The sequence below is a fragment of the Pseudomonas sp. TH39(2020) genome (genome assembly GCF_016650715.1).
GTDB lineage: Bacteria > Pseudomonadota > Gammaproteobacteria > Pseudomonadales > Pseudomonadaceae > Aquipseudomonas > Aquipseudomonas mandelii_C.
The window spans coordinates 171601-402286 of sequence record NZ_JAEKFF010000008.1; the positions used below are offsets into that span (position 1 = coordinate 171601).

General features: G+C 59.1%; 215 protein-coding genes and 3 pseudogenes (2 of these 218 running past the window's edge). 128 read left to right on the top strand and 90 right to left on the bottom strand.

The annotated features are described in order from the left end of the window. A protein-coding gene (gene cynS / locus JFU47_RS29070; protein WP_201187600.1) for a cyanase crosses the window boundary here: on the top strand, nt 1-450 show its 3' portion. The gene continues 18 nt to the left of window position 1, outside the view; the window shows 450 of its 468 coding nt (coding positions 19-468); its start codon lies beyond the left edge, outside the window; the stop codon is at nt 448-450. Between the two features lie 174 nt (nt 451-624). Then, on the top strand, nt 625-1287 hold the full coding sequence (locus JFU47_RS29075; RefSeq protein ID WP_201187601.1) for a carbonic anhydrase: 663 nt from the start codon (nt 625-627) through the stop codon (nt 1285-1287). A gap of 80 nt (nt 1288-1367) precedes the next feature. On the opposite strand, the gene JFU47_RS29080 is transcribed toward JFU47_RS29075, so the two are convergent. Beyond that, a complete protein-coding gene (locus JFU47_RS29080) occupies nt 1368-1718 on the bottom strand; it encodes a BON domain-containing protein (protein WP_201187602.1) in 351 nt (116 codons plus the stop codon). 167 nt (nt 1719-1885) lie between these two features. Next, on the bottom strand, nt 1886-3388 hold the full coding sequence (locus tag JFU47_RS29085) for an aldehyde dehydrogenase family protein (RefSeq protein WP_201187603.1): 1503 nt from the start codon (nt 3386-3388) through the stop codon (nt 1886-1888). Between the two features lie 166 nt (nt 3389-3554). On the opposite strand from JFU47_RS29085, the gene JFU47_RS29090 reads away from it, so the two are divergent. Next, nucleotides 3555-4346 carry an N-acetylmuramidase domain-containing protein gene (locus tag JFU47_RS29090; RefSeq protein ID WP_201187604.1) on the top strand — a complete coding sequence of 264 codons (792 nt, stop codon included), beginning with the start codon at nt 3555-3557 and terminating at the stop codon, nt 4344-4346. Between the two features lie 8 nt (nt 4347-4354). Here JFU47_RS29090 and glsB read toward each other — a convergent pair whose 3' ends face one another. Further along, a complete protein-coding gene (gene glsB / locus JFU47_RS29095) occupies nt 4355-5263 on the bottom strand; it encodes a glutaminase B (RefSeq protein WP_201187605.1) in 909 nt (302 codons plus the stop codon). Between the two features lie 278 nt (nt 5264-5541). Between glsB and JFU47_RS29100 the strand changes: the two genes are divergently transcribed. From JFU47_RS29100 to JFU47_RS29115, 4 genes are read left to right on the top strand one after another with little or no spacing between them, the layout of a single operon-like run. Next, the gene (locus JFU47_RS29100) at nt 5542-5730 is read left to right on the top strand and encodes a hypothetical protein (RefSeq protein ID WP_201187606.1); all 189 of its coding nucleotides are present in this window, start codon (nt 5542-5544) and stop codon (nt 5728-5730) included. A gap of 57 nt (nt 5731-5787) precedes the next feature. Next, nucleotides 5788-6303, top strand: coding sequence for an HvfX family Cu-binding RiPP maturation protein (locus JFU47_RS29105; protein ID WP_201187607.1), 516 nt, complete (start codon nt 5788-5790; stop codon nt 6301-6303). A gap of 50 nt (nt 6304-6353) precedes the next feature. Further along, nucleotides 6354-6977: a glutathione S-transferase family protein gene (locus JFU47_RS29110; RefSeq protein ID WP_201187608.1), complete on the top strand. Its 624-nt coding sequence runs from the start codon at nt 6354-6356 to the stop codon at nt 6975-6977. 36 nt (nt 6978-7013) lie between these two features. After that, nucleotides 7014-7712: a dienelactone hydrolase family protein gene (locus JFU47_RS29115; RefSeq protein WP_140679317.1), complete on the top strand. Its 699-nt coding sequence runs from the start codon at nt 7014-7016 to the stop codon at nt 7710-7712. A gap of 52 nt (nt 7713-7764) precedes the next feature. On the opposite strand, the gene JFU47_RS29120 is transcribed toward JFU47_RS29115, so the two are convergent. Both JFU47_RS29120 and JFU47_RS29125 read right to left on the bottom strand, forming a co-directional pair. Then, nucleotides 7765-8739 carry a nitrilase-related carbon-nitrogen hydrolase gene (locus JFU47_RS29120; RefSeq protein WP_201187609.1) on the bottom strand — a complete coding sequence of 325 codons (975 nt, stop codon included), beginning with the start codon at nt 8737-8739 and terminating at the stop codon, nt 7765-7767. 103 nt (nt 8740-8842) lie between these two features. After that, nucleotides 8843-9775, bottom strand: coding sequence for a GlxA family transcriptional regulator (locus JFU47_RS29125; RefSeq protein WP_201187610.1), 933 nt, complete (start codon nt 9773-9775; stop codon nt 8843-8845). A gap of 126 nt (nt 9776-9901) precedes the next feature. Between JFU47_RS29125 and JFU47_RS29130 the strand changes: the two genes are divergently transcribed. Further along, nucleotides 9902-13390 (top strand): hypothetical protein, encoded by a 3489-nt coding sequence (locus JFU47_RS29130; RefSeq protein WP_201187611.1) that lies wholly within the window; start codon nt 9902-9904, stop codon nt 13388-13390. Here the strand turns inward: JFU47_RS29130 and JFU47_RS29135 are convergent. Continuing rightward, nucleotides 13387-13587, bottom strand: a complete 201-nt coding sequence (locus JFU47_RS29135; RefSeq protein WP_033054429.1) for a YbdD/YjiX family protein — start codon at nt 13585-13587, stop codon at nt 13387-13389. The genes JFU47_RS29130 and JFU47_RS29135 overlap by 4 nt on opposite strands. Before the next feature lie 174 nt (nt 13588-13761). Here JFU47_RS29135 and JFU47_RS29140 point away from each other — a divergent pair, with 174 nt between their 5' ends. Continuing rightward, the gene (locus JFU47_RS29140; RefSeq protein WP_201187612.1) at nt 13762-14247 is read left to right on the top strand and encodes an adenosine-specific kinase; all 486 of its coding nucleotides are present in this window, start codon (nt 13762-13764) and stop codon (nt 14245-14247) included. A gap of 43 nt (nt 14248-14290) precedes the next feature. Here JFU47_RS29140 and JFU47_RS29145 read toward each other — a convergent pair whose 3' ends face one another. Continuing rightward, entirely contained in the window at nt 14291-15646 is a 1356-nt protein-coding gene (locus JFU47_RS29145) for a dicarboxylate/amino acid:cation symporter (RefSeq protein ID WP_201187613.1), read from the bottom strand. 86 nt (nt 15647-15732) lie between these two features. Continuing rightward, a complete protein-coding gene (locus JFU47_RS29150; protein WP_140679327.1) occupies nt 15733-16788 on the bottom strand; it encodes a tartrate dehydrogenase in 1056 nt (351 codons plus the stop codon). A gap of 138 nt (nt 16789-16926) precedes the next feature. On the opposite strand from JFU47_RS29150, the gene JFU47_RS29155 reads away from it, so the two are divergent. Next, nucleotides 16927-17850 (top strand): LysR family transcriptional regulator, encoded by a 924-nt coding sequence (locus tag JFU47_RS29155; RefSeq protein ID WP_201187614.1) that lies wholly within the window; start codon nt 16927-16929, stop codon nt 17848-17850. A 139-nt stretch (nt 17851-17989) separates the two neighbouring features. Then, on the top strand, nt 17990-18418 hold the full coding sequence (locus JFU47_RS29160) for a hypothetical protein (protein ID WP_201187615.1): 429 nt from the start codon (nt 17990-17992) through the stop codon (nt 18416-18418). A gap of 440 nt (nt 18419-18858) precedes the next feature. On the opposite strand, the gene JFU47_RS29165 is transcribed toward JFU47_RS29160, so the two are convergent. Beyond that, nucleotides 18859-19134 (bottom strand): hypothetical protein, encoded by a 276-nt coding sequence (locus tag JFU47_RS29165; RefSeq protein ID WP_201187618.1) that lies wholly within the window; start codon nt 19132-19134, stop codon nt 18859-18861. A gap of 700 nt (nt 19135-19834) precedes the next feature. On the opposite strand from JFU47_RS29165, the gene gfa reads away from it, so the two are divergent. The 3 genes from gfa (at nt 19835) to JFU47_RS29180 (ending at nt 24595) form a co-directional block, all read left to right on the top strand. Continuing rightward, nucleotides 19835-20413 (top strand): S-(hydroxymethyl)glutathione synthase, encoded by a 579-nt coding sequence (gene gfa, locus JFU47_RS29170; protein ID WP_201187620.1) that lies wholly within the window; start codon nt 19835-19837, stop codon nt 20411-20413. 318 nt (nt 20414-20731) lie between these two features. Then, nucleotides 20732-22156, top strand: coding sequence for a GGDEF domain-containing protein (locus JFU47_RS29175; RefSeq protein WP_201187622.1), 1425 nt, complete (start codon nt 20732-20734; stop codon nt 22154-22156). Nucleotides 22157-22735: 579 nt separating this feature from the next. Then, entirely contained in the window at nt 22736-24595 is a 1860-nt protein-coding gene (locus JFU47_RS29180) for an ABC transporter ATP-binding protein (RefSeq protein ID WP_201187623.1), read from the top strand. Nucleotides 24596-24712: 117 nt separating this feature from the next. On the opposite strand, the gene JFU47_RS29185 is transcribed toward JFU47_RS29180, so the two are convergent. Then, the gene (locus tag JFU47_RS29185; RefSeq protein ID WP_201187625.1) at nt 24713-25333 is read right to left on the bottom strand and encodes a cell wall hydrolase; all 621 of its coding nucleotides are present in this window, start codon (nt 25331-25333) and stop codon (nt 24713-24715) included. Nucleotides 25334-25508: 175 nt separating this feature from the next. On the opposite strand from JFU47_RS29185, the gene JFU47_RS29190 reads away from it, so the two are divergent. Further along, entirely contained in the window at nt 25509-26360 is an 852-nt protein-coding gene (locus JFU47_RS29190) for a CAP domain-containing protein (RefSeq protein ID WP_201187627.1), read from the top strand. An 84-nt stretch (nt 26361-26444) separates the two neighbouring features. On the opposite strand, the pseudogene JFU47_RS29195 reads toward JFU47_RS29190, so the two are convergent. After that, nucleotides 26445-26627: pseudogene (locus JFU47_RS29195) on the bottom strand (hypothetical protein); the annotation flags it as partial. Nucleotides 26628-26958: 331 nt separating this feature from the next. On the opposite strand from JFU47_RS29195, the gene moaA reads away from it, so the two are divergent. Beyond that, nucleotides 26959-27957 carry a GTP 3',8-cyclase MoaA gene (moaA, locus tag JFU47_RS29200; protein WP_201187629.1) on the top strand — a complete coding sequence of 333 codons (999 nt, stop codon included), beginning with the start codon at nt 26959-26961 and terminating at the stop codon, nt 27955-27957. A 369-nt stretch (nt 27958-28326) separates the two neighbouring features. Beyond that, complete coding sequence (gene chrA, locus JFU47_RS29205) at nt 28327-29685, top strand: chromate efflux transporter (protein ID WP_201187632.1); 1359 nt, start codon at nt 28327-28329, stop codon at nt 29683-29685. A 79-nt stretch (nt 29686-29764) separates the two neighbouring features. On the opposite strand, the gene JFU47_RS29210 is transcribed toward chrA, so the two are convergent. Together JFU47_RS29210 and JFU47_RS29215 are read right to left on the bottom strand one after the other, a co-directional pair. Then, nucleotides 29765-30553 carry a DeoR/GlpR family DNA-binding transcription regulator gene (locus JFU47_RS29210; RefSeq protein ID WP_201187634.1) on the bottom strand — a complete coding sequence of 263 codons (789 nt, stop codon included), beginning with the start codon at nt 30551-30553 and terminating at the stop codon, nt 29765-29767. Between the two features lie 456 nt (nt 30554-31009). Further along, nucleotides 31010-31678, bottom strand: coding sequence for an ATPase (locus JFU47_RS29215; protein ID WP_201187635.1), 669 nt, complete (start codon nt 31676-31678; stop codon nt 31010-31012). 400 nt (nt 31679-32078) lie between these two features. On the opposite strand from JFU47_RS29215, the gene JFU47_RS29220 reads away from it, so the two are divergent. After that, nucleotides 32079-33755, top strand: coding sequence for an MFS transporter (locus JFU47_RS29220; protein WP_201187637.1), 1677 nt, complete (start codon nt 32079-32081; stop codon nt 33753-33755). 96 nt (nt 33756-33851) lie between these two features. Here JFU47_RS29220 and JFU47_RS29225 read toward each other — a convergent pair whose 3' ends face one another. Continuing rightward, nucleotides 33852-34274 (bottom strand): HD domain-containing protein, encoded by a 423-nt coding sequence (locus JFU47_RS29225; RefSeq protein WP_201187639.1) that lies wholly within the window; start codon nt 34272-34274, stop codon nt 33852-33854. Nucleotides 34275-34328: 54 nt separating this feature from the next. After that, nucleotides 34329-34700 (bottom strand): PH domain-containing protein, encoded by a 372-nt coding sequence (locus JFU47_RS29230; protein ID WP_123367934.1) that lies wholly within the window; start codon nt 34698-34700, stop codon nt 34329-34331. A 199-nt stretch (nt 34701-34899) separates the two neighbouring features. On the opposite strand from JFU47_RS29230, the gene JFU47_RS29235 reads away from it, so the two are divergent. Continuing rightward, nucleotides 34900-35325, top strand: a complete 426-nt coding sequence (locus tag JFU47_RS29235; protein WP_201187640.1) for a hypothetical protein — start codon at nt 34900-34902, stop codon at nt 35323-35325. 17 nt (nt 35326-35342) lie between these two features. On the opposite strand, the gene JFU47_RS29240 is transcribed toward JFU47_RS29235, so the two are convergent. The 4 genes from JFU47_RS29240 to JFU47_RS29255 form a co-directional block, all read right to left on the bottom strand. Continuing rightward, nucleotides 35343-35822, bottom strand: coding sequence for a VOC family protein (locus tag JFU47_RS29240; RefSeq protein ID WP_140679391.1), 480 nt, complete (start codon nt 35820-35822; stop codon nt 35343-35345). 162 nt (nt 35823-35984) lie between these two features. Further along, nucleotides 35985-37754 carry a SulP family inorganic anion transporter gene (locus JFU47_RS29245; protein ID WP_201187642.1) on the bottom strand — a complete coding sequence of 590 codons (1770 nt, stop codon included), beginning with the start codon at nt 37752-37754 and terminating at the stop codon, nt 35985-35987. A gap of 49 nt (nt 37755-37803) precedes the next feature. Continuing rightward, nucleotides 37804-38625, bottom strand: a complete 822-nt coding sequence (gene ppk2, locus JFU47_RS29250; protein ID WP_201187643.1) for a polyphosphate kinase 2 — start codon at nt 38623-38625, stop codon at nt 37804-37806. A gap of 58 nt (nt 38626-38683) precedes the next feature. Beyond that, nucleotides 38684-39346, bottom strand: a complete 663-nt coding sequence (locus tag JFU47_RS29255) for a hypothetical protein (RefSeq protein ID WP_201187645.1) — start codon at nt 39344-39346, stop codon at nt 38684-38686. 392 nt (nt 39347-39738) lie between these two features. Here JFU47_RS29255 and JFU47_RS29260 point away from each other — a divergent pair, with 392 nt between their 5' ends. The 8 genes from JFU47_RS29260 (at nt 39739) to JFU47_RS29295 (ending at nt 47286) form a co-directional block, all read left to right on the top strand. Next, nucleotides 39739-41049, top strand: a complete 1311-nt coding sequence (locus tag JFU47_RS29260; RefSeq protein ID WP_140679405.1) for a flavin-containing monooxygenase — start codon at nt 39739-39741, stop codon at nt 41047-41049. A gap of 24 nt (nt 41050-41073) precedes the next feature. Beyond that, entirely contained in the window at nt 41074-41490 is a 417-nt protein-coding gene (locus tag JFU47_RS29265) for a RidA family protein (RefSeq protein WP_008027166.1), read from the top strand. A 165-nt stretch (nt 41491-41655) separates the two neighbouring features. Further along, the gene (locus JFU47_RS29270; protein WP_201187646.1) at nt 41656-42333 is read left to right on the top strand and encodes a DUF1028 domain-containing protein; all 678 of its coding nucleotides are present in this window, start codon (nt 41656-41658) and stop codon (nt 42331-42333) included. Then, nucleotides 42330-43478: an acetylornithine deacetylase gene (gene argE, locus JFU47_RS29275; RefSeq protein ID WP_201187648.1), complete on the top strand. Its 1149-nt coding sequence runs from the start codon at nt 42330-42332 to the stop codon at nt 43476-43478. Before JFU47_RS29270 ends, argE begins: the two co-directional genes overlap by 4 nt. A 348-nt stretch (nt 43479-43826) precedes the next feature. Further along, nucleotides 43827-45242 carry a purine-cytosine permease family protein gene (locus JFU47_RS29280; RefSeq protein WP_201187649.1) on the top strand — a complete coding sequence of 472 codons (1416 nt, stop codon included), beginning with the start codon at nt 43827-43829 and terminating at the stop codon, nt 45240-45242. Between the two features lie 192 nt (nt 45243-45434). Next, nucleotides 45435-45653 (top strand): PLD nuclease N-terminal domain-containing protein, encoded by a 219-nt coding sequence (locus JFU47_RS29285; protein ID WP_201187651.1) that lies wholly within the window; start codon nt 45435-45437, stop codon nt 45651-45653. 680 nt (nt 45654-46333) lie between these two features. Beyond that, complete coding sequence (locus tag JFU47_RS29290) at nt 46334-46627, top strand: fructose-bisphosphate aldolase (protein ID WP_201187652.1); 294 nt, start codon at nt 46334-46336, stop codon at nt 46625-46627. A 266-nt stretch (nt 46628-46893) separates the two neighbouring features. Further along, nucleotides 46894-47286 carry an Imm41 family immunity protein gene (locus tag JFU47_RS29295; protein WP_201187654.1) on the top strand — a complete coding sequence of 131 codons (393 nt, stop codon included), beginning with the start codon at nt 46894-46896 and terminating at the stop codon, nt 47284-47286. A 372-nt stretch (nt 47287-47658) separates the two neighbouring features. Here the strand turns inward: JFU47_RS29295 and JFU47_RS29300 are convergent, their stop codons facing one another. From JFU47_RS29300 to JFU47_RS29335, 8 genes are all read right to left on the bottom strand, one after another. Then, complete coding sequence (locus JFU47_RS29300; protein WP_201187655.1) at nt 47659-49668, bottom strand: putative bifunctional diguanylate cyclase/phosphodiesterase; 2010 nt, start codon at nt 49666-49668, stop codon at nt 47659-47661. 280 nt (nt 49669-49948) lie between these two features. Further along, a complete protein-coding gene (locus JFU47_RS29305) occupies nt 49949-50167 on the bottom strand; it encodes a hypothetical protein (RefSeq protein ID WP_201187657.1) in 219 nt (72 codons plus the stop codon). A 106-nt stretch (nt 50168-50273) separates the two neighbouring features. Beyond that, a complete protein-coding gene (locus JFU47_RS29310; protein WP_201187658.1) occupies nt 50274-51038 on the bottom strand; it encodes an ABC transporter ATP-binding protein in 765 nt (254 codons plus the stop codon). A 16-nt stretch (nt 51039-51054) separates the two neighbouring features. Then, nucleotides 51055-51765 (bottom strand): ABC transporter permease, encoded by a 711-nt coding sequence (locus tag JFU47_RS29315; RefSeq protein WP_201187660.1) that lies wholly within the window; start codon nt 51763-51765, stop codon nt 51055-51057. Next, nucleotides 51762-52490 carry an ABC transporter permease gene (locus JFU47_RS29320; protein WP_201187662.1) on the bottom strand — a complete coding sequence of 243 codons (729 nt, stop codon included), beginning with the start codon at nt 52488-52490 and terminating at the stop codon, nt 51762-51764. The genes JFU47_RS29315 and JFU47_RS29320 overlap by 4 nt, the downstream gene beginning before the upstream one ends. 55 nt (nt 52491-52545) lie before the next feature. Beyond that, nucleotides 52546-53328, bottom strand: coding sequence for a transporter substrate-binding domain-containing protein (locus JFU47_RS29325; protein ID WP_150656162.1), 783 nt, complete (start codon nt 53326-53328; stop codon nt 52546-52548). Between the two features lie 136 nt (nt 53329-53464). Then, the gene (locus tag JFU47_RS29330; protein ID WP_201187663.1) at nt 53465-54595 is read right to left on the bottom strand and encodes a succinylglutamate desuccinylase/aspartoacylase family protein; all 1131 of its coding nucleotides are present in this window, start codon (nt 54593-54595) and stop codon (nt 53465-53467) included. Nucleotides 54596-54686: 91 nt separating this feature from the next. After that, nucleotides 54687-55733, bottom strand: a complete 1047-nt coding sequence (locus tag JFU47_RS29335; protein WP_201187664.1) for an ornithine cyclodeaminase — start codon at nt 55731-55733, stop codon at nt 54687-54689. 203 nt (nt 55734-55936) lie between these two features. On the opposite strand from JFU47_RS29335, the gene JFU47_RS29340 reads away from it, so the two are divergent. After that, entirely contained in the window at nt 55937-57565 is a 1629-nt protein-coding gene (locus JFU47_RS29340; RefSeq protein WP_201187665.1) for an aminotransferase-like domain-containing protein, read from the top strand. A gap of 326 nt (nt 57566-57891) precedes the next feature. Here JFU47_RS29340 and JFU47_RS29345 read toward each other — a convergent pair whose 3' ends face one another. Continuing rightward, nucleotides 57892-58815 carry a LysR substrate-binding domain-containing protein gene (locus tag JFU47_RS29345; protein WP_201187666.1) on the bottom strand — a complete coding sequence of 308 codons (924 nt, stop codon included), beginning with the start codon at nt 58813-58815 and terminating at the stop codon, nt 57892-57894. A 165-nt stretch (nt 58816-58980) separates the two neighbouring features. On the opposite strand from JFU47_RS29345, the gene JFU47_RS29350 reads away from it, so the two are divergent. Both JFU47_RS29350 and JFU47_RS29355 read left to right on the top strand, forming a co-directional pair. After that, nucleotides 58981-59754 (top strand): SDR family NAD(P)-dependent oxidoreductase, encoded by a 774-nt coding sequence (locus JFU47_RS29350; RefSeq protein WP_201187667.1) that lies wholly within the window; start codon nt 58981-58983, stop codon nt 59752-59754. Nucleotides 59755-59769: 15 nt separating this feature from the next. Continuing rightward, nucleotides 59770-60138: a carboxymuconolactone decarboxylase family protein gene (locus JFU47_RS29355; protein ID WP_201188521.1), complete on the top strand. Its 369-nt coding sequence runs from the start codon at nt 59770-59772 to the stop codon at nt 60136-60138. A gap of 185 nt (nt 60139-60323) precedes the next feature. Here the strand turns inward: JFU47_RS29355 and JFU47_RS29360 are convergent, their stop codons facing one another. Beyond that, the gene (locus JFU47_RS29360) at nt 60324-60602 is read right to left on the bottom strand and encodes a hypothetical protein (protein WP_201187668.1); all 279 of its coding nucleotides are present in this window, start codon (nt 60600-60602) and stop codon (nt 60324-60326) included. A 22-nt stretch (nt 60603-60624) separates the two neighbouring features. Further along, nucleotides 60625-61719, bottom strand: a complete 1095-nt coding sequence (locus JFU47_RS29365; RefSeq protein ID WP_201187669.1) for a formylglycine-generating enzyme family protein — start codon at nt 61717-61719, stop codon at nt 60625-60627. A 202-nt stretch (nt 61720-61921) separates the two neighbouring features. Here JFU47_RS29365 and JFU47_RS29370 point away from each other — a divergent pair, with 202 nt between their 5' ends. Both JFU47_RS29370 and JFU47_RS29375 read left to right on the top strand, forming a co-directional pair. Further along, the gene (locus tag JFU47_RS29370) at nt 61922-64408 is read left to right on the top strand and encodes an arylsulfatase (protein ID WP_201187670.1); all 2487 of its coding nucleotides are present in this window, start codon (nt 61922-61924) and stop codon (nt 64406-64408) included. A gap of 110 nt (nt 64409-64518) precedes the next feature. Then, nucleotides 64519-66141: a DUF1254 domain-containing protein gene (locus JFU47_RS29375; protein ID WP_201187671.1), complete on the top strand. Its 1623-nt coding sequence runs from the start codon at nt 64519-64521 to the stop codon at nt 66139-66141. 189 nt (nt 66142-66330) lie between these two features. On the opposite strand, the gene JFU47_RS29380 is transcribed toward JFU47_RS29375, so the two are convergent. From JFU47_RS29380 to JFU47_RS29405, 6 genes are all read right to left on the bottom strand, one after another. Continuing rightward, complete coding sequence (locus JFU47_RS29380) at nt 66331-66819, bottom strand: hypothetical protein (protein ID WP_140679957.1); 489 nt, start codon at nt 66817-66819, stop codon at nt 66331-66333. 144 nt (nt 66820-66963) lie between these two features. Continuing rightward, on the bottom strand, nt 66964-68319 hold the full coding sequence (locus JFU47_RS29385) for a HEAT repeat domain-containing protein (protein ID WP_140679956.1): 1356 nt from the start codon (nt 68317-68319) through the stop codon (nt 66964-66966). Between the two features lie 295 nt (nt 68320-68614). Then, nucleotides 68615-69163 (bottom strand): cupin domain-containing protein, encoded by a 549-nt coding sequence (locus JFU47_RS29390; RefSeq protein WP_007895886.1) that lies wholly within the window; start codon nt 69161-69163, stop codon nt 68615-68617. A gap of 443 nt (nt 69164-69606) precedes the next feature. Next, complete coding sequence (locus JFU47_RS29395) at nt 69607-70893, bottom strand: NAD(P)/FAD-dependent oxidoreductase (protein ID WP_140681444.1); 1287 nt, start codon at nt 70891-70893, stop codon at nt 69607-69609. A gap of 52 nt (nt 70894-70945) precedes the next feature. Beyond that, nucleotides 70946-72436 carry an aldehyde dehydrogenase gene (locus tag JFU47_RS29400; RefSeq protein WP_201187672.1) on the bottom strand — a complete coding sequence of 497 codons (1491 nt, stop codon included), beginning with the start codon at nt 72434-72436 and terminating at the stop codon, nt 70946-70948. Between the two features lie 252 nt (nt 72437-72688). Continuing rightward, on the bottom strand, nt 72689-74065 hold the full coding sequence (locus tag JFU47_RS29405; protein WP_111448612.1) for a glutamine synthetase family protein: 1377 nt from the start codon (nt 74063-74065) through the stop codon (nt 72689-72691). A gap of 280 nt (nt 74066-74345) precedes the next feature. Between JFU47_RS29405 and JFU47_RS29410 the strand changes: the two genes are divergently transcribed. From JFU47_RS29410 to JFU47_RS29430, 5 genes are all read left to right on the top strand, one after another. Beyond that, nucleotides 74346-75107, top strand: coding sequence for a gamma-glutamyl-gamma-aminobutyrate hydrolase family protein (locus JFU47_RS29410; RefSeq protein ID WP_201187673.1), 762 nt, complete (start codon nt 74346-74348; stop codon nt 75105-75107). 374 nt (nt 75108-75481) lie between these two features. After that, nucleotides 75482-76624, top strand: a complete 1143-nt coding sequence (gene potA / locus JFU47_RS29415; RefSeq protein ID WP_123367913.1) for a polyamine ABC transporter ATP-binding protein — start codon at nt 75482-75484, stop codon at nt 76622-76624. A gap of 29 nt (nt 76625-76653) precedes the next feature. After that, on the top strand, nt 76654-77535 hold the full coding sequence (locus JFU47_RS29420; RefSeq protein WP_161990859.1) for an ABC transporter permease subunit: 882 nt from the start codon (nt 76654-76656) through the stop codon (nt 77533-77535). After that, nucleotides 77532-78416: an ABC transporter permease subunit gene (locus JFU47_RS29425; protein WP_201187674.1), complete on the top strand. Its 885-nt coding sequence runs from the start codon at nt 77532-77534 to the stop codon at nt 78414-78416. The genes JFU47_RS29420 and JFU47_RS29425 overlap by 4 nt, the downstream gene beginning before the upstream one ends. 112 nt (nt 78417-78528) lie before the next feature. After that, the gene (locus JFU47_RS29430) at nt 78529-79626 is read left to right on the top strand and encodes a polyamine ABC transporter substrate-binding protein (RefSeq protein ID WP_201187675.1); all 1098 of its coding nucleotides are present in this window, start codon (nt 78529-78531) and stop codon (nt 79624-79626) included. A gap of 242 nt (nt 79627-79868) precedes the next feature. Here JFU47_RS29430 and thpR read toward each other — a convergent pair whose 3' ends face one another. Beyond that, entirely contained in the window at nt 79869-80408 is a 540-nt protein-coding gene (thpR, locus tag JFU47_RS29435) for an RNA 2',3'-cyclic phosphodiesterase (protein ID WP_123367910.1), read from the bottom strand. Nucleotides 80409-80468: 60 nt separating this feature from the next. On the opposite strand from thpR, the gene JFU47_RS29440 reads away from it, so the two are divergent. Beyond that, nucleotides 80469-80663: a hypothetical protein gene (locus tag JFU47_RS29440; RefSeq protein ID WP_008151815.1), complete on the top strand. Its 195-nt coding sequence runs from the start codon at nt 80469-80471 to the stop codon at nt 80661-80663. A gap of 14 nt (nt 80664-80677) precedes the next feature. Here the strand turns inward: JFU47_RS29440 and JFU47_RS29445 are convergent, their stop codons facing one another. Together JFU47_RS29445 and JFU47_RS29450 are read right to left on the bottom strand one after the other, a co-directional pair. After that, the gene (locus JFU47_RS29445) at nt 80678-81031 is read right to left on the bottom strand and encodes a DUF1428 domain-containing protein (protein WP_140681436.1); all 354 of its coding nucleotides are present in this window, start codon (nt 81029-81031) and stop codon (nt 80678-80680) included. Between the two features lie 16 nt (nt 81032-81047). Continuing rightward, complete coding sequence (locus JFU47_RS29450) at nt 81048-82115, bottom strand: hypothetical protein (protein ID WP_201187676.1); 1068 nt, start codon at nt 82113-82115, stop codon at nt 81048-81050. 351 nt (nt 82116-82466) lie between these two features. On the opposite strand from JFU47_RS29450, the gene JFU47_RS29455 reads away from it, so the two are divergent. Continuing rightward, entirely contained in the window at nt 82467-82727 is a 261-nt protein-coding gene (locus tag JFU47_RS29455; RefSeq protein ID WP_140681432.1) for a hypothetical protein, read from the top strand. Here the strand turns inward: JFU47_RS29455 and JFU47_RS29460 are convergent. From JFU47_RS29460 to JFU47_RS29485, 6 genes are all read right to left on the bottom strand, one after another. Beyond that, the gene (locus tag JFU47_RS29460) at nt 82699-83646 is read right to left on the bottom strand and encodes an NAD-dependent epimerase/dehydratase family protein (RefSeq protein WP_123367906.1); all 948 of its coding nucleotides are present in this window, start codon (nt 83644-83646) and stop codon (nt 82699-82701) included. The genes JFU47_RS29455 and JFU47_RS29460 overlap by 29 nt on opposite strands. A 3-nt stretch (nt 83647-83649) precedes the next feature. Then, the gene (locus JFU47_RS29465; protein ID WP_201187678.1) at nt 83650-84765 is read right to left on the bottom strand and encodes an HlyD family secretion protein; all 1116 of its coding nucleotides are present in this window, start codon (nt 84763-84765) and stop codon (nt 83650-83652) included. A 6-nt stretch (nt 84766-84771) separates the two neighbouring features. After that, the gene (locus JFU47_RS29470; protein WP_201187680.1) at nt 84772-85620 is read right to left on the bottom strand and encodes a hypothetical protein; all 849 of its coding nucleotides are present in this window, start codon (nt 85618-85620) and stop codon (nt 84772-84774) included. Nucleotide 85621: 1 nt separating this feature from the next. Continuing rightward, the gene (locus tag JFU47_RS29475) at nt 85622-86950 is read right to left on the bottom strand and encodes a glycosyltransferase family 2 protein (protein ID WP_201187682.1); all 1329 of its coding nucleotides are present in this window, start codon (nt 86948-86950) and stop codon (nt 85622-85624) included. A 5-nt stretch (nt 86951-86955) separates the two neighbouring features. Further along, entirely contained in the window at nt 86956-88344 is a 1389-nt protein-coding gene (locus JFU47_RS29480) for a TackOD1 domain-containing metal-binding protein (RefSeq protein ID WP_201187684.1), read from the bottom strand. A 482-nt stretch (nt 88345-88826) separates the two neighbouring features. After that, nucleotides 88827-89717 carry a LysR family transcriptional regulator gene (locus tag JFU47_RS29485; RefSeq protein ID WP_201187687.1) on the bottom strand — a complete coding sequence of 297 codons (891 nt, stop codon included), beginning with the start codon at nt 89715-89717 and terminating at the stop codon, nt 88827-88829. A gap of 134 nt (nt 89718-89851) precedes the next feature. Between JFU47_RS29485 and JFU47_RS29490 the strand changes: the two genes are divergently transcribed. Further along, nucleotides 89852-91282: an MFS transporter gene (locus JFU47_RS29490; protein ID WP_201187689.1), complete on the top strand. Its 1431-nt coding sequence runs from the start codon at nt 89852-89854 to the stop codon at nt 91280-91282. A 13-nt stretch (nt 91283-91295) separates the two neighbouring features. Here the strand turns inward: JFU47_RS29490 and JFU47_RS29495 are convergent, their stop codons facing one another. The 3 genes from JFU47_RS29495 to JFU47_RS29505 form a co-directional block, all read right to left on the bottom strand. Further along, complete coding sequence (locus JFU47_RS29495) at nt 91296-91736, bottom strand: cupin domain-containing protein (RefSeq protein ID WP_140681416.1); 441 nt, start codon at nt 91734-91736, stop codon at nt 91296-91298. Between the two features lie 580 nt (nt 91737-92316). Then, nucleotides 92317-93252, bottom strand: coding sequence for a Ppx/GppA family phosphatase (locus tag JFU47_RS29500; RefSeq protein WP_201187691.1), 936 nt, complete (start codon nt 93250-93252; stop codon nt 92317-92319). A 192-nt stretch (nt 93253-93444) separates the two neighbouring features. Continuing rightward, nucleotides 93445-94263, bottom strand: a complete 819-nt coding sequence (locus tag JFU47_RS29505) for a CHAD domain-containing protein (RefSeq protein WP_201187693.1) — start codon at nt 94261-94263, stop codon at nt 93445-93447. Nucleotides 94264-94355: 92 nt separating this feature from the next. Here JFU47_RS29505 and JFU47_RS33335 point away from each other — a divergent pair, with 92 nt between their 5' ends. Beyond that, complete coding sequence (locus JFU47_RS33335; protein ID WP_274610031.1) at nt 94356-94478, top strand: hypothetical protein; 123 nt, start codon at nt 94356-94358, stop codon at nt 94476-94478. A gap of 57 nt (nt 94479-94535) precedes the next feature. On the opposite strand, the gene JFU47_RS29510 is transcribed toward JFU47_RS33335, so the two are convergent. The 3 genes from JFU47_RS29510 to JFU47_RS29520 all read right to left on the bottom strand — a co-directional run bounded on the left by JFU47_RS29510 (nt 94536) and on the right by JFU47_RS29520 (nt 97280). Next, nucleotides 94536-95939 carry an MFS transporter gene (locus JFU47_RS29510; RefSeq protein ID WP_201187695.1) on the bottom strand — a complete coding sequence of 468 codons (1404 nt, stop codon included), beginning with the start codon at nt 95937-95939 and terminating at the stop codon, nt 94536-94538. Between the two features lie 624 nt (nt 95940-96563). Beyond that, nucleotides 96564-97001 (bottom strand): DUF1801 domain-containing protein, encoded by a 438-nt coding sequence (locus tag JFU47_RS29515; RefSeq protein WP_201188522.1) that lies wholly within the window; start codon nt 96999-97001, stop codon nt 96564-96566. Nucleotides 97002-97043: 42 nt separating this feature from the next. Further along, nucleotides 97044-97280, bottom strand: a complete 237-nt coding sequence (locus tag JFU47_RS29520; RefSeq protein WP_201187697.1) for a hypothetical protein — start codon at nt 97278-97280, stop codon at nt 97044-97046. Between the two features lie 172 nt (nt 97281-97452). On the opposite strand from JFU47_RS29520, the gene JFU47_RS29525 reads away from it, so the two are divergent. Continuing rightward, the gene (locus tag JFU47_RS29525; RefSeq protein ID WP_201187699.1) at nt 97453-99216 is read left to right on the top strand and encodes an L-lactate permease; all 1764 of its coding nucleotides are present in this window, start codon (nt 97453-97455) and stop codon (nt 99214-99216) included. 662 nt (nt 99217-99878) lie between these two features. Here JFU47_RS29525 and glcC read toward each other — a convergent pair. Continuing rightward, on the bottom strand, nt 99879-100646 hold the full coding sequence (gene glcC / locus JFU47_RS29530) for a transcriptional regulator GlcC (RefSeq protein WP_123368913.1): 768 nt from the start codon (nt 100644-100646) through the stop codon (nt 99879-99881). A gap of 234 nt (nt 100647-100880) precedes the next feature. Here glcC and glcD point away from each other — a divergent pair, with 234 nt between their 5' ends. The 6 genes from glcD (at nt 100881) to yghX (ending at nt 108559) form a co-directional block, all read left to right on the top strand. Next, nucleotides 100881-102380 (top strand): glycolate oxidase subunit GlcD, encoded by a 1500-nt coding sequence (glcD, locus tag JFU47_RS29535; RefSeq protein ID WP_201187701.1) that lies wholly within the window; start codon nt 100881-100883, stop codon nt 102378-102380. Continuing rightward, on the top strand, nt 102380-103444 hold the full coding sequence (gene glcE / locus JFU47_RS29540; RefSeq protein ID WP_201187703.1) for a glycolate oxidase subunit GlcE: 1065 nt from the start codon (nt 102380-102382) through the stop codon (nt 103442-103444). The genes glcD and glcE overlap by 1 nt, the downstream gene beginning before the upstream one ends. 3 nt (nt 103445-103447) lie before the next feature. Continuing rightward, nucleotides 103448-104665, top strand: a complete 1218-nt coding sequence (gene glcF / locus JFU47_RS29545; RefSeq protein WP_201187705.1) for a glycolate oxidase subunit GlcF — start codon at nt 103448-103450, stop codon at nt 104663-104665. Between the two features lie 22 nt (nt 104666-104687). Continuing rightward, the gene (locus JFU47_RS29550) at nt 104688-105089 is read left to right on the top strand and encodes a heme-binding protein (protein WP_008157093.1); all 402 of its coding nucleotides are present in this window, start codon (nt 104688-104690) and stop codon (nt 105087-105089) included. A gap of 55 nt (nt 105090-105144) precedes the next feature. Continuing rightward, nucleotides 105145-107325 (top strand): malate synthase G, encoded by a 2181-nt coding sequence (locus JFU47_RS29555; protein WP_201187707.1) that lies wholly within the window; start codon nt 105145-105147, stop codon nt 107323-107325. A gap of 346 nt (nt 107326-107671) precedes the next feature. Continuing rightward, nucleotides 107672-108559 (top strand): YghX family hydrolase, encoded by an 888-nt coding sequence (gene yghX / locus JFU47_RS29560; protein WP_201187709.1) that lies wholly within the window; start codon nt 107672-107674, stop codon nt 108557-108559. On the opposite strand, the gene mug is transcribed toward yghX, so the two are convergent. Beyond that, complete coding sequence (gene mug, locus JFU47_RS29565; protein WP_201187710.1) at nt 108556-109077, bottom strand: G/U mismatch-specific DNA glycosylase; 522 nt, start codon at nt 109075-109077, stop codon at nt 108556-108558. The two genes, yghX and mug, sit on opposite strands and share 4 nt — an antisense overlap. Before the next feature lie 8 nt (nt 109078-109085). Then, on the bottom strand, nt 109086-109712 hold the full coding sequence (locus tag JFU47_RS29570) for a TetR/AcrR family transcriptional regulator (protein WP_201187711.1): 627 nt from the start codon (nt 109710-109712) through the stop codon (nt 109086-109088). Nucleotides 109713-109936: 224 nt separating this feature from the next. On the opposite strand from JFU47_RS29570, the gene JFU47_RS29575 reads away from it, so the two are divergent. From JFU47_RS29575 to JFU47_RS29595, 5 genes are all read left to right on the top strand, one after another. Next, nucleotides 109937-111073 (top strand): HlyD family secretion protein, encoded by a 1137-nt coding sequence (locus JFU47_RS29575; protein ID WP_201188523.1) that lies wholly within the window; start codon nt 109937-109939, stop codon nt 111071-111073. Next, a complete protein-coding gene (locus tag JFU47_RS29580; RefSeq protein ID WP_201187712.1) occupies nt 111073-112557 on the top strand; it encodes a DHA2 family efflux MFS transporter permease subunit in 1485 nt (494 codons plus the stop codon). Before JFU47_RS29575 ends, JFU47_RS29580 begins: the two co-directional genes overlap by 1 nt. A 19-nt stretch (nt 112558-112576) precedes the next feature. Continuing rightward, on the top strand, nt 112577-114067 hold the full coding sequence (locus tag JFU47_RS29585; protein WP_201187713.1) for an efflux transporter outer membrane subunit: 1491 nt from the start codon (nt 112577-112579) through the stop codon (nt 114065-114067). A 23-nt stretch (nt 114068-114090) separates the two neighbouring features. Further along, complete coding sequence (locus JFU47_RS29590) at nt 114091-115041, top strand: aldo/keto reductase (RefSeq protein ID WP_201187714.1); 951 nt, start codon at nt 114091-114093, stop codon at nt 115039-115041. Between the two features lie 271 nt (nt 115042-115312). Further along, nucleotides 115313-116251, top strand: a complete 939-nt coding sequence (locus JFU47_RS29595; protein WP_201187716.1) for a LysR family transcriptional regulator — start codon at nt 115313-115315, stop codon at nt 116249-116251. A gap of 62 nt (nt 116252-116313) precedes the next feature. Here the strand turns inward: JFU47_RS29595 and JFU47_RS29600 are convergent, their stop codons facing one another. Continuing rightward, complete coding sequence (locus JFU47_RS29600; protein ID WP_140681369.1) at nt 116314-116586, bottom strand: DUF2790 domain-containing protein; 273 nt, start codon at nt 116584-116586, stop codon at nt 116314-116316. A 238-nt stretch (nt 116587-116824) separates the two neighbouring features. On the opposite strand from JFU47_RS29600, the gene JFU47_RS29605 reads away from it, so the two are divergent. Further along, nucleotides 116825-117277, top strand: coding sequence for a hypothetical protein (locus JFU47_RS29605; RefSeq protein WP_201187718.1), 453 nt, complete (start codon nt 116825-116827; stop codon nt 117275-117277). A 38-nt stretch (nt 117278-117315) separates the two neighbouring features. Here the strand turns inward: JFU47_RS29605 and JFU47_RS29610 are convergent, their stop codons facing one another. From JFU47_RS29610 to JFU47_RS29625, 4 genes are all read right to left on the bottom strand, one after another. Then, nucleotides 117316-117852 carry a dihydrofolate reductase family protein gene (locus JFU47_RS29610; protein ID WP_201187720.1) on the bottom strand — a complete coding sequence of 179 codons (537 nt, stop codon included), beginning with the start codon at nt 117850-117852 and terminating at the stop codon, nt 117316-117318. Nucleotides 117853-117988: 136 nt separating this feature from the next. Then, a complete protein-coding gene (locus tag JFU47_RS29615; RefSeq protein ID WP_201187723.1) occupies nt 117989-118966 on the bottom strand; it encodes a saccharopine dehydrogenase family protein in 978 nt (325 codons plus the stop codon). After that, nucleotides 118963-119364, bottom strand: coding sequence for a VOC family protein (locus tag JFU47_RS29620; protein ID WP_201187725.1), 402 nt, complete (start codon nt 119362-119364; stop codon nt 118963-118965). The genes JFU47_RS29615 and JFU47_RS29620 overlap by 4 nt, the downstream gene beginning before the upstream one ends. Nucleotides 119365-119393: 29 nt before the next feature. Continuing rightward, a complete protein-coding gene (locus JFU47_RS29625; RefSeq protein ID WP_201187727.1) occupies nt 119394-120137 on the bottom strand; it encodes an SDR family NAD(P)-dependent oxidoreductase in 744 nt (247 codons plus the stop codon). Nucleotides 120138-120275: 138 nt separating this feature from the next. On the opposite strand from JFU47_RS29625, the gene JFU47_RS29630 reads away from it, so the two are divergent. Further along, nucleotides 120276-121169 carry an AraC family transcriptional regulator gene (locus tag JFU47_RS29630; RefSeq protein ID WP_201187728.1) on the top strand — a complete coding sequence of 298 codons (894 nt, stop codon included), beginning with the start codon at nt 120276-120278 and terminating at the stop codon, nt 121167-121169. A gap of 86 nt (nt 121170-121255) precedes the next feature. Here JFU47_RS29630 and JFU47_RS29635 read toward each other — a convergent pair whose 3' ends face one another. Next, nucleotides 121256-121573: a carboxymuconolactone decarboxylase family protein gene (locus JFU47_RS29635; protein ID WP_123368894.1), complete on the bottom strand. Its 318-nt coding sequence runs from the start codon at nt 121571-121573 to the stop codon at nt 121256-121258. A gap of 212 nt (nt 121574-121785) precedes the next feature. Here JFU47_RS29635 and JFU47_RS29640 point away from each other — a divergent pair, with 212 nt between their 5' ends. The 11 genes from JFU47_RS29640 to kdpE all read left to right on the top strand — a co-directional run bounded on the left by JFU47_RS29640 (nt 121786) and on the right by kdpE (nt 136722). Next, complete coding sequence (locus JFU47_RS29640) at nt 121786-123159, top strand: glutamine synthetase family protein (RefSeq protein ID WP_123368893.1); 1374 nt, start codon at nt 121786-121788, stop codon at nt 123157-123159. 10 nt (nt 123160-123169) lie between these two features. Further along, entirely contained in the window at nt 123170-124561 is a 1392-nt protein-coding gene (locus JFU47_RS29645) for an aldehyde dehydrogenase family protein (RefSeq protein WP_201187730.1), read from the top strand. Nucleotides 124562-124564: 3 nt separating this feature from the next. Next, on the top strand, nt 124565-125725 hold the full coding sequence (locus JFU47_RS29650) for an iron-containing alcohol dehydrogenase (RefSeq protein WP_140681355.1): 1161 nt from the start codon (nt 124565-124567) through the stop codon (nt 125723-125725). Between the two features lie 154 nt (nt 125726-125879). Further along, nucleotides 125880-127445 carry an amino acid permease gene (locus JFU47_RS29655; protein ID WP_201187732.1) on the top strand — a complete coding sequence of 522 codons (1566 nt, stop codon included), beginning with the start codon at nt 125880-125882 and terminating at the stop codon, nt 127443-127445. Nucleotides 127446-127498: 53 nt separating this feature from the next. Continuing rightward, the gene (locus JFU47_RS29660; protein WP_140894644.1) at nt 127499-128431 is read left to right on the top strand and encodes a transporter; all 933 of its coding nucleotides are present in this window, start codon (nt 127499-127501) and stop codon (nt 128429-128431) included. 349 nt (nt 128432-128780) lie between these two features. Then, nucleotides 128781-128873: a K(+)-transporting ATPase subunit F gene (gene kdpF, locus JFU47_RS29665; RefSeq protein WP_201187734.1), complete on the top strand. Its 93-nt coding sequence runs from the start codon at nt 128781-128783 to the stop codon at nt 128871-128873. After that, nucleotides 128870-130642 (top strand): potassium-transporting ATPase subunit KdpA, encoded by a 1773-nt coding sequence (gene kdpA / locus JFU47_RS29670; RefSeq protein ID WP_201187736.1) that lies wholly within the window; start codon nt 128870-128872, stop codon nt 130640-130642. Before kdpF ends, kdpA begins: the two co-directional genes overlap by 4 nt. A gap of 10 nt (nt 130643-130652) precedes the next feature. Further along, nucleotides 130653-132731 (top strand): potassium-transporting ATPase subunit KdpB, encoded by a 2079-nt coding sequence (gene kdpB, locus JFU47_RS29675; RefSeq protein WP_201187738.1) that lies wholly within the window; start codon nt 130653-130655, stop codon nt 132729-132731. Between the two features lie 12 nt (nt 132732-132743). Then, complete coding sequence (gene kdpC, locus JFU47_RS29680; protein ID WP_201187740.1) at nt 132744-133316, top strand: potassium-transporting ATPase subunit KdpC; 573 nt, start codon at nt 132744-132746, stop codon at nt 133314-133316. A gap of 26 nt (nt 133317-133342) precedes the next feature. Then, nucleotides 133343-136036, top strand: coding sequence for a two-component system sensor histidine kinase KdpD (kdpD, locus tag JFU47_RS29685; protein ID WP_201187742.1), 2694 nt, complete (start codon nt 133343-133345; stop codon nt 136034-136036). Further along, nucleotides 136033-136722 carry a two-component system response regulator KdpE gene (gene kdpE / locus JFU47_RS29690; protein WP_201187744.1) on the top strand — a complete coding sequence of 230 codons (690 nt, stop codon included), beginning with the start codon at nt 136033-136035 and terminating at the stop codon, nt 136720-136722. The genes kdpD and kdpE overlap by 4 nt, the downstream gene beginning before the upstream one ends. A 31-nt stretch (nt 136723-136753) precedes the next feature. On the opposite strand, the gene JFU47_RS29695 is transcribed toward kdpE, so the two are convergent. Both JFU47_RS29695 and JFU47_RS29700 read right to left on the bottom strand, forming a co-directional pair. After that, nucleotides 136754-138655: a potassium transporter Kup gene (locus tag JFU47_RS29695; RefSeq protein WP_201187746.1), complete on the bottom strand. Its 1902-nt coding sequence runs from the start codon at nt 138653-138655 to the stop codon at nt 136754-136756. Nucleotides 138656-138968: 313 nt separating this feature from the next. After that, nucleotides 138969-139130 carry a DUF2986 domain-containing protein gene (locus JFU47_RS29700; protein ID WP_140681349.1) on the bottom strand — a complete coding sequence of 54 codons (162 nt, stop codon included), beginning with the start codon at nt 139128-139130 and terminating at the stop codon, nt 138969-138971. A 311-nt stretch (nt 139131-139441) separates the two neighbouring features. Here JFU47_RS29700 and JFU47_RS29705 point away from each other — a divergent pair, with 311 nt between their 5' ends. The 16 genes from JFU47_RS29705 to JFU47_RS29780 all read left to right on the top strand — a co-directional run bounded on the left by JFU47_RS29705 (nt 139442) and on the right by JFU47_RS29780 (nt 156369). Then, the gene (locus JFU47_RS29705; RefSeq protein ID WP_242485188.1) at nt 139442-140779 is read left to right on the top strand and encodes a M15 family metallopeptidase; all 1338 of its coding nucleotides are present in this window, start codon (nt 139442-139444) and stop codon (nt 140777-140779) included. A 99-nt stretch (nt 140780-140878) separates the two neighbouring features. Beyond that, the gene (locus JFU47_RS29710; protein ID WP_176471612.1) at nt 140879-141550 is read left to right on the top strand and encodes a GntR family transcriptional regulator; all 672 of its coding nucleotides are present in this window, start codon (nt 140879-140881) and stop codon (nt 141548-141550) included. Between the two features lie 114 nt (nt 141551-141664). Beyond that, nucleotides 141665-142597 carry a 4-hydroxyproline epimerase gene (locus JFU47_RS29715; protein WP_201187748.1) on the top strand — a complete coding sequence of 311 codons (933 nt, stop codon included), beginning with the start codon at nt 141665-141667 and terminating at the stop codon, nt 142595-142597. Continuing rightward, nucleotides 142594-143709: an NAD(P)/FAD-dependent oxidoreductase gene (locus tag JFU47_RS29720; RefSeq protein WP_342215402.1), complete on the top strand. Its 1116-nt coding sequence runs from the start codon at nt 142594-142596 to the stop codon at nt 143707-143709. The genes JFU47_RS29715 and JFU47_RS29720 overlap by 4 nt, the downstream gene beginning before the upstream one ends. After that, complete coding sequence (locus tag JFU47_RS29725) at nt 143702-143938, top strand: (2Fe-2S)-binding protein (RefSeq protein ID WP_008157207.1); 237 nt, start codon at nt 143702-143704, stop codon at nt 143936-143938. Before JFU47_RS29720 ends, JFU47_RS29725 begins: the two co-directional genes overlap by 8 nt. Further along, nucleotides 143935-145191: an NAD(P)/FAD-dependent oxidoreductase gene (locus tag JFU47_RS29730; protein WP_201187750.1), complete on the top strand. Its 1257-nt coding sequence runs from the start codon at nt 143935-143937 to the stop codon at nt 145189-145191. The genes JFU47_RS29725 and JFU47_RS29730 overlap by 4 nt, the downstream gene beginning before the upstream one ends. Before the next feature lie 73 nt (nt 145192-145264). Next, the gene (locus tag JFU47_RS29735; RefSeq protein WP_123368883.1) at nt 145265-146014 is read left to right on the top strand and encodes an AraC family transcriptional regulator; all 750 of its coding nucleotides are present in this window, start codon (nt 145265-145267) and stop codon (nt 146012-146014) included. A gap of 250 nt (nt 146015-146264) precedes the next feature. After that, nucleotides 146265-147083 carry an ABC transporter substrate-binding protein gene (locus JFU47_RS29740; RefSeq protein WP_008157204.1) on the top strand — a complete coding sequence of 273 codons (819 nt, stop codon included), beginning with the start codon at nt 146265-146267 and terminating at the stop codon, nt 147081-147083. A gap of 10 nt (nt 147084-147093) precedes the next feature. Further along, entirely contained in the window at nt 147094-148872 is a 1779-nt protein-coding gene (gene lhpI / locus JFU47_RS29745; protein ID WP_201187751.1) for a cis-3-hydroxy-L-proline dehydratase, read from the top strand. Beyond that, entirely contained in the window at nt 148865-149530 is a 666-nt protein-coding gene (locus JFU47_RS29750) for an amino acid ABC transporter permease (protein WP_140681339.1), read from the top strand. Before lhpI ends, JFU47_RS29750 begins: the two co-directional genes overlap by 8 nt. Nucleotides 149531-149540: 10 nt before the next feature. Beyond that, complete coding sequence (locus JFU47_RS29755; RefSeq protein WP_008157201.1) at nt 149541-150191, top strand: amino acid ABC transporter permease; 651 nt, start codon at nt 149541-149543, stop codon at nt 150189-150191. Then, nucleotides 150184-150906 carry an amino acid ABC transporter ATP-binding protein gene (locus JFU47_RS29760; protein WP_201187752.1) on the top strand — a complete coding sequence of 241 codons (723 nt, stop codon included), beginning with the start codon at nt 150184-150186 and terminating at the stop codon, nt 150904-150906. The genes JFU47_RS29755 and JFU47_RS29760 overlap by 8 nt, the downstream gene beginning before the upstream one ends. A gap of 125 nt (nt 150907-151031) precedes the next feature. Next, on the top strand, nt 151032-152060 hold the full coding sequence (locus JFU47_RS29765) for a trans-3-hydroxy-L-proline dehydratase (protein WP_201187753.1): 1029 nt from the start codon (nt 151032-151034) through the stop codon (nt 152058-152060). A gap of 137 nt (nt 152061-152197) precedes the next feature. Then, on the top strand, nt 152198-153115 hold the full coding sequence (locus JFU47_RS29770) for a dihydrodipicolinate synthase family protein (RefSeq protein ID WP_008157198.1): 918 nt from the start codon (nt 152198-152200) through the stop codon (nt 153113-153115). Between the two features lie 71 nt (nt 153116-153186). Next, complete coding sequence (abaF, locus tag JFU47_RS29775) at nt 153187-154584, top strand: fosfomycin efflux MFS transporter AbaF (protein ID WP_201187754.1); 1398 nt, start codon at nt 153187-153189, stop codon at nt 154582-154584. A gap of 204 nt (nt 154585-154788) precedes the next feature. After that, nucleotides 154789-156369 (top strand): aldehyde dehydrogenase (NADP(+)), encoded by a 1581-nt coding sequence (locus tag JFU47_RS29780; protein ID WP_201187755.1) that lies wholly within the window; start codon nt 154789-154791, stop codon nt 156367-156369. Between the two features lie 141 nt (nt 156370-156510). On the opposite strand, the gene JFU47_RS29785 is transcribed toward JFU47_RS29780, so the two are convergent. Then, nucleotides 156511-157518 carry an Ldh family oxidoreductase gene (locus tag JFU47_RS29785; protein WP_201188526.1) on the bottom strand — a complete coding sequence of 336 codons (1008 nt, stop codon included), beginning with the start codon at nt 157516-157518 and terminating at the stop codon, nt 156511-156513. 236 nt (nt 157519-157754) lie between these two features. Here JFU47_RS29785 and JFU47_RS29790 point away from each other — a divergent pair, with 236 nt between their 5' ends. The 4 genes from JFU47_RS29790 to JFU47_RS29805 all read left to right on the top strand — a co-directional run bounded on the left by JFU47_RS29790 (nt 157755) and on the right by JFU47_RS29805 (nt 159870). Then, nucleotides 157755-158195: an Ohr family peroxiredoxin gene (locus JFU47_RS29790; protein ID WP_201187756.1), complete on the top strand. Its 441-nt coding sequence runs from the start codon at nt 157755-157757 to the stop codon at nt 158193-158195. 76 nt (nt 158196-158271) lie between these two features. Continuing rightward, nucleotides 158272-158724 carry an Ohr family peroxiredoxin gene (locus JFU47_RS29795; protein WP_056745302.1) on the top strand — a complete coding sequence of 151 codons (453 nt, stop codon included), beginning with the start codon at nt 158272-158274 and terminating at the stop codon, nt 158722-158724. A gap of 109 nt (nt 158725-158833) precedes the next feature. Beyond that, a complete protein-coding gene (locus tag JFU47_RS29800; protein ID WP_201187757.1) occupies nt 158834-159274 on the top strand; it encodes an Ohr family peroxiredoxin in 441 nt (146 codons plus the stop codon). 134 nt (nt 159275-159408) lie between these two features. Then, nucleotides 159409-159870, top strand: a complete 462-nt coding sequence (locus tag JFU47_RS29805; RefSeq protein WP_140681325.1) for a MarR family winged helix-turn-helix transcriptional regulator — start codon at nt 159409-159411, stop codon at nt 159868-159870. A gap of 36 nt (nt 159871-159906) precedes the next feature. On the opposite strand, the gene ptrR is transcribed toward JFU47_RS29805, so the two are convergent. After that, a complete protein-coding gene (gene ptrR / locus JFU47_RS29810; protein WP_046046804.1) occupies nt 159907-160791 on the bottom strand; it encodes a putrescine utilization regulator PtrR in 885 nt (294 codons plus the stop codon). Between the two features lie 100 nt (nt 160792-160891). On the opposite strand from ptrR, the gene JFU47_RS29815 reads away from it, so the two are divergent. Next, on the top strand, nt 160892-162283 hold the full coding sequence (locus tag JFU47_RS29815; RefSeq protein WP_201187759.1) for an aldehyde dehydrogenase family protein: 1392 nt from the start codon (nt 160892-160894) through the stop codon (nt 162281-162283). A gap of 45 nt (nt 162284-162328) precedes the next feature. Here the strand turns inward: JFU47_RS29815 and JFU47_RS29820 are convergent, their stop codons facing one another. Next, nucleotides 162329-162700 carry a nuclear transport factor 2 family protein gene (locus tag JFU47_RS29820; RefSeq protein ID WP_201187761.1) on the bottom strand — a complete coding sequence of 124 codons (372 nt, stop codon included), beginning with the start codon at nt 162698-162700 and terminating at the stop codon, nt 162329-162331. Between the two features lie 148 nt (nt 162701-162848). On the opposite strand from JFU47_RS29820, the gene JFU47_RS29825 reads away from it, so the two are divergent. Next, the gene (locus JFU47_RS29825) at nt 162849-163529 is read left to right on the top strand and encodes a glutathione S-transferase family protein (RefSeq protein ID WP_201187763.1); all 681 of its coding nucleotides are present in this window, start codon (nt 162849-162851) and stop codon (nt 163527-163529) included. Nucleotides 163530-163547: 18 nt separating this feature from the next. On the opposite strand, the gene JFU47_RS29830 is transcribed toward JFU47_RS29825, so the two are convergent. After that, a complete protein-coding gene (locus JFU47_RS29830; RefSeq protein WP_201187765.1) occupies nt 163548-164492 on the bottom strand; it encodes an aldo/keto reductase in 945 nt (314 codons plus the stop codon). Between the two features lie 493 nt (nt 164493-164985). On the opposite strand from JFU47_RS29830, the gene JFU47_RS29835 reads away from it, so the two are divergent. Beyond that, nucleotides 164986-165774 (top strand): alpha/beta hydrolase, encoded by a 789-nt coding sequence (locus JFU47_RS29835; protein ID WP_201187767.1) that lies wholly within the window; start codon nt 164986-164988, stop codon nt 165772-165774. A 15-nt stretch (nt 165775-165789) separates the two neighbouring features. Here JFU47_RS29835 and JFU47_RS29840 read toward each other — a convergent pair whose 3' ends face one another. Both JFU47_RS29840 and JFU47_RS29845 read right to left on the bottom strand, forming a co-directional pair. Continuing rightward, a complete protein-coding gene (locus tag JFU47_RS29840; protein WP_134097527.1) occupies nt 165790-166110 on the bottom strand; it encodes a DMT family transporter in 321 nt (106 codons plus the stop codon). 81 nt (nt 166111-166191) lie between these two features. Further along, nucleotides 166192-166647, bottom strand: a complete 456-nt coding sequence (locus JFU47_RS29845; RefSeq protein ID WP_201187769.1) for a carboxymuconolactone decarboxylase family protein — start codon at nt 166645-166647, stop codon at nt 166192-166194. A 194-nt stretch (nt 166648-166841) separates the two neighbouring features. Here JFU47_RS29845 and JFU47_RS29850 point away from each other — a divergent pair, with 194 nt between their 5' ends. The 3 genes from JFU47_RS29850 (at nt 166842) to JFU47_RS29860 (ending at nt 169621) form a co-directional block, all read left to right on the top strand. Beyond that, complete coding sequence (locus JFU47_RS29850; RefSeq protein WP_201187771.1) at nt 166842-167471, top strand: FMN-dependent NADH-azoreductase; 630 nt, start codon at nt 166842-166844, stop codon at nt 167469-167471. 27 nt (nt 167472-167498) lie between these two features. Beyond that, entirely contained in the window at nt 167499-168917 is a 1419-nt protein-coding gene (gene pdxR, locus JFU47_RS29855) for a MocR-like pyridoxine biosynthesis transcription factor PdxR (protein ID WP_201187773.1), read from the top strand. Between the two features lie 104 nt (nt 168918-169021). Further along, nucleotides 169022-169621 (top strand): LOG family protein, encoded by a 600-nt coding sequence (locus tag JFU47_RS29860; protein ID WP_201187775.1) that lies wholly within the window; start codon nt 169022-169024, stop codon nt 169619-169621. Nucleotides 169622-169623: 2 nt separating this feature from the next. Here JFU47_RS29860 and JFU47_RS29865 read toward each other — a convergent pair whose 3' ends face one another. From JFU47_RS29865 to JFU47_RS29875, 3 genes are all read right to left on the bottom strand, one after another. After that, nucleotides 169624-170895 (bottom strand): epoxide hydrolase family protein, encoded by a 1272-nt coding sequence (locus JFU47_RS29865; protein WP_201187777.1) that lies wholly within the window; start codon nt 170893-170895, stop codon nt 169624-169626. Nucleotides 170896-171071: 176 nt separating this feature from the next. After that, the gene (locus JFU47_RS29870; protein ID WP_123368867.1) at nt 171072-171488 is read right to left on the bottom strand and encodes an organic hydroperoxide resistance protein; all 417 of its coding nucleotides are present in this window, start codon (nt 171486-171488) and stop codon (nt 171072-171074) included. Between the two features lie 154 nt (nt 171489-171642). Continuing rightward, entirely contained in the window at nt 171643-172974 is a 1332-nt protein-coding gene (locus tag JFU47_RS29875; RefSeq protein ID WP_201187779.1) for an aminotransferase-like domain-containing protein, read from the bottom strand. Between the two features lie 83 nt (nt 172975-173057). Between JFU47_RS29875 and JFU47_RS29880 the strand changes: the two genes are divergently transcribed. Beyond that, nucleotides 173058-173948 (top strand): DMT family transporter, encoded by an 891-nt coding sequence (locus JFU47_RS29880; protein WP_123368865.1) that lies wholly within the window; start codon nt 173058-173060, stop codon nt 173946-173948. Here JFU47_RS29880 and JFU47_RS29885 read toward each other — a convergent pair. Then, nucleotides 173896-174303: a hypothetical protein gene (locus tag JFU47_RS29885; RefSeq protein ID WP_201187781.1), complete on the bottom strand. Its 408-nt coding sequence runs from the start codon at nt 174301-174303 to the stop codon at nt 173896-173898. The genes JFU47_RS29880 and JFU47_RS29885 overlap by 53 nt on opposite strands. A gap of 172 nt (nt 174304-174475) precedes the next feature. Between JFU47_RS29885 and JFU47_RS29890 the strand changes: the two genes are divergently transcribed. After that, complete coding sequence (locus JFU47_RS29890) at nt 174476-175336, top strand: CAP domain-containing protein (RefSeq protein ID WP_201187783.1); 861 nt, start codon at nt 174476-174478, stop codon at nt 175334-175336. Nucleotides 175337-175352: 16 nt separating this feature from the next. On the opposite strand, the gene JFU47_RS29895 is transcribed toward JFU47_RS29890, so the two are convergent. The 3 genes from JFU47_RS29895 to JFU47_RS29905 all read right to left on the bottom strand — a co-directional run bounded on the left by JFU47_RS29895 (nt 175353) and on the right by JFU47_RS29905 (nt 178388). Further along, entirely contained in the window at nt 175353-175982 is a 630-nt protein-coding gene (locus JFU47_RS29895) for a Vgb family protein (RefSeq protein WP_201187785.1), read from the bottom strand. A gap of 36 nt (nt 175983-176018) precedes the next feature. Beyond that, on the bottom strand, nt 176019-177239 hold the full coding sequence (locus JFU47_RS29900) for a helix-turn-helix domain-containing protein (RefSeq protein WP_201187787.1): 1221 nt from the start codon (nt 177237-177239) through the stop codon (nt 176019-176021). Between the two features lie 231 nt (nt 177240-177470). Further along, nucleotides 177471-178388 carry a LysR substrate-binding domain-containing protein gene (locus JFU47_RS29905; RefSeq protein ID WP_201187788.1) on the bottom strand — a complete coding sequence of 306 codons (918 nt, stop codon included), beginning with the start codon at nt 178386-178388 and terminating at the stop codon, nt 177471-177473. A 199-nt stretch (nt 178389-178587) separates the two neighbouring features. Between JFU47_RS29905 and JFU47_RS29910 the strand changes: the two genes are divergently transcribed. The 28 genes from JFU47_RS29910 to dapF all read left to right on the top strand — a co-directional run bounded on the left by JFU47_RS29910 (nt 178588) and on the right by dapF (nt 209276). Beyond that, complete coding sequence (locus JFU47_RS29910; protein ID WP_240050545.1) at nt 178588-179880, top strand: MFS transporter; 1293 nt, start codon at nt 178588-178590, stop codon at nt 179878-179880. A gap of 30 nt (nt 179881-179910) precedes the next feature. After that, nucleotides 179911-181137, top strand: a complete 1227-nt coding sequence (locus tag JFU47_RS29915; RefSeq protein WP_201187790.1) for a CaiB/BaiF CoA transferase family protein — start codon at nt 179911-179913, stop codon at nt 181135-181137. Next, complete coding sequence (gene scpB, locus JFU47_RS29920; protein WP_201187792.1) at nt 181134-181928, top strand: methylmalonyl-CoA decarboxylase; 795 nt, start codon at nt 181134-181136, stop codon at nt 181926-181928. The genes JFU47_RS29915 and scpB overlap by 4 nt, the downstream gene beginning before the upstream one ends. Before the next feature lie 462 nt (nt 181929-182390). After that, complete coding sequence (locus tag JFU47_RS29925) at nt 182391-183227, top strand: ABC transporter ATP-binding protein (RefSeq protein WP_242485197.1); 837 nt, start codon at nt 182391-182393, stop codon at nt 183225-183227. Nucleotides 183228-183266: 39 nt separating this feature from the next. Beyond that, nucleotides 183267-184268: an ABC transporter substrate-binding protein gene (locus JFU47_RS29930; protein ID WP_201187795.1), complete on the top strand. Its 1002-nt coding sequence runs from the start codon at nt 183267-183269 to the stop codon at nt 184266-184268. A gap of 28 nt (nt 184269-184296) precedes the next feature. Further along, nucleotides 184297-185073, top strand: coding sequence for an ABC transporter permease (locus JFU47_RS29935; RefSeq protein ID WP_201187797.1), 777 nt, complete (start codon nt 184297-184299; stop codon nt 185071-185073). Continuing rightward, the gene (locus JFU47_RS29940) at nt 185070-185837 is read left to right on the top strand and encodes an SDR family oxidoreductase (RefSeq protein ID WP_201187799.1); all 768 of its coding nucleotides are present in this window, start codon (nt 185070-185072) and stop codon (nt 185835-185837) included. The genes JFU47_RS29935 and JFU47_RS29940 overlap by 4 nt, the downstream gene beginning before the upstream one ends. Nucleotides 185838-185850: 13 nt before the next feature. Continuing rightward, the gene (locus tag JFU47_RS29945) at nt 185851-186390 is read left to right on the top strand and encodes a cupin domain-containing protein (RefSeq protein ID WP_201187801.1); all 540 of its coding nucleotides are present in this window, start codon (nt 185851-185853) and stop codon (nt 186388-186390) included. A 4-nt stretch (nt 186391-186394) separates the two neighbouring features. Then, the gene (locus JFU47_RS29950) at nt 186395-187279 is read left to right on the top strand and encodes an alpha/beta fold hydrolase (protein WP_201187803.1); all 885 of its coding nucleotides are present in this window, start codon (nt 186395-186397) and stop codon (nt 187277-187279) included. Next, nucleotides 187276-188109, top strand: a complete 834-nt coding sequence (locus tag JFU47_RS29955; RefSeq protein WP_123368852.1) for an IclR family transcriptional regulator — start codon at nt 187276-187278, stop codon at nt 188107-188109. The genes JFU47_RS29950 and JFU47_RS29955 overlap by 4 nt, the downstream gene beginning before the upstream one ends. A gap of 1 nt (nt 188110) precedes the next feature. Further along, nucleotides 188111-188908, top strand: a complete 798-nt coding sequence (locus JFU47_RS29960) for an SDR family oxidoreductase (protein WP_201187805.1) — start codon at nt 188111-188113, stop codon at nt 188906-188908. Continuing rightward, nucleotides 188901-190583, top strand: coding sequence for a thiamine pyrophosphate-binding protein (locus tag JFU47_RS29965; protein WP_201187807.1), 1683 nt, complete (start codon nt 188901-188903; stop codon nt 190581-190583). Before JFU47_RS29960 ends, JFU47_RS29965 begins: the two co-directional genes overlap by 8 nt. Nucleotides 190584-190593: 10 nt before the next feature. Then, a complete protein-coding gene (locus JFU47_RS29970; protein ID WP_123368849.1) occupies nt 190594-191397 on the top strand; it encodes an aspartate dehydrogenase in 804 nt (267 codons plus the stop codon). Between the two features lie 10 nt (nt 191398-191407). Next, the gene (locus JFU47_RS29975; protein WP_201187809.1) at nt 191408-192904 is read left to right on the top strand and encodes an aldehyde dehydrogenase; all 1497 of its coding nucleotides are present in this window, start codon (nt 191408-191410) and stop codon (nt 192902-192904) included. Continuing rightward, nucleotides 192901-193866: a VOC family protein gene (locus JFU47_RS29980; RefSeq protein WP_201187811.1), complete on the top strand. Its 966-nt coding sequence runs from the start codon at nt 192901-192903 to the stop codon at nt 193864-193866. The genes JFU47_RS29975 and JFU47_RS29980 overlap by 4 nt, the downstream gene beginning before the upstream one ends. 13 nt (nt 193867-193879) lie before the next feature. Continuing rightward, the gene (locus tag JFU47_RS29985; protein WP_201187813.1) at nt 193880-195022 is read left to right on the top strand and encodes an FAD-dependent monooxygenase; all 1143 of its coding nucleotides are present in this window, start codon (nt 193880-193882) and stop codon (nt 195020-195022) included. A 14-nt stretch (nt 195023-195036) separates the two neighbouring features. After that, a complete protein-coding gene (locus tag JFU47_RS29990) occupies nt 195037-195354 on the top strand; it encodes a hypothetical protein (RefSeq protein WP_123368846.1) in 318 nt (105 codons plus the stop codon). Between the two features lies 1 nt (nt 195355). Further along, nucleotides 195356-195583, top strand: coding sequence for a recombinase-like helix-turn-helix domain-containing protein (locus tag JFU47_RS29995; RefSeq protein ID WP_201187815.1), 228 nt, complete (start codon nt 195356-195358; stop codon nt 195581-195583). Nucleotides 195584-195604: 21 nt separating this feature from the next. Next, nucleotides 195605-196639 (top strand): aromatic ring-hydroxylating oxygenase subunit alpha, encoded by a 1035-nt coding sequence (locus tag JFU47_RS30000; RefSeq protein WP_056745372.1) that lies wholly within the window; start codon nt 195605-195607, stop codon nt 196637-196639. Beyond that, nucleotides 196636-197073 (top strand): Rid family hydrolase, encoded by a 438-nt coding sequence (locus tag JFU47_RS30005; RefSeq protein WP_201187817.1) that lies wholly within the window; start codon nt 196636-196638, stop codon nt 197071-197073. Before JFU47_RS30000 ends, JFU47_RS30005 begins: the two co-directional genes overlap by 4 nt. Nucleotides 197074-197076: 3 nt before the next feature. After that, the gene (locus JFU47_RS30010) at nt 197077-198036 is read left to right on the top strand and encodes a PDR/VanB family oxidoreductase (RefSeq protein WP_140681282.1); all 960 of its coding nucleotides are present in this window, start codon (nt 197077-197079) and stop codon (nt 198034-198036) included. Nucleotides 198037-198889: 853 nt separating this feature from the next. Continuing rightward, nucleotides 198890-200119, top strand: a complete 1230-nt coding sequence (locus JFU47_RS30015; RefSeq protein WP_201187819.1) for a hypothetical protein — start codon at nt 198890-198892, stop codon at nt 200117-200119. Nucleotides 200120-200399: 280 nt separating this feature from the next. Next, nucleotides 200400-201698, top strand: coding sequence for a sialidase family protein (locus JFU47_RS30020; protein WP_123368840.1), 1299 nt, complete (start codon nt 200400-200402; stop codon nt 201696-201698). Next, nucleotides 201695-202309 carry a hypothetical protein gene (locus tag JFU47_RS30025; RefSeq protein ID WP_140894615.1) on the top strand — a complete coding sequence of 205 codons (615 nt, stop codon included), beginning with the start codon at nt 201695-201697 and terminating at the stop codon, nt 202307-202309. The genes JFU47_RS30020 and JFU47_RS30025 overlap by 4 nt, the downstream gene beginning before the upstream one ends. A 32-nt stretch (nt 202310-202341) precedes the next feature. Beyond that, nucleotides 202342-204378, top strand: coding sequence for an LTA synthase family protein (locus JFU47_RS30030; RefSeq protein ID WP_201187821.1), 2037 nt, complete (start codon nt 202342-202344; stop codon nt 204376-204378). Nucleotides 204379-204758: 380 nt separating this feature from the next. Continuing rightward, on the top strand, nt 204759-207014 hold the full coding sequence (gene katG, locus JFU47_RS30035) for a catalase/peroxidase HPI (protein ID WP_201187823.1): 2256 nt from the start codon (nt 204759-204761) through the stop codon (nt 207012-207014). Between the two features lie 151 nt (nt 207015-207165). Then, complete coding sequence (locus JFU47_RS30040; protein ID WP_201187825.1) at nt 207166-208185, top strand: AbrB family transcriptional regulator; 1020 nt, start codon at nt 207166-207168, stop codon at nt 208183-208185. Between the two features lie 272 nt (nt 208186-208457). Then, nucleotides 208458-209276 (top strand): diaminopimelate epimerase, encoded by an 819-nt coding sequence (gene dapF / locus JFU47_RS30045; protein WP_201188527.1) that lies wholly within the window; start codon nt 208458-208460, stop codon nt 209274-209276. Between the two features lie 359 nt (nt 209277-209635). On the opposite strand, the gene JFU47_RS30050 is transcribed toward dapF, so the two are convergent. Beyond that, a protein-coding gene (locus tag JFU47_RS30050; RefSeq protein WP_201181195.1) for an IS3 family transposase occupies nt 209636-210798 on the bottom strand; the annotation gives its coding sequence in 2 pieces (ribosomal slippage) (nt 209636-210543 and nt 210543-210798; 1164 coding nt in all). On the opposite strand from JFU47_RS30050, the gene JFU47_RS30055 reads away from it, so the two are divergent. Then, a complete protein-coding gene (locus tag JFU47_RS30055) occupies nt 210787-211254 on the top strand; it encodes a hypothetical protein (RefSeq protein WP_201187827.1) in 468 nt (155 codons plus the stop codon). The two genes, JFU47_RS30050 and JFU47_RS30055, sit on opposite strands and share 12 nt — an antisense overlap. Nucleotides 211255-211515: 261 nt before the next feature. Beyond that, entirely contained in the window at nt 211516-211791 is a 276-nt protein-coding gene (locus JFU47_RS30060) for a hypothetical protein (RefSeq protein ID WP_201187829.1), read from the top strand. A gap of 119 nt (nt 211792-211910) precedes the next feature. On the opposite strand, the gene mqo is transcribed toward JFU47_RS30060, so the two are convergent. Next, nucleotides 211911-213557, bottom strand: a complete 1647-nt coding sequence (gene mqo / locus JFU47_RS30065; RefSeq protein ID WP_201187831.1) for a malate dehydrogenase (quinone) — start codon at nt 213555-213557, stop codon at nt 211911-211913. Nucleotides 213558-213945: 388 nt separating this feature from the next. Here mqo and ilvD point away from each other — a divergent pair, with 388 nt between their 5' ends. After that, a complete protein-coding gene (gene ilvD / locus JFU47_RS30070) occupies nt 213946-215628 on the top strand; it encodes a dihydroxy-acid dehydratase (protein ID WP_140681270.1) in 1683 nt (560 codons plus the stop codon). A gap of 200 nt (nt 215629-215828) precedes the next feature. On the opposite strand, the gene JFU47_RS33680 is transcribed toward ilvD, so the two are convergent. From JFU47_RS33680 to JFU47_RS30090, 5 genes and pseudogenes are all read right to left on the bottom strand, one after another. Then, the gene (locus JFU47_RS33680; RefSeq protein WP_425589949.1) at nt 215829-216692 is read right to left on the bottom strand and encodes a methyl-accepting chemotaxis protein; all 864 of its coding nucleotides are present in this window, start codon (nt 216690-216692) and stop codon (nt 215829-215831) included. Continuing rightward, nucleotides 216687-217442 (bottom strand): annotated as a pseudogene (locus tag JFU47_RS33685) (MCP four helix bundle domain-containing protein); the annotation flags it as partial. The gene JFU47_RS33680 and the pseudogene JFU47_RS33685, both read right to left, overlap by 6 nt. Before the next feature lie 165 nt (nt 217443-217607). Next, on the bottom strand, nt 217608-218555 hold the full coding sequence (locus JFU47_RS30080) for a phosphatidate cytidylyltransferase (protein ID WP_140681267.1): 948 nt from the start codon (nt 218553-218555) through the stop codon (nt 217608-217610). Then, entirely contained in the window at nt 218552-219151 is a 600-nt protein-coding gene (locus JFU47_RS30085; RefSeq protein ID WP_201187835.1) for a lysophospholipid acyltransferase family protein, read from the bottom strand. Before JFU47_RS30085 ends, JFU47_RS30080 begins: the two co-directional genes overlap by 4 nt. Then, a complete protein-coding gene (locus JFU47_RS30090; protein WP_201187837.1) occupies nt 219138-219770 on the bottom strand; it encodes a CDP-alcohol phosphatidyltransferase family protein in 633 nt (210 codons plus the stop codon). The genes JFU47_RS30085 and JFU47_RS30090 overlap by 14 nt, the downstream gene beginning before the upstream one ends. A gap of 281 nt (nt 219771-220051) precedes the next feature. Here JFU47_RS30090 and JFU47_RS30095 point away from each other — a divergent pair, with 281 nt between their 5' ends. The 3 genes from JFU47_RS30095 to JFU47_RS30105 all read left to right on the top strand — a co-directional run bounded on the left by JFU47_RS30095 (nt 220052) and on the right by JFU47_RS30105 (nt 221977). Next, nucleotides 220052-220483 carry a nuclear transport factor 2 family protein gene (locus tag JFU47_RS30095; RefSeq protein ID WP_140681264.1) on the top strand — a complete coding sequence of 144 codons (432 nt, stop codon included), beginning with the start codon at nt 220052-220054 and terminating at the stop codon, nt 220481-220483. Nucleotides 220484-220644: 161 nt separating this feature from the next. After that, the gene (locus JFU47_RS30100; RefSeq protein WP_201187839.1) at nt 220645-221274 is read left to right on the top strand and encodes a hypothetical protein; all 630 of its coding nucleotides are present in this window, start codon (nt 220645-220647) and stop codon (nt 221272-221274) included. A 19-nt stretch (nt 221275-221293) separates the two neighbouring features. Further along, nucleotides 221294-221977 carry a helix-turn-helix transcriptional regulator gene (locus JFU47_RS30105; RefSeq protein WP_201187840.1) on the top strand — a complete coding sequence of 228 codons (684 nt, stop codon included), beginning with the start codon at nt 221294-221296 and terminating at the stop codon, nt 221975-221977. Nucleotides 221978-222072: 95 nt separating this feature from the next. Here the strand turns inward: JFU47_RS30105 and JFU47_RS33690 are convergent. The 8 genes and pseudogenes from JFU47_RS33690 to thrC form a co-directional block, all read right to left on the bottom strand. Then, a pseudogene (locus JFU47_RS33690) lies at nt 222073-222177 on the bottom strand (GGDEF domain-containing protein); the annotation flags it as partial. Nucleotides 222178-222271: 94 nt separating this feature from the next. Further along, nucleotides 222272-222487, bottom strand: coding sequence for a hypothetical protein (locus JFU47_RS30110; RefSeq protein WP_201187842.1), 216 nt, complete (start codon nt 222485-222487; stop codon nt 222272-222274). Between the two features lie 166 nt (nt 222488-222653). Then, the gene (locus JFU47_RS30115; RefSeq protein WP_201187844.1) at nt 222654-223427 is read right to left on the bottom strand and encodes a ParA family protein; all 774 of its coding nucleotides are present in this window, start codon (nt 223425-223427) and stop codon (nt 222654-222656) included. A gap of 988 nt (nt 223428-224415) precedes the next feature. Further along, nucleotides 224416-225978 (bottom strand): sensor domain-containing diguanylate cyclase, encoded by a 1563-nt coding sequence (locus JFU47_RS30120; protein WP_201187845.1) that lies wholly within the window; start codon nt 225976-225978, stop codon nt 224416-224418. A 579-nt stretch (nt 225979-226557) separates the two neighbouring features. Beyond that, nucleotides 226558-227976 (bottom strand): aldehyde dehydrogenase family protein, encoded by a 1419-nt coding sequence (locus JFU47_RS30125; protein WP_201187847.1) that lies wholly within the window; start codon nt 227974-227976, stop codon nt 226558-226560. 13 nt (nt 227977-227989) lie between these two features. Continuing rightward, nucleotides 227990-229030: a homoserine dehydrogenase gene (locus tag JFU47_RS30130; protein ID WP_201187849.1), complete on the bottom strand. Its 1041-nt coding sequence runs from the start codon at nt 229028-229030 to the stop codon at nt 227990-227992. Between the two features lie 156 nt (nt 229031-229186). Next, a complete protein-coding gene (locus JFU47_RS30135) occupies nt 229187-229624 on the bottom strand; it encodes an Lrp/AsnC family transcriptional regulator (protein WP_008154112.1) in 438 nt (145 codons plus the stop codon). Then, nucleotides 229621-230686, bottom strand: the 3' portion of a protein-coding gene (gene thrC / locus JFU47_RS30140) for a threonine synthase (protein ID WP_201187851.1). The gene runs 323 nt beyond the window's last position; the window shows 1066 of its 1389 coding nt (coding positions 324-1389); its start codon lies beyond the right edge, outside the window — the gene reads right to left on this strand; the stop codon is at nt 229621-229623. The genes JFU47_RS30135 and thrC overlap by 4 nt, the downstream gene beginning before the upstream one ends.

Genomic DNA, 230686 nt, shown 5'->3' on the forward strand with positions numbered 1-230686 from the left:
TACAACGACCCAAGCCTGGCCCTGACCACGTCGATCCTCGATGCGAAAGCGCGCAAAAACCTGTCCTGGCAGGACCTGACCGACGGCACCGGCCTTGGTCTGGCCTACGTCACTGCCGCCCTGCTCGGTCAGCACCCGCTGCCGGAAAGCGCCGCCAAAGTGATTGGCGAAAAACTGGACCTGGACGCCGACTCCGTGGCCCGCCTGCAGGTCATCCCGCTGCGCGGCAGCCTCTCGGGTGTCCCGACCGACCCGACCATCTACCGCTTCTACGAAATGATCCAGATTTACGGCACCACCTTGAAAGCCCTGGTTCATGAGCAATTCGGCGACGGCATCATCAGTGCGATCAACTTCAAGCTCGACATGAAGAAAGTCGAAGACCCGGAAGGCGGCTCCCGCGCAGTGATCACCCTCGACGGCAAGTTCCTGCCACTGCGTCCTTTCTAAATAAATACCGGCCGCACCACGACGCTATATCCGTAGCAGCTGTCGAGCCTGCGAGGCTGCGTTCGGCTGCGAAGCAGTCGCCTGGGTCTGCGAGGACTTCGTCCTCGAACGCAGCCTCGCAGGCTCGGCAGCTGCTACAAAATAATCATTTGATTCACGTATGAGGACATCGCCATGAAAGCGCTCATCGAAGGTTTTTTAAAGTTCCAGAACGAAGCCTTTCCGCAACGGACCGACCTGTTCAAGCACCTGGCCACTACCCAGCATCCGGGCACGCTGTTCATCACCTGTTCCGACAGCCGTGTCGTGCCGGAACTGCTGACCCAACAAGAACCCGGCGAACTGTTTGTGATCCGCAATGCCGGTAACATCGTGCCCTCCTACAGCCCTCACCCCGGCGGTGTGTCGGCCACGGTCGAATATGCGGTCGCAGTGCTCGGCGTCACCGATATTGTGATCTGCGGGCATTCGGACTGCGGCGCGATGACCGCCGTCGCCAAGTGCAAATGCATGGACCACCTGCCCGCCGTCAGTGGCTGGTTGCAACACGCCGAGTCAGCGAAAGTCATCAACGAATCCCGCCCTCACGCCAATGAAGCGGCGAAGGTGAGTTCAATGGTTCGGGAGAATGTCATCGCGCAACTGGCCAATATCCAGACGCATCCAAGCGTGCGCCTGGCTCAGGAGAAAGGCCTGTTGAATTTGCATGGTTGGGTCTACGACATCGAGACCGGTTCGGTCGATGCTCTGGATGCCAACAGCCACCGTTTCGTGGCGCTCGCCGAGCATCCGGACACCTGCGCCCTTCAAGCCCGATCCATAGAAGCAGCAGCCTGAAGCGTGTATCCATTGGCAGCGAGACGATCGACGCAGCGCTCCCGGCTCACGGGCGCGCTGCACTGACACGATCGACCGGGTTATTTATCGTCCATCTTTGTTGACGATTGTGGTCGAGTCTCTGGGGCCTCTTCGGCGTTGGGGGGTTGTGGAATACTGCCGGGCGTGAACACGTGAGTCAGCAAGTCTCTGGCATCGACGTCGACAACGCCCTGAACCGAACGGGTCAGAGCAACAGCCTGCTCACACTGTTTATGGGTGTTGACGCGACCGCTCAATGCCACCGTGCCCCCGTGGGTTTTGACATGGATTTGCAGGCCAAGGCTGGGTTCGGCCATTGCCAGGGCTGACTTCACCCTGGTGGTAATCCACGTGTCGTGAACGCCCCTTTCCAGATCATGAGAGTAATGTTGAAAGGAATGAAGTTTCATGGTGTAACCCTCTCTCCGTCATCAGATGCACGGCCCGTCCATTGGCTGTGCAGCCTTGACTCTCAGGCGAGCGTTATGGACATCTGATTCGTTTTGGAGTGCTCGCCACGTCCATACGGACGCACATTAAGTATAGTGCGGCCGTTGACCGGGGTCGTGGTGCCGGATCAGCGTTTGACCGACAGATCCGTCTGGGTCATGCGACTGCGGATCGTGAACACCCCATCTCCCGAGAGAATCGCGCTGCGAGCAAACAGGCGACCGCTCTCCCAGTTTGAAAGACCCAGTTCCGGCTTGTTCAGCGCGTACTGTCCGTCGACCCAGCGGGTAATCCCGTTACCGACAAAGGGTGCGTTGACCGCGTTGTAGAAGCGTTCCTGAGCCGTGGCATCTTCACTGATCAACGACACGGTGAACTGCGGGCTATAGCGATTGAACAACGCGATGGCGCTGTCCAGGTCATCGACAATCTTCAGGCTGACTTCCGGGGTTTCTTCCCATTCCCACTCGCGGCCCAACTGGTCCTCGGACAGCGGTTCGGCCAACGCTTCAGTCTGATAGCCTTCGGCGCGGTACACCTCAACGCTGGCGGTCTGCCAATCGGTCGGCAAGTACGACTCGCTGCCTTCGACGATGTGCAATTTGCAGCCCTGCCCCCGTGCGGTGCCGGCCTGTTGCAATGCGTCGAGGAACAGCGGCAGCAGTTCCGCGACACGGTCACGGTGAATCAGGCAGACGTTCATCGTGTTGCAGACTTTGCGATCCAGCGAGTTGCGCACTACGGCGGCAAAGCGTGTGGCATCGGCGTCCTTGTCGGCGATCAGCCAGGCACCACCGGTGCCGTGCAGGCTGACGGCGGTGCCGGCCTGTTGGGCGATGCTGCCCAATTGACTGACGGCGCGACCCGAACCACGGGCCACCGCCAGCGACAGGCGCCGATCGGCGAACATCGCCCAACCGGCGGCGTGATTGACGCTTTCCACCAGCGACACCGCGCCCGCCGGCAACCCGGCGTCGCTCAGTGCCGGATTCAGCGCGTGGGTGACGATGGCTTGCGCCGTGCCCAACGCATCGCTGCCAATGCGCAACACCGCCGTGTTACCGGTGCGCAACACACCGGCGGCGTCGGCGAAAACGTTCGGTCGGCCTTCGAAGACGAACGCGACGATGCCCAGCGGCGAGACCACTTGCTCGACTTTCCAGCCGTCGTGCTCGATGCAACTGACCACCTTGCCGCGCGTGGCCGACGCATCGCGCCAGGCCCTGAGGCCGGCGATCATGTCGCGGCGCATGCGTTCATCCGCCAGAAGCCGCGTGGTGGAGCGTCCGCGGGCCTTGGCCCGCTCGATGTCGGCCAGGTTGGCGGCTTCGATCAAGGTCCAGCAGGCCGGGTTTTCCAGGCGTTGGGCGAAGCGATCAAAGAACTCGCTGATGGCTTGATCGGAGACCGCGGACATTGCGCTGAAGGCCGCTTCGGCACGCTCGATTGCAATGGCCGCCGCTTGCTGGTCAGCCACAGGAATCAGCAACAATTCGCCGCTGACCTGCTCCACCAGCAAATGGTCCCCGGGCTGAAAGCGCGCGGCCAATTCGGGGCTGACCACAGTGACGCGGTTACCAGCGAATGGGATCGGCGTGCCAGCGACTAGACGTTCGAGCGCAAGAGACATGAAGCGGTTTCACCATGCAGTGGGCGGCCGGAAAATGTATAGGAAAATACCTGGAGCGTCATTAACCGCACGCCTGACCGGTGATCGAAAACCCGGCGGCCCTTCACCCGGCCCTCCTACGCTAAAAGAGGTACATCAGCGTTTCCTGTTTTCCGAGGAGGCCGTCATGAGCGATGAATTCACAAGCCATGGAGCGGCCCTTGACGATGAAGGTCTGGCGCAGGCGCTGGACCTTGCCAAAGTCAGTGCAGCGCAACTCTGGGCTGTTTTGGCAGTAGAAACCTCCGGCAACGGGTTCTATCCCGATCGCCGTCCGAAAATCCTTTACGAGCGCCACGTATTCAGTCGGCTGACCCACCAGACGTTTGACGCGCAACACCCGGATATCAGCAGCAAAACCCCCGGCAACTATGGTGCAACAGGGCCGCATCAGTATGACCGTCTGAACCTGGCCGTCGGCCTGAACAGGAACGCAGCCTTGCAAAGTACCTCCTGGGGGCTGGGGCAGATCATGGGGTTCAATTTTGCGCAGACCCGTTCGGCGGATGTCGAGACGATGATCAAGCGAATGGTCGAGTCCGAAAACCAACAACTGCTATGTACGGTTGGCACGCTGATCGAAGGCGGGTCAGTCGCGGCATTACGGGCCAAGGACTGGGCCAACTTTGCACGCCGCTACAACGGCCCAAACTACGCGATCAACAACTACGACGTGCGGCTCAGCGCGGCGTATCAGAAGTTCTCGTATGGCGGGACACCGGACCTGAGAGTTCGTATGGCGCAAACCTATTTGACGTACCTGGGCTGGCATCCCGGCCCCGTCGACGGCATCGTCGGCAAACAGACCCGGGATGCGATGAATCTCTTTCAGGCACAAGAGCACCTGAATATCACCACAGTGCTGGACGATGAAACGCTGGCGTGTATGCGCTGCCGGGTCGAAGCGTTGCCGCTCTGACCCAGCTCCTAGAACACCGACCAGCCAATCCGCTGACTCAGCAATTCCAGCGCGGCCATGCCCGCGAGGGAGTTGCCGGCGGCGTTCAATTCCGGGGACCAGACGCACACCGTGAATTGCCCCGGCACCACCGCGACAATCCCCCCGCCGACGCCGCTCTTGCCGGGCAAACCGACGCGATAGGCAAAGTTGCCGGCTTCATCGTAGAGGCCGCTGGTGGCCATGATCGAGTTGACTTGCTGGGTCTGGCGGGCGGTGAGGATCTGTTGACCGCTGTGCTTGCAGAAACCATCGTTGGCCAGAAAACAGAACGCCCGCGCCAGATCCACGCAGCTCATGCGCAGCGCGCAATGACTGAAGTAACTGCGCAGCACCGCTTCGACGTCGTTATGGAAGTTACCGAAAGACTGCATCAAATAAGCCATCGCAGCGTTGCGCGCGCGATGCTGGTATTCGGACTCGGCGACCTTGCCGTCCACCATGACTTGCGGGTTACCGGACAGCCGACGGACAAAGTCGCGCATCGACAGTGCCGGCGCGGCAAAGCGTGACTGGTTGATGTCGCAGATCACCAGCGCACCCGCATTGATGAAGGGATTGCGCGGGCGCCCGCGCTCGAACTCCAGTTGCACCAGCGAATTGAACGGCTGGCCGGAAGGCTCGTGACCCAGGCGCTTCCAAATGGCTTCGCCGGAGTGCTCGATGGCCTGCACCAGGCTGAACACCTTGGAAATGCTCTGCACCGAGAACAGCGTATGGGCATCGCCGGCGCAATACAGTTCGCCGTCATTGCCATACACCGCGATGCCCAACTGATCGGCCGGCACCGTACCGAGTGCGGGAATGTAGTCAGCCACCTTGCCCTGGCCGATCAGGGGACGAACTGCGTCAAGGATCTCGTTCAACAGCGCTTGCATGCCGGGTTCCGAAGTCTCGCCCCATGGGATTGCGGGGACACAGACGCTAGACGCTACTGGTCGGGGCCGGATCACACAATCTCAAAAACACCGCGTTCCCACATTTTGATTTGCATTGGCTGTGTATCGGAGTGTGTACAGCTGCCCTCCCGACACACCCTGCTCCTAAAACCCCACGCCAAAGACACATCGCAGATACACCTGCTTGATGAACTGTGCCTGTCGATTGGCCACGCCGATCAAAGCACTCAACTCACTCAATGCTACGGAGTATCACCATGTTCAAGCTCTCGACTTCTTCCTTGACCCTCGGCCTGATCATCGCTGGCGGCCTGGCCCTGTCCAACGTGGCTTCAGCCTCTGAGTCCGAAGCGTTCAGCATGAAACAACTGGCTCACGGCTACAGCCAGGTCCAGGCCGACACCGCGGGAAAACCGGCGGAAGGCAAGTGCGGCGCCAGCGAGTAACCCTTTGCGTGGGGCACCGCGTTGCCCCACTTCCCTGTCTGAACGGAGATCAAGCCCATGACCACCTCACTCTCATCGGCCGTGAAAGGCCTGCACCTGAACCTCGACCGTGCCGGCAGCTGGATCGCGCCGCTGACTCTGCGGGTGTTCCTCGCCTGGGAGTTCTTCGAATCAGGCCTGGAAAAATTCAATGGCGAGAACTGGTTCGCCGATATTCAGGACAGCTTCCCGTTTCCCTTCAACCACGTGCCGACCACGCTGAACTGGGAACTGTCGATGTGGGCTGAACTGATCTGCGCCCTGGCCATACTGGTCGGCCTGGGAACGCGGATCTCGGCCATCATTTTGATCGTCGTCACCGCCGTCGCGACCGCCGCCGTTCACTGGCCGGCCGATTGGTCTACATTGAGTGAGCTTGCCCAGGGTTACGCCATCAGCAACAAGGGTCACGGCAACTTCAAACTGCCGCTGATCTACCTCGCGGCCTTTATGCCGCTGTTGCTCTCCGGTGCCGGCAAGCTCAGCCTCGATGCGCTGCTGGCTCGAGTCTTCTGGCGTCGCGATAACCGCTAAAGCGCCAGGGACTCGATAACGTCCCTCGGTTCAATAGTGGAGCAATCGTCATGAGTCTCACCCTCTATGGTTTTGACGGCAGTACTTATGTGCGCACCGTGAAGATGCTGCTCGTGGAAAAAGACGCCGAATTCGACCAGGTGCAGGTCAACGTGATCAAAGGCGAGCCGCACCTGCCAGAGCATTTGGTGCGTCACCCTTTCGGCAAGGTGCCGGTCATCGACCACGACGGGTTCCGGGTGATCGAAACCGGTGCGATCGTGGCCTATCTGGACGAAGTCCTGCCAGGCCCATCCATCACCCCTGACAATGCCCACGACCGTGCGCGCACCCACATGGCTCAGGGCATTTATGATTCCTATGGCTACGGCAACCTTGTGCAAGTGTTCGGCTACCATCTTTTTCCTGACTTCATTGGCGGGCAGAATGAAGATTCGCGCCGCAAAGGGATCGAGAACTCGAAACGGGTGCTGCGCGAACTGATGAAAATAAAAGGCACCGATCCCTATATCGCTGGTCTAGAACCCAGCATCGGTGACTTTTACTTGGCACCAGGCTGTGCTTACATCGCGATGACCCCGGATGCACCGCAGGTATTTTCGGTGGACGGTTTCGACGGATGGTGGAAACGTATGCAGTCTCTGCCAAGCTTCAAGGCCACGCAGCCGAAATAAGCTTCACCCCACTCACTTGCGAAGACAGGAGCCACCATGAGCGTGACCACCCAATGGATCGAGATCGACAGCGCCGACGGTAAATTCGGCGCTTACCTGGCGATTCCGCACACCCGCAAAGGCCCGGGGATCGTGCTGATCCAGGAAATCTTCGGCGTGAATGAACACATCCGCTCGGTCGCCGAACAATACGCTGCCGACGGTTACCTGGTGATTGCACCGGATCTGTTCTGGCGCAGCGGCCACCGCATCGAACTGGGTTACGACGAGGCCGGCTGGAAACGCGCGGTCGAGTTGATGAACGCCACCGATGTTGGCAAGGCACAGACCGACATCGAACTGGCCATCGACGCCTTGAAAGCCCAGCCGGGTCTGGATGGCGGGATCGCCTCGATTGGTTACTGCTTCGGTGGTTTGCTCTCGTACCACACCGCCGCCAATGGGCTGGTGGACGTGGCCATCGCCTATTACGGCGGCGGAATCCAGAATCAGCTGGACCGGGCCGATGAAATCGAAGTGCCGCTGTTGATGCACTTCGGTGAACAGGACAGCCACATCCCACTGGAAGCCGTGGAGAAAATCGCCGAGCGTTTCGATACCAACGATTACGTCGAAATTGTCGTGTATCCGGAGGCCGAACATGGCTTCAACTGCTCGCATCGCGACAGCTACAACCAGCGCGCAGCGGCTGAGGCCCATGGCAATACGTTGATCTTTTTGGGTCAGGAACTGTAAGGCCAGACGAGCAAAAGGGGACTTCCAAAGTCCCCTTTTTTGTGTCTGCCGTTTAACGACTGATTTCTTCCACGGTATCGGTCACCGCCAGCTTCGGATGTGCACTGCGTTCATGCACATGGCTCGTCGGTGTACGGTCGATCAGCAGGCTCAGCAGTTCCGGGCGGCTGTAGTGACCGCGCGAATCCATCATGCGTTTGCGCTTGTCGATCAGGCCCATGTCGAGATCGACGATCACCTCACCTTCGCCTTCGGTCAGCGAGCCCAGCACCACGCCGTCCGGGCTGATGATCGCGGTGAAGCAGCCACCGGAAATCGGGCCGATGGGGCAACCGGTATCGGCCATGATTTGCGCCTGTTGTTCAGGGTTCAGCCAAGCCGTGGAGTTGACCACGAAGCAGGCCGATTCCAGCGCGTGTTGGCGGATGCTGACTTCCATTTGCGAGGTAAACAGCGGGCCGGCAAACGACCCCGGGTACATCGAGGCGTGGATCTGCTCGCCGTCGGCCATCAAGGCGTAGCGGGCCAGCGGGTTGTAATGTTCCCAGCACGCCAATTGGCCGATGCGCCCTACCGCGCTGTCGGTGGCGCGCAGGCCGGAGCCGTCGCCCATGCCCCAGATCATGCGTTCGTGATAAGTCGGGGAAATCTTGCGGCGATGCTGAATCAGGGTGCCGTCGGCATCGAACAACAACTGCGCGTTGTACAGCGTACCGCCATCACGTTCGTTAACGCCGATTGAAACCACCATGCTGGCCTGTCTGGCGGCGGCGCCGATGGCCTCGGTAGCAGCCGAAGGGACAGTGACGGCCTGATCCAGCAGTTTCAGGTGTTCAGCCGCCATTTCGAAAGGCGACTGAACGAACGAGAAGTAAGGGTAGTACGGCACGATGGTTTCCGGGAACACGGCGAACTGCACGCCTTGCTCACCGAGTTCGAGAATCTTCTGCACTACTTTATCGACGGTGCCTTCACGGCTGTAAAGAACGGGACTGATTTGAACGGCGGCGGCTTTTACGAGGGTCATGGCGGTGATCTCAGTGAGAAATGGGCTTCAACGAGATCAAAATTACGCCAATAATATTTAGACTTAAATGTCGAATACACCACCTTTTAGGACATCACGAACGTTAGCCTCGATTGGCGCGTTGAATGACCTGTGGTGGCTGGCCAAATGCACGGATAAACGCCCGACGCATCCGCTCCCGATCGCCAAAACCGGTATCGGTCGCCACCACGTCGATGGGGTGCCGACCGGTTTCCATCATCAAACGCGCCGCTTCCACCCGCAGGTTTTCGATGGCCTTGGCCGGTGATTGGCCGGTTTCGGCATGGAACACGCGACTGAATTGCCGAGGGCTGAGGTTGGCGGCGCTGGCCAGTTCCTCGACCGACAGCGCGGACTTCAGGTTCTGTTTGGCATAGGCCAACGCGGCCTGGATACGATCGGTCTTGGGCTCCAGTTCGAGCATCACCGAAAACTGCGACTGCCCTCCCGCGCGCCGGTGGTACACCACCAATTGCCGGGCGACCCGCCGCGCCACTTCCGCGCCCAGGTCGCTTTCAACCAGGGCCAGTGCCAGATCGACACAAGCGCTCATGCCCGCGGCCGTCCAGATGTTGCCGTCGTTGATGAAGATCCGGTCTTCCTCGACCTTCACCTTCGGGTACGCCTTCTGCAGCGCCGGTGCATGGCACCAGTGCGTGGTCGCGCGCCGGCCATCAAGCAAACCGGCCTCGGCCAGCGCAATGGCGCCGGTGCAGATCGAGCCCAGACGCCGGGTGGTCCGGCTGGCGTTGCGCAAAAACGCCACCATGCCCGCTGCTACCGGACGGATCAGGTTGTCGCCCATCACCAACAGCGTGTCGAACGAGCGCTGGTCGAACGCTGTGGTTTCCACGCCAAACCCGGCGGAGGTCTGCACGGTACCGCCGCGCTCGGACAGCAAGGCAATGTTGTACGCCGGTTCGTCGGTGGCCATGTTGGCCAACTCGAACGTGGCGCACATGGCCAGGCCCAACACCTGAAACCCGGGGTAAACGATGAGTCCGATGGTGTGCATGGTGGCTGCTTCTTTTGACCTTAAAGGTGGCATGACTGATTTTACCGCCACTGACTTTGCACTGAACTCCTTTATTGGGTCTATACATAACTGTAATCAGTTGGCCGAGAACAAGAGGCACAGGCCATGGACAACAAGGGTTCTGGCACTAACCTGGCTTTCTGGCTGCCAGGCAGTGCGGTCATCCTGAGTCTGGTGGTATCGATGTTCGCCCTCAACCGCGAACCGTTCCTTGAACCGCGGCCGATCGGTGCACAGTTCCAGGCGCAACTGCCCATCGAAGCCCGGTTATGGCAAGACCCTTTCGACGCGGTGGAGCGTTATCGCAAGAAGCTCACCGACAGCAAGAACCCGGATGCCGAGCATGTTTGCAGCCCTGATCTTTCTCCCCTGGCCGGTGAAAAGCCGGCGCCCGACATCATGGTGGCGCTGGTCGAAGGCGGCCCTTACGCCGATGAAGTCGAGCGGCGCCGGCGCATTCGTTATGCCCTGCTCGCAGGGTTCAAGAATTCCCACCGGGTGCCGGATCAGGAGCAATACATCCATTGCTTGAGACTCGCCGCCAACCTGTCGCTGGATGCTCCGCAGCAAGCCGCTTTCGTCGACGCGCCCTATGAAGTGTTCGTCTCCAACCCCTTCGATCCACCGACGGCACTTGAGGGCGCGCCACCGCCGCCTGACCGAACGATTGTGTTCTGGGTCAAACAGGACGCGCTCGACTCAACGCCGCTGCAATCGCTCGAAACGCTACGCGAGACCCTGAAAAATAAAATGGCTTTGGCGTGCGCTCCAAAACCGTGTTCCGAGCCACCCGACACGGTTGTCCTGAAGGTCATCGGCCCTTCCACCTCAACCGTCCTGCGTGACATGTTCCAGGACCAGGACATCGGCAAGGCCACACCGAATGTGGAAATCTACTCACCGCTGGCCACGGCCGATAACGAGACACTGGATCGCGGGTACCCGAAGCTTTCACCACCGCTTGCGAATAGACAACCCATGAAGTTGCTGCGCACCGTCAGTGACGACGGCACCATGACGCAACTGATGCTGGAAGAGCTGAAGTTGCGCCGCGTGGACCCGGCCACGGGCGTGCGTTGCAGCGAAGACAAGCTGCGACGGATCGGCTCACCGTGCACCCGAGATCTTCGCCGCAGCGGTCACCGTATCGCTTTAATTTCCGAGTGGGACAGTTTCTACAGCCGCGCACTGATCGAAAGCTTCAAGACACAGGTGGCCAGAGATGCCCGCCTGGGCAGCGACGAAAAAAACCATAGGGATGTGGTCGATCAGTGGATTTTGCGCTTCAGCTATCTACGCGGCCTGGACGGACGCCTCCCGGAAGAGTCCGCGAGCAACGACAAGAGCGCCAGTACCGATCCCGGTAAAAACAAAGACACCACCCAATTTGATCTCAGTCCATTGGAGAAATCCGACGGCAACTCCCAGCTCGACTACCTGCGGCGCCTCGCCGACCATATCGCCAGCGAGGACGCTGCCTATCGACGCAACGGCGAAAGCGGCATCGGCGCGATTGGCGTACTGGGCGTCGATGCCTACGACAAGCTCCTGGTGCTGCAAGCGCTGAAGAGTCGGATGCCGTACAAACTGTACTTTTCCACCGACCTCGATGCGCGCATGTTGCAACGGGGCCAGGCGCAAACCACGCGCAACCTGATACTCGCCGCCCCTTACGGGCTAACGCTGACACGCGCCCTGCAACAGGATGTGCCGCCGTTTCGCGACAGCTTGCAAAGCGCGGTGTTCATCTCGGTACTGGCGGCGCTGGCGCCGCAATCCTTCGACGCCAAGCGCGCGAAGTTCGACTATTCAAAATCGGAGCTACTCTCGCCGGGCATCTATGAAGTGGGGATCAGCGGCTTCATTCCTCTGGCGAGCCGGCTGACCGCGTCACGCCCGGCAAGCTGCGAGGCACCGACCCAATCGCAGTCCGATCGAGGCGTACGTCCGCACGATCTGATGGCTTTGCGCTGCCTCCAGGACCCCTCGCCACCGCCCTACCCTGAACCCTCCAAATCCATTCGCGACCGCTTCAAGCAAGCCCAATCATTTTACTGGGCCGGGCCACTGACGATCACCCTGCTGATACTCGGCGGGTTCATCGTCTGGTGGCGCATCGAGGGCCCGAAAGATGAGCATGACGCACGGCTGGCCTGGGTGCGCGGCGTGCCGATGACGCTGTTTATGGTGGCGGCGGCCTGCGCATTCATCGCCACGCGGTTCTGGCATGCGGAGTTTCTCTGGTTCACGTTCGTGCTGATATTGCTGGGGATCATTTCCTCGAACCTGACCCGGCGCTCCGCGAGGCAACTGGCGATGGCCAAGGACTCGACAGCCAGCATGAGCACGGGCTTATACGACTCCCGGGCGTGGTACATCGTGGTCCCTCTGGTCATGTTCATCCTCGCGCTGATGTTGGCGTACCAGATGCGCAGCACATTGACGGACAACGGACTGGGTGAGCCGATGTTCCTGTTTGAAGGCATCAGTGCCTGGCCCACCGTGGCACTGCGGCTGCTGGCCGTGCTGATCTCCCTCTCGGCACTGGCATGGGGCTGGCGCAACCTGCGCATCAACCGGACCGAGATCGAAGCCACGTATCATTTACGCCTGCACATGCGCAAATATGAGATGACGTTGTGGGGACAGGTTCGAGGCTTGATTCGCCGGGGCAAAGGCTGGACATTGCGCCGTTGGTGCAACGAACTGGGGCACTGCCTGCTGAAGATTTTCTTCCCGTTGCTGACCGCCAGCGACGAATGGTCAAAGTCCTGCGCACCGGCACAGGCCGCTTGCACGGACGGGCGCAAGATGATCGTCATTGCTCGCTTCTGGGGTGAGCACTGCGTCTGCGGCTCCTTCGGCGCCCGAATGTTGCGGGCCCTGCTTGCCACGTGGGTTTACGTCGTGGTCACCAGCGTGTTGTTTGTCATCTGGCCCATGGAGGGCATGCCCGTTCGCGGCGCATCGATGTGGTGGATGATGAGTTGGCTGATCCCCAGCCTGACGTTCCAGGTGCTGGTGTTCTGGGTCATGGATGCCAACCTGCTGCTGACGCGATTCATCCGCCATCTCAGCGAACATCATGCGATCTGGCCAGGCACCTTGCAGATGGAGCACAAGAAGACCTTTGGCATGCTCCGGCACCCGTGCATCGACGAGTGGATGGATTTGCAGCTGATCGCCAAGCGCACCTCGGCCGTTAATCGTCTGATCTATGCGCCGACGGTGGTCATGTTGATCCTGTTCGCATCGCGCAGCAGCCTGTTCGATAACTGGCCGACACCGCCCAGCCTGGTCATTTCCTACCTGCTGACGGCGCTGGTACTGCTGGTCTCAGCGCTATCGCTGCGCCGTGCCGCGGAAAAATCCCGCACGCTTGCACTGCAACGACTTGACGCCTACCTGCTGCAAACACCTGAAACGACGCCCTGCTACGGCAAGTTCAAGATAATCCGCGAGCGGGTCGCGACGCTCAGCACCGGCGCGTTCTCACGCTACGCGGAAGACCCGCTGATCCGGGCGCTGCTGCTGTCGCTGACCGGTATCGGCGGCTCGGCCATTGTCGATGCGTTGAACTATGCGAAGTTCTAGCAGCAACGGGTATTACATTTCCCACGGCCGAAACGGGCCTCCTGACGCTCCCGGAAAAACGCCGAATAGCTCATGACCGGCTCGCCGGGATGATTGAGCGCCATTTGCGCCACGTAATTGTCGTAGTCGGGCACGCCAACCATTAAACGCGCGCTCTGGCTGAGGAACTTCGCGACATGCTGCAGTTTGCGGTACATGGCAATTCTCGCTATGAGTGTGGGGCTGGCCCATGAAACCGCACTGATGTATCTGCACTGTGTCAGCACCGGGGTGCTTTGTATGTCCAAGTATCAAACGCGGCGATGCGCAACGCCCGGCCCGTTCTCACGCTAGGCTGAAGAGTAACGACATCGTGAAAGGAGGCGTTCGAGATGCAACTCATCACGTTGAAAATCGATAAACCGGAAGCGACCAACTTCATTTTCGGTCAGACCCACTTCATCAAGTCCGTCGAGGACATCCACGAAGCGTTGGTCAATACCGTGCCAGGTATCCGCTTTGGCGTGGCCTTTTGCGAAGCCTCCGGCAAATGCCTGGTGCGCTGGTCCGGCACCGATACCGCCATGATCGAACTGGCCCGGAGCAATGCCCAAGCCATCGGCGCAGGCCATAGCTTCATCATTTTCCTCGACGATGGCTTCTATCCCGTAAACGTGTTGAACGCCGTCAAAATGGTTCCAGAGGTGTGCCGTATTTTTTGTGCAACGGCCAACCCGACTGAGGTGATTCTCGCCGAGACCGACCAAGGGCGAGCGATCCTGGGCGTGGTGGATGGCTACTGTGCCCGTGGCATTGAAGGCGAGGAAGACATCCTGTGGCGCAAGAACCTGTTGCGGCAGATCGGCTACAAACTTTGAGCAAGGCAGGCGCTGAACATCACACTGTTCAGCGCCTCACACGTTACGCCTGAGAGGCTTTTTGGAGAGCTGGCAGCACGGAACCTGTTCCCAGCACTGAGTGAGCAGAAATAACCTCTGCCTGAGCCGTCGCGGGTTTGTCCCCTTCGACCTCACCATTCAACGCCTTGTGCATTTTCACGGTGTCCAGCGCTCCGACCCATTTGGCAATGGCCATTGTCCCGACGCCATTGCCGATGGTGTTGGTGATCGCACGCGCTTCCGACATGAACCGGTCGACGCCCAACAGCAGCACCATGCCCGCCACCGGAATGGTGCCAAGGGACGATAGCGTCGCAGCCAGAATGATGAATCCCGAGCCGGTGACCCCGGCAGATCCCTTGGAGGTAAACATCAGCACGGCCAGAACGATCAACTGATCCGTCAGGGTCAGCGGTGTGTTGGTGGCCTGCGCGATGAAGATGGCGGCGATGGTGTAATAGATCGCCTGACCGTCCGGGTTGAAGGTCAGGCCCGAGGGAATGATCAGACCAGCGACGGGTTTTGAAACGCCGGCCTTTTCCATCTTGGAAATCATTTGCGGCAGCACCGATTCCGAAGAGCTGGTGCCCAGGACGGTGAACAGTTCTTCCTTGATGAATTTCAGAAACTTCCACAGGCTGAATCCGCTGTAACGGCAGATCGGGCCCAGTACAAAAATCACGAACACAGCACAGGTCAGGTAGACACAGGCCATCAGCTTGCCGAGTGAGAACAGCGAGCCAAAGCCGTATTTGCCAATGGTGAAGGCAATCGCCCCGAAGGCGCCGATGGGTGCCAGACGCATGACCATGTTGACGATGCGAAACATGCCCTGCATCAGGCTGTCCAGCGTGTCGACGAACGCCTTGGCACGAGGTCCGACATGCGCCAGGGCAACGCCCAGCAAAATGGAAAACAGCAATATTTGCAGCACGTTGCCCTTGGCGAAGGCGTCCACGATGGTGTCGGGGATGATGTTCATCACAAAGTCCATGAACGACGCATGCTTCACGGCGCTGGTGTAGGTGGCCAAGCTGGACGTATCCAGCGTGGCGACATCGATGTTCATGCCGACGCCGGGTTTGAACACGTCCACAACCACCAGGCCGACGACCAGCGCCAGGGTAGACACCACTTCGAAATAGATCAGCGCACGAAAGCCGACGCGCCCCAGCTCTTTCATGTTCTCCATGCGTGCGATGCCCGTGACCACCGTCAGGAAGATCACCGGGGCGAGGAGCATTTTGATCAGTTTGATGAACGCGTCGCCCAAGGGTTTGAGCGCTGTTCCGGTTTCGGGCACGAGTACCCCGACGATGGCGCCGAGGATCACGGCGATGAGCACTTGTACGTAAAGTTTGCCGAATATTCTTTTCATGACAGGGCCCTGATTTTTTATTGTTGTCAGGAAAGCCAAGGGGTCTGATCGGTGATCAGCCCCTTGGCGTTGTGCCGCCGCTTGAATCAGCGTTTGATCAACTCGATGACAGCATCCGTGATCTGGCGGGTGGTGGCCGTACCGCCCAGATCCGGGGTATGCAGACCGCTCTCGGTCACCGCCTCGATGGCCGACATCAGGTGCTTCGCCGCAGACGCTTCGCCCAGGTGTTCGAGCATCATCGCCGCCGTCCAGAACGTTGCGATCGGGTTGGCGACGCCCTTGCCGGTGATGTCGAAGGCCGAGCCATGGATCGGTTCGAACATCGAGGGGAATTTGCGCGAGGGGTTCAGGTTGGCGGTCGGCGCGATGCCCAGGCTGCCGGACAACGCGGCGGCCAGATCGGACAGGATGTCGGCGTGCAGGTTGGTGGCGACGATCACGTCCAGCGTCGACGGTTTGAGCACCATGCGCGTGGTCACGGCGTCGACCAATTCCTTGTCGATTTTGACGTCCGGAAAATCCTTGGCAACTTCGTAGAAGATCTCGTCCCACAGCACCATGCCATGTCGCTGGGCGTTGGATTTGGTGACCATGGTCAAGTGTTTGCGAGGACGGCTTTGCGCCAGTTCGAAGGCGAAACGGTGAATGCGCTCCACCCCGGCCCGGGTGAACACCGACACTTCGGTGGCGACTTCTTCGGGCAGCCCCCGGTGGACACGACCGCCGTTGCCGGAGTACTCGCCCTCGGAGTTTTCACGCACCACGACCCAGTCGATTTGATCACCATTGAGTAGCGGGCTTTTAACCCCTGGCAACACGCGAGCCGGACGCACGTTGGCATACTGGTCAAAGCCCTGGCAGATCGGCAGACGCAGGCCCCACAGCGAAATGTGATCCGGTACGTTGAGCGCACCGACAGCACCGAAGAAAATGGCGTCGAAGGTTTTCAGCTCTTCCAGGCCACCTTCCGGGATGTAGTAGCCGTTTTTAAGGTAGTTATCCGAGTTCCAGTCGAAGTGTTTGAAATCCAGTTCGAAGCCGGACTTCTTCGACAAGGCTTGCAGCACCTCGACGCCCGCAGCGATCACTTCTACTCCGATACCATCACCTGGAACTGCAGCAATTTTGTAGGCGCTCATCAATTAACTCCACTCTCGTCACGTTCTTGTTGTGCCTGTCGAACGGGGGTGTTCAATCAGGGTGTGAGCGGAGTATATGTAGTGAACAAATGAGCGTGAGTTACTCCAAATCACTACATAGATGAATTTGAGTTACCAATGAGCCAGACCCTGGATTTGTCATTTTTCTACCTGCTGGCCAACAAAGGCAGCCTCGCGGCGACGGCTCGCGAGTTGGGCGTCACCCCGCCGGCCGTGAGCAAACGCCTGACCGCGCTGGAAGCACGGCTCGGCATCCGTCTGGTCAACCGCACCACGCGCTCGATGAGCCTGACCTCGGAAGGTGAACTGTATTTTTCCCATGCCGCGCGCATCCTCACGCAGATCGATGAGGTCGAGCAGCTGATCAGCAGCAGTCGGGCGACGCCTAAAGGCCTGATCCGCGTCAACGCTTCGCTGGGATTTGGTCGGCGCTACATCGGCCCGGCCCTGGGCGCGTTCTTCGCGCAGTACCCGGAGGTGGAAATACAACTGGAAATCAGCGACCACCCGCTCGACCTGACGACTCACGGGTTTGACCTGGGTATTCGTTTCGGCACGCTGCCGGACGCCGCTTTCCATGCCCGAAAGATCGCGTCCAATCGCCGTCTGTTATGCGCCTCGCCGCTGTACCTGGAACAACATGGCGTGCCCCAACGCCTGGCGGATTTACAGCAACACAACTGCATCTTCCTGCGGCAAAACGAAACGCCTTACGGCGTATGGAGTTTCACCAATGGCGGGCGCACGCAAAACATCAAAGTGCGCGGAGCGTTAGGCTGCAACGACGGTGAAGTGGCCCTGAACTGGGCGCTGGAAGGTTACGGCATTCTGCTGCGGGCCGAATGGGACATCGCCCGTTACGTGCGCAGTGGCCGCTTGCGCCTGGTGCTGGAAGATCAGACCCCCACCCGCGCCGATGTCTACGCCGTGTATCCGCAACAGTTGCACCTGTCGGCGCGAGTACGCAGCCTGATCGATTTCCTGGTCGAGCGCTTCAAGCACATCGATCACCTGGAAGAACCGGAATCTACGCGCGACTGAACAGGGTTGGCGGGTGTCAACTCAAGCCGAAAGCAGCCACTCCTGGTAGTACCGGGCGATGGTGTTTTTGGCGAATGACTTTATGAAGCAAAGCAGTGTGACGCTCTGATACATTGCCCTTTTTCAGGAGGGAAAAATCATGCGAAGGATTATCGCAACGGGGGCGCTCTTTCTGGCCTTGGGCGGGTGCGCAACGTCACCTATGCGGGTTTCTGAAGCGCGGCCAGTGCCAGCCAGTCAGATGTACGCGATCAACAGCCAGGGTACACAAGGCCCGGGACGCCTGACCATTTTCCGTGATGACGGGTTTGTCGGTTCGGGATGTGACATCGTGTTCTACATTGATGGTCAGCGCGCAGCCAAGATAGGTCCCGGTCAGAAGGCATCTTTCGTTTTGCCTGCCGGTGAGGTGAACCTCGGCACCGGGCTCGCCGAGACTGGATTATGTACGGGTGTCGCGATCAAAACTGTCCCGGCCAACATCAAGCCAGGGAAAGAAGTGATTTATCGAATCAACTGGGATACGCAAGATTTCTACTTGGGCCCCTACGTTGAAAATGGACGTTGAGCCCAGACAGTTCCGGCCTGTTTCGCACGCCACACCACCTTTAGTGAGTGATCGCAAACACCAAAGCGCACCCTGAATGCTGAACGGGTGGCTCGCAACGACTCATCCCAAAACCGCGCAATCCCTCTGTCATTACGGTGGATGAAGTCACAGTTTTGCCGGAGAAATAAAGCGTGCTAACAGACCCGCAGGCTCGTTTATCACTCAAAGAACTAATCGAAAAATACCTCAAGGGAAGAGATCCCGATTACGAACGCCTGCTGAACGATTTAGCCAATCTGTTGCATCGACCGGTTGAATCCACAGCCAGAAGCGGACGTTCGTGCCAAGGCCGCTTCCGGCCAAAACCGAACTGTCACGAACGGCCGCAATCGACCGAAGTTGTGTGAAAACGCACTGAACAAGTCAAAAGCTGAGTCTGCTAGACCACAACACTTGTTTTATTTCAGTTCCGTTCTTATTTCGGTTCCGGGCACGAAAAATTTGCTGGGATCATCGACCTTCTTCAGGTCAACCAAGGCTCGGCAAATGCAATGTGAGAATTGTTTCTGCAACACTTCGGGGTCTTTCCATGCCGTTTGCGATAGCTGCGATTGTTGTCCCTCGGACGATTTATAGCAGACACAATTATCAAGCCGGGTGATGCCGTTATCATTTGTGCTCTGACAAGCAGTGGTAAGCAAAGAGATCGCGATGAGCATTACGAAGCGTTTCATTGGCTCCCCTCCGAGGCTGTTGTGAAGCGCTAAATCTAAATAGACCGCAGGGGGGTGATAGCGCCTCCGCGGGGCTGGTGGATAGCACTCCCTGTTCTCGCGCTTGCCTTCTGATCAGACAGGATGTTGTAACGGCATGGTGACCGCTGAAGGCGGTTATACGCCATGGACGGAAAGCCCAATCTGCTCAATAAGCCCGACATTAGAAGAAAGCTTAGCTCTCATTTTCCAACGCTCCATTCACTGGCTGCTTTGAGTCGTTTGCAACCCTTCGCGACCGGCAACAATCGGCCAAGAGCAGACCATGAACACGCTGCTAATGACTCCGTAATGTGTGCGCAAACCGTGTCGCTTTGCCTTCTCATGTCCGGCCCTGCAAACGATCCGCAGCGTGACCATTGATGCGTCAAGTGGGGTACCGCGCCTGGCTCGCGCCAGCGTCGAATTCGGCACACTCGTCCGTGCGCTGGCCCGAGCCGCGCTCGAGGCGTCATCGCAGACTATTCTTGATCTGAGTAACCGACCGGTCGCACCGAAGGAGGTCACTCGTTTATGCACTGTGTCCTTTTCGAAATCCGCCGCGGTTCGATCTGATGCATGAAGGCAAATCGAGCCGCGCCGTCATCGAGTTCCGATGAACTACCGGTCTGGGGCACGGCCCAGGCACTTTTGTCTGCCACCCTGAAACGGAGACGCCAGCATGAGCACCTTGCAACTTCACCCTGCACTGGACAATGGTATCCAACCCGCCGCCGCGAATTTCGCAGGCGGCACCCTGCAATGCCTGTGTGCGACCGACAAGGTCGAGGTCAAAATCGACGCACAAACGCTGCATAACCACGCGTGCGGCTGCAGCAAATGCTGGAAACCACAAAACGCGACATTCGCCGTCATCGCCGTGGTGCCTCGAGATAAGGTCAGCGTCATTGCCCACGGCGAAAAACTGGCGATTGTCGACGAAACCGCCACCATCCAGCGCCACGCCTGCAAGCAGTGTCACGTCCATCTCTTTGGGCGCATCGAGAACAAGGACCATGCGTTTTATGGCCTGGACTTCGTCCACACCGAGCTTTCGCCACAGAGCGGATGGGCTGCGCCGGGATTCGCGGCGTTCGTATCCTCCATCATCGAAACCGGCACACCGCCAGCGCAAATGAAGGCTATCCGCGAGCGCCTGCGCTCGATCGGCCTGGAACCCTATGACTGCCTGTCCCCGGACTTGATGGACGCACTGGCGACTCATGTCGCCAAACAGAAAGGCCTGCTCCCCGCCGCCTGATTGATCGGTCGCCGCGGTTTCTTTTCCGGACCGCGGCACTGCCTCTACATCAGGCATATAACGGCCAGTTTCTACCTCTCACGACTGACCGAAAATCGCCGATGAGAACACTGAGACATTCCTTATTGATTAATTTCGTCGCGTGAACATTTTTACCCGCTGGTGCAGCAGAAATCGGGAAGGAGTCTAATATTGAATTGCCATAGATCGGTCCATCTCCTACCCGCGTAATGAGGCTAGGGACCCTTGGCATGCAGGCGGCTTTGGAGCCAACACCGGACCGGTGCTGGCTAAATAGATTCAAAATTGGAGGGAACCATGAGCAATCTCATCGCCACCGGCGAGCCACCTGAAGCCGTTCGCCTGATGGTCAAGGTTTACGCCTACTTGCTGCTCGCAGGGTTTGCGTTTGTTCCGGCCTATCTGATTGGCTACTTATACGTCTTTCAAGACCCCACCCTTATATTCGAGAACCACCTGTTCCATATATTTGCGATCACAGCAGCCACCTTGGCGGGCTTGTTTGTGACTTACGTCACGTGGCGCTGCTATCAGTCATCGGGAGATCCGCTGCTGCGATGGATGACGCTTGGTTTTCTCGGTTTTGTACTGATCTACGCGTTGCATGGTGCGTTCACCGGGCAAGCACACCACAATATCTGGCTATTCCTGCTTTATGGACCGGCCTCTCGACTGGTCATGTCGATTCTGTTGTTAATCGGAATGCTGTCGTACCACCGCCCACCTGATGCCGCGGACCAACGAATGAAGGCCCGCCCTTGGTTGACCTGGATAGGACTGTTCCTGCTGGTTGACGTGGCAGTGGCGTACGTCGCGAATTCACCGATCGCCGGCAATCTCGCGGTGCGCCTCTCGATGGAAGGTGCTGCCCTCATTCTTTCCACATTGACCGTGGTAATACTCCTGCTGCGCCGTATCCGTTCGCCACTAATGATGATTTTTGTCGTCTCGGTCACCGCGTTCGCGTTGTCATCGCTTGCCTTCATCCTTGCACGGCCGTGGAACCACATGTGGTGGCTCGCTCATGCGATCTTCGCCGGTGGGTTCTTCATGTTGAGCTATGGGGTCGTGCAAGCGTTCCTCACTACGCGGTCGTTCTCGAAGATTTACAGCCAAGAGGAGTTGATGGTGCGTCTTGCCGAAGCGATGGCGTATGCCGAGAGCGCCCTGCAGGAACTCCAGCGCACCAATCAAGAACTCGGGCACCTTGCGGCCACCGATCCACTGACTGGCGCTGATAATCGGCGTCGGTTCATGGAGCGGCTCGAAGTCGAAATGGGCCGGACCAAGCGCGGCGGTGAGCCGTTCTCCGTGTTGGCACTCGACCTGGATAATTTCAAGTCCATCAACGATCGCTTCGGGCATCAGGTTGGCGATGACATCCTGAAGGATTTCGTGGAGAAATGCCTCGATTCGATCCGGCCGTATGACGGCGTAGCCCGAGTGGGCGGGGAAGAATTCATGATTCTGCTACCGCAGACTTCACTTGAAGGCGCGCACGTAATCGCTGAGCGTTTGCGAAGCACCGTCGCAAATAATTCTTTTCATGGCCTGCAGCGGTTAACCGTGGTCACAGTGAGCATCGGCGTATCGCAATCCGGTCGCGACGGCGACACCATCGAGGCCATTCTGCGTGCAGCCGATCAACGCCTGTATCACGCTAAACACGAAGGCCGTAACCGTGTGGTCACGACCATCGAAGCCAGCCTCCAATCGCTGTGAAAGCGTCGGCACCGATACCCGGCTTTGCACCACTGCATTGGGCGTTATTCGATCTCCACATTCGGAGCGCTCCTTTCACAATGTACGGGCTGCGCCTGGCTTCGACCGACTATGCGATCTGCTGAGCATCAGCCCGGCACATTGTGAGCAAGTCAGGCGCAATGGTGGTTATTTTGCTGTCCGGCACCAGGGCACGCATATCGGCCCACAGCTTTCCAAAAACGCTCAAGCGATGACAATGGAAGATTTGAAGCAGATCGTGGATTCAGAGTGCTCCCATTTATTAGTCGTGAGAGCAGCAAGTGGAGGAAGCATTTTGGGGGCGCTAACCCTAATTCATTTCCGTTGACTAATGGATAGTCCCTCAACGCAGGCGATCACTCATGTGCGCAGGACCGTCCTGGATGGCTGCCGTCCTGGCCCCGCCGACTTGGACTTAAACGACGTCTGAGTTCCCCCACTCGGCAACCCAATTTCCAGGGCGACATACCAATAGCGCCATACCCGCCAATCCACAGAACCCTCAAGGCAACCTTTAAATGGCAGAATCTCCTTAACTTGATCGTTTCGGAGACCACCATGCTTCGCGCATTTGAACAAAGACTCGACCCCTTCCCGCCCGACGAGGAGCCACCGCCACCCGAAGGCCTGGCTCGGTTCCTTTGGGCGTGCACACGGGGCGCCCGCGGCTATATTCTCGCGTTTGCGCTGCTCAGTGCCTGTGTGTCGATCTACGAAGCCTGGCTGTTTTCTTTCCTCGGTCAGGTCGTGGATCTGCTTTCTACCTGGAAAGCCGGCGGTGATGCGGCTGCGCAGGAAAGTCGCGTGTTATGGGGCATGGGCATCGTCATGCTGACCAGCATCGGGCTGGTGGCGTTGCGGACCATGGTGCAGCACCAGATATTGGCGATCAATCTGCCGTTGCGGCTGCGTTGGGACTTCCACCGCCTGATGCTGCGGCAAAGCCTTTCGTTCTTTTCCGATGAGTTCTCCGGCCGGGTCACCACCAAGGTGATGCAGACTGCGCTGGCCGTGCGCGACGTGCTGTTCACCCTTATCGAGATCGCACCCGGAATCGGGGTGTATTTCATCGCGATCATCGCACTGGCCGGCGGCTTCGCACTGAAACTGATGCTGCCTTTCGTTGCCTGGATCGTGTTGTTCGGGCTGGCCATGCTCTACTTCGTGCCCCGCTTGGGGAAAGTCGGACAGGAACAGGCCCATGCGCGCTCCTCGATGACCGGACGTATTTCAGACGCCTACACCAACATCACGACAGTGAAGCTGTTCTCCCATTCCAATCGTGAAGCGCACTTCGCGCGCGCGGCCATGGAGGATTTCAAGCAGACCGGCTTTCGCCAGATGCGCCTGGTCAGCCAATTCGAGATCGTTAACCAGGCATTGGTGGTGGCGTTGATCATGGCAGCAGGCGGTTATGCACTTTGGCTGTGGCACCTGGGCGAAGTCGGCACAGGTGCCGTGGCGGCAATTACCGCCATGGCGTTGCGTATCAACGGCATGTCGCACTGGATCATGTGGCAGATGACCTCGCTGTTCGAGAGTATCGGCACCGTGCAGGACGGCATGACAACCCTGACCCGCGGCCCCAAGGTGCAGGATGCGCCGGACGCGGGCGTGCTGGTGACCTCCGGCGGGGCGGTAACCTTCGACAATGTGAGCTTCAACTACAATGGCGAACGCCAGGTGCTCGATGGCTTGAGCCTGAACATTCGCCCGGGCGAAAAAATCGGCCTGGTAGGCCGCTCCGGCGCGGGCAAATCCACGCTCATCAACTTGCTGCTGCGCTTCTATGATGTCGACAGCGGGCAGATTCGCATTGACGGGCAAGACATTGCGCACGTGACACAAGACAGTCTGCGCAGCGCCATCGGCATGGTCACCCAGGATACTTCCCTGCTGCACCGTTCCATTCGCGACAACATCGCCTACGGCCGACCCGATGCAAGCGATGCTCAAATCCGCAGTGCCGCGGCCAATGCCCAGGCCGATGAGTTCATCAGCCAACTGAGCGACCGGCAAGGTCACTCCGGCTACGACACCTTGGTGGGCGAGCGCGGCATCAAGCTTTCGGGCGGCCAGCGCCAGCGCGTCGCGATTGCCCGAGTGATGCTCAAGAACGCCCCGATCCTGCTACTTGACGAGGCTACCAGCGCGCTGGATTCGGAAGTCGAAGTGGCCATTCAGGAAAGCCTCGATGAAATGATGAAGGGCAAAACCGTCATCGCCATCGCCCATCGGCTGTCCACGATTGCGGCGATGGATCGACTTATTGTCATGGATGATGGACGCATCATCGAACAGGGCACCCACACCGAATTGCTCGCCAGGAACGGCCTCTATGCGCGGCTGTGGCACCATCAGAGTGGCGGGTTCCTGGGTGAGGACCAGGGGGTGACCGAGGTTATGGATCAGGTATGAGCGTGAACGCCCCGGGATGATCTGCAAGCGGCTGCTTTGAGTCCGGTTGCAGCCAGGCCGTCCTGGTCTGGAACGAACAGTGACCAATAGCCGTAGACCTCGCTCATGCGAACATCCCTACTTCGCCGAGCCACCACGCGGCTTATAAAAAAGAAACATCGAGGTCTCGGTGGTCTTGATGTATTTCCTGGCCCAAGCGGGTTTCACCTTCCTGTCGTGGAAATACATCGCGCCGTGGGTTCGGTCGTTCAGTTGCTTGTTGAGCGCTTTACGCGCGATTTCCTTGGCAATCGCGTATTGGGTTTCTTCCTGGACCTGATCCGAGCGTCCATCACACCACCACGAAAACTGACAATTTTTGCTTTCAGAACCCTGCTTGACCACGGCGCATACCGTGTCCGGAAAGCCCTCATGGCCCAAGCGGTTCATGACGACGCTGGCGACGGCTTCCATGTCGGCGGACGATTTGCCTTTGGATTCCCAATAGATGGAGCGGGCCAGACAGGTGATTGCATCGTCCATGGGCGACTGACCGGCCGGATCGACCGCCTGAACCTCGGAGGTGGTGATGGTTTCGGACTTGGGCACCGGTACATCAGTGCCCTTCTCCGCGGCTTTCTGCTCAAGGACCACGGCCTTGTCCTCAGCCACATCCTTTTTTTGCTCCTGCTCAGACGCGATGGCGTGGCCGGCGAGAAGGGTTATTGCCAAGCAGGTGGCTATCCAGATAACGCGCATGATCGACCCTTCGGACTGAACCGGAAGCACGCCGCACTGGCGACTTTGCTTGATTGTAGTTGCCAAAATTCATTCCAACAGACGGACAAAAAAACTGTCTTGGGGCGTGAAAAGTCATTGCGCTCGCGGGGGTGAAATCGCGCATCATGGGCGCAGTCAGCTCAAGGGGATTTCCATGCGCTTCAAATCATCTGCTATGCGTCTTGCCACGTTGTCACTGGGGATGTTGTTCGCCGTGAATGCGTTGGCAGCCGACGAGAAACAACTGATTGATTCGATCAACCTCTACCGCAGCCAGGTGCAGCGCTGCGCAGGTCAGGTATCGCAGGAACTGCCACCGCTGGCCGGCGACCCACGGCTGGCGTTGAACGCCAACAGCGTCGGCAATCTGCAGCAGGCAATGGCCAGCGCGGGTTATCCGATGAAGAATGTACAGGCGATCAGCCTGTCCGGGCCGCGTGATGCGCCATCGGCGATGAAAGCGATTCAGGAGAGTTTTTGCCAGATCGTGCTGGACCCGCAATTCGTCGATATCGGCGTCAGCCGCCAGGACCGTGAGTGGCGTATCGTGCTGGCGCGTCCACTGTTAAGCGCTCGCCTGGGCGACTGGCAGGCGGAAGGCCAGAAGCTGTTGGCCGAACTCAACATCGCACGCAGTCAGCCGCGCCAGTGCGGCACGCAATCCTTTGCGGCCACCACGCCACTGGCCTGGAACGCCACGCTGGCGGCGGCGGCCGAGGAGCACTCGCGGTCGATGGCCAACAACAATTACTTCGATCACAAGGACCGCGATGGCCGCATGCCGGGTGACCGGGCTGAATTGGCAGGTTATGGCGGCGGGCAGATCGGCGAGACCATCGCTGCCGGCCAAGACTCCGTGCGCAAGGTGGTCGATGGCTGGGTGTCCAGCGCCGGTCACTGCGCGAACCTGATGAACCCGCAGTACCGGGAGCTGGGCGCGGCGTATGCGGTCGATCCGAAGAGTGATTCGGGGATTTACTGGACGGCGATGTTCGGGGCGCAGTAAGTTCGGGACGAACGATAGAAAAAACCCGGAGCCCTGTCATGGGGCTCCGAGTTTCTTTTTGTAGGGGGCGTCAGTGGGTGCTTATTCCGGCGACTCGCCCCACGCGCAGCCAGGGCAGTCAAAGCCACCGTTCTGGTTGGTCTTGAGCATGGCGCGAATGTTTTTCAGGGCATTTTCACTGCCTAACCAGCTCTTGGTAACGCTGATCAGCGCGCCCCAACCGGCGGCTGTGCCTTTGTAGGGTTTGTAACGGTCGACTTGAGACATGGTAATTCTCCGTGACAATGCACACAGGCGTTGACCTGATTAAGGTCTTTGTTCGATTGACGGAGAAAGAATATGAACGGGGATTAAATATTGTCTAATCGCTATTTACGACTGCATTATCGAGGACATCTATCATTGTATTTTTTCGTTAATAATCAGTTGGTTGTACATACATAAAACAACATTAACCGCCTAAATAAATCCTTCATCGACTCCGTCGATCAGCCGGTCATTAATAGTGATTGGACGCCCACTCTAGTTGCTCTTAGCCTGCGCTCAACAACTCCGTTAATAGCGGAATACTCATGTCACGGATCCAAGCGAGGATGTCATGTCAGAGCGAGTCTTGATCGATGGATTCTCCAGGCGTGTGGACTATCTGCGGATGTCTGTCACCGACCGTTGCGATTTCCGTTGCGTGTATTGCATGGCTGAAGACATGCAGTTTCTGCCACGCCAACGGGTACTGACCCTGGAAGAAATCTACCAACTGGCCGAAAGCTTCGTGACGTTGGGCACCCGCAAGATCCGCCTCACGGGAGGCGAACCGCTGATCCGTCCGGGGGTGGTGCAGTTGTGCGAAAAGATCGCCGCCCTGCCCGGCCTGCGTGAACTGTGCATGACCACCAATGGTTCGCAGTTGGGCAAGCTTGCAGCGCCCTTGTTCGAGGCCGGGGTCAAACGGCTCAACATCAGCCTCGACAGCCTGGACCCGCAACGCTTTCGTGAACTGACGCGCACCGGCGATCTGGCGCAGGTCATCAACGGCATCGACGCGGCCCACGCCGCGGGATTCCGCCACACCAAACTCAACTGCGTGGTGATGAAGGGCCGTAACGACCATGAGATCAACGACCTCGTGAGTTTTGCCATCGACCGAGATCTCGACATTTCTTTCATCGAAGAAATGCCCCTGGGCACCATCCATGAGCACAGCCGCGCGGAGTCGTTTTACGCAAGCCACCAGGTACGTGAACGGATCGCCGAGCGCTACACGTTGATCGAGTCCGCCGAGTCGACCCAAGGCCCGTCGCGCTACTGGCGTCTGGCCGAGGCACCGCAGATTCGTCTGGGGTTCATTTCCCCTCACAGCCATAACTTCTGTGGCACCTGCAATCGGGTCCGGTTGACGGTGGAAGGTCGTCTGCTGCTGTGTCTGGGTAATGAACACTCCGTCGACCTCAAGGCCGTATTACGCAGCCACCCCGGCCATCCCGAGCGCCTGGAAAAGGCCATCATCGAGGCCATGAAACTCAAACCCTATCGGCACAATTTCGAAGTGAACGACGATGTTCAGGTGGTTCGCTTCATGAACATGACAGGCGGCTGAACACAATGATCGTCAGACCCAAACCCAATCTGATCGGCGTCCTGACTTCCCAGAAATGCCCTCCGCCCCCAATCCAAAGTAGACGCAGAACCTGTGGGAGCGAGCTTGCTCGCGAAGAGGCCGGCACATCCAACATTGATGTCGACTGACAGACCGCTATCGCGAGCAAGCTCGCTCCCACAGGGTTTTCGGTTTTAGAACAACTCGCTGAAGGGTCCAATCGCGCTCTGAGGTATTCCCGCCGGTGACCGGAGGCTGAACCATGACGGTTCGGCCGCTTCAAAAAAAGGCTCTGCGCCCGACTATCCAAACCAGTCCTTCATGGCTACTGTCTCTGGCTCTAGACGAATTTGAACTAGGAGTACCCGCTTGAGCCACACGCCCTCCTCGGTTACGGAACAGGAATTGCCAAAACCCGAAGCCATTACCCTGCGAGAGGCCTTCCGTTTCTGGCTCAAACTCGGCTTCATCAGTTTCGGCGGGCCGGCCGGACAGATCTCGATCATGCACCAGGAGTTGGTCGAACGCCGACGCTGGATTTCGGAGCGGCGGTTTTTACATGCCCTCAACTATTGCATGTTGCTGCCCGGGCCTGAGGCTCAGCAATTGGCGACCTACATTGGCTGGTTAATGCATCGGACGTGGGGCGGCGTGATCGCCGGAGCGCTGTTTGTGCTGCCGTCGCTGTTCATCCTGATTACGCTGTCCTGGGTGTATATCGCCTTCGGAGAAGTGCCGGTGGTGGCTGGGCTGTTTTATGGCATCAAGCCGGCAGTGACCGCGATTGTGGTGCAGGCCGCTCATCGAATCGGCTCGCGCGCGCTGAAAAACAACTGGCTGTGGGGGATCGCCGCCGCTTCCTTCACTGCAATATTCGTCTTCAACCTGCCCTTTCCATTGATTGTGCTGAGCGCGGCCGTCATCGGTTATGTCGGAGGACGCCTGGCCCCCGAGGAATTCAGGACCGGTGGCCACAGCGCTGCCAAAAAATCGTTCGGCCCCGCGCTGATCGATGACGACACTCCCACCCCCGAACATGCCCGTTTCAGCGGCTTGAAACTGCTTCGCCTGGCCCTTGTCGGTGCCGTTTTATGGGCGTTGCCGATGGGGATTCTCAGCGCATTTTTCGGCTGGGAAGGCACATTAACCCAGATGGCCTGGTTCTTTACCAAAGCGGCGCTACTGACGTTTGGCGGGGCGTACGCCGTGCTGCCGTATGTCTATCAGGGGGCGGTCGGCCATTATGGATGGTTGACGCCGACACAGATGATCGACGGCCTGGCGCTCGGCGAAACCACGCCGGGGCCGCTGATCATGGTGGTGGCCTTCGTCGGATTTATCGGCGCCTACGTTCAACAGGTATTCGGCCCGGATCAGGTATTCCTGGCCGGCGCCCTCGCCGCCACGCTGGTGACCTGGTTCACCTTTCTGCCTTCCTTCCTGTTCATCCTCGCGGGCGGCCCACTGGTGGAGTCCACTCACAACGAACTCAAATTCACCGCACCGCTGACCGCGATTACGGCGGCGGTGGTCGGGGTGATCCTCAATCTGGCGTGCTTCTTTGGCTACCACGTTCTGTGGCCCAACGGTTTCAGCGGGCACTTCGACTGGCCTTCGGCACTGATCGCGATTGCCGCGGCCATTGCGTTGTTCCGGTTCAAACGAGGGGTTATCGAGGTCCTGACGGGCTGTGGGCTCGCTGGCCTGGCCGTGCATTTTCTGCGCTAGAGAAGGGTTGAGCATCAAGCCCGGGCAAAGGATATGAACTGCCGGGCGGGAAGAAGTGGCGTGATCCGGCAGCGATTGTTCACGCCTGCGCTTGCACCACTTCAATCCCGAGCTTTTGATAATCCTCGACATTGCCCGACGCCACATGGCGCTCGGTGATCAGGGTATGTATGCGCTGGCACGGCGCGACAACAAACGGCTCCACCGCTCCCAGTTTGTCGGCGGTGGTGACGGCAACGACATGGGAGGCGCTGGCGAGCATCGCCTGTTTGACCGGCACCTCATCGAAGTGCAGGGAGCTGATGCCGACTTCCGGGTGAATCGCGCAGACACCGGTGAACAGCAGATCAGCCTTGATGCCCTCGATCAACCGCAGGGTTTCGTGTCCGCTGGACGACAGGGTCGCGGGATTGAGTTGCCCGCCCGCCAGAATCACCGTGATGCCTTTGTATTCGGCCAGGGTGATCGCGATCATCGGGGACGCGGTGACGGCTGTGATGGCAATGTCCGAAGGTAGCGATCGGGCGATCTGCAGCGTCGTACTCCCGGAATCGAAAATGACAATCTGGCCGTTGTGTACCTGGCGCGCGGCGAGTTGCGCCAGGTGGGTTTTCACCTCATCGGTTTCGCTGACGCGGGTGAAATAATCCTTGCCGGTGTCCTTGGGCCGCGGCAGTGCCCCGCCATGCACCCGCTGCACCAGCCCGGCAGTGGCCAACTCCGCAAGATCACGGCGAATGGTGTCTTCGGACACCGCGAAATGCTGGCTCAGCTCGCCCGCCATGACCTTGCCGTCACGTTCAAGAATGAGCAGGATTTTTTGCCGGCGCAGTTGAGGGAGCTCGGCGGCTGAATGGGAGTCGTGCATGTTTTTGCCTGTTTTTGCGCGCAATTGCGTGTTTGTGCGAGATTAGCCAAAGCGCGGAATAAACACAAACCGCCAGCTATCAATTGTTTCGATGATTCAAATCATAAAGCCGAATTTTTTATTTGTTTGTGACCTGTTCAAGATGGCGCCATCAAAAATGTTTTGGATGAAAACTTCATGAATCTGAATTTTGCTTTTGCTTGCATGATCGTGGTCTCGTTTGCCATTGCGTTGGGGCACGCCTGATCAGCGGGAACCAAGGGCCATTCCCTCCCTCCTCCATCCAGAGTCAACTCATGCTGCGTTCCCTTGTATCGAACGGCGCTCTCGTCACGCCTGAAAGGTCGGATAGGAAAGCCGGCGCTGAAGATTATGGCGCGCAGCGCAGAACCTACCGGGACGCCCTCAATGACATCCGGTAACCTGACGGGTCGGCGATCTGCCGGGTAAATGAGGTCAGTTGACGGCGACCTGCCCCGCACTTCCAGCCGTCACCAGCGCCTTCAGCGACGCATCAAATTGCTTCAACGCGTTCAATTGCAGCTCGGTTTGTTGGTCGATTTGCGCGGCAATCTCCGGGGCCGCTTTGCCATGGACCCAGACCGAAGGCATCTGCTGTTCACGTGAGCCTTCGGCCTTGCCGATGTACTGCAGGTTTGAGTCGTAGAACTTGGCAAGGAAGCGCGCGTCAACCTGGTTGTTGTGCTTCGACACCAGACGGCTATAGGTGTCCAGCATCACCACTACGTCAGGATGGGCTTGCACCAGCGCATCGAGGTTGTCGTAGACGGTCACCGACGCAAATTCTTTTTGCAGCGACCCCATGAGCCAGTTGATCGCGAGCTTCGGATCGGAGCTGTTGACGAAGGCGTTGCTGATGCGCGAATCCAGTGCAGGGTTCTTCGCGCCGTTCAACGCTACAGAATGGTACTGCTCAAGGTAGTCGATCGTGTTGAGGGTGTTTTCGCTGTAAAGCACGCCCACCGATTGGGCATGACGCAGGCCAGTGGCGCTATCGGTCATCGGTAGAAAGTGGCAGGACGGGTCGGACGCATATGCCGGCACGGTGGCGGCAACGCTGCCGGTCAATACGGCGACAAGCGCCAGTAAGCTAGACATTCTCATCGCGCAGTTCCTTCAGAGGCGATTGTGGTAGGTCGCTATCCTCCTCCGTTGCCGAAAAAACAGAACGTGCATTCCTTGATGGTGATTATTGATCAAACGAATGGTTCCTCCATGCTTTTGCGACTGAGGGAATCAGCCGTTCACGACGACCGTCCGGATGCTCGATTTGTTCACCGGTCAGTCGCAGGCGACGGTCGCTGAGGGAGTCATAGCGTGATGGCGAGTGGATATCTGCGCGAAGCCGATTATGCTTCAAGAAACCTTGCAGCGATGCGAGGCCATCAGCCTGTGTGCATGCTTCGCGCAATTCGTCATCCGATGACTTCAGCCCCAGGGCCTGGGTGCGGCAAAAAAGGTAGTGAGGTACTCCGGCCTACAACAAGAACGACGGAGAAGACTCATGGCCACAATCGACAGTACAACCACGGGCAGCGCGCCCCACCACGGGATCACCAAAGAGGAGCGCAAGGTCATTTTTGCCTCGTCCCTGGGCACCGTGTTCGAGTGGTACGACTTCTACCTTTATGGGTCTCTCGCTGCGATCATTGCCAAGCACTTCTTCGCCGGCGTCAATGAGACAACGTCCTTCATCTTCGCGCTGCTCGCGTTCGCCGCGGGCTTCGCGGTACGCCCCTTCGGCGCCATTGTGTTCGGCCGCCTGGGCGACATGATCGGGCGCAAACACACCTTTCTCATCACCATCGTGATCATGGGTATCTCCACGGCCGTCGTGGGCTTTTTGCCCGGCTACGCGACCATCGGCGTGGCGGCGCCGATCATCCTGATCAGCCTGCGCCTGCTGCAAGGCCTGGCCCTGGGCGGTGAGTACGGCGGCGCTGCGACCTACGTGGCGGAACATGCGCCGAAAGGCAAGCGCGGCTACTTCACTTCGTGGATTCAAACCACTGCAACCCTTGGGCTGTTCCTCTCGCTGCTGGTGATCCTCGCCTGCCGAACCATTCTCGGCACCGAAGCTTTCGAGGCCTGGGGCTGGCGGATTCCCTTCCTGCTGTCGATCCTGCTGCTGATCGTCTCGGTGTACATCCGCTTGCAACTCAGCGAGTCGCCGGTGTTCTTGAAGATGAAAGCCGAAGGCAAGTCCTCCAAGGCGCCGCTGACCGAATCCTTCGCCCGCTGGGACAACCTCAAAATCGTGATCATGGCCCTGCTCGGCGGCACTGCCGGCCAGGCCGTCGTCTGGTACACCGGGCAGTTCTATGCGCTGTTCTTCCTGCTGCAGACGCTGAAGATCGACCCGCAGACCGCCAACTTGCTGATTGCCGGCTCCCTGCTGATCGGTACGCCGTTCTTCGTCATATTTGGCAGCCTGTCCGACCGCATCGGCCGCAAGGGGATCATCATGGCCGGCTGCATCCTGGCGGCAGTGACCTACTTCCCGATCTTCCATGCGTTGACCCAATACGGTAACCCCGACGTCTTCATCGCGCAGGAGAAAAACCCGGTCACGGTGGTCGCAGATCCCGGCCACTGCTCGTTCCAGTTCGACCCGGTGGGCAAGGCCAAATTCACCAGCTCCTGCGACCTCGCCAAGACCGTGCTGGCGAAGAAGGCCATTCCCTACAAGAACGTGAAGGCCGAACCGGGCACCGTCGCGCAGGTCCGCATCGGCGACAAGGTGATCCAGAGCTTCGAGGGCACCGGCATGCCAGGCGCCGACTTCAAGGCCAAGAACGACGCCTTCGCCGCCACCCTCGGCACCGCGCTCAAGGACGCCGGCTACCCCGAGAAAGCCGACCCGGCCAAGACCAACTACCCGATGGTGCTGCTGCTCCTGACCATCCTGGTGATCTACGTGACCATGGTCTACGGCCCGATCGCCGCCTGGCTGGTGGAACTGTTCCCGGCACGCATCCGCTATACCTCGATGTCGCTGCCCTACCACATCGGCAACGGATGGTTCGGCGGCTTTCTGCCCACGGTGGCGTTCGCCATGGTCGCGGCCACCGGTGATATCTATTACGGGCTGTGGTACCCCATTGTCATCGCCGTGATGACGGCCATTCTTGGCACGTTCTTCCTGCCGGAAACCAAGGATCGGGAAATTCATCACACCTAAGGCTGGCACCCGCCCTCTCCCGCCAGGGAGAGGGCCATCCAGAGACGATCAAACGGTCTACGCTGCGGGGCGCAATTGATCTATTTGTTCGGCTCGTCAGGAACGCAACACGCCAATCGCCCGCCGATATTTTTCAACGCGCTCCAGGTCTTCCCACGACGGCTGGGCGATCCGCGACAAGTCGCTGTTCTCTTCCAGATCCGCCAGTTTCACCACTCGGCCTATCGGGTTCTGCGCCGCGCGTTCAACGAAGGCTTCATAGGACTCACCCGGCACTTTAGTGACCGACTCGATGGCGGTCAGAACGGCTTCGCTGAAGCCTTCCTTGCGCAGGGCATCAAGGCTGATGCCGCAGTCCTCGACCACGTCATGCAGCACCGCGACGATGCGTTCTTCCAGCGTCGTGACCCGCAACATGACTTTCAACGGATGCAGGATGTAAGGGCTACCGCCCTTGTCGACCTGGCCCTCGTGCGCGGTGGCGGCGATGGAAATGGCGCGTTCCAGTGTTTGAGTCATCTCGCAGCTCCCAGGCTTGAATGCCTTAACGGTCGTTGGGTTAGAGCAACACCCTCAGCCCAACAGATGCTGTGAGATGAGTTTGGAAATCTCGACCATCGACGTCCTCCCAGTGAATTCAAACTTCACTTTGCCCAGCGCCGAGAAGTAGATCTCCAGCTCAGAATCCAGGTCGAAGGTGCCCGAGGTTTCCACGGAGTACGCGACGATGTTTTTGTAAGGCAACGAAGTGAAGTCTTTTTTGCTGCCGGTGATGCCTTGGACGTTGACCGCAATAATTCGTTTGTTGGTAAACACCACACCGTCGCGCATGGATTTATAGGCATCAATGACCTGCTCGCCGTCCAGCAGCAGCGCGGTGACTCGCTCCGCGTACTCGTTGTTTTGCTTGAGTTTGAAAAAGCCTTTGTTGTTGAAATCGATCATCCGCCATCCCCTTCCTTAAAGAGTGTTCCCTGGATTGCCAGCGCGTGGCGCGGCGAGCATACCATCGGGCCTGCGCTTTTTGCGCCCCCTCCCACAGCGGATCTGAAAAACCAATGGAACCCCGCGCCTCATCGCGTTTTCGAAACCCTATCAGCGCCGATCTTTGATCAAACAAGGCGCCATTGGAGAGGAAATCCCGATGAACAGTAGACTGCTGTTTCTGCTTGCCAGCCTGAGCCCCACCCTGGTCATGGCTGAAGGCTGTGACGTGCTGACCCGCTCCCAAAGCCCTTCCGTGCCGGTGGTCGAAACGCATAGCTGCTATGAGTACGAAGGCATGCCGGTGAACGCCATCGATTGGTCATGCAGCAACGAGAGCAAGGAAATGCTGACCAGCACCAAGAAAAAAGTCGAACAGTGCGCCGATCATTCTCAGGCCACTTGCATCGCGACGTTGACGCAAGAATCGCTGGCCAATCCTCACTCCACCAGCAAGGACAAGAACAGCACATCGCTGAATATTCCGAACAATGCTCAGGTCACTACGTATTACTACGGCGCTGAGCATTTGGGTCAGGCGAAAATTGATTGCGAGTCGGGCGGTGGTCACTGGAAAGCGCAGTAGCCCCCAAGCAGCGTCAGCTAACCCTTAACTGCCGCTTCAATCCCAGCGATGTCGATCTTTCCCATTTCCATCATGGCGTCGAACGCGCGCTTGGCCGCTGCTTGATCAGGATTGGTTATCGCGGCGGTCAGAACGCGTGGTGTGATCTGCCATGACAATCCCCACTTGTCCTGGCACCAGCCGCATACATTTTCCTGGCCGCCATTTCCGACAATCGCGTTCCACAAGCGATCCGTTTCGGCTTGGTCGTCGGTTGCAACCTGGAACGAAAAAGCCTGGTTGTGCTTGATTGACGAGCCCCCGTTCAGTCCGAGGCAAGGGATGCCCATCACCGTGAACTCGACCGTCAGGACATCGCCCTGCTTGCCTGCCGGATAGTCGCCAGGCGCGCGAAGGACAGCGCCCACAGCGCTATCGGGAAACGTCTCGGCGTAGAACGTCGCAGCGTCCAACGCGGTGCCGTCGTACCACAGACAAATCGTGTTTTTGCTGATCATCTTGGTTCTCCAGAATCGGAATGGGTCCGTGCATTCTGGTATGGATTCTCTCTTCGTACACCTTGAAGGTAGAACGCCCCAAGCAACTCGGCGTCCAACCGGGCGATCCAGTCAATCTGGACAACGCTGAGAAAGACCGTCGCTGAGTGACTTCAATATCACTCAGCGCGCCCTATCCACCGGATGGATCACGAGGTAGCTGTCGACGGCATCGTCGATGGTTGGAAAGAACGCCGTTTCGCCAAACCGTGCGAAAAGCCCGAATCGCTTCAGCTTGTCCTTGACCGGGTCCTTCATCTCGGCCACGCACAACTTGATGCCCGCCGCGTGCAAGGTGTCGTCCAGTTCAGCCAACACGTCGGCAGAGGTCACGTCCACACTGGTGACCGGTTCGGCCGCAACGACCAACCAGCGCACGGGCGTAGGCGATGTCGCCACTGCGCCGAGCACTCGCTCATTGAACAGTTCGGCGTTGGCGAAAAACAACGGCGCATCCCAGCGAAACAGCACCAGGCCGGGTATAAGGTGCGCGTCGGGATAGCGCTGGATGTCGTGGTAACCCTTGATGCCATCGACTCGCCCCAGTACCGCGGAATACGGCCGCCAGCCATCCCACAGAAATTCGATGACGGCGATCACGATAGCCAGCCCGATGCCCTCGATCGCACCGAACACGGCCACACCGACGGTGCAGACGATCGACAACCAGAACTCCCAGCGCTGGATGCGATAAATGCGTCGCAGGTCGGCCACTTCAAACAGGCCGATGGCCGACGCGATGACCACCGCTGCCAATGCGCTGTTGGGCAAATTCTGCAACAGGTTCGGCGCCACCACCAGCAGCAGGGCAACAGCCAACGCGCCGACAACGCCGGTCAACTGGGTTTTGGCGCCTGCGGCTTCAGCCACGGGGGTACGTGAAGAACTGCTGCTGATGGGAAAACCCTGGAAAAACCCAGCCGCCAGATTGGCAAAACCCAGCCCTGCCATCTCCTGGTTCGGATCGACATAGGTACGGGTCCGCGCGGCATAGACACGCGAGAGCACGCTGGTGTCGGCGAACGACACCAGGGCGACGGCGCAACCGCCGATGAGCACGGGGACAATATCGGCGCGGAAGAGCCAAGGGATGGCGAACGCCGGTAAACCTTGCGGAAGAGAGCCCAGGACCGACACCCCGGCGCGCGAGCCAAGGTCCAGCATACCGACGGCGACAGTCGCGCCGACCACCGCGATCAAGATGCTCGGCACGCGCTTGTAGTTCTTGAGCAGCAGGATCACGACCAAAGTGGCGGCGCCGATCATGAACGCGATCCAGTTGGTCTTTCCTTGCATCACCGCGGTGGCGATGGCCCATATGTTTCTCAGCGGGCCGTCGGACTGAATCGAAAAACCGAAAACCTTGGGTAATTGGCTGATCAATACGGTCAGCGCAATGCCGTTCATGTACCCGTAGCGGATCGGTTTGGACAACAACTCCGTAATGAAGCCCAAACGCATGATGCCCGCCAGGATGCACACGACTCCTGAAACGATCGCCATCATGCCAGCCAAGGCGACGGCGCGATGTGGGTCGCCGCCCGACAGGGGCAGGACGACAGCCAGGATAACGGCGGCCAGTGAGGAATCCGGGCCCAGCACCAGAATCCGGCTGGGCCCGAACAATGCGTAAGCGAGTAGCGGAACGATGGTCGCGTAGAGGCCATAGATGCCGGGTACGCCCGATGCCACGGCGTAAGCGATGCCGACGGGCACCAACATCGTGGTGAGCACCAGCCCGGCCATGATGTCGTGACGCAACCAGGCAATCTGGTACCCGCGCAGCGTGCGAAGCCCAGGAAGCCAGCGGCCCAAACCGGTTTCGTCGCCGGTATTGCGGCGTGCAATCCGGCCCGGTTCCGGGACGGGAGGCAAAGCATCCGAATGGCTCATAGGGCGGTGGCCTTTAGGTGTACAGCGCAGTGTCGCTTACACGTGCCCGTCAGAATTTTTCGGGAATATGCCTAAGCGGATAATCCGGTTCGCGATAGCCGCCTGACTTCTGCCGCTTGGGCAATACCACCTTCTCACGCGCGACTTCTTTGTACGGGATGCGGCTGAGCACATCGGAGATGATGTTAAGGCGGGCCCGTCGCTTGTCGTTCGAGTTGGCGACCAGCCAGGGGGCATGTTCGGTGTCGCTCGCCTTGAACATGTCGTCACGCGCACGTGAATAGTCATACCAACGGCTGTAAGACTTAAGGTCCATCGGGGTCAGTTTCCAGATTTTGCGTCCATCCTTGATACGTGCCTGAAGCCGGCGGGTCTGCTCCTCTTCGCTGACTTCCAGCCAATATTTGAGCAGGATAACGCCCGAATCGACGATTGCGCGCTCTACAAGGGGGATGGCCTTCAGGAAGCCGGTAACCTGCTCTTTGGTGCAGAACCCCATCACGCGCTCGACACCCGCCCGGTTGTACCAACTGCGATCGAAGATCACCACTTCGCCGGCGGCGGGCAGGTGCGGCAGGTAACGCTGCACATACATCTGGCTTTTTTCTCGATCAGTCGGCGCCGGTAGCGCTATCACCCGAAAGACACGCGGGCTGACGCGTTCGGTGAGCGCCTTGATCGTCCCGCCCTTGCCAGCGCCATCGCGCCCCTCGAAGACGATGCAGACCTTGATGCCCTTGGCTTTTACCCACTCCTGCAACTTGACCAGTTCGACGTGCAGGCCGCGCAGTTGCTCAAGATATTCCTTGTTATTCAGCTTCGGGCTTTCAGCAGAATTACGCTTTGGGGCTTTTTTCTTGTCCTTTGCCATGACCAAGACCTCATAGATGCCAATCGCCGATAGATAAACAGCGTAGGTCGCTTTCTGCTCAGCCGCCGAGCGCGATGATCGCGGTGATGAGAACGGCCCCGGTGACTGCCATCGCAAGACCGCCTTGCCACGGTTTTGCACCGGCGTACTTCGCCAGCACCCAACCGGCGATGAACAGCACCCCGAGTCCGACCAGGTTAGACAGGCGTACGGCGAGCGCCGTCTGTTCAAGCAGCAGAAACGGCACCACCAGCGGGAATGTCGAGAGCACCACCAACAGGAAAACGCCGATGGCCCCCTTGAAATCATCCCAGCCGAGCAGCGGCTGCAGCGGCATCGCTGAATACTTGATCAGGCGGCGACGCAAAGATTCCAGCTCCTCAGGGCCGGCCGCTGCCGCGAGTCGCGGCGGTAAAGCCTGGGCAATGATCCCTTGCCCGGTGGCCGCATCGGCCGCGTCGCAAAGACTCGCGCGTAGTGTGCGGTTACGCGTGCGCTCGATCAGGGTTCGCAATAAATACATCACGGCGTCCGCGAGTCCCCAGGCGAGGTTACAGCCCAACGCCGCGATCATCATCGTGCGCTCCGCCTCCTCGCCAGCCGTCGCCACGCTGATGGTTCCCGTGAAGGTCATGGCCATGAGCAGGCCGAAGATGACCTCCGTGACTCGATCGACCGGATCAAGTATACGGGCCCGCTTTAGTTCTCCTGTGCTTTGCATGCGCTCATCCTCGCCACCGTTGCGTCAACGTGACCCTGATTTCAGCCGTGCCAGGATGGCCAGCATCCGCAAGCACATCCAAGAGCCTAGTCCAGACTTGCCCGCTCACAACGGAATGCATCGACAACGACTAAACTTTTGCCATTGAACCTTGTTTCCCAAGGAGATCGCTGTGAGCGCCGCGCCCCTGTCCGAACTCGATGCCGCCCTGCATGCGGATGCCAGCGCCTAGCGTTTAAAGGGAGAGCCACCGAACCAAACGCTCTGCATCAGTTATTTATACTCAAATGCCAGCTTAATAATATTTTACCGATACCAGGGTGATCCCTAGTCTTGACCCCAAGAAATGGCAGGCCGTTACCGACCTAAATCCAACTTCGAAGGGTATAGAGATGACCACTGAAAAAATAAAAACAGATACGCTGATTGTTGGCGCCGGTCAGGCTGGCGTGGCCATGAGTGAACACTTGAGCAAACTCGGGGTGCCGCACCTGGTGCTGGAGCGCAACCGTATCGCTGAACGCTGGCGCACCGGGCGTTGGGATTCGTTGGTGGCCAACGGTCCAGCCTGGCACGACCGTTTTCCCGGTCTCGATTTCGACGACCTCAGCCCCGACGACTTTGCCCCGAAAGAACGCGTCGCCGACTACTTCGAAGCCTACGCCAGGAAATTCAACGCCCCGATCCGCACCGGCGTGGACGTGCTGAAGGTTGAGCGCAATGTCGGTCGCCCGGGCTTCACCATTGAAACCTCTGAAGGCGTAATCGAGGCCAACCGCGTGGTGGCCGCCACCGGGCCTTTCCAGCGTCCGGTTATCCCGCCGATTGCACCGAAAGATCAGCCATTCACCCAAATCCACTCGGCCGAATACCGCAACCCGGCGCAGTTGCCCGAGGGTGCAGTGCTGGTCGTCGGCGCCGGTTCGTCGGGCGTGCAAATCGCGGATGAACTGCAGCGGGCCGGCAAGAAGGTTTACCTCTCGGTCGGCGCCCACGACCGCCCTCCTCGCGCCTATCGCAACCGTGATTTCTGCTGGTGGCTGGGTGTGCTGGGCGAATGGGATCAGGTCGCCATGAAACCCGGCCGGGAACACGTCACCATCGCGGTGAGCGGTGCACACGGCGGCCGCACCGTGGACTTCCGCGGGCTGGCCCATCGCGGCATGACGCTGGTGGGTTTGACCCAATCGTTCAGCGGCGGCGTAGCGACTTTTCAACCGAACCTTGCCGAGAACCTGGCGCGCGGCGATGAGAACTATCTGGCGCTGCTCAATGCCGCCGATGCCTACATCGAGCGCAATGGCCTGGACCTGCCGGAAGAACCTGAAGCGCGCATTACCTTTTCCGATCCGGAATGCGTGACTCACCCGATCCTTGAGCTCGACCTGGTCAAGGCCGGCGTGACCTCGATCATCTGGGCCACCGGTTTTGCCACGGATTACAGCTGGCTCAAGGTTGATGCCTTCGACGACAACGGCAAGCCGGCGCATCAGCGCGGCGTGTCGAGCGAGCCGGGCGTGTATTTCCTCGGCCTGCCGTGGCAGTCCCGCCGTGGGTCTTCGTTCATCTGGGGCGTTTGGCATGACGCCAAGTACGTGGCTGATCACATCGCCATCCAGCGTTCCTACCTCGACTACCACGACGCCGCGCAACGCGAGGCTGAAACCGTCCCGGCCGCCCATAAAACCACTGTCAGTGCTTGAGCCATTTTTCTTCAGGAGCTTCAAATGTCCACGCCAACCCATACCCGTATTCGCATGTTCAACACCAAAGAAACCTACCCGAACCAGAGCCTGGACAATGACCTTTGCCAAGCCGTCCGGGCCGGCAACACCGTTTACGTTCGCGGTCAGGTCGGCACCGATTTCGAAGGCAACCTGGTGGGCCTCGGCGACCCGCGAGCGCAAACCGAGCAAGCCATGCGCAACGTCAAACAGTTGCTGGAAGAAGCCGGCAGCGACCTCAGCCACATCGTGAAAACCACCACCTACCTGATCGACCCGCGTTACCGCGAGCCGGTGTATCAGGAAGTGGGCAAGTGGCTCAAAGGGGTGTTCCCGATCTCGACCGGGCTGGTGGTGTCGGCACTGGGGCAGCCGCAGTGGTTGATGGAGATTGATGTGATTGCGGTGATTCCTGAGTAAGCAGGTACACCGCGTCGCGGCCATCGCGAGCAGGCTCACTCCCACAGGGGATCTTCAGCGAACACAAAATCTGTGAGCGACTTCGATCAAATGTGGGAGCGAGCCTGCTCGCGAAGGGGCCCGCCCAGACACCCATTTCGCCAAGGCTAAACAAGGAACCAAACCATGACCTTTTCCATCGCCGCCCGTTGCCCCGAAACCGGTCAGTTCGGCATTGCGATCAGTTCCTCCAGCATCGCCGTCGGCGCCCGTTGCCCCTGGCTGCTGCCGGGTGTCGGCGCCGTTTCTACGCAAAACATCACCTTGCCGTCACTCGGCCCGGAAGCCCTCGCCCTCATGGAGCAAGGCCTCACACCTGCTGAAGCACTGGACAAAGTCCTGACCCGCAACGGCTACAGCCAATATCGGCAGATCACGGCGATTGACCACCTCGGCCGAACCGCGCACTTCAGCGGCGCACAAACCCTGGGCAACCACAACGCCGTGTCCGGCGATCAATGCGTGGCTGCCGGCAACATGCTGACGGACCGTGCAGTGATCGAGGCCATGGTCGAGGCATTCGAACATGGCGAGGGCCAACTGACCGACCGCCTGCTCGCAGCCATGAAAGCGGCCATCGCCGCGGGCGGCGAAGCCGGGCCGGTGCATTCGGCGGCGGTGGTGGTGGTCGGCGAATTGACTTGGCCGATCATCAACCTGCGGGTGGATTGGGCGGATCACGATCCAATCGGCCAGCTTGAGAAACTCTGGGACGCCTATCGCCCACAGGTTCAGGACTACATCGACCGCGCCCTCGCCCCTGACAAATCCCCTGGCTACGGTGTCGCCGGAGACGACCGATGAGCAACAGCCTCGATTTGCTGAAAACGTTGGTGGCCTTCGACACCACGAGCCGCGAATCAAACCTGCACCTTATCGAGTTCGTCCGCGACCACCTCGAACGCTTCGACGTGCCTTGCGAGCTGGTCTATAACGAGCCGCGCAGCAAGGCCAACCTGTTCGCAACCATTGGCCCGGCGGACCGGCCGGGCATCGTGCTGTCGGGGCACACCGACGTGGTGCCCGTCGACGGCCAGCCGTGGACCGTTGCGCCGTTCGAACTCACCGAGCGCGACGGCAAGCTGTACGGTCGCGGCACGGCGGATATGAAAGGCTACATCGCCTGCGTACTGGCCCTGGTTCCGTCACTGGTAAAGGCCACGCTGCGCCTGCCGGTACACATTGCGCTGTCCTACGATGAGGAAGTTGGTTGCCTCGGTGTGCGTTCGTTGCTGTCGGAACTGGAAAAGCGCCCGGTCAAACCGATGCTCTGCATCATTGGTGAACCGACCGAACTCAAACCGGTGCTGGGCCATAAAGGCAAACTGGCGATGCGCTGCGATATTCACGGCGAAGCCTGCCATTCGGCCTACGCCCCGCTCGGGGTCAATGCCATCGAGTACGCCGCCGAACTGATCGGTGAACTGGGACGGATCGGCAACCGACTCAAAGCGCCCGAGCATCACGACACGCGTTTCGATCCGCCCTTCAGCACGGTGCAAACCGGCGTGATTTCCGGCGGCAAGGCCTTGAACATCGTCCCCGCCGATTGCCGCTTCGACTTCGAAATCCGCGCCCTGCCCTCGCATGATCCGAGCGAGGTTGCGCAGGAGCTGAAGGCCTACGCCGAGCAGCAAGTGTTACCGCGCATGCGGGCGGTGAGTGAACAGAGCGAAATTCGCTTCAGCGAGTTGTCGGCGTACCCCGGTTTGGCGACCGATGCGCAGAGTGAAGCGGCTGAGTTGATTGCTGCATTCTGCGGCTCCCGAGAGTTCGGCTCCGTGGCGTTTGGAACGGAGGGCGGTCTATTCGACGCCGCAGGCATTCCGACTGTAGTTTGCGGCCCCGGCAGCATGGACCAAGGCCACAAACCCGACGAGTTCGTCAGCCTTGAACAACTCACAGCCTGCGACGCCATGCTCCATCGAATGCTGCAATCGATCAGCTAATTCGCCCCCACACGCGTCCCCTGTGGGAGTGAGCCTGCTCGCGATGAGGCCATGTCAGCCAATATCAATGCAGCTGACCCACCGCTTTCGCGAGCAGGCTCGCTCCCACAGGTTTTGTGCCCATCCAACGACTGGTATTCAACCCCCTCTGCACCCGCGCGGACGCCGTAAAACCAGCCATCACACCCTCCCCACACGACATACATTTTTTAGCGTCTATACCCACAAACTTACTAATTTATCTCTCACTCCCCACCGCACATCATCAACTCCAACAAGAAAAGCGTCGCCCCCCGCGCAGCGCTCACCGAAGTACGTCCACGTACTCAAATTGCCTTGGAGTCCGTCATGGTTACCGCAGCAACAACCTCCGCCCCGCTCATCGAAAAACACACCATCGGCTACGTGCCCCCCGAAGATCGCCACGGAAAAACCAAAGACCTGTTCACCCTCTGGTTCGGCGGCAACATCGCGCCGTTGCCCATCGTCACCGGCGCCCTCGGCGTGCAAATGTTCCACCTGAACCTGGTGTGGGGCATCGTCGCCATCCTCGTCGGCCACCTGGTCGGCGGCGTGCTGATGGCCCTGCACTCGGCGCAAGGCCCGCAAATGGGTATCCCGCAAATGATCCAGAGCCGCGCCCAGTTCGGCTCCCTCGGCGCACTGCTGGTGGTGCTGATCGCCGGCATCATGTACATCGGCTTCTTCGCCTCCAACATCGTCCTCGCCGGCAAATCCCTGCACGGCGTGGTCGACAGTGTCCCGGTGCCCGTGGGCATCGTCATCGGCGCCCTCGGTTCGGGCATCATCGGCATCATCGGCTACCGCTTCATCCATGTACTCAACCGCATCGGCACCTGGGTCCTCGGCGCCGGCATCGTGCTGGGCTTCGGCTACATCTTCACCCACGTGCAGACCGCCGACTTCCTCACCCGCGGCAGCTTCAACATCTCCGGCTGGCTCGCCACCGTCTCGCTCGCCGCGCTCTGGCAAATCGCCTTCGCGCCGTACGTCTCCGACTACTCGCGCTACCTGCCGGCCAACGTGCCCGTGGCCGCAACGTTCTGGACCACTTATCTCGGCACAGTGCTCGGCTCCAGCCTCTCGTTCATCTTCGGCGCCGTCGCCGTCCTCGCCACACCCGTGGGCATGGACACCATGGACGCCGTCAAACTCGCCACCGGCTCCATCGGCCCATTGATGCTCGTGCTGTTCCTGCTCAGCGTCATCAGCCACAACGCCCTCAACCTCTACGGCGCCGTGCTGTCGCTGATCACCCTGATCCAAACCTTCGCCTACCGCTGGATCCCCACCGCCAAAAGCCGCGCCGTCCTCTCGATCATCGTCCTCGCCGCCTGCTGCTTCGCCGCCGTCGGCGCCTCCGCCAACTTCATCGGCCACTTCGTCGACATGGTGCTGGTACTGCTCGTGGTACTGGTGCCGTGGACCGCGATCAACCTGATCGACTTCTATGCGATTCACAAAGGTCAGTACGACATCGGTTCGATCTTCAAAGTCGATGGCGGGATCTATGGCCGGTACAACCCGCAAGCGCTGTTGGCCTACGCGATTGGCATCGTGGTGCAAATCCCCTTCATGAACACGCCACTCTACGTCGGCCCCATCTCCGAACACATCAACGGCGCGGACCTGTCCTGGCTAGTCGGCCTGCTCATCACCTCGCCGCTCTACTACTGGCTGGCCAACCGCGACACCGCCTACAAACGCCGCCTCTCAACCGGAAAACTCGCCAACTCGATCTAACTAACCCCCCAATCCCCTGTGGGAGCGAGCCTGCTCGCGAAGAGTCCCTGACAGTCAACATCCATATCGACTGTCACACCTCTCGCGAGCAAACCCGTTTTCGCTTTGCCCGCCATCCCACAAAACCCCGAAATTTAATGAACCCCGCCCACACCTGCTCACCTAACTGAATGACTATCAGGAGGGTGACTCATGCGAACCGAAACGATCTGGATCGTACTCACAGCAATTCTTTTGCTCATCGAGTTATGGGCAATCAACAGAGTGCGCAAAGCCGAAGGCAAATCGAGCAACAAACTCTTGTGGATAGTGGTGATCGTGTTCGTGCCGCTGATTGGGGTGGTGGCATGGGCATTGGCTGGGCCGAAACACACCGAACACAACCCGCATTCGCCGCAGGCCAGGCAATAACGTTGGATGCTGTGCGGTAAGGATTCGAGAACTGCGCGAACTCAAACAACAAAGCCCCGAAGATTCGGGGCTTTGTTGTTTCCAGGCATTCAATCAGCGTGGAAACCACCGAAAGTCAAAATCTTCTGATCTTCCGATCCGAAAATCTTGTAGGAAACCACCCTCTGTGGCGAGGGAGCTTGCTCCCGCTGGCCCGCGAAGCCGACCCAAACCCTGCCGATCAGTTAAACAACACCCAACCCCTGTAGCAGCTGGCGAAGCCTGCGTTCGGCTGCGCAGCAGCCGCAAACCCGCCACACAAGGTCCACCTGACACTAAACAACCTCTGATTCCCGACTGTTTGTCAGCCGAATACAGGCTCCGCCATCAGCCACAAAACCCGAATTTACGTCCTACACACCCGTTTGCAGCCACCAAAATCGACGCCTATATTCGACCCGTCGCTGACCGTAGTTAGCGATTGGGTTTCGCAGCCCTACAGAATAGAATCAGCCGGCACCGTCATAAGACACCCAGGCGAGCTTCGCCTGCGTCGCAGTTTATGGCGGCTGTGCGTGGGAGACTTTCGAGTCTGCCGGGTTTGATTCTTTCCTGGTCTGCGAACCCGCGCACAGTTGCCACCCATTTTGTTTCGCAGCAAAAAGGTGGCAGTTCATTCCCTTCATAAAGAATCTTATCCAATGACAATGAACAATCCGCCCCGCCGCTTCACCCCAATGTCCCAATTCGCCACCGACTACCCCGTCCTCCTCATCGACAGCGACGCCCCACTCCGCGAACTCCACAACTGCGTTAGCGAACGCCTCAGCGCCGTCCTCAAGTACCTCAACCTCATGGCCTGCACCAGCCTCCCCGACTACGCCGAAAACGACATCAACACCGTCACCAACATCGCCCGGATCATGGTCCAGGATGTGAGCGATGTGTTTCGGGTGATAGAACAGCGTGGGTTTGATACCTCCAAAGGCCAGTGACCGAATTTCAACCCAAAAAAAACCCGCGTTGACGCGGTTTTTTTTATTACTTGATCATGTGCGGTAGTTCCAGCTTTTGATCTGGGGTGCTGGATTCAGAGGATTGTGACAGGCGACAATCGGCCAACACCGGACGTTCGTGACCACGCCTCACAAGCCGAAAAGCCAGCGTCAAGTTAACCTTGATACTCGAACCTTATTGCTCCGCATCGACCCAATCGCTACCCTTCAATGCTGCCAAGAAATGTGAGAAAGGACTTACCTAAATGGATGCTCATTCTGTAATCGCCAGAAATTTCGCTGGGTGCGAAGAGTACGATGACCAATCTTTCATTGGACGATTACATGAAGAATCAATTTGGGCTCACGATGACTACTTGATGGTGGAGTGGGCGCTGTATCAACTAGCAACAGACACATGCACCTCCCAAGAACTCTCTGGGAGGATTTTTCGCATTTTCAGCTACTGCTTTCTATTGTTCGGCTGCCACCTGGATCGTCGAGATGGCTTCAAGATCGAAAACCTTAAAAGAAAGGAGGTTTATGATCTTCGTGAAAGAATACAGCTGGTTTTTGAAGGTTTCTTCGCTCGAAGAATGCCAACTCCAAGCATTTTTTCCGCCCCCAATCCTCTGCTGGTCTCGAACCATCAGCATTGACCGCTTTGGGTCGATATCAGCCCTTCACCACCGTCAGCAATCGGCCGATTCTGTTGAAAAAGTAGGCCTTAGTTTCCATGGCAAAAAAGTAAGCGCCTGAGATTGAAATCCAGAATTTTCGCAGAGGCATTCGGACTGAGATTTCACGTAGCAGCGTGCTAAAAGGCGCTTTCGCCGATCAATTTTTCGGCAGCTTGAGAAAGCCGACTTTTTCAACAGAATCGGCCAATAGCGGACAGTGACCGGCAGTTTTCGGCTAGAAACGATCATTTGAATGCGTCGGTCGTGGCAGGCAGAAATTGGCCAGAAGCACTCAATGGCATGCGATCGTTTGTGATCAGATATACCCCGAATCGGTGAGAGGCTGTTGAGCTACTTGCGCTCTCGTTCTTCATACCACTGCATGAACGCTTCGGCGCTGACCGGTCGGCAGAGGTGAAAACCCTGGGCGATGTCGCAGTGATATATGCCCAGCGCATCGAGCACGTCGGCTGTTTCTACGCCTTCGGCGATGACCGACATGCCAAGGTTGTGGCCAAGGTCGACGACGCTTCGAACGATCAGTTCGTTGGCCTGATCGCATTGCATGGCCAGTACAAAGGATTTGTCGATCTTGAGTTCGCTGATGGGCAGGTCCTTCAGCTGAGCCAGGCTGGTATAGCCGGCGCCAAAATCATCGATGGCAATACGGATGCCCATCGTATGCAACTGCATCAGGATTTCCCGAGCCGCATTTGAATCGAGCATGATCGCCGACTCAGTCACTTCGAGCACGAGCATATTCGGAGTCAATTTGTAACGCTCAAGCAGATCGACGATCTGAAACACCAACTTGTCGTCCAGCAGGTTTCGCGCAGAAATGTTGACCGCTACCGGTATGCATATCCCGGCGTCGGCCCAGGCCCGCACCTGAGCCAGAGCAAGGTTGAGCACGTAATAAGTCAGGGAGCCGATGATCCCGGTGAGCTCGGCGAAGGGAATGAACTCATCCGGTCGCACGAGACCCCGCACCGGATGCTGCCAGCGCACGAGCGCCTCGACACCGGTGACTTTGCCCGTGCTCAGGCTGACCTTCGGTTGGTAGTCCAGGAACAACTCACCGCGATCCAGACCCCGACGCAGCTCACCGAGCATGGCAAGACGCTCCGGGGAGCGCCGATCCGAGCCAGGGTCGTAGACGAGAATGCCCTTGCCCTGCTTCTTGGCTGCATACATGGCGATGTCGGCGCGCTGCATGAGCGTCGAAGGGTCATCGCCGTGGATGCCGGAAACCACCACACCGAAGCTGGCTTCGACATCGAGATCGACACCATCGATCTCAAAGGAGGCGGTGATCGCGGTATGTAGCCGTAGCGCCGCCTTCAAAGCCCCATCCAGGCCTTCGACAGCGGGAAGCAGAATCGCAAACTCATCACCTCCCAGCCGGGCGACCGTGTCGATTTCGCGTGCCTCACTGACCAGCCGCTTGCCAATCTGATCGAGCAGCCGATCCCCGTAATAGTGCCCCAGGGTGTCGTTGACCTCCTTGAATCGGTCGAGGTCAATCAGCAACAGTCCGGTGCTTGAACCTTGGCGTCGCCCCAGGCGCAATGCCTGCTCGAAACGGTCGGCCAGGAGTGTGCGGTTGGCCAGCCCGGTGAGCTTGTCATGTAGCGAAGCGTGCAAGGCGTCCTTGCGTTGACTGTCGAGCTCGACACGAGTGCGCCGCAGCACTTGGGAGAACAGGCCGACGAGAAGCAGCCCGGCGATAAAAACGATTGGAGTGCTGTTGGCGTTGAAGGACTCCCGTGTGCGCAGCTTCTCCAGCGCCACAATAGACTCCTTGTGATGATCGGCCGCTGCTTGCAGGACGACTTTTTCAATCTTTTCGAACCGCGGGTCGGCCTCCTCGTTGTCGATCCAGCGCACCTGCGCGTCATCTCCACGATCGACGGCATCGAATAACTTGGTGATGCTTTCCAGGTAGGGAGTCAGTGCCATGCGAACATCCTCGACAAGGAGGTGGTCCGCAGGCGATCCGGAGTGGTGAACACGCTCGAGCGCAATGGTCAGTTGCGCTACGACATTCTTGAAGTTACGACGTGCGTTCAGGCTGGGGTCCAGCCGATACTTACGCTCCAGCGACTCGGCGGCTGCCACAGCAGTCGCAGCGGCTGCGTAGTGGTCGGACAGAACGCTCGAGGCGATCGCCTCCTGCCCCAGGCGTCCGGTGGTAATTGAAGACCACACCGCAAAGCCGCTGATTGCCAGCAGTACGGTGACCAGACCATGGCGCGCCCACCTGCTGGGTATTGTTTTGCTCCAGCGCATAAGCCTGGGTACGGCAATCACTTGCGCAAAGGCTTCAGGATGCTCCGGACTTGCTGGCGGTAAATTGCTCATGCGCTACCTCATGTAGACGTGGCTGCTTCCATTCTTATTGGCAATGTCCGCCAAAACTTGAGCTTAGTCGAAAACGAAACTAATCTTGATTCTCCGATAATGGCTGTGCGTTTACGCATCTAAAAACAGTTAAGTGATATTAATTCGAATCGACCAAGGCGAGTGACCGCTATGGGTCGTTTTCTGCCTGTCGCGACTGACCGAAATCCACAACCCATAGCTGCCTGTCGCCTCGGGTTTGCTTTTCGTGTTCAACCGAAACCTTAGGGGCGGGGCGCCTTCACGCTAGTCCAGTTCGGATCGAACCTGACTTGCCCGTAATAAAGCTGGTCCCCATGCCAGTCACCTTGTTGGTGTAAATCACATCGGTTGATTGCGCATCAAGGATCATCTGCTTGAAAATCGGGTCGGCGTTTATGCTGAACAATGGGCAGCTGAAAAACGACATTGATCCGCGGCTTGTTTCTATGGTGCGTAGCATCGAAGGCATGCTGGGCATTTATTAGGTTCCGTACGAAAAGTGCCTGCGCTCGAACAGCCCCCTGGATCTCTAGCACTTTGAGCAATTGACTAGTCGCTCAAAGGTGTTGCTCGGACTAGGGAATCTACTTCAGGTTGCCACTGAGGAACTGCTGCAGCCGCCCGCTCTGAGGGTTGCCCAGTACGTCCTCGGGCGCCCCCTGCTCTTCGACCAGTCCCTGATGCAGAAACAGCACCTGGTTTGACACCTGGCGAGCGAAGCTCATTTCGTGGGTGACCATGATCATGGTACGACCTTCTTCGGCCAGTCCCTGAATGACCTTGAGCACTTCGCCCACCAGTTCCGGGTCGAGTGCCGAGGTTGGCTCGTCGAATAGCATGACTTCCGGTTCCATGGACAAGGCCCGGGCAATCGCCACACGCTGTTGCTGACCGCCAGAGAGGAATGCCGGATATTGATCAGCGACGCGGGCCGGCAGACCGACCTTATCCAGATAGCGTCGAGCCCGATCCTCTGCATCTATCTTGCTGACACCCAGCACCCGATGCGGGGCCATGGTGATATTTTCCAGCACCGTCATGTGGCTCCACAGGTTGAAGTGTTGGAACACCATCGCCAGACGGGTGCGGATGCGCTGCAGTTCAGCCTCGTCGGCCACCCGCATACCGTGCCGGTCATGGAGCATGCGAATCTGCTGATTGTCCAGGCTCATGGCGCCGTCGTTGGGCGTTTCGAGGAAATTGATGCAGCGCAGGAAGGTGCTTTTACCCGAACCACTGGCGCCAATCAGGCTGATCACATCGCCGGTTTTGGCTTTCAGTGAGACGCCCTTGAGGACTTCGTGGCTGCCATAGCTTTTATGCAGATTATCAACGGTCAATTTGTACATGTGCGCAAATCCTGAATTAGTGAGCCGGGCCTAGGAAAGACAGCCAACGGCGTTCGGCCAGGCGGAACGAACCGACCAAGGAGAAACTGACAGCCAGATAAATAGCGGCGGCAATGCCGAACGACTGGAAGGTCATAAAGGTTGCCGAGTTGGCATCGCGAGCGACTTTGAGTATGTCCGGCACGGTGGCAGTGAAGGCAATCGTGGTCGAGTGCAGCATCAGAATCACCTCGTTGCTGTAGTACGGCAACGAACGGCGTAGGGCCGATGGCATGATCACATATGCATAGAGTTTCCAGCCGCGCAGGCCATAAGCCTTGGCCGCCTCGACTTCGCCATGGTTCATGCTGCGGATCGCCCCGGCGAAAATTTCTGTGGTATAGGCGCAGGTATTCAGGGCAAAAGCCAGAATGGTGCAGTTCAGTGCATCGCGAAAGAATGCATCAAGCATGGGCTGGGCGCGCACTGCGGCGATGCTGTAGATCCCGGTGTAGCAAATCAGTAACTGGATATACAGAGGCGTTCCGCGGAACAGAAAGGTGTAGAACTGTACCGGACAGCGCACCCACCCATTGGTTGAAGCCCGGGCAATCGACAAGGGGATCGACATCACAAAGCCGAAGAAGATCGACGCGCTGAGCAGCCAGAGGGTCATGGCCAGCCCGGTGATGTGTTGACCGTCGTGGTAAAGGAAAGGTTTCCAGTATTCCTGCAGAAGCTCGATCATCGCACCGCCTCCCGAAAGCCTGCGGCATAGAAGACTTCCAACCGACGCAGGACATAGTTTGAAACGCTGGTGATCAGCAGATAGATCAAGGCGGCCAGCATCAGAAAGAAGAACAGTTGATAGGTGCTTTTACCGGCATCCTGGGCCGCCTTGACCAAATCGGCCAGACCGATAATCGAGACCAGTGCGGTGGCCTTGAGGATCACCATCCAGTTATTGCCGATGCCCGGCAGGGCGAAGCGCATCATTTGCGGGAACACCACGAAGCGAAAGCGCTGGGCGCGGGTCAAGCCATAAGCGGTGGCGGCTTCCATCTGACCGCGAGGCACGGCGAGGATCGCTCCGCGAAAGGTCTCGGTAAAATACGCGCCATAGATGAAGCCCAGAGTGATGACCCCGGCGCTAAACGGGTCGATCTCGATGTACTCCCAGCCCAGCGCTGCAGTGAGGCTGGTCAGCCAGGTTTGCAGGCTGTAGAAAATCAGCAGCATCAGCACCAGATCCGGGACCCCGCGGATCAGCGTGGTATAGAGCTGTGCAGGAACTCGCAACACAGATGATCGTGAAAGTTTGGAACTGGCGCCGATCAGGCCGAGCAGCGCGCTCAATAACAGTGACAGTACAGATAGTTTGACGGTCATCCAGGTGCCTAGCAGCAACAGCGGGCCAAAGCCCTTAAGGCTGAAGCCGGATAACCCCAGAATCTGCAATAGGTTTTCGAACATTGGGCAGCCCTTTGGCAATCATGAAAGTGCCCATCCGCAGATGGGCACCGTACGGTTACTTGCCGCTGTAAAGAATCACATCGCCAAAATGCTTTTTCTGGACTGCCGCGTAGGTGCCATTGTCGTGCAGTGCTTTGAGGCCTTTATCCAGAAGCGCCTTGAGTTCCTGATTGCCTTTAGCGATGCCTACCGCCGTTTTCTCTGGCATCAACTCACTGTCTACCTGTTTGCTGACCTGGAAATCGGCACCTTGTGGTGACTTCAAAAAGCTCAATTCGGCTTGCAGCTTTTCCTGGATAGAAGCATCGAGGCGACCGGAGATCAGGTCCGCGTAGACCTGGTCCTGGTTCGCGTAGGCCTGGGTTTCTACCCCTGCCTTGTTCAGTACGGCTTTGGCATAGGCTTCCTGGACAGTGCCTTGCTCGTAGCCGACTTTTTTGCCTTTGAGCGATGCGGGATCAATGTCGATGGCAGCGCCTTTCTTGAACACCAGTACAGTAGGACTCGAGAACAGTTCGCTGGAAAAATCGATGACCTTCTCACGGGCTGGGGTGACCGTCATGGACGAGATCACGCCGTCGAACTTGTTGGCCTTGAGGCCAGGAATCATGCCATCGAAATCGCTTTCGACCCATTTGCACTTGACCTTCAGTTCGGCACAGATGGCATTACCCAAGTCGATATCGAAGCCAACCAGGCTGCCATCGGCGGCCTTGGACTCAAAGGGCGCGTAGGACGGATCGACGCCAAAGCGCAACTCCTTGTACTCCTTGGCCAGCGCGGAACCGGCAGCGACACAGAGAGCCACTGCAGAAAGGGTCAGAAATGCTTTTTTCATTGTTATATTCCTAATATCCAACATGAGCGCTTGTGGCGCATGAGTACTGTTACTGGAACTTGCATGACGCACAGAAAACGAAACCTGATGTTCATCTTGTTGCTATTGCACCGTTCGGCTCTGCCGGAAAAAATCGTCAGGCGCAGAGCAGTGAACCTGAGCGCACAGGCTCTTGCCCCGCGACAAACGTCAGCTCGGTATTGGCTTCGGTGAAACGCTCAACCACCCGTGCGTAGAAAACGCCAGCCACACTGCTGTAGAGGGTGCTGATCTGGCCGCTGAGCGGATCGATAACATCGGCCAGCGCGGTGCCTGGTTCGACCCTACTGCCAATTGGCGCGCGGTATGCCACCACTCCGGCGTGGGGAGCATTGAGCACCTCCACCCCGGCCAGAGGCGTTGGCTCACACAAGGGTATCGGCACCTCAACCTCTGCATCTGCGATCAAGCCCAGGTGCCCCAGGTACGCCAACAGAGCCTCGGCATCACGCATCGCCAACTCATGGCTAACATCGAAGAGACCACGCAGTTCTAATGTCGCGGAGAAGGTTTCCAGCGGAATCGGCAGATGTGGGAAGCGCTGTTGCAGCCTGTCCCAGATGGCCGTCAAGGATTCGTCGAAACTATAGGTTTTGGCGTCGGGACCACCCTGCTCGGTGGCATGCAGGACGGCATGTGCCCCTGTGAAGCCCGCCAATACTCGCGCCTGCTCCTGCTGTTTGCTGTGTGCGTAGAGGTGCACCATGGCTTCACTGTCGCAGTGCAAATCGATTACGTAGTCGGCAGCACAGGCCAGGCGCAGCAGAGTCAGGCGCAAAGACTCCAGCTCGGTACGTGGCTGCAGGGCTTCGAGGCGTTCGCGAGTGCAGCGACGGATCAGCGCGACGTTGGCAATGGGATCGCTGCCAAGTTCACTGCTGACCTGCTCGCACACGAGTTCGGCGAGATCGAGGTAGTTGCGGTTGAAGTTCTCTCGGCTGGACAGCTCAAAGCGGCCCAACTGACGCCCGAATACATAGTTGCCGAGGCCAATCGGGTTGGCGATCGGCACCAGTACCACCTCACCCGTCAGGCGGCCAGCGGCCTCAAGCGTCAGCAGGTGGTTCTTGAGGTGGTGCAGAACCAGCATGCCGGGGTGCTCATCGGCATGCAGACCGGCCTGCAGGTAAACCTTTTTGCCCTGCCCCTGTGGCCCGAAATGCAGGCTGATGACTTCACGTGGTGCGCCAAGGGTCTGCGCTAAAAGCGCATGTCGATGTTCTTGCATGGGAATATCCAAATGGGTGGTTCAGACGAGTGAGCAGCACCGGGATAGTGGCTTTTCTACCTGCCACGCCTTGGCGCGACAGGTAGACGTCTTAGGCGCGCTTCTTCTGCGGCACAGAAGTTTTGGGCTGTAGACGGGCAAACAGGTCTTTGGGATCTTTCAAGTCAGGTACCAGCTCGATCTCGCTGCCGATATCCAGAGCCTTGGCGGTGTCGAGGACGTAGCGCAATGCCGAGTAGTCCTCCAGTGCGAAGCCTACCGAGTCGAACAAGGTGACGCTTTGCTCGGTGTCGCGACCGACCACTTCGCCGTTCACCACGCGCCAGAACTCGATGATCGGCGAGTCCTGCGGCATCTGCTGGATCTCCCCTTCGATACGACTTTGTGGTTCGTATTCGACGACCACCCGGGCGCGTTCGACGATATCGCGGTGCAACTCGGTCTTGCCGGGACAGTCGCCGCCCACAGCATTGAGGTGCATGCCGGGCTCGATCATGTCCGGGGTGAGAATGGTGGCGTAGGTCTTGTCGGCGGTTACGGTGGTGACGATATCGGCACCGCGCACGGCCTCGGCTACGCTACCGGCAAGGCTCACCTTGATCGCAGGGAAGCCGCTCAGGTTGGCAGCCAGCTTGGCGGTAGCCTTCGGATCAACGTCGTACAGACGGATCTCCTCGATACCCAGCAACGTGTGGAAGGCCAATGCCTGGAATTCGCTCTGCGAGCCGTTGCCGATCAGCGCCATGCTGCGGCTATTGGTGCGCGCCAGGTAGCGGGCAGCCAGGGCTGACGTGGCGGCGGTGCGGATCGCCGTGGTCAGGGTCATCTCGCTGATCAGGAGCGGGGTTCCGGTGTCGACATCCGTCAACGCACCAAAGGCCATCACCGTCAGCCTGCCGGTCTCGGGGTTCTTCGGGTGGCCGTTGACGCACTTGAAAGCATAGAGTAAGTGGTCGGAGATCGGCATCAACTCAATCACCCCTTCGGGGGAGTGGTTGGCCAGGCGGGCGCACTTTTCGAATGCGTGCCAGCGCAGATAGTCCTCACGAATGTATTCGGCCATTTCAGTCAGGCACTGGGCGATGCCTTTTTGGGCAACGAGCTGGCTCAGGTCGTTGACGTCGATATAACGGGTCATGCACATCTCCTTTTATCGGGTTTTTCAGGACGTTTGAACCGCCCCAGTTTCCCCTGACACTCTTCCAAGCTCAGTGCGTAACGCTTTTAAAGCGCCAGCAGCGATAGCTGTTTGTTGAAACGATGACGACGCGTTGGCGTTGTGGAACATTTGTATGTGATCAAACACATCGCCATGAGCATCTTGCCGCCCGGACTGCAGTCATGATTGGCGAGTCGGTCGGGTGGGTAGGTGGGGCGACTGCACGGCGACACGGCGGCCCAAGATCATCAGGCCAAGAAGTATTTTTTATTCTGTGCATCTGCATAACACCGGTTAAGAGCGCGATTACTTCGACGCCAAACTACGCGATATTCGCTTTCATTCCATACACAGCAGCCCCTAAGATGAACGTACCTGTATTGGTCGAAAAGGCTACACACCCCCTCATGAGTTCGCCTCAAAAGACATCCCGTATCGGTCGGCTGGTGCAGCATTTTTCGCAATTGATTGATCAGGCCAAGCTGGCCCAGGGCGCCCGTTTGCCATCCATTCGTGCCGCAGCCAAGGAATTCGAGGTCAGTACCTTCACCGTGGTACAGGCTTATGATCGCTTGGTCGCTTTGAGTTATGTCGAGGTGCGTAAAGGTGCTGGCTTCTTTGTCGCCCAGGCCTCGCCGAGTATCGAGCAGCAACGCAGCGCAGCCCCGCTGGGGGATGTCTATTGGCTGCTGGATGATGCGTTTGATCCGGATGCTGATGCCTTGCAACCGGGTAGCGGCGGTCTGCCAGATACCTGGCTGGATGAGGCGGGCCTTCGCCTGGCCATGCGCAGCCTTGCTCGTGGCTCTGGACTGATTGCCGAATATGGTGAGTCTCGTGGCCTCCTGGTCCTTCGGCAATGGCTGCAGCGCCATCTGAACGAGCGAGGGGTACCTGTACAAAGTGAGCAAATCTTGCTTACCCAGGGAGCCAGCCAGGCGCTAAACATAGTGATCAACGCCCTACTGCATCCGGGTGATTGTGTGCTGGTGGACGACCCAGGCTATATCAACCTGCTGTCTAATCTGCGTGACCACAAAGTCAAAATAATCGGGGTACCCTGGACCCCACAGGGTCCGGATGTGGAGAAGCTTGGCGAGTTGCTGACCCAACATCGGCCCAAGGCCTTTTTCACCAATCCTTGGCTGCAGAACCCAACCGGCGCCAGTTATAGCCCGGCGGTAGCCCATCGCGTGCTGCAACTTGCGGATACTCATGATTGCTGGATCGTTGAGGATGACGTGCATGGTCAGTTGGTACCGAACAACCAGCCACCACTGGCCGCCCTCGACAACCTGCAGCGGGTGATTTATATCGGCAGCATTTCTAAAAGCATGGCCCCCTCGCTGCGGGTTGGCTTCGTCACTGCTGAACCGGCAGTGGCCGAAGCTTTGCTGCACTACAAGATGACCACCGGCCTCTACAGTTCGCAGCTTTGCGAGCGGCTGGCGTTGCAGATGCTCAATGACGGTACCCAGCGCAAACGCTGCCAGAGGCTGCGCGATCGTCTATTGCAGGCCCAGGTGTTTGCTCGCCAGCAACTGCAACAGCTCGGCTGGCAATGCTGGGCCCCCATCGCACCAGCGCCGTATCTGTGGATCGGTAGCGGCCAGGAAGGTTTCGATCCGGTGGCCCTAACACGCGCAGGGCTCAAGCAGAATATCCTGCTGTCCCCCGGCTGCATCTTCCGCCCCGACCTGGAGGTCACCCCCTGGCTTCGCTTCAACGCGGCCTTTGGCGAGGACCCAGCAGTCTGGCGCTTTCTCGCCGAAAGTCAGGAACACAAGCTACGGGGACATCAACCTCATTGACCAAACGACCCCGACGCAGCTATTTACCGTACACGTAAGGGTTGATACCAAGTCGATCTGCAATCCCGAGAGCGTAGGCTTACCAAGTGTGTTCCGCTCCGTAATATAACGATCATCCACTCTGTAGATGGCTACTCGCCTGATGGGCAACTTGTAGATGTGCTGAAACCCAGAGGATGGGCCTGAGGTCTTTTCGTTTTTTAGGAAGTGGGAGGATGATGTGAAAGGCGGCGCTGCAGTTTGCTCGTAGCACGTCACCGACCGGTTGAATCCACAGCCAAAAGCAGTCGCTCAATGCTCAGGAAAAATTCATCAACGAATTGCGCTCAAGCACTGCCAACTTTTGATGACTCCTCGAGTAGCCAATCGCGGAACGCCTGAATTTTCGCCAGCCCAGCAACCTCAGGCCGGAACACAATGTAGTAAGCAAACTCCAGCAGGCGAATGGCATCGCCGAAGGGTCGAATCAACCGCCCGGCTGCCAAGTCGTCGCGCAACATGACGCTACGTCCAAGTGCCAGTCCGTGACCGTCGATAGTCGCTTGAAGTACGGCAGCCGAATTGTTGATACGCAGCCCGTGCTCCGCATTTACATCGGTGTATCCCGTCGCATCGAGCCAGGTTCGCCAAGTGGGGTATGCAGGATCGCCCGCCATCGACAAGTCATGAATCAACGTTGCCTGGGGCAGTTTATTGCCTGACAGTCGCCCCGCCTTCAGCAATGGATAGGTCGGTGCGCAGACAGGGTACATCTCTTCGTCCATCATTTTGATCGCCGTCAATCCCGGCCAATGCCCCACACCATATCGAACGCCGATGTCCATGCCCTCGGCAATGAAATCCACAGGCCTGAGATTGGTGTCCAGCAACACATCGATTTGTGGGTGCGCAAGTTGAAATCGTTCAATACGGGGCAACAACCACTTGGCCGCAAATGCCGGACTGACGGTAACGGTCAACCCCGTGCTGAGCGAGCCCTCCTTCAACCGCGCCAACCCCATGCGTAAACGGTCAAAACCTTCCCGAATATCCGGTAGAGCTTCTCGGGCGACATCCGTCGGGACTAGCCGCGCGGTTCCACTGTAAGAACGATTGAACAACGTAATACCCAGCCACGCCTCCAGTGTTCTCACTTGCTGCCCCACGGCCGCGGACGTGACATGAAGTTCTGCTGCTGCGGCTGAAAAACTTTGATGCCGAGCTGCGGCCTCAAATGCCCGGAGCGCGTTTAGATAGGTTGGTGTCGTCATCTGTTAAAGAAATTCTTTAATGATTGGAAAAAACTTCTGATTTGTGAGCCCTGACCCGAAGACGAAGAATAGCAGCCAGACCGAAACGTTAAAGGCTCAAATACTGCAAATATCCGAGTAAAGCCGGTCGGAACATTTTTCCTCACTCACACAGGGCATCTCAACATGAAAAGATTTTCTTCCAAAGTCGCGATCGTAACCGGCGGCGGTTCAGGCATCGGTAAAGAAGTTGCTCAACGTCTAGTTGCTGAGGGAGCTAGTGTTGTGATCGCCGGTCGTGATTCGGCAAAACTTGAAAAAGCCGCAGCGCAAATCGACCCTAGCGGCAAACAGATACGTACCTTGGCGGGTGATATCGCCATGCCCGCCACGGCCAAGGCATTGGTCGAATTGGCGACAGCCGAGTTCGGGGGCGTGGACATCCTGGTCAGCAACGCAGGCGTGTTTAATCCCAAGCCTTTCCTGGAGGTCGATGAGCAGGAATACGACAGCTTCATCGACATCATTCTCAAGGGCAAATTTTTCATGGCCCAGGCCGCAGCCAAAGCAATGCAGCAACGCGGCGGTGGCGTGATCGTGCAAACCGGTTCGCTGTGGGCGCTGCAAGCGATCGGCGCGACTCCATCGGCTGCGTACTCGGCCGCCAACGCCGGTGTCCATGCGCTGACCCGTAACCTGGCGATCGAGCTGGCATCGTCCAACATCCGTATCAATACAGTCGCCCCTGCGGTGGTGGAAACACCGATCTACAACACCTTCATGGACACCGAGCAGATCAAGGAAGTACTGCCGACCTTCAACGCGTTCCACCCACTGGGTCGCAATGGCCAGCCTGCGGATGTGGCCGAAGCCATTCTATTCATGGCCTCTGAGCAAGCTTCCTGGATTACCGGCACCGTGTTGCCAGTTGACGGCGGCGTAACCGCCGGCCGTATTTAAAGGAGAGAAACGATGATGCTGGATTGGAATGACTACCGCGAAACACTGCTGGGCCGAGTCGGTGACCTTGCCATGCTGTCGCCCGATACTGTGGGCGGCCTTCAAGTGCTAAACGGCGCGTGTGCGAAGACCGGTCATCTTGACGCCAAGACACACGAACTGATCGCGCTGGCAGTCGCCGTCACTACGCGCTGCGACGGTTGCATCGCAGTGCACACCAAGGCGGCTGTAAAACACGGCGCTTCCCGTGAAGAAATCGCCGAGGCGCTGGGTGCTGCAATCGCGCTCAATGCGGGCGCAGCAGTGACCTATTCGGCACGGGTCTTGGACGCTACGCGGCGCTCGAAAACAATTAACCCCGAGCCCCCACTCCCCCAATTCTAAAGGGGAGTGCGGTTCCCATGTCGGCACTCTAGGCCCCGTTGAAACATCAAGACTATATGGAAGGGGATCTTGAAGCTGTGGACGACGTCTTGCAGAGTTTAAAACACGTTACTGCACTCATCTTGTCAGGAAACATCAAGGTATAGGAAATTGAACTCCACTTGACCACGTTTTTGCATTCGACCTTACCAGTCATTTGCATGGCATCTGACCCCCGATTGCATCGGATTTGACCAGTACGTTTCGTAACGGTGATCGGAAGAGAGCTGCACATTGCTGTCGGTGGCGACATTCAGCAAATTCGGCCAAAAGCCGTCATTCGCGTTTTCATCGTAAAAGTCGGAACCGGCGACCTCGGCGACACCTTGCTCAGTCGCAGGGCCCAACAGATAAATCTTCGTGCGATACAAGCGCCAGAAACGAAATCCGATGCAATGGCAGGCTATTTCTTGACGGTAAAGCATGGCTCCCGCGTGAATATTACATTCAGCGGTTCTTTTCCCATTGATCATTGCTCATCGTCAGGCGAAAGCCGAGATGCGACATCGAGTTCATTGGATCTGCGCCCTGCCTGGCACTGGTTCGAAAGCTCGTGCAGTAGCTGTCGCTACAAAGAAAAGAGCCCCCTCGAATCACACGCTGTGGTGCGTTGGCCGTTACTCCGAGATCCGGGTCATAGCTGTCGGAGGGACCTACCGGGTTAAACACTGCTTCACCCGCCGACTGACGCTTGAGCCCTACTCTAAACGCATCGGCACGATACCAATCGGCGACCCACTGCCAAACGTTACCGGACATGTCGTAGAGCCCGTAGCCGTTAGGTCTGTAACTGCCTACCGGTTTAGTGCCGATTTTGAATTTATTGCTGGACCCGCTCACGGGAAACGGCTGCACCTCATCCCAGGTATTAGCCATCTTTTCCCCGCCGGGCGAGAAGTCATTACCCCACGCATAATTCGCTTGTTCCAGTCCGCCTCTTGCGGCGTATTCCCATTCAGCCTCGGTCAGCAGCCGTTTGTGGGCCCATGCGGCATACGCTTGTACATCTTCGCGTGAAACCTGAACCACCGGATGGGTTTCCTTGCCCTCGATAGTACTGTCAGGCCCCAGCGGGTGGCGCCAGTCAGCCCCTGGGACAAATGCCCACCACTGGCTGAAATCATTGAGTGGGATCGGCCTCTCTGTTCCCACAAAAACCAATGCGCCAGGCACCATGACACTGTCATCCGGCTCAGGAGTACCCGGCGGTAGCTGTACTTTCAGATCTTCCCATTTGGGTTTACGTTCGGCGGTGGTGACGTAATGCGTTTCAGAAATGAAACGGGCGAAATCGGCATTGGTGACGTCATAGCGGTCGATCCAATACCCGTCGAGTCGAACCTTGTGCGCCGGCCCCTCGTTTGGACGAGCCTGCTTATGATCGCTCCCCATCAAAAATTCGCCGGCAGGAAGCCAGACCATTTCCAAGGGGCCATTTTTTCCATCACCCAGCGTCAACGGCACGGGGCCGCGAATGTGCTGATACACCACTAACGCCACGCACGCCGACACGATCCCGGCGCAGACGATGGCGATACCCAAACGCCGTTTCCTGATAAGCATGTGCGCTCCCCTTGATTTCAGGCTGCGGCCATTGCTGAACCTTCCTGACATCAAGATCAGGTATAGACAGCACTACTCCAATGTCAACGCCCGCTCGCGCGAACGATGAGATGGACTGGCGAGAGAAGAAAACGGTTCTACACTCCGAACTTGGGGTTTCGGGGGTTTACAGGAGCTGGCCATGGCCACTGCACACTGGAATAAACCTTTATGGCTGCGCCAGCGCATCAGTTCAGGACTGGCAGTTGCCTTGCTTTCGTTCTCTTGCGCCAATGCAGCGACACCGGAAGTCAACGGCACGCCCGGTTCACCCAGCGCTACCACGACCATCGATGGGAGATACCTCCCTAATCCTCCAGAAGCATTCCGCGGCGTTATCAACCTCGACGCCGCAAGCTCCACACCCTACTGGTCGCCGACCGTCGTTCCGCCCAAAGACGCGCCGAATATCTTGTTGATCATCACCGACGATGTCGGCTTCGGCGCCCCCAGTACGTTCGGCGGCATCATCCCTACGCCCGCCATGGATCGCGTCGCGGCAGCCGGGTTGCGCTTCACGCAATTCAATTCGACGGCACTGTGCTCACCGACGCGCGCCGCCTTGATTACCGGGCGCAATCACCATTCCGTCGGCTTCGGCGTCATCACCGAAGTTTCAACGGGCTATCCCGGCTACAACAGCGTCATCACCAAGGACAAGGTGACCATTGGCAAAATCCTCAAGGACAACGGCTACGCCACCTCGTGGTTCGGCAAAAACCACAACACCCCTTCCTTCCAGATCAGTCAGGCCGGCCCGTTTGATCAATGGCCCATCGGCATGGGCTTTGATTATTTCTACGGGTTCATGGGGGGCGAAACAAACCAGTGGCAACCGGGCAATCTGATGCGCAACACCACCCCGATCCATCCCTACGTCGGCAAACCAGGCTGGAACCTGATCACCGCGATGGCGGATGACGCCGTCGGCTACGTCAATGAATTGAACGCACTCGATCCGAAGAAGCCGTTCTTTCTTTATTACGCGCCCGGCGGCACCCACGCGCCGCATCACCCGACGCCCGAATGGATAGATAAATTCAAGGGCAAGTTCGACATGGGCTGGAACGTCGCGCGCGACCAGATCTTCGCCAACCAGAAGCGCCTCGGTGTCATCCCGCAGCAAGCCAAACTCACGCCGTGGCCGGACTCTCTGAAGAAATGGGACGAACTGCCGGCCGACGAGAAAAAACTGTATGCCCACCAAATGGAGGTCTATGCGGCCTATCTCGCGTACACCGACCATGAAATCGGCCGGGTGATCCAGGCGATTGATGACATGGGCAAGCTCGATAACACGCTGGTTATCTACATCAGCGGCGACAACGGCGGTAGCGCAGAAGGCACCCCTAACGGCACACCAAACGAAATGACTACCTTCAACGGAATCAACGTACCGGTGGCCGACCAGATGAAGTATTTAGACGCTTGGGGCTCGGACCAGACCTATCCGCACATGGCCGTGGGCTGGACCTGGGCCATGGATACACCTTTCAAGTGGACCAAGCAGGTCGCATCACATTTTGGCGGCACCCGCCAAGGCATGGCCATCTCCTGGCCGAACCGGATCAAGGATGCCGGCGGCATCCGTAACCAGTTCCACCACGTCATTGACATCGAGCCGACGATCCTCGAAGCCACCGGCATAGACGCGCCGCTCCAGGTAGATGGCATTGCGCAAAAGCCCATCGAAGGCACGAGCATGGCTTACCTTTTTGACAAGCCGAATGCCGACAAGCCGTCCACGCGCACCACGCAGTATTTCGAAATGCTTGGATTGCGCGCGCTCTACCACGAGGGCTGGATGGCTTCGACGACGCCCTACCGCGCACCTTGGGACATCACCGCGCAGCCACCCAAGGACATCGTCAATGGCGTCAAATGGGAGCTGTACGACATCACCAAAGACTGGACGCAGAACGACGATGTCGCAGCAGCCAACCCTGCCAAACTCAAGGAACTCCAGGATCTGTTCTGGGTGGAAGCGAACAAGTATCAAGTGTTACCGCTCGACGCCTCCGGCTTTACGCGCGTCGTTGCTCAGCGCCCGAGCATCGTGGCCGGACGCACCGAGTTCAATTACTTGTCGCCGGTGACCGGCATTCTTCCAGGCAACGAGCCCAACACATTGAACAAGTCCTACGTTATTTCGGCTGACGTCACCGTTCCGCAAAGCGGCGGCGACGGCGTGCTGGTGACGGACGGCGGCCGCTTCGGTGGTTATGCCCTCTACCTTCTGAAAGGCAAGCCGGTTTTCAGCTACAACCTTGAGGGAGTGGCGCAATTCCGTTGGGAAGGGACCGAGGCGCTTACTCCCGGAAAGCACGGCATCAGCTTCGATTTTAAATACGCTGGGCCGGGGTTCGGAAAAGGCGGCACCGGCGTGCTCTCGGTGGATGGCAAGCAAGTGGCGAGCCGTACGATCCCCAACAGCGTTCCATTCGTCTTCGGCGTGGATGAAAGTTTCGACGTCGGCTCTGACACCGGCACTCCCGTCGATGACAAGGATTACCAGGTACCGTTCGCGTTCAACGGCTCGCTGCACAAACTCACCGTCAAGCTCGAACCGCCGCAGTTGAATGTCGCGGGCAAGGAGGCAGCCCAGAACAAGGTCGGCAACAAAGACTAGGAACGCACGCGGGCCAACTCGCACGAGACGACCCGCGTCGTGAAAGTACACTTCCACCACTAGGTTTATTTGGGTAGTCAATGCAATAGACGCCTCTCAAGGAGAGCACTATGACGCACACGCTCAGACCACTGGCCGTACTGGCGACCTTCGTCGCGCTGGCCATTCCTGTGATAGCCAAGGGGCAAACCGCCACCGAAATCCCCCCGGCGATCACCACGCCCGATCGTCTTGAGACCCGTATCGGGACGTTGGAATTCAAGGACGGCGCGCCGAGCGCAAAAACCGCTCAGGACGTCTATGACACCCTGGCCTTCACCCGTGGTGTAGACGCGTTCATGAACAGTTTTTCGGGCGCCTCGGCCTATGCGGTTCGCGAGGGCTTCCACAGCATCGGGGCTGAGGACAACTCGGTGGTTATCTTCTCTGAGTTGATGGATTCCAAATCGCTCTTTCTCACCGCCAACGTCGATACGATCTATACGCTCGCGGTCCTCGACTTGACGAAGGGGCCGTTGGTGGTTGAGGTGCCACCGAAGGCGCTCGGTACGCTCAATGACATGTGGTTCGGCTGGATCATCGACATCGGCGCGCCCGGCCCTGATCGGGGCGAAGGAGGCAAGTACCTGATCGTGCCTCCGGACTACGAAGGTCCTCTTCCAGACAGCGGCTTCTTCGTGGGCCGATCAAAAACCAATCATGTTCTCTACGCCGTTCGTGCCTTCATGGAGAACAACGATCCGAAACCTGCTGTGGCCGAGATCAAACAATCGCTGAAAATCTACCCCTACACGCCGGGCGGATTTGGCACCAGCATTGCCACGGCACTCGAAGGCAACGTCAGGCTTGCGCCCAATCCACCGATACCGCCGACGAAGTTCGTTGAGGGGAGCGGCAAGTCATTCAATACAATCGCGCCTAACGACTTCTCCTATTTCGAGATGCTCGACAAGCTCGTACAGCTGGAACCGGCCACCTCGTTCAACCCGGAACTCATTGGCCAACTGGCGGCCATTGGTATCGTGAAGGGCAAACCCTTCAGCCCCGACGCCCGAATGAAGAAGATTCTCACCGACGCTGCGGCGGTGGGCAACGCGGCTGGGCGAGCGCTGAATTGGCGTGCCGCAGACTATCCTGGTTGGTCCCTTTATCCGAACTCGATGTGGGCCAACATGCTATGGCAAGGTGGCTTCGACTTCGAGACGCCGCCGCCGACGATCACCAAGGAAGGCTTGTTTAAAGCGCTGCCACCGACTGGCGCGCGGACCCTCGATTCCCGCGCGGCCTTTTACTACGGCTACACCATGGATTCGCCGGGCATGATCATGCGATTGCCCAATGTCGGTTCGCAGTACCTCATGGGATTCACTGATGCTGAAAAAAACCCCTTTGATGGCGGCAAGACCTACAAGGTGACTCTGCCGCCGAAGATCCCCGCAGCCAAGTTCTGGTCGTTCACCGTCTACGACAACCAGACGCGGTCAATGCTCCAGACGCCGCAGCGTTACCCGCGCGCAGGAAGCCAGACCTACCCTACACCGGCCGCCACAGAGAACGCGGACGGTTCGACGACTATCTACTTCGGCCCTTCCAAGCCCGCTGACGCCAAGGCAGGCAACTGGATCCAGACTACGCCCGACAAAGGGTGGTTTACGCTCCTGCGCCTCTACAGCCCGCTTGAATCGTTCTTTACGAAAGAGTGGCGGCCGAGCGAGGTCGAATTGGTTAAGTAAGACTGACCATCTGTTTCAGCGGATGGCGCGAAGCGTCGACCGGTTGAATCCACAGTCGATTTCTGCCCTTCACGACAGGCAGAAATCGGCCAGAAGCAGCCACTCGGCTGGATCCTTTCGTTTGATTATCGGATGGGGTTTATCCCGTCCCCGGCGAGCGAAGCGAACGCTTGAACCGTAGATTCGGCTCTAGGAGTACACGGTGCCGGCCGGCATTTTTATGCCGCACAGTGCGCGGTAGCAAACACCATTTCCATATACCAAGCATTTATCCTGGGCTTGAGCTTTAAGTATTAACGCTCGCAACCTTTGGACAATCCGAACGGCTCGACGTCTGAATAACAGCGGTTTGATTGGCCGCTTTTCTTGCCTTGGGTGTTGGATTTCCCCGAGATACTCCTGCCAACTTGTTGGTTGCTGATAGAGCTGTGTTTCGAGATCGTTCAAAATTGCCAATGCGTCAGCTAGATCGTCAGTTCTCAAGCGGAACATTACATTCATTGATGTAATGCTTATCCGTGCATCTCTTTGTGCATATCGTTCAAAAGCAGGTGCTATAAGGGAAAAATATCCAAACGCATGAAAGCAGTCAGATCTGAAAACAATTCGGTCTTCTGGGTCTAGCGGCCATAAACGCTCTGTTTTTTTCGAGGTATATAAGCCGATAATATGATGCATGGTGACTGTACCTGACTACTGACATGCTTATGGGTGAAGGCTGGCTCACACTCCTGCGAGGACGCAGCGTAGCAGGTTCATGCCATCCATTGGCCACTGCTTCTGGCCGGAAGGTGCCGCTATGCTCTATGCCACACACGCCCATCATTTCGAGATTCGTGCGAAATTGGTGCTGCTGATAAGTCCTTCCGATGCCAGGCCTCGGAGCTGCTCAATCAGTTTCCCCCGCTCGGACCTGGACGTGACCGGATCGACAATTTGATATTGCTCTTCGCACCACAGGTTGACCTTTTTTGCCCAAAACACTTGTACAGTGGGCTCTGTAGTCAACCGTGCCAGCAGGTAAGCTACTTGTTGCCATTTCGGACGCAGTCGCATGAGGGCATGACGGCGCTTATCGGATAGCTCATGCCAATCCCTGTCCAGTTTGGCGTCCAGCCCGGTATGCAATGAAGCCCACGATTGTTTGTTCAGTTGGGCGACAGCTGCAAGAAATACGGTGTCCGATGGATCGTCGAGTGCCGCAAACAGCTCAACCGATTGTCCCTCGCTCAGTTGACCCATAGCGGCTTGTCGCACGGTGGGATAATTGGATCGTGCAGCTGCCATCAACCAGCGTTGTTCGAGTTCGACATCAAGCTCTGCTGCCAGCCCGAGGATACCCAGCCAACCGCGCTTTGCTTTGGGGAAGGCTTCCGTCAGTCGTCCTGCCAATATGGCCCGCGCATCAATATCGTGCTTCGGTGCTACCCAGCGCGCCAGACTGCGGATGGACCGCGAGTCATCCAGCAAGGCCGCGCACAACAACGGTTGTGGATTTTCCAGCAACGGCAGCAGGGCACGCATCACGCAGACTCGTACCTTCGCCCCTGGACGTGGAAGGGCTTCTCGTAGCAATTGCAGTGCTTGCGCATCTGGCAGCGCCTGGCAAGCAGCCACGCCCGCCACGCGTACAGTTAATTCTCGATGGGCCAGCGCGTCTCGCAGAAGCGTCTGTTTATCGATATCTTTTTCCAGCAACAATTTAAACAGGTAGCGTGCCGCGCTGCCTTGTCGCGCCAGGAAGTTTGCGTAGACATCAGAGTGAACCTCGGTCGCCTGAAGGGTGTTGCGCACTGCCCTCAGCGTAGGGCCGTGGTCTGCACGGTGACGCGAAGCCAGCGCCATGAGGGGTTCGAGCGCGAACAACAAGGCCTGAACATGGGAGGGCGATAGATAATGATTTAGACTTTCCGTTGCCAGATCGCGAATTTGTGGCACCCAATCGTTCAACCGCTCGATCAATGCTACTAATGCTTCGGGAGAGGGTTGGTCACGTAGCGCCCTGATGGCGACTTCGCGAATGAAGCCGTTGTAGTGGATAGTCAGCGCTATCCAGTCTCCACTCTCCTTTGCTTTGCCGAGCAGATGCGCAGCTTCGTCACGACGCTGAGCCGCCCATTGCGTGACGGGCGCCTGATGATTTTGCAGTCGAGCTAACCATTCCCGTATTACTACCACGCTTCAATCCTTTCGCAACATTTCCATCTGAACCGAAATATACAGTAGATCGTGGTCACGGATAGCGGGGCGGCAGCTGTAGCATTCTGAGTGACTGCTTCTGGCCGATTGCTGCCCGGCATGACAGGCAGTAGTCGGCACTTGGCAGCCGTTCGAGGGGCCGGATGCGTGGTGCAGTTATGAAGTGAAGTCCATTTACTTTGAAAAAAACCTGTGCCGCGGTTTCCATTGGGCATTGGTGTTGGCCGCGGAGGCAGCCTTCGGCAGCTACTACAGGTTGGCGTCCGTTTTGATATCAGAAGTTAGCCGGTGTGTTGGCGCTAATGATTTCCGCCTCATCCGCCCCAATATTCCGAAACCGATGCGGCAACGTCGTCGGAAAGTAATACCCATCCCCGGCATTCAACACACTAATCTGCCCATCAACCGTCAACTCAACCGTCCCCCGCGTAACCAACCCACACTCCTCCCCTTCCGAATGCACAATCGGCTCTTCCCCCGAACTCGCTCCAGGCGCGTATTGCTCGCGCAACAGCCGCATTTGCCGACTCGGCACCGAAGCGCCAATCAGCAACAACCGCAGCCCATGACGGCCGAGATCCGGCTGTTCATTGGCGCGGAATACGTATTGGTGCTCACGCGGCGGCTGATCAAAGGTAAAGAAGTCCGCCAAAGACATAGGTATGCCTTCGAGCAGTTTTTTCAGGGAACTGACGGAGGGACTGACGCGATTTTGTTCGATCAGGGAGATGGTGGCATTGGTGACGCCGCTACGCCGGGCCAGCTCGCGCTGGGAGAGTTTGTAGCTTTCGCGTACTAGTTTGAGTCGTGAGCCCGTGTCCATGACAGCCTTATGCGAAGAATACTTAAGGGTTATGGGGGTGGATGGCGGGCGACTTTTGGCCGCGAAAACACCGCTTCCCTGTCCCGGAAATTTGAAAGGCGGGTATTAAATCACGTTTGGTGGTGTTGCTCAGCAGGTTCGATAAATGGTTGGGTAAAAAGGTTGTTTTGGCCTGAAGTCGGGTGGTTTGGTCTCGCAAATTGTGGATGTGATTGCTGGGTGTCAGGTGGAGTTGATAGCGACTCGTATGGCCTCTTCGCGAGCAGGCTCGCTCCCACAGTTTGATCCCGGTTGTGTACACATTTTGTGTATGCCGTGGATCTCTGTGGGAGTGAGCTTGCTCCGGGCGGCGTTCCGACGATGGCGGTGTGTCAGGCGACATCAATGTTGACTGTGCCGCCGTCTTCGCGAGCAGGCTCGCTCCTACAGGGATTGCGTCAGGCTTAGATGCCGAATCGATCGCGCAGCGCGTAGTACGCGGCGCCCATGGCGGTGAGTGGGGCCTGGAAGGTGCGGCCGCCGAGCATGGGCATGTGCGGGAGCGAAGCGAATGCATCGAAGCGTTCGGCGTCGCCGCGGATCATTTCCGAGATCAGTTTGCCGGCCAGGTGCGAGCAGGTGACGCCGTGGCCGCTGTAGCCTTGCATGTAGTAGGCGTTTTTCTCGATGCGGCCGAATTGCGGCATGCGTGACATGGTCAGCAGGAAGTTGCCGGTCCAGCGGTAGTCGATTTTCACGTCCTTTAGTTGCGGGAAGGTCTTGAGGATTTTCGGCTTGATCAGTTGTTCGATGTCGTCCGGTTCGCGGGCGCCGTAGACCACGCCGCCGCCGTACAGCAAGCGGTTGTCAGCGGTGAGGCGGTAGTAGTCGAGCAGGTAGTTGCAGTCTTCGACGCAGTAGTTGTTTTTGATCAGGCTGCGCGCAACCTTTTCGGACAACGGTTCGGTGACGACGATTTGCGAGCCGCACGGCATGCTTTTGCGGGTCACGCGGTTGTCGAGGTCTTGCGGCAGGTAGGCATTGCCGGCGATCAGCAGGTACTTGGCGCGGACCACGCCTTTGGCGGTGCGCACGGTGATCGGTTCGCCATAGGTGATTTCCACCGCCGCCGATTGTTCGTAGATTTTGCCGCCCAGGCCGATGATGGCCGAGGCTTCGCCGAGGGCCAGGTTCAGCGGGTGGATGTGGCCGCCCTGCATGTCGAGCAGGCCACCGACGTAGTTGTCGCAACCGACTTCGCGCTTGATGTCAGCCGCGTCGAGCATTTTCAGATTTTTGTTGCCGTAGCGTTCCCAGCTGCTTTTCTGTTCGGCCAGGCCTTTGAGTTGCTTTTTGTTCAGTGCGGCGAAGATGCCGCCCGGGCGGTAGTCGCACTGGATGTCGTAGTGCTGAATGCGCTGACGGATGATGTCGGCGCCTTCGAAGATCATGCTGCCGAGGACTTCGGCAGTCTTGTCGCCGTAGCGTTCTTCGATGACGTCGACGTCGCGGCTGTAGGAGTTGACCAGTTGGCCGCCGTTGCGACCGCTGGCGCCGAAACCGACTTTGGCGGCTTCGAGCACGGTTACGCTGTAGCCGGCTTCGGCGAGGAACAGGGCCGAGGACAAACCGGTGTAGCCGGCGCCGATCACGCAGACGTCGCATTCCACCAGCTCTTCAAGCACCGGGAAGTCGCCGGTGAAGTTGCGGGTGGCGGCGTAGTAGCTGTTTACATGTGTTGTTTGTTTCATAGGTTTCTCCGATGGCCGCTGGCATGTGCCGGCGGCCGCCGTTGTAGAGGTGTTAGAGCTTGATCCAGGTCGCTTTGAGTTCGGTGTATTTGTCGAACGCATGCAGCGATTTGTCCCGACCGTTACCCGACTGCTTGTACCCGCCGAACGGTGCGGTCATGTCGCCGCCGTCGTACTGGTTGACCCAGACGCTGCCGGCGCGCAAGCCGCGCGCGAAGGTGTGAGCCTTGCTCAGGTTGCGGGTCCACACGCCGGCGGCCAGGCCGAAGATGCTGTCGTTGGCGATGGCTAGCGCTTCTTCCTCGGTGTCGAAGGTGATCAGCGACAGCACCGGGCCGAAGATTTCTTCCCGGGCGATGGTCATGGCGTTGGTCACGCCGTCGAAGATCGCCGGCTCCACGTACAGGCCACCGGTGGCTTCGAGGGTGCGGCTGCCGCCCGCGATCAGTTGAGCGCCCTGGTCTTTGCCGACCTGGATATAGCGCAGCACGTTGTCCAGTTGACGCTGATCGACGACTGCGCCGACGGTGGTTTCCGGGTCCAGAGCGTGTCCTGGTTTCCAGGCTTGCAGCGCTTCCACCAGCAACGGAATGAACTGCTCGCGAATCGAACGCTCCACCAGCAAGCGTGAACCGGCGGTGCAGACTTCGCCCTGGTTGAAGGCAATCGCACCGGCCGCCGCTTGTGCTGCCGCGCGCAAATCCGGCGCATCGGCGAACACCACGTTCGGGCTCTTCCCCCCTGCTTCGAGCCAGACGCGTTTCATGTTGCTTTGGCCGGAGTAGATCAGCAGTTGCTTGGCAATCGCGGTCGAGCCGGTAAAGGCCAGCACGTCGACGTCCATGTGCAACGCCAGCGCCTTGCCGACGGTGTGACCGTAGCCCGGCAGGACGTTGAACACGCCTTTCGGGATGCCCGCTTCCAGCGCCAGTTGGGCGATGCGGATGGCGGTCAGTGGCGACTTTTCCGAAGGCTTGAGGATGAACGAGTTACCGGCCGCGAGGGCTGGGGCGAACTTCCAGCTGGCCATGATCAGCGGGAAGTTCCACGGCACGATGGCGGCGACCACACCGGCAGGTTCGCGGGTGATGAGGCCGAGTTGATCGTGGGGCGTGGCGGCGACTTCGTCGTAGATCTTGTCGATGGCTTCGGCGCTCCAGCGGATCGCGTTGGCGGTCGCCGGGATGTCGATGTTCATCGAGTCGTTGATCGGCTTGCCCATGTCGAGGGTTTCGAGCAGGGCGAGTTCTTCCTGGTTGGCCAGGATCAGGTCGGCGAAGCGGATCAGGATGCGCTTGCGCTCTGCGGGTGCCAATCGCGCCCAGATGCCGGATTCGAAGGTGCGGCGTGCGACGGCGACCGCCGCATTGGCGTCGGCTTCGTCGGTGCTGGCGACGTTGGCCAGGAAGCGACCGTCGACCGGGCTGATGCATTCAAAGGTGTCGCCGCTGAGTGCCGGGCAGTATTGACCGTCGATGAATGCGCGGCCTTCGAGTGTTAAGGACTGGAAGCGTTGCTCCCAGTCGCTGCGAGTGTTTGTCATGGTTGTGACTCGACGCGGGGGAAATTGGGTGGTTGTCTGGCTGATGTGTCCGGCTTGGGATCCAGCCCTCACCCTAGCCCTCTCCCGGAGGGAGAGGGGACTGACCGAGTTGTCTCGGGACATTCAGCGACCTGATCGATCCAGTCGATTATGGATTCGATACAAAAGCTTCAGGTCGCAGGAGCTCCCGGGCATCCCCCGGTCAGTCCCCTCTCCCCCTGGGAGAGGGTTAGGGTGAGGGCCTTCGCAGACTCAAACCGTGTGCAAGTACCAGTTGTACTCAAGGTCCGAGATGGAGTTCTCGAACTCGGCCAGCTCGCTTTCCTTGCACGCCACGAACACGTCGATGTACATCGGGTCGATGTAGCGCGACATGACTTCGCTGTCGTCCAGCTCGCGCAATGCATCGCGCAGGTTGTTCGGCAGGCTCTGCTCGTTCTGCTCGTAGCTGTTGCCTTCAACCGGTGCGCCCGGCTCGATTTCGTTGGTCAGGCCGTGGTGAATACCGGCCAGCACCGACGCCATCAACAAGTACGGGTTGGCATCGGCGCCCGCCACACGGTGCTCGATGCGCACGGAGTCCGGCGAACCGGTCGGCACACGTACCGCAACGGTACGGTTGTCGATGCCCCAGCTCGGCGAGTTCGGTACATAGAACTGCGCGCCGAAACGACGGTACGAGTTGACGTTCGGGCACAGGAACGCCATCTGCGCCGGCAGGGTCTCGAGCACACCGCCGATCGCGTGACGCAGTGCGGCGTTCTGCTCGGGATCCTCGCTGGCAAAGATGTTGTTGCCTTCTTTGTCGAGAATCGAAATGTGTACGTGCAAACCATTGCCCGCCTGGCCCGGATACGGCTTGGCCATGAAGGTGGTGTCCATCTCGTGGTCGTAGGCGATGTTCTTCACCAGACGCTTGAGCAACACCGCGTAGTCGCAGGCCTTGATCGGGTCGTTGACGTGATGCAGGTTCACTTCGAACTGCGCCGGGGCGCTTTCCTTGACGATGGCGTCGGCAGGGATGCCCTGCTCTTTCGCGCCTTCGAGGATGTCTTGCAGGCAATCGACGTATTCGTCGAGGTCGTCGATCAAGTACACCTGAGTCGACATTGGACGCTTGCCCGAAACCGGCGAGCGTGGCGATTGCGGACGACCGTTCACGTTGTCCTGGTCGATCAGATAGAACTCGAGTTCGAACGCGGCGCAAATGGTCAGGCCCATTGCATCGAACTTGCTCACGACCTGACGCAACACTTCGCGAGGGTCAGCGAAGAACGGCTGGCCTTCGAGTTCGTGCATGGTCATTAACAGTTGCGCGGTCGGGCGCTTCTGCCATGGCTCGATGCTGAGCGTATCGGGGATGGGGAAGCAGATTCGGTCTGAGTCACCGATGTCCAGACCCAGGCCGGTGCTTTCCACCGTAGAACCGTTGATGTCCAGGGCAAACAGCGACGCCGGGAGGTTAATGCCTTTTTCGTAAACCTTATGAAGACTGGTGCGTTCGATGCGCTTGCCGCGCACCACACCGTTCATATCCGCAATCAGAAGGTCGACGTACAAAACCTCAGGATATTTCTTAAGGAATGCGTTTGCTTCGTTGAGTTGAACGGTACGCAGAGGGACCGACATGATGCACCTATTAGCTGTTAATTATTATGTTCACTACCTTGTTGCGAGCCCAGTCAACCCGAACGGCAAAGTGAAGTCAATAGCGAACACTCAGCCTCTCAACCTTTATTTTCTGGCCTTTCTTGGGCACGAGAGTGCCAAATCAGTCTTGCGCACCGTGTAAATCCTGAGGATCGGACGTGTGGCGTTTAGAATTTTTTACATGAGAGTTGTTAATTAAAATCAACAAGGCTAAGCTCCGGAAAAGCTCGTTCAAGTGTGAAACTTCGAGGTGATAAAAATGGCACTCAAGCCATTGATCGGCGTTACTGCGTGCGTCAAACAGATTGGCCTGCACCCCTACCATGTCAGCGGCGACAAGTACTTGCGTGCTGTCAGCGTCGCGGCTTTGGGGCTGCCGGTTGTCATTCCTTCCTTAGGCGACCTGACCGAAATCGATGACCTGCTCGCGCAGCTCGACGGTCTGCTGCTGACCGGCTCGCCCTCGAATGTGGAACCCTTCCACTATCAAGGCCCCGACAGCGCCCCCGGCACGGATCACGATCCGCAGCGGGACGCCACCACCCTTCCCTTATTGCGTGCGGCCATTGCGGCGGGTGTTCCGGTGCTCGGCATCTGCCGGGGCTTTCAGGAAATGAACGTGGCGTTCGGGGGCAGCCTGCATCAGAAGGTCCACGAACTCCCGGGCATGCTGGATCACCGGGAAGCGAACCATCCGGACCTGGCCGTGCAGTACGCCCCGGCTCATGCGGTCAATGTGCAGCCGGGCGGTGTGTTCCAGGCGCTGGATTTGCCGCAGGCGTTCCAGGTCAATTCGATTCACAGCCAGGGCATCGACCGACTGGCGCCCGGCCTGCGTGCGGAAGCCGTCGCGCCGGATGGCCTGATCGAAGCGATCTCGGTGGAACACAGCCCGACCTTTGCCGTTGGTGTGCAATGGCACCCGGAATGGCAGGTTCTGTCGAATCCTCCTTACTTGAGTATTTTCCAGGCGTTCGGTGATGCATGCCGGCGACGGGCGGCGCTACGTAATAAGCGCTGACTTCAAAACACGATTCAATCAATTTACTGCCCCCGTGAGTCAGGCGGGCGTGCCTTTGCGCACCGGTCCCTCACGACAACAACAAACGCGATAACAACAAGTACCACCAGGCAGCCAGGACGGCGGCGCCGAATAAGCCCGGTTAGGGTGAGGCCAGTTAAGCCAGCGAAATACCTTTGTGGGAGCGAGACCGGCTTGCCGGCGAATGCAATGTGTCATGCAACATCAATGTTGACTGATCCACCGCTATCGCGAGCAGGCTCGCTCCCACAGGGGCCAGCGCTGAACCTTCTGGCATCACTCCATAGGGCTTGCAATCAACTATTAAGTCAGGCCGCGTTGGCCCGACGACTGAAACCTGTTGGGAGTTTCACATGGCAAACGCCTCCAGCATCTACAGGAAGGCTCTTGAAGGTCACCAGTCACCGAAAAAGGTGCTGGTGAAAGTCGACCGCGTCACCAAGAAATTCGACGAAACCACCGCGGTGGACGATGTCTCGCTTGAGATCCATCAAGGGGAAATCTTCGCCCTGCTCGGCGGTTCCGGCTCCGGCAAATCGACCCTGCTGCGCATGCTCGCAGGTTTCGAGCGCCCGACCGAAGGCCGGATTTTGCTCGACGGTGTCGACATCACCGACATGCCGCCGTACGAACGGCCGATCAACATGATGTTCCAGTCCTACGCGCTGTTCCCGCACATGACGGTGGCGCAGAACATCGCCTTCGGCCTGAAGCAGGATCGTCTGTCCACCAGCGAAATCGACGCCCGCGTTGAAGAGATGCTGCGACTGGTGCACATGACCCAATACGCCAAACGCAAACCCCATCAATTGTCCGGCGGTCAGCGTCAACGTGTGGCCCTGGCTCGCTCCCTGGCCAAGCGTCCGAAGCTGTTGCTGCTCGACGAACCGATGGGCGCGCTGGATAAAAAGCTGCGTTCGCAGATGCAACTGGAGTTGGTCGAGATCATCGAGCGCGTCGGCGTGACCTGCGTGATGGTGACCCACGATCAGGAAGAGGCCATGACCATGGCCCAACGCATCGCCATCATGCACCTCGGCTGGATCGCGCAGATCGGCAGCCCGGTGGACATTTATGAGGCGCCGGTCAGTCGCATGGTCTGCGAATTCATCGGCAACGTGAACGCCTTCGACGGCACGGTTGTGGAAGACCTTGAAGGTCACGCGATCATTCACAGCCCGGATCTGGAGCAGAAGATCTACGTCGGTCACGGCGTCAGCACCTCGGTGCAGGACAAGTCGATCACCTACGCCATCCGCCCGGAAAAACTGCTGGTCAGCACCACCCAACCCGATACCCGCTACAACTGGTCCAGCGGCAAGGTGCATGACATCGCCTACCTCGGCGGCCACTCGGTGTTTTACGTGGAACTGCCTGGCGGCAAGGTCGTGCAGTCGTTCATGGCCAACGCCGAACGCCGTGGCGCCCGTCCGACCTGGGACGACAAGGTCTACGTCTGGTGGGAAGACGACAGCGGCGTGGTACTGCGCTCATGAAAACACTCAATCAGCAGTTTATGCGGCTGATGCCGAGTGGTCGAAAGCTCGTCATCGGGGTTCCTTTCCTGTGGCTGTTCCTGTTCTTCATGTTGCCGTTCTTCCTGGTGATGAAGATCAGCTTCTCGGAAGCGGCCCTGGCCATTCCGCCTTACTCAGAGATCTACACCTTCGCCGAGCAGAAATTCCAGCTGCTGCTGAACCTCGGCAACTACTCGTTGCTGACTCAGGATGAGTTGTACATCTCGGCCTACTTCGGCTCGTTGAAGGTGGCGTTTTTAAGCACGCTGATGTGCCTGGTGATCGGTTTCCCGATGGCCTACGCAATCACCAAGGCGAGCAAGGAAACGCAAAACGTTCTGCTGTTGCTGATCATGATGCCGACCTGGACGGCGATCCTGATCCGCGTCTATGCGTGGATGGGCATCCTGAGCAACAACGGTTTGCTCAACGCGTTCCTGATGTGGACCGGGCTGACCGATCACCCGATCGAGATCCTCAACACCAACACGGCCGTGTATATCGGCGTGGTTTACGCCTACTTGCCGTTCATGGTGTTGCCGTTGTACGCCAACCTGGTCAAGCACGATCAAAGCCTGCTGGAAGCCGCTTCGGACCTGGGTTCGAGCAACTTCAACAACTTCTGGAAAATCACCGTGCCGCTGGCCAAGAACGGCATCATTGCCGGCTGCATGCTGGTGTTCATTCCGGTGGTCGGCGAGTTCGTGATTCCGGAGCTGTTGGGTGGCCCGGAGACCCTGATGATCGGTCGCGTGCTGTGGCAAGAGTTCTTCAACAACCGCGACTGGCCGGTGGCGTCTGCCCTGGCGGTGGTGATGCTGTTGATCCTGATTGTGCCGATTCTGCTGTTCAACCGCAGTCAGGCCAAAGAGATGGAGGCACGGGGATGAAACGCTTCGGATTTTCAAAGTTCATGCTGATTTTCGGCCTGTCGTTTATCTACCTGCCGATGTTGATTCTGGTGATCTACTCGTTCAACGCCTCGAAACTGGTGACCGTATGGGGCGGCTGGTCGTTCAAGTGGTACGCCGGCCTGCTCGATAACTCGCAACTGATGGGTTCGGTGGTGCGCTCACTGGAAATCGCCTGCTACACCGCGATTGCCGCCGTAGCGTTGGGGACGTTGGCAGCATTCGTGCTGACTCGCGTTACTCGTTTCAAGGGCCGCACATTGTTCGGTGGTTTGGTGACGGCGCCGCTGGTGATGCCGGAAGTGATCACCGGTCTGTCGCTGTTGCTGCTGTTCGTGGCCATGGCGCAGTTGATTGGCTGGCCTCAGGAACGGGGCATCGTCACCATCTGGATCGCGCACACCACGTTCTGTGCGGCGTATGTGGCGGTGGTGGTCTCGGCGCGCTTGCGTGAGCTGGACCTGTCCATCGAAGAAGCGGCCATGGACCTCGGGGCGAAGCCGTTCAAGGTGTTTTTCCTGATCACCATTCCGATGATCGCGCCGTCACTGGCGGCCGGCGGCATGATGTCGTTTGCCCTGTCGCTGGATGACCTGGTGCTGGCGAGTTTCGTGTCCGGCCCGGGTTCCACGACCCTGCCGATGGAAGTGTTCTCGGCGGTGCGTCTGGGCGTGAAGCCTGAGATCAATGCCGTGGCCAGCCTGATTCTGCTCGCCGTATCGATCGTGACCTTCATGGTCTGGTACTTCAGCCGCCGCGCCGAAGCGACCCGCAAACGTGCGATCCAGGAAGCGATGGACCAGACCGCCAGCGAATCCTGGCAGCAACCTGAAAAGCGAATGGTAGAAGCGACGGCTTAAGGGCTTACAGGACGCACACTTTGTAGCCGCAGGCTTCGCCAGCGGCTACAAGGGGTGCGCGAAGACTGCAACTGTTTTGCGTATTTGAATAAAAAAGAATGGAGTTGTACCGATGAAAATGTTTGGCAGGACTCTGCTGACACTGTCCTTATTGGGCGCAATGGCTACCGGCGCCCAGGCCAATGACAAGGTACTGCGCGTCTACAACTGGTCGGATTACATCGCCCCGGACACCGTCAAGAAGTTCGAAGACGAGACCGGCATCCGCGTGACCTACGATGTGTTCGACAGTAATGAAACCCTTGAGGCACGGCTGCTCGCCGGCAAATCCGGCTACGACATCGTCGTGCCGTCCAACAGTTTCCTGGCCAAGCAGATCAAGGCTGGCGTCTATCAGGAACTGGACAAGTCGAAGCTGCCGAACTGGAAGAACCTCAACCCGGTCCTGCTGAAAAACGCTTCCGCGAGCGATCCGGATAACGGTCACGCCTTCCCGTACATGTGGGGCTCCATCGGCATCGGCTTCAACCCGGAAAAGGTCAAGGAAGTGCTCGGCAGCAATGCGCCGACCAACTCCTGGGACTTGCTGTTCAAGCCGGAAAACGCCGCCAAGCTGAAAGCGTGCGGCATCAGCTTCCTTGATTCGCCGACCGAGATGCTCCCGGCCGCCCTGCACTATCTGGGCTATCCGGTGAACTCGCAGGACAAGGATCAGATTGCCGAAGCTGAAGCGCTGTTCATGAAGATTCGCCCTTCGGTGGCGTACTTCCATTCCTCGAAATACATCTCGGACCTGGCCAACGGCAACATCTGCGTAGCGGTCGGTTACTCCGGTGATGTACTGCAAGCCAAGGCGCGCGCCCAAGAAGCTGGCGATAAGGTGAAGGTCGATTACAGCATTCCCAAGGAAGGCGCGGGCAGTTTCTACGACATGGTCGCGATCCCTCGGGACGCGGCGAACGTGGAAAACGCCTACCTGTTCATGAACTTCCTGATGCGCCCGGACATCATCGCCGAGATCACCAACAACATCGGCTACAGCAACGCCAACGCGGCGGCCACGCCTTTGGTAGATGAAGCGATTCGGGATGATCCGGGTTCGTATCCGTCGCAGGAGGTGATGGCGACGTTGTATGCGATTCCGGACATGCCGATTGGCGTTCAGCGGGTGATGACCCGCGGGTGGACACGGGTGAAGCTCGGCAAGTAATTCACTCGGCACCGATCGTTCCCACGCTCCGCGTGGGAATGCCTCCACGGACGCTCTGCGTTCGGCTTTGGAGGGACGCGGAGCGTCCCGGGCTGCATTCCCACGCGGAGCGTGGGAACGATCAATGCCGAAGATTTCCGTTCCCGCAGCGCCTTACCATCGCTGCACTCCTATCTGTAGAACGGCCTCACCTGGCTTCCTCGGTTAAGGTGAATTTGGGCGCCCTCCTCGGGCGCCTTTTTTTATGATGGAACGAGCGGCCACTCGGCCAGCGCTCGGTAGCGGCCCTTATGGGATTCGAACAGGGTGAAGTGATCAGCCCGCAGATAAAACTCGGGTGGCGTCGCGGACTCAGGTACCGGCACTCGGTAATCGCGCATCAACGTCAGATGCGGGCGGAATTCCTTGGGCGAATCCTCAAACCCGAACGGCAGCATTGCCTGTTCAAGCGCATAAACCAGCCGCAGCAACTCCGGTGATGCCTGCTCCGGCGCGAGTACCAACACCCCTGCCCTGCGCCAGACATCCAGCCGATCAAGCGCAACCCTCAAGGGCACACCCGGCGTTCGAATATTGGCAGCGGCCGTGCAGATATCGGCAATCTGCGCCACCTCGACAGCGCCCAAAAACATCAACGTCAGATGAAAGTTTTCCACCGGCACCGGGCGCCCGCTCCTGAGCTCAAGTGCGCTGCGCCATTGGGCAATGGCCCGACGTTGCTCGGGAGCGCAGTTCAGGGCAAAAAACAGCCGTTTTAACGGCTCATGGGATTCGTCGCTCATACCTGGCACCTCCTGACATCCAAGTTATAGTTCATGCAAACGATTCAACTGGAGGGGGCCATGCGAGAGATCATCAGCAAGGAACCATGGTGGGCCGTGCCACCGAAACCCGGTCAGGATGAGTCCGAGCTGGAATGGGGCTGGCTGGTTCATTACAACGAAGGTGAGCCGCGCTTCGAGTTCATCAAAGAGCGGCCGACGGACAGCGAGATTCGTAATCGCAAGAGTTGCAGGACCACCCCGACGCCGGAGTGATCCTGCCGTTGGTTTCAGGCTTTTACGATCATTTCGAAACCGCCAAAGATCAACCGCTGACCATCGAACGGCATCGGGTTGACGTCTGGTTGCATGCGCGGATCGTTCATGAGTTTTTCCATGCCGGCATCGCGGGTGGCCTTGTCTGGCCAGATGATCCAGGAAAACACCACGGTTTCGTCTTCCTTGAGTTTTACCGCCATCGGAAACGAGGTCACTTTGCCGTCAGGGACGTCGTCGCCCCAGCATTCGGCGACGCTGAGGGCGCCGCTTTCCTTGAAAATGACCGCGGCGGTTTCGGCGTGTTTCTTGAATTTTTCGCGGTTGGCGGTGGGTACGGCTGCGATAAAGCCATCAACGTAGGACATGGTCGTTCTCCTTGGGTTATGGGGCGATCTGCTGGTTAGTCGATTCCGTCGGCCCCCAATCGACAGATCCGCTGCCCGAACTGACCGACGGTACTTCGGCGCTCCCCGCCAAATTGCCCTCGATCTGCGCCGCCATGTAGAACGTACCGGCCATCACACCGGTGGTCGGGTTTTGCACCAGCTTCAGCCAGGCCTTGTCGAACGTGTTACCCAGACTGCTGCGAATCAGTGCCTCGCTGTCCGGCCGGTCATTGGCCTGGATAATCGCGCGAATCCCCGCCACACCCACGGAAATCAAGCCCCCGGCCAATTTTCCCGCTGCAGCGGCCACTGCACTGGCCGCACCTCGCGGGACCATTTCGGCTTCCATCCGTTTGCTGGCGCGCTTGGCCACCGGCGCCATGGCGGTGTCTGTCGAACCCACGCCCTTGTCGCCACCTGCCTTGTGGATTTTCTCGATCAGCGCCGCATAGGCCGGCAAGGTGTTCAGCGGCTGGGTGTGCACCACTTGGTACAGCGAAGCATCCCGAGCAGGTGGCGGCCCCAGGGCAATCGCCGGGATTTTCTGGATCCGCCCGTTGAGCTGAGCCATCGGCACGCCGTGGCGCTGGGAGATTTTCTGCAGTTCTTCTTGAAGAATGTCCACGTAGAACGCCGTTGCCAGGCCGAGAATCGCGTCGGGATCGATCTCTACCGCGACCGGCGCCAGCACGCGCTGTTGGTATTGCTCCAGCAGATAGGCCGCCAGGCGCTTGGCCGAGGCATCCTGTTCACCCTTGGCGCTGAGGGTGTACCAGCTGACCTTCATCGACAGCCATTCCTGGGTCCAGTAACTGCTGAACCAGGGAATGAAGTTCTCTTCGGTCAGTTCATAGACCCGCGTTCGCCAGTAATCCATGGCACCGCGCGCGTAGATTTTGGTCTGCTCGGTGGCCGTTTGCGAGGCCGCGACAATCTCTTGGTCGACCATCTGCCAGGTGCTTTGGGAAACAATCACCGGCACCACTTCCACCGGGGCAGGCGCAGTCGTGACGCATCCCGCCAACACCACCAACACGGCGACGATCAGCGAACGCAGGTTCAAGATCGCGGTTCCTACAGACTTGCCCGAACGGAATGTCCGGTGTTCAAAGGTCTATTAATTTGAGTATAGGTGCCGGTGTTTGTTCGTTTGGGGTTGGGGGTGTTCTTCAGATCGCCTTCGCGAAGAGGCCGGATCAGACGGCGAAGACCTCACCATCACTTATGTCGATATTCACCATCGCCACGAATGCCTTCCGCGTAAAAACCGTCAGCGTAGGATCAGCCCTAACCCAACGCAAAACCCCGTATCGGAGGGGCGAATCATGATTATCCATCTCCTGACCTGCCTGGCCCTGACGGCCGTTACCCTGAGCGTTTTTTCCTGGTACGTCCTGTCCGAGGAGCGCACGTCATGATTCACTCCGTGACCCTGGCCGTGAGCTTTGCGGTGTTCGGCAATAACTATTACTCCCAGTCATTCGTTTCGCGCAAAACGTTCGAACTGGTGTTCGACAAAAACTTCGAGGCGTTGCTGATGCCGTCCGCCGCCAATCACTTCAACAATGAAGTGATTGGGCTCAATGATCAGTTCCGTTTCCTGAACGATGTGCTGGAGGAGCACCTGCTGGCGACTGAGCGCGCCGCTACCGCCCCCCGGAATCAATACTTCTGAGCAATTGACCCAGACCCTCGGTAAAACAGGTCGGTGAGTTCAAGGAAAAACGCTCAAGCAGGCGACTGTTGTCGGCGCGCGAATGTTTGATGTCACCGGAACGCGGCGCGTCGTGGTTCAGCGTCACGGGTCGTCCCAGGAGTTCACTTAACGTCGCCACGAGTTCGTTAACGCTGGTGGATCGGTTAAACCCGACATTGACCGGTTCGCTAATCGGCTCTGACTCACCGACCGCCTGAACCAGGACCTTTACGAGGTCATCGACGTAAACAAAGTCCCTTGTTTGCTCCCCATCACCGTAAACCGTGATGGGGAGTTTTTTTTGCGCCCTCTCGCTGAAAATGCTGATCACGCCGGAATAAGGCGATGAAGGGTCCTGACGGGGTCCGTAAATATTGAAAAACCGCAGAATGACCGGTTCGAGACCGTGTTGGCGTCGGTAGAAATCGAGGAAATGTTCGCTGGCCAGCTTGTCGGCGGCATACGGGGTCAGCGGATTCTTGGGCGTGTCCTCGGTAATTGCCATGCCCTCGCCATTGTTGCCATAGATCGCCGCACTGGACGCGTAAACCACCCGTCTAACGCCAGCCTCGCGCATGGCTTCGCAGATATTCAGCGTACCGATGAAGTTGCTTTGGTGAGTCGCGATCGGGTCATCGACCGACGCCTGCACCGAGGCCACCGCCGCCAGATGCACCACCGCGCTGCAGTCTTTCATCGCCCGCTCCACCGTCGGCGCGTCGGCGACATCCCCCACCACCAGGGTCAAATGGCAGCGATCAATCGGCAAATTCGACAATTTTCCACTGGAAAGATCGTCCAGAACCCGAACGCTATAACCGCTTTCAAGCAGTGCTTCGACCAGGTGCGAGCCTATGAAACCGGCACCGCCCGTCACAAGAATTCGATCAGCAGTCATGATTTATTTACTCCCCTGTGCGGTGGTGGGTGTCCGATCCATTGCAATGAAGTCGCCTAATTGCTCGATGAGTTCACGGCTGTTACTGACCATTTGTTGCCAGTCGGTGGGAAAGCGAACATTCAACGGCAGTTGATCGATTCTCCATCGCGGCGACAGGGGGCGATCAAACCGGGCAGCGACCTGCAAACCCATCTCGCTGGCAGCGAACGGCCCACGCAACACCGTCGGCGTGCGACCGGCGCTGTCGACGGCCTGGACAACATGGGCCGCCAACCACTCGCCATCGGGCATGCGAACGCGTAGCGGCTGGCCAATCGCGGCGTAGCTGATGTTCAGCGGTTCCAGATAAATCCACAGCAGGGGCTCTTCCAGTCGCTCAAGGCGCATCAACAACGTACCGGCGCCGACGTTTTCGCCAGGCGTGACCAATACCTCCGCAATTCGTCCGCTCTGGGTAGCCTTGACCGACAATGCGGCGAGGCGCGTCTTCAACCACTGTTGCTCGGCGGTCTGTTGAATAATCTCGCGCTCAACGCTCAACGGCGACTGACGAGCCAGTTGCTCGCGGCGCTCGAACGCCAACAGGTCCGCTTTGAAAGCGTCGAGTTCGGACTGGGCGGCCAGCACTTCTCCACGAGAGACGGCGCCTGATGCGACAAGGTCTTCAAGCACCTGCACGCGCTGCTCAGTCCTATTCACTCGAGTCCTGAGCAACTGACGCTCCTGGGTGTCCAGTTTGGCGTTGGTGGCGGGCACCGTTTTGGTCGGCATCGCGGCGAGCTGCAATAGCCGCGCACGCCATTCGGGATTGTCGAGACTGACCAACGGCTGATCGATCTGGACCTGCTCCCCGGCCATGACGAACAGCTGATCGACCCGACCGGCATCCCGCGCGCGCACCTCAAGAATCGGCAGGCGCAATTGCGCCGGCGCGTCGATCATCACCAGGCCGTAAGCCAGTTTCCCTCCCAGCCAGAGCAAGGGGCTCGCGACCAGGAACAGGATCAAATACCAGCGCACGCGAAACGCCATGCGTTTGCCCGGCGCGTAGAGCACAGTCAAACCCTGCTCCTGGGTGGGATTCAGTTCTTTGCGACTATCGAATCGAATCTTCATGACGGCTCACCGTTTTGGAAAGTCTCGCCAGGCTTGCCAGTCAATGCCGGCAATCCCCCGTGGTTGCAGCTGTTCGCGCCAGACACTGGTCTGATGCTGCAACTGCTCAGTCGACGCACCGGCCCAGGATTCTGTGGCATCCAGTTGCGGCTCCGTGCTTTGCGCCAGGCGAAACTGCAGATCCGGCCAGCGTTGGGCGATCTGCTCGGCCATTCGTGCGCTGTTTTTCGGGTTGCGGGTGTAGATCATCAGGCTGACCTGGCGCACACCGGCGCCGGGGAGCCCGCACGGAAAACAGGTTTTCCCGGGTTTTGTCTCAGCGAACCAGCGATGGTGGCTGGAAATCTCCACCGGCCAAGGGCTCGCTGCGGAGGCCGCGCGCAAGGTGTCGAGCAAGTCCTTCACGCGCTGATCCGGGACCGGCACGCCCAGTTGTTCGAGCTCCAGGTCCAGGTGCAGGCTGGTGAATGAAAGCCCTTTGAGCTTCGCCAGTAAATCGGTGAGCTGATGGCGTTCCTGCGGCTCGATCCAGGCTGGATCGCCGAGCAACAGGCTGACTTGCACCCCCTTGCCGGCCGCGTCCTGCAACAATTGCTCCAGCCGTTGGCGCGTCGTGGCAAGGTCTTTCAACTGGGCGGACTTGAGGCCAAGGTAGATCTTGTCCATCCCGGCTTTACGCAGTTGCTCGAGCTCCGCCTTACGTTGGTCGGGATCGAGCAACGCTTCGCTGTCCCAGACATAACTGGCCTGGGACCATTGGCTCGACGGCGCCACCGCCGCCTGAGCCGGCACTGGTTGTGCGGCCAGTATCATCGGGGGCAACGACAGCGTCAGCAGCAGAAGTATCGATCGCATATCAAAACCTCGTGGCTCGTTTAAGCACCCACCACGGCGCCATCGAGCTTTCTTCGTGGCCCCGACGAAAGATCTCGTTGAGCATGGCCACTGCGCTCCAGCACCTCAGGAGTAGCATGAACAGCGGGAAGAAAGGCACCAACAACCCCAGGGTCATGTCCTTTGCAGGTCGGTCGGACACCATCAACAACATGGCGGCGAATAACATCGCGGTGATCGTCAGGTACAGCGCATAGATCAGTACAAACAGGAACAACAGCGTCTTGCCCGGCAGAACAAATAACGCCAGCAAGGTGTAGCTGAAGATGAGGAACGGCAGCACCAGCTGAAAAAAGAAGCCGCTGAGCAGGATCATCAGAAAGGTCGGCCAGCCCAACAAGCTGGGGTTGATGTTGTGGTTATGCTTTCTGATGTACAGAAAAAACAGGTCGCCATCCCAGCGCAAGCGTTGCATCAGAAACTGACTGAGCGTCGACGGTGCATCGGTGTGTCCAATCGCTTCCGGCTCGAAGGGAATCCTCAAGTCGTGTCGCTTGAAGTAACTTTTGATGCGCAACGTCAGGTCCAGATCCTCCGCGGTGTGCGTGTTCCAGCCACCGATTTTCACCAGAAAGCTGCGACGAAATGCCCCGAAGGCCCCCGAGACGTTATTGACCAGGTTCCATTCGGCCAGACCGATTTTCGACATGTGGATGGATAACAGGTATTCCAGCGCCTGCATCGCCGTCACCCAGGAAGCCCAGACATTGCGTACTCGCAGACTACCGGCAACCGCAGGCACCGATGGGTCCTCGAAATGGCGCACGATGGAGCTGACCATGTTGTTGTCGAAGGACGTATCACCGTCGAGCGCCATCACGATTTCACCGCCGGCAAGCGACAGGCCGGCGTTCAATGACGACACCCGCCCGCCCCTTTGCCACTTGGCGATCGGGCGCAAATGGCGTCTGGGGTACAACTGCGGATCCACGTAGAAACTGCGCACGGCGCTGAGCGTCGGCTGGTTCACCGTGGCCCCGTCCACCACCGGAATCATCTCGATGTGTCCGGGGTACGTCTGCTCGCACAGACTTAACAGCGTGGTCTGGACATCCATCCCTTCGCTGTAGCAGGTAATGATGCAAGAGACCTTGGGCCGATAGACACTGATCTTCGGCACGCGGGTGCGTCGACGTGTGAACCAGCGCAATACACCCAGCATCACCATGATCATCAGGGGCAATTCAAAGATCAGAAACAAGGGGAAAAGCATGAAAAACAACCGGCTCAAACCATCCGGCCCCATGAGCCCGTTGAGTGCGTTGAGGAGTTGCTCCAGGAAAGGGCTCATGGCGGTCACGCCAACTCACTGGCGAGTCGGGCCAGTAGTAGTTCGCCATCTTCCTGCTCGAGTAGATCCTGGGGCGCCGTGATGCTGACGACACGCAAGGAAATGTCACTGACCTCCGGTGCTGAAAACAATTCGGCGACCCGACTCAAGCGTTGCTTGACGGTTTCCAGGCCCTTGCCATCGGTATGGGGAAGCATGATCCAGAAGTACTCTTCGGTACTTCGAGAGCAGCGGTCTGTTTCCCTGACGGTTTCCTTCAACCGATCAGCCACGCTATCGATGAAGGCATGGCCGTGGTGTTCACCCAGGCGAGTCAACGTACCGGCCAGGTTGACGAAGCGCAGACCGAGCAGTGAGAAGGCAGGCGACTGGTAGCGGCGTACGACCTGCATCTGCCAGGTCAGCAGGTCATAGAAATCCTTGCCGCCTAACAGATTGAGTCGACCGAAGTGATGGACCGTTTGATCGCTGAACTCCTGACGGCAGCGGAAACGGCCGGCCTCGGCCAGGCGGAAATCCCTGACCTCGCGTACTCGCAACTTGTCAGGTGTGTGTGACAGGCCGCAATCCAGGCAGCGCGCCTGCACGTCGGCATCGACAAAAAACGCCTGACATGACCGACAGCGATAGTTCTCCATCGGGCGGTCGTAATCACTGCCGATATGGCGCAACCGGTTCAAGCAGTTGGGGCACAACAACACCCCGTCTTTGAGAAAGTTTTCCTGTGGCCCCACATGCCCACAGGTAAAGCAGTGCAATGAAGGCTGCCGTGAAATGTCCAGGGCCTGGCATTCGGCACACACATCAATGTAATTGAGCCGGCCCGAGCCACACTCCGAACACAGGCGAACGCGATCGACCAGAACCCCCTCCTCCAGCCAGTCCTGTTGCGCCATCAAACTGAGCCAGACAAACGAGTTGACCTGCTCGTTATCAGCGAGGGCATCCAGCAACGGATAGCGATAATGTTGAGGCACCTCCGGGTCTCGAAGGGCAAAGATCTGGGCGTTGTCGCGCAACCACAACCATGAAAGCACCCGACTTTCAAAACGCTCGGGGGCAGAACCCCGTTTGAACAACCTGTAGCGTTCTTGCCACACCCCCCAGAGGGTTCTTATTTCGCTGGATTCGACAGGGCACGCGCCATCACCCAAGGCTTCACACCAGCCGTTCTGATCACGGCAACAGTAAATGAGGCTGTAGCGATAAGGGTGAAGGGTGCGCAACTTTCGAAGCACCCGCCCGGAGTAAACCGCTGGCAGGTCCAGCAGCACCACATCGAATGCGGGGGCAGCCAACAAGCTGCCCAGATCGGCGAAGTGCTCAAGCTCCGGAATATTCAAGCTTGGAACTCTATTACCCAGTACCGCAATCCGTGGAGTTGGAGTCGGCATGACGCACGGCCTCTGCAGACAGACAAGTACGATTAAGAGGAGTTAGAAACACTAGCACCGCATCAGAAAAACGTCAGTATTATTATGAAGTTATTTTTTGATATATAGCCCGCCAATATTTCGCCATTAACCTTAATTGGATCCCGTCTTACTCATCGCGTTACAGCTCGGAAAATCGCCCGTTCATCACAAAAAATAATCATTTATATTTCATCATGTTATACACACTAAGTAACTCAAGCATTACAACTATACTCATTACTAGTTAATGGCCACCATTGATAGCGTTGCACCATTTAATGGTATCAGCAGTTAATTCCCATTTACAAAAATGTCTTTCAGCTACCGCCTATTTATTAATAAGTTCAAAGTGTTTTTATACTAAAACTACTCACGTATAGAACCAGAACAGTCATGAAATAGTTACACAAGTGAAACATCATCGTTTCGATAATGAACATGAGATCAAATCTGACAATTTTTTACTCAGAACAAACCTCTCGAAGGCAGCCCCGCAACCAGCGATGCACAGGGTCGGCCTCCAGCCGCGGATGCCAGAGCATGGCGACGGTGAACGCCGGCAGAGACAACGGCAGTGCAAAGCTATGCATGCCGGTGCGCAGACTGGCGGTGTGGCGTTCGGGAACGCTGGCGATCAGATCAGTGGCCCGGGCGAGCGCCAGCGCAGTAGAGAAGCCGGCAACGATTGTTGCTATGTGCCGCTCCAGTTCCTGGAGCTCAAGGGCTTCATCAATGGGTCCCTTGTCGAGCCCCCGCCGAGAGATGCTGATGTGGCTGCCCGCCGCATAACGCGCGGGGGTCATCTCGCCTTCGCTCAGTGGATGCCCCATTCGCACAACACCAATAAAACGATCCCGAAACAAGCCCTGGGTACGCAACTCCGGCCCTGCGGTCTTCCCCACCACACCTGTTTCCAGATCGGCCGTCCCGTCGCGCAGTGACGTGCTGTCTTTATCGGGCTTATGCATGAAGCGCAGCCGCACGCCAGGGGCTTGCTCGGCGATGCGCGCAATCAGGTCCGCGCCAAAATTCTCGACAAAGCCTTCACTGGTGCGCAGCGTGAACGTGCGGCTCAGCTGTTTGAGGTCGGGTTGCTCGGCTGGCCGAAGGACCGCTTCTGCGTCCTGCACCAGTTGACTCACCCGCTCGCGCAGTTCGAGCGCTCGCGGGGTGGGCACCAGACCGCGCCCGGCCCTGACCAACAGCGGATCGCCGATGGTTTCACGCAATCGCGCCAGTGCCCGACTCATGGCCGACGGGCTCAGCCGCAAGCGTTTGGCGGCGCGCGCCACGCTGCCTTCGGCAAGCAACACATCAAGGGTGATCAGCAAGTTGAAATCGGGAGTGGACATGCGGCGCTCCGTGGCAGAGTGATATGGCGTTGAACGCACGTATCAAGTGCAAACGGTGCGCCTTCCGCCATGTTAGGCCGGGGCGTAGCTTTCTGATAGCTCCGCTTCGGGAGTGGCCAGAAAAGAGGGACACAATGAAGTCAATCAGTGCAGTCGCAGAGCGTGCGCAACAGACACCATCGGTTCGGTGGGCGCTGGCCAGTCTTTCGCTGTCGATGCTGCTGTCCTCGCTCGGCACCAGCATCGCCAATGTGGGTTTACCGACCCTGGCGCAGGTGTTCAACGCCTCCTTCCAGCACGTGCAGTGGATCGTCCTCGCCTATCTTCTGGCCATCACCACCCTGATTGTCAGCGTCGGTCGGCTCGGTGATCTGACTGGCCGCCGGCGGCTGCTTTTGGCCGGCATCGGTTTATTCACCCTGGCGTCGGCCCTGTGCGGCTTTGCGCCCACGCTCTGGATGCTGATTGGCGCCCGGGCGCTGCAGGGCATCGGTGCGGCAATCATGATGGCGCTGACCATGGCCTTTGTCGGCGAGACGGTGACGAAGGCAAAAACCGGCAGCGCCATGGGCTTGCTCGGGACGATGTCGGCGATTGGCACCGCGATGGGGCCGTCGCTCGGCGGCCTGCTGATTGGCGGGTTTGGCTGGCAGGCGATCTTCCTCATCACCGTGCCGCTGGGCTTGCTGACGTTAGTGCTCGCGCATCGCTACTTGCCCGCCGATCGCCAGAAGCCCAAGACCGCTCGCGCCGGCTTCGACCCCCTGGGCACGCTGCTGCTGGCGTTGACGCTCGCCGCTTATGCGCTGGCCATGACCCTTGGGCGAGGCAGCTTCGGGCCGATCAACATCGCCTTGCTGTTGGCGGCGGGCGGCGGCGCCTGCCTCTTTGTATTCACCGAGGCTCGAGTCACCTCACCGTTGATTCGATTGGCGATGTTCCGTGATCCCGTGCTCAGCGGCAGCCTCGCCATGAGCCTGCTCGTCGCGACTGTGATGATGGCGACGCTCGTGGTCGGGCCCTTCTATCTCGCGCATGGGCTGGGGCTCGATGCGGTTCTGGTTGGACTGGTCTTGTCGGTCGGGCCGTTTGTCGCGGCACTGACCGGTGTGCCCGCAGGCCGTATTGCCGACCGCTTTGGCGCCCAACGCATGACGCTCGCCGGCCTCGCAGCAATGGCGACTGGATGCCTCACGCTGTCGGTGCTGCCGGAGACGTTCGGCATCGGCGGCTATCTCTTGCCCATGGTCGTGATAACCCTCGGCTATGCCCTGTTCCAGACGGCCAACAACACGGCGGTCATGGCGGATGTTCAGCCGGACCAGCGAGGCGTCATTTCCGGCATGCTCAACCTGTCGCGCAATCTGGGGCTCATCACCGGTGCGTCCGTCCTGGGCGCGGTGTTCGCGCTCGCGTCGGCCTCGGTCGACATTGCAACGGCGCGACCCGAAGCGGTTGCCAGCGGTCTGCGGATCACCTTCGCCGTGGCGCTGGTGCTGATCGCTGTCGCACTGGCCATCGCGCCAGGAAGCCGCACGTTGGCAGTGCGTCGTGACCGCCGGTAAGCCGACAGGTCGTTTACTTTTCCAGCACGACCAGTGGCGTGTCTTTCTTCACAATGTACGTCGCCAGCTCAGACGCTTTGCTCGCGCCAACGTTCTTCGCCACGTGCGCGGTGCCTGCGGGGATGTACAAGGAATCGCCAGCCTTGAGCGTTACAGGAGGCTGACCTTCGAGTTGATATTCAAACGTGCCTTCAATCACGTGGGCCACTTCCACCCCGGGATGCGAATGCTTGGGGGACACCACACCCGGCTCGAAATCAACGAGGACCTGGATCACCTCACGCCCGGAGACGTCGAGGTCCTTGCGCAGCAGATCGGTGCGGTGAAGACCCGCCTGCCAGCTTTTTACAGCAGGCGCCTCTTCAGCTTGAGAGAGACCCGCGAAAGCGGTGAGTGCCGCGGCAACGGCGACGCCGAGCATGCCAGCGGAGATACGGTGGTTGAAACGGGACATGGCATTTCTCCAATCTGTGCGCGGGAATGCGCACGGAACTTGCCGCGGATGCGGTGGCTCTATTTGGAGGCCGCCATGTATCGTGCAAGTGTCGCCAAGGCCCTGGTTTTGTATGCGAAGGTAGCTGCCGGCACGCTGGATACGTTGCGATACAAACCGGTACTGCGGACACGAAAAAGCCCGCACAAGGCGGGCTTTGTAAATCGAGTAGGTGGCCGGCGCTGGTCTCCGGCTTACAAGGTTTATCAGGCCTCCCACAGAACAGTTTTGTGCTGTCCTGCTTCACACGGCATAAGGGCTGGATCTCAGCGCGGAGATCTTTCTAACCGTGTACCCTTCGGAACGCGCCCCACGTTTCCTCGCCATCCGCTTGCGCATCAGTCTGCGTCTTCACCTACACCTTCAAGCGTAGTACAAACTCCAAAGCGCAAGGGGGGCTTTTTAGAACGATTTTGCCCTGTGGGAAGTGCGGCAGGATGGAAAAACACTAACGCCCTGATGCGATCGCGAATTTCCTGAAGGGCATGACGAAAAGGCTCATGTCGCTGGCCGTCATCGAGGCAAGGTTGCTACGGGCTGCTCAGTGTTTACTCATCAGACCATGCAGAACGCCGAACCTCAGACCCGGTTCGGAAGGCATCATATGCGAGACACCAAACACCTTGAATGCCGCCAGCATAAGCACCAGACCTCCAGGCAAGATACTTTGGCGATGGGTTTGCAAGCCCGCCAGGCCGAGCTGTTTGACATGCCCCACTTCAAGCAGGCGCAACGACAAACGCAACAGGCCGCTGTAGGTGATGCCGCTTTCACCATGGTCGTTCAGCCCGTTGGCCTTGAGGACTTTGGCCAGCATCCGTGCGGTGCCCGAAGAGCCAATCACCTGCTGCCAACCCAACGCGCGATAACGACGTGCCACTTTTTCAAATTGTAGGGTGGCTACGCGCTCAGCTTCCAGGAGCGCCTGAGCCGTGATACAGCCCCCCTGAAAGTAACGCGCGCCGAAGGTGCCGCTGCCCATGGCAATACTCTCGGTCATCAAGGGCTGAGCGCCCTGCCCCAGAATCAATTCAGTGGAGCCGCCACCGATATCCACGACCAGTCGCCTGCTTTCGGTACCGGGTATCGTATGGGCAACACCGGCGTACACCAGTCGGGCCTCTTCGTGCCCAGAGATGACGTCAATCCGAAACCCCAGGTGCTGCTCCGCGCTGGCTAAAAACAGTTGCGCATTGTCGGCTTCGCGCACGGCACTGGTCGCCACTGCCCGCACACGACCAGCCTCGAAGCCGCGTAACTTTTTGCCGAATCGCGCGAGCGCTTGCCATCCCCGATCCAGAGCCAACTCGTCCAGCGCGCCACCTTGAAACCCCTCCACCAAACGGACAGGCTCACGCAGGGTTTTCACTTCCTGAATCACGAACCCCTGACGCCGTCTGACTGACTGGCCGATCATCATGCGAAACGCATTGGAACCAAGGTCAATGGCTGCAAATAGAGAGGCGTCTCCTTTCATGGCGGGATTCCTTGCAAGCTGAGCGCGCTAGGCGGTTTGCGAGGATCTTGCCATGGGATCGATGACGCTAAGATGACACCCTCTACCCTTTACGAATAAGCAGACACCAGGATCGCGGGTCTTGAGGATGTGATCTTCAAAGGACGCAAAAAATGTGTCATCGCGCTGTAACCTTCGACAGCAATACTCAGGCTATACAACGCGTGCTCGTTCTTCCGCTGCCACTTTAGGCGGCTTTTTTTTGCCTGATGATTTTGGCAGCAGTTTTGCCAACCCGACCAATTGGGTCTCGGCTTTTTCGAGAGCGGTCGCTGCGCAGCTCTGCCATATCTTTTCCAGCGGGCGCAGGTCGGATTCGTTCAGCACCTTTTGGCACCACTGATAATGGTCATGCCATGAACCCAAAGCCGATTGCAGTGCCTTGAGTGCACTCGCCGCTTTACGCGAGAGCGGTGAAAGCTTGGGAAACGCTTCCGTGAGGTAGCGCGTGCGCTTGACCAGGATTCTCAATTCGTGCCGATCAAATTCAGCGTCATCCACGGCAGCATGCAGCCGGTCAATCTGCTTTTTCAGTGCTTTTTCAATTTGAGGTTGGATGTGCTTTAAACCGCCGTTGACTTCCATTGATCGAAAAATGGAAGGCCACTCATCCAATTGAATGAACAAGTTGTTGAGGTGTGGGCTTTTCAGAATCCTGGAGTAGTGAGAGTCCAAACGCGCTTTTCTGGGCTGAGCCAGGCCAGGAAAGCCCCTGCCCTCCAATTCCTGAATCATCACCTCCAGATCTCGAGCAGGCGTGGTCAGCCTTCCCACTTCAGCCGCAGCATTGTTCAGCACCACCGTCGCGCTCAGGGTGCGCATCGGTCGAAGCAAACTCCTGATACGCCTCACGGCGATCCTGAGATCATGCAACGCTTCGCTATCAGTTCGTGCCTCCAACCGAACACGGGCGTGATACAGGGCAACCTGAAGGGCCAATATCTCAGCAACGAACTTGTCGACGAAGGCCATTCGGTCATCTCATAGAAACGGGATTGACACGAGCGTAGCAGAAGCGTCCGTCACCGAATATTGACCATCTCAACCGTTGCCAGGCGACATCGGTGACCACGCAAAAGAAACAATCTGCGCAACCACCGGCCGAACCGGTCGAGGCGGATGTCTGGGTGCCCTTCCAGCTGATCATGCCGGAGCAAGTGGCCGTCTTTGAGCAACGCTACAAATAGCGTCAAACAGGCGAATGACCTGCCGACGAAAAGTCAGCAGGCCAATCGCGTCGTCGTTTACAGGTCGGTGATTTCCTTATGGCGTGGCACCAGCACCTTCATCACGCTCCATGCCACCAGATAGGCCAGGGCACAGATGGCAAACATGATCATGTAGCCGGTATGGATATCGCCGATCAGTTTGTAATGGTCGATCACCCAGCCACCGGTCTTGGTCATCACGACGCCGCCCAAGCCGCCGGCCAAACCGCCAATGCCAACCACCGACGCGATGGATTTTTGCGGGAACATGTCAGACACGGTGGTGAAGATGTTGCACGACCACGCCTGGTGCGCCGATGCGCCCACGCCGATCAGCAGCACCGGCACCCAGAAACTGATGTAACCGAATGGCTGCGCCAGCAGTACCAGCAGCGGGAAGAAAGCGATCACCAGCATGGCTTTCATACGACCGTCATACGGCGCGTCGCCGCGTGACATGAAATAGCTCGGGAACCAGCCGCCGCCGATGCTGCCCACCATGGTCATGCTGTACAACACGGCCAGCGGCAACACGATGGCCTGGCCCTTCATGCCGTATTGCGCCGACAGATAGGTCGGAAGCCAGAACAGGAAGAACCACCACACGCCATCGGTCATGAATTTGCCAAAGGCAAAGGCCCAGGTCTGGCGGTAGGTCAGCAACTTGAACCACGATACTTTTTTGGCAGCGGCACCCGAGTCTGTGCCGGTGATCGCTTGTGCGCCCTGATCGCTGCGTATGTAGGCCAGCTCTTGCACCGACAGGCGTTTTTGCTGCTCCGGTTTTTCGTACAGCGCAATCCACACCGCCACCCAAATGAAGCCCAACGCACCGATCACGATGAACGCCGCTTCCCAGCCCCACAGGCCGGCAATCAGTGGCACGCTGATCGGCGCCAGCACCGCGCCCACATTGGCGCCGGAGTTGAAGATACCGGTGGCGAATGAACGCTCCTTCTTCGGGAAGTATTCGGCGGTGGCCTTGATCGCAATCGGGAAGTTACCCGCTTCACCGATCGCCAGCACGGCACGCGCCAGCATGAAACCTGCGATCGAAACCGGGATGACGGCAAGGCCCAAGGCGCTGCTGATGCTGGCAATACCCTCGCCCATCGGCTCCGCAAAGGCGTGCATGATCGCGCCGGTCGACCAGATGCCGATCGCTACCACATAGGCGGTCTTGGTGCCGATCTTGTCAACGAAGCGGCCGGCGAACAGCATGGAAATCGCGTACACAAACTGAAAGACAGAGGCGATGTTCGCGTAATCGGTGTTACTCCAGCCAAATTGCGTCGACAGATCCGGCGCCAACAGACTCAGTACCTGGCGGTCCAGGTAATTGACGGTGGTGGCAAAAAACAACAGCGCGCAGATCGTCCAGCGGTACTTGCCGACGGCCTGGCCGATTCGTTGCGGATTGATGGGCTCGTTCAGATTCATGGCATCACTTTATTGTTGGATTATGGTGATGATCTCTCGGTTTCAAGCGAGATCAATGGTGTCGTAGGGCATCGCCAAAACGCGATGGGTCCACGCCACTGTATTGCGGGCTCGAAAATGGGTACTCCATGCTCAGCGGCTGGAGTTGGACATTTGGCAAGAGCTATCGGGCGTTTGGTGGGACAGTTGTATGTGACAGGCCTGACCGTGGGGATGGGCAAACAGTCGAGGTCGAACCATAAGAAGCGGCATTCAGGGAGGCGCGCAGGCGGGTTGAATTCATGATGGGGCCGACACTCGTTTTTATTTTTAGTGTTTAACAGCCGATGATCGTCTGTCGTCGTACAACCATGTCTTTTATATCGAGTTCACTACCGGGCTGTCAATCTGAAAAATTGCCGTTCGTCTCCACAAAGGCTGCCCGCCAGAATTCTGATTACGTCCATAAGACGTAGCCTGTGGGCCACATAACGTTTGAATTTATCGGGTGTAGCCAGCAGGATATGGAGGTTTTGAAGTTCAAACATCGTTGTACGACAACGCACTTCAAAGCTCATGACGAGAGACATCAATAGAGGTCATCTCATCAGAGTGCTTTTCGACGGACAGGTCGGCGAAGACGAATCAGGATTTCGCAGCCGGTTTGCTGCGAGCGGCCGCTGTCGATAGGTTGAGCGCCACGGCGGCGAGGATCAGCGCCTTCAAGGCTTTCTCATCAAGCGTGTCGCCCTCATGCAAATCAATGGCACGTCGGGTGTTGCCTTCGAGGCTGGCGTTGAAGAGGCCGCAAGGGTCTTCCAGCGAGGCGCCCTTGGCAAACGTCAGCTTCACGACCTGCTTGTATGTCTCGCCGGTGCAGATGATTCCGGCGTGCGACCACACTGGAACCCCCCGCCACTTCCATTCCTCGACCACGTCGGGGTCGGCCTGCTGGATGAGCGTTCGGACCCGAGCGAGCGTTTCGCCCCGCCAATCGCCCAGCTCCTTGATTCGCGCGTCTATCCGCTGAGAGGCCGAAGCGCCCCCCTCTTCTTCCGTAGCACCGACCTGCTCTTTCTTCATGGTGGTTGTCGCCTTCTTCATGAGGGTGTCCAAAGCCCGGCATTACAGGGTTCTTTGACCGTTCCCGACGTCCCTTGCGCTTTTGATTCCCCAGTCAAAGGCGTCTTCCATGTCGAGCAGATGCGGGGATGGTTTGTTGTCCTCCTCGATAACCGTGCCGTCCGGCCGGTAAACACCGATGAACATCTTCAGCGAGCCGTCCCTCAATATCTCGGCTTTGACCTCGATCCTGCATCCGTTCGACAGCGTTTCCTTGTGGTGCATATGGCGTTCAGTCATGGCTGCATTTCTCCCGTCGTTGAAGTCCGAGTAGCGCATTTACCCATTGGCCATGTTAGCTCAGTGCGGCCCACTCAAAGGCCTGCCAGGACAGCGGCTTAATGCCACCTATACTAGAAGCCACCGCCCCCACGGGGTCTGCACTCCCAACAATAAAAAGCAGAGGTGGAACATGGTCTGGCAGCAAATCTACGATCCGTTCGGTAACCCGATACTTTCAACCCTCATGGCAGCAGTGCCGGTCGTGGTGATGCTGGCAGCCCTGGCGTTTTTCCATATCAAAGCGCATCTGGCCGCATTGATGGCCCTGGCGTCTGCGCTGGTGATCGCGATCTTCGCCTTCGGCATGCCGGCGAACATGGCCGGCTCGGCCGCACTGTACGGCGCCGCCAACGGCTTGCTGCCCATTGGCTGGATTGTGCTCAACATCATCTTCCTGCATCGGCTGACCACCGAGAACGGCTCGTTCAAAGTGCTGCAGGATTCCCTGGCACGCATCACCGACGATCGACGCCTGCAATTGCTGCTGATTGCTTTCTGCTTCGGTGCTTTCTTCGAAGGGGCCGCAGGCTTCGGTACGCCGGTGGCGGTGACCGGGGCGATTCTGATCGGGTTGGGCTTCTCGCCACTGGCCGCGTCTGGCCTGGCGTTGATCGCCAACACCGCGCCCGTGGCGTTCGGTGCGCTGGGCACGCCGATCATCACCCTGGCCAAGGTGACCGGGCTGGATGAAATGGAGCTGTCGATGATGGTCGGCCGGCAATTGCCGTTCTTCTCGGTGATCGTGCCGTTCTGGTTGATCTGGGCCTTCGCCGGCTGGCGCAAGATGCTGGAAATCTGGCCGCCGATTCTGGTGGCCGGCGTCAGTTTCGCCGTGCCGCAGTTCCTGGTGTCCAACTACCACGGGCCGATGCTGGTGGACGTGATTGCCGCGCTGATTTCCATGGCCTGCCTGACCGGTTTCCTCAGAGTCTGGAAACCCGCCACCGTGCATACCTCCGCCGCGCTGTCCGGGCGCGTCGACAACTCCAAAATTGCCGAAGAGCATGACGAAAAACTCGTCGCCAGCGCGGCCTTTGCCAGCGATGCCAAGCCTGCGGTGATGCGCGCGTGGATGCCGTGGATCATCCTCACTGTGTTCGTGTTCGCCTGGGGCACCCAGGGTTTCAAAAACATGTTCGATACACGCCCGGCGATTGATCCGGCCACCAATTCGGCCAAGCTCGACCCTCAAGGCAAACCGGTGCGCGAAGCGAACCCGATCTTCGCTCCGATCGTGACGTTCACCACGATCCACCAGCAGATCGAAAAGGTCCCGCCTGTAGTGCCCGCGCCTAAAACCGAGGACGCGGTGTACAAGTTCACCTGGTTCACCAGCACCGGTAGCGGCATCCTTCTGTCGGCGATCCTCGGCGGGTTGCTGATGGGTTATTCCATTCCGCAACTGATCAAACAATACGTGCGAACGCTGTGGGTGGTGCGCTATTCACTGATCACCATTACCGCCATGCTCGCCCTCGGTTTCCTCACCCGCTACTCGGGCCTGGACGCGACCATGGGCCTGGCCTTCGCCGCGACGGGCATCTTTTACCCCATGTTCGGCACCCTGCTCGGCTGGCTCGGCGTGGCGTTGACCGGCTCGGATACGGCGTCAAACGTGCTGTTCGGTGGCTTGCAACGGGTAACCGCGGAGCAATTGGGCCTCAGCCCGGTGTTGATGGCCGCCGCCAACAGTTCCGGCGGGGTCATGGGCAAGATGGTCGACGCGCAGTCGATCGTGGTGGCCTCCACCGCCACCCGCTGGTACGGGCATGAAGGGGAAATCCTGCGTTATGTGTTTTTCCACTCGATCATCCTGGCCATTCTGGTCGGTGGTTTGGTGACGTTGCAGGCGTATGTGGCGCCGTTCAGTCATATGGTTGTTGGTGGGCATTGATTGATGTAGTTCGGGATGGGATGGGATGGGATGGGATGGGGGCCATATCCGTTTTACAGTAACGGCTACTTAGGGTTCCGCCCTTACGGCGGGTCACTTGGAGAAGCGCCAAGTAACCAAACGCTCGTGCCCCTGACGTACGGTGCCTCGCCTAGGCTCGGCATGCCCTCGCTCCGGTCCTGCTCCGTGGGCCCGCCGCCATCGGCCATCCATGGCCGGGGGCGGCTACCGCGGCATCCTTGCCGCGGTGCCCACTGCGCAGAACCTCCGCTCGGCCTTCCGATGGGGCAAGGAGATCAAAAGCTAAAGCGAGGCGGCCTACCGGCCGGCCTATCCTTCGAGCCCGCTCCCGCAGTTCATCGGCGGCGCATCCCCAATCCCGTGCCCGGCAAAAATCCAAATGTGGGAGCGAGCCTGCTCGCGAAGGCGGACTCGCATCCACTTTTGATGTCGACTGACACGACCCCTTCGCGAGCAGGCTCGCTCCCACATAAAGCAGATCGGTGTACAGCTTTTGCTTTTCACCACTCAATAGGCCGAGCGCAGGTTCTGCGCAGTGGGCAACCCGGCATGGATGGCCGATGGCGGCGGGCCCACGGAGCAGGACCACAGCGAGGCACCGAACGAAATGTATAGTCAGCCCATCTTCTGCCACCCGGGCCTTACGCCCACCCCTCAAGTCGCAGCGTGGCCCTGACCAAACGTTGTTCCTCGCTTTCGATTTCCTTGAGGTTCTCGCAGATGCTCTGGATATGCGCGATGGCCGCCTTGCGCGCCTGTTCCGGCATACGGCCGGTGACGGCGTTGTAGAGCCGCGCATGTTGACGGTCGATCTGACGCTTTTGCGGTTCGCGGTGATAAAGGTTGTTGACCGAGGCAAACACCGTGTTGAGCAGTAAGTCCGTCAGCGAGCGCAAGGTCTGCACCAGCACCGGGTTGTGCGAGGCCTCACAAATCGCCAGGTGGAACGCGTGATCGAGCCGGGCGTGTTCGGACGCCTCCAGCGAACGGCTATGGGCGTTGAGTAACGCCTCGTAGCTGCGGGTGATGAGGACGAAATCGGCGTCGGTTCCGCGCAATGCCGCCAGACGTGCGGACTCGCCTTCGAGCAGGCTGCGGACTTCGAACAAATCGTAAAGCGTGCGGGGTTGTGAGCTGAACAAGTGCATCAGCGGTGACGCGGCACCGTGTCCCGAAAGATCGGCAACAAATGAACCTTTGCCCTGCTCTGTCTTGATAATCCCGCGAGCGCGCAACAGCTTGAGGCCCTCGCGAAGTGCCGTGCGGGAAACGCCAAGCTTTTCGGTCAGACGACGCTCCGAGGGCAACAGCTGCCCGGTCTTGAGCACCCCGTCCACGATCAGCCGTTCGATGCGTTCACAGACCACGTCTGCGACTTGTGGATTACGGCTCGTTTCTGCCCTTTCCATCGACTCTCCAACTGGTATGACCAGTCTCACTGCCAAAAACACAAATATTCAAACACAAGCATAAACTTATGTTTTTAAAACACTTTTTTGAACAAATAAAAAACCATCGAATAAAAAACTGGTTCGACCAGCCAAACAACACATAGACAGTAGAACGCCTCAGGCCAATGATGCAAGTCAGTGGTAAACGGACACAGACCTCCTATAAAAACAACTGAGGGTCGTCAACCGACTATGAACATTCTTTACGATGAGCGCGTCGACGGCGTCTTGCCTGATGTCGACAGAGCTGCCTTGCTACAGGCCCTGCAAACACAGTGGCCGGATCTGGAAGTCCTGCATCAACAGGAAGAGCTCAAACCGTACGAATGCGACGGACTTTCTGCTTACCGCACCACGCCCATGCTGGTGGTGCTGCCGCGCCACATCGACGAGGTGCAAGGCGTGCTTCGGCTCTGCCATGAACGGCAGGTCGCGGTGGTCGCCCGAGGTGCCGGCACGGGTTTGTCCGGCGGTGCATTGCCGCTGGAAAAAGGCGTGCTGCTGGTGATGGCGCGCTTCAACAACATTCTGCACATCGACGCTGCCGCCCGTACGGCTCGGGTTCAGCCGGGGGTGCGCAATCTGGCGATTTCCCAGGCTGCAGCGCCGTTTGGTTTGTATTACGCGCCGGACCCTTCCTCGCAGATCGCCTGTTCTATCGGCGGTAATGTGGCGGAAAACGCCGGTGGCGTGCATTGCCTGAAGTACGGGCTGACCGTGCATAACCTGCTCAAGGTCGACATCCTCACCGTCGACGGCGAACACCTGACCCTGGGCTCGCAAGCGCTCGACTCTCCGGGCTTCGATCTGCTGGCGTTGTTCACCGGTTCCGAAGGCATGCTCGGTGTCATCACCGAGGTCACGGTCAAACTGCTGCCCAAACCCCAGACCGCCAAAGTGCTGCTGGCGGCGTTCGATTCCGTCGAGAAGGCCGGCCGCGCGGTGGGTGACATTATTGCCGCCGGCATCATCCCCGGCGGTCTGGAGATGATGGACAACCTGGCCATTCGCGCCGCCGAAGACTTCATCCACGCTGGCTATCCGGTCGACGCCGAAGCCATTCTGCTGTGTGAGCTCGATGGCGTTGAAGCCGACGTTCATGATGACTGCGACCGCGTGCGCCAGGTGCTGGAACAGGCCGGCGCCACCGAAGTACGCCAGGCCCGCGACGAAGCCGAACGCGTGCGCTTCTGGGCCGGACGCAAGAATGCCTTTCCGGCGGTGGGCCGTCTCTCACCGGATTATTACTGCATGGACGGGACGATCCCGCGCCGCGAGCTGCCCGGCGTGCTGCACGCGATTGCCGCGTTGTCGGCCGAGTATGACCTGCGGGTGGCCAACGTTTTCCACGCCGGAGACGGCAACATGCACCCGCTGATTCTGTTCGATGCCAATCAACCGGGCGAACTCGATCGCGCCGAAGCCCTGGGCGGCAAGATCCTCGAATTGTGCGTGAAGGTCGGCGGCAGCATTACCGGTGAACACGGCGTGGGCCGGGAGAAAATCAATCAGATGTGTGCGCAGTTCAATAGCGACGAATTGACCGTGTTCCATGCCATCAAAGCCGCCTTCGATCCGAGTGGTTTGCTCAACCCCGGCAAGAACATTCCGACGCTGCACCGCTGCGCCGAGTTCGGTGCCATGCACGTTCATTTGGGTCAGATGCCCTTCCCTGAACTGGAGCGTTTCTGATGCGCAGCAAACACGATATCGACGACAGCGCCTCGCTGCTGGAGCAGGTCAACCAGGCGCTGCAAAACGCCACGCCGTTGCGCATTCAAGGCGCCAACAGCAAGGCGTTTCTTGGACGCATCGTGGCGGGCGAAGTGCTCGACACGCGCAGCCACCGAGGCATCGTCAGCTACGACCCGACCGAGCTGGTGATCACCGCCCGCTGCGGCACTCCGCTGGCAGAACTGGCTGAAGTGCTGGACGCAGCGCAGCAGATGTTGCCCTGCGAACCGCCCTCCTTCGGCGACGGCGCGACTGTCGGCGGCATGATCGCCAGCGGACTGTCGGGACCACGGCGCCCCTGGTCCGGGTCCGTCAGGGACTTCGTCCTCGGGACACGGGTCATCACCGGTCATGGCAAGCATTTACGCTTCGGTGGCGAAGTCATGAAAAACGTCGCCGGCTACGATCTGTCGCGCTTGATGGCCGGCAGTTATGGCTCGCTCGGCGTGGTCACCGAAGTCTCGCTCAAGGTCCTGCCCAAGCCGCGTCAAGTTTTAAGCATCAGCCTGGACATGGACAACGATCGCGCCTTGCTGCGCCTCGCCGAATGGGGCCAGCAACCGTTGCCGATCAGTGCTGCGTGCCATGACGGGCAACGCCTGCACCTTCGACTTGAGGGTGGCGAAGGCTCGGTGGCGGCGGCTCATGACCGGCTCGGCGGCGAGTTGCTGGACGCTTCATATTGGAATGATCTCAACGAGCATCGATTGAGCTTCTTCGATGAGGACCAGGCACTTTGGCGCCTGTCCGTCCCTCACAACACGCCTCGGCTTTCCTTGCCTGGTCGTCAGCTGCTCGATTGGGGCGGTGCGCAGCGCTGGCTAAAATCTGACGCAGAGGCAGCGTTCATTCGCTCGATCGTGGAAGAAGTCGGCGGGCATGTGACCTGCTACACCCATGGCCTGATCGACAGCCCGTTTCAACCGTTGCCTGACGCATTGATGCGCTACCACCGGAACTTGAAGCAACAACTCGATCCCCGGGGCATCTTCAACCCCGGGCGCCTGTACGCGGAGCTTTGACCCATGCAGACCACCTTAAGCGAACACGCCCGCCAACTGCCCCGCGCCGAAGAAGCCGAAAGCATCCTGCGTACCTGCGTGCACTGCGGTTTCTGCAATGCCACCTGCCCGACCTATCAATTGCTGGGCGATGAACTGGATGGACCGCGGGGCCGTATTTACCTGATCAAGCAGGTGCTGGAGGGCAACGAAGTCACGCAAAAGACCCAACAGCACCTGGATCGCTGCCTGTCGTGTCGTAACTGCGAAACCACCTGCCCTTCCGGCGTCGACTACCACAACTTGCTGGACATCGGCCGGGCGGTGGTCGATGCGGCGGTGCCGCGCCCACTCGGTCAGCGCTTGTTGCGCGAAGGACTGCGCAGCGTTGTACCCAATCCGGCGCTGTTCAAAGGGCTGGTCAGCAGCGGCCAGGTGTTCCGGGCGTTGTTGCCCAACACCTTGCAGATAAAGTTGCCTCGCCGCATCTATCCGGCCAAGCCGCGCCCGGTCACTCGCCACGCCCGGCAGGTGCTGATGCTCGAAGGCTGCGTGCAACCGAGCCTGTCACCCAATACCAACGCGGCCGCCGCGCGGGTACTGGATCGACTGGGGATCAGCGTGACGGCAGCTCGCGAAGCCGGTTGCTGCGGCGCCGTGGATTATCACCTCGACGCTCAGGCGGCTGGCCTGGATCGCGCCCGCCGCAATATCGATGCGTGGTGGCCAAGCATTGAAAACGGTGCCGAAGCCATCGTGCAAACCGCCAGCGGTTGCGGTGCCTTCATCAAGGACTATGGTCACCTGCTCAGCACCGACCCGGCCTATGCCGAGAAGGCGAAAAAGGTCAGTGCACTGGCCAAGGATCTGGTCGAGGTGTTGCGCGATGAGCCGATGGAAAAACTCGGTATCCACAGCGACCAGCGCCTGGCCTTCCATTGCCCCTGCACCTTGCAGCACGCGCAGAAACTGGGCGGCGCGGTTGAAGCGATTCTGACCAGTCTGGGCTTCAACCTCACGCCGGTTGCCGACAGTCACCTGTGCTGCGGCTCGGCGGGCACCTATTCGCTGACCCAACCCGAACTGTCCCGGCAACTGCGCGACAACAAGCTCAATGCGCTGGAAAGCGGACATCCCGAAGTCATTGTCACGGCCAATATCGGCTGTCAGTCCCACCTCGACGGTGCGGGCCGAACCCCTGTCAGGCACTGGATCGAATTGGTCGAAGCCGCGTTGCCTTAACCGACCCCCGGAGAATCCCCCCATGAAAAGCAAAGCCGTACTGAGCCAGACCGAAGTCAGCCAAATCCTCGCGGCTGCACGCACCGAAGCACAGAACAACCAATGGGCCGTGACCATCGTGATTGTCGATGACGGCGGCCATCCTCTGGCCCTCGAACGCCTAGACGGTTGCGCTCCGATTGGCGCCTACATCGCCACCGAAAAGGCCCGCACCTCGGCCCTGGGTCGGCGTGAGTCGAAAGGCTATGAAGAAATGGTTAACGGCGGCCGCCATGCCTTTTTGTCGGCGCCCTTGCTGACGTCCCTTGAAGGCGGCGTGCCGATCATCGTCGACGGTCAGGTGATCGGCGCGGTCGGGGTGTCCGGTGTCAAAGCCGAGCAGGACGCGCAGGTGGCCAAGGCCGGGGCGCAATGCCTGAACTGAATTGAGCCGGGCGCCGTTCAGCGCTCGATAACACTGTGTGATGGAGATGCAAAAAGTGACCGAATTCGTGAACTGCCAAGGCCTCAAGGTCGCGCCTGTCTTGCAACGTTTCGTTGATCTGGACGTGCTGCCGGGAACCGGCCTGGCCCCTCAAGCGTTCTGGGGTGGTTTCGCCGCACTGGTGCATGAACTGGCGCCGATTAACCGCGCGCTGCTGGCCGAACGGGATCGCCTGCAAACCGAACTGGACACCTGGCACCGCGCCCATCCGGGTCCGGTGACGGACATGCCGGCCTATCGCAACTTCCTGAGCGGTATTGGTTACCTGCAACCGCAACCCGCAGACGTCAAGGTCAGCACCGCCAACGTCGATACGGAAATCAGTGTCCAGGCCGGACCGCAACTGGTCGTCCCGGCCGTCAATGCGCGTTATGCGCTGAATGCCGCGAATGCGCGCTGGGGATCGCTGTACGACGCACTGTACGGCACCGATGTGATTTCCAATGACGGCGGCGCCGAACCGGGCCGGACATACAACCCGGTGCGCGGGGCGAAAGTCATCGCGTTTGCCCGTGGTTTCCTGGATCAGGCGTTCCCTTTGAGCAGCGGTTTCCATGCCGAGGTGGCGCGCTACCGGATCGACAACGGCACACTGCAAGCCACGTTGAATGACGGCAGCCAAACCGGTTTATCGAACGCCGCGCAGTACATCGGCTACCAGGGTTCGCCCGCTGATCCCACGGCCATTCTGCTGAAAAACAACGATCTGCACGTCGAGATTCAGATCGATCGGCAGAGCGTTATCGGTCAGGCCGACGCCGCTGGGGTCAAGGACCTGCTGATTGAAGCAGCCCTCTCGACCATCATTGATTGTGAGGACTCGGTCGCGGCCGTCGACGCCGATGACAAGGTGCAGGTGTACCGCAACTGGCTGGGCTTGATGAAGGGCGACCTGAAAGAGGACCTGGAGAAAAACGGTAAAACCATCACACGACAGCTGAACCCGGACCGCGAGTACACCGCAGCCGATGGCAACTCACTGTCGCTGCACGGGCGTTCGTTGCTGTTCATCCGCAACGTCGGACACCTGATGACCAGCCCGGCGATTCTCGACAACGGCGGACTGGAAATCCCGGAAGGCATTCTCGACGGCGTCATCACCAGCCTGATTGCCCTGCATGACCTGCAACGCCGCGGCAATTCCCGCACCGGTAGCGTCTACATCGTCAAACCGAAAATGCACGGCCCCGCCGAAGTGGCCTTCGCCGAGCAGTTGTTCAGCCGCATCGAAGACCTGCTCCAACTCGAACGTCATACGTTGAAAATGGGCATCATGGACGAGGAACGGCGCACCAGCGTCAACCTCAAAGCCTGCATCGCCGTAGCTTCCTCACGGGTCGCATTCATTAACACCGGTTTCCTGGATCGCACCGGTGACGAGATGCACACCGCCATGGAAGCGGGCGCGATGCTGCGCAAGGGCGACATGAAAAACACCCCGTGGATCGAGGCCTATGAGCGCAACAACGTACTCGTCGGTCTGGACTGTGGATTGCGTGGGCGAGCGCAGATCGGCAAAGGCATGTGGGCCATGCCGGACCGGATGGCCGATATGCTCAAACAAAAAGTCGCCCACCCCAAAGCGGGCGCGAACACGGCATGGGTGCCCTCGCCGACCGCCGCCACCTTGCACGCGCTGCATTACCATCAGGTCAACGTGCGCTCGGTGCAGGCGTCCCTTGAAACAACGGACTTCGGCGGCGCCAGCCCGGCACTTCTGGACGGTTTGCTCAGCGTGCCGGTCGTCACCGCCCCGTCCTGGTCGGCCGATGAGATTCGGCAGGAAGTCGAGAACAACGCGCAAGGTTTGCTGGGGTATGTGGTGCGTTGGGTCGAGCAAGGCATTGGCTGCTCGAAGGTGCCCGACATCCATAACGTAGGGTTGATGGAGGATCGCGCGACCTTGCGCATATCCAGCCAACACATGGCCAACTGGCTGCGACACGGGGTGATCACCCAGGACCAGACCGTCGAGATTTTGCAGCGCATGGCGCGGGTCGTTGATCAGCAGAACGCCGGTGATCCGATCTACACGCCAATGGCGCCGGACTTCGAGCAGTCGGTTGCATTTCAAGCGGCCTGCGCACTGGTGTTCGAGGGATGCACACAACCCAATGGTTACACCGAACCGCTGCTGCATAAATTCCGGCGCGTGTATAAGCAGTCGAGGGCGTAAACCGAGGGAACAAAAGAAGAGGCCGGAGCCTAATGCCAGTCAGTTAAGCCGTAACGCGATCTGTAGCAGCTGCCGAGCCCGCGAGGCTGCGTTCGGCTGCGTAGCAGTCGTGAATCCGGCTGACGCGGTATGCCTGACGTACCGCAATTACTGATATTACGACTGCTTCGCAGCCGAACGCAGCCTCGCGGGCTCGGCAGCTGCTACAAGAGTGTCGCGGCTGAAATTGCTTAACTGACCAGCATTAGGCTCCGGCCTCTTTTTTTGTGAACGGCTACGCTCGACAGGTATCGCCCACCCTGTCCAACCAACAAAGCAATCGACCCGCTCAAGAGGAAGCGCACAGATGACCCGTCTCACTGCGAAAGACTTTGCTCCGGAACTGCTCGAACTGTACGACTACTACGCCCACGGCAAGATCAACCGGCGAGAGTTTCTGGATCGGGCGGCGTTGTTCACCTTGGGTGGTTTGACCGCCAGCGCGCTCCTCGCCGCACTGAGTCCGAATTATGCGCTCGCCGAGCAGGTTGAATTTACTGACCCGGACATTGTTGCCGAATACATCACCTATCCCTCCCCCAAGGGCAATGGGCAAGTCCGTGGCTATCTGGTGCGCCCGGCGAAAGCCACCGGCAAGGTGCCGGCGGTGGTGGTCGTGCATGAAAATCGCGGGCTCAACCCTTACATCGAAGATGTCGCGCGGCGTGTGGCCAAGGCAGGCTTCATCGCTCTCGCCCCCGATGGCCTGACGTCGGTGGGCGGCTATCCCGGCAACGATGACAAAGGCAGGGAGCTGCAGGCGACCGTCGACCCGGAAAAGCTCATGAATGACTTTTTCGCCGCCATCGAGTGGCTGATGAAGCATGACGCGACCAGCGGAAAAGTTGGCATCACCGGGTTCTGCTACGGCGGTGGCGTCGTCAATGCGGCGGCCGTGGCTTATCCGGAACTGGGGGCCGCCGTGTCCTTTTATGGCCGCCAGCCAGAGTCCAAGGATGTCGCCCGAATCAAGGCGCCGGTGATGCTTCACTACGGCGAATTGGATACCCGCATCAACGAAGGCTGGCCCGCCTATGAGAAGGCACTGAAAGCTGCGGGCAAGACCTATGAGGCGTACATCTATCCCGGCGCCAACCACGGTTTCCATAACGACTCCACGCCTCGATACGACGAGGCCGCGGCCAAGCTGGCCTGGGACCGGACGTTGGGGTGGTTTCGGCGGTACCTGGCTTAAGGGTGAGGTTGCTCGCCTGTTGCCAAATAGAGTTGGCGGTACGCGCCCACCAGTTGATCAAGGGTGAACGCGCGATTTCGCCCGCTAGGATTGGGCAAGATCCATACCAAAGCATTGCCGAAGGTCTTCGACTGAAGGCCCCACGCAATATCTCGTTGGCCGGATAGCGCGCAATACGCCGCTTTACCGAGGAACGCCACAAAGCGCGGCGCATAGCGTGTGATCTTTTGTTCAAAGTCCGCAGCGGCAGCGATGAATTCATGGGCAGACAGCTGATCCGCTCGCGCCGTCGGCCGTTCCACCACGGCCGTTAATCCACACTGATACTGCAAGATCGTCCGATCGTTTTCCGGGCGCACCTCCTCAGGCGTAAACCCGGCGAGATGCAGCGTGCGCCAGAAGCGATTGCCCCTGCCCGCAAAATGATGGCCTTGGGCAGCGGCAGTCACGCCTGGGTTGATGCCACAAAAAATCACGGCTAGCTGTTCGGCAAGAATATCGTCGAGTCCTTCAGTCACCGTAAACCTCACCCACCGCAAATCACGTTGACCGCACTGCGTGCAAGCTCGGTCAATTCAGCGCGGGATTTACCCGCTCGCGCACGTACGGAAATGCTATGCAGCAGGGATGATGCAAGTACGGCAAGGGCGGCCGGGTCGGCATCGCTTTTCAACTCGCCGGAATTGATGGCCGCTCGCAGACGCGTTTCGAGATCGGCATCGAGCCTGCTGAGCCGGTCCGACAGCACGTCTCGAATTTCAGCATCCTCGACGGCTTCGGTCGTCGCCGTACCGATCGCAAAGCAACCACGCGGCTGGCCGTCACCCGAGAAGTAGATCGACAACTGCCCTTCATAAAACCGCATCAACGCCTGGCTCAAGGTCAGTTCGTTGTCCGTCAGCGCCTCCTGCATGGCCGCAGCGGCAAACTCCCAATACTGCTCCAGCGCCTTGATATAGAGCGCGTGCTTGTCACCGAATGCCGCATAGAGGCTTGGTCGATTCATGCCGGCCGCCGTGGCGATGCTATCGAGAGAAGCGCCGGAATATCCGGTACTCCAGAAAACATCAAGCGCCTGCAGCAGCGCTGTTTGCGGGTCATACGCACGAGGGCGGCCGCGGCCTTTCGCCTCTGTAATCTTTTTTTGTGCCATATCGTACAAAATCCTTGAATGAAGGTGGGCTCGGGGATATTCTTACACCATCGCACAAAATTAAGGAACCAGAAATTCCTTGGTTTGCAGGTTTGTTGTAGCGGAGCTCGAACTGGGTATTGCGGCGACGAAATTGATGCGGTGGAGCGATCCTCCTGACCGCGCACGGTATGGCTGTTTTTTTGGGTGTTAGCCCTATTTCCCGGTTATAGGTGTATCCGATCATGACTAAACAGTTTGACATCCCAGCTACACAGACCTTCGATCGCCCAGGGCCGAACCCGTCTGACTCGCCCATCAAGAAGCCGTTTAAAGAGAAATTACGGCCATTCCTGATGGTGGGTTTACCTCTCCTTTTCGCTGCGGTTGGGTACGCCCACTATGTGGCGGGCGAGCCCTTTGTTTCGACCGATAACGCTTACGCCCGAGTGGCGAAGGCATCGATCAACGCGCGCATTTCCGGGCAAGTTGTCGAGATCGCAGTCGAGGACAACCAGCCTGTTCACAAGGGCCAGATTCTGTTTCGGATCGACCCGAAACCGCTGCAGATCGCGGTTGACCGTGCACAAGCACAGCTGAGCGTCGCGCGGCTGCGCATCGATGGCCTCAAGGCCAGCTACCGCCAGCAACAGGCTGAACTGCAATCGGCTAAAGAGTCGGCCGATTTCGACCAGCGGGATTTTGCCCGCAAGAAGGCGCTGGTCGCTACAGAGTTTGTCTCGCGCTCGATTTACGAGCGCGCCGACACTGACGTTAAAGTTGCCCGGCAACGAATCGCATCGGTCGAACAACAGATCGCCAGTACGGTCGTTGCCTTGAACGGCAATCCAAATATCGAATCCGATAGCCACCCGTCGGTTCGCGAGGCCAAGGCTCAGCTCGACGAGGCGCAGCTGTATCTCTCGTACGCAACGGTGTATGCGCCGGACGATGGCATTGTGGCCAAGGTCGACGATTTGCAGGTGGGCAACTATGTGAGCAACGGCGCGCCAGCCTTTGCGCTGCTGTCCGATCGCGAGATCTGGGTAGAGGCCAACTTTCGCGAAACCGACGTGACCCACATGCGTCCAGGCCAGGAAGCGACCATCAGTATCGATACCTATCCTGATCACATCTTCAAGGCCCACGTGACCAGCATGAGCCCCGGTGCCGGGTCGGACTTCGCCCTGCTGCCGCCGGAAAATGCGACCGGCAACTGGGTCAAGGTTGTCCAGCGGGTACCGGTCCGACTCGAACTCGACGAGGTGAACCCTGCCCTGCCCCTTTTCTCGGGCACCAGCGCCACGGTCAAGGTTGATACCGGGTATCGCACGCCTTGGTGGCATCCGCTCAAGGCGCTGTTGACCGCAGGTAACTTGTGATGAACGCCAATCATGCCGGACCTCAAGGTGCGGGAACATTAAGGTTCGCCGCGTTGCTCGCCACCTATATGCAGTCGGCGAGCCTGCCGCTTCCTAATGCGGTACTCAGGTTGATTCAGGGCAGTCTGTCGATGACCGACGACCAGGCTGGCTGGATATTCACCTCGTACCTCGCGGCGAGCGCCATCACTATGCCGATTGCGCAATGGCTCGCCGGGCGCTATGGCTTGAAGCGGGTTTATCAAGCCGCGTTGGCCTTCTTCGTCCTTGGCTTGATGCTCGCGACGCAGGCAACGACGCCGCTGGAATTCATTGGCGCGCGCATTGTTCAAGGCCTGGCGAGTGGCGTGCTGGCACCGCTGTCGATGGCGATTTCGCTGGAGACATTGCCACTCGAGAAGCGTGCGAAATTTGGCGCAACGTGGACGGCCATCGTGCTGCTCGGCATTGTCAGCGGCCCGAGCATCGGCGGTTGGCTCGGCGAACATTTCGGATGGCGCCCGATCTTCTACATCAGCCTTCCGCTGTCGGCGTTTATCTTCCTGGTGATGGCGCTTTTGCTGGCCGAGAAAAAGGCCGAGAAACGTCCGTCGTTCGACTTCTTTGGTTTCGGCAGCTTCACGCTGGGTTTGATCAGCCTGCAAATGATGCTTGACCGCGGTGAGCGCCTGGACTGGTTTTCCTCGACCGAGATCTGGCTGGAAGCAATGGGCTGTGCACTGGGGCTCTACCTGTTCGCTGTGCATGTGCTGACCGCGAAGGTCCATTTCCTCAACAAGCGTTTGTTCAACGACCGCAACTTCGTGCTCTCGACGGTCATCTTTTTCGCTGTGGGTTTTGTGCTGTTGTCGACCATGGCGCTGACCTCGCCGATGCTCGACGAGATTCTCGGCTACCCGCCTGACACCACGGGTTCCCTGACGATTCCGCGCGGGATCGGGCTGGTCGGTGCGTTCCTGTTGATGAGCCGTGTTCCCGAGCGTTTCGACCGTCGGCTGTTCGTGGCGGCAGGCGTCGCCGTGGTGATTTATGCCAACTGGCTGATGCTCGGCTATTCGCCGTTGATGGACTGGTCGCCCGTGGCTGTGGCGGGTGCGATCCAGGGGATTGGCATCGGCATGCTGATGCCGTCGCTGACCAAGGTCGCGTTCAGCACGCTCGACCCGACGTTACGCCCGGAAGGCACCGGTCTGTTCAACCTGTCACGGGTGTACGGCAGCACCCTGGGCGTTGCGATTGTGCAGCTGTTCTTCTTCAACAATACGCAAGCGATGCACATGGCGCTGGGCAGCAACCTGACACCGTATCGCGCCGCTGCGCATTCCGCGCCGACGTCCCTGCAAGCACTGGCGGGGCTCAACGAAATGATCACCGGCCAGGCAGCTTTTATCGCGGTGATCGACCAGTTCAAGATTTTGATGTTCGCGATGCTGGTGGTCAGCCCACTGGTTATCTTTCTTCGTAAGCCCGTTGCGACCAACTAGTTTTCGTGGAGTTTGCCAAATGAAATCCCATGCGCTCTTCATCAATAGACAGATGTTCAAAACCACGTTCGGTGCAATGTCGGCGCTTGCATTCCTGACCGCCTGTACCGTCGGCCCTGACTATCAAATGCAGCCACCGAGCCTGTCGCAGCACTACGATCAACAGGCCGAGCAGCGTCTCGGCCAAGGCGGCAACACGCCCGGTGAACAGCACATTGACCTGGGCAAGAAGGCCAATGGTGACTGGTGGTCTGCGTTTCGTTCGCCGAAGCTCGACAAGCTTGTGCGTCGCGCCATTGACGGCAATCTTGAGCTCGTAGCGGCAGATGCGACGATCCGGCAAGCGGCTTCCTTCGTCGCTGCGGCGGAAGGAGCGCTGTATCCGCAGGTCGACTTTGGCGCCCAGGCTGGCCGCCAACGGGTGCACAACGCGAAAGAACCTTCCATCTCAAACTTCTATGCAATCGGGCCACGGGTTGGCTTCGACCTTGACGTTTTCGGCGGTAACAAGCGGCAGGTCGAACAACAGCAAGCGTTTACCGATCTGCAGAAGCATCGCTACGAAGCGGCGTACCTGACCCTGACGGGCGATGTCGCGAGCCAGGCGTTGTTGCTGGCCTCGGCCAACGCGCAGATGGCCGCCGTCGAGAAGCTGCTCGCCAATGACGCCAAGAACCTCGAACTGGTGCGCATGGCGCACGCCAATGGCAGCACCACGCAGATTGATGTTTCACTGGCCGAGACGCGGCTCGCTCAGGACCGCACGCTGTTGCCGCCCCTCGCCCAGCAGCGCGACTCGGCACGCCACGCACTGTCGATTCTGACGGGCAAAGGCCCGGCTGACTGGATCGCACCTGACTTCACGCTCGCCGAGTTTGCCTTGCCGGCAAACGTGCCCGTCAGTCTGCCCTCTGAAATGGCCCACGACCGGCCGGACGTACGGCAAGCAGAGGCAGAACTGCACATGGCCAGCGCCGCGGTTGGCGTGGCGACAGCCAACCTCTATCCGCATGTCGAACTGTCCGCGTCGCTTGCACAGGCGGCTTCAGGCAACGGCGGCGCCGCCCTCTGGGGCTTCGCTGCCGGGCTCACAGCGCCCATCTTCAATGGCGGAACGCTGAAAGCTGAACGTCAGGCCGCCGTCGATGGCTACAAGGCAACCCTCGCCGGCTACCAGCAAACGGTCATTAGTTCGTTCGGTCAGGTCGCAGACACCTTGCAGGCGATCAATCATGACGCCGAGGAAAACCTGGCGCAGGAGGATGCGTTACGAGCGGCGGAAACGAGCTTTCGGTTGAACCAACAAGCTTACGCGCAAGGCGAGAACAGCATTCTCCAGGTGCTGGAGGCGGAACGTGCTTATGAGCAAGCGTTGCTGGGTCAAGTCAGAGTGAAGACCGCGCAGTACCTCGACACGGTGCGGTTGTACGTGGCACTCGGCGGTAATTCCGTCGGTGTGTTTGAGCAACGACTGGCCAGTCGCGAAGACCAGAAACCTTCCTATCAGTAGCCCCAGACATTGGAGTAAAAGATATGCCTTACGAATCCTTTCACGATGCACTTCGCGATACCCGATTCCCTCTGATACACGGGTCGGGTGAGATGCCGGCCGTTGGCTTTGGCACGTTGTTCAAGGATCTCAGCGTCACAACGCAAGCGGTCAAGGCTGCGCTGGAAGCAGGATTTCGCCACTTTGATTGTGCAGAACGTTATCGCAATGAAGAACAAGTCGGCATTGCCCTGAAGGAAGTTATTGAGGCGGGTAAGGTCCAGCGCGACGACGTGTTCATTACCACGAAACTGTGGAACACCAACCATCGCCCCGAGCGGGTCGAACCTGCGTTTGAGGCCAGTTGCCGACGACTTCAAGTCGATTACATCGATTGCTATCTGATCCATACGCCCTTTGCCTTTAAACCCGGTGATGATCAGGACCCAAGAGACATACACGGTCGAGTCATCTACGATTCAGGCGTGAAGTTAATAGAGACTTGGCGCGCGATGGAGCGCCTGGTGGATGAAGGCCGCTGTAAGTCCATCGGCTTGTCTGATATCACGTTGGAGCGTTTACAAGAGATTGTGGCCGTGGCCCGGATAAAACCCGCCGTCGTGCAGGTCGAGTCCCACCCTTATCTGCCTGAATGGGACCTGCTTGAGTTTTGTCAGCAACATGGAATTATTGTTCTTGCGTTTGCGCCACTCGGCCACGGCATGGAGCCGAACGTACTGGAAGACTCTGTGATTACAGGGATCGCCAAGCGTATACAGAAGACTCCGGCGCAAGTGGCACTGGCCTGGTCTGTCCAGCGGGGCGTCGCTTTCCTGACCACGTCTGCGACGCCGAGCCACATTCGGGAAAACATTGATATTTCTACCCTGCCGCACAGGGCCATGCGTGAAATTCAGGACGATATTACGACCAGGATTCGCTTCAACTCAGTCGTGGAAACCGGTGTACCTGGATTTATTCCACGGAAAAAGTAATACACCACGAGGGCTAATGCCAATCAGTTAAGGAACGACAAAATCCGTAGCAGCTGGCGAAGCCTGCGTTCGGCTGCGCAGCAGTCGTGAAATCAGACGATGCGGTGTTTCAGGAAGACCGCAAACTCAGGTTTTACGACTGCTGCGCAGCCGAACGCAGGCTTCGCCAGCTGCTACGGATCGCGTTTTGGCTTAACTGATCGGAATTAACCACCAGGGCGGTCTGTTTGCAGGGCCGCCCTCTTTATCCATACCCCTTGAGGTGGAAACGATGGACGTTTTCCAAACCATGCGTTTTTTTGTGGCGGTCGCTCAGAGTGGCAGCTTTACGGCAGCGGCTGGCGTGTTGGACACCACCACAACGAACGTTTCCAAAGCGGTCTCCAGCCTGGAGGCCAGGCTTCAAACACGCCTGATTAACCGGACGACCCGACGTCTGGCATTGACCGAAGCAGGTCTGCGCTATTTGCAGCGATGCGAAAATATTCTGGACGAGGTCCGTGAAGCGGAGGAGGAAGCGGGTACCGCTCACATCATGCCCGTTGGCAGGCTCAAGATTCACGCGATGGGAGCCATTGGTAATCATTACGTGATCGATGCCATTGCCAAATATAGAGAGACTCATCCCTCGGTCATGTTTGATTTGACACTGACTAATCGGCTACCTGACTTGCTGGAGGAAGGCTATGACATGTCGATTGTTTTAGCCCGGGACTTGCCCGATTCTGGATTTGTAGCGCAGCGGCTCGGCATCACTTACAGCATTCTCTGCGCTTCGCCAGCGTACCTGAAGAAACGCGGACACCCCGATTCTCCAGGGGCTCTTGGCTCACATGATTGTTTGAGAATTGTTAATACGATAATGCCGGCAGGAAACTGGGTATTTGAGGGGCCCGAAGGCGTGGAGACCGTCAACATTCCACTGTCTCCCTTTCACGTCAACACCGCCGATGCCATGACCGTCGCCATAACGAATGGGATGGGCATCGGTATTCAGCCTATTGCTTCTGCAGTCGACGGCCTCAGGGCCGGCACGTTGGTGCGCGTATTGCCCGAGTATCATTTTGAAGAATTCAATTTATTTGCAATATACCCATCACGAAAATTCGTGGATGCAAAAATAAAGACATGGGTGGAGTTTCTTAAAAGTCATATTCCAGGCATGTTGGCCACCGATGAAAAAATCGTCGGCTTACGCAGACAACGATAACAACTTTAACAGTGCCGGCGCTGCAGGTATGGAGTGTCGACCCTCCATCTTCCACACACGACTCAACCATTTGAACAGCCAGTTCCCATGACTTGATACTGCAGGACATGCCGTTGACCGTGAGAGTCTTCATACGTCATTTGCGCCGGGACTGGCCCGCACTGGTCAGGAATATCTGTCACCGCAATGACTTTCTGGATATCCAGTTTCGTGTCGTAAGTGTACGTTTCAACAGGCGTCTTGCTGTCCGCGGCAGTTGAATGGCTCTCGCCTGCAAAGGCCTGTGTACCTAAAACGCCGAGCGCAAGAAACATCGCAAGTTTTGAGATTTTCATCGTATTCACCCTATCGTCAAAAGTTAACCTCGTGAGCGAGTTGACACTGACTCTGTTTGCTCACTGGGTAGAGACGATGCTAGGTGTTTACCTCTCCCTCAAACAGCAGCCCACGGGACAAACACTGTTGCCGGATTCCGCATGAATGGAGGATTTCGCACAGGCAACACCAGGAAGACGATTAATGAGCTATACCCGCTAATCTCCCATTGCAGTTATTCAACGCAGGAGGTTGGCAATGAAGCGCAGAAACTCACTTGCAGCGCTAATGGTCACCGCAAGCCTTTTTGGCTGCACCACTTCATCAAACCATGGCGAGAGCGTTACTTTGGTTGCCACGCGGCAGAACACCGGTCAGATCGGCAATGTAACGTTGGCCGACTGGGGCAAAGAAACCGGGTTCAGTTTCTTCATCAGTGGTGCGCCAAGCGGAGCGTCTCTGCCCTTGCGCCTCTACACCTTCATCAATAAAGGCAGCTGCCAGCAACCCGGGCCAGTCGCCTACGCAATGAATGATCATGTCACCACCGAACGCCAGGCCATACGCGGCTGGGCTTTCTCTAGAAGCGCTCCTGTCGCACTGCCGGTCCTGCTTTCCGGTGAGTACTCCATCGTCGTTCGAAGTGCACCGGACAGTGGCAACATCGATATTTTTTGCGGAGATATCAAACAGAAAGGCTCGGGGAAATAGCCTCGCTTTGACCTGCCCGCGTCTTCATCTCGGGCAGGTCATGGGGCCAGCCGATAGGTGGATTGCACCAGCCCCGAAGGAAAGCTACGGCTGGATACCAGTCTCAAATCAATGTCCTTTAACAACGCACCGAACAGCGGCCTTCCCGACCCGATCAACACAGGAACAGTGGTGATGACCATATCGGCAATGAGCCCTTCACGCAGGAATGACTGCACCAGCCGCCCGCCATCGACATAAATCCGGCGCACATTCTGCCCCGCCAGTTCCTCGACCAGGTCCTTTGGCGAAAGGTTGGAGAATTGAACCCTGTCCTGCAGCGCCTCGGGCACGGGTGTATCGGCCAGCTGTTTAGAAAGCACCCGTACGGGGCGGTCATAGGGCCATGTGTCGAGGGTCAGCACCTTTTCATAGCTCCCTCGCCCCATCACGATCATATCGATGTCGGCGATAAAGGCTGCGTAGCCGTGATCCTCGGTCGGATCATCGCGCTGTAACAGCCACTCAATGTCGCCATCTTGCCGGGCGATGAAACCATCCAGGCTTATGGCGATGAAAACGTGTGCGGTGATCATCGTACGCTCCCTATTTATTCGCGATATACCATTATCAGAACAAAGACCAAACACAAAGCTCACCCTGAACGGAGCTGATGTTAATGATGCTGCCCGTTGAACTCAGCAGCATCACGTCGGAGAGCGTTGTCGCACCCTAAAAATCTGTGATTGTCGAACCTGCAATCGTCTGCGCGAATCCGACGCCAAACACCCGCGCAGGCGTTTCAAAGCCTGGTCGCCGATCACCGTTCAGCACCCGGCGCGCAGCCTCCACAGCTGCCAACGGTGTGTAGGTGTAGCCGTTGACGGTCTCGATCACTGAACGCGCACGTGTGCCATCAGCGCCAATGACTTCAGCCACAGCACGGGCGCGATGAGCCTCTCGCTGCTCAGCACTTGGGCCGTCGGGCAGTTGTGACAGATCGCCTTCAGGGAAAGCGTCGCCGGTGATGTTCACAAACATGGCGATATTGGGAATGCCGGTGGAGTGCCAGCCGGTGACCAGGTCACCGAAGGACAGCGGCGCGCACAGTGCCGGGCCGTCACCAAAATCGAAGTGCCGGGGCTGCGCATCGGGTGTTGCAACCAGTAGCCCATCAACCCGCGCCAAGAGGCCCGCGCCAACGATCTCGCTGACACTTAAGGCCGATCCCCGCGACATGGCGCCAGCGACTTGTAGCGCAACGCTTAGTGACTTCGGATTCTGCACACGGCGAGCAACATGCATCGCCAGGCAGTCTGTCGGCACCACGTCCCAGCCGACCCCGGGCAAGAGCATGACACCCGCCTCGGCTGCCTGAGCGCCACGCCGTTCCGCCAGCCGATAGACATTTATCTCGGCCGTGATGTCCAGATAGTCGACCCCGGCCTTGATACAGGCCTGCATCAAGGCGTCTGCCGTCTGCGCGAAAGGCCCTGCGAAATTCAGCAGCACGCCAATGCCTTCCAGGGATTCAGCGGCCTGGGCATCAGGGATGAACACTCGATAAGGCACGTCGAGTCGCGCAGCGAGAGACTCCAGCCTTGCGCCATTGCGGCCAGCGATCACAACGTCCAGCCCCCGTGCTTTGGCATGTTCGGTTGCCATGCGACCGGTATAGCCTGTCGCCCCGTAGATCATTAGTTTTTTCATTGGGCGTGCTGCCAGTTTTTGTAGACGAATTCGAGGCTGTAACCGTCCGGGTCAAGGACATTGGCGGCGTAATAATTCGGGTCGTAATGCAGACGTGCGCCAGGCGCACCGTTGTCGATAGCACCATTGTCCATTGCTGCCGCGTAAGCTGCGTCGACCTCGGCCTTGCTGTTCGCCACGAAGCCGACATGAACCGCCCGCCCCTCCACAACACCCTCGCGCAACCAGAAAAACACCCGGCCATTGGCACCGAAGCCCTTGAGATCCGGGTGGCCCGGCGGGCCGTCCTTGCCGTCGTAATCAAGCCGGCCGGTAATGCCAAGCGGGGTCAGAGTCGCGGTGTAGAAACGGATGGAACGATCAACGTCGCTTACCGAGATAAAAATATGATCAAGCATTGTGATCGCCTCGCTTTTCAGGTGCTGATTCAGATGAAATACCCGCCCGCGACTTCGATCGTCTGAGCATTGATCCAGCCTCCTTCTTCGGACAGCAGCATGGCGATAACGCGAGCGACATCCTCCGGCTCGCCCACCCGACCAAGGGCGGTTTGCGACGCGAGCTGCGCCTCGAATTCGTCATTCAATCCGCCGCCCAGTTCGGTGCGAATAGCCCCCGGTGAGACGGCATTGGCCCGGATACGCCGAGGGCCGAACTCCTTGGCCATGTAACGGGTCAGCACGTCGAGTCCGCCCTTGAAAGCTGCATAAGGCGCGACACCCGCAGTGGCCACGCGGGTCGTGGCGCTGGTCAGGTTGACGATGCTGGCGCCCTCTCCCATCAACGGCAGCAACGCTTGAGTCAGGAAAAACGGGCCTTTGAGGTGGACGTTCAACAAGTCGTCAAACTGCGCCTCGGTGACCGATTCCAGGGGATTGAACAAGCCATGGCCCGCGTTGTTCACCAGCCCGCCGAGGGTTGCCACACCCCAGGTTGCCTGCAAAGTCAGTTGCACCGTTTCTCTGAAACTGTCGAACCGCTTCACATCAGCGACGTCCAGCTCAAGCGCGACAGCCTTGCCACCCGATGCCTGGATACGCTGGACGACAGCGTTTGCTGAATCAGCATTGCTCTTGTAGGTCAGGATGACCCCGATACCGCGCCGGGCGCAGTGTTCGGCGGTACTGGCGCCGATGCCTCGGCTGCCTCCGGTAATGACGATAACGCTCATTCGCTGCTCCAGGAACACTGTGATGAGTCACCACAGTAACTATCGCCGTTGCCACGAGCGCAGCCGTTCCTGCTCCAATCCTGCCTGTTTCTGCTTTTTGCTTGCCTGGGCGTATCAGCCTGAGTTCAGATGTTCCCCATGACAAACCAACTGAATGAACTTCGTGCGCTGGCTGCCCGGGCCGAGAACCGCCGCACGGAGACAGGCATCCCCCGCGTCGCCATGGTCCAGGGCGAAATCCCTGAGCACCTGCTGGCCGCGGTTTACGAGCCGATGATCAACCTGATCCTGCAAGGCAGTAAATCAATGACCATCGGCGACCGCACGCTTCACTATGACCCGGCGACCTATTTCGTCATGTCCATCGAATTGCCTGCGGTCGGTCAAGTACACCCTGCCTCTTCCGGTGAGCCTTATCTGGCAGTCAGCCTGACACTCGACCCGGCGGTCCTGGCGACGCTGCTGGCGGATCTGCCAAAGCCCATCGGGCATTACGACAAGGAAGCAGGTTTTTCGGTAGCCGCTGTCACACCCGACCTGATGGACGCCTGGGTGCGGTTGCTGCGTTTGATGGGCCGACCGGAGGACATTGCGGCCCTGGCACCTGCCTACGAACGGGAGATTCTGTACCGTGTTTTGCAAGGGCCCCACGGCTGGATGCTGCGTGATATTGCGGCACCCGATAGCGCCATGGCTCGGGTCAGCCTGGCCATCCAGTACATTCGTCGGGACTTCGCCAAGCCCATCCGTGTGGAGACACTGGCGCAACAAGCGGCGATGAGCGTGTCGGCCTTTCACAGGCACTTCAAAGCCGTCACGGCGCTGAGTCCGTTGCAGTATCAAAAAAGGGTTCGCTTGCTTCAGGCCCGGACGCTGCTGGTGGCCAATGCCAAAAGTGTCACCCATGCAGCGTTCGAGGTCGGTTATGAAAGCGCTACGCAATTCAGCCGCGATTACGCACGGGTGTTCGGCTTGCCGCCCTCACGAGATGCCGCGCGGATTGTTGGAGAAACCCTGGGCCAGAGAAAATAGCTGAAAAATGACTGCCGAAGTGTAAAGGAGCCCACCCCGTTGCTTAGGGTCAAGGCGACCGGTGCCCTGTCTTTCAGCGAACTCGTTCACGTCTCAATCACATCGTCCGCCCAACTGATAGCCGCAACGACGGTGGGGAAACCGATCGTGCTGGTCAGGGAGATCAGCGTGTGACGGATCTGCTCTGGCGTGGCGCCCGCCTCCAGTGCCCGTCGGGTATGACTGTGCACCGCGCCCTCAGAACGGATGGCCGCCGCGGCGCCGAGCTGGATCAGCTGGACAACGATTTCTTCCAGTGGGCCGGTATGACGCACCGCCGTACCCAAGGCCTCCACTGCGGCCAGGTAATCCGGGTACTGCTGTTCGAGACGTTCGTAGGTGTTGTGTTCTCTCTTCTTTGCCATCGTTGTGTCCTCGCGTTGGAAAGGCAGTCAGTCTCGCCTTTACGCCCGATTCATCAGGCTTGGCCCTGGGAAACTTGCACTGTGCAGCAGTAGGCTACGCTTACAGCAGCTTATTGCACACGATGCTCGCGTCTGCAGGTTTTGGGTTGTTCTGGAGAGCGTCTGCAACAGCTATTTCAGACAGGCCCAAACAATTCACGCAGGACTACGTGATGACCGAGCCCCTCCTCAGTTTTGATCAACTCAAGCGTGCCGCCGCCTCCGGCGAGATCGATACCGTTCTTGTCTGCATGGTCGACATGCAAGGCCGACTGGTCGGCAAACGATTCCAGGTCGAGTTTTTCATCGACAGCGGCCATGAAGAAACCCACTGCTGCAATTACCTGCTGGCCGACGACATCGACATGGAACCGGTGCCGGGTTACGCCGCGGCCAGCTGGAGCAAAGGCTATGGCGACTTTGTGCTCAAACCCGACATGGCCACGTTGCGACGGGTGCCCTGGCTTGAGTGCACGGCACTGGTGCTCTGCGATGTGCTCGATCATCACCATCGGCGCGACCTGCCGCACAGCCCGCGGGCGATCCTGAAAAAGCAGATTGAGCGACTGCGCGAGCGCGGCTACACCGGCATGTTCGCCTCGGAACTGGAGTTCTATCTGTTCGACGAGAGCTACGAGGCCATCCACGAGCGCAACTACCACAAGCCGAAAACGGCCGGTCACTACATCGAGGACTACAACATCCTGCAGACCACCCGCGAAGAGCCGGTGCTGCGGGCGATTCGCAAGCATCTGCAGGCCAGCGGCATTCCCGTGGAAAATTCCAAGGGTGAATGGGGGCCGGGCCAGGAAGAGATCAACATCCGTTATGCCGATGCCCTGACCATGGCCGACCACCACGTCATCATCAAGCACGCCTGCAAAGAGATCGCGCAACTGCAAGGCAAGGCGATCACGTTCATGGCCAAGTGGCGCTATGACGCCGCCGGCTCCAGCAGCCACATTCACAATTCGCTGTGGGACAAGAACGGTAAAAAGCCGCTGTTCTTCGACACCAAGGCGGAGTTCGGCATGTCGAAACTCATGCGCTCCTGGGTGGCCGGGCAGCTTAAATACGCCAACGACATCACCTGTTTTCTCGCGCCCTACATCAATTCGTACAAGCGCTTTCAGGCCGGCACCTTTGCCCCGACCCGGGCGGTGTGGAGTCGGGACAATCGCACCGCTGGTTTCCGTTTGTGCGCAGAAGGCAGCAAAGCCATCCGCATCGAATGTCGCATCGGCGGCGCCGACCTCAACCCTTATCTGGCCTTCGCCGCCTTGATCGCTGCGGGACTGGCCGGTATCGACGAGAAGCTCAGCCTCGCGCCGCCCTTTGAGGGCGATGCCTACGTCGACGAACACTTGCCTGAAGTATCGAAGACCCTGCGCGAAGCCTGCGCCGCACTCCAGGGCTCGACCATGTTGCGCGAGGCGTTCGGCGATGAAGTGATCGACCACTACGTGCATACCGCTGAATGGGAGCAGAAAGAGTACGACCGGCGGATCACCGACTGGGAACTGCAGCGCGGGTTTGAGCGTTATTGAGACTTCCATCATGACTTCAACGATTCAACTCATCTCCCCGGTCGATGGCCGGGTCTATGCCGAACGCCGCTGCGCCGATGCGGCGCAAATCGACCAGGCTCTGGCGGCGGCCGAAGCGGCCCAAGCGCAATGGAAACGCCGGCCACTGAGCGAACGCGCCGCCTTCTGTAGCGCCGCGGTGGACGCGATGCTGGCCATGAAGGCCGACATCGTGCCGGAACTGGCCTGGCAGATGGGCCGCCCGGTGCGCTTTGGTGCTGGCGAACTGCGCGGTTTCGAAGAGCGAGCCCGGCATATGATCGCCATTGCACCTGAAGCGTTGGCAGCGCTTGAGCCCACGCCCGTCGCCGGTTTTCGACGCTGCATCAAGCGCGAACCGCTGGGTACGGTATTGGTCGTCGCCCCCTGGAATTACCCCTATCTAACGGCAGTGAATACGATCATTCCGGCGCTGATGGCCGGCAACAGCGTCATCCTCAAACACGCGTCGCAAACGTTGCTGGTGGGTGAACGGTTCGCCGAGGCCTTTCGCCGCGCCCATCTGCCCGAAGGATTGTTCCAAAACCTGCTGCTGAGTCATCTCTATACCGGAGCGATCATTTCCTCTGGACGCGTGCAGCAGGTGAACTTCACCGGCTCGGTCGAAGGCGGTAAATCCATGGAACACGCGGCCGTCGGAAACTTCCTCGGCGTGGGCCTGGAACTCGGAGGCAAAGACCCGGCCTACGTACGGGCAGACGCCAATCTCGACCATGCAGTGGAAAACCTGGTGGATGGCAGCTTCTTCAATTCCGGGCAGAGCTGTTGCGCCGTCGAGCGAATCTATGTCGATAGCAAAATTTACCCGGCCTTTGTCGAGCGCTTCGTTTCTTTGACCCGTCAATACGTGCTGGGCAATCCGCTGGACGAGGCCACCACGCTCGGCCCGCTGGTCACACCGAACGCCGCTGATTTCGTTCGTGGTCAGATCGCCGACGCACTGACACAGGGCGCTCGGGCGCTGATCGATCCAAAGGATTTTCCTGCCGACGCACCGGGCAGCGCCTACCTCGCGCCGCAGGTATTAGTCGACGTCACCCATCAAATGTCGGTGATGCGCGAGGAAAGCTTTGGCCCGGTGGTCGGCATCATGCCGGTGGCCAGCGACGACGAAGCCATTGCCTTGATGAACGACAGTGAGTTCGGGCTCAGCGCGTCCATCTGGACACAAGACCTTGCCGCCGCAGAGCGCCTGGGCAACGAGATCGACACCGGCACCGTATTCATGAACCGCTGCGATTACCTGGACCCGGCCCTGGCCTGGACCGGGGTGAAGAACAGCGGGCGCGGCGTCACGCTGTCGCGCCTGGGTTATGAACATCTGACCCGAGCGAAATCCTTCCATTTGCGCCACGAGATCTGAGCCATGAGCCTGACCGCGAACTGGAACTACCCCACAAGCATCCGCTTCGGTGTCGGCCGCATCGCCGAGCTTGCCGAGATCTGCCGCAGCCAAGGAATCCAGCGACCGTTGCTGGTCACCGACAGTGGCCTGGCGCGAGCCCCGATCACCGCCGCAGCGCTGGACGCCTTGCGCGCCGCCGGCCTTGGCGTCGCGCTGTTTTGCGACCTTAAACCCAATCCGGTGGAAGCCAACCTGGCGGGCGGGCTCGACGCCTGGCGAGCCGGCAAACACGATGGCGTAGTCGCCTTCGGCGGCGGCAGTGGCCTGGACATGGGCAAGCTCATCGCCTTCATGAGCGGCCAAACCCGACCGGTGTGGGATTTCGAAGACATCGGCGACTACTGGACCCGCGCCGACGAGGGCAGCATCGCCCCGATCATTGCGGTGCCGACCACGGCGGGTACCGGCTCCGAGGTGGGCCGTGCCGCGGTGATCATCGATGAGCGTACGCACACCAAACGCATCATCTTCCACCCGAAGATGATGCCGCGCGTGGTCATCAGCGACCCGGCCCTCACCGTCGGCATGCCGGCCAAGGTCACTGCTGGCACCGGCATGGATGCGTTTGCGCATTGCCTGGAATCGTATTGCGCCCCCGGCTTTCACCCCATGGCCGAAGGGATTGCGGTGGAAGGTATGCGCCTGGTCGCCAATTCGCTGGTGCGAGCCGTACACACACCCTCGGACCTGGAGGCGCGAGCGGAAATGCTCGCGGCAGCCGCGATGGGCGCTACCGCCTTTCAGAAAGGCCTGGGCGGGATGCACGCCCTCTCACATCCGGTGGGCGCCCTGTACGACACCCATCACGGCATGACCAACGCCACGTTCATGCCCTATGTCCTGAAATTCAATCGCCCGGCCATCGAGGAACGCATCACCCGCCTCGCCGCTTATTTGCGTCTGCCCTCTCCCGGCTTCGACAGTTTTCTGGCCTTCGTCCTCAAGTTGCGCAAGGACATCGGCGTGCCCCATACGCTGGTTGAGTTGGGGGTGGATGATCGGCAGGCCGACCTGATTGCGGACATGGCGATTGTCGACCCTTGCGCCGGCGGCAACCCGTTGCCATTGACCCGAAATGGCGCGGCTGAAATTTTCGAAGCGGCGTACCACGGGCGTCTGTAGAGCAGTTGTCTGTCCATGGCCAAGGCGCGAACGCGCAGCATGGACGGGGTTTATCCGTTAGAAACAGGAGCAGTACGACAAGGGGTTGAAGGCCAGCCCATCCGGCAACGTAAACCCGGATGGATGCGTATCAAAACCTGAAGGGGCACACAACATGAAGCCAACAAGCGAGCCCGGCACGAACGCGCCGCAAGACGATGACGTCAAGGTGCTGCACAGCATGGGCTATGCCCAGGAACTCTCACGGCGCATGGGCGTTTTCTCCAACTTTGCCATTTCCTTTTCGATCATCTGCATCCTCTCGGGTGGTATCAACTCACTTGCGCAGGGCACCTCGGGTGCGGGCGGTGCGTCAATCGGCATCGGCTGGCCGATCGGTTGTCTGATCTCCGGGGTTTTCGCCATGGCCATGGCGCAGATCTCCTCGGCCTACCCCACCGCTGGCGGCCTCTATCACTGGGGTTCGATTCTCGGTAACCGCTTCACCGGCTGGCTGACCGCGTGGTTCAACTTGCTCGGGCTGGTCACCGTGCTCGGTGCGATCAACGTCGGCACCTATTACTTCTTTTTCGGCGCCTTCGGACCGGCCCTGGGAATGGAAGACACCACCACGACCCGGGTGATTTTCCTGGCGATCCTGACCGGCATCCAGGCCTTGTGTAACCACCTGGGTATCGGACTGACCGCGAAGCTCACCGACTTCTCGGGGTATCTGATTTTCGCCACGGCGCTCGCGCTGACCGTCGTCTGCCTGATATCGGCGCCCAGTTATGAATTCGCCCGGTTATGGACCTTCAGTAACTATTCCGGCGAGGCTGGCGGCAGCGTTTGGCCACAGGTGTCGAACGGCTGGATTTTCATGCTCGGCCTGCTGTTGCCGATCTATACCATCACCGGCTATGACGCCTCTGCGCATACCTCCGAGGAAACCCGGCAGGCAGCCGTGTCCGTGCCGCGTGGCATGGTCACGTCAGTGGTCTGGTCGTTGCTGTTCGGCTGGGTCATGCTCTGTTCGTTTGTACTGATGCTGCCGAACATGGATGAGGCGGCGAAGCAAGGCTGGAACGTGTTTTTCTGGGCCATGAACACGCAGGTCAACCCAACCGTGAAGCTCGCGCTGTACGTGGCGATATTCATCTCGCAGTTCCTCTGCGGGCTGGCAACCGTGACCTCGGTTTCACGCATGATCTTCGCGTTTTCCCGTGACGGTGGCCTGCCCTGCTCGAAAGCACTGGCCTCGGTTTCGCCGACCTATCGCAGCCCGGTGGCGGCGATCTGGACCGGTGCCACCCTGGCGGTATTGTTCGACTGGGGATCGTCCGTGATATCGGTCGGCGCAACGCCGGTCTATACCATCGTGGTGTCCTGCACGGTGATCTTCCTGTTCTTCTCCTTCATCATCCCTATCGTGCTGGGCCTGTTTACCTACGGGACGTCGAAGTGGCCGGCCATGGGGCCGTGGAACATGGGACGCTTCTGGTACTCCGTGTTCGCCATCCTCTCGATCCTCTCGATGGTGATTATTTTCGTCATCGGCATCCAGCCACCGAACGATTGGGCGCTGTACATCACCATCGGTTTTCTGGTGCTGACGGCTATCGTCTGGTTCGGTTTTGAAGCCCGACGCTTCCAGGGTCCACCGATAGGCGACATGATCGTCAAGCGTCAGGCGGAAATCGCTGCGGCTGAAGCGGCATTGAATAAACGAGCCGGGAGCTGATCGCCACCGCCATAAAAATACAGACCGGTGGGGTCCTGACAGGAAGCGAGCGAATGTGGATGAAACACAAACTCTGCGTCGTCAGGCTCGTTCGGTTCGCATCCGCATCGCTCATCATCGTTGCCCCCGGTGCAGTCGCAGAGGACCTGGAACCCAGGTCCTATGCCAATACGCCGGTCGGTATCAATTTCCTGCTCATGGGCTACAGCGATCTCCATGGCAGCGTGACCGCCAACCCCTCAGTCCCGCTCCAGAACGCCAAGCTCAACATAAAGACTGTCGTGTTGGCCTTTGCCAGATCTCTGGACGTCTGGGGCCGTTCCGGGAAGTTCGATATCGTCGTGCCTGAGGCAAGATTGACGGGCTCTGCTCTGTTCGCCGGTGAACCCAAGGAGCGAAATGTTACTGGGTTGATCGATCCAAGATTTCGGTTTTCGGTCAACTTATATGGCGCCCCGGCATTGTCCCTGGCTGAATTCCCCAGCTATCAACAGGATGTGATTATCGGCGCGAGCCTGGCGATCACGGCGCCACTGGGCCAATACGACGCTAGTAAGCTGGTAAATCTTGGCAACAACCGCTGGTCATTCAAGCCCGAACTCGGGATTTCCAAGCGCCTGGGCCCAGTGACCCTGGAATTGTCCGGCGCAGGAACTTTTTACACCGACAATGACGAGTTCCTCGGCGACCACCAACTTTCCCAGAACCCGATTTATCAGGTACAGGGGCATCTTATCTATGCCTTTAGCAACGGTGTTTGGGCTGCGCTGGATACGACCTACTTCGCTGGAGGGAGTAGCTCAGTCGATGGGGTCGGTAACCACGATTATCAGGAAAACACACGTTACGGATGCACCCTCACGCTGCCGTTGAACCGGAACCACTCGCTAAAGCTGAATGCGAGTAAGGGCGGGCATACCCGCACGGGCAGCGAATACGATGCCATTGGCATCGCCTGGCAGTATCGCTTCGGCGGAGGGCTTTGAAACTTGGGAGTTCGCCTCCTTCTATCACCATTTTCGGCTTCATTGTCCGAGCGGCCAAACGCACCTGTTCGGTCAACAAGGCCATGACCGCCGCCATGTCCCCCTGCAAATCGTCAAACCCGCCCCTCACACCGCCATGTTTGGCGCCGACCGTATTTGAGCAGCACCTTTACAAGATCTTTATGCGCCTGTGCCCAATCCTTTTAACAACTTACTAGAAGGCCAACTAGGCTTCCCCCATCGCTGGAGGGAATGCCATGGACTTCGTCTTTTTAGTGCTTGGCGCACTGTTTTTTTTCATCTTTGTCGGCCTTGCTCGTGGCTGTGCCGCGCTTAACAGGAGACGGTCATGACTGGCTTCTATCTTTTCGGCGGGCTGATAGCGACGGGTTTACTGATTTACCTCGTCTGTGCGCTGCTTTTTCCGGAGGACTTCCTGTGACTACTCAAGCCTGGGGCCTGCTCGGGGCCTTTCTGTTGGCGCTGGGTATTCTGGCCTGGCCTCTTGGGCGCTGGTTGACCACGGTGATGGAGGGCCGATTTGCCTTCGGTGCGCGCATCGAGTCGCCGCTTTATCGCCTTGCCGGCATCAAGCCTGAAACACAAATGAGTTGGCTCCAGTATGCCCTCGCCCTGCTGCTGTTCAACGCACTGGGATTGCTGGCCGTTTATGCCCTGCAACGGCTGCAAGGCGTTCTGCCATTTAACCCCCAAGGGTTCGGCGCCGTCACTCCAGACTCCTCGTTCAATACCGCCTCCAGTTTCGTCACCAATACCAACTGGCAAGGCTACGGCGGCGAAACGACGATGAGTTACCTGACCCAGATGCTCGCGCTGACGGTACAGAACTTCCTCTCTGCCGCCACCGGCATTGTGGTGGCCGTTGCCCTGATTCGCGGATTCGCGCGCCACAGCGCGGACAGCATCGGCAATGCCTGGACCGACCTCACGCGCATCACGTTGTGGGTGCTGCTGCCGCTGTCGCTGATTTTTGCGCTGTTTCTGGTTAGCCAGGGCGTGATCCAGAATCTTGACCCGTACAAGGAAGTCACGACGCTGGAGGTCATGCAGTACCAGGCTCCGGTACTCAATGATGCCGGCCAGCCGGTCATCGATGCCCAGGGCAACCCGGTGACCAAGGCCGCCAGTACCGATAAGCAGACGATTGCCATGGGGCCGGTCGCCTCACAAGAAGCCATCAAAATGCTAGGCACCAATGGTGGCGGTTTCTTCAACGCCAACTCGGCGCATCCTTATGAAAACCCCACCGCCGTCACGAACTTCTTTCAGTTGCTGGCGATCTTCCTGATCCCGACGGCGCTGTGTTTCGTCTTCGGCCACATCGTCGGTGACATACGCCAAGGCTGGGCGCTGCTGGCGACCATGACGATCATCTTTGTGATCGCGGTAATAGCGGTCACCCATTACGAACAACTCGGCAATCCGCAGTTTTCGGCGCTGGGTATCGACACGGCGGCGGGCAACATGGAGGGCAAGGAACTGCGCTTCGGCATCAGTGCATCCAGTCTGTTTGCGGCGGTGACAACGGCGGCGTCGTGTGGCGCTGTTGTCGCAATGCATGATTCGTTTACGCCGCTGGGTGGTGCGGTGCCGCTGATACTCATGCAACTGGGTGAAGTGGTGTTCGGCGGTACCGGCTCAGGCCTGTATGGCATGTTGGTGTTCGCCATCCTCGCAGTGTTTATCGCCGGCCTGATGATCGGCCGCACGCCCGAGTACCTGGGCAAGAAAATCGAAGCCTACGAGATGAAGATGGTGGCCATCGCGATTCTGGTAACGCCATTGCTGGTGCTGTTCGGTACGGCCATCGCTGTCATGGCCGAGGCTGGAAGACTGGGGATCGCCAACCCCGGCGCCCATGGTTTCTCGGAAATCCTCTACGCCTTTACCTCGGCGGCCAACAACAACGGCAGTGCCTTCGCCGGTCTGTCGGCCAACACGCCGTTCTACAACACGATGCTGGCCTTCATGACTTGGTTCGGCCGGTTCGGCGTCATCGTGCCGGTGCTCGCAGTCGCCGGCAGCCTGGCTGCGAAGAAGCGATTGGCGGTCACCGCAGGCACCATGCCCACCCACGGGATGCTGTTCGTGGTGCTGCTGATCGGCACGGTGTTGCTGGTCGGCTTGTTGAACTACGTACCGGCGCTCGCGCTGGGGCCCGTCGTTGAACACTTCATGATGATCAAGTGAGATCACGAACATGACACGCAAAGCGTTCTCCTTGTTCGACCCGAAACTGATAATGCCTGCCATCGTCGAGTCAGTGCGCAAACTCAGCCCCAGGATCCAGTGGCGAAACCCGGTGATGTTCGTCGTCTACATCGGCGCGATCATCACCACCGCCCTATGGGGCCAGGCGCTGAGTGGCAAAGGGGAAGCCGGTACCGGGTTCATCCTGGCGATCACTTTTTGGCTGTGGTTCACCGTGCTGTTCGCTAACTTCGCCGAGGCCTTGGCCGAAGGCCGCAGCAAGGCCCAGGCCGCTTCCCTGCATAAACTGAAAAAGGAAACCTGGGCCAAGAAACTGCGCGAGCCACACTACGGCGCAGAGTGGCAGCTGGCTAAATCGAACGACCTGTGCAAGGGCGATGTCGTGGTGGTTGAAGCCGGCGACCTCGCGAATTCAGTGATCCCCGCCGACGGCGAGGTCATCGAAGGTGCCGCCTCGGTGGATGAGTCCGCCATCACCGGTGAATCGGCCCCGGTGATACGGGAGTGTGGTGGTGATTTCTCATCGGTAACGGGCGGGACTCGGGTCCTGTCGGACTGGATCGTCATTCGTGTAACCACTGACCCTGGCGAAACCTTTGTCGACCGCATGATTGCGATGGTCGAGAACGCCAAGCGGCAAAAAACCCCGAATGAAATTGCCTTGTCGATTTTATTGGTCGCCCTGACGATCGTGTTTCTGGGGGTGACGGTGACGCTCCTGCCGTTCTCGCTGTTCGGGGTTGCAGTGGCCAAATCCGGGACCCCCGTCTCGATCACCGTCCTCATCTCGTTGCTGGTCTGCCTGATTCCCACGACCATTGCCGGCCTGCTCTCGGCTGTCGGTGTGGCGGGCATGAGCCGCATGATGGAGGCCAACGTGATCGCCACGTCCGGCCGAGCCGTGGAAGCCGCCGGTGACGTGGACGTTCTCCTGCTCGACAAGACCGGGACCATTACGCTGGGCAATCGCCATGCCTCGGCCTTTTTACCGGCACCGGGCATCAAGGAGGCCGAGCTGGCGGATGTGGCACAACTGGCCTCCCTGGCCGACGAAACCCCCGAGGGGCGCAGTATCGTCGTCTTGGCCAAGCAGCGTTTCAATCTGCGGGAACGGGAAATCGGCGCACTCGACGCCCACTTCGTGCACTTTTCGGCGCAAACGCGCATGAGCGGCGTCAACATGGGCGACCGGCAAATACGCAAGGGCGCTGGCGAGGCCATTCTCAAGCATGTCCAGAGCCTGGGTGGCAGCTTTCCCGAAGCCGTGCAAAACAGCATTGAGGAAGTGGCACGCCGAGGCAGTACCCCGCTGGTCGTCGCCGACGGGGTCAAGGTGCTGGGCGTGATCGAACTCAAGGACATCGTCAAGGGCGGGATCAAGGAGCGTTTCCTCGAACTGCGGCGCATGGGCATCAAAACCGTGATGGTGACCGGCGATAACCGGGTCACCGCCGCCGCCATCGCCGCCGAGGCCGGCGTCGATGACTTTCTGGCGGAAGCGACGCCCGAACAGAAGTTGCAGTTGATCCGCGACTACCAGGCCGAAGGCCGGCTGGTGGCCATGACCGGCGACGGCACCAACGATGCCCCGGCACTGGCTCAAGCGGATGTTGCCGTGGCGATGAACTCGGGGACTCAGGCCGCCAAGGAAGCCGGGAACATGGTGGACCTGGACAGCAACCCGACGAAGTTGATCGAGGTGGTGGAAACCGGCAAACAGATGCTGATGACCCGCGGTTCGCTGACCACCTTCTCGATTGCCAACGATATCGCCAAGTATTTCGCGATCGTGCCAGCGGCTTTTGTCTCTACGTACCCTCAGCTCGCGGCACTCAACATCATGGGGCTGACAAGCCCGAACTCGGCGGTGCTGTCAGCGGTGATCTTCAACGCGCTGATCATCATCTTCCTGATTCCCCTGGCACTCAAAGGCGTGAAGTACCGTCCGGTCGGCGCGGCCTCGCTGTTGCGCCGCAACATGTTGATCTATGGGCTGGGTGGCGTGATCGTTCCATTCATTGGCATAAAAGTGATCGACATGGTGCTGTTTGCCGTCGGTCTGACTTAAAGGAGCACTGTCATGGCTTCTCTACTGCGCCCGGCGTTGACCCTGTTCATTGCACTGTCGTTGATCACCGGCCTGGCCTATCCACTGCTCACGATGGGGATTGCCAGGCTGGCCTTCCCTTCTCAGGCGGCGGGCAGTCTGATTGAACGGGATGGCAAAACCGTGGGTTCGTCGTTGATCGGTCAGAGCTTCAGCGATCCCCGGCATTTCTGGAGTCGCCCGTCCGCGACCAGCCCCATGCCCTACAACGCGGCGGCATCGTCCGGGTCGAACCTGGGGCCGCTGAATCCCGCACTGGCGGACGCGATCAAGGGCCGCATCGATGCCTTGCGTGCTGCCGACCCAGGCAACACCGCGACCATCCCCGCCGACCTGGTCTACAGTTCGGCCAGCGGCCTCGATCCGCATATCAGCATCGCGGCAGCCCAGTATCAGGCGGGCCGAATTTCGCGGGTGCGCAACTTGCCCATAGAGCGCGTTCGTCAACTGATTACCGAGCACTCCGAGGGCATGCTGTTCGGGTTCCTTGGCGAGCCTCGGGTCAACGTTCTGGAACTGAACCTGGCACTCGACGCCGCACATTGAGCGCCCACTCACACACGGTGAGCCTGATGGCCGAACAACGTCCAGACCCGGACCAGCTACTGGCCCAGATTCGCGAAGAAGAAGCGCAAGCCAACCGCGGTCGGCTGAAGATTTTTTTCGGCGCCAGCGCCGGTGTCGGCAAGACCTACGCGATGCTGGCGGCCGCCCAAACGGCGAAACAACAGCACATCGATGTACTGATCGGCGTGATCGAAACCCATGGCCGCGCTGAAACCCAGACGCTGACCAAGGGCCTGGACGTGGTGCCCCTCAAACAGGTCGTCGACAAGAACCGCACACTGACCGAGTTCGATCTGGACGCCGCCCTGTTGCGAAAACCGCAGCTGATCCTGATCGACGAACTGGCTCATTCCAACATCATCGGTTCCCGTCATCCAAAACGCTGGCAAGACGTGGAAGAACTGCTCAGCGCCGGTATCGACGTCTGGTCCACCATGAATGTTCAGCACCTTGAGAGCCTGAATGACATCGTCGGTGGCATTACCGGTATTCGGGTCTGGGAGACCGTGCCAGACCATGTGTTCGACACGGCCGATGAAGTGGTCATCGTCGACTTGCCACCCGACGACTTGCTGCAGCGTTTGAAGGAAGGCAAGGTTTATATGGCGCAACAGGCCGAGCGCGCGGTGCAGAATTTCTTTCGCAAAGGCAACCTGATCGCTTTGCGTGAACTGGCATTGCGCCGCACCGCCGACCGTGTCGACAGCGAGATGCTGCAATACCGCATAAGCAGTGCAGTAAAACCAGTCTGGGGCACCCGCGACTCACTGCTCGCCTGCGTCGGCCCGCATGAACAGGGGGAAAAAACCGTACGTTCGACAGCGCGTCTGGCCGCTCAGCTCAACGTGCCGTGGCATGCCGTGTATGTCGAAACCCCCGCCTTGCAGCGTCTGCCCGAGACGAAGCGCCGTCGCATTCTGGCGACCCTGAAACTGGCCCAGGACATGGGTGCACAGATCTCGACGCTAGCCGGTCAGGACATTGCCGAGACGCTGGTCAAGTACGCACGCCAGCACAATCTCTCCAATGTCGTGCTGGGGCGTGACGAACACCCTCGTCGACGTTTCTGGAAGCCAATCCTCGCGGATCGAATTGGTGCGCGGGGCGCGGACCTGGACGTGATTCAAGTCTCTCTTGCGAGTAACCAGCGGACACACACCGAGCCCCGCTCCACGAAGATCGAAAGTCCGGTGATGTGGCGCTCCTATATTTGGAGCGCGGTACTCTGCGCGGTGACGACCCTGGCGGCTTTTCCTCTGGCTGAGGTGCTGGAACAGGCCAATATCGTCATGCTGTTCCTGCTGGCCGTCGTCGCCGTCGCCGTCCGCTTTGGTCGCGGCCCAGCGATTCTGGCGGCCTTTTTGTCAGTGGCCGCCTTTGACTTTTTTTTTGTGGCGCCGCGCTTTTCGTTCGCCTTCGCCGATATCCAGTACCTGGTGACCTTCAGCGTCATGCTCGTGGTGGCCCTGGTCATCGGGCAAATGACCGCCGGCCTGACTTACCAGGCGCGGGTGGCACAGCGGCGCGAGGACCGCATGCGGGCGCTGTACGACATGTCACGCCTGTTGTCCGCCGCGCTGATGACCGAGCAAGTCGCTGAAATCAGTGCTCGCTTCCTGTCCGCCGAGTTTGGCGCCAGGTCGGCGCTGCTGGTCGCTGACGACAACAATAAACTGCAAGCTCCGCTGATCACCGGCGATGCACCGCAAGTGGACACGGCCATAGCCCAGTGGTCGTTCGACAAAACCGAACCGGCCGGCTACGGCACTGACACCCTGCCCTCCAGTTCAACGCTCTACCTGCCTTTGTCGGCACCCATGCGGGTGCGCGGAGTGTTGGCCGTGCAACCGCACGACACCACCCGGCTGGTGGTGCCGGAGCAGCGACGCCTGCTCGACACCTGTGCGTCATTGCTGGCCATCTCGCTCGAACGGATTCACTACATCCACGTGGCCCAGGACACGACGGTTCAAATGGAGTCCGAACGGTTGCGCAACTCGCTGCTGTCGGCCATCTCCCACGACCTGCGAACCCCGCTGTCGGTCATGGTCGGGCTGGCCGAAGCGCTCAAGCTGGCCAAGCCTCCCTTGACTGGCGAAGCCGCCGAAATTGCCACGGCGGTAGGTGAATCGGCGCTGCGCATGAATACGCTGGTCAATAACCTGCTGGACATGGCACGCCTCGAATCCGGCAAAGTGGTGTTGAATCGGCAGTGGCAACCCATCGAGGACGTAGTGGGCAGCGCCCTGCGAGCCATCCAGCCGATCCTGGGCGCGCGTTCGGTGCAGGTCGCTCTGGACGATGATTTACCTCCCGTACGCATCGACGCGGTGCTGATCGAACGCGTCCTCATCAACCTGATCGAGAACGCCGTCAAGTACACGCCCCAAGGCACCACCATCGGCTTGGGGGCCAAGGCCACGCCTGACAACATCGAGTTGTGGGTCGCCGACGAAGGACCGGGGTTACCCCACGGTCACGAAGAGGCGATCTTCAGCAAATTCATGCGTGGCAAGAAGGAAAGTGCGATACCCGGCGTCGGGCTGGGCCTGGCCATCTGCCGGGCTATCGCCCAGGCTCATGGGGGGACCATTCTGGGGGTCACACGGCCAGAGGGCGGTGCTTGCTTTACGTTACGTCTGCCCCGTGAAACCCCTCCCGTTATCGAGACCCAATTGACCGACGAGGAGCAGCCATGAACGAATCGGTGCCTCACGTCCTGATCATCGAAGACGAAAAGGAAATACGCCGCTTCGTGCGCATGGCTTTGCAAGCTGAAGGCCTGGAAGTTCACGAAGCCGATACCTTTCACCGAGGCCTCATCGACGCGGGCACGCGCCGGCCCGATCTGATCGTGCTCGACCTGGGACTTCCCGACGGTGACGGCATCGACCTTATCCGGGACGTAAGAAGCTGGTCGCCGGTGCCCATTATTGTGCTGTCTGCACGTGGCGCAGAGTCGGACAAAATCCTGGCACTGGACACCGGTGCCGACGACTACCTGGTGAAGCCCTTTGGCACCGGTGAACTGCTCGCCCGTGTGCGCGCGCTGTTACGCAGGCAGGCGAAAGATGCCGAAAACAACTCGGTACTGTGCTTCGGGGACGTGCGAATCGATGTCGAACGGCGCGTCGTGGAACGTGCTGGCGCCCCCTTGCATTTGACGCCGCTGGAATACCGTTTGCTGGTTCATCTTTGCTCCAATCCAAATCGGGTCCTGACGCACTTGCAACTGCTCAAGGCCGTATGGGGGCCGGCGCACACCACCGATACCCCTTACCTTCGTGTCTTCATGGGAGGTTTGCGCAAAAAAGTAGAAGCGGACCCTTCCCAACCACGTCATCTGGTGACTGAAACGGGGGTTGGCTACCGCTTTATTCCTTGAGCACAGGTTGCAGTTGTTGCTTTGTTTATCGCTACATCTCGACCTGCGTGCCCAGCTCTATCACCCGATTCAGCGGCAACTTGAAGTATTTCAAGTTGCTGTTGGCGTTCTTGAGCAAAAATGCGAACAGGCTTTCTCGCCAACGGGCCATACCTATGCGTTTGGTCGGGATCACCGTCTCTCGGCTGAGGAAATAGGTCGTGCGCATCGGACTGAAGTCCAGCTCAGCCAAGTGGCAGAGACTCAAGGCCAGGGGGACATTCGGCTCCTCAATAAAACCAAAGTGCAGACTGACCCGGAAAAAGCCTTCACCATAGGCTTCGACCTCAAACCTTCTGTCAGCACTTACGCGAGGGCTGTCTTCAGACACTACCGTGAGCAACACGACTTGTTCATGCAAAACCTGGTTATGCAACAGGTTGTGCAGCAGCGCATGAGGAACGGCATCGGCCCTGGCCGTCAGAAACACCGCCGTGCCTTGTACGCGATGGGGGGGCTGCGTACGGATGCTGCCGATGAAGAGCGGTAGAGGCAGCGCGGTTTCATCCAGCCGCTCAACAACAATCTTCCTGCCCCGCTTCCAGGTCGTCATCAAAATGAACAGGCCGATGCCGGCAATCACCGGGAACGCACCGCCCTGAAAAATCTTCGGCGCGTTGGCCGCGAAATACAGACCGTCTACCAGCAAAAATCCGAGCAGCATCGGGATGGCCAACCAGCGTGGCGTTTTCCATAGGAGCAGGACGACAGCCGAGGACAAGATGGTGGTGATCAGCATGGTCCCCGTCACAGCGACGCCATACGCTGCGGCCAAAGCACTGGACGACTCGAAACCAATCACCAGCAATACGACACCGACCATCAACGCCCAGTTAACCGTGCCGATGTAGATCTGCCCCTGCTCCTGGCTGGAGGTGTGCTGGATAAACATGCGAGGAACGTAACCCAGCTGGATGGCCTGGCGAGTCAGGGAGAAAGCCCCGGAGATCACGGCTTGAGAAGCGATGATGGTAGCCAGTGTGGAGAGCGCGACCATCGGTAACAGTGCCCATTCAGGTGCCAGCAAATAGAACGGGTTTCGCACGGTCTCCGGGTTTCCCAAGATCAAGGCGCCTTGGCCAAAGTAGTTGAGCACCAAGCCGGGCAACACGAGAATGAACCAGGCACGAGAAATCGGTTTTCGACCAAAGTGGCCCATGTCCGCATACAGTGCTTCAGCACCGGTCAATGACAATACGACGGCACCCAGGATGGCCACACCGATTCCCGGATGAGCGATAAAAAAATGCGCTCCCCAGTATGGATTGAGCGCTTGCAGTACTTCCGGGCGCTGCAAAATGCCATAGATCCCCAGCGCACCTAACACGACAAACCACAGCACCATCACTGGGCCGAACAGGATACCGATGCGAGCCGTGCCGTGTTTCTGTATCAGGAACAGCGCCACCAGCACGATCACTGACAAGGGCACAACCCAGTGCTCTATCCCGTCAAACGCCAGCTGAAGTCCTTCAACCGCAGAGAGCACCGAAATAGCCGGGGTGATCATGCTGTCCCCGTAAAAAAGTGCCGCACCGAACAGGCCGAGCAGAACCAGTACCTTGCTCATCTGCGGATAAGGTGCTGCCGCGCGACGGGCCAATGCCGTCAACGCCATAATGCCGCCTTCACCCTGGTTGTTGGCGCGAAGGATGAACAGCACGTACTTGATCGAGACCACCCAGATCAGTGACCAGAAGATCAACGACAGAATGCCCAGCACTCCGTCGTGATTTACCTGAACTCCGTAGTGGCCTGAAAAAACTTCTTTCAGCGTATAGAGGGGGCTGGTGCCGATGTCCCCGTATACCACGCCGACAGCGGCGACGAGCAAGCCCACTCCTGACGTTTTGGAACGGGAGTCTTCGTGTACACCGGTCGCTGTTTCACTCAAGGGTCGCTTCTCTCAAATTGCGGGGAGGATATGCATACCATCCTTGGGCAATACGGTTTTCCAGGGCCATTGATAGTGCCAGGCACATGGACGATCTAAAATCGCGGCCAGTATCGTTGCGAGTAGAAACACCTACCGTAAAGAAAGCGTAAAAACTTTACAGCAGATACCCATTCGAACAGTCAGGTACAAGACTAGCTCTGGCGCAGAGGATCTCGTTGCTCATCTCGAGGAAAATCAACGTCACACCCATTTTGGTCAACTTTGTAGAAGCTGCATTTGCCTGAGAGATGCGGTGCTTAAACTACATAGATCAGCTCTCAGAGGAAATAATTGAGTCGTGACTGGATTCAGCAGCCAGCTTCAATCGGTCAGCTTTACTAATGTATTTAGACTTGCTTGACGGTGCTAATTTGGCACTGGCCTTTTTGGCGTGAGCCTTTAATAACTGCTTTATTTTTTTTTGACGATTCATGTTTTTCTACTCGGCTTGTAAGTTCCTGGATGATATCAGCTTGCGGTTTGCGCAAAAAAGTAGAAGCCGCCCAGGTGCCGCAGATAGTGCGTAGTTACTGTCACTGGCTTGACCCATCGCCTGATCCGGCTTGAGTATCGGCCTCTTTGGAGCCTCGTATGCCCCCTGTCTGCCCCCTCCAGCCTCTGCCCTCCTCGTCACTGTTTTCGCTTCGTTCGCGCAGCCTGCTCGCGCGGACCTGGCTGCGATGGGCCCTGTGCCTGAGCTTTGTCGTGCCCTGCATCGCCGGTGCAGAGACACGACCCGAGAACATGGTTTATCTGCGTACGATTGATCCTGGCATCGAGCAAGACATTCGCTATGCCAGCGCTCACAACTTCACCGGGCACCCACTCGACGGTTACGCCGCGGCACAGTGTCTGTTATCGCTGGACGCCGCCAAGGCCCTCGCTCGGGTACAAACAGCATTGCGTGCGCAAGGCTACGGTTTGAAGGTGTTTGACTGTTATCGGCCCAGCCGTGCCGTTGCCGATATGGGGCGCTTCGCGACGCAGCCGGGCGACCCGCGCAAGGCCGAGTTCTATCCGCGCGTGGACAAGCAGGACTTCTGGCGCCTGGGTTACGTGGCGCGGGTGTCGAACCACTCCAAAGGCTCAACCGTGGATCTGACACTGACCGGCCCGGATGCCCTGCCCGCCGAAACCTGGACGCCTTCAGCCGGGCAAGTCGATTGCACAGCCCCTTATGGCCAGCGTTGGCGCGACGGCGCACTCGACATGGGCACCGGTTTCGATTGCTTCGATGAGCGAGCGCATACCGACAGCCCGACGATCAGCGCTGCCGCCAGGGACAATCGCCAGACGCTCAGCAGGGCCATGGAGAAAGAAGGGTTTACCGGGTACTCCAAGGAATGGTGGCACTTCACGTACAGCGGGGAAGGTTCGCCGAAGAACGTCATGGACTTCCCCATCACGCCGCTGGGTACGCGCGATGCTCTCGACACCGCCAATCAGCTGATTGTGGTCACCACAAAAAACTGGACTGACATCCAGGGGACTGCCCAGCGTTATGAACGGCAGGGAAACACCTTTCGAAAATACGAATCGCCGTTTCCGGTGGTGGTCGGCAAGAGCGGGCTGGCGTGGGGCCTGGGTCTGAGCCGCGTTGAGCAACGCGAAGGTCCGGTCAAACGTGAAGGTGATGGAAAAGCACCTGCCGGGGTATTCAAACTGGGGACGGCGTTTGGCTACGACAGCACGGCCGACACCAAACTGCCTTACCTGGCGCTGACCCCGACCATCGAATGCGTGGATGACAGCCACTCCGCACGCTATAACGAGCTGGTCGATGGAGCGACTGTTTCGAAAGACTGGAACAGCTCCGAACGTATGCGTCGCGATGACGACATGTATCGAAAAGGCATTTTCATCGAGCACAATACGCCGGCGTCCCCCGCCTCGGGCTCGTGCATTTTCTTCCACATCTGGCGCGGCCCCACCTCCCCGACGCTGGGTTGCACCGCCATGGATCCAGCGGATATTGCTCGTTTGTTCAATTGGCTGGACCCTCGCCAGTCGCCGCTGCTGGTTCAAATGCCCGAAGCGGAATATGAGCAAATACGCGAAAGCTGGAACCTTCCCGAACGTTGATGGCTGGCAGACGGCGGCTGGAGGTCCTGATCATCGCCGAAGACCACCCAGTGCATATTCGTATACCCTATCTGAAATCCAATCCTGACGATCACGACCGTGGCCCTGACCAAACTCAACGCTCCCGACCTTGGCAATTCGCCTTCGACGTCGGAAATCATCACCCGTCATCTGCGTGACGCCATCGTCGCCGGGCATTTCGCCGAGGACGAGCCGATTCGCCAGGACGACATTGCCCGCCAGTTCAACGTCAGCAAGATTCCGGTGCGCGAAGCCCTCAAACGCCTTGAGGCCGAAGGCCTGGTGATGTTCCAGCGCAATCGCGGGGCGATGGTCACTCGGGTTTCCGATGCAGAACTGGCGCAAATGTTCGAAGTGCGCATGCTGCTCGAAGACAAGGTGCTGCGCCTGGCCATTCCGAACATGACCGAAGACACCTTCGCCCGTGCCGAACGCATCTGCCAGGAGTTCATCGGCGAAGATGATGTGGGGCGCTGGGCCGAGCTCAACTGGGAACTGCACGCTTGCCTTTACGAACCGGCGCAACGACCGTTTCTGGTCGGCCTGATCCGCTCGGTCAACGACAAGCTTGAGCGTTACCTGCGCATGCAGATGAGCCTGTCGGCCGGCAAGGAACGCGCCGATCACGAACACCGGGAAATCCTTGCGGCCTGCCGCGCCGGTGACGTGGACCTGGCGGTGAAGTTGCTCGACGAGCACATTGCCGGCGTCTGCAAGACCCTGTTCGAGCACCTGCCTCACCACCACTGACAGCTCGCCGCACTGTGCCGATTTCGTCATCGGCACTGGATAAAAACATCAAGCCGGCAAGCCCCCGCACAGGCCACTCTTTTGTTCACTCATCTGAACGGACGTGGCCATCCCATGAAACGCATCACCGTGATCGACTCCCACACCGGCGGCGAACCGACCCGCCTGGTGATCGCCGGCTTTCCTGACCTGGGCAGCGGCAGCATGGCCGAACGTCGACAGCGGCTGGCCGAACAGCATGATCAATGGCGCGCTGCCTGCGTGCTGGAGCCACGGGGCAGTGACGTGCTGGTCGGTGCCCTGCTCTGTGAACCGGTGGACCCGAGCGCCTGTGCCGGCGTGATTTTCTTCAACAACAGCGGTTACCTCGGCATGTGCGGCCACGGCACCATCGGCCTGGTGGCCTCGCTGGCGCATCTGGGCAAGATCGGCCCTGGGGTGCACAGTATCGAAACCCCGGTGGGCACGGTGCAGGCGACGCTGCACGAAGACCATTCGGTCAGCGTGCGCAACGTGCCGGCCTACCGTTACCGCAAAGCGCTGTCGCTGCAGGTGCCGGGGATCGGTCAAGTGACCGGCGATGTAGCCTGGGGTGGTAACTGGTTTTTCCTGATTGCCGAACATGGCCTGCGCGTTGCGGGCGATAACCTCGATGCGCTGACCGCCTACACCTTCGCCGTACAGCAAGCACTGGAGGCTCAGGGTATTCGCGGCGAAGACGGCGGCTTGATCGACCATGTCGAACTGTTCGCCGAAGACGTGCAGGCCGACAGCCGCAACTTCGTCCTCTGCCCCGGCAAGGCTTACGACCGCTCGCCCTGCGGCACCGGCACCAGCGCCAAACTGGCGTGCCTGGCGGCCGACGACAAATTGCAGCCGGGACAGATCTGGCGTCAGGCCAGTGTCATCGGCAGCGAGTTCGAGGGTTCCTACGAACTTCAGGGCGAGCGCATCGTGCCGACCATTCGCGGCCGCGCCTTTATCAGCGCCGAAGCCAGCCTGATCATTGAACAGGACGATCCGTTCGCCTGGGGTATTCGTCCGTGAACGAGGGCCTGGTGGCCGATGTGATCGTGATCGGCGCCGGCATCATCGGCGCCGCTTGTGCCCAGGCGTTGGCGGGTCGCGGCTTGCGCGTGCTGGTGCTGGACGCCGGCCTGCCCGGCGCTACGGCGGCGGGCATGGGCCACTTGCTGGTCCTCGACGACAACCCGGCCGAACTGGCCCTCAGTCAGTATTCCCTGCAACGCTGGCGCGAACTGGCGCCGGCCCTGCCCGACGGCTGCGCCTACCGTTGCAACGGCACCCTCTGGCTGGCGGCCAATGCCGAAGAGATGGCCGTCGCCCACAGCAAATACCTGAATTTGCAGGCCCAAGGCGTGGCCTGCGAATTGATCTCCAGCAGTGCCTTGCATCAGCGCGAACCGGAACTGCGCGAGGGCCTGGAAGGCGGACTACTGATCAATGGTGACGGCATTCTCTATGCTCCGGCGACGGCTAATTGGATGCTCGACACACCGAACATCAGCCAACGCCGGGCGCGGGTCAGCGAAGTCGATGGCAACCGCGTGCGGCTCGACGACGGCCTCTGGCTAAGCGCCGAAGCGGTGATTATGGCCAATGGCGTCCAGGCCAACGAACTCTGCCCCGAATTGCCGATAGAGCCGAAGAAAGGCCACTTGCTGATCACCGACCGCTACCCCGGAAAAGTCACCCACACCCTGGTGGAACTCGGTTACGTCACCAGCGCCCACAACGCCAGCGGTCCCTCGACGGCGTGCAATATTCAGCCGCGACCAACCGGGCAACTGTTCATCGGTGCTTCGCGACAATTCGGCACCACCGACCCGCAGGTCGAGGGCTGGATGCTGGCGAAAATGCTCCGGCGTGCCACCGACTACATGCCGGGGCTGGCTCAGCTCAACGGCATCCGTGCCTGGACCGGTTTTCGCGCTGCCAGCCCCGACGGCTTACCGCTGGTGGGTCAGCACCCGCAACGCAAAGGTTTATGGCTGGCGGTCGGTCACGAAGGCCTCGGCGTGACGACCGCGCCTGGCACCGCCGACCTGCTGGTCGCGCAGCTGTTCGACGAAACGCCACCACTGACTGCGCAACCGTATCTGCCGCAACGTTTTCTCGGAGAGCCCGTTTATGCCTGAATTGATGCTGGACGGACGTGCCCTGCGGGTTGCCGAGGGCACCAGCGTCGCCGCTGCACTGGCCCTGAGCGGCGACGGCTGCACTCGCACATCGGTCAGTGGCCAACGCCGCGCACCGCTGTGCGGCATGGGCATTTGCCAGGAATGCCGGGTGACCATCGACGGTCGCCGGCGCCTGGCGTGCCAGACGCTGTGCCGTGACGGCATGCACGTGGAGACTCAAGCATGAGCGAATACGCCGACCTGCTGATCATCGGTGCCGGTCCCGCCGGCATGGCCGCTGCGCTCGCCGCAGCGCCAAGCGGTGCGCGCATCGTCCTGCTCGATGACAACCCGCTGCCGGGAGGGCAAATCTGGCGTGATGGTCCTCAAGCTAACCTGCCGAACCCGGCGCGTCAGATGCGCGAGCGACTGGAGGCGTGCAGCAACATCCGCCGCCACTCCGGCACGCGGGTGATCGCCTGCGCCGGGCCGAAACAACTGCTGGTTGAAGACGCTGATCGTGGCTGGTTGATCGGTTACGACAAACTGATTCTGTGTACCGGCGCTCGCGAGTTGCTTCTGCCCTTCCCCGGCTGGACGCTGCCCGGCGTGACTGGCGCGGGTGGCCTCCAGGCATTGATCAAGGGCGGGCTGCCGGTGCAGGACGAACGCATTATGATTGCCGGCAGCGGACCGTTATTGCTGGCCAGCGCCGCCACCGCCAAACACAACGGCGCCCGGGTGCTGCGCATTGCCGAGCAGGCCAGCGCGGCCGCCGTCGCCGGTTTCGCCGCGCAACTGCCACGCTGGCCCAACAAGCTGATGCAGGCGGTCACGTTGTTCGACCGCCATTACCGTACCGGGACCTATGTACTGGCCGCCCTGGGCAATGAGCGGCTGGAAGGTGTGCGCCTGCAACAGCAAGGAAAAATCGTCGAACTGGAATGTGATCGCCTGGCCTGTGGCTTCGGTCTGATTCCCAATACCCAACTCGGCCAGGCCCTGGGCTGCGAACTCGAGGACCAGGCGGTTGCCGTCGATGCCTGGCAGACCACTCGCCGCGCCGATCACTACGCGGCGGGTGAATGCACCGGTTTCGGTGGCAGTGAACTGGCATTGGTCGAAGGCGCCATCGCCGGTCACGCCGCGGTCGGTGACCTTGATTCAGCCCGAGCATTGTGGCCGCGTCGTGCGCGCTGGCAGGGTTTCGCCAACGCCCTGAACAAGGCCTTCACCCTCGACCCGCAACTCAAGTCGCTGGCGCAACCCGACACTCTGGTGTGCCGTTGCGAAGACGTGCCTTACGGGCTGCTTGTCGGGCACGCTGACTGGCGCGAGGCCAAGCTGGCCAGCCGCTGCGGCATGGGCGCTTGCCAGGGCCGAGTGTGTGGCGGTGCGTTGCAGCACCTGTTCGGCTGGCAACCTTCGACGCCACGACCACCGTTCAGTCCGGCACGGATCGAGACCTTGCTGTGCCTGGACGATACCCCGCATACCTGAATGCCGTCCGGGGCTTTCGGCTCCGGCGCCGAGTCTTTATGATCCCGGGCATTGCCTCCAGACGCCCAGCGCCATGTATGCCTCGCTCACTACCTTCAAACCCTGCGACCTGCCCACCCTGCTGAGCAGTCTGCAGCCGATCGCGGCGCTGCTCGATACCCTGTCGGACGTGGTGTTTTTCATCAAGGACAGCGAGGCCCGCTACGCCTTCGTCAACCAGACCCTGGCCCGGCGCTGCGGCTTCAAACACAGTGACGAACTGCTCGGGCGCACCGCCGACATGGTCTTTCCCGAGCGCTTCGGCCCGCTGTACACCGAGCAGGATCGGCGGGTGCTGTCCACCGGCCGCGAACTGGCCGACCAACTCGAACTGCACCTGTATTACGGGAATCAACCGGTCTGGTGCCTGACCCACAAACTCGCGCTGCGCAACCCGCAAGGTCAGATCGTCGGCCTGGCCGGCATCTCCCGCGACCTGCAAGCGCCACAGTCCAGCCATCCGGCGTTCCAGAAACTCGCGGCGGTGGACGCGCATATCCGCAGCCATTTCGCCCGGCCGATCAGCCTCGCCGAACTGACCGCGATCGCCGGGTTTTCCGTGGCGCAACTGGAGCGCCATTGCAAACGGGTGTTCCAGCTCACGCCACGGCAGATGATTCACAAGGCGCGCCTGGAAGAAGGCTCCCGGCTGTTGCTGCACACCGACCTGCCCATCACCGAGATCGCCCTGCGCTGCGGTTACACCGACCACAGTGCGTTCAGCCGGCAGTTCCGCGCCTTGACCAGTCTGGCGCCGAGTCAGTATCGCGAAAGCCGTCGCTGAACCCGGGCAAGTGTTCCTTTAAGGGGCGCCCGGCGTCCCCACTGCTCCCTTCTGTAACACCGCCTGATACGGCCTGCCGAGGCGTTCTCCTCCTACGCCCTACCCCCACAATCTTGTAAGACCTTTAGCTCAAGGCTTGGCGATTAATTCTCGCCTCAGTTCGGAAACAGGCACGCTCATTGCTAATCTAATATCGTATACGAAATTCACAATACGATATCCAACAGCACTTTCCGACCACGAGGCCTCTATGAAAAACCCCGCATTTGCCGTAGCCCTCAGCGCTGTTCTCAGTACCTCCTTCATTGCCACCGCCCAGGCTGACAAGCTCGACGACATCATTGGTTCGGGCAAGCTGCGCTGCGCCGTGACCCTGGACTTCCCGCCCATGGGTTTTCGCGATGAAGGTAACAACCCGGCCGGTTTCGACGTGGACTACTGCCGCGACCTGGCGAAAATCCTCGGGGTCGACGCCGAAGTGGTTGAAACACCCTTCCCCGATCGAATTCCGGCGCTGGTCTCCGGGCGTGCGGACGTGATTGTTGCCTCCACGTCCGACACTCTTGAACGGGCCAAGACCGTTGGCCTCACCGTGCCGTACTTCGCCTTCCAGATGGTGGTGCTGACCCGCGACAACACCGGCATCAACAGCTTCGCCGATATCAAAGGCAAAGCGCTGGGCAACACCAGCGGCACCTATGAAGCCATCGCTCTGGAAAAAGACGTGAAGAACTGGGGCACCGGCACCTTCCGCGCTTATCAGTCGCAGAACGACACGCTGCTGGCGGTCGCCCAGGGCCACATCGACGCCACCGTGGTCACCAACACCGTGGCCGCCGCCACGATCAAGTCGGGCAAATACAAGAACCTGAAAATCGCCGGTAACGCGCCGTACACCATCGACTACGTGTCCCTGGGCGCCAAGCGTAACGAGTATGGCCTGCTCAACTACCTCAACCTGTTCGTCAATCAGCAGGTGCGCAGCGGCCGCTACAACGAGCTATTCACCAAATGGGTCGGCACCGAGATTTCACCCACCGACCTGACCGTGCCCAAGGTCTATTACTGAGATGTCCGGCATGCCTAGGCCAACCTCTCTGACCGGTCGCAGCCTGGTCGCCGGCGCCGCCCAAGGCGCCCTGCTGTTTGCCGATGTGGGCTTGAGTTTCTGGGGCGGGGTCGATCCATACAGCGGCGAGGTCATCGACCGTCACCACCCGCTCAGCGGCGAACGTCTGGCCGGTCGGGTGCTGGCGATTCCCAGCGGCCGCGGCTCGTGCACCGGCAGCAGTGTGCTGATGGAACTGATCAGTAATGGTCATGCACCGGCCGCACTGGTGCTGGCTGAACCCGATGAGATCCTGACCCTGGGCGTGCTCGTGGCACAGACCATTTTCGAGCGTTCCCTGCCTGTGCTGTGCATCGGCCGGGAGGCCTTCGCCGCCTTGCGCGGCAAGGCCTTTGCTCGGGTCGAAGCCTCAACGGTGACCGTGTTTGAACACCTGCCGGGCGATGCCTGGCAGGCACTCGACAGTCCGTTGCACACAGCAGAAGAAAGCACCGCCATCGAACTCACCGAACACGATCAGGCGCTGCTCGACGGCGAGCATGGCAAAGCTGCCCAGGTGGCCATGCAGATCGTCCTGCGCATGGCTGAACTGCAAGGTGCGCGCAGTCTGGTGGATGTCACCCAAGCGCACATCGACGGCTGCATTTATACCGGACCTGCGAGCCTGCGCTTCGCCGAACAACTGGTGCAGTGGGGCGCAAAAGTGCGGGTGCCGACCACCCTCAATTCGATTTCCGTCGACCAGCGCCGTTGGCGCGAGTTGGGCATTGATCCGGCGCTCGGCGTACCGGCCAGTGCCCTGGGCGATGCCTATATGGCGATGGGCGCACAGCTGAGTTTTACCTGCGCGCCCTACCTGCTCGACGGCGCGCCGAAGGCCGGCGAGCAAATCGTCTGGGCCGAATCCAACGCCGTGGTGTATGCCAACAGCGTGCTCGGCGCACGCACCCTGAAATACCCGGACTACCTGGATATCTGCATCGCCCTGACCGGCCGCGCGCCCCTGATCGGTTGCCATCTGGACGCGCAACGTAAAGCGAGACTGCAAATCGAATTGCCGGTTTTGCGCGAGCTGGACGATGCCTTCTACCCGCTGCTCGGTTACCACATCGGTGCCCTGGCCGGTAGTCGAATTCCTCTGGTGCTGGGGCTGGAACACAGCGAGCCTAGCCTGGACGATTTGAAAGCCTTCGGCGCCGCTTTCGCCACCACCTCCGCCGCGCCGCTGTTTCATATCGCCGAGGTGACCCCGGAAGCACTCGACCCGACGCAGGTGCTGGAGGCGAATGTCCCCGTGCCGGTGGAAAAAATCCGCCTGAAGGATTTGCTGCTCAGCTGGCGCGAACTCAACAGTGCCCGCGACAGTCGGGTGGATGTGGTCTCGCTGGGTAATCCGCATTTCTCCCTGAGCGAATTCGCGCATCTGGCGCGGCTGTGTCGGGGTCGACACAAACACCCCGAAGTCGTGCTTGCCATCACTTGTGGTCGCGCGGTGCTGGAGCAGGCGCGCGAGGCTGGACATATCGCCGTGATCGAAGCCTTCGGCGCGACGCTGGTCACCGACACCTGCTGGTGCATGCTCGGCGAGCCGGTGATCCCGCTGGCGGCCAAAACCTTGATGACCAACTCGGGCAAGTACGCCCATTACGCACCCGGCCTGGTGGGTCGCAAGGTGCACTTCGCCAACCTCGCCGAATGTGTCGACGCCGCTTGCAGCGCCACCGCCAGCGGTCGTTTGCCGGCCTGGCTGCAATCGGCTGCCTCACTGGAGAGCCACGCGCATGTTTGATTACACCTTCCAATGGCGCGCGACCCTGCGCGCCCTGCCGGACATGCTGGCCGGCGCCTGGGTCACCTTCGAGACCGCCGCGCTGTCGATGATCTTCGGCGTGCTGATCGCCCTGGCCCTGACGGTGATGCGCGAAACCAAACAACCGTTGTTGCGCGGCATCGGCAACGGTTGGGTGTCGATTGCCCGCAACACCCCGTCGCTGTTCCAGATCTACGTCCTCTACTTCGGCCTCGGCTCGCTCGATTTGCATGTCAGCTCATGGTTCGCGCTATTGGCCGGGATCACCTTCAACAACGCCGGCTACCTGGCGGAAAACTTTCGCGGCGGCCTCAAGGCTGTGCCCGGCACGCAAGTGCGCGCTGCGCGTTCGCTGGGCATGAGTGCCTTTCAGGCTTACCGGATGATTATCGTCCCGCAGCTGCTGCGGATCGTCTTCTATCCGTTGAGTAACCAGATGGTCTGGGCGGTGCTGATGACGTCGCTGGGGGTGATCGTCGGGCTGAACAATGACCTCACCGGCGTGACCCAGGATTACAACGTCAAGACGTTCCGCACCTTCGAATATTTCGCCATCGCCGCGGCGCTGTATTACCTGATTGCCAAGGCCATCGTCGGCGCCGCCCGGCTGATGGCCTGGCGACTGTTCCGCTACTGAGGAGGTGAGCATGTTGACCACCAGTTTTTCCTGGAATGACCTGTTGTTCTTGCTGGATGGCGCCTGGGTCACTCTGAAACTCACGTTCTGGTCGATCATCCTCGGCTCCTTCGCCGGGCTGCTGTTCGGCTTGCTGCGGGCGCTGTTGCCGCGCGCCAGCCTGCCACTGGCGTGGGTGCTGGACGTGTTTCGCAGCGTGCCGTTGCTGATCCAGTTTGTGTTGTTCAACTCGCTGAAAAGCATCGTCGGATTGAACATCAGCGCCTTCAGCGTCGGCTGCATTGTGCTCGGGGTCTACGCCGCCGCGTACTTCACCGAAATCGTGCGCAGCGGCGTGCTGTCGGTGCCGTTCACCGTGCGCCGGGCCAGTCGTTCACTGGGCCTGAGTTTCCTCCAGGACCTGCGTTGGATCGTCCTGCCGATGGCCACGCGAGTGGCCTTTCCCGGCTGGCTGAACCTGGTGCTCAGCGTGATGAAAGACACCGCGCTGGTGATGTGGATCGGCATCGTCGAACTGCTGCGCGCCTCGCAAACCATCGTGACCCGCATTCAGGAACCGCTGCTGGTGCTGTGCATCGCGGGCCTCATCTACTACGTCATGAGCCTGGTGGTCGCTCGCCTGGGCGCTCGTCTGGAAAGAAGGTGGCAAGAAAATGATTGAGATCGACAACGTACACAAATCCTTCGGCAACCTCGAAGTGGTCAAGGGCGTCAACCTGACGGTGAACAAGGGCGAGGTGGTGTCGATCATCGGCGGCTCCGGCTCGGGCAAATCGACCCTGCTGATGTGCATCAACGGTCTGGAGCCGATCCAGAGAGGCAACATCCGCGTCGACGGTGTCGAAGTCCATCACAGCGCCACCGACCTCAACCGCCTGCGGCAGAAGATCGGTATCGTCTTCCAGCAGTGGAACGCGTTCCCGCACCTGACCGTGCTGGAAAACGTGATGCTGGCGCCCCGCAAAGTGCTGGGCAAGAGCAAGGCCGACGCCGAGGAACTGGCGGTCAAACAACTGACCCACGTCGGTCTGGGCGACAAGCTCAAGGCCTTTCCCGGCAAGCTCTCTGGCGGCCAGCAACAGCGCATGGCCATCGCCCGCGCCCTGGCCATGTCGCCGGACTACATGCTGTTCGACGAAGCCACTTCGGCCCTCGACCCGCAGCTGGTGGGCGAGGTGCTGGACACCATGCGCATGCTCGCCGAAGACGGCATGACCATGGTCCTGGTGACTCATGAAATCCGCTTCGCCCGCGATGTGTCCGACCGTGTAGCGTTTTTTCGCAATGGTTTGGTGCACGAGATTGGTTCGCCGGATCAGGTGATTGGTAATCCGGTGCATGCGGAAACTGCGGCTTTCCTTAAATCAGTGAAATAGCTGATGGCCCCTTCGCGAGCAGGCTCGCTCCCACACTGTTCGCATTTCTTCTGGAAGAACTCGGTCAAATGTGGGAGCGAGCCTGCTCGCGATGAGGCCCTAATAGACAAAACAAGGAGCAAACCATGCGCTCATCGAAAATCATTCATATAGTCAGCTGCCACGCCGAAGGCGAAGTCGGCGACGTGATCGTCGGCGGCGTCGCGCCACCGCCCGGGGCCACCGTGTGGGAACAGTCGCGCTGGATTGCCAAGGATCAGACCTTGCGCAACTTCGTCCTCAACGAGCCGCGCGGTGGCGTGTTCCGCCACGTCAACCTGCTGGTGCCGGCCAAGGATCCGCGGGCGCAGATGGCCTGGATCATCATGGAACCCGCCGACACACCGCCGATGTCCGGCTCCAACTCGCTGTGCGTGGCCACCGTGTTGCTCGACAGCGGCATCCTGCCAATGACCGAACCGCAAACCCGGTTGGTGCTCGAAGCCCCGGGCGGGCTGATCGAAGCGGTGGCCGACTGCCGTGACGGCAAGGTCGAACGGGTGGAAATCAAGAATGTGCCCTCCTTCGCTGACCGCCTCGACGCCTGGATCGAAGTTGAAGGCGTCGGCTCATTGCAGGTCGACACCGCGTACGGCGGCGACAGTTTTGTGATTGCCGATGCCAAGCGCCTGGGCTTTTCCATTCGTCCTGATGAGGCGGCCGAGCTGGTCGAGGTCGGGCTGAAAATCACCCGCGCGGCCAATGAACAACTGGGCTTCGTCCATCCGCTGAACCCTGAGTGGTCGCACATTTCCTTCTGCCAGATCGCGGCTCCCCTCGTCTATGAAAATGGCATCGCCACCGGCGCCAACGCGGTGGTGATTCAACCCGGCAAGATCGACCGTTCGCCGACCGGCACCGGCTGCTCGGCGCGTATGGCGGTGCTGCAGGCCAAGGGCTTGATGCAGGTCGGCGAGCGTTTTATCGGCCGTTCGATCATCGGTTCCGAGTTTCACTGCCGCATCGATTCGCTGACGGAAGTGGCGGGACGCCCGGCGATCTACCCGTGCATTTCCGGCCGAGCCTGGATCACCGGCACCCATCAGTTGCTGCTCGATCCGAGCGATCCGTGGCCACAAGGCTATCGACTGTCCGACACCTGGCCTGGGGCCTGAGCACAGCCTTACAAAACCTCACCCAAATCTCTGACCAACGGCTAGCAAAAACCCCCTCAGAACTGAAAAAAGCACTGGCCGAGTCTTCTTACTTGAAATATCGTATACGAAATACAATTAACGAACCGGAGGCAACAATGAGCAAGCGCATTAACTGGAGTGGCGTCTTCCCCGCGGTGACCACTCAATTCAACGACGACTTCTCCATCAACCTGGAAAAAACCCACCAAGTGATTTCCAACGTGATCCGTGACGGCGTGTCGGGCCTGGTGGTGTGCGGTTCGGTGGGGGAAAACACCTCGCTGACCGCCGAAGAAAAAATCGCCGTGACCGAAGTTGCGGTCGACGCTTCCCGCGGCCGCGTGCCGGTGATCTGCGGTGTGGCCGAATTCACCAGCATTCAAGCGGCCAAGGTCGCCAATGCCGTGCGCCGGGTCGGCGTTGACGGGGTCATGCTGATGCCGGCGCTGGTCTACGGCTCCAAGCCGTTCGAGACCGCCGAGCACTACCGCTACGTGGCGAAAAACGCCGACGTACCGCTGATGGTTTACAACAACCCGCCGATCTACAAAAACGACGTCACCCCGGACATCCTGATTTCCCTGGCCGACTGCGACAACGTGGTGTGCTTCAAGGATTCCTCCGGCGACACCCGTCGTTTCATCGACGTGCGCAATGAAGTGGGCGACCGTTTTGTGCTGTTCGCCGGCCTTGATGACGTGGTGCTGGAAAGCATCGCAGTGGGGGCCGAAGGCTGGGTCTCGGGCATGTCCAACGTGTTCCCGAAAGAAGGTGAAACCATCTTCCGCCTGGCCAAGGCCGGTCGCTTCGCCGAAGCCATGCCAATCTACGAATGGCTGATGCCGATCCTGCACCTCGACGCCCGTGCCGACCTGGTGCAGTGCATCAAGCTGTGCGAAGCCATCGCCGGTCGCGGCAGCGCCCTGACCCGTCCACCACGGCTGGCCCTGCCGGAAGCCGATCGGGTTTTCGTCGAGCAGATCATGGCCAAGGCCCTGGCCAACCGTCCGGAACTGCCGGACGTCGGTCTCTGAGTGATTGCCGGGCGGGTCTTTGAGGACCCGGCCCGGCTGCCTGTCTTTGCGCCTCTACAGGAAACGTCAGTATGCCCAATCCTCACAGCACCGCCCGCGCAACCACACCCTCGGGACTCAAACGTGTCGTGGCCGCGGCCATGGCCGGCACGGTCGCCGAATGGTATGAATTCTTTCTCTACGGCACCGCCTCGGCACTGGTCTTCGGCCAGCTGTTTTTTCGCCAGACCGACAGCCCGATCGATGGCATCCTCGCCGCCTTCGCCCTGTATGCCGTCGGCTTTCTTGCCCGTCCGTTGGGTGGCCTGGTGTTCGGTCACTACGGTGACAAGTTCGGCCGCAAACGCTTGCTGCAATTGAGCCTGGTGGTGGTCGGCATCACCACGTTCCTGATGGGTTGCCTGCCCGGCTTCGACCAGATCGGCTACGCCGCACCCGTATTACTGGTGCTGCTGCGGCTGATCCAGGGTTTCGCCTTCGGCGGTGAATGGGGCGGTGCGATTCTGCTGGTGTCCGAACACTGCCCGGACAATCGCCGAGGCTTCTGGGCCAGTTGGCCGCAAGCCGGTGTCCCGGCCGGTAACCTGGTGGCGACCGTCGCGTTGCTGCTGTTGTCGTCGAACCTGTCGGAGGCGCAATTCCTCGCGTGGGGCTGGCGTGTCGCGTTCTGGTTCTCGGCGGTGGTGGTGCTGATCGGCTACTGGATTCGCACCAGCGTCGATGACGCGCCGATCTTCAAGGAAGCCCAGGCCCGTCAGGCGCAAAACAAGCAACAACAGCTGGGCGTGGTGGAAGTGCTGCGTCATCACTGGCGTGCAGTGCTGGTCGGCATCGGCGCGCGGTTTGCCGAGAACATCCTTTACTACACCGTCGTGACCTTCTCGATTACCTACCTGAAACTGGTGGTGCACAAGGATACTTCAGAGATTCTGTTTCTGATGTTTGGCGCGCACCTGCTGCATTTCTTCATGATCCCGCTGATGGGGTATCTGTCCGACCTGGTCGGGCGCAAACCGGTGTACCTGACGGGTGCGATCCTCACCGCATTCTGGGGTTTCATCGGCTTCCCGATGATGGACACCGGCAATAACTGGCTGATCATCGGGGCCATCACCCTGGGCCTGGCGATCGAGTCGATGACCTACGCGCCCTACTCGGCGCTGATGGCCGAAATGTTCCCGACCCACGTGCGCTACACCGCGTTGTCCCTGTGCTACCAGGTAGCACCGATCTTCGCCGGCTCGTTGGCGCCGCTGATTGCCCTCACCCTGCTCAACAAGTACCACAGCTCGACACCGATCGCCTGGTACCTGGTCGGCGCCGCGCTGATCTCTATTGTCGCCGTCGGCCTGACGCGGGAAACCCGTGGCAAGTCGCTGCATGTGGTGGATAGCGAATCCGCTGCACGGATCGCTGCCCTGGACACCGCCGAACCCGCCATCCCTCGCCGGGGTGATTCGCTGGCTTGATCTCAATGCGCAACCTGTAGCAGCTGCCGCAGGCTGCGTTCGGGCGCGTAGCGGTCGTCAATACTGGCGACACGGTGTGACTGTGACACCGCGTTGCATGGTTTTACGACGGCTTCGCCGTCGAACGCAGCCTTCGGCAGCTGCTACAGGTCATGCGCTGCACCTGGCAACGTATTTGGCTTCACATTCCGACAGGAGTTTTTCATGCCTCACATCATCGGCCACAACTACATCGGCGGTGCGCGCAGTGCCGCCGGCAACATCACCGTGCAAAGCCATGACGCCAGCACTGGTGAAGCGCTGCCCTACTCGTTCATGCAAGCCACCGTTGAGGAAGTCGACGCTGCTGCCCAGGCAGCAGCTGCCGCCTACCCGGCCTTTCGCAACTTACCGGCGAGCCGGCGCGCGGAATTTCTCGAGGCCATCGCCGCACAACTGGAGGCGCTGGACGATGAGTTCGTTGCCCTGGTCACCTGCGAGACGGCGCTGCCGACCGGGCGCATTCAGGGTGAGCGCGGCCGTACCAGCGGTCAGATGCGCCTGTTCGCTCAAGTCCTGCGCCGTGGCGATTTCTATGGCGCGCGCATCGACCGGGCCTTGCCCGACCGTCAGCCGCTGCCTCGGGTCGATTTGCGTCAGTACCGGATCGGCGTTGGCCCGGTCGCGGTGTTCGGTGCGAGCAATTTCCCGTTGGCATTCTCCACCGCCGGTGGCGACACCGCTGCAGCCCTGGCCGCCGGTTGCCCGGTGGTGTTCAAGGCTCACAGTGGGCATATGGCGACGGCCGAGCTCGTGGCCGATGCGATCCTCCGCGCCGCCGAGCAAACCGGCATGCCCAAGGGTGTGTTCAACATGATCTACGGCGCGGGTGTCGGCGAAGCGTTGGTCAAGCATCCGGCAATCCAGGCGGTGGGCTTTACCGGTTCGCTCAAGGGCGGTCGCGCCCTCTGCGACATGGCCGCCGCGCGGCCTCAGCCGATTCCGGTGTTTGCCGAAATGAGCAGCATCAATCCGGTGCTGGTATTACCCGAAGCCCTGCAACGGCGCGGCGAGAAAATCGCCAGTGAACTCGCCGCGTCAGTGGTGCTCGGCTGCGGCCAGTTCTGCACCAACCCCGGATTGGTGATTGGCATTCGCTCCCCTGAATTCAGCGCATTTATTCAATCGCTCAGTGCGGTAATGGCCGACCAGCCGGGGCAAACCATGCTCAACGCCGGCACGTTAACCAGCTACGCCAAGGGCGTGCAGACGCTGCACGCGCATCCGCACATCTGCCACCTGGCCGGCCGCGAACAACAGGGCCAGCAGGCTCAGCCTCAACTGTTCAAGGCCGACGTCAGCCTACTGATCAACGGTGACCCGCTGTTGCAGGAAGAAGTCTTCGGCCCGACTACCGTGTTGGTGGAAGTGGCCGACAAGGCCGAACTGCAACGGGCATTGCAAAGTTTGCACGGTCAACTGACGGCCACCCTGATTGCCGAAGCCGATGACCTGCGAACTCATAGCGAACTGCTGCCGCTGCTTGAACAGAAGGTCGGACGCGTACTGTTCAACGGCTACCCGACCGGCGTCGAAGTCTGCGATGCGATGGTGCATGGCGGGCCCTACCCGGCCACCTCGGATGCCCGTGGCACCTCGGTCGGCAGCCTGGCCATCGAGCGTTTCCTGCGCCCGGTGTGCTACCAGAACTGCCCGGATGCGCTCTTGCCCGAGGCGCTGCAAAACGCCAATCCGCTGGGCATCGCCCGTCTGGTCGACGGCAACAGCCATCGCCAACCGCTGTAAAACCACTCATTTGAGCAGCGACCTCCTGTGGGAGCGAGCCTGCTCGCGATGGGGCCATAACATTCAGCATTTCTGTCGACTGTTACACCGCTATCGCGAGCAGGCTCACTCCCACAGGATTGGTCGCCTCCCCCTGCTTCTTCAGCCCAGTAACGCCTTCAAGTCGTTGTACAAGGCTTCGGGAATCTGCACGCCCTCCACCAAACTGCGTGCGCGCGCCTCGTAACGCCGTTGCGACGGCAAGCGTGCGCCCTGCCCTTGTATGCTCTGGAACATCACTTCGGCACGAGCCAGATGCTGCTCGGTGGCCTCGCCGAGAAAGCGTCGCGGATCGAGGGCGATGATCAGCTCGCCGTGGTACGGCGACGACTTGCTGCCCGCGTCATAAGCCAGCGACTCGGCGCTGGTCAGGTCACCAATCAACGGCCCGGCGATCAACTCCACCATGGCAGCCAGCGCCGAGCCCTTGTGCCCGCCAAACGTCAGCATCGCGCCGGCATCGAGTACCACGTTCGCATCAGTACTCGGTTGCCCGTCTGCATCGACGCCCCAGCCTTCGGGAATCGCTTTGCCGGCACGCCGGTGCAACTCGATCTCGCCACGGGCAATCGCACTGGTGGCGAAGTCGAACACAAACGGATCCTTGCCCGAACGCGGCCAACCGAATGCGATGGGATTGGTGCCGAACACCGGTTGACTGCCTCCCGCCGGCGCGACCCAGGCATGGCTGGGATTACACGCCAGCGCCACCAGGCCGGCAGCGGTCAGCTGCTCGATCTCGACCCACAGGGCGGAAAAATGCACACAGCGATTGATCGCCAGCGCCGCAATCCCGTTTGCCCGGGTTTTCTCCTCCAGTAATGGCAGACTCGCCTGAAACGCCAACTGGGAGAAACCTCCCGCCGCATCAACCCGCACGATCGAAGGTGCCTGGTCGATCACCCGTGGTTCGGCATCGGCCACCACCTTGCCGGCCCTGAGCGAATTCACGCACCCCAATACCCGATACAAACCGTGGGAGGCGCAGCCATCGCGCTCGCCGGCAATCACCGTGGCAGCCACCGCCTGAGCGTGGGCAAGGTTGAAACCGTTGTGCAGCAAGATCGATTCGGCCAGCTCGCGAGCTTCGGCCAGGGACAGTCGTTTCATCATCAACTCCTTGGACAGACCGCCCAGACTGGCCCATTCCCGAAGCCACGGCTTGATCGCTTTAGGCGCGGTCGACGACGAATTCGGCATATCCCGCCAACAAACCATTCGTCGGCTGGACCGCGCACTACCCCTTGACACCGATTGAGCTCTGGGCGACTATTATTTCCATCGCATACGATACAAACGTATACGACACATAAACACCACCAATTGAAACGTTGAGGATTCATCCCATGAGCAAGATCGAAAAAGTACTGTTTACCGGCAAAACCCACACCACGTTCAGCGATGCGACCCGTGCCCACGGCAACCTCGACATCGAGCTGTCGTCGCCAGGTGACGCAAAACCGGCCCACGTGTTCGCAGCCACCCAAGCGCACCCGACCGCCGAGCAACTGTTCGCCGGTGCATGGTCGGCCTGCTACATCTCCGCCATCGAACACATAGCCAAGGCGAAAAAAGTGGTGCTGCCGGCAGATGCATCTGTCGACATCGAGATTGATCTGGGCCAGGCCGGTCAGGCTTATTTCCTTCAGGCTCGATTCTTTGTCCGCTTGCCGGGCGTGGCACACGACGTCGCCACCGCACTGGCGCACGCCGCACACGAACTCTGCCCGTACTCGAAAGCGACACTGGGCAACATCGATGTGGCGGTGAACGTCCTGACGGCGTGAAGATCGTTTTAATCCATTAAATATGTCGCATGCGATATAAGCGCATACGAAAACAATAGAAACTTAGGAAATCATCATGAGCAAGATCGAAAAAGTACTGGCCACCGGCAAAACCCACACCACCGTCAGCAACGCTGGCACTACCTCGCGCGGCCATGACGGCAGCCTCGACATCACCCTGTCGACGCCTGGAAATGCCAAGCCAGCCCACGTGTTCGCAGCCACCCAACCGCACCCGACGGCAGAGCAACTGTTCGCGGGTGCCTGGTCGGCCTGCTACACCGCCGCCGTCGGGCTGGTGGCCGGTGAGATGAACGTGGTGCTGCCGTCGGATCTGTCCGTCGACATCGAAGTCGATCTGGGTCAGACCGGTCCGGCCTACTTCCTTCAGGCTCGATTGACCCTGCGCGTACCGGGCTTGTCGCACGATATCGCGACGACACTGGCGCACACCGCCGATCAAATCTGCCCGTACTCGAAAGCGACGCGGGGTAACATTGACGTGGCCCTGAACGTCCTCACGGCTTGACGCACCGCGCGGCGTTGCTATCGATCGGCATGGTCGATACGCCATATATATCGCATGCGCTTTTAGCGCATACGAATCACAAACCCAGCAAAACGTTGAGGACTCAACCATGAACAAGATCGAAAAAGTCCTGGCCACAGGCAAAACCCACACGACGTTCAGCGACGGTGACAACTCTTCCCGCGGCCTCGCCATCGAGCTCTCGTCGCCTGGAAACCCTAGGCTGGCACACGAGTTCGCAGCCATTGTGCCGCACCCAACGGCAGAGCAGTTTTTCGCCGGCGCATGGTCGGCCTGCTACACCGCTGCCGTCGAGCTGGCAGCGAAAAATATGAAGGTCACGCTGCCGTCCAATCTGGCCATTGATATTGAAGTCGATCTGGGCCAGACCGGTCCGGCCTACTTCCTCCAGGCCCGGCTGACTCTTCGCGTGCCAGGCTTGACGCAAGACGTCGCGACGGAGCTGGCGCACGCCGCAGACCAAATCTGCCCGTACTCGAAGGCAACGCGCGGCAATATCAACGTGGTCATCAACGCCCTGACCGCATGATGCGCCGTACGACCGGTTCGACTTTCGCCGTCGAACCGGTCGCCACCGTCAGTTACAGTCGTTCCGACACAATCGCATACGAGGTATATTTCACTTTTTTGCGAGCCATCCGTCTTTGGCCAACGAGGAAGCCCATGAAACCCACCGACAACGCCGCCCCCGACAACCTGAAGCTCTCCGAATTCCTGTGTTTTGCGGTCTATTCCACCAACCTGGCCTTCGGCAAGGCTTACAAGCCGATACTCGAGCAGCTTGGGCTGACCTATACGCAATACATCACCATCGTCGCGCTGTGGGAGGAAGACAATCAGACCGTCGGCAGCCTGGGCGAGAAGCTGTTTCTCGAATCGAACACGCTGACCCCGATCCTGAAGAAGCTGGAAGCGATGGGCTTTTTGCAAAGGCAGCGCGATCCCGAGGACGAGCGCCAGGTACGGATCAGCCTGACGAAGAACGGTCGACAGCTGCGCGAAAGCCAACCGGAAATGGGCCTCGCCGACGCAACGGGCCTGACGCTCGACGAGTTCACGATCCTGCAGAAGGCGATCGTGAAGTTGCGCGGCAATCTGATCAAGTCGACGAAAGCCGGGGAATGAGCCCGGCCAGTCGATCTGGACATTTTCGTGCGCGAACTAGCGCACCGCCTCGTCCCGCACCACCCCGCGCTCCTCAAGCAAGCGCACAAACATGGTCAGACTTTGCGACACCGTGCCCCGGCGCCACACCAGCCAGGTGCGCAAATAGCGGAACGATTCCGATAACGGCCAGACGCTCACCGTGGTGCATCCGGGCATGCTGTTGAGCATGCTGCGGGGCATCAGCGCCAGGCCTGCACCAGCGCTGACGCACGCCAGCATGCCGTGATAGGACTCCATTTCGAAAATCTTGCCGGGCACCGCCGCGTCCTTGGCAAACCAGCTTTCGAAGTGGTGTCGGTAGGAACAATTGGAACGGAAGGCATAGATATTTTCACCGTTAACATCCCGCGCACGATGAATGGGGGAATGGTTGAGCGGTGCGATCACCACCATCTCTTCCTCAAACGCCGGCACGCCTTCCAGTGCCGGGTGCAGCACCGGTCCATCGACAAACGCTGCCGCCAATCGTCCCGACAACACCCCGTCGATCATGGTCCCCGAAGGTCCGGTGGACAGATCCAACTCGACCTTGGCGTGCTTCTGGTTATACGCGGCCAGCAGCTCAGGGATACGCACCGCAGCGGTGCTCTCCAGTGACCCCAGCGGAAACGATCCTTGCGGTTCTTCGCCCGCCACCGTCGCACGAGCCTCCTGGACCAGGTCGAGGATGCGCCGGGCATAGTCGAGGAAACTCCAGCCGGCCGGCGACAGGCGTAGGCGGCTCTTCTCGCGGATAAACAGGTCCACGCCCAGATCCAGCTCCAGCTGCTTGATCCGCGTCGTCAGGTTCGACGGCACCCGGTGGATGTGCTGCGCCGCCGCGCTAATGCTGCCGTGCTCGGCGACAGCTTTGAAAATTTCCAGCTGAACCAGATCCAATTCATTCTCCAAACGTGAACGATATGCTCAGTATTATTCAGTTTCCAGAAAACAAACGCCACCGTAACCTGAGCGCATCCCCACCTCGCAGGACGGTGCCATGACTCAAGTTTCCAGCCTCACCCATTCCATTTCGATCAACCCCGCCAACGGCGAGCAGATCGGCCACTACCCTTTCGAATCCGCATCGGCACTGGACGCCGCCCTGTCCCGCGCCGCTGCCGGGTTCCGCGCCTGGCGCAGCAAACCGGTTGATCAACGCTCGCAGTTGTTGATCGCCCTGGCGCAGGCATTGCGCGATAACGCCGCCGCGATGGCGAACATGATCACCCTGGAAATGGGCAAGCCGATCACTCAGGCACGCGGCGAAATCGAAAAGTGCGCGCAACTCTGCGAGTGGTACGCCGAACACGGCCCCGCGATGTTGAGCGCTGAACCGACGCTGGTTGAAGGTGGAAAAGCGCGCATTGAATATCGCCCGCTCGGCCCGATTCTCGCCGTGATGCCGTGGAACTTCCCGATCTGGCAGGTCCTGCGCGGCGCCGTTCCAGCGTTGATCGCCGGCAACACCTACGTACTCAAACATGCGCCCAACGTGATGGGCAGCGCTTATCTGTTGCGGGAGGCCTTCAAGCAAGCCGACTTCCCTGAAGGTGTCTTCGAAGTCATCAACGTCACGCCAGACGGCGTTTCCACCGCGATCGCCGACCCGCGCATCGCTGCGGTGACCCTCACCGGCAGCGTGCGAGCCGGCATGGCCATCGGCGCTCAAGCCGGCGCGGCGTTGAAGAAGTGCGTGCTGGAACTGGGCGGTTCAGATCCGTTCATCGTGCTCAACGATGCCGACCTCGACGAAGCGGTCAAAGCCGCCGTGATTGGTCGCTACCAGAACACCGGGCAAGTTTGCGCGGCGGCCAAACGCTTGATCGTCGAGCAAGGCATCGTCGAGGAATTCACGCGCAAGTTCGTCGAAGCCACGCAAAAACTGGTGGTCGGCGATCCACTGGCCTCCGACACCTACATCGGCCCGATGGCCCGCTTTGATCTGCGTGATGAACTGGATCAACAGGTGCGCGACACCCTGGAAGAAGGCGCGACGTTGCTGATGGGCGGCAAGAAGGCTGAAGGCCCGGGTAACTTTTACGAGCCCACGGTCTTCGCTGATGTCACCGACCAGATGACCTCGTTCAAACAGGAACTGTTTGGCCCGGTGGCCTCGATCATCACGGCGCGAGATGCAGCCCATGCACTGGAACTGGCGAATGACAGCGAATTCGGTCTCGCCTCAACCATTTACACACGCAATGTCGAGCTTGCCGAGCAGATGGCCGGTGAACTGGAAACCGGTGGTGTGTTTATCAATGGCTATTGCGCCTCCGATCCGCGTGTCACCTTCGGCGGCGTGAAAAAAAGCGGTTTTGGCCGTGAGCTGTCGCATTTCGGTGTGCGTGAGTTCTGCAATGCCCAGACAGTGTGGCTGGATCGGCGCTGATTGCATAACGATGCCCGGGAGCCTTTTGGCTCCCGGGCTCACGCGCTATTCGTTCAGGTAATACAGCTTGTTCACAATCATCCAGCGGTAATTGATGTTCAGTAGCGACAGATAATCGGTAAATCGCATGCCGAGATAATCATCAGTGACTTTTACCGCAGCGGCATCGCCCGTGACATCGATGCTGAGGATCTCCCAGAACGGTTTGACCTCTTTGGGTGCCGGCCCCTCGGCCTTGATCGCGTTGATAAATTCCTCCAGGGATGCCCATTCGAGCTTTTCTTCGTAATGGCCAATGATGCGGCAAGAAGGATGAAAGGCCTGTCGCAGCAAGGCTTCATCAGCGAACACCATGCCTTCTACATAATTGCGGACCACCACGTTGATGTGTTCTTTAGCCAGCAGTTGAGTCGTCATGTCATACCTCCAGCGTTCTCGTCCTCACACCGCCGGATCCAGTTGTTCGATCATCCATCCCACCCTGAAAGTCTAGCACCGCGCGCTTAACAGTCCCGGACGGGCGACTATGATGATGGGGATCACTTGCCTTTCGAGGAGCTGAGAGATGTCGCTGACTCTTTACTACCATCCGCTGTCGTCGTTCTGCCATAAAGTGCTCATCGCGCTCTATGAAAACGCTGTCGAATTCGAAAAACGGATCATCGATCTCACCAACGATGCAGACAGAGCAGAGCTGCAAGCGCTGTGGCCGCTCGGCAAATTCCCGGTCATCCACGACCACGCTCGCCAGCGCAACGTGGCGGAGACCACGATCATCATTGAATACCTGGACCGGTTTTATGCGGGTGAACATCCACTCGTTCCCAACGATTGGGACACCGCGCTGGAAGTCCGTCTGTGGGACCGGGTCTGCGACCACTATCTCCAGACGCCCCTACAACAAATTGTCCTGGATCGCCTGCGCGACGCTCACGGCGATTTGACCAGAGAACGTTCCACACTGCAGACGACGTACGGCATGCTCGACCGCCAAATGGCGTCGAGAATCTGGCTGGCCAGTGAAGAGTTCAGCCTGGCCGATTGCGCCGCGGCCCCGGCCCTGTTCTATACCAGCACGCTCGAGCCATTCCCTAACAATTTTGTCCACTTGAAAGCCTATTTCGAGAGACTGATGAGCAGACCGTCCGTCCAGCGGGTCATCGACGAAGCCAGGCCCTGGTTTTCGTTTTATCCGTTTGCGGAGGCCATCCCGGAGCGATTTCGCCAGCCGCCGGACAACACCTGACAGGCCTCGACAATTCGCCTACCCCACCACGTCAATCAACTGCTCGCGCTGCGCCCCCGTCAGCATCGGACCGAAACCGGCACCGGCATTTTCCGCCATGTAACGCGGGTTGCCGGTGCCGGGGATCACGCAAGTCACCGCCGAATGCGTCAGCAGGAATTTGAGCGCCAGTTGCGGCCAACTGTTGATCCCCACTTGCGCGGCCCATCCCGGTAGCGGCTTGCCCTTCAAGCGGGCGAGCAAATCACCGCCGCCGAATGGCCGATTGCAGATCACCGCCACGCCCCGCTCGCGACACAGCGGCAGGATGCGCTTCTCGACGCCACGATCGTCCAAGGCATAGTTGATCTGCAAAAAGTCCAATGGCTCGGCCTTGAGCACCGCTTCCACCTCGTCATACGCCGTCGCCGTGTAATGGGTGATGCCGATGTAACGAATGCGCCCTTCTTCCTTCCATTTGCGCAAGGTCGGCAGATGGGTTTTCCAGTCCAGCAGGTTGTGAATCTGCATCAGGTCGATCCGGTCGGTCTGCAACAGTTTGAAGGACTGTTCCATCTGCGCGATGCCTTCTTCACGGCCACGGGTCCACACCTTGGTGGCCAGAAAGGCCGGCGAGCGCGGTTCATGAATCGACAGCAGTTCACCGGTCGTCTGTTCGGCGCGACCGTACATGGGCGAACTGTCGATCACCTTCCCGCCCTTCTCGAACAACGCGCGCAGCACAGCAGGCAGCTGCTTGTAAGCCGGACTTGAAGGCTCGACATCAAAACCGCGATACGTGCCCAGCCCAACGATCGGTAAGAGTTCGGCGCTGGATGGAATGGCCCGGGTCAGCATGTTCTTGCCTCCTGTTTCGGTCGACGGCGTGGATGCTGCAAAAGCTGGATCGAAGGTGAAAACCGCCGAAGCACCGGCAGCCAGCGTGAGTATTTTTCGACGCGTGTACCCATCAGTGTGGCTCATGGAATTACCCTTCCACATTTTTGCTGTCAGCCACGGTCCACAGCACTTCTCGCGCCGGACGCACGAGGCTGGCCACATCAGCATAGCTACCGGCGACCATTCGCCCCTGCTTGACACACAACAAGCACCGAGGAAAGCAAAGCCCAATGCCAGTTAGTTAAGCCGTAACGCGATCTGTAGCAGCTGCCGAGCAGCGCGAGGCTGCGTTCGGCTGCGAAGCAGTCGTGAGTCCGGCTGACGCGGTATGCCTGACGTACCGAAATGACTGATTTTACGACTGCTTCGCAGCCGAACGCAGCCTCGCGGGCTCGGCAGCTGCTACAAAGAGTGTCGCTGCTGACTGGCATTAGCCTCAGCGCCGCTCTTTCCGACGGCAGAACGTTGAGCCATTTCACAGCGATGGGCATGGGTGCCCCTCCCGGTGCGTCGCGCTATCGGTCTACTACACTCTGACAGCGATCAAGCGATAGCCGTCTTCAGGCCAGAGCAGTCAATGCCGCCCACTAAAGTTAGCCGAATGCCACGAATCCTGGTGTCAATCGTCGTCATCATCGCCGTCGTGTATCTGGCGCTTTGCGCTGCGCTATTTGTGTTCCAGCGCGCCCTCATCTACTTCCCGCAACCCCGCGCTGTCGGCACCTCGGCAACGCTGCTCACGCTGTCCGTTGACGACGCGCAGGTGCTGGTGTCCGTCAGGCCGCACGAGGGGCCAAATGCGTTGATCTATTTCGGTGGGAATGCCGAGGACGTCTCCCGGAGCCTGCCTTCGTTTTCCGAAGCCTTTGCCGATCACGCCGTCTACTTGCTGCACTACCGAGGCTACGGTGGCAGTTCCGGATCGCCCTCCGAGGAGATGATTTCGCGCGACGCCATGACCTTGTTTGACCTGGTCTACGCCACCCATCCACACATTACGGTGGTCGGTCGCAGCCTCGGCTCCGGCGTCGCCGTGCGCCTCGCCAGCCAACGCCCGGCGGCGCGTCTGGTGCTGATCACGCCCTACAACAGTGTTGAAGAACTCGCTGCCCGGCAGTTCCCCATCTTCCCGGTGAAGTGGTTGCTCAAGGACACCTTTGAATCCTGGAAATACGCCGCCCACATCACGGTGCCGACGCTGTTGATCGCGGCGGAGCACGACGAAGTGATACCGCGTTCCAGCACCGAGCGGCTCTTCACGCATTTCGCCAACGGCGTGGCGTCGATGAAGGTCATACCGGGTACGGGGCACAACTCGATATCCGAGAGTCCCGAGTACCTCAAGGTGTTGGGCGATGGTTTGTAAGTGAAACGCCAGCCCTCAGTTCCCCGAGACCAGCCGCAGGCCAATGACACCGGCCAAAATAAGCACGATGCACACTATCCGCAGCGCCGTCGTGGCGTCGCCCAGCAGCACCATGCCCAGAATCGCGGTGCCCGCCGCGCCGATACCGGTCCAGACCGCGTAAGCCGTCCCCACGGGCAGTGTTCGCAGCGAGAGTGAAAGCAGAAAGACACTCGACAAGCCAGTGGCGGCCGCCAAGAGTCCAGGAGTTAATCGCGTGAAACCGTCAGAGCCTTTCATGTAGAAGGCGAAGGCGATTTCGAGGATGCCAGCGATGCCAAGCAGTGCCCAGGCCATAGTCATAGTTCCGTTGGTTGACTCGCCAAGCGTTACGGCTCGGCGAGACTGGGAGAGAGTTTTACTGACTGAAGGGGTACTTCAAGCGTTGCCGGCAGCCGCAGGCACAGAGCGGAACGTAATGCCGAGTCGATTAAAGGCGTTCATCAATCCGATCGCATAAGTGAGATCAGCCAGTTCTTTATCGCTGAACTCGGCAGCAGCGGCTTGATAGTCCGCATCGGGAACCCCCGTTTCAGCGACGCGAGTGACCGTTTCCGCCCAACTGAGTGCGATGCGCTCACGGGTGCTGAACACTTCGCCGGCATCGCGCCACACGGGTACTAACACGAGCTTTTCTACGGTAACGCCGAGTTTCACCAGGTCGCGGGAATGCATATCGATGCAATAAGCACAGCCATTGATTTGCGACACCCGAAGGTAGACAAGATCGATCAGCTCGTGTGAGAGACCGCTGTTTTGCAGGTAGACGTAGACCCCGCCAAAAGCCTTGTAACCTTCGGGTGAAGCCTTGGCGTAGTCGAGACGATTGCTCATGATGAATCCTTGTAGTGGTGGGTTGAAGGACTCCATCGTGCTGCGGCTTGGCCTATTTGATAAGGTCCATGATCGGTCTTGTGTTCTGGGCCATGATGGCCCAGTGACAAACCCCATTCATGGACCTTTGGTCTGGGTCATAGGCTTCCTAGAATGATTCCCCTCAACCACGTCATTTCAGAAACGGGTGAATCATGAAAATCCTCCACGTGACTTGCAGTCCTCGCGGGCACTGTTCCGAGAGCTTGCGACTTTCTAAAAACATTATTGGGTGTTTACTGAATAACGATCCAACGGCGACCGTCATAAACCGAGCGGTGGCAGGTGACGTTCTATCCCAAGTGGATGAGCCTTACGCGACGTCCCAACAGTCGTCCGCAGACGTCTCCCAAGAGGGCTCTATCGCCCGCTCGGAAGCGCTGATTGAAGAACTGGAAAGTGCCGATGTCGTGGTGATTGGAACGCCCATGCATAACTTCACCGTACCGGCAGCACTGAAGGTCTGGATCGATCACATCGCTCGCGTTCGTCGCTCGTTCAATGTCGGCGCAGAAGGCAAAACCAGCCTGCTGCGCGACCGTCCCGTCTTTATCGCCGTGTCATCGGGTGGAAGATTTTCCGGGGAGCACCCACGCCAGCCAGACTTTCTGACGCCGTATCTGAAAGCCGTGTTGGGCATGATCGGGCTGCATGACCTGACGTTTTTCACTGTTGAAGGAACGGCCTTCGGCCCGGAGGCGGTAGCGCAGGCCCGGAGCAAGACAGACCAGGCGCTGCACGAGTTTTTTCTAACTAATACCGGCAGCGCTTTTGGCGCAGACTGAGCGCGATGGCATGCACAGGCGAGGCTAATGGCCAATCAAATCAACAGTTTTTCACCCCTAGATCCAGCCTCCACGGAACCGATTTACCGGCAAATCTACTGGCGGTTCCGCAGCGCGATCACTGACGGCGTGCTCACACCGGGGGACCGAATTCCTGCGGCCCGGGCACTGGCAAAAGAACTTGGCCTGGCCAGAGGCACCATCGATACCGCGTACTCACTCCTGACCGCCGAGGGGTACATCCAGTCGCGTGGTCAGGCCGGCACGATCGTGGCGCCGGGTATCAACGTCAGGGCGTCCTCTGCCTCCACGGAGCGACCTTTCGGTTCAGCGGGAAGCCCTTCCATCAGGCAAAAGGCTCCGGTCCTGCCCTTTCAAATGGCCCTGCCCGCGCTGGACGCCTTTCCAAGGAAAATCTGGTCGCAAATTGGCGCACGCTGCGTGCGTGCCACGCGCGTCCCGGACATGGCCAATCCGTCTGTGTATGGGCTGGAGTCGTTGCGCACCGCGATTGCCACCTACTTGCAGGTCGCACGGGGAATTACCTGCTCGCCCGCTCAAGTGTTCATCACCTCGGGCTATCGAAATACCCTGGCGTTGATCGCTTATGCGCTTCTCAAACCGGGAGATCGCGTGCTGGTTGAAGACCCCGGATACCTGCCCACCCGCCAGTTGCTGGAACATCTCCAGATGGACATTGCCCCCGTGCCGGTCGACCAGGACGGCATGCGTGTCGCGCAAGGTGTGAACAGTTCGCCCGGCGCGCGTGCGGCGGTCGTCACCCCGGCCCATCAGAGCCCGCTGTGCGTGTCGCTGTCGCTGCCGCGACGTCTGGCGCTCCTTGAGTGGGCGAGCCAACAGCACGCCTGGATTGTCGAAGACGATTACGACGGAGAGTACCGCTACATCAGCCGGCCGCTGCCCGCGCTCAAGAGCCTGGATCGCGAGGGTCGGGTGCTCTACTCCGGGACCTTCAGCAAGGTGCTGTTTCCCGGCATCCGGCTCGCGTACCTGGTGGTGCCGTCAGCGCAAGTCGAACGATTCGAACACGTCAGCCAGACCTTCCTCGGCGGTTGCCCGGAACTCACCCAAGCCATCGTCGCAACGTTTTTGACCGAGGGTCATTTTGCTCGCCACATCCAGCGCATGCGAAAACTCTACGGCGAACGCCGGGAGGCGACCGCGAGGGGGCTGAAGAAAGCCCTGGGCGATCACATTCGTATTGATGCTCAGCCGGGCGGCATGCACCTGATCCTTCGTCTGACGGACCAGCAATCCGATAAGTCGCTGGTCGAGCGCCTGCAACAGGCGGGCATTTATGCAGAAGCCCTGACCGACTGGAGTATCCGTGGCCAGACCGATTCTGCGCTGCTGCTCGGGTTCGCCAACATCGACTCGCAGGACGCCGCCGAACAACTTGGCAAACGCATTCTGGAGTTGATGTAAAAACATCGACGGTCATGGCACACTCCATTTGCCCATTCTTGGATCTTCTTCGCAGGTCCAGGCGTGCGCATCATGGGGGCTTACCTTCCAACGGGAATAATCCGATGCCCACGCCTCCTCCACTTCGTAGCCTGGCTGTGTTCTCTGGCTCCAATTTCGGTTTCAACCCCGAGTATGTCGACGGTGCCCAAGCCTTGGGCCGGGAAATCGCAAAACGCGGAATACGCCTGGTCTATGGCGGCACCGACAAGGGCCTGATGGGCGTCATGGCCGATGCGGTGCTCGCCGAAGGCGGTGAAGTCATCGGCATCATTACCCACCTGCTGTTCGACCTCGGGCATCTGCATGGCGGACTGACCCGGCATGAAGTGACGCCAGACATGCGCAGCCGAAAGACGCGCATGAGTGAATGCGCCGATGCGTTCATTGCACTGCCTGGCGGCCTTGGGACATTTGAAGAGCTGTTTGAAGTGGCGACCCTGACGCAACTGGGCGAACACCACAAAGGCGTCGCCTGCCTGAACATCGGCAACTTTTTCAATCCGGTTCGCAGCCTGCTCAACCATGCCGTGACCGAAGGTTTCATGAAGGCCGAACACAGCGAGATGCTGATCTTCCACACCGATCCGTCGGCGCTGATTGATGCGCTGGAGCAGTGGCAAGCCCCCACCGTCGCGAAATGGATCGGCCCCAAGGTTGTTTGAACTCAGCGCAGCGATCGGAACGCCGTGCGAAGTTCCTCGGTAAAAAGCTGCGGCTGTTCCCAGGCCGCGAAGTGGCCACCCTTCTCGGCCTGGTGGAAATAGATCAGGTTGCTATAGGCGCGCCGGGCCCACGACTCCGGCGGGCAGTAGACATCCTCTGGGAACACGGTGACGGCCACCGGCAGCGAAATCTCGGTGGTCTTCTGTGCGGCCGAAGACAGAGGGCTTCGCCCCATGTTCTCCCAGTAGAGCCTGGCTGCCGAAGCGGCGCTATTCGTCAGCCAGTAGAGCGTGATGTCGTCCAGCACTTCATCCTTGGTCGGCGACTGTTGGGCGTCGGCGCCGTATGTCCACCGAGCAAAGCCTGGATGCACGAGCATGAGCGCGGCGAGGAAGGCCGGTGAATCCGTCGCGCCGTAACCGATCATCTGCGGCCGCGCGGCCATCATCGTGCTGTACGCCAGGTTTCCCTGTTTGACGAGCGTGGCGACGGCGTCGTAGGTCGCGCGTTCTTCCTCGGAAAATCCCGCCGGTGCCGGTCCGCCGACAGCGAGCGCCGCGCTCGCTTCCGCCGGTATCGTGGCTGATAGGTTAAGGTGAATGCCGCGCAATCCGACCGGCGCCTGGCGCGCCATCGCGCTGGTAATGGGGGCGCCCCAGTCGCCACCCTGCGCCACGTAATGGGTGTACTCGAGGCGCTGCATCAACTGCGCCCAGACCCGCGCGATGTGCTCCGGATCCCAACCGATACCACTCGGTTTGCCGGAGAAGCCGTAGCCAGGAATGGACGGAATCACCACATCGAAGGCATCTGCCGCATTGCCCCCGTGGGCGGTCGGGTCGGTGAGCGGACCGACGACCTTGATGAACTCGAACACGGAGCCTGGCCAACCGTGGGTCATGATCATCGGCAGAGCGTTCGGGTGGGGGGAACGCACCCAGATAAAGTGGATATCGACCCCGTCGAGGGTGGTCACGTACTGCGCCAGATTATTGAGCTGCGCCTCGGCCTTGCGCCAATCGTAGTCCGTGCCCCAGTAGCGAACCAGCGCCTGCAATTGTTCCAGCTGCGCGCCCTGTGATCGATCGGAAACCGTCTCTTTGTCCGGCCAGCGAGTCGCCGCGATACGGTTGCGCAGATCGGTGAGTTCCTTGTCCGCAATATTGACGTGGAAGGGTTGGATGGCCTTAGCGTCAGTGGCGGGCGCCGCGCTGGCGAGGGCCGAGACGCAAAGCGCGAGGGTAGCGATAGCAACCGCGAATAGGGGCTTCATCTTCATTACCTCAGTTGAGGGTCACGATGAGTGATGAGTTTGCGCTTATCGGTCACCGAAGACGCTTTACCACCAGCCGGTCCGAGAAGGCTTTGGGCACGTCAGCCATATCGCAAGGGCGAAACGCCAAGCTTCACCCTTGCGATGCCTTGCCCAAAATGCGTAACAGGTCCGGCTCAGACCAGGTTGATTTCGACGTTAATGTTGCCCCGCGTGGCTTTGGAATACGGACACAGCTTGTGCCCTTCATCCACCAGCGCCCGCGCCGTTTCGCGATCCATTCCCGGCAGGCTGATGTTGAGGCGAGCCTGCAGGAGGTAGCCGCCTGCGTTGGTGCCCAGGTCAACTTCGGCGTCAATGGCCAGATCAGGTGGGAGCGTGACCTTCATTTTGCCGGCAGCGACCTGCATCGCACCGATGAAGCAGGCTGACCAACCCGTGGCGAACAGTTGCTCCGGATTAGTGCCGTCACCCTTGGCACCCGGGGACGAAAGCTTGACGTCGAGTCGTCCATCATCACTGCGTGATGCGCCGTCCCGCCCACCGGTGGTGTGGACTTTGGCGGTATACAGTACTTTTTCGATCTGGGTCATGATGATCTCCTGATTGAAAATGCTGGATGAAAAAGATTGCCCTAAGTGACTGTATCGACCAGTCCTTCTTGCTTGATGGATTCGCCGTCAGGGCGCTTGCGTAATCTGCAGCGGACTGGACCTTTCAATATAGATGGCGGTGGGCGACTTCGGGTTATGAATAAGCACCAATCACCCATTTAACTTTTTCCAGCGCCTCCCGCAGTGCACCCATCTCTGCCGACCCCAGCGCCAGGCGAATCGCATGCGGTACATGAGCAGAAGTGGCAAAAGGCTCAGCGGTTGAAACCGCCACTTTTTCACGCAGCAAGGCCGCGGCGATCTGGTCGGCTCTTGCATCCTCAGACAAAGGCAGCCAAAGAAAATAGGACGACGGGTGGCGGATAGATGGAAGGCCCGCCAGCACTTCCGCGGCCATGGTTTGCCTGGCCTGAGCATCCCGACGTTTTTCAGCTTCCAGTTGCATGACGGTGCCATCGTCGAGCCAGGTGCTCGCGATCGCCGTCAGCACGCCGGGGGTATTCCAGGTGGTCGCCCTGATCGTTCGCTCCAGCGCGGGCACTTTTTCGGCTGGGGCGGCGACAAAACCTACGCGCAGCCCAGTGGCCACACTCTTGGAGAGCCCTGAAACGTAAACGGTCCGCTCGGGGGCGAGTTGCGCAATCGGTGCCGGCGGGTTCTCGGCAAGGAAGGCATACGCGGCGTCCTCGATGATGAGCAAGTCATGCCTGCGCGCAATGGTCACCAGCAAATCGCGCTGATCGGCACTCATCACCCACCCCAGCGGATTGTGCAGCGTCGGCATCGAGTACACCGCACGCACGCGGCGATTCCGGCACAGGCTGTCCAGCGCCTCCAGATCAGGTCCCCGTTCGGTCACGGGTATGGGCACGATTTCAAGGTGCAAGGCTTCGGCCAGCACGATGAATCCTGAATAGGTCAGCGCATCCGCTGCAATTACATCACCGGGTTGCAGCAGCGCCATCATCGTCACGGCCAGCCCATGTTGGGCACCACTGACCATCAGCACTTGCTCGGCATCCACCGTCAGCCCTCGGGCGAGTAAATGGCGCGCCACCGAGGCACGCTCATGCAGGCGCCCGGCGTGTGGCTGGTAGCGCAACAGGGATTCCAGATCACCGCCCGAGGCGAGTTGGCGCAGCGCATTTCGCAAGAGTTCTGCCTGCCCTGGCAGCGAGGGATAGTTGAAGTTGAGGTCGGTCATTCCAACGGCAACGTTTTTCTGGTCGATACCCAGGCCAGGCGGCAACGACGTCTCTCGCACGAACGTGCCTCGCCCCGTCTCGCCGCTGACCAGACCCATGGCTTCGAGCTCTGCGTAGACCCGACTGGCGGTCACCAGTGCCAGCCCTTCTGTCGCCGCCAGTTGACGGTGCGTCGGCAAGCGCGTGCCCGGCAACAATCGGCCTGACCGGATGTCAGCCGCCAAAGCATCCACTAATGACTTGTACCGTGAGCGAGGCATGTCGAGATGTATCCATGACAATTTTTTGATTGTAGTGATCATCGATCATACGATGGATCTCTGCAAATTCAGAGCGCCCTCAAATGGAACGGACCCTGCAAAACCCAACGACGGAAAAGACCGCGAGCGGATGGCTCAACGGGTTCATCGGCGTGCTGATTTTTAGCGGCTCGCTACCGGCCACACGGTTGGCCGTGCTGGAATTCGACCCGGTTTTCCTGACCGTTGCCCGAGCGGCGATTGCCGGGCTGCTGGCGCTTTGCTTGCTTGTGCTGTTTAAAGAACAACGTCCCGCCAAGCGTCAGCTTTTGCCCTTGGTGATCGTGGCAATGGGCGTTGTGGTTGGGTTTCCGCTATTGACGGCGCTGGCGCTGCAGTACGTGACGTCGGCGCATTCCATCGTCTTCGTTGGCCTGTTGCCACTCGCTACAGCGGTGTTCGGCGTGTTGCGCGGCGGGGAGCGTCCACGGCCGGTGTTCTGGTTCTTCTCGGTGCTGGGCAGCGCGTTGGTCGTGGGGTTTGCGGTCTCGCAAGGCCTGACCGCTTCGCCGACCGGCGACATTCTCATGCTGCTGGCCATCCTCGCCTGCGGGTTGGGTTATGCAGAAGGCGCAAAGCTTTCAAGAACACTGGGAGGCTGGCAGGTCATCTCGTGGGCATTGCTGCTGTCGCTGCCCGTCATGGTCCCGTTGACCTGGTTCATGGCCCCGGCTTCGTTCTCGGGAATCACCCCAGCCGCGTGGTTCAGCCTGGCTTACGTATCGCTCTTCAGCATGCTGATCGGCTTCGTATTCTGGTACCGCGGGCTGGCCCAAGGGGGGATCGCCGCCGTCGGCCAGTTGCAACTGCTGCAGCCGTTTTTTGGTTTGGCGCTGGCGGCCACGCTGCTTCACGAGCACGTCAGCATCGGCATGCTGGGGGTTACCGTCGCGGTGATCCTTTGCGTGGCCGGGGCGAGGAAGTTTTCGAAGTGAGCGGGCGCGACAAGCGTTGCTGCCAGTTTCCGGCATTGGCGCGCTGACAGGCTTCTTCAGAATCGAACTGCACATGGGCCGATACCGTGCTGACGAGAACGTCCGCTTCGTTTAACGCATTGGCAGTCAACTCGACCATGCGCTCGCCCTGTCCGCTCGCCAGCGCCTGATTTTTATTACCCTGCGTATCGAAGACCCAGATGACCCGCAGGCTGGAGGGGAACAGGTCGTAATCGACCTCGTGGGTCAGCCAGCAGAACCCGACGATGTCCACTTTGGCCGTCTCACACGCCTCAGTCAGAGTGGCAACCAGGCGACGCTCGATCTGCGCCTGATCGCGTTTGCTTAACGGCATGGGCGGGTCCTTGTGACGGGTAAAAAGAAGCCATCATACGACACCTCCATGTCCTCTTGGCGGACGCACTGACCCCACCGCAAATATGTCTCTTGCACCCGTGAACCTTGTGTTGAAGCGCCAGTCATAGCCGAGCCGTGAATTCCACTTGCCCGCTCAGAGCTATTCATCCATGCGCCAAACCCGCCTGTCCGTTCGCGTTGCCTCGCTCTGTTTCATTCCTCTGTTTTCCCTGTTCGCCAACCCCGCCCACGCCGGTGCCGAAAGGCAGTTGGTGGAAGCCATCAACGACTACCGCGCTCACCCCGATCGCTGCTCAGGACGCGCCGGCCGAGCGTTATCGCCGCTGGCGTTGAAGTCGAACCTGGCCTTGCCGATCGGCTATGGCGGCGGATTGCGCGATCGATTGAAGGCGTCCGGCTATCAGGCAGTGACGGTGCGCACGATTCGTGTGGTCGGTGCGCAGGATGCCGATGAGGCCTTCGACATGCTCCAGAGCGATTACTGCGGGGCGTTGCTCGATACCCAATATGCCGAAATTGGCGTCAGTCGTGCCCGGAGCGAGTGGCAGGTGGTACTGGCGCAGCCCGTGCTGGACAGTCGCGTGGGTGATTCGCGAACCGTCAGCAAGGCGTTGCTGGCACAGGTCAATGCGGCACGCTCAAAGCCGCGCCTCTGCGGTCGTCAGCGCTTTGCCGCCGCACGGCCATTGGGCTGGAACGCAGCCCTGGGCGCTGCGGCGCAGGGGCACAGCAAGGCGATGGCCTACGGCAACTACTTCGCCCACCAGGACCCCGACGGTGACATGCCCGCAGACCGGGCCAGAGCCGCAGGTTTCCGGGGCCGGCAGATCGGCGAGAACATCGCCGCCGGCCAGGGCTCACCGAGCAAGGCCATGTCGGGCTGGCTGGCCAGCCCGGGGCACTGCGCCAACCTGATGAACCCAATGTTTACCCAGGTGGGTGCGGCCTATGCGGCGGACGCACGCAGTGATGAGGGGGTTTATTGGACGATGTTGTTTGGCGCGCCTTGAGTGATTGAGCGGCGCTTTATTTGGGGCGCCGCACCGCCCTCACCTTTCCACTGCCACCGCCGCCGCAGAAAAACTGCTCGCCGCCATCCGATTCAAGCCCCGACACCCCGACGCCGGCCGGCAGTTTCACGCTCTCCAGCACCTCGCCGGTGGTCGAATCGATATGGCGTAACTCACTCTCGTCTTCTTCCCAGGTGCCATGCCACAGCTGCCCCTCGACCCAGGTCACCCCGGTGACGAAGCGGTTGGATTCAAGGGTGCGCAGAATCGCGCCGGTCTCGGGATCGATCTGATGAATCTTGCGATCCCGATACTCGCCGACCCACAGCGAACCTTCCGCCCACGTCAGCCCTGAGTCACTGTCGCCAGGCGCCGGGATTGTCGCGAGTACACGACCGGTCTGCGGGTCAATTTTCTGGATGCGGTCCTCGGCGATCTGGAACAGGTGCTGGCCGTCGAAGGCGGTGCCGGCATGGGCGGCGACATCGATTGAACGCAGTGTCTTGCCACTTTCAGGGTCCAGGGCGTTGAGTTTGTCGCCGGTGGCAAACCACACGTGCTGGCCGTCCCAGGTGACGCCATGCACCTTGTCGACACCGGCAAAGGGTCCATATTCACGGAGGATTTGAGCTGCTGTCTGTTTCATGTTGGCATTCCTCGTTACGGGTGGGTGACGTTCATCCTAGTCACCCGGCAGTGGCACCGGGAGTAACAAGGTCGTCGCGAAACCCGGCACCGGCGGGGTCATCCAGCGACGTGCCCGACCGCGACCGAACGACTGCACCTTGCCCGCGCATGCCAGTTCATCGAGCGCCCGTTGCACCGTCCGCTGGCTGGCACCGAGGGCCAGTGCCAGGGCCGAGCTCGACCACGACTCACCGTCGACGAGGAAAGCGAACACCGACCCGTGCTTCTCTTCGACATGTTGCGCCAGCACCACAACGTCAGAGGCAACCAGCGACACCAGCGCAAACCCGCGCTGGGTAGCCGTCACGCCGGCCAAGGGTTTCAGTGCCGCACGCAGTCGCCCGACTTCGACTCTCAATCGGGCGCGAAGGGACTCATCGGCGTGCTTCAAACGAAAGGCCTGGGTAATCAGCGTTTCCCTCGACACGTCGGCCGGCCACGCTTCGGCCAGTGCCCGTGCGAGGGCGAACAAGACCGGGCGTGTGGCGAGGGAAACCGACATGCCGGCACCACGCACCACGTAGCGACACGCGTCCACGACCAACGACGTGGACGCGAGCAACGCTTCAACCTCATCCAGCAACAGAGGCCGTTCTTCGCCACGGGCAATCAAACGCGCGACGGGCGTGTCCAGGACATGGGCAGCGTTTTCCACCTCGGCCGTCAGCGCAGGAATATCGGCGTCGCGCGCAGCGTGCTCGGCTCTTGTGAGTGCAGACCGCGCCTTGTTCGTCTCCAGCCGGCGCATTGCGATCCCCGCCACGACCAGTTCGTGGGCGGCGCGCAAGGCCGGTGGCAAGGTCGCGGGGTCAAGCTCGGCGAGCAGCACGTCGGCCTCTTCAAGATGCCCGATCAGCAGCAAACGCCGAATCTGCAAATACCGCGCATGAGCGGCGTTCACTCGATCGCCGTGCGTCTCAAGCGTCACTCGCGCGGACTCAAGTGCCTTCACCGGCCAGCCCAACTCCCGGGAGGCCAGCGCGATCTCGGCCTCGGCGACCACACACCGTGCCCGAGCCAGGGCCTCCTTCGGCCCGAAGGCCCGCGCCGCCTTCTGTACCAGCGCCTTGGCCCGCACCAAGTCGCCGAGTTGCGCCATCGCAATCCCGCGCAACGCCAGCGCCGGCGCATCGTCGCGCAACGCGACCCGGTTCAGCGCGCCGAGCGGATCACCCGCAGCCAGCGCCTGCGCTGCGGCCGTGATCAGCGAGTCCATCGCAATCCCGCCACCGTTGTCACTCCCACCGTCGGATGTTCGCTGTTGAGTCTATCTCACGATGACCCATCACGAAGGAGGCCGCCCGACATTCGAATGTTGGGCGTGACTCTAGGGCCGCAGGTGCCTGCCCCGCCTCTGGGAAATCCTTAAGCGGGTATCGGTTTTTCTTATCGGGTGATTTAAAACGGTTGCTCCTTCGTCAAACAATCCGAAGCGCTATCGGGCTCGTCACTGCCCAGCCGCCCACCCCGGCTGCCGCCCGAAGTCTTTGAACAGTTCAAAAATGGTCGCTTTGACCTTTTGCACCGCGTTGCTCTCGACGACGGTGTCATGCCAGCACAGTGAAAGATCACGGGTAAACAGTCGATGATCGATCCTGGCCAGTTTGAGCCTGTGTTGTTCAAGTTCAACATGGGCGGCCGCCCACGGCAGGATCGTCACGCCCAGTTTGGCCAGGACGGCCGAGAACAACAGGTCCGTGGAGTTGGCCTCGAACTCAACCTCACAGTGCAGGCCCGCCTCCTGGAACGCCGACTCGACCCGGCTGCGAATCGTGTTTGGCGCACAGGGCAGCACCAGCGGCATCTTCGCCAACGCCTCGATCGACACCGGCCCATCCGGTAATGAAAACTCGGGCCACGCCACCAGGTACAACGTTTCGGTGAACAGCCGCTGCATGGCCATGCCACGGGTTTCGACCGCATCGACATTCACTGCCAGCGCCACTCGCCCCACCGTGATCAGCCGCCCCAGGTCGGCGCTCGGGGCATCAATCAACTCCAGCTTGATGCCCGGGTAGCGACTGCGAATCGTGCGTGCGAGCGGGATGGCCAGCATGCGCGCGGTACTCGACGGCATGCCGACCGACACTTTGCCCTGCGGGAATTCGGCGTCCTGACGCAGCAGTTCCTGGGTGCCGTCGGCCTGGCGCAGCAGTTCGATGGCATGCCGATACAGCGTCTGCCCGGCCGCCGTGGGCACGACGCCATGCACACTGCGCTCAAGCAGTTGCATGTCCATGTCCAGTTCCAGATTACGCATCTGCTGGCTGATCGCAGGCTGCGCGATGTGCAGCGCTTCGCTGGCGCGGGTGATGTTGCCGCACTCGACCACTTTGATGAAATACCGCAACTGGCGCAGGTCCATGCATCCCTCCAAAGCCATATAACTTTCCGATGGAAGCAGAGGAATATCATATTTGAAGCTTATGAGATACGACGCCTAGACTCGTCTCACAACAAACGAAGCGCCAACGGCCGCCACCGGCAAGCAGCGCTTCTATAGGCCTGATCAAGGTCAATGGGAGATCTCAATGTCTAGAGTGTTAACAGCATCAGCAACGAGCGTGAAGCCCATCAAGACGCCCCTGACCCGCGAGCAGATTCGCGGCTTCTGGACGGTTTACGTGGGATGGGTTCTGGATGGCGTGGATTCAGTGATCTTCGCCCTGGTGTTGATTCCTGCCCTGACTGAGCTGCTGCCCGCCTCGGGCATTGAGCCCACCGCCACCAACATCGCCATGTACGGGTCGATCACGTTCGGGTTGTTTCTGATCGGCTGGGGGATGTCGTTCATCTGGGGGCCGCTCGCCGACCGCTTTGGCCGGGTGAAGATGCTGGCCGCCAGCATCCTGGTCTACTCATTGTTTACCGGCGCGGCAGCGTTCTCGGAGAACATCTGGCAATTAGCAGCATTCCGGCTGATCGCGGGGATTGGCGTCGGCGGCGAGTGGGCACTCGCCGGCACCTATGTCGCCGAGAGCTGGCCGGAAGACCGGCGCAAGATGGGCGCGGGTTATCTGCAAACCGGCTACTACTTTGGCTTCTTCATTGCCGCGCTGTTGAACTACACCGTCGGCGCAACCTATGGCTGGCGTGTGATGTTTCTCTGCGGCCTGTTCCCGGCGTTCATTGCGATCTATACCGCGCTGAAAGTGAAAGAGCCGGGCCAGGTGCGCAACGCTGCGCTCAACATCAAAACCCCCGAATTGAAGCCTGCAACCCGCGCGTCGTGGTGGGAAATCTTTGCCCCGGCCTTTCGGCGCCGCACGTTGACCAGCTCTTTATTGGTCGGGGTCGCCATCGTCGGTTTGTGGGCCGGCTCGGTGTACGAAGCAACGGCCGTCGTCACGCTGGCCACCCAGGCAGGCATTGATCACGTCGGCGCGGTGCACCTCGCCTCCATCGGTGCGGCGGTGCTGTCACTCAGCACGATTCTGGGTTGCCTCGTGGCGCCCTGGCTGGCCGAACGACTGGGTCGACGGGTGGCGCTGGGCATCTATTTCGCCGGCATGGCGGCATCGATCATCGTCGCATTCGGCTGGGTGTTCTATATGGACGATGGCCTTCACCTGTTCATGGTGTCGCTGGTGTTCCTCGGTTTCTTCGGCGGCAACTTCGCGATTTTCTCGCTCTGGCTGCCCGAGCAGTATCCGACCCGGATCCGCGCCACGGCCTTCGCCTTCAATGCCTCGGTCGGCCGCTTCATCGGCGCCGGCGTCAACTTCCTGCTGGCCGCGGCGATTCACTGGTACGGCTCGCTCGGCGCGCCCATCGCCTGGACGGCCGCGGCCTTCGTGGTCGGCATTCTGATCCTGCCGTTTGCCGTCGAAACCCGTGATCAAACCTTGCCGCAATAACACGCACCTGAACATTCACTGGAGAACCCTATGCAAGCTTTGCAAGGCGTGAAGATTGTTGATCTGAGTCGCGCACTGTCGGGGCCGTTCTGCACCATGGTGCTGGCGGACCTCGGGGCCGATGTGATCAAGGTCGAGCCCGGCCCGACCGGCGACATGAGCCGCACCTGGGGCCCGTTCGACCGGGGCGTGAGCACTTACTACCTGTCGTGTAACCGCAACAAACGCGGCCTGTGCATCGACTTTCGCAATCCCCAGGGATTGGCCACGATCCAGCGGCTGATCGATGACGCCGACGTCGTCATCGAGAACTTCAAACCCGGCACGCTGGAGAGTATGGGGCTCGGTTATGACGTACTCAGCGCCCGCAACCCGCGGCTGATCATGGGCAGCATCAACGCCTTTGGCGCCGACGGGCCGATGAGCAGCTGGCCGGGTTTCGACCAGATTGCCCAGGGTTATTCGGGGTTGATGAGCCTGACCGGTTTCGTCGATGGCGACCCGACGCGTACCGGCACCGCCATCGGCGATTTGACCTCGGGCATGTGGCTGGTGACGGCCGTGTTGGCGGCGCTGCTGGAGCGCTCGACGACCGGGCACGGCCAACACGTCAGCACGTCGTTGCTGGCCAGCCTGGTCGGGCTGTTGAGTGTGCACGGGCAACGCTATCTCAGCCTGGGTGATGTGCCGCGTCGTACCGGCAATGCGCATTCGGTGATTGCGCCTTATGGTGTGTTCCAGACGCTGGACGGCCCGCTGAATCTGGCGCCGATCACGTCGGCCATGTGGGGGCGTTTGTGCGTGCTGCTCGATTTACCCGAATTGCCGGATGACCCGCGATTTGCCACCAACGAAGCACGCGTCGAACGGCGTGACGAGTTGCGGGAGATTCTGGAAAGCCGCTTGAAAACCCGCAGCAAACTCGAATGGACCACGCTGTTCGTCGAGGCAGGATTGCCCGCCGGTCCGATCAACACGCTCGACGAAGTGTTCGACGATCCGCAGGTGCTGCACAGCCAACTGACCGAGACACTCACGCACCCGACACTGGGCGCATTGCGTCAGGTAGTGACACCGGTATTCAGCGCCACCGACGGCGGCGCCAGCCGCCCGCCGCCGCTCCTGGGCGAACACACCATCGAAGTCCTGCGAGAAGCCGGTTTCGATGCTGCATCGATCAACGCCCTGCTCGCTGCCAAGGTCGTGTTCCAGGACACCGACGATTCGCCCGCACACTCAACAGGAACCGCCCCATGAACCCAACCTCCTCTGCCACCGTGACCGTCAACATCGTCGATGAACGCATCGCGCGGGTGGTGTTCAGCAACTCCACCCACCGCAACGCCCTCAGCGCGCAGTTGCTGGCATCCCTCGACGAAAGCCTCGCCGCCCTCGCCTCCCAACGCGTCCCGGTGGTGATACTCGGCAGCGAAGTGGGCCAGCCGGTGTGGAGCGCCGGCCACGACATACGCGAACTGCAACACGACCGCGACCCGATTGCCTACGGCAAACCCCTCGAACAGGTATTGCGCCGCATCCGCGCCTACCCCGGCGTGGTGATCGCGCTGATTTCCGGTTCGGTATGGGGCGGAGCGGTCGACCTGGCCATGAGCTGCGACCTGGTCGTTGCCGACCACAGCGCCAGCTTCGCGATGACCCCGGCCAACATCGGCTTGCCGTACACCACCAGCGGGTTGTTGCGCTTCTTCAACAATTTGCCGATCCATGTGCTCAAGGAAATGTTCTTCACGGCGCAAAAGCTTGATGCCGAACGCGCTGAAAGGTTTGGTTTGGTGAACAGGCTGGTCGACAGCGACGCGCTGGAAGCGACGGCGCTCGACATGGCCCAAGGCATCGCCGCCAAGGCGCCGCTAGCCATTGCGGCGGTGAAGGAGCAATTGCGCATTCTGGAAGACCTGCAACCGATGCCCGTGCAGGCGATGGAGCAGATTGCGGAACTGCGGCGACAGGCCTGCGAAAGTGCCGATTTCACTGAAGGGCTGGCGGCCTTCACCGAGCGCCGGCCGGCGGTGTTTAGCGGGCGATAGAACACAGATCTGAAAGCTTCAGTATTTGTGAGGGCCTCATCGTCGGATCGCCGCCCGGAGCAAGCTTGCCCACAGTTGATCGGCGTCGACACATAACCCTGTGGGAGCGAGCCTGCTCGCGATGAGGCCCGAACGAACAACGCTAATCCCGACCTGGAACACAAAAAGCCGCCACCCTTGTTTCATATGCAAAACAAAACCCTCTATTCGCGTTACCTCCACAACCCCTTCTTTCTCGCCGTTTCCCATGGCAAGCACATTCGATGTGAAATTTCGTGCCATACAGGAAACCGTGTTTCGTATATGAAACACGCCAAAAACCTCAAAACATTCGCAACTCATTAATAAACAAGGATTTTCAAACAAAAACTCAACCTGGCATTGGGGTGGCATTGTTCATGCACTAAACACCGTATCACCTATAAAACAGACCAGAGACCCTTCCCAATGGCTGTGAACGAGATGTACGCCATCGCCCCTCAATGGAATAAACCCGCTCCCAAGGAAGATCTGGAGCCCATCGAAATTGAATTTCGCAATGTCGGCAAATGTTTCCCGGCCAAAGGAAAATCCGACGCGCCATTTGCCATTCGCGACGTCAATTTCAAGATTCGCCGCGGTGAAGTGGTGTCGATCATCGGCCCTTCCGGTTGCGGCAAAAGCACCATCCTGAATATGGGCTCCGGCCTCTATCGACCTTCCGAAGGCGAGGTGTTCGTCGGCGGTGAAGCGGTCACAGGTCCGGTTCGCCAAGTTGCTTTCATGTTGCAAAAAGACCTGCTGATGCCATGGCGCAGCATTCGTCGCAATGTCGAACTGGGTCTGGAAATTCAAGGTGTACCGGCCGCCAAGCGTCAGGCGGTGGCCAAAGATCTGCTCGATCGTTGCCACCTGCAAGGCTTTGCCGACCACTACCCGTTCCAGCTGTCGGGCGGCATGCGTCAGCGTGCAGCCCTGGCTCGTACCTTGGCCATCGACCCGCAAGTGCTGTTCCTCGACGAGCCGTTCTCGGCCCTGGATGCGCAGACCAAGATGATCCTGCAGCAGGACATGGCGCGGATGCTCTTCGACGAAAAGAAAACCGCCCTGTTCATTACCCATGACCTGATCGAAGCCATCGCCATGTCCGACCGGCTGCTGGTCATGAGTGCCCGCCCCGGCACCATCATCGAAGAAATCAGCGTCGACCTGCCGTTTCGCGACAACCCGCTGGAGCGCCGCAAGCTGCCGGAAATCGGTCCGCTGGCCGGTCGCCTGATGGAATTGCTGAAAGTCGGCGAAGACACCGAACTGCATTGATCAACGCCCTTGCCGCCATCAACCGATTCAGGAGTACGCATGTTCAAGTCTCTGTTTCAACGCTTCAGCCAGGCCACCGGCATTGCGCTCGGCCTGGGCATGGCCTTCGCCGCGCAGGCGCAGCCCACCGACGTGACCTACTTGTTGCCGGCGCCGCCGAACTCGCCGGCGTTCGCCCCGTGGATCATCGCCCAGGAAAAGGGTTACTACGCCGCCCAGAACCTGAACATGACCTTCATCGCGGCCAAGGGCGGTGTGGACGTGGCGAAGCAGATCGGTGCCGGTAACGCCATGCTCGGCGGTGCCCTGGGTGATACACCGATTGTGGTGCGGGCCAACGGTATTCCGGTGCGCGCCGTCGCCGTGCTGGGCGCCGGCGGTGTGACCATGATTGCTACCAACGCCGCCGAAAATATCAACTCGATCACTGACCTCAAGGGCAAGACCATGACCGTGATGTCCTACTCGGACACCACCTACTACGCCTTGCTCGCCTCCCTTCGCAAGGCAGGCCTGAGCAAGACTGACGTGAACATCCAGGCTGCCGGCCCGTCGGGCGTCTGGCAGTTGTTCTCGGCTGACAAAGCCCAGGCGATGGCGGGCGTACCGGACTGGGTGGTCAACGCTGAAGAAGCCGGTGTGAAGATCAAACTGATTCCGCAATCGCAAATTTTCGAAAGCATGGCCCAGGCGATCCTCGCTTCGGACGACGCCATCAAGACGCATCCGGAGATTGTTCGCGGCGTGGTCCAGGCCACCCTGCAAGGCATGCGCGACATCATCAAGGACCCGCGCGCCGCCGCGGTCACCTTCGCCAAAGCCGTGCCCGCCTACGCCGGCAAGGAAGATTCGCTGGAGAAGGTCTTCAAGCTGTACGTCGAACACGTCTACGCCAACCAAACCGTACTGGGCCGCATCGATCCGACGCGGCTGGAGGCGGTCCGCACGTTCTATGTCAGCGAAGGCATCGTCACCCAGGAACCGAAGCTCGACGACCTGTACACCAACCAGTTCATCGACACCCAAACAGCTGCGCAATAACGGCGAGTGACAACAAGGTAACGACACGATGAAAAACCTCCATAACTCCATGCTCGGCAGCGTTGCCCTGCTGATCCTGTTCCTGGTGCTCTGGCAATGGGGCCCGGGACTGCTCGGCATGCCCGAATTCGTCATGCCGCACCTGAGCCGCGTGGCCCAGGAAAGTGTGGTGATGTGGCAAACCGGCGGCCTGCTGCAACATACCCTGATTACCGCGTTCGAGATCATTGTCGGCTTTGGCCTGGGCGCTCTGCTCGGCGTGGCGATCGGTGTTTCGCTCGGGCTCTCGCCCGCCGCTGAAGCCATGCTGTCGCCTTACATTCTGGCGCTGCAAATCGCCCCGAAAGTCGCCTTCGCCCCGCTGTTCGTGATGTGGCTGGGCTACACCATCTACCCGAAGATCCTGATCGCCATCCTGATTGTGTTCTTCCCGGTGATGATCAACGTGCTGTCGGCCATCCGCACCGTTGACCCGGACATGATCAACCTGGTCCGGACGATGAACGCGAGCCGCTGGCAGATCTTCCGCCTGGTGGAGTTCCCCTCGGCCATGGCTGCGCTGTTCTCGGGCTTGCGCATTGCCTCGACCCTCGCGGTGATCGGCGTCACCGTCGGTGAGTTGGTCGGCGGCAACCAGGGCCTGGGCTTCCTGCTGGTCGATGCCGAAGGTCAGGGCAACACCGCGGGCGTATTCGTCGCGATTGTCATGCTCACGCTGATCGGCGTGCTCTCCTACGGCGCGGTGGTCTGGGCCGAGAAACGCGTCCTGCATTACATGCCCAAAGCCATGCTGAGTACGCAATGATGACGGCCCTCAATCGTTTGCTCGAAGGCCGTCGGATCCTGGTCACCGGAGGCGCCCGCGGATTGGGTTATGCCTTTGCCCAGGCCATCGGCCGCGCCGGTGCCCACGTGGTGATCGCCGACATTCTCGCCGAACGCGTCCAGCAATCGGCCACTGAACTCGCCGCCGAAGGCCTGACCGTGCATGGCGTGACGGTTGATCTGGCGCAACCGGATTCGATCGATGCCTGCGTGGCTGAAGCCACCCGCTTGCTCGGCGGCCTCGACGGCCTGGTGAACAACGCGTCAATCACCAATTCCGGCGGCAAGACCTGCGAAGAGCTGAGCCTCGATACCTGGGATCAGGTCATGCAAGTCAACGTGCGCGGCACCTGGCTGGTGACCAAGGCGTGCCTGCCGGCCCTGCGCGCCAGTGGTCATGGCGCCATCGTTAACCTGGCGTCCGACACGCCGTTGTGGGGTGCGCCCAACCTGCTGGCCTATGTCGCCAGCAAGGGCGCAATCATTGCGATGACCCGCAGCCTGGCCCGTGAACTGGGCACCGATAACATCACGGTCAACGCCATCGCGCCGGGCCTGGTGCTGGTCGAAGCCACCGCCTACGTGCCCGAAGCACGTCACCGTTTGTACAACGACCACCGGGCCATTCAACGCCCGCAACTTCCCGAAGACGTCAGCGGCGCCGTGCTGTTCGCGCTGTCCGACCTCGCCCGTTTCATCACTGGACAAACCTTGCCGGTCAACGGCGGGTTCGTCATGCCTTGATCAGGAGACAGCCATGACCGATCTATCAGCACAACAACCAACCCCGAAAAGCTGGGAACAGCCAGCCGGCAGCGACCTGGAAAGCTGGATGCAAACCCGCATCGCCCGGTACGACACGCGCAAGTACGACTGGAACGCGCTGAAGTTCCAGGCCGACTACGACCCGAAATTCCATCGTGCGCAAATGCGCTACATCGGCACCGGCGGCACCGGCGTGAGCACCGACATGAACACCATCCCGTCGGAGAACTTCACGTTCTCCACCATGGTGATTCCGGCCGGCCACGAAGGCCCGCCGCACCTGCACACCGACGTTGAAGAAGTGTTCTTTGTGCTGCGCGGCAAACTCAAAGTGGTGATCGAGAAGGACGGTGAGCGTTTCGAAACCATCCTTACCGACCGCGACGTGATTTCCGTGCCGCCCGGCGTGTACCGCGAAGAGATCAACATCGGCGATGAAGACGCGCTGATGTGCGTGATGCTCGGCGCGAAAAAACCGCTGACCCCGACCTACCCGCCAGAACACCCTCTGGCCTCGATCAAGCGCGGATAAGCCCATGTCGTACGCCATCGATAATCTCGTCCCGCCGCTCACGGCTGACCTCCAGGCACAACTGGCCCTGAACTTTCCAGTGCGCACGCTGGAGATCGCAGGCGGTCGCCAGGCCTTTCGCGAATGCGGGGCCGGGCCGGCCATTGTGTTGTTGCACGGGATCGGTTCGGGCTCGGCGTCGTGGTTAGAGGTGGCGCAAGAACTTGGCCAAAGCGCCCGGGTGATTGCCTGGGACGCTCCCGGCTACGGTGATTCCACGCCACTGAGATCCTTAGCGCCCGACGCTTCGGACTACGCCGAACGACTGCTGCAGATGCTCGACGCACTGGGCATCCAGCGCTGTGTGCTGGTGGGTCATTCCCTGGGCGCGATTACCGCCATGGCGTTCGCCAGCGGCGTGCAGCAACAACGGATCAGCCGACTGGTCTTGATCAGCCCTGCCCAAGGCTATGGCCATCCATCACGCGCGTTGCAACGTCAGGAAGTGCGCAACAAACGCCTGCGTGCCCTGGAACAACTGGGCATTCAGCAAATGGCCGAGCAACGCAGTCCTTACATGCTTTCCCCCGCAGCCAGCCCGAAAGCACTGGCCTGGGTGCGGTGGAACATGGCGCGGCTCAATCCCGATGGTTATCGCCAGGCCATTGAACTGCTGTGCAGCGATGACCTGCTGCGGCACCCACCGCTGTCGATGCCTTGCGAAGTGCATTGCGGCGAAGCCGACGGCATCACGGCGCCCGAAAGCTGCCTGACCCTGGCCAAGGCGTTGGGCGCCACGTTCAACCTGATTGCCGATGCCGGGCATGCCAGCCCTATTGAACAACCTTATGTCGTGGCGGGCCGTCTGGCCTTTGCCATTAAAGAATCCCTGACAGGTGCATCTCTATGAACGATTCAGATCTGCTGAAGGACGCTCAGGACAAATACATCGTGCCGGGCCTGGAGCGCGGCCTGCTGCTGCTCTGCGAATTCAGCCGGCGCAATCGCACGCTGACCGCGCCGGAACTGGCCCGGCGTCTGGCGCTGCCGCGCTCGACCATATTCCGCCTGCTGACGACCCTGGAAACCATGGGTTTCGTCACCCGCAGCGGCAATGAATACCGCCTGGGCATGTCGGTGCTGCGCCTGGGCTTTGAATACCTGGCTTCACTGGAGCTGACCGAACTGGGCCAGCCACTTCTCGCTCGTTTGTGCGACCGCCTCAACTACCCGAGCAACCTGGTGGTGCGCGATGGTCGTTCGATTGTCTATGTCGCCAAAGTGTCGCCGCCATCGGTGTTCTCCAGCGCGGTCAACGTCGGCACTCGCCTGCCCGCCCATGCCACTGTCCTCGGGCGAATTCTGCTCGAAGACTTGTCGCTGGCCGAGTTGCGCGAGCTGTACCCGGAAGAACACCTGGAGCAGTTCTCGCCGTGCACGCCGAAAACCGTGATGGAACTGTTCGACCTGGTTCAGGCCGACCGCCAGCGCGGTTTCGTCAGCAGCGAAGGCTTCTTCGAGTCAACCATCTCCACCGTCGCCGCCCCGGTGCGCGATGAGACGAGCAGGATCGTCGCCGCGCTGGGCGTCACCATCCCGACCGCACAGATCGCTCACGTCAATTTCAACGAGTTGCTCCTGCAAGTGCGCCGCAGTGCCGACGAACTGTCGCGGCTGCTCAACTACAACAGCGCTGCAGCCCATGATGGGCACCGCGTCACTGCATTGATGAGGGATTGAAATGAGCCTTTATCAACTGCACGACAGCACCGCGATTGTCACCGGCGGCTCTTCGGGCATTGGCCTGGCCTGCGTCGAGTTGTTGCTCGAAGCCGGCGCGGCCGTGGCCTTTTGCGGCCGGGACGAAAACCGGTTGCGCAGTGCCGAAGCCGAGTTGCGTCAACGCTTCCCCGAAGCACGGCTGCTCGCCCATGTTTGCAACGTACTCGATGCGGACTCGGTCAAGGCGTTTGCCGCGGCCAGTCTGACCGCATTGGGGCCGGCCAGCGTGCTGATCAACAACGCCGGGCAAGGTCGGGTGTCGACCTTCGCCGATACCACCGATAGCGCCTGGACCGAAGAGTTGAACCTGAAATTCTTCTCGGTGATCAACCCGGTCCACGCCTTCATGGCTCAGCTGCAACACCAGCCGAACGCGGCCATCGTCTGCGTCAATTCGCTGCTGGCCAGCCAGCCGGAACCGCACATGGTCGCCACCTCGGCCGCTCGTGCCGGGGTCATGAACCTGGTGCGTTCGATGGCCACCGAATTTGCCGGCCAGGGCATTCGGGTCAACGGCATCCTCATTGGCCTGGTCGAGTCCGGGCAATGGCGCCGACGTTTCGAAGCCCGCGAAGAGCGGGACCTGGACTGGACCCAATGGACCGCCCGGCTGGCGCAACAAAAACACATTCCTTTAGGGCGCCTGGGCCTGCCGATTGAAGCGGCCCGCGCGATCCTGTTTCTGGCCTCGCCTCTGTCGGCTTACACCACAGGCAGCCATATCGATGTTTCTGGAGGCCTGTCCCGCCATGCGTAATGAAAATACTGTCACCGTTGGCGCTGCCATCACCGCGTTCCTCGAACAGTGCGACGTCAAGGCCGCGTTCGGCGTGATCTCGATCCACAACATGCCGATCCTCGATGCCTTCGCCGTTCGTGGAAACATCCGCTTCGTCATGGCTCGCGGTGAAGCCGGCGCCACCAACATGGCCGACGCCTATGCCCGCACCACCGGCGGCCTCGGTGTCTGCCTGACGTCCACCGGCACCGCAGCCGGTAACGCCGCAGGCGCCATGGTCGAAGCGTTGACCGCCGGCACACCGCTGCTGCACATCACCGGGCAGATCGAAACACCGTACCTGGACCAGGAATTCGCCTACATCCACGAAGCGCGCGACCAACTGACCATGCTCAAAGCAGTGTCGAAGGCTGCGTTCCGTGTGCGCAGCGTCGACACCGCGATCAGCACAATGAAGCTAGCCGTGCAGACTGCCCTGACCGCCCCCACCGGGCCGGTCAGCGTGGAAATCCCGATCGACATCCAGTCGACGTTTATCACGATGCCGACCGACCTTTCACCGCTGCCGATTCCAGTGGCCGTCCCTGCGCCCGAAGCGCTGGACCTGGTGGCCGAGCGTCTGGCCACGGCCACCCGCCCACTGCTGTGGCTCGGCGGCGGCGCGCGGCATGCCGGGCCTCAAGTCAAACGCCTGCTGGACATGGGCGTCGGCGTGATCACCTCGACCCAGGGTCGCGGCGTGGTCAACGAAGATGACGAACGTTGCCTCGGCGCGTTCTCGCAAAACAAACTGGTCGAGCAGTTCCTGCAAAGCTGCGATGCCTTGCTGATCGCCGGCTCCCGTCTGCGCAGCAACGAAACCTTCAAGTACGCGTTGAAATTGCCACGCAACACCTTGCGTATCGACGCCAACCCGGCCATCGAAGGTCGCAGCTATAACAGCGAGCTGTTCATCTGTGGCGACTCGGCACTGGCCCTTGAAGGCCTGGCGGATCGTCTGGAAGGTCGCCTGCAGATCGACCCGACATTCCTCGCCGAACTCAAGGATGTCCGCGAAAGATCCCGCACCCAATTGATCGCCGACCTCGGCCCGTACTCGGCCATGGTCGAACAGCTGCAAGCGATCACCGGGCGCAATTTCTCCTGGGTGCGCGACGTCACGCTGTCCAACAGCATCTGGGGCAACCGCCTGCTGACCCTGTTCCACCCGCGTTCCGGCGTACATGCGCTGGGCGGCGGCATTGGCCAGGGCCTGTCGATGGGCATCGGCGCTGCCGTGGCCGCAGCGGAAACCGACCCTGAGCGCAAGGTCTTCGCCCTGGCCGGTGACGGCGGTTTCATCCTCAACCTCGGCGAACTGGCGACGCTGGTGCAAGAGAAGGCCAACGTGGTGATTCTGCTGATGAACGACCAACGTTACGGCGTCATCCGCAATATTCAGGACGCGGTCTACGGCAGCCGTCACTGCTACGTTGACCTGCACACGCCGGATTATTCCAAGCTGGCGGAATCCCTGAATCTGCGCCACGGCCTGGTCACCGACCTGAAGGATTTCGGCCGCGTGGTCGACGGCGCACTGGCTCAACCGGGCCCGTTCCTGCTGGAAGTCGACATGCTCGCCGTCGGCAGCTTCGCCACCCAGTTCGCCGGTCCGCCCAACAGCGAAACCAAAGCGCAAAAAGCCACGGCCTGAGGACTTCGTCATGTTGCATATCACCATGATCGGCTGCGGCGCCATTGGCGTCGGCGTGCTCGAACTGTTGGAGAAGGACCCGCAGCTGTGCGTTGACTACGTCATCGCTTCGGCCGGGTCTGAAGAATTGGTGCGCCAGCGGCTGGCCAGTTTCAAGCAACCGCCGCAGGTGCTGACCGCGTTGCCGGCCGATGCCCGCCCGGACCTGTTGGTCGAGTGCGCCGGCCACCGTGCCATCGAAGAACATGTGTTGCCGGCGCTGGAGCGTGGCATTGCCTGCCTGATCGTCTCGGTCGGCGCGCTGTCCGAAGTCGGCCTGGTTGAACGCCTGGAAGCGGCAGCCGAGCGCGGTCAGACCCGCATCGAGTTGCTGCCCGGCGCCATCGGTGGCATCGACGCCTTGTCGGCGGCCAAAGTCGGTGGGCTCGACTCGGTCAATTACACCGGCCGCAAACCGGCTAAAGCCTGGAAAAACACCCCCGCTGAACAGGCCTGTGATCTGGACAGCATTACCGAAGCCACGGTGATTTTTCAGGGCAGCGCGCGGGAAGCGGCACGGCTCTATCCAAAAAACGCCAACGTCGCAGCGACCTTGTCGCTGGCCGGGCTCGGCCTGGACCGCACCCACGTGACGCTGATCGCCGATCCGCTGAGCGAGGAGAACGTCCATCACTTCGAAGCTCGCGGTGCCTTCGGTGGTTTCGAACTGAGCTTGCGTGGCAAACCGCTGCTGGCCAACCCGAAGACTTCGGCGCTGACCGTTTACAGCGTTGTCCGCGCCTTGGGCAACCACGCCCATGCGATTTCGATTTAGGGGACCGTCGATGAATCTCGAACAGACTTTACCGATCTGCATTGCCGGCGACTGGCGTCTCGGTCGCGGCGAGCGTTATGCCACGTGCTACCCCGCCACGGGCGAAGCCGTCGCCTGGCTGAATGCCGCCAGTGTCGACGACGTTGAAGACGCCGTGCAAGGCGCCCATCAGGCGTTTTTGCACAGCGGCTGGGCGCAGCGCAAACCTCACGAACGGGCCAGCGTGCTGTACCGCATCGCCGAGCTGATCCGTGAGCGCAGCGAAGAACTGGCGCAATTGCAGCGCCAGGACAATGGCAAACCGATCAACGAAACCCGAGCCCTGGTGGCCAGCGCCGCCGGCACGTTCCAGTTCTTCGCCTCGGCCTGTGAAACCCTCGAAGAAACCATCACGCCGTCCCGTGGTGATTTCGTCAGCATGAGTGTGTACGAGCCGATGGGCGTGATCGCCGCAATCACCCCGTGGAACTCGCCGATTGCCAGCGAAGCGCAGAAGGTCGCTCCGGCGCTGGCGGCGGGCAACGCGGTGGTGATCAAACCGGCAGAAATCACCCCGTTGATGGCGTTGCAACTGGCACGCATCTGCGAGGACGCCGGCTTGCCTAAAGGCCTGCTCAGTGTGCTGCCGGGCAAAGGTTCGCTGCTCGGTGATGCGTTGACGCGTCACCCGCTGGTCAAGCGCGTGTCGTTCACCGGCGGCACTAAAACCGGCAAACACATTGCCCACATCGCCGCCGACAAGATGATGCCGGTGTCGCTGGAACTGGGTGGCAAATCGCCGACCATCGTTCTCGATGATGCCGACCTCGACCACGCGGTGGCCGGTGTGTTGTACGGCATCTTCAGTTCTTCAGGCGAAGCCTGCATCGCCGGGTCGCGGTTGTTCGTCGCCCGCGCGTTGTATGAACCGTTCATGTCGCGCCTGGTGGCCGCTGCGGCCGAACTGCGCGTCGGTGATCCGGCCGATGAACGTACCCAAATGGGTCCGTTGATCAGCGCCGGCCACCGCGAGTCAGTGGAGCGTTATGTTGCTCTTGGGCTGGCCGAAGGTGGACGCCTGCTGCTCGGTGGCAAGCGTCCGAGCGGCGGCGTATACGACCAGGGTTATTACTACCCGCCGACCATCCTCGAAGGTTTGAACAACAGCCAGCAGGTCTGTCAGGAAGAGATCTTCGGACCCGTTCTGGTGGCGATTCCCTTCGATGACGAAGCGCAATTGCTCGAGCAGGCCAACGACAGCCTGTACGCCCTCGCCGCCGGCATCTGGACACGCGACTACAAACGCGCCTGGGCACTGGGTCGAAAAATTCAGGCCGGTACGGTGTGGATCAACACCTACAAACAGTTCTCGATTTCCACACCGTTCGGCGGCTGGCGCGACAGCGGTCTGGGCCGTGAAAAAGGTCGCCTCGGCATCCTGCAGTACATGGAACAGAAAAGCCTTTATTGGGGCATGAATGAACAGCCACTGGCCTGGGCCGGTGTGCAACGAGAGGTTGGGTTATGAGCGTTTTAGGCATTGATGAAGTCACCTACGGCGTCGAGGACCTCGACACCAGCGTGCGTTTTTTCAGCGACTGGGGCCTGACGAAAGTCAGCGAGCAGCCTGACGAAGTGATCTTCGAAACCCTTAACGGCTGCCGCGTGGTGCTCGCCGACATCAACAAGACGGGTTTGCCGCCCGCCATCGAACCCGGTTCAACCGTGCGTGAAGTGGTCTGGGGCGTCGAAAGCGACGCTGACTTGAAGCTTTATAGCGAACGAATTGCCAACGATCCGGGCTTCATCGAAGCGGAAGGTCGCATCGGTTGCACCGACCCCAACGGCCTGGCGATCCGCCTGCAAGTGACTCGTAAGCGTGAGCTGGAAATCGAGTGCAGCGGCCATAACACCTGGCAGACCAAAGGCCGAATCAACAAGGCCGCGCCGATTTACGAGCGCGCCACACCGATCGAAGTCGGCCACGTGGTGTTTTTCGTCAAGGACGTGAACGCCTGCGAAGCCTTCTATCACGAGCGTTTCGGCTTCCAGGCCTCTGACCGCTATCCGGATCGCGGAGCGTTCCTGCGCACCGCCGAAGAAGGCGGCCACCACGACCTGTTCATGCTGCAACTGCCCGCCCCTCGTGCCGGTTTGAACCACGTCGCGTTCACCGTGCGCGATGTGCACGAAGTGTTCGGCGGCGGCATGCACATTTCCCGCAGCGGCTGGGCAACGGAAATCGGTCCGGGTCGGCACCCGGTGTCGTCGGCGTTCTTCTGGTACTTCAAGAACCCGGCCGGCGCGCTGGTCGAGTACTACGCCGACGAAGATCAACTGACCGGCGAATGGCAGCCGCGGGACTTCGAGCCGGGCCCGACGATGTTCGCCGAATGGGCCATCGCCGGCGGCATCGACGGCAATACCCGACGCCAGCAAAACGTCGAGGCGCCGCAAGGCAAGTTCCTCACCGACAAACCGAAACCCTGAGCAGGAGCCGTCCATGTCTTCGCTGAACATCGCTATCGCCGGTGCCGGAATCGGCGGCCTGACCGCCGCCATCGCCCTGCATCGCGCAGGCCATAACGTCACCGTATTCGAACAGTCGAAAGCCTTTTTGCGGGTCGGTGCCGATATCAACCTGACGCCTAATGCCGTGCGCGCCCTGGATGGTCTTGGGGTGGGCCCTGCCGTGCGCATTCCGGCCGCGCGTCCAACGCACCGGATCAGCCGTCTCTGGGACAGCGGCGAGGAAACTTCGCGCCTGGAAATGTCCGATGCCGCCGAACAGAAATACGGTGCACCGCAACTGACCATTCACCGCGCCGATCTGCTGGCCGCGCTGGCGGACGTCTTTCCACCAGAACAGGTGCAGTTTGGCAAACGTGCCGAGCACGTCGTGCAAACCGCCGACGGCATCGAGTTGTGCTTCAAGGATGGCAGCCGTCACGTCACCGATCTGTTGATCGGTGCGGATGGCATCCATTCGGTAGTGCGTAATGCGCTGTTCGGTGATGAGCAACCGCGCTTTACCGGAGTGGTCGCTTACCGCGCCGTCCTACCTGCCGAACGCGTGGCCCATGTGCCGAACATTCAGGCGTTCACTAAATGGTGGGGCCCGACGCCGGAAAGCCAGATCGTGACGTTTCCGTTGAATCAGGGCCGGGACATTTTCATCTTCGCCACCACCGCTCAGGACAGCTGGCATGAAGAGTCCTGGACCAGCGCCGGCGATGCCGACGAGTTGCGCAGCCACTATCAGGACTTCCACCCGGATGCTCGCGCCCTGCTCGATGCGTGCAACGAGGTACTCAAGACCGCGCTGTATGAACGCGATCCACTGCCGTTCTGGTCCAAGGGCGCGATGACCCTGCTGGGCGATGCCTGCCATCCGATGATGCCGTTCATGGCGCAAGGCGCCGGCCAGGCGATCGAAGACGCCGTTGTGCTCGCTCGTTATCTGCAAGACCTGACCAGCACTGCGCAGATCACCGACGCCCTGCAGGCTTATCAGCAGGCACGGCTGCAACGCACCAGCCAGATCCAGATCGGCTCACGCGGCAACCAATGGCTCAAGGATGGCGGCAACGCCGACTGGGTTTATGGCTATGACGCCTGGGCCGTGCCGATGCCGAACGTGGCGTGAGCAGGACCGTAGCCATGAGCGAAACCTTGCTGGTGACCGTGCTGCTCAAGCACGACCAATCAAAGAACCTGGAAGAGATTCAGCGGCACATGAAGCAGCAGGACTGGTGGGAACGGTTTCCCCCGCAAGGCGTCGAGGTGGTGTCCTGGACCGTGGCCATGGGCCTGGGCCAGATCGTCACCCTGCGGTTGCCGCCGAGCCTGCTGCCGACCCTCAACGTCGAGCTTGAACGCTCGGCCTGGGGCGTGTTCAGCACTGAAGTTTTCCCGACGTATGACTTTATTCCCGTGCGCGAAATGATCCGCGAACGGGTACGTAATGGAGGTCAATGAGATGAGCAATACCGAACCCTACCTGGAGCCCCATCAGGCCCGCAAACGTCCTAACACCCAGTTCGAAGAGTTGCTCGGCGACTCCATCGAGCGCGCCTTTGGCAACGGGGTGACCGAGTTGCCCGACCTGCTCGCGCACCTGAATCTGGCCGGGCCGCCCTGCTCGCTGACCACCGGAGAGTGGACACCAGACGCCTATAAAACCCTGATGGCTCGGCTGGGCGAATGACCCGCCGGAGGACAATAAGAAATGAACATGAATACAACCGTCGATCCAGCTGAAAACCTCTTGGCCAACGGGTTGAAAAACCTTTGGTTCCCGGTCCTGCCCTCCGATCAATTGGGTGAAAAACCGGTATCGATTCGCCGTCTGGGCTACAAGATCGCCCTGTGGCGCGACAATGACGGCAGCGTCCACGCCCTGGAAGATCACTGCCCTCATCGCGGCGCGCCGCTGTCCCAGGGACCGGTACTGGGTGACCGTCTGCAATGCCCTTATCACGGCGTCGAAGTGCGCTGCGACGGCACGGTCACCAAAGTCCCCGGCAGCCCCGGTTGCAAGCTCGAAGGCAGCCGTCCGACACGCATGTTCCACACCCGTGAAGCCGCTGGCGCGATCTTTCTGTACAACGCTGCAGATCCGCACGTGGACACCCCGCCGGAGCTGGTCCTGCCAGAGCAACTGACCTCCCCCGAATGGAGCAGCTTCCTCTGCTACACCGAATGGAAAGGCGATTATCGCTACGTCATCGACAACGTCATGGACCCGATGCACGGCACCTACCTGCACAAGATGTCGCACTCCATGAGCGAAGGCGAAGCCACCGCCAAGTTCGTCACCCGCGACACCGACAACGGTTTCTTCTTCGAGAAAGAAGGCCAGCGCGGGGTGAATTTCGACTGGACCGAGTTCATGGATAACGGCTGCCACTGGCTGCGCCTGGAAATCCCCTATCCGAAAACCGGCGGCCCGGGCGGTAACTTCACCATCATCGGCAGCTACACACCGAGCAGCCGCTCCTTGTCGGCGGTGTTCCACTGGCGTTGCCGCCCACTGACCGGCTGGCAGCGCGACACTTGGCGTTTCCTCTACAAAAATCGCCTGGAAGCACGGCATTGGGCGGTGCTGGAGCAGGATCGGGTGCTGCTCGAATTCATGGAGCCGGACGCCAACCAGCGGGAAAACCTCTACCAGCATGACCTGGGTGTGGTGCGTCTGCGCCGCTACCTGAAAAACGCGGCCAAGGCCCAACTGGAGCTGATCGACGCGAAGCAGTTGCCATGAACGCAGCCGTGCAACGTGTTCAGGCCGGCTCGTTGATCGAGCCGGCCAGCGCCACTTGGTCGAATGCCTTGCTGATCGGCAATGAAGTGGTGATGTCCGGCATGACCGGCCATCCCGCTACACGCCTGGCCGTTGTGGCTGACGCGCCGCTCGATGCCTACGCCCAGACACTGGTCGTGTTGAACAAAGTCCGGGCGCTGGTTGAAGCGGCGGGTGGGCATGTCGGCAACATTTACCGGTTGACGGTGTATGTCACCGACATCGCCGACAAGGACGAAGTGGGTCGCGCGCGCCGTGACTTCTTCGAAGGTCAGGTCGTTTTCCCGACTTCCACGCTGGTCGAAGTCAGCGCACTGGTGTTTCCCGAACTGCGGGTGGAGATCGAGGCCAGTGCGCGTCTCGATCTCGATTTGCGTACTGTCGAAAAGAGGTGACCGATGTCCCATTCCTCCCCCCTCACCGCTCGAGTGCACACGCTGCGCTATGAAGCCGAAGGCATCATCAGCGTCGAGTTGCGGCCGTTTGGCGACACGGTGTTCGCCCCGTTTGAAGCCGGCTCGCACATCGATCTGCATTTGCCCAACGGACTGGTGCGCAGTTATTCATTGCTCAACTCGCCGAGCGATCGAGGCCGTTACGTGATCGGCATTCTGCGTGATCGCAACAGCCGCGGCGGCTCGGAATTTGTGCACGCGCAACTGCGGGTCGGCATGCAACTGCCGATCTCGTCGCCGCGCAATAATTTCCAGCTCGACCTGAGTGCCAAACACAGCGTACTGGTGGCCGGCGGTATCGGTATCACTCCGATTTACTGCATGTTCCGCCAACTGCTGGCGCTGGGAAAATCCGCCGAGCTGATCTACTGCGCCCGCTCGCGACAGGAAGCCGCGCTGGTTGAGGAACTCAGCGGCTTGAGTGCCAAAGTCGTGTATCACTTCAACGATGAAAAAGGCATGCCGCCAGACCTGAGCGCTTATCTGGCCGATCAGCCCAGCGATACACACTTCTATTGCTGCGGTCCGACGCCGATGCTCGATGCTTTCGAAAGCACCTGCGAAGGCCTCGGTTATCCTCATGCGCATATCGAGCGTTTTGCGGCGGCTGAATTGCCACCGTCGGAAGATGCGCAGAGCAGCTATAGCGTAGAGCTGAAAAAATCTGGCAAGACGCTGTCGATCGAGCCCGGTTTGAGTTTGCTCGACGTGTTGCTCGAGGCGGGTTGCGATATTGAGTACAGCTGTCGCGAAGGGGTGTGCGGTTCGTGCGAAACACGCGTGCTGGAGGGTGATGTTGATCATCGTGATGGCGTGTTGACTAAAGCGGAGCGTGCGGCGAATAAATCCATGATGGTGTGTGTGTCGGGTTGCAAGAGTCGGCGGTTGGTACTCGACCTTTAATACTGGGTTTCAGGTGGCCCCCCATAGATTGGTGGTGGGGGCTGACCGGAGGCTTTGATTGGGTGAATATCCGTTTTTTTGGTTTTGGCTGCTGACGGTTTCGCTCTTACAGCGAGTCACTTGGAAGAGCCCCAAGTAACCAAGGGCTTTTGCCCCGCCATTCGGTGCCTCGCTGTGGCTCGGCATGCCCTCACTCCGGCATTGCTCCGGGGGCCCGCCGCCATCGGCCATCCATGGCCGGGGGCGGCTACCGCGGCATCCTTGCCGCGGTGCCCCCTGCGCAATACCTGCGTTCGGCCTCTGGGAAAGGGGCGGCAGATCTGAAGCAAAGCAACAGCAACGGCAAGATCAAAAGATCGCAGCCTCGCTTCGCTCGACAGCTCCTACAGGGGAACGCGTGCGCTTGAGCCCAGGCCGGCCGGTAGGCCGCCTCGTTTTGGCTTTTGCGATGCACGCCCCATCCCGCCCCAAACCTTTCTCGAATGAACAACAATTGCGCCATTTTTGTAGGCCGCTTTTATGCGCGTGAAATAAAAAACGCACAGTGAATGTGCAGTTTCGTTACCCCTCGACGCGCCTGTTTCATGGGCAACACAAACAAATATGTTTCCCATATAAACAATTGTTTTTATTGAATTTTTAAGCACCAAACAGCTTTCTGACAGTTGGCATAATTTCTGCTCAGGTAATCATGAGTTCATAGGCCATACGCCGTATTACCCACGAAACAACAAAAACAGAAACGCACTTAAAAAAAGCAACACACGAAGTCATCCGCTCATCGCCACTTTAAAGGCGAACGGACAAGTGTTGCCGGTCACTTTGTAGCGTTCAATTGAGCAGCGGAGTCAACATGAAGCATTACGTTATATGTATGGGACTGATGATGAGCAGTTGCGTGAGCTTCGCCGGTGAACCCGGTCCTGCTGCGCCCGTGACATCGACGACCGGCAAAAAGCCGTTTCCGCATATCGCCTGGCGCAGCGACGATGGCGAAAGCAGCCTGGACATCGGCGGTGCCCTGCGAACCAACTACCGCGACGAGCAATGGGACACCACCGAAAACAACGGGCGTTTTCTCTTCGACACCTTCCGCATCGACGTACAGGCGACCTACAAAAATCTCTATAGCGATGTCGGCTACTGGTTTCAGGATGACGGCAAACACTCCATCGACCGCGGCTTCGTCGGCTACCGCCTGAACAGCAACTCAAACCTGCAACTGGGCGCGCCGTTCAAACCGTTTGGCCTGGAACCCTATCCGCAATTTGGCTGGAGCTATCACCTGCCCTTCTTCATGGGCTATGGCGTCAGCGCTGGCACAGGCTTGAAGTACAGCTACAAGGATCAGGATTGGGATCTGCAACTCGGGTACTTCCCGCGCATGTTGCCTTCCGACATTCGCTACTCGCCGGAAGTCGGGCGTTACGCCGACCTCAAGGACAATGCGATCCCCTTCACCCAGTCGCGCCAGGACAACGAGAAACACAACCAGATCAACGCCCGGGTCGCGCGGACCTTTGTTAATGACGGCTGGAAAACCGAGATCGGCGCGTCGGTGGCCGCCGCCCAGTTGTATAACGCCACCACCAAAGACGATGGCGATTACTGGGCCGGCGGTATCCACGCCATCATCAATGCCGGCGCGTGGACCGTCTCTACCCAGGGCATTCGCTACGAGTACGACCCCAAAAACCCTGCAGGTGTCAGCAACGACTCGGTGCTGATGGGCGGCAACGGCCTGACCCCGGCGTACCTGATCGCTTCCAAGGCCACCATTGCTTCGCTGAACGTCGGCTATGACATCCCCACGCCAAAACTGGGTCAGTTGAAGAAGATCAAGCTCTACAACGACTACAGTCGCATGATGAAAGACAAGAGCGGTTGGGACGACTCGCAGATGTACACCGTCGGCGCGCAGTTCCTGGCCATGCCGATCATGGCCTGGGTCGACCTGACCTGGGCGAAAAACGCCAACCCCTATGGCGGTGCGGAAAACGGTACGGGCTTTACCAATACCAGTTCAGTTGGCAGCAATCAGTGGTATTACCGGACCAACGTCAATATCGGGTACTACTTCTGATCCCGTTATCGCCTCGCCCCTGATCAGCTTCGTTTTGTGTTTCGCGCTGTTCATGTCCGGCTCTTTCGACCAGCGGTGCAGATGGCCCTTCAGCCCCGCTGGCTCGAATCGATACCCTTCTGGTGCGGTAGTTTCAGCCTGCCGGTTGCGTGTTGTTTATCGACAGTGCAGCACGCTACAAATAATTGCTTACAAAGTAGAAATTCATTAAACCCGATCTTGTACTAGCGGGTGTTAGCTTGGGCGCCTGATCGGGCCATGAGATGCCAAAGTCTTAATTATGCGCATCAAACTTCCTAGCATTCCTGCCCTCGGTGCATACCTTGCACTTTCTTGCCTGTTTGCGGCCGCATGGTTCTTCAACCCTGCCAATACGCACTCATCCTTTGCCCTGATAAGTCCAGTGATGGCAGTGGCCGGCAAAGTGGCCAAGCCCATTTATACCAGCCGCTTCGCCTCCTCCGGGCTGGTGGATTTCGTGCATTCCTCGGCGGTGACCGCCTTGCCCGACGGCAGCCTGATGACGGTCTGGTTCGCCGGCTCCCGCGAAGGCGCAGCCGATGTGCAGGTGCGCTCCGCCCGTTTCGACCCGAAAACCAGCGAATGGGGGGCTGAACAGGTATTGGCGACGCGGGATTCGACCCAACAGGGCACGCGAAAATACATTCGCAAGCTGGGCAATCCGGTGGTTGCCCTCGCACCGGATAATCGCGTGTGGCTGTTCTACGTGTCCGTGTCCATGGGCGGCTGGGCCGGCAGCGCGGTCAATGTGATGGTGTCAGATGACTTCGGTGAAAGCTGGTCCGCCCCGCGCCAGCTGATCACCTCACCCTTTCTGAACATCAGCACGCTGGTTCGGTCGGCACCGGTGTTTCATGCCGATGGCTCCATCGGCTTGCCGGTCTACCACGAGTTTCTGGGCAAGTTTGCCGAGTACCTCTACTTGAGCGCAGACGGCGATGTGATCGACAAATACCGCATCAGCCACGGCAATAATTCATTGCAACCTGCAGTGGTTCCGCTGGACGGCCGGCGCGGCATCGCCTTGCTGCGCTATGCCGGCGATACCCACCACCGTGTGCTGGCGACCCGCACCGAAGACGCCGGTCAAACCTGGAGCGAACCTTATCCGCTCGATCCCTCGAACCCGAACTCATCGTTGGCCGCCGTCGCGACGCCCGAACATGGGTTGCTGGTGGCGCTCAACGACCTGCAGGAGGGGCGCTTCAAGCTGAGTCTGTATGGGACCGACGCAAAAATGGACGATTGGCGCTCGTTGCGTGACCTGGACAAGTCACCTGATCCCGAAGGCGCTCCGTTTTCTCCCGAGGCCTACAAGGAAATCATCGGTAAAGAGTTTCGCGGTTCCAGCGGCGCGCTTCGCCAACCGCTGGAGGCGCGGTTCCTGGACAACCTCGACAACCGCGTCTGTAAAAGCCAAGGGTGTGAATTTGAATATGAATACCCGTACTTCATCCGCAGCCCCGACGGTATGTATCACTTGGTTTATTCCTGGAACAACACCTTCATCAAGCACGTCACCTTCAACGATGCCTGGCTCAACGAGCGTCGCAAATGATCAGCCTGTGGCAAGCCCATGCCAGCTTCGCAATGATCATCTTCCTGGTGCTGCCTTCTTTCGGCTTGCCCAAAACCTGGCGGATCGCACTGTTGGCCGCATTGCTGGCAGTCAGCTTCATACCGCTGGACGGCTTATCGTTGGCCGCCTATTTGCGCAGCTACATTGATGACCTGGCGATCACCTCCATGGTGTTCATGGCGTGGGGCTGCTTGCGTCGGCTGGACATCCTGCCACCTGCGCGGGGTCAAACCGGCGTATTGATCCTCTTCGCCGCGATGGCCCTGGTGCTGTACCCGGCAACCCTGGGCATGAGTGATCTGGACCCCTATCGGTTTGGCTACAGCCCGCGCCCCATGCTGATTGCCCTCGCCGCGCTGACACTGGGCCTGTTTTACCTGCGCAACGGCCTGGCCGTCGTGATGCTGGCCAGCGCAACCCTGGCCTTCATTGCCGGGATCAAACCTTCGCAAAACTATTGGGATTACCTGGTCGATCCACTGCTGGGTCTGTATTGCTGCATGGCCCTGCTGATGCTTGCCGTGCGCTGGACGTATCGCCAGGCAAGCAAGCGCCGCGTTGCAGTGGGCGATGTGTCCAGTTCCGTTTGAGATTTAACGACTTTATTAACAGGGGAACAGGGATGGGTTGGCTGCACTCGAGACGTTTACATTACTGGTTGGGCGCGACAGCGATTACATTCGCGCTGTTTTCTGCGCTTCGGGTGCTGTTCTTTTTCGGCTATTCGGGTTTCGACGCCCGAGCGCTGATCGACCAACATGCCGTCATGGAAACCCTGGGGATCGGCTTTCGTTTCGATCTGCGCCTGGCCATCCTGGCGATGTTGCCGTTGGCGTTACTGGCCTGGATTCCTCGCTGGAACCTGATCGGCAGCCGCCTGCTTCGCCGGATCGCCCGCGTGTATCTGGTCGCGGCCCTGAGCATCCTGCTGCTGATTTACATCATCGATTTTGGTCATTACGCCTACCTGGGCGTGAGGATCAACGCCACCGTGCTGCGCTTCATCGAGGACGCGCAAATATCCCGTGACATGGTCTGGCAGACCTACCCGGTGATCTGGATTTCACTGGGTTGGCTGGCAACGGTCGCGTTGGTGACACTGGCCCTGGTGCGTCTGGAACGCGTGACGCTGGACCGCCCTCGCAAAGCCATTCGCCGGCTCTCCGCGACATTGGGTGGCGCGTTGATGGTCGTGGCGGTGCTGCTGGGTATTTTAGGTCGTGTCGAAAACATGAACCTTGAGAACCCGGTCCCGTTGCGCTGGAGCGATGCGTTCTTCTCTGGCAATAACCAGATCGCTGCGTTGGGTCTGAACCCGGTGCTGTTCCTCTACGACACGGTCAAAGTCGGACAATCGCGCTATGACGAAGCGCAGGTGCGCGAACACTACGCGGTGATGGCCAACTACCTGGGCGTGGACAAACCCGACCCGCAAACCCTTGATTTCGTCCGTCACCAGGCGCCACAACCCTACAAAGTACCGGGCTCCCGGCCGCCGAACGTGGTGTTCGTCATGCTGGAATCGCTGGGCACCAGCGCCGTCGGGGCCTACGGCAACCCGATCAATCCGACGCCCAATATCGATCGCCTGGCCACCCAGAGCTGGTTCTTCGAGCACTTCTATGTGCCGGTGACGGGAACCGCAAAAACCGTCTGGGCCAGCATTAGCGGCGTGCCCGACGTCACCCGTCAGGAAACCGCGACGCGTAATCCGTTGATCACCAAACAAAACACACTGATCAACGCCTTCACCGGTTACGAGAAGATCTACACCATCGGCGGAAACTCCGGCTGGGCCAACATGAATGCCTTGATCCGGCAAAGCATCGACGGCGTTCGCTTGTTCGAAGAGCGGGACTGGAAATCCCCGGTGGTGGATGTCTGGGGGATTTCAGACCTGGATCTGTTCAAGGAAACCGACCAGATCCTGCAAACCCTGCCCAAGGACAAACCGTTCTTCGCCTATGTGCAGACGGCTGGTAACCATCGTCCCTTCACGATTCCCAAAAGCAACGATGGATTCGAGGTCAAGCAGCCTACCCTGGCCGAAGTACAGGCCGCAGGGTCGCGCAGCGTCGAGCAGTACAACGCCGTGCGTTTGCTGGACTTCAACATCGGTCGCTTGATGGAAATCGCCAAGGCAGGCGGCTGGTACGACAACACCATTTTCGTGCTGTTTGGTGACCACAACACCCGTATCGCGCAAATCCCGTTCCTGGCACCGGCCTACGAGCAACTGGGTCTGGAAAGCAACGCGGTGCCGATGATCATCCACGCGCCGGGTTTGCTGGGGACGCGTAAGGTCAAGGAAGCGGTCGGCCTGGTGGACTTGCTGCCCACCGTGGCGGGCATGGCCGGCCTTGAGTTTCGCAACAGCGGCATGGGCCGTGACATTCAGCAGCCCGCGCCCGAGGGTGAACGCGTGGTCCCCCTGGTACTGCGTGAGGGAACATTCCCGCTGATTGCCGGCGTGACTCAACACTACATGGTGCAGATGGAGCACGACGGCAGCTCGCCAAGTCTGCATGACCTGGCCTCACCGACGCCGCTGGACAACGTCGCCGAGCAAAACCCTGAAGAGTTCAAACGCCTGTCGCAACTGACCCGCGCCATGCACGAAACCTCAAGGTTGATGCTGTACCAGAACGTTCGAAAGTAACGGTTTTCCCGCGTCTATGCTTCAAATAGACGCGGGGCCTTCCCCTGATACCCGTAAAAGACTCTGCCTATCACGACCCAATACTCCCCCTATTAGCTGACTTCCCAACTGGGGTCTAACCTTATCCGAGCGTCGGCACCATAAGCCGGCCGGTCAAGAGCTGATAAGGAGATAGGAATGGGTCAGAAGCCTGACTAAACCTGCCGTAGGCCACCGTGCAGGCAACTCGATTGCCGTTGTTAAGAATTCCCCTGTGATCAAAACAATCAGTTGATCAAACTGCTGGCCCTGCAGCCTGTGTCATTGGTTTCGCCCGTTGCTGTTTAACGCCCACGTTGGGCCGGATAGCCGGATGAATACGACCAAAAGGTAGCTCACACATGGCAAACGAATCGAAATGCCCGTTCCTTAGCGCCGCTGGCGGTGGCACGACAAACCGCGACTGGTGGCCGAACCAACTGAATCTGAAGATCCTCCATCAGCACTCGTCCCTGTCCGATCCCATGGACGAGGGCTTCAACTACGCCGAAGCATTCAAAAGCCTGGACTTTGAAGCGGTCAAAAGAGACCTGACTGCGTTGATGACCGATTCCCAGGACTGGTGGCCGGCGGACTTCGGTCACTACGGGCCACTCTTCATTCGCATGGCCTGGCACTCCGCCGGTACGTACCGCACCGGTGACGGTCGTGGTGGCGCCGGTTCCGGTCAGCAACGCTTCGCGCCGCTCAACAGTTGGCCGGACAACGTCAGCCTCGACAAGGCACGCCGGCTGCTCTGGCCGATCAAGCAAAAATATGGCCGCAACATTTCCTGGGCAGATCTGATCGTCCTCACCGGCAACGTCGCGCTGGAATCCATGGGCTTCAAGACCTTTGGCTTTTCTGGCGGTCGTCCGGACGTTTGGGAACCGGATGAGGACGTCTACTGGGGCTCCGAAAACAAGTGGCTGGGCGGCGACACCCGCTACGGCAAAAAAAACGAGCCCATGCAAGAGCCCGGCGAAGGCCCACTCGTGGCTGAGCCGGGGGAAAATGAGGAGAGCCGCACCGACCAGGGGCGCTTCCTGGAGAACCCGCTCGCCGCCGTGCAAATGGGCCTGATCTACGTCAACCCGGAAGGCCCGGAAGGCAACCCCGACCCGGTCGCGGCCGGGAAGGACATCCGCGAAACCTTCGCGCGCATGGCGATGAATGACGAAGAAACCGTGGCACTGATCGCCGGCGGCCACGCCTTTGGCAAGACCCACGGCGCCGGACCTGCCGACAATGTCGGCGCCGAGCCCGAAGCCGCTGGCCTCGAACAACAAGGTTTTGGCTGGAAGAACAGCTTCGGCACCGGCAAAGGTCCGGACACCATCACCAGCGGCCTGGAAGTCACCTGGACCACCACGCCCACCCGGTGGAGCAACAACTATCTGGAAAACCTGTTCGGCTTCGAGTGGGAACTGAGTAAAAGCCCGGCCGGTGCGAACCAGTGGATACCGAAAAACAACGCCGGCGCCGGCATTATTCCGGATGCTCACGACCCGTCCAAACGTCGCAATCCGACCATGCTGACCACCGACCTGTCGCTGCGATTCGACCCGATCTACGAACCGATTTCGCGGCGTTTCCTGGCCAATCCAGACCAGTTGGCCGACGCGTTCGCCCGGGCCTGGTTCAAGCTGATCCACCGCGACATGGGTCCCCTCTCCCGCTACCTCGGCCCGGAAATGCCGAGCGAAGAGCTGATTTGGCAAGATCCGATTCCAGAGGTCGACCATCCTTTGGTCACCGACAGCGATGTCGCCGCACTCAAGAGCAAACTGCTGGCCTCGGGGCTGACCGTCTCGCAGCTTGTATCAACGGCTTGGGCGGCGGCTTCGACCTTCCGAGGCTCCGACAAACGCGGCGGTGCCAACGGTGGGCGTTTGCGTCTGGCCCCACAGAAGTTCTGGCAGGCCAACCAGCCTGACCAACTGGCGAACGTGCTGGCGAAACTCGAGGGTATCCAGAGCGAGTTCAACAACAGCGGCAAGAAGATCTCGCTGGCAGACTTGATTGTGCTGGCCGGTAACGCGGGCGTCGAACAGGCGGCGAAAAATGCCGGTCAAACTGTGACGGTGCCTTTCTCGCCAGGACGGATGGACGCCTCCCAAGAGCAAACGGACGTCGAGTCTTTCGGCTTCCTCGAACCCTTCGCTGATGGCTTCCGCAACTACCTCAAAGGCAGGTACCGCGTCCCGGCCGAGCAGCTGTTGATCGACAAGGCGCAACTGCTGACACTCACCGCACCAGAAATGACCGCGCTCATTGGCGGCATGCGCGTGCTGAACACCAACGTCGGACAAACCAAACACGGTGTATTCACCCAGCAGCCGGAAGCGCTAACTAACGACTTCTTCAAAAACCTGCTGGATATGGGCGTGGAATGGAAACCGGTGTCGGAGGCTAATGAGGAGTTTGAAGGGCGCGATCGCAAAACCGGCGAAGTGAAGTGGACCGGCACCCGTGTCGACCTCGTCTTCGGCTCGAATGCGCAGTTGCGAGCGTTGGCTGAAGTCTATGCAACCGCTGATGCGCAGGAGAAGTTCGTTAAAGACTTCGTAGCCGCCTGGGCCAAAGTGATGGACCTGGATCGCTTCGATCTCAAGTAACACGAGCGGTATTGCTGAAACTGCAACGCCTCCCACTGTGGAGGCGTTGTGCTTTTTGTCACTTGACGCTTCACGCCGTTAGATGGGAAAACGTGCGTGGCCCGGATGCAAGCGTTGGGTTCAACATGAATCAAGGAAGACTCATCAAACCATGAAAACCCTACTGTGTTTGCTGATCGCCACCGGCGTCGGCACCGCGCTGCAATACGCTGGTATCCCCCATGGCCTGTTGCTCGGTTCGATACTCGCCACCGCGTTGATCGCCAGCAACTTGCGTTTTTCCCCCACGCTGCCCTTCAGCCTTGGCTACGTGCAAATCGTGTTGGGGATCGCGACCGGTCTGATGTTCACGTCGTGGAACAGCCAAACGGCGGCCGCTATGTTACCGAGCCTGGGCTTCATGCTGCTGGGCCTGACGGTCCAGAGCGCCGTGGCCGGTTTGTGGCTGCTCAGAGTCTCGGGATGGAACCCGAAGGACTCCCTGTTAGCCGTGTATCCGGGCGCACTCGCCGCCGTGTTCGATTTGCTCGAGTCCGAGCGCGCTTCCAGCAAGGTGATCGTCGTACACCTGGTGCGACTGCTGTCGATCACCGTGCTGGTCAGCTTTTGCATTCCCGGACAGACCGACGTGGCACTTGCCGAGAGCAGCCCGCTGCTTACGAGTACCGCGCTGACCCTGCTGTTGCTGATCGCCTTGTGCCTGTTGCTCGGCCGCTTGCTGTTGCGTGTCGGCGTTCCAGCACCGTTCATGCTCACCGCGATCATCGTCACCGGCGTCTACCTCAAGATGGGCTATCTCCAGGCCTTCCACCTGCCGTCATGGAGTGTCGACACCGCCGTGGTCCTCCTCGGCGTGCTGATCGGCTCGAAATTCAAAGACATCAGCCTCGCAGACCTTGTCCGCCACGGCCGGGCCGGGCTGATGGCCGTCGCCCTGATGCTGCTGATCGCAGCGGCGTTTGCCGGCGTGGCCGGACGGGTCCTGGGCAGCGACCCCTTGTCGTTGTGGCTGGCGTACATGCCTGGCGCCATCGAAACCATCGCCCTCGTCGCCTTCAGTGGCGGGCTGAACGTGGTGTTCATCCTGACCCATCACCTGGTGCGAATGGTCGTGCTGCACTTTGCGCCGGCGTTGGTCGTTCAGGCGCGGCGCTGGCGGGAGGATGTCTGATCGCAGGAAGGATTAAGTGGGAGAGATCGTGGCCAGGGCACCAATCAAAATGGTCAACACCAGAAATCCACCCAGGAAAATCGCCATCTTGCCCATTGGGCCTCCTACATTATGAGTTTGCGGTGCAGCGGTTTCCGCGACTGCGGAGCGTGCCGTTATTGTGAGCCGGCGGCTGTGTGCGTTACAGATGCAGATGGCGCAGAAAAATACGGATCAGAATGCCAAATTGGGGCTGGATCGCCTTTAAATATCAATTCCGCCAGGGTCTATTTATGCCGCTGAGTTTTCATAAAATGCACGCCAATGGCGATGACTTCGTTATTGTGGACTCGCGAAACGCGGTCAATCCAATGACAAGTACCCTGGCTCGGCGAATGGGTGATCGGACCCGAGGAATCGGATTCAATCAACTCGCGGTAGTGCTCGATTGCGATGATGCAGATGCGCGTTTGATGTTTTGGAACGCAGATGGCTCCACGCTGGATGTTTGTGGCAGTGCAACGCGGGGTGCCGCGGATATGTTGATGCTCGAATCAAATACTTCTTCGATAGCGCTCCGAACCAAGCGTGGTCTACTCACTTGCGAACGAACTTCAGCCGGCGCAATTTCTGTAAACATGGGCGAGCCGCTTTTCGGTTGGTCGGAAATTCCTCTGTCGCTGGAACTGGACACTGCTGTTTTGCCACTTGCTGGAGACCCAACAGCTTGCAGCATGGGAAATCCGCACTGCACCTATTTTGTGGATGATCTAACAGCCATTGATATAGCGGCAATTGGACCGACAATTGAAACCAACTCCCTATTTCCCCTCAGGACCAACGTGCATTTCGTCCAGATCATTAACCGAAAGCACATTCGGTTGCGCATCTGGGAGCGCCGGGGTGGTATTCCGCTCGGTTCAGGTTCCTGCTCTTGTGGCGCCGCTGTTAACGGAATTCGTCGTGGCTTGTTAGACAATTCCGTTGAGGTTGAATGTGATGGCGGAACTGTAACGGTTCAATGGGATGGCGTGGGACCGGTCTTTCTCATTGGACCGGTAGAGACAGCTTTTTCGGGAATGATCACGGATAGTTTATTGCAAGCTTTATAGCTGCTATATCGTGATAAACAGAGGCGGCTCAGAGGACTCGGAACCCTACCCGGATGCTTGGATAGTCGAGCAGCACGCCTATCTGTCAACGCTTGAAAATGGATCGAGGATAGGGAATGAGTATTTTCAGTCGGATAAAATCTTTCGTAAGACGTGGCCAGGAGGAGCAAGTTGCCGGCTACTCCATACCAGAGTTGAAGTCGGTTTTTGCTGAGCCTCTATCACGTCTCCCTCGGTCTCTGACCGACTATCCGCAAGTGGTATCTTTGGACGATATCGGTATCTCGGCCTATTACTCTGCTTTCTTAATCGGCAATGAAGACGTTCATAAGTTTTCGGCACTTGTCGAATTGTAGTGGTCAACTAATCCCGGACACGACGTTAAGTTTTTCCTCGGCCCGAGCTGGCGCCAGCCCACCGTTGAATTGGTGAGGCCGAATCCGGTTGTACCGATGCATCAAAAAATGGCTGATGTCGCGCTGTGCTTCCTGCGCAGTTCTGTAGCCTAAGGTCGGTATCCATTCAGTTTTCAAACTCCGGAACACTCGCTCCATCGGTGCATTGTCCCAGCAATTTCCCCGGCGACTCATGCTCTGGCGTATGCGGTATCGCCACAACCGCTGGCGAAACAACCGGCTTGCATATTGGGACCCTTGATCCGAGTGGAACAGCAGATCCGAAGGCCTGCCACGCTGCTCGTAGGCCATATCCAGGGCTCGGATCACGAGTTCGGCGTCCGGTTTTTCCGACAGTGCCCAGCCCACTATCCGGCGCGTGCAGAGATCCAGAACGACAGCCAAGTAATGCCACTTTCCTTGTGCCCAAATATAGGTGATGTCACCGCACCAGACCTGATTGGGGGCTGGCACATCAAACTCACGGTTCAAGGTATTCGGGATATCAAGTCTTTCTACTGTCGCTCGTTTATAGGCATGTGAGCCGGGTTGTTTACTGACTAAATCAAGCTCACGCATCAAACTGCGCACTTTGAATCGACCGAGTTGCTCACCATCTTCACGCATCAGTGACAGGATGCTGCGACTGCCCGCAGCGCTGCGACTTTGCGAGAACAGCTCACTGACCCGGCTACGCAACCGAAGCCGTTCAACATCGGGAGTGCGGCGCCGCAGGCGCTGGGCGTAGTAGCACGAGCGGGTGACTTCAAACACCTTACACAGCCAATCAACCGGCTCATGGGCACTCAACTGATCAATCAGCGCAAACGCTCGTGATCTTCCGACATCAAGAGCGCGGTAGCCTTTTTTAGTATGGATTTTTCTCGCTCAAGCCGAGCGATCCGGGCTTCCAGTTCCTGAATTTTCTGCTGCTCTGGGGTCAGCGCCTTGCTCTGCGGAGTGACGCCTTGGTGCTCTTTCTGAACCTGGTCAACCCAGCGGCGCAGCGCTGACTCACCAATGCCGAGTGAGCGGCTGGCTTCGATGTAGCTGTAGTTTTGCTTGAGCACGAGGTCAGCAGCCTCGCGTTTGAATTCAGCAGTAAAGGAGCGGCGTTGTTTGGTCATCTGACACCTCGATCTGGCGAGTATTCTCGCCTAAATGGGTGTCCGGTTTCATTAGACCACTACAAATCGAATTTCAGGTTCAAGACTGAAAAACTATTCAACGACCTTCCCGTAAAGCGTTATTCAGACATCCGAGAATACAACCACCTGATCTATTTCAGATCCGACGGAGAATTTAACGCCACAACGATGCGGATGGTTACGAACAGCGCCGAATTTCTAAACATCATTCAGCTTGAGAAATTGGCCGTTCCGCCACCCTGGATAGCGTTTGAGGGGTACAACCCTTTGTGGTGGGGAGGAAATATGCAAGGCGCTCAGGGCTACTATAACGACAGCTACTTCTCGCCGTTTTTTACTGATTTAAGCGGAGGAGAAAGGGAGATTTATTACGCAAGATACAATGCGCCGAATGAATGGAGAAAAAGCTTGGAATTGATGTACGACATTGAATGATCGTTCACCTTTCTAGGGCAAGCCCCCTCGCCACAAAAAACTCGTCAGTCTTAGCAATTCGTAATCTGCAAGATCGAATTCCAGACACAAAAAAGCCAACGGACCGTCACCGGTTCAGTGGGCTTTGCGATTACGCTTACTTACAAAGACATTTCATCAGCAGCCGTAACCTCGCTCCCCTGCCGTTTGTCAGCTTCCTGGCACCTTCCCCTTCCCGGTTTCTCCAACGCTGTACACCCCCTCACATGGCAGGCCTAAATGATGAACAGGACAATTGCTGCTCTCACGATCGCGGGCCTGTTCGCCTGCTCGCTTTTCGCACTGGCTGCCGAAAAGGCGACTGGAGAATCTGCTGTGCCACCTGCCGCGCTTCCCGGAATCAATCAGGCTCAGGGCTCTGAATCCAAGGAGGACAAGGCCGACAAAAAAGGCGAGGAAGCTGCGGGTTCAAACTCTGGTGCGGAGTCGGAAGAGACGGACAAAGATGCGGCCACCTCTAGCGGTTCGAAGGACGTTGAAAAAAAACCTACGCAGTAATGAGTGAGCGGTCCGCCCGCTTCCGCCTTAGTGTTGAGTAACCTGCAGGAACTGAATCCCAGACACAAAAAAGCCCACTGACCGTCACCGGTTCAGTGGGCTTTTGATTTGGCCTCTAGTTACAGAGCCATATCAGTCGCAGCATTAGCCTTCGGAGCCTTGGCCGGCGCAGCCGGAGCAGCAGCCGGAGCCACCACCTGACCAATCGCCGGCGGCGGAGTCAGCTGCAACACCTTGGCGGTGTAAGCCCACTCTTCAGCCACTTTCTCAGGGCTGCCATTCAACTGAGTGCCATAGCTCGGCACGATCTGGTGCAGCTTTTCCTGCCAGGCTGGGGAAGCAACCTTGTCCTTGAACACCTTCTGCAGCACGGTCAGCATGATCGGTGCCGCCGTCGAAGCGCCCGGCGATGCGCCCAGCAGACCAGCGATGGTGCCGTCTTGCGAGGCAACAATCTCGGTACCCAACTTCAGCACGCCACCCGCGGCTTCATCACGCTTGATGATTTGCACGCGTTGGCCGGCTTGCCACAGGCGCCAGTCTTCGGCTTTGGCGTTCGGGAAGTATTCTTTCAGGGCGTTGAGGCGGTCTTCGTCAGACAGCATCAGTTGGCCAGCAAGGTACTCGACCAGCGGGTATTCCTTGATGCCGACTTTGGTCATTGGCCACACGTTGTGCGTGGTGGTGGTGGTCAACAGGTCCAGGTACGAGCCTTCTTTCAGGAACTTGGTGCTGAAGGTCGCGAATGGGCCAAACAGGATGACGCGCTTGCCGTCCAGGACACGGGTGTCCAGGTGCGGAACCGACATTGGCGGTGCGCCAACGGAGGCTTTGCCGTAGGCCTTGGCCAGGTGTTGCTCGGCGATGGTCGGGTTTTCGGTCACGAGGAACGAGCCGCCTACCGGGAAGCCTGCGTATTCCTTGGCTTCAGGAATGCCGGACTTCTGCAGCAGGTGCAGTGCACCGCCGCCCGCGCCGATGAACACAAACTTGGCGTCGGTTTCGGTTTTGGTGCCGTCTTTCAGGTTTTTGTAGCTGACGCGCCAGCTGCCGTCTTCGTTCTTGGTGATGTCTTGCACTTCGCTAGACAGTTTCAGGTCGAACTTCGGCGTGGTTTGCAGGTGCGCGACGAACTGGCGGGTGATCTCGCCAAAGTTCATGTCGGTACCGATCGGGCTCCAGGTGGCCGCGACTTTCTGGTTCGGGTCACGCCCTTCCATCATCAGCGGAACCCACTTCTTGATCACAGCCGGGTCTTCGGAGTACTGCATGCCGGCGAACAGCGGGCTTGCTTGCAGGGCTTCGTAGCGCTTTTTCAGGAACTTGATGTTGTCATCGCCCCACACAAAGCTCATGTGTGGCGTGGAGTTGATGAACGAACGCGGGTTCTTCAGCACGCCTTGCTGAACCTGCCAGGCCCAGAACTGACGGGAGATCTGAAAGGCTTCGTTGATTTCAACGGCTTTCGTGATCTGGACGTTGCCTTTATCGTCTTCCGGGGTGTAGTTCAACTCGGCCAGGGCGGAGTGACCGGTACCGGCGTTGTTCCAGCCGTTGGAGCTTTCCAGGGCGACGCCGTCGAGGCGCTCGATCATTTCCATCGAAGTGCCAGGTTCCAGCTCATTGAGCCAAACACCGAGGGTCGCGCTCATGATGCCGCCGCCAATGAGCAGCACATCGACTTTCTTTGCCTCTTCCGCGTGAACGGACGTGATCCCCATCGACAAAGCCAGCCCCAGCAGGGCCGTGTTCATTTTCTTAAACATCTGTAGCACCTTTGATAAAACGCCATCCGCCCTTCCATCCTCATGCATGAGGCCCCCTGGTTCACGGCATGCAGGCAGCATGCTGTGGGTTGCGCACTGATCAGGATTGGAGGGTGGGCACACAAGGCCGACGTGTCTCCATCGACCTCAGTTTATATGTCCCTACTGAACTGACTTTTTATCGTTATTGGCTTCAGCTACTTGAGCGACAGTGATTCTGTTGGCGCGTCTCGAGAACGCGCAAACTGAATAGGTCAAAGCAAGTTGGGGCGAAGAATATCACGACACGGCAAACCCGCGCGTCTGTTCCCGACTTGATAGTCCGGGCACGGGTGCTGAGCCCACTATACTCATCGTGATTTTCTAGATGAACCTGTGAGGAGCAGTCATGAGCGACAAAGACGATTTGCGCAAATATTCCTCCCAAGTGGTCGACGGCGTGGAGCGCACGCCCGGCCGCGCGATGCTGCGGGCCGTGGGTTTTACGGACGAAGACTTCAAAAAACCGCAGATCGGTATCGCCTCCACGTGGGCGATGGTCACGCCCTGCAACATGCACATCGACAAGCTGGCCATTGAAGCCGAAAAAGGCGCGAATGCCGCCGGTGCCAAGGGTGTCATTTTCAACACGATCACCATTTCCGACGGCATCGCCAACGGCACCGAAGGCATGAAGTATTCGCTGGTATCACGGGAAGTGATCGCCGATTCGATTGAAGTGGTGGCCGGCTGCGAAGGCTTTGACGGTCTGGTGACTGTGGGCGGTTGTGACAAGAACATGCCGGGCTGCCTGATCGGCATGGCGCGACTGAATCGCCCTTCCATCTTCGTCTATGGCGGCACCATCCGGCCGGGCGCCGGCCACACCGATATCATCTCCGTATTCGAGGCCGTGGGTCAGCACGCACGGGGTGACATCAGCGAGATTCAAGTCAAGCAAATCGAGGAAGTGGCGATTCCAGGCCCCGGCTCCTGCGGCGGCATGTACACGGCCAACACCATGGCTTCCGCGATTGAGGCGTTGGGCATGAGCCTGCCCGGTTCCAGCTCTCAGGAGGCCGTCGGCAGCGACAAGGCGTCGGACAGTTTCCGCGCCGGTCAGCAGGTCATGGAGCTGCTCAAACGAGACATCAAACCGCGCGACATCATGACCCGCAAGGCCTTTGAAAATGCCATTCGAGTCGTGATCGCCCTCGCCGGCTCGACCAATGCCGTGCTGCACCTCCTGGCCATGGCGCATGCCGTGGATGTCGAGCTGACGCTGGATGATTTCGTCGAGTTGGGCAAGGTGTCCCCGGTGGTGGCCGACCTGCGCCCCAGCGGCCAATACATGATGAGTGAACTGGTGGCCATCGGCGGCATCCAGCCGCTGATGAAGCGCATGCTCGCCGCCGGCATGCTGCATGGCGATGCGCTGACGGTCACCGGCAAAACCCTGGCCGAAAACCTGGAAAACGTGCCCGATTACCCCGAAGGCCAGGACGTGATCCTGCCTTTCGACCAACCGATCAAAAAGGACTCCCATTTAGTGGTGCTGCGCGGCAACCTTTCGCCCACCGGCGCTGTGGCCAAGATCACCGGCAAGGAAGGTTTGCGCTTTGAAGGCACGGCTCGTGTGTATCACGGCGAGGAAGGCGCGCTGGCCGGCATCCTCAACGGCGAAGTCAAAGCCGGCGATGTGATCGTGATTCGCTACGAAGGCCCCAAGGGCGGCCCGGGCATGCGCGAGATGCTCTCGCCGACTTCGGCGGTCATGGGCAAAGGGCTGGGCAAGGACGTTGCGCTCATCACCGATGGCCGCTTCTCCGGCGGTTCACATGGGTTTGTGGTGGGTCATATCACGCCCGAAGCTTTTGATGGCGGGCCGATCGCGCTGATTGAAGACGGCGACAAGATCACCATCGACGCCGAAACACGGCAGATTACGGTCGATGTCTCCGACGCCGAACTGGCCGAGCGCAAGACCCGCTGGGTGCGCCCGGAATCCAAGTACAAACGCGGTGTGTTGGCCAAGTACGCGAAGACCGTGTCCAGCGCCTCGGAAGGCGCGGTTACGGATAAGTATCTCTAGGCGTTTCATGCGCGAGCTTGCGTCCGGCTCTGTAGCAGCTGTAGCAGCTGTCGAGCTCGCGAGGCTGCGTTCGGCTGCGCAGCAGTCGTAAGGTCAGACAATGCGGTGTGTCAGATTCACCGCGCACTCAGGGTTTACGACTGCTGCGCAGCCGAACGCAGCCTCGCAAGCTCGACAGCTGCTACAGGGCGCGTTATGGCTTAAAGTCTGAACCGGTCGACCGACTGCGACAGCTTGCCTGCCAGGGTGGACAACTCATCGGTGGTCGAGGCGGTTCGGCCAATGACCTTGCTATTGCCTTCGGACATACCGGCAATCATTTCGACCTGATGGGCGATTTCGTTGCTGGCCAGGCTCTGCTCACCGATGGTGCGGGTGATGTCATTGACCAGTTGCGTGGTGTTCAACGTGGCGTCGAGGATTTCGCGGATGGCGCGTTCGACGTCGGCGGTCACGGCCATGCCTTTGTCGACCTGCGCCACGCCCGCCTCCATGCTGGTCACCGCCTCGCGGGTGCTTTGCTGGATGCGTGACACCATCGTGGCAATTTCCTGGGTGGAGGCGCTGGTGCGTCCCGCCAGGCTGCGCACTTCGTCGGCCACCACGGCAAACCCACGCCCTTGCTCACCGGCACGAGCGGCTTCGATCGCGGCGTTGAGCGCCAGCAGGTTGGTTTGGTCGGCGATGCCCTTGATCACCTGAATGATGCTGAAAATCCCTTCGGACTCCTTGTCCAGCGTGCGGATCACCTGGGCCGATTGCTGCGCAGAACGCGCAATGCCGTCCATGTCGTTGACCACCTGATGGATCACGCGACCGCCATCCTTGGCCAGTGCCTCGGCCTGATTGGCCATGTTCAGTGCGCGCTCGGCATGCCGGGTGATCTCCTCGATGCTCGCGGTCATTTCGCTGGCAGCCGCCGCCATGGTGCTGGCCGCTACGCTTTGCTGCTGGCTGCTACCGGCCACTTCGTGGCAGCCGCTGCTCAATTGTTCACTCATGCCACTCACGCCGTGGGCGTTGCTGCGCACAACTTCGATCATGCCGCGCAGGTCGCGCTGCATGGTCGCGAGGCTGCGAATCAGTGCGCTGGCTTCGTCGTTGTGGGTGGGCTCGACAATCGGTTCGCTCAGGTTGCCATGGGCGATGCTGTCGGCGATGCGGCTGGCGGTCTGTAACGGCCCCATGATGCTCAGCATCACCGAGCGCCCTTGGGCGAGCAGCAATAACAGGCTGGCAATGAGGACACCACCGAGGGTGAAATTGGCGTTGCTGATGACTTTTTGAGTACCGGCACGGGTCTGTTGGGTGTTGGTCTCGATCAGTTCGCTGAGGGCGGCCAACTGATTTTCCAGCTGGCTGAATACGCTACTGAAACTGCCCAGTTGTTGCTGCGCGGCCTCCGGATTTTCCAGCGCCAGCCCGACGATGCCTTCGGCTGCGCTGATGTAGGTATCGAGGCTGGGCTTGATCTTGTTCAGGGCCCCCTTAATGGTGTCGTTGACCGGCAGCTTAAGGTTTTCACCGAGCATTTCACGAAAATGCGCCGTATGTTCCTCGAGGGAGCTGCGCACCTCGGCTTTGCTGCTGGTGCTTTTACCCAACCCGACCAACATCGCGGACAGCACGTCGGCGCGTAACGCGTCGTGCATCATGTCGGCTTCGAGGTGATTGCGCAGCACGGCCATACTGACCTCGTTGTCATTCACCGCAGCAGCCATCTGGGTATTTCCCAGGTAACTGACCAGGCTCATGATCAACGCGGTAATCAGCCCGGTGCCAATCAGCAGAATCAAACGTAATTTTATGGACACTCTGTGGATCCTCTCTCAGCACGTTTGTCAGTGGCGTAAAGCCAACTGCGGATTGGTTTGCTGAAAAGGTTATCGACCGGCACGAGTGGTTGATGAAGCGAAGTATCCATACACGCATGTCTTTGCGACATGCGGTATGTTTTTTCGGTTTTGATGGCGCCCGAATCAGGCAGCGGAGAAGAAGTATCGCGTCAGGTGGAAGAAGATCGGCGCTGCGAAGCAAATCGAGTCCATCCGGTCGAGCATGCCGCCGTGACCTTTGATCATGGTGCCCCAGTCCTTGGCGCTCAGACTGCGTTTGATCGCCGACATGACCAGCCCACCGAGGAAGCCCATCACCACGATGACGAACGACATCATCAGTGACTGCCAGAAGCTGAAGGGGGTCATCCAGAACATGCAGCCGCCAATCAGCGTTGCAGACAGGCCGCCACCGACCAGACCTTCGACCGTTTTTGATGGACTCACCAGCGGCGCAACTTTGTGCTTGCCGAAGAGTTTGCCGAACACGTACTGCAACACGTCACTCAACTGAACGACAAACACCAGATAGAACAGCAGCAGCGCGTTTTGGCCCGCGAATCCTTGCAGATCCAGGAGCAAAAGCGCGGGCGCATGGCTGATGCAATAAATGCAGATCATCACGCCCCACTGGATCTTTGCCGTCCTTTCCAGGAAGCCGTCAGTGTCCTGGCTCAGCACCGCAATCGCCGGTAGCAGCAGGAATGAATACACCGGAATCAGCAGCGTAAACATCGAATACCAGTGAGTACCGATCAGAATGTATTGCAGCGGGATCAGGATGAAAAACGCCGAAAACAGGGCGTTATGGTCACCTCGCCTGGTCGGTGTCAGGGTGATGAATTCCCTGAGCGCGAACAGTGAGATGAATCCGAACAGGACAACCGTTGCATTGCCGCCCAGCAGGTAGGACACGAAGAAGATGATGACCATCCCCCACCAGGCATTCACGCGCTGATTGAGGTTTTCGATGGTCGAGACAGCGCCTTCCGTTTTGGCCCGCCGGGCCAGCAATCGACCGGCCAGCGAAGCAATCGCCAGCAAGCAGGCCAATCCAAAAAAGAACCACAAAAACTTGGCTTCAAGACTCATTTCGACAGCCCCACAATGGCGTTACGCGCGCGTTCCAGAAACACCTGTTTATCCTCGCCAGCAATCCTTTCCATCGGATTGCCGATACGGATCGTGCAGATGATCGGCAGCGGGGCGTGTTTGCCTTTGGGCATGGAGCGATGAAGGTTTTCCAGGTAGATCGGCACCAGGTCGACATCGGGAAAAGTTTCGCTCAACCGGTAAAGACCTGATTTGAATTCCCCGGGCAGTGCCTCGGATGAGCGAGTGCCTTCTGGAAAGAAGATGATCGAATGACCCGCCTGCACCACATCGAAAATGGGCTCCAGCGCGTTTTTACCGGGCGCCGGTTTACGGTCAATCAGCACGGCATTCAGGCCTTTCTGGGAGATGTACGACAGAAACCGGTTCTTTCCCCAGTAATCGGCAGCGGCGATCGGCTTCACATTTAACCTGGCCTCGGGCGGCAGGGCCGCAATGATGGCCAAGGTGTCCATGTGACTGGTGTGGTTGGCGAAATAGATTCGCTGACGCGAGAGATCCGGCGGGCTCTCCCACCTGGCCGTGACGCCAATAACCAGTCGAAGAACAGAAATCAGCGCATTACTGATCCACATGGTCGGCCCCCTTCAGCTGCCTGGCGATCGCCAGCGTTCGTGTGACGCAGGTTGCGACTGAACCAATGGCGATGACAGCCAGCGCGATCAATAGTACGTAGTGAGTGCCATAAACGCTGGTTTCGACGGCATTCAGCAGCAGTGCTGCGGTCATCACGGCCATTCGATGCTGCTTGGCCATAGGGCCCATGAAAGTCTGCTTGAGACCAAGCGAGCCGCCGAACACCCTGACATAAGCAGTCAGTGCCGCCGCCAGGGCAGCAAACCATCCGAGGTCGGATTGCCCAACGGCATACCCCAACCCTACGATCAGCAGGCTGTCGGCAATCCGGTCGGGGAATTCGTTGTAGAGACTGCCGATATCGGACTTCTTGCCGCCCTCTATCGCCACCATCCCATCGAAGAGGTTGCACAGCAGGCGCAACTGAATGCCGATCGCGCAGCAGATCGATCCAATGACACCGCTATCAATATTGAGCGCCACGACGCCGGCAAACGCGAAGGCGATGCTGGCGACGGATATCTGATTGGGGGAAATGTCTCTTTTCACCAGAATGTCGGTGATGCGTCTTGCCCAGCCCGCAGAGCGCGTCTTGATGGGCCTTCTGTTGTCATCCACTAGCCAATATCCCTATAAATGATGAGTTACTACGTGTTGCATTGTAATGGTGAGTCTCGCTGACTACACCCGGCAATATGAAGACTTTGCTAACGAACCCTGCTCGCCCCAGACAAAAGTTTTCACCTTCATTTTTCGGGACGTCGTTCCGACCTTAAACCTCGAGACAATCCCTCAACGCACGTTCGTTTTTTTCTCGGCTGCATGGTAGGTTGTACGATGACCGATAAGTGATGTTTTCACTCTCGCTCCGACGACCCCACAACAACAAGGAAACACCCATGAAAAAAGTGAAACTGCTGATTGGATTCTTGTGCCTCTTCAGTGGCTACGTAGCCGCCGCCCCTGCTTCCGCGGACAAAGATGTTGCGCAAGCCGTCGACCATCTGACACAAGCCATGTTGAACAAGAACATTGCCGAACTGAAAGCGCTGACCGCCGAGAACCTGACCTATGGGCATTCCAGCGGCAAGATTCAGGACAAGAAGGAATTTATCGCCGATATCGAAACCGGCAAAAGCGCATTTAAAACCCTGGAGATGCAGAACCAGACCATCACCGTGTCGGGTGACGTGGCGTTGGTCCGCCATCACTTCTCGGCTCAAGCGCTGAAGGGGACCGAAGTGGTGCCAACCGAAATCGAGAACTTCCAGATTTGGCAAAAACAGAAAGGCCACTGGTTGCTGGTAGGCCGACAAGCGTTCAAGTTCTGATTTTTGCGTAACGAAGGGGGCACCCGTTAGCCAGGCTGCGGTGTCCCTACTCTCCCCTTTTACCTACCGTTGATCCGCGAGTTTGGCCTGGGCCCAATAAAGACATATTCGTATGCTTAAATTGATATTGTCGAACAATCCCATCACCAGAGGGTGCCGTCATGAATATCAAAGTCCTGGCTTTAATGCTGTTGGCGTTCTGTGCTCAACCGGCCTGGAGCCAGAATCCCCCCGCCGCTCCAGCCTCCGCCGACAGCGTCGCGCTGACCACGCGCCTGGCCTTGCGCGACCTGTGGGTCGAGCATATTTTCTGGATCAGAAATTACGCGATCGCCAACCAGGCAGCGAACAAACAGCAAGCCAAAGTCGCCGCTGACCAGGTCGTCGACAACGCGACCAAAATCGCCAACAGCATCGCTCCGCTCTACGGTCAGCCCGCTGCCGATCAGCTGCTCAAGCTGCTTGCCGGTCACTGGGGCGCGGTGAAACACTACAGCGACGCCACGGTCGCCAAAGACACGAAAGGCAAGCAGGCAGCTGTCACGGACTTGACCAGCAATGCCAAGGCGATTGCAGCATTTCTGGCCAAAGCCAACCCCAACCTGCCTGAAAACACGCTGGTTGCGATGTTGTCAGCCCACGGCGGCCACCACGTCGCCCAAGTCGATGAACTCGCCGCGCACGACTATGCAGGCGAAGCACGCACCTGGCAGATGATGCGCACCCATATCGTGTCGCTGGCTGACACGCTGACGGCCGCACTGGTCAAGCAATTCCCGGACAAGTTCTGATACCGCGCGAGGGCAAACCATGCTGGAAGGACTGGGCCGAACACAGCAGGACCTGCTCAATGCGCTGCTGCACCATGCGGGCGGCATGAGCATTGACGAGTTGGCTGACCATCTTTCGGTGACACGCACCGCCGTTCGCCAGCATCTGGCGGCGCTGGAGCGTGACGCCTTGGTGCTGCGCGGCGAAACCCGGCCGACGGGCCGGCGTCCGGAGCAGCTGTATCGGCTCACCGACCATGCACGCGAGCAGTTCCCTCGCCAATATCAGATGCTGGCCAGTGTGCTGATCGAGGAAGTGGCCGACATCATCGGCCACGATGCCCTGGCTTCGCTGATGCGCAGCATGGGCCGCAAACTGGCCCTGGACCGCGAACCTCAGGTGGTTGACGAAACCAGGATCGTGCAGCACATGAACCAGGCCGGGTACGAAGCAGAGGTGTTTTTTCGCTCGTCCGACGATAAGGAAATCGTCGCGCACAACTGCGTCTTCCACCGCCTGGCCGCGGCCCACCCGGTGGTCTGCGAACTGGACCTGGCCTTGATCGGAGCGTTAGGCGGTGGTGAGGTCGATCACACGGAGTGCATGGTGCGCGGCGGCAATGTCTGTCGATTCAAACTGCGACCACTCGTAGAAAAGGCCAGCGAGCCTGATCACTCCGGACCTTCTGATCGAACAGATCGGGCTGATGATTCACCGGATTGATCCGTAAAAGCCCTTCTTCGACATCTCCGCTTTTCTAGACAGCAGTTTTAAAAAGATAAAATACATCAATGATTTTTCAGCTCACTCGGTTGCGCCACCTTAGTCAGACCATCCAAAGATGCAGCCAGTTGGGCTTGCTCGAGCTTCTCTCTCAGACTCTTTATTTCATTTTCCGCTGAGTGCAACTGGGATAGGAAAATACCCGGCTGACCCACCGGGATAGCTCGGGACGGGTCAACACGCCCTTGGCCCAAGAGACCAGTGCGGCATGCAGACCAAGAGACTTCACCGGGATCACGCGAGCTTTATGGCTCCGCCCTGGATATCGTCACGCGCCGTTCGTAAGTCAATAGCGTCCTGGTTGAGTCGGTGAATCATGTTGAGCAACCGTTGGCGTAGCACTTCGTCTTGGAGCTGCTCTGCTGCGCGCATCATATCGAGCGCCGCTACCTCATTGTTAGTGGCGACGGAGTCGAGCAGTTTGCGCATGCTTCTTGATGGTCGATTCATCTCCAACTCCCTGGATTTCAGTGACGCGAATCATATGGCCAGAATGTTTCGACAGTATTTCAGCTGCACGAACTGGCTTGAATCACCGGCTCCGGCTCATTTGACGTTAGCTGGACGGACAACCTGAGGGGTCGATTACGCTTGTAGCAACCCGTCATTGATAAAGCTAAGCGGCTCGCTCCAGAGCATCCAGCAAACCAAAAAACTCCCGAGAAAGCTTATGCCGAGGGGCCAAATGGATGATGGGTACTGAAACTTCGTGAGATTCGCGCATCTTGACGGAGCTGCTCAGGTAAACCGGTAGCACAGGCAAACCCTCTGCCAACAGCTCATCAACGAGATTTTGGTGCAAGCCGGTACGCCCGATGAACTGATTGACCACCACCCCTTCCACTCTCAGTAATTCATTGTGATCAAGACGTAGCTCCTCTACCTGCGCGATCACGCGATACAGCGCCTGGCGAGAAAAGCTGTCGCAATCGAATGGGATCAGCAAACTGTCCGCAGCCACCAGAGCACTGAATGTGTAGAAGTTGAGTGACGGAGGTGTATCGATATAGATGCGCTCATAGTCCTCGGACAGTTCAACCAGTAGCTTGCGCAGCTTATTGATCTTGTATTTGGACTCGAGTTTTGACTGGAGGTCTGACAGGTCAGGGCTGGCAGTCACCAAGTGAAGGTTGTCGTAAGAGGTCTCGGTTATGACCACGCGATTCCTTCTACCTTCGAAGCCGCCGGATAGTGTTTGTTTGAAAAAATCGGCGATGCCCGAAGGGATGCTCTCGTTGATCAGGCCCGTGAGATAGTGTGTCGAATTTGCCTGAGGATCGAGATCAACCAGCAGCGTTCGGTAGCCTTCGGCAGCACTCGCTGCGGCAAGATTGCAGGCAATGCTGGATTTTCCAACGCCCCCTTTCTGATTGAATACAACACGACGCATGGGGCTTGCTCATCCATGAAAAAGGCCAAAGGCCGATTGAAAGAAGGTGTAAGAAGTCGTGTCAATTCTATGACCGTAATGTTTCAGTTTTACGACGGCGATTGACGGAAGGGCTGGGCTAGAGGGATGGCCTGGCGATACAACGTCATAGCAATGGAATCGGCGCAACCAGAATGAGGATTTACAAACGACTCTGAGACGGGGTTGATGACCATTTAGCAAAACGCCTCATTGCAGCTAGCCGTCAGCGGTCGGGGAAAAGAGAGGCACGATGCGCGGTCATAAATTGTCTCGCTCCTGAATGCCGAGCATCCACGTCAGAGTGGTGTAGGTCGTGCTTCCGCGAGCTCCTGGTCCACTCGTTTCGAAAACCGGGCGCCTGATGACTATGCAGGAGTGAATGCCTATAACGCAGTCACGGATTCCCGTTCCGAAAGGACGCTTTGAAGCCGCTCAAGGTTAAGCCGCTGACACTCTCCCTCGGCTTCTTCTCGGGTCTGATAGGTAGTCTTCAGCCGAAGCTTCTCCTCATTGTCATAGAGGTTGAAGCCTATAGGTGCAGTCTGACAGTAGAAGCGCGATCCGTTACGCATTGATCCCGTTTCCGTTGGGATTGCAGGGACAACAACAAATCTCGACATCATCTTCACGACCTCTCCAAGCACCTCCTCACTATTAGCGGCTATGAGCCATCATCGCAAGCGACCGCAGTCAGTTTCCGATGAAAAGCACGAGCGACATGAGTCGATTGGAAGCATCGTAAAAAAGTTTCGGGATCTGCCTTACCCCGGCACATCTACTTGCTTGAAAAGCATCTATTCCTGAAAATTTTACTGCTGCTACGCTAACCTCTTCCACGGAGGAATCAGCTGGAGGTACGAGCACTTGCACGCGTGGACTTGAGATTGGAGCGAGGAAATCTACCTTGGTATCTGAACGTGAACGGTTCACTGACGGCTGCGTGGAAGTGTCAAGGAAACCAGAGAACTCAGACCGCACGAATTTCAGTCAATGCAACGCCCTTTCGCCCCAGTTGCTTGACGCCATACATGGCCTGATCCGCCGCCTTGAGCAATGTATCGAGACTCTGGCCATGGATAGGACACAGCGAGACTCCAATACTGCACGATATTGAAAGCTCTCCTGCGCTGGTCACGACTGTCTGCGCGATGGTTTCGAGCACCCTCGCCGCCTTCAGTTCAGCGCTATCTGGGTTAGCAAGATCGGTAATTAGAATCACGAATTCATCTCCGCCATACCGTGCAACGGTGTCACATAAGCGAGTGGACTGAAGCATGCGATTTGCGACCGTTCGCAGGACTTCGTCGCCGATCTCATGGCCGTACTTGTCGTTAATTTCCTTGAAGTGATCCAAGTCGATCAGCATCACGGCAAACTTCACTCCTTTTACTTTCCAATCGTCTAAGGCCTGATCAAAACGATCTGCGAAAAGGTAGCGATTAGGCAGTTGAGTGAGCACGTCATGAGTTGCGAGATAGGCCGAGCGTTCGTGTTCGACCTCTGCTCTTTCAATCGCCTTGAAATGCCGAATCAATACCACTGACATCAGCACAAGTACCCCTGCCAGAACCGCAAGGATTATCAATGTTTCCGCAGTCAAAACATCCCCTAAACGCAACTGACGCTCAAACAACAAGGTCATCGGTTGTGAAACACTCCTGATCTCGACCCGATCAGCCAGAAGCGGCAGGAAAAGGCGATCCAGGAAACCGGCTTGCTCGATCTCTGTAGAAAATACGTTACTTTCAGACCCTGCTACCGTTTTCAGGACAGCACTGATATGAACCAGATGATCTACGTTCGCATAATTTACAGCGTCCAGTAACGATCCCGTTTTGATCAATAGCAAAGACACCATAGTGCTACCAAAAAAATTGGGGCGGGTGTTCTCTCGCAGCTGTTCAGGCCTACTGACTGACTGCATCAGAATGTAAGCATTGCCGCCCTCATACATTGAGAAAACAGGTGATACAACGGGCTTCTGATTATTGTGGGTACGAGCCAATGCATAAGAGAGATAGGCGACGGTTTCTAGCCTGACGCCATAGATCGCACTGGATTCCGGGAGTAACGGGTACATGAACAACACAGGCCAAGTCTCGCTGAGATAGACCTGATGTTGGGCCGGTTGCTGAGTGAGGCTCGGGAAATCCTTGAGTTCAAAGTCTGGCCGCCAAGTGCGGCGCAACAGATCTTCAAAGGCAGCCTGCTCAGCGATGGGCACTGCCCTCGCCGCCTCGAGCATGTAAATATGAGGGTACGCGGATAAAACGGCTGCCGCATAACGGGCCGCAGCTTCCGTATCGCTCTGATCGACGGCCTGGAGAAATGCTGAGAAACCCGACAACACAGCTTCATTGGTATCAAGCTGATTGCGCACGATGCCGGAAATATTCTGCACGTATTCAGAGAAACGCGTTTCTCGCCGTTGGGTCTCAGACTTCAACAGCAACATGGCCGAAAAACCAACCAGAGCGACAGCCAGAATAATGAACCCCACTAAAGAACTGCGTCTTTTAGTGAATATCATCCTGGTTGACCAACACGTAGAGCGTGCACGGTGTCTTGGACAGCCCCTCTCGAATCCTTACTCCCCATCGCGTCTCGTCCTTGTCGTACTTTCATGCGGCTTGCGTGCCTGATCTAACCATTTATTGCGCTCGGTCTAAAATCTCAGCCTTTCGAGTGATAACGCTTTCAACGTTGCGGGCTTCGCTTGCGACAACAGAACAAATTGATTCTAGGGCAATCCGCCATTACTCAGTAGGGCGAATTCTACTCCCATTACACAAGCCCAATTCTACGCAGTCTGCCAATGGGGAGCTGGCGCACACGTTTAGCGGCGGAAGTGAATCGTTGAATGGATAGACATGAGCACTTAAGGCGATCAACTGTTGAAGCGCTGGGGCCTCATTAGGAAGGAATACTCTGAACACAATCTCCCTTCACTCTGCCCGCGAGGTCTACCATCTACTGAAGGACGTCGCGCTGGCACACGCTCACCAGGTACAGCGAGCGGGTTAGTCAGTGTCGAGAAAAAAAACATCGGGTGTCACGGGACGATCGACTTCACCCGATGTAAAGGTTGACGGTAATTAGTTATGAAGGCTCAACCCATTTCGTTGATGCAGACCACTTTGGGTTGCGTCATGTCCTCATAAGCAAACCGAACACCTTCTCGTCCCAGACTTCCGTACTTGAAGCCACCGAAAGGCATGGCATCAAAACGATAATCGGAAGAGTCATTGATCATCACCCCTCCGGCTTCAATTTGCCGCGCCAATTTCAAGGCCTTGGAAAGATCACGTGTGAACAGTCCCGCATGCAAGCTGTACTCTGGGGCGTTGGCCAGAGCAACAGCATCATCCAGGTGGTCAAAAGGCTCCAGGATGACCACCGGCGCGAAGACTTCCTGCTGCCATATCCGACTGTTATGGCTGACACGCTCCAGCACGGTCGGCGAATAGCTTCCCACTTGGCGATGGTGTCCGCACAGGAGAAGAGCACCCTCGGCCAGCGCTTCATTCACCAATTGTTCGGTGCGACGAGCCGCCTGCTCCGTAATCATCGGACCAACATCCGTTGCTCGCTGATCAGGATCACCGAGTACCAATGCACGCGCTTGGCTGACAAAGCGTTCACGGAAACCTTCGTAGATCGAACTATGTACGAGGATGCGCTGCGTGCCGATGCAGTTCTGTCCTGCTGCCCAGAAGGCACCAGATACACAAGACTCTACGGTCGGTTCAAGATCACAGTCATCAAGCACTAGAACCGGTGCATTCCCCCCCAGATCCATGGCCAGCTTCTTCAAGCCTGCACTTCGAGCAATGGACTCTCCAGTGGCAAAGCCACCCGTGAAGGAAATCATCCGCACTTCTCGCAGCTCCACCAATGCTTTACCCAGATCGACGCCTCCGGTCGCCGGGGTTACCACGGACGGGGGTAGACCCGCCTCCACCAAGCACTCAACCAGCTTGAGAGCGGACAACGGTGCGAGCTCTGAGGGTTTCAAGATCACAGCATTGCCACCGGCGATAGCCGGGCCCAGTTTATGGGCGACCAAGTTCAGCGGATCGTTGTATGGGGTGATCGCGACAATAAGCCCCAACGGTTCGCGAGTGAACCAGCCTTGGCGCGATTCGGAGCCTTCATATGCCTCGAATGGAATCACTTCCCCGGCGTTACGACGAGCCTCTTGCGCCGATAGCTTCAGCGTGTTCACACAACGCTTCACTTCCTTCTCTGCTTGTCGCAGCGTCTTTCCCGCCTCTGCAACAATGAGTTTGGCAAACGCTTCAGCCTCGAGCTCTACACGCCGGGCTGTTTCCTCAAGGATGCGTGCACGAAGGTGACGAGGCATTGCCGCACTCTCACGCACGCCAATTCGCGCACGCTCCAGCAAGCCAGGAACAGCGGTTGCATCGAGGCAAGGTACGCTTCCCACCAGGCGACCATCGAATGGACTGAACACATCAATCTGTTTGGCATCAACAAGCTGGATGCTGGCCATGCTGGATACGCTCATGACTACTCTCCTATTACTTGCCGTGGGTGGTATGGATGGCGATGATGTCTGACAGCAAAGCAAAGGCAGTCTCGATACGTCCTGCTCCTGGGCCGGATACAGTGACGGCACCCAGCAGCGCAGTGTTGAACGACACCGCGTTCGTGGCGCCGGAAATTCCTGCAAGAGGATGCGAATTCGGCAGCAGTCGAGCTTCCACACTCGCTCGAACCGAGCCATCAACTTCGCGATTTGCAGAACCGATCAGCTTCCAACTTGCACCGTTGGCACTTGCCTGAGCGATGTCTTCAGGACTGATGCTGCTAATCCCTGAGCAAGCCACATCGCTGACGCTCAATCGAGCATTGAGCAGTTCGTTGGCGAGGATCACTACCTTGAGTCGGACGTCAAACCCCTCCACATCGGCAGTTGGGTCGGCCTCGGCATAGCCGAGCTGTTGGGCCTGAGCGACTGCGTCGTTAAAAGTCAGGCCGTCCTTCATGCGGGTCAGCACGTAATTGGAAGTCCCGTTCAGGATGCCTTCAAAGCCTTGAACCTCTGCACCAGCCATAGCCTGTCTTGCCAGGCGAATCACTGGCGTACCGCTCATAACCGAACCTTCGTACTCGAAGGCAGCACCATTACGACGAGCCAAATCCTTAAGCTCAGCGCCGTGTAACGCAATTGGCCCCTTGTTGGTGGTCACAACATGGATGCCGCTTTCCAGTGCCCAGCGGCAGAACGTAGTAGCGGGCTCACCATCGACAGGGTTGGTGAAGGTGGCTTCAGCAATCATGTCAGCACCAGAATGCTTGATTACGGTTTCGTTGAAGGCCTCAGCATTGCCGCCAGGCAGTTGAGCGAATGCACCTTTTTCAACGGGCACCGCGACCAACTGCTTTGCATCCAGACCGACTTTAGCAACGATGGAGCCGAGGAACAGATCAGTGACTCCGACAATTTTGATAGTGAAGCCCAAAGACTCTTTCCACTCGGCATTACGATCGGCGACCAATTGGGCGAAGCCACGGTTCACGCCACCAAACCCTACCAAGGCAATTTTGTACTCAGTCATAAAAGCTGTTCCTTTATTGATGTTGTTCGATAGGAACATCCTAAGAGCCGAGCTCTGGCAGTTGAATATGGCAGAGTGCTGTATTTGTTGGCCGTTTTGCCCGTACAGAAAGACGAGGTGCGTACAGGGACAGAAACGCCCCTGGTTTTTTTGTGCTCAAAACACTGCAGAAAGGACGAATGAGGTGACGGTGTTTTCCACCCCAGGCATCGCAGAGATTTCCTTCCAAACGAGGTGGACACGTTCGGGAGAGGCTGCATTAACTCGAAGCATCAAATCAAACTCACCACTCAAGACTTCACACTGAACCACTTCGGGGAGCGAGCGCAGCGCGGCAAGTACCTCTTCTCCACGCATGCGGTCGTAGCGGTAGACAAAGATCACTGCACTGATCAGCGAAGAAGGCCGTCGGGAATCACCGAGACGTACCGTATAACCCTGGATGGCGCCGTCTCGCTCAAGACGCTCAATGCGCTGCCGCACAGCATTGCGAGACAAGTTGACCTTGGCGCCCAGCTCAACATGGGCGATTCGAGCATTCGCTGTGAGTTCGGCAAGTATGCGCTCATCCAGCGGATCCAGAATGCGCTTCATAGGTGCCTCTGCTGCGCCAACAAGAGGGCCTGGCATAGACCGTCCAGATCTCCTTTAGCCAAGTACGGTGGCTGAGCAAAAATGTCAGGAGTTGTTGGCACCTCTCGCTGCCAGACTCCTAACTCGGACAATAGGGCCGCAGACTTGGCCGGAGCAATTTGCCCAAAGGTCACCATTGGAGCCCCCAGACTGCGTCGATGAATTCGGCCAGCCAGCACACCTACAGCGGTATGTGGATCAATTGCAGACCCAGTCTCACGGAACAACTTGACGACTTCGTCGCGAACCTGTGATTCGTCTACTGCATAGGAATCGAACAGAACTCGGGCCCGGAGCCACTGCTGGTTGCCGATGCTTAACTCGCCGCAGTCCTCAAAATGCTCCATTAGCGCCTTCGTTGAGCTCCCATCGTGCCCATACAGTTCCCAAATGAACCGTTCCAAATTGGAGAACAGGGAGAAATCCATCGCAGGAGACAACGTTCGGTTGCTCACTCGGGTCGAGTAGCGATTGCGATGAATGAACTGGTGAAGTGCATCATTACTGTTAGTAGAAATGATCACCTGATTGATGGGTAATCCCATTTTCTGAGCAATGTAGCCGGCGTAGATCTCAGCAGAGCTGGCTGCTGGAACACTGAAGCCTACAGGACGTGTCCCGCCCCCCAGTTGCAAGGCAGCGTGGAAATAGAAAACGATCTGTGCGAGGACGCCGACCCAGTTGGTGGAGTTGAAACAGATCGGTATTACCCCATCTAACGGCCAGTCCCGGAAGAGCTGAGAGACCAACGTCTGGCAGTCGTCGAAATTACCGTCTACTGGAAAAAGCTGAACCCGCTCTGGGTCTGCCGCCTGCAGAGCAGAGAGTTGCTCAGCCGGTAGCCCATTGCGCGGATACAGTATCGCCATCCGAGTACCTGGGCAGTTAGCAAACGCCTCTAGCGCAGCCAGCCCAGTATCGCCATTGGTCGCACCGACGATCAGCGCCTCTCCACCGACCTCGCCCAAGAAATGCTCCACTAAGCGCGATTGCAGTTGCGCAGCGAAATCTTTGGAGGAGTGA

Excerpts from the sequence above, each read along its gene's own strand:
- JFU47_RS29075 (WP_201187601.1), top strand. The coding sequence starts at position 625 with ATGAAAGCGCTCATCGAAGGTTTTTTAAAGTTCCAGAACGAAGCCTTT.
- JFU47_RS29080 (WP_201187602.1), bottom strand. The coding sequence starts at position 1,718 with ATGAAACTTCATTCCTTTCAACATTACTCTCATGATCTGGAAAGGGGC.
- JFU47_RS29085 (WP_201187603.1), bottom strand. The coding sequence starts at position 3,388 with ATGTCTCTTGCGCTCGAACGTCTAGTCGCTGGCACGCCGATCCCATTC.
- JFU47_RS29090 (WP_201187604.1), top strand. The coding sequence starts at position 3,555 with ATGAGCGATGAATTCACAAGCCATGGAGCGGCCCTTGACGATGAAGGT.
- glsB (WP_201187605.1), bottom strand. The coding sequence starts at position 5,263 with ATGCAAGCGCTGTTGAACGAGATCCTTGACGCAGTTCGTCCCCTGATC.
- JFU47_RS29100 (WP_201187606.1), top strand. The coding sequence starts at position 5,542 with ATGTTCAAGCTCTCGACTTCTTCCTTGACCCTCGGCCTGATCATCGCT.
- JFU47_RS29105 (WP_201187607.1), top strand. The coding sequence starts at position 5,788 with ATGACCACCTCACTCTCATCGGCCGTGAAAGGCCTGCACCTGAACCTC.
- JFU47_RS29110 (WP_201187608.1), top strand. The coding sequence starts at position 6,354 with ATGAGTCTCACCCTCTATGGTTTTGACGGCAGTACTTATGTGCGCACC.
- JFU47_RS29115 (WP_140679317.1), top strand. The coding sequence starts at position 7,014 with ATGAGCGTGACCACCCAATGGATCGAGATCGACAGCGCCGACGGTAAA.
- JFU47_RS29120 (WP_201187609.1), bottom strand. The coding sequence starts at position 8,739 with ATGACCCTCGTAAAAGCCGCCGCCGTTCAAATCAGTCCCGTTCTTTAC.
- JFU47_RS29125 (WP_201187610.1), bottom strand. The coding sequence starts at position 9,775 with ATGCACACCATCGGACTCATCGTTTACCCCGGGTTTCAGGTGTTGGGC.
- JFU47_RS29130 (WP_201187611.1), top strand. The coding sequence starts at position 9,902 with ATGGACAACAAGGGTTCTGGCACTAACCTGGCTTTCTGGCTGCCAGGC.
- JFU47_RS29135 (WP_033054429.1), bottom strand. The coding sequence starts at position 13,587 with ATGTACCGCAAACTGCAGCATGTCGCGAAGTTCCTCAGCCAGAGCGCG.
- JFU47_RS29140 (WP_201187612.1), top strand. The coding sequence starts at position 13,762 with ATGCAACTCATCACGTTGAAAATCGATAAACCGGAAGCGACCAACTTC.
- JFU47_RS29145 (WP_201187613.1), bottom strand. The coding sequence starts at position 15,646 with ATGAAAAGAATATTCGGCAAACTTTACGTACAAGTGCTCATCGCCGTG.
- JFU47_RS29150 (WP_140679327.1), bottom strand. The coding sequence starts at position 16,788 with ATGAGCGCCTACAAAATTGCTGCAGTTCCAGGTGATGGTATCGGAGTA.
- JFU47_RS29155 (WP_201187614.1), top strand. The coding sequence starts at position 16,927 with ATGAGCCAGACCCTGGATTTGTCATTTTTCTACCTGCTGGCCAACAAA.
- JFU47_RS29160 (WP_201187615.1), top strand. The coding sequence starts at position 17,990 with ATGCGAAGGATTATCGCAACGGGGGCGCTCTTTCTGGCCTTGGGCGGG.
- JFU47_RS29165 (WP_201187618.1), bottom strand. The coding sequence starts at position 19,134 with ATGAAACGCTTCGTAATGCTCATCGCGATCTCTTTGCTTACCACTGCT.
- gfa (WP_201187620.1), top strand. The coding sequence starts at position 19,835 with ATGAGCACCTTGCAACTTCACCCTGCACTGGACAATGGTATCCAACCC.
- JFU47_RS29175 (WP_201187622.1), top strand. The coding sequence starts at position 20,732 with ATGAGCAATCTCATCGCCACCGGCGAGCCACCTGAAGCCGTTCGCCTG.
- JFU47_RS29180 (WP_201187623.1), top strand. The coding sequence starts at position 22,736 with ATGCTTCGCGCATTTGAACAAAGACTCGACCCCTTCCCGCCCGACGAG.
- JFU47_RS29185 (WP_201187625.1), bottom strand. The coding sequence starts at position 25,333 with ATGCGCGTTATCTGGATAGCCACCTGCTTGGCAATAACCCTTCTCGCC.
- JFU47_RS29190 (WP_201187627.1), top strand. The coding sequence starts at position 25,509 with ATGCGCTTCAAATCATCTGCTATGCGTCTTGCCACGTTGTCACTGGGG.
- moaA (WP_201187629.1), top strand. The coding sequence starts at position 26,959 with ATGTCAGAGCGAGTCTTGATCGATGGATTCTCCAGGCGTGTGGACTAT.
- JFU47_RS29210 (WP_201187634.1), bottom strand. The coding sequence starts at position 30,553 with ATGCACGACTCCCATTCAGCCGCCGAGCTCCCTCAACTGCGCCGGCAA.
- JFU47_RS29215 (WP_201187635.1), bottom strand. The coding sequence starts at position 31,678 with ATGAGAATGTCTAGCTTACTGGCGCTTGTCGCCGTATTGACCGGCAGC.
- JFU47_RS29220 (WP_201187637.1), top strand. The coding sequence starts at position 32,079 with ATGGCCACAATCGACAGTACAACCACGGGCAGCGCGCCCCACCACGGG.
- JFU47_RS29225 (WP_201187639.1), bottom strand. The coding sequence starts at position 34,274 with ATGACTCAAACACTGGAACGCGCCATTTCCATCGCCGCCACCGCGCAC.
- JFU47_RS29230 (WP_123367934.1), bottom strand. The coding sequence starts at position 34,700 with ATGATCGATTTCAACAACAAAGGCTTTTTCAAACTCAAGCAAAACAAC.
- JFU47_RS29235 (WP_201187640.1), top strand. The coding sequence starts at position 34,900 with ATGAACAGTAGACTGCTGTTTCTGCTTGCCAGCCTGAGCCCCACCCTG.
- JFU47_RS29240 (WP_140679391.1), bottom strand. The coding sequence starts at position 35,822 with ATGATCAGCAAAAACACGATTTGTCTGTGGTACGACGGCACCGCGTTG.
- JFU47_RS29245 (WP_201187642.1), bottom strand. The coding sequence starts at position 37,754 with ATGAGCCATTCGGATGCTTTGCCTCCCGTCCCGGAACCGGGCCGGATT.
- ppk2 (WP_201187643.1), bottom strand. The coding sequence starts at position 38,625 with ATGGCAAAGGACAAGAAAAAAGCCCCAAAGCGTAATTCTGCTGAAAGC.
- JFU47_RS29255 (WP_201187645.1), bottom strand. The coding sequence starts at position 39,346 with ATGCAAAGCACAGGAGAACTAAAGCGGGCCCGTATACTTGATCCGGTC.
- JFU47_RS29260 (WP_140679405.1), top strand. The coding sequence starts at position 39,739 with ATGACCACTGAAAAAATAAAAACAGATACGCTGATTGTTGGCGCCGGT.
- JFU47_RS29265 (WP_008027166.1), top strand. The coding sequence starts at position 41,074 with ATGTCCACGCCAACCCATACCCGTATTCGCATGTTCAACACCAAAGAA.
- JFU47_RS29270 (WP_201187646.1), top strand. The coding sequence starts at position 41,656 with ATGACCTTTTCCATCGCCGCCCGTTGCCCCGAAACCGGTCAGTTCGGC.
- argE (WP_201187648.1), top strand. The coding sequence starts at position 42,330 with ATGAGCAACAGCCTCGATTTGCTGAAAACGTTGGTGGCCTTCGACACC.
- JFU47_RS29280 (WP_201187649.1), top strand. The coding sequence starts at position 43,827 with ATGGTTACCGCAGCAACAACCTCCGCCCCGCTCATCGAAAAACACACC.
- JFU47_RS29285 (WP_201187651.1), top strand. The coding sequence starts at position 45,435 with ATGCGAACCGAAACGATCTGGATCGTACTCACAGCAATTCTTTTGCTC.
- JFU47_RS29290 (WP_201187652.1), top strand. The coding sequence starts at position 46,334 with ATGACAATGAACAATCCGCCCCGCCGCTTCACCCCAATGTCCCAATTC.
- JFU47_RS29295 (WP_201187654.1), top strand. The coding sequence starts at position 46,894 with ATGGATGCTCATTCTGTAATCGCCAGAAATTTCGCTGGGTGCGAAGAG.
- JFU47_RS29300 (WP_201187655.1), bottom strand. The coding sequence starts at position 49,668 with ATGAGCAATTTACCGCCAGCAAGTCCGGAGCATCCTGAAGCCTTTGCG.
- JFU47_RS29305 (WP_201187657.1), bottom strand. The coding sequence starts at position 50,167 with ATGCCCAGCATGCCTTCGATGCTACGCACCATAGAAACAAGCCGCGGA.
- JFU47_RS29310 (WP_201187658.1), bottom strand. The coding sequence starts at position 51,038 with ATGTACAAATTGACCGTTGATAATCTGCATAAAAGCTATGGCAGCCAC.
- JFU47_RS29315 (WP_201187660.1), bottom strand. The coding sequence starts at position 51,765 with ATGATCGAGCTTCTGCAGGAATACTGGAAACCTTTCCTTTACCACGAC.
- JFU47_RS29320 (WP_201187662.1), bottom strand. The coding sequence starts at position 52,490 with ATGTTCGAAAACCTATTGCAGATTCTGGGGTTATCCGGCTTCAGCCTT.
- JFU47_RS29325 (WP_150656162.1), bottom strand. The coding sequence starts at position 53,328 with ATGAAAAAAGCATTTCTGACCCTTTCTGCAGTGGCTCTCTGTGTCGCT.
- JFU47_RS29330 (WP_201187663.1), bottom strand. The coding sequence starts at position 54,595 with ATGCAAGAACATCGACATGCGCTTTTAGCGCAGACCCTTGGCGCACCA.
- JFU47_RS29335 (WP_201187664.1), bottom strand. The coding sequence starts at position 55,733 with ATGACCCGTTATATCGACGTCAACGACCTGAGCCAGCTCGTTGCCCAA.
- JFU47_RS29340 (WP_201187665.1), top strand. The coding sequence starts at position 55,937 with ATGATTGGCGAGTCGGTCGGGTGGGTAGGTGGGGCGACTGCACGGCGA.
- JFU47_RS29345 (WP_201187666.1), bottom strand. The coding sequence starts at position 58,815 with ATGACGACACCAACCTATCTAAACGCGCTCCGGGCATTTGAGGCCGCA.
- JFU47_RS29350 (WP_201187667.1), top strand. The coding sequence starts at position 58,981 with ATGAAAAGATTTTCTTCCAAAGTCGCGATCGTAACCGGCGGCGGTTCA.
- JFU47_RS29355 (WP_201188521.1), top strand. The coding sequence starts at position 59,770 with ATGCTGGATTGGAATGACTACCGCGAAACACTGCTGGGCCGAGTCGGT.
- JFU47_RS29360 (WP_201187668.1), bottom strand. The coding sequence starts at position 60,602 with ATGCTTTACCGTCAAGAAATAGCCTGCCATTGCATCGGATTTCGTTTC.
- JFU47_RS29370 (WP_201187670.1), top strand. The coding sequence starts at position 61,922 with ATGGCCACTGCACACTGGAATAAACCTTTATGGCTGCGCCAGCGCATC.
- JFU47_RS29375 (WP_201187671.1), top strand. The coding sequence starts at position 64,519 with ATGACGCACACGCTCAGACCACTGGCCGTACTGGCGACCTTCGTCGCG.
- JFU47_RS29380 (WP_140679957.1), bottom strand. The coding sequence starts at position 66,819 with ATGCATCATATTATCGGCTTATATACCTCGAAAAAAACAGAGCGTTTA.
- JFU47_RS29390 (WP_007895886.1), bottom strand. The coding sequence starts at position 69,163 with ATGGACACGGGCTCACGACTCAAACTAGTACGCGAAAGCTACAAACTC.
- JFU47_RS29395 (WP_140681444.1), bottom strand. The coding sequence starts at position 70,893 with ATGAAACAAACAACACATGTAAACAGCTACTACGCCGCCACCCGCAAC.
- JFU47_RS29400 (WP_201187672.1), bottom strand. The coding sequence starts at position 72,436 with ATGACAAACACTCGCAGCGACTGGGAGCAACGCTTCCAGTCCTTAACA.
- JFU47_RS29405 (WP_111448612.1), bottom strand. The coding sequence starts at position 74,065 with ATGTCGGTCCCTCTGCGTACCGTTCAACTCAACGAAGCAAACGCATTC.
- JFU47_RS29410 (WP_201187673.1), top strand. The coding sequence starts at position 74,346 with ATGGCACTCAAGCCATTGATCGGCGTTACTGCGTGCGTCAAACAGATT.
- potA (WP_123367913.1), top strand. The coding sequence starts at position 75,482 with ATGGCAAACGCCTCCAGCATCTACAGGAAGGCTCTTGAAGGTCACCAG.
- JFU47_RS29420 (WP_161990859.1), top strand. The coding sequence starts at position 76,654 with ATGCCGAGTGGTCGAAAGCTCGTCATCGGGGTTCCTTTCCTGTGGCTG.
- JFU47_RS29425 (WP_201187674.1), top strand. The coding sequence starts at position 77,532 with ATGAAACGCTTCGGATTTTCAAAGTTCATGCTGATTTTCGGCCTGTCG.
- JFU47_RS29430 (WP_201187675.1), top strand. The coding sequence starts at position 78,529 with ATGAAAATGTTTGGCAGGACTCTGCTGACACTGTCCTTATTGGGCGCA.
- thpR (WP_123367910.1), bottom strand. The coding sequence starts at position 80,408 with ATGAGCGACGAATCCCATGAGCCGTTAAAACGGCTGTTTTTTGCCCTG.
- JFU47_RS29440 (WP_008151815.1), top strand. The coding sequence starts at position 80,469 with ATGCGAGAGATCATCAGCAAGGAACCATGGTGGGCCGTGCCACCGAAA.
- JFU47_RS29445 (WP_140681436.1), bottom strand. The coding sequence starts at position 81,031 with ATGTCCTACGTTGATGGCTTTATCGCAGCCGTACCCACCGCCAACCGC.
- JFU47_RS29455 (WP_140681432.1), top strand. The coding sequence starts at position 82,467 with ATGATTCACTCCGTGACCCTGGCCGTGAGCTTTGCGGTGTTCGGCAAT.
- JFU47_RS29460 (WP_123367906.1), bottom strand. The coding sequence starts at position 83,646 with ATGACTGCTGATCGAATTCTTGTGACGGGCGGTGCCGGTTTCATAGGC.
- JFU47_RS29465 (WP_201187678.1), bottom strand. The coding sequence starts at position 84,765 with ATGAAGATTCGATTCGATAGTCGCAAAGAACTGAATCCCACCCAGGAG.
- JFU47_RS29470 (WP_201187680.1), bottom strand. The coding sequence starts at position 85,620 with ATGCGATCGATACTTCTGCTGCTGACGCTGTCGTTGCCCCCGATGATA.
- JFU47_RS29475 (WP_201187682.1), bottom strand. The coding sequence starts at position 86,950 with ATGAGCCCTTTCCTGGAGCAACTCCTCAACGCACTCAACGGGCTCATG.
- JFU47_RS29480 (WP_201187684.1), bottom strand. The coding sequence starts at position 88,344 with ATGCCGACTCCAACTCCACGGATTGCGGTACTGGGTAATAGAGTTCCA.
- JFU47_RS29485 (WP_201187687.1), bottom strand. The coding sequence starts at position 89,717 with ATGTCCACTCCCGATTTCAACTTGCTGATCACCCTTGATGTGTTGCTT.
- JFU47_RS29490 (WP_201187689.1), top strand. The coding sequence starts at position 89,852 with ATGAAGTCAATCAGTGCAGTCGCAGAGCGTGCGCAACAGACACCATCG.
- JFU47_RS29495 (WP_140681416.1), bottom strand. The coding sequence starts at position 91,736 with ATGTCCCGTTTCAACCACCGTATCTCCGCTGGCATGCTCGGCGTCGCC.
- JFU47_RS29500 (WP_201187691.1), bottom strand. The coding sequence starts at position 93,252 with ATGAAAGGAGACGCCTCTCTATTTGCAGCCATTGACCTTGGTTCCAAT.
- JFU47_RS29505 (WP_201187693.1), bottom strand. The coding sequence starts at position 94,263 with ATGGCCTTCGTCGACAAGTTCGTTGCTGAGATATTGGCCCTTCAGGTT.
- JFU47_RS29510 (WP_201187695.1), bottom strand. The coding sequence starts at position 95,939 with ATGAATCTGAACGAGCCCATCAATCCGCAACGAATCGGCCAGGCCGTC.
- JFU47_RS29515 (WP_201188522.1), bottom strand. The coding sequence starts at position 97,001 with ATGAAGAAAGAGCAGGTCGGTGCTACGGAAGAAGAGGGGGGCGCTTCG.
- JFU47_RS29520 (WP_201187697.1), bottom strand. The coding sequence starts at position 97,280 with ATGACTGAACGCCATATGCACCACAAGGAAACGCTGTCGAACGGATGC.
- JFU47_RS29525 (WP_201187699.1), top strand. The coding sequence starts at position 97,453 with ATGGTCTGGCAGCAAATCTACGATCCGTTCGGTAACCCGATACTTTCA.
- glcC (WP_123368913.1), bottom strand. The coding sequence starts at position 100,646 with ATGGAAAGGGCAGAAACGAGCCGTAATCCACAAGTCGCAGACGTGGTC.
- glcD (WP_201187701.1), top strand. The coding sequence starts at position 100,881 with ATGAACATTCTTTACGATGAGCGCGTCGACGGCGTCTTGCCTGATGTC.
- glcE (WP_201187703.1), top strand. The coding sequence starts at position 102,380 with ATGCGCAGCAAACACGATATCGACGACAGCGCCTCGCTGCTGGAGCAG.
- glcF (WP_201187705.1), top strand. The coding sequence starts at position 103,448 with ATGCAGACCACCTTAAGCGAACACGCCCGCCAACTGCCCCGCGCCGAA.
- JFU47_RS29550 (WP_008157093.1), top strand. The coding sequence starts at position 104,688 with ATGAAAAGCAAAGCCGTACTGAGCCAGACCGAAGTCAGCCAAATCCTC.
- yghX (WP_201187709.1), top strand. The coding sequence starts at position 107,672 with ATGACCCGTCTCACTGCGAAAGACTTTGCTCCGGAACTGCTCGAACTG.
- JFU47_RS29570 (WP_201187711.1), bottom strand. The coding sequence starts at position 109,712 with ATGGCACAAAAAAAGATTACAGAGGCGAAAGGCCGCGGCCGCCCTCGT.
- JFU47_RS29575 (WP_201188523.1), top strand. The coding sequence starts at position 109,937 with ATGACTAAACAGTTTGACATCCCAGCTACACAGACCTTCGATCGCCCA.
- JFU47_RS29580 (WP_201187712.1), top strand. The coding sequence starts at position 111,073 with ATGAACGCCAATCATGCCGGACCTCAAGGTGCGGGAACATTAAGGTTC.
- JFU47_RS29585 (WP_201187713.1), top strand. The coding sequence starts at position 112,577 with ATGAAATCCCATGCGCTCTTCATCAATAGACAGATGTTCAAAACCACG.
- JFU47_RS29590 (WP_201187714.1), top strand. The coding sequence starts at position 114,091 with ATGCCTTACGAATCCTTTCACGATGCACTTCGCGATACCCGATTCCCT.
- JFU47_RS29595 (WP_201187716.1), top strand. The coding sequence starts at position 115,313 with ATGGACGTTTTCCAAACCATGCGTTTTTTTGTGGCGGTCGCTCAGAGT.
- JFU47_RS29600 (WP_140681369.1), bottom strand. The coding sequence starts at position 116,586 with ATGAAAATCTCAAAACTTGCGATGTTTCTTGCGCTCGGCGTTTTAGGT.
- JFU47_RS29605 (WP_201187718.1), top strand. The coding sequence starts at position 116,825 with ATGAAGCGCAGAAACTCACTTGCAGCGCTAATGGTCACCGCAAGCCTT.
- JFU47_RS29610 (WP_201187720.1), bottom strand. The coding sequence starts at position 117,852 with ATGATCACCGCACACGTTTTCATCGCCATAAGCCTGGATGGTTTCATC.
- JFU47_RS29615 (WP_201187723.1), bottom strand. The coding sequence starts at position 118,966 with ATGAAAAAACTAATGATCTACGGGGCGACAGGCTATACCGGTCGCATG.
- JFU47_RS29620 (WP_201187725.1), bottom strand. The coding sequence starts at position 119,364 with ATGCTTGATCATATTTTTATCTCGGTAAGCGACGTTGATCGTTCCATC.
- JFU47_RS29625 (WP_201187727.1), bottom strand. The coding sequence starts at position 120,137 with ATGAGCGTTATCGTCATTACCGGAGGCAGCCGAGGCATCGGCGCCAGT.
- JFU47_RS29630 (WP_201187728.1), top strand. The coding sequence starts at position 120,276 with ATGACAAACCAACTGAATGAACTTCGTGCGCTGGCTGCCCGGGCCGAG.
- JFU47_RS29635 (WP_123368894.1), bottom strand. The coding sequence starts at position 121,573 with ATGGCAAAGAAGAGAGAACACAACACCTACGAACGTCTCGAACAGCAG.
- JFU47_RS29640 (WP_123368893.1), top strand. The coding sequence starts at position 121,786 with ATGACCGAGCCCCTCCTCAGTTTTGATCAACTCAAGCGTGCCGCCGCC.
- JFU47_RS29645 (WP_201187730.1), top strand. The coding sequence starts at position 123,170 with ATGACTTCAACGATTCAACTCATCTCCCCGGTCGATGGCCGGGTCTAT.
- JFU47_RS29650 (WP_140681355.1), top strand. The coding sequence starts at position 124,565 with ATGAGCCTGACCGCGAACTGGAACTACCCCACAAGCATCCGCTTCGGT.
- JFU47_RS29655 (WP_201187732.1), top strand. The coding sequence starts at position 125,880 with ATGAAGCCAACAAGCGAGCCCGGCACGAACGCGCCGCAAGACGATGAC.
- JFU47_RS29660 (WP_140894644.1), top strand. The coding sequence starts at position 127,499 with ATGTGGATGAAACACAAACTCTGCGTCGTCAGGCTCGTTCGGTTCGCA.
- kdpF (WP_201187734.1), top strand. The coding sequence starts at position 128,781 with ATGACTGGCTTCTATCTTTTCGGCGGGCTGATAGCGACGGGTTTACTG.
- kdpB (WP_201187738.1), top strand. The coding sequence starts at position 130,653 with ATGACACGCAAAGCGTTCTCCTTGTTCGACCCGAAACTGATAATGCCT.
- kdpC (WP_201187740.1), top strand. The coding sequence starts at position 132,744 with ATGGCTTCTCTACTGCGCCCGGCGTTGACCCTGTTCATTGCACTGTCG.
- kdpD (WP_201187742.1), top strand. The coding sequence starts at position 133,343 with ATGGCCGAACAACGTCCAGACCCGGACCAGCTACTGGCCCAGATTCGC.
- kdpE (WP_201187744.1), top strand. The coding sequence starts at position 136,033 with ATGAACGAATCGGTGCCTCACGTCCTGATCATCGAAGACGAAAAGGAA.
- JFU47_RS29700 (WP_140681349.1), bottom strand. The coding sequence starts at position 139,130 with ATGAATCGTCAAAAAAAAATAAAGCAGTTATTAAAGGCTCACGCCAAA.
- JFU47_RS29705 (WP_242485188.1), top strand. The coding sequence starts at position 139,442 with ATGGTTTATCTGCGTACGATTGATCCTGGCATCGAGCAAGACATTCGC.
- JFU47_RS29715 (WP_201187748.1), top strand. The coding sequence starts at position 141,665 with ATGAAACGCATCACCGTGATCGACTCCCACACCGGCGGCGAACCGACC.
- JFU47_RS29725 (WP_008157207.1), top strand. The coding sequence starts at position 143,702 with ATGCCTGAATTGATGCTGGACGGACGTGCCCTGCGGGTTGCCGAGGGC.
- JFU47_RS29730 (WP_201187750.1), top strand. The coding sequence starts at position 143,935 with ATGAGCGAATACGCCGACCTGCTGATCATCGGTGCCGGTCCCGCCGGC.
- JFU47_RS29735 (WP_123368883.1), top strand. The coding sequence starts at position 145,265 with ATGTATGCCTCGCTCACTACCTTCAAACCCTGCGACCTGCCCACCCTG.
- JFU47_RS29740 (WP_008157204.1), top strand. The coding sequence starts at position 146,265 with ATGAAAAACCCCGCATTTGCCGTAGCCCTCAGCGCTGTTCTCAGTACC.
- lhpI (WP_201187751.1), top strand. The coding sequence starts at position 147,094 with ATGCCTAGGCCAACCTCTCTGACCGGTCGCAGCCTGGTCGCCGGCGCC.
- JFU47_RS29750 (WP_140681339.1), top strand. The coding sequence starts at position 148,865 with ATGTTTGATTACACCTTCCAATGGCGCGCGACCCTGCGCGCCCTGCCG.
- JFU47_RS29755 (WP_008157201.1), top strand. The coding sequence starts at position 149,541 with ATGTTGACCACCAGTTTTTCCTGGAATGACCTGTTGTTCTTGCTGGAT.
- JFU47_RS29760 (WP_201187752.1), top strand. The coding sequence starts at position 150,184 with ATGATTGAGATCGACAACGTACACAAATCCTTCGGCAACCTCGAAGTG.
- JFU47_RS29765 (WP_201187753.1), top strand. The coding sequence starts at position 151,032 with ATGCGCTCATCGAAAATCATTCATATAGTCAGCTGCCACGCCGAAGGC.
- JFU47_RS29770 (WP_008157198.1), top strand. The coding sequence starts at position 152,198 with ATGAGCAAGCGCATTAACTGGAGTGGCGTCTTCCCCGCGGTGACCACT.
- abaF (WP_201187754.1), top strand. The coding sequence starts at position 153,187 with ATGCCCAATCCTCACAGCACCGCCCGCGCAACCACACCCTCGGGACTC.
- JFU47_RS29780 (WP_201187755.1), top strand. The coding sequence starts at position 154,789 with ATGCCTCACATCATCGGCCACAACTACATCGGCGGTGCGCGCAGTGCC.
- JFU47_RS29785 (WP_201188526.1), bottom strand. The coding sequence starts at position 157,518 with ATGAAACGACTGTCCCTGGCCGAAGCTCGCGAGCTGGCCGAATCGATC.
- JFU47_RS29790 (WP_201187756.1), top strand. The coding sequence starts at position 157,755 with ATGAGCAAGATCGAAAAAGTACTGTTTACCGGCAAAACCCACACCACG.
- JFU47_RS29795 (WP_056745302.1), top strand. The coding sequence starts at position 158,272 with ATGAGCAAGATCGAAAAAGTACTGGCCACCGGCAAAACCCACACCACC.
- JFU47_RS29800 (WP_201187757.1), top strand. The coding sequence starts at position 158,834 with ATGAACAAGATCGAAAAAGTCCTGGCCACAGGCAAAACCCACACGACG.
- JFU47_RS29805 (WP_140681325.1), top strand. The coding sequence starts at position 159,409 with ATGAAACCCACCGACAACGCCGCCCCCGACAACCTGAAGCTCTCCGAA.
- JFU47_RS29815 (WP_201187759.1), top strand. The coding sequence starts at position 160,892 with ATGACTCAAGTTTCCAGCCTCACCCATTCCATTTCGATCAACCCCGCC.
- JFU47_RS29820 (WP_201187761.1), bottom strand. The coding sequence starts at position 162,700 with ATGACGACTCAACTGCTGGCTAAAGAACACATCAACGTGGTGGTCCGC.
- JFU47_RS29825 (WP_201187763.1), top strand. The coding sequence starts at position 162,849 with ATGTCGCTGACTCTTTACTACCATCCGCTGTCGTCGTTCTGCCATAAA.
- JFU47_RS29830 (WP_201187765.1), bottom strand. The coding sequence starts at position 164,492 with ATGAGCCACACTGATGGGTACACGCGTCGAAAAATACTCACGCTGGCT.
- JFU47_RS29835 (WP_201187767.1), top strand. The coding sequence starts at position 164,986 with ATGCCGCCCACTAAAGTTAGCCGAATGCCACGAATCCTGGTGTCAATC.
- JFU47_RS29840 (WP_134097527.1), bottom strand. The coding sequence starts at position 166,110 with ATGGCCTGGGCACTGCTTGGCATCGCTGGCATCCTCGAAATCGCCTTC.
- JFU47_RS29845 (WP_201187769.1), bottom strand. The coding sequence starts at position 166,647 with ATGAGCAATCGTCTCGACTACGCCAAGGCTTCACCCGAAGGTTACAAG.
- JFU47_RS29850 (WP_201187771.1), top strand. The coding sequence starts at position 166,842 with ATGAAAATCCTCCACGTGACTTGCAGTCCTCGCGGGCACTGTTCCGAG.
- pdxR (WP_201187773.1), top strand. The coding sequence starts at position 167,499 with ATGGCCAATCAAATCAACAGTTTTTCACCCCTAGATCCAGCCTCCACG.
- JFU47_RS29860 (WP_201187775.1), top strand. The coding sequence starts at position 169,022 with ATGCCCACGCCTCCTCCACTTCGTAGCCTGGCTGTGTTCTCTGGCTCC.
- JFU47_RS29865 (WP_201187777.1), bottom strand. The coding sequence starts at position 170,895 with ATGAAGCCCCTATTCGCGGTTGCTATCGCTACCCTCGCGCTTTGCGTC.
- JFU47_RS29870 (WP_123368867.1), bottom strand. The coding sequence starts at position 171,488 with ATGACCCAGATCGAAAAAGTACTGTATACCGCCAAAGTCCACACCACC.
- JFU47_RS29875 (WP_201187779.1), bottom strand. The coding sequence starts at position 172,974 with ATGCCTCGCTCACGGTACAAGTCATTAGTGGATGCTTTGGCGGCTGAC.
- JFU47_RS29880 (WP_123368865.1), top strand. The coding sequence starts at position 173,058 with ATGGAACGGACCCTGCAAAACCCAACGACGGAAAAGACCGCGAGCGGA.
- JFU47_RS29885 (WP_201187781.1), bottom strand. The coding sequence starts at position 174,303 with ATGCCGTTAAGCAAACGCGATCAGGCGCAGATCGAGCGTCGCCTGGTT.
- JFU47_RS29890 (WP_201187783.1), top strand. The coding sequence starts at position 174,476 with ATGCGCCAAACCCGCCTGTCCGTTCGCGTTGCCTCGCTCTGTTTCATT.
- JFU47_RS29895 (WP_201187785.1), bottom strand. The coding sequence starts at position 175,982 with ATGAAACAGACAGCAGCTCAAATCCTCCGTGAATATGGACCCTTTGCC.
- JFU47_RS29900 (WP_201187787.1), bottom strand. The coding sequence starts at position 177,239 with ATGGACTCGCTGATCACGGCCGCAGCGCAGGCGCTGGCTGCGGGTGAT.
- JFU47_RS29905 (WP_201187788.1), bottom strand. The coding sequence starts at position 178,388 with ATGGACCTGCGCCAGTTGCGGTATTTCATCAAAGTGGTCGAGTGCGGC.
- JFU47_RS29915 (WP_201187790.1), top strand. The coding sequence starts at position 179,911 with ATGCAAGCTTTGCAAGGCGTGAAGATTGTTGATCTGAGTCGCGCACTG.
- scpB (WP_201187792.1), top strand. The coding sequence starts at position 181,134 with ATGAACCCAACCTCCTCTGCCACCGTGACCGTCAACATCGTCGATGAA.
- JFU47_RS29925 (WP_242485197.1), top strand. The coding sequence starts at position 182,391 with ATGTACGCCATCGCCCCTCAATGGAATAAACCCGCTCCCAAGGAAGAT.
- JFU47_RS29930 (WP_201187795.1), top strand. The coding sequence starts at position 183,267 with ATGTTCAAGTCTCTGTTTCAACGCTTCAGCCAGGCCACCGGCATTGCG.
- JFU47_RS29935 (WP_201187797.1), top strand. The coding sequence starts at position 184,297 with ATGAAAAACCTCCATAACTCCATGCTCGGCAGCGTTGCCCTGCTGATC.
- JFU47_RS29940 (WP_201187799.1), top strand. The coding sequence starts at position 185,070 with ATGATGACGGCCCTCAATCGTTTGCTCGAAGGCCGTCGGATCCTGGTC.
- JFU47_RS29945 (WP_201187801.1), top strand. The coding sequence starts at position 185,851 with ATGACCGATCTATCAGCACAACAACCAACCCCGAAAAGCTGGGAACAG.
- JFU47_RS29950 (WP_201187803.1), top strand. The coding sequence starts at position 186,395 with ATGTCGTACGCCATCGATAATCTCGTCCCGCCGCTCACGGCTGACCTC.
- JFU47_RS29955 (WP_123368852.1), top strand. The coding sequence starts at position 187,276 with ATGAACGATTCAGATCTGCTGAAGGACGCTCAGGACAAATACATCGTG.
- JFU47_RS29960 (WP_201187805.1), top strand. The coding sequence starts at position 188,111 with ATGAGCCTTTATCAACTGCACGACAGCACCGCGATTGTCACCGGCGGC.
- JFU47_RS29965 (WP_201187807.1), top strand. The coding sequence starts at position 188,901 with ATGCGTAATGAAAATACTGTCACCGTTGGCGCTGCCATCACCGCGTTC.
- JFU47_RS29970 (WP_123368849.1), top strand. The coding sequence starts at position 190,594 with ATGTTGCATATCACCATGATCGGCTGCGGCGCCATTGGCGTCGGCGTG.
- JFU47_RS29975 (WP_201187809.1), top strand. The coding sequence starts at position 191,408 with ATGAATCTCGAACAGACTTTACCGATCTGCATTGCCGGCGACTGGCGT.
- JFU47_RS29980 (WP_201187811.1), top strand. The coding sequence starts at position 192,901 with ATGAGCGTTTTAGGCATTGATGAAGTCACCTACGGCGTCGAGGACCTC.
- JFU47_RS29985 (WP_201187813.1), top strand. The coding sequence starts at position 193,880 with ATGTCTTCGCTGAACATCGCTATCGCCGGTGCCGGAATCGGCGGCCTG.
- JFU47_RS29990 (WP_123368846.1), top strand. The coding sequence starts at position 195,037 with ATGAGCGAAACCTTGCTGGTGACCGTGCTGCTCAAGCACGACCAATCA.
- JFU47_RS29995 (WP_201187815.1), top strand. The coding sequence starts at position 195,356 with ATGAGCAATACCGAACCCTACCTGGAGCCCCATCAGGCCCGCAAACGT.
- JFU47_RS30000 (WP_056745372.1), top strand. The coding sequence starts at position 195,605 with ATGAACATGAATACAACCGTCGATCCAGCTGAAAACCTCTTGGCCAAC.
- JFU47_RS30005 (WP_201187817.1), top strand. The coding sequence starts at position 196,636 with ATGAACGCAGCCGTGCAACGTGTTCAGGCCGGCTCGTTGATCGAGCCG.
- JFU47_RS30010 (WP_140681282.1), top strand. The coding sequence starts at position 197,077 with ATGTCCCATTCCTCCCCCCTCACCGCTCGAGTGCACACGCTGCGCTAT.
- JFU47_RS30015 (WP_201187819.1), top strand. The coding sequence starts at position 198,890 with ATGAAGCATTACGTTATATGTATGGGACTGATGATGAGCAGTTGCGTG.
- JFU47_RS30020 (WP_123368840.1), top strand. The coding sequence starts at position 200,400 with ATGCGCATCAAACTTCCTAGCATTCCTGCCCTCGGTGCATACCTTGCA.
- JFU47_RS30025 (WP_140894615.1), top strand. The coding sequence starts at position 201,695 with ATGATCAGCCTGTGGCAAGCCCATGCCAGCTTCGCAATGATCATCTTC.
- JFU47_RS30030 (WP_201187821.1), top strand. The coding sequence starts at position 202,342 with ATGGGTTGGCTGCACTCGAGACGTTTACATTACTGGTTGGGCGCGACA.
- katG (WP_201187823.1), top strand. The coding sequence starts at position 204,759 with ATGGCAAACGAATCGAAATGCCCGTTCCTTAGCGCCGCTGGCGGTGGC.
- JFU47_RS30040 (WP_201187825.1), top strand. The coding sequence starts at position 207,166 with ATGAAAACCCTACTGTGTTTGCTGATCGCCACCGGCGTCGGCACCGCG.
- dapF (WP_201188527.1), top strand. The coding sequence starts at position 208,458 with ATGCCGCTGAGTTTTCATAAAATGCACGCCAATGGCGATGACTTCGTT.
- JFU47_RS30060 (WP_201187829.1), top strand. The coding sequence starts at position 211,516 with ATGAACAGGACAATTGCTGCTCTCACGATCGCGGGCCTGTTCGCCTGC.
- mqo (WP_201187831.1), bottom strand. The coding sequence starts at position 213,557 with ATGTTTAAGAAAATGAACACGGCCCTGCTGGGGCTGGCTTTGTCGATG.
- ilvD (WP_140681270.1), top strand. The coding sequence starts at position 213,946 with ATGAGCGACAAAGACGATTTGCGCAAATATTCCTCCCAAGTGGTCGAC.
- JFU47_RS33680 (WP_425589949.1), bottom strand. The coding sequence starts at position 216,692 with ATGCAGCGCGACCTGCGCGGCATGATCGAAGTTGTGCGCAGCAACGCC.
- JFU47_RS30080 (WP_140681267.1), bottom strand. The coding sequence starts at position 218,555 with ATGAGTCTTGAAGCCAAGTTTTTGTGGTTCTTTTTTGGATTGGCCTGC.
- JFU47_RS30085 (WP_201187835.1), bottom strand. The coding sequence starts at position 219,151 with ATGTGGATCAGTAATGCGCTGATTTCTGTTCTTCGACTGGTTATTGGC.
- JFU47_RS30095 (WP_140681264.1), top strand. The coding sequence starts at position 220,052 with ATGAAAAAAGTGAAACTGCTGATTGGATTCTTGTGCCTCTTCAGTGGC.
- JFU47_RS30100 (WP_201187839.1), top strand. The coding sequence starts at position 220,645 with ATGAATATCAAAGTCCTGGCTTTAATGCTGTTGGCGTTCTGTGCTCAA.
- JFU47_RS30105 (WP_201187840.1), top strand. The coding sequence starts at position 221,294 with ATGCTGGAAGGACTGGGCCGAACACAGCAGGACCTGCTCAATGCGCTG.
- JFU47_RS30110 (WP_201187842.1), bottom strand. The coding sequence starts at position 222,487 with ATGAATCGACCATCAAGAAGCATGCGCAAACTGCTCGACTCCGTCGCC.
- JFU47_RS30115 (WP_201187844.1), bottom strand. The coding sequence starts at position 223,427 with ATGCGTCGTGTTGTATTCAATCAGAAAGGGGGCGTTGGAAAATCCAGC.
- JFU47_RS30120 (WP_201187845.1), bottom strand. The coding sequence starts at position 225,978 with ATGATATTCACTAAAAGACGCAGTTCTTTAGTGGGGTTCATTATTCTG.
- JFU47_RS30125 (WP_201187847.1), bottom strand. The coding sequence starts at position 227,976 with ATGAGCGTATCCAGCATGGCCAGCATCCAGCTTGTTGATGCCAAACAG.
- JFU47_RS30130 (WP_201187849.1), bottom strand. The coding sequence starts at position 229,030 with ATGACTGAGTACAAAATTGCCTTGGTAGGGTTTGGTGGCGTGAACCGT.
- JFU47_RS30135 (WP_008154112.1), bottom strand. The coding sequence starts at position 229,624 with ATGAAGCGCATTCTGGATCCGCTGGATGAGCGCATACTTGCCGAACTC.